The sequence below is a fragment of the Candidatus Moraniibacteriota bacterium genome (assembly GCA_016699875.1).
Classification (GTDB): Bacteria; Patescibacteriota; Minisyncoccia; order Moranbacterales; family UBA1568.
In genome coordinates this window covers 807400-1038085 of the sequence record CP064989.1, presented here as the reverse complement: position 1 = coordinate 1038085, position 230686 = coordinate 807400, and the positions used below count along the sequence as shown (strand labels likewise).

At 49.2% G+C, this 230686-nt stretch carries 226 protein-coding genes, 5 tRNA genes, 2 rRNA genes and 2 pseudogenes (1 of these 235 cut by a window edge); 41 read left to right on the top strand and 194 right to left on the bottom strand.

The window, feature by feature from the left end:
* From IPK84_05045 to IPK84_05010, 8 genes are all read right to left on the bottom strand, one after another.
* Positions 1-685: the 5' portion of a glycosyltransferase family 4 protein gene (locus IPK84_05045; GenBank protein QQS15697.1), read on the bottom strand. 497 nt of this gene lie to the left of the window's left edge; 685 of the gene's 1182 nt are visible here — the first part of the coding sequence; its start codon is at positions 683-685; its stop codon lies beyond the left edge, outside the window.
* 49 nt (positions 686-734) lie between these two features.
* Positions 735-1283 (bottom strand): hypothetical protein, encoded by a 549-nt coding sequence (locus IPK84_05040; protein QQS15696.1) that lies wholly within the window; start codon positions 1281-1283, stop codon positions 735-737.
* Positions 1280-2188, bottom strand: a complete 909-nt coding sequence (mreC, locus tag IPK84_05035) for a rod shape-determining protein MreC (GenBank protein ID QQS15695.1) — start codon at positions 2186-2188, stop codon at positions 1280-1282. The genes IPK84_05040 and mreC overlap by 4 nt, the downstream gene beginning before the upstream one ends.
* Positions 2189-2204: 16 nt before the next feature.
* Positions 2205-3248 (bottom strand): rod shape-determining protein, encoded by a 1044-nt coding sequence (locus tag IPK84_05030; protein ID QQS16267.1) that lies wholly within the window; start codon positions 3246-3248, stop codon positions 2205-2207.
* Between the two features lie 202 nt (positions 3249-3450).
* Positions 3451-3990 carry a hypothetical protein gene (locus tag IPK84_05025; protein QQS15694.1) on the bottom strand — a complete coding sequence of 180 codons (540 nt, stop codon included), beginning with the start codon at positions 3988-3990 and terminating at the stop codon, positions 3451-3453.
* 281 nt (positions 3991-4271) lie between these two features.
* Positions 4272-5603 (bottom strand): aspartate--tRNA(Asn) ligase, encoded by a 1332-nt coding sequence (gene aspS / locus IPK84_05020; protein QQS15693.1) that lies wholly within the window; start codon positions 5601-5603, stop codon positions 4272-4274.
* A 49-nt stretch (positions 5604-5652) separates the two neighbouring features.
* A complete protein-coding gene (locus tag IPK84_05015; protein ID QQS15692.1) occupies positions 5653-6096 on the bottom strand; it encodes a response regulator in 444 nt (147 codons plus the stop codon).
* A gap of 120 nt (positions 6097-6216) precedes the next feature.
* A complete protein-coding gene (locus tag IPK84_05010) occupies positions 6217-7005 on the bottom strand; it encodes a glycosyltransferase family 2 protein (GenBank protein QQS15691.1) in 789 nt (262 codons plus the stop codon).
* Between the two features lie 145 nt (positions 7006-7150).
* Between IPK84_05010 and IPK84_05005 the strand changes: the two genes are divergently transcribed.
* A tRNA-Arg gene (locus IPK84_05005) sits at positions 7151-7223 on the top strand.
* 75 nt (positions 7224-7298) lie between these two features.
* Here the strand turns inward: IPK84_05005 and IPK84_05000 are convergent.
* The 13 genes from IPK84_05000 to IPK84_04940 form a co-directional block, all read right to left on the bottom strand.
* A complete protein-coding gene (locus IPK84_05000) occupies positions 7299-8474 on the bottom strand; it encodes an MFS transporter (protein QQS15690.1) in 1176 nt (391 codons plus the stop codon).
* 104 nt (positions 8475-8578) lie between these two features.
* Entirely contained in the window at positions 8579-8722 is a 144-nt protein-coding gene (locus IPK84_04995) for a hypothetical protein (GenBank protein QQS15689.1), read from the bottom strand.
* A 100-nt stretch (positions 8723-8822) separates the two neighbouring features.
* The gene (locus IPK84_04990) at positions 8823-9935 is read right to left on the bottom strand and encodes a HAMP domain-containing histidine kinase (protein ID QQS15688.1); all 1113 of its coding nucleotides are present in this window, start codon (positions 9933-9935) and stop codon (positions 8823-8825) included.
* A 570-nt stretch (positions 9936-10505) separates the two neighbouring features.
* Entirely contained in the window at positions 10506-11876 is a 1371-nt protein-coding gene (locus IPK84_04985; GenBank protein ID QQS15687.1) for an SET domain-containing protein-lysine N-methyltransferase, read from the bottom strand.
* 2 nt (positions 11877-11878) lie between these two features.
* Positions 11879-12499, bottom strand: a complete 621-nt coding sequence (locus IPK84_04980; protein QQS15686.1) for a hypothetical protein — start codon at positions 12497-12499, stop codon at positions 11879-11881.
* 310 nt (positions 12500-12809) lie between these two features.
* The gene (locus tag IPK84_04975; GenBank protein QQS15685.1) at positions 12810-13373 is read right to left on the bottom strand and encodes a hypothetical protein; all 564 of its coding nucleotides are present in this window, start codon (positions 13371-13373) and stop codon (positions 12810-12812) included.
* 90 nt (positions 13374-13463) lie between these two features.
* Entirely contained in the window at positions 13464-14156 is a 693-nt protein-coding gene (rnc, locus tag IPK84_04970) for a ribonuclease III (GenBank protein QQS15684.1), read from the bottom strand.
* 282 nt (positions 14157-14438) lie between these two features.
* Positions 14439-14972 carry a transcription antitermination factor NusB gene (gene nusB / locus IPK84_04965; GenBank protein QQS15683.1) on the bottom strand — a complete coding sequence of 178 codons (534 nt, stop codon included), beginning with the start codon at positions 14970-14972 and terminating at the stop codon, positions 14439-14441.
* Between the two features lie 49 nt (positions 14973-15021).
* A complete protein-coding gene (gene rpmF / locus IPK84_04960; protein QQS15682.1) occupies positions 15022-15234 on the bottom strand; it encodes a 50S ribosomal protein L32 in 213 nt (70 codons plus the stop codon).
* Between the two features lie 47 nt (positions 15235-15281).
* Positions 15282-15986 carry a ribonuclease HII gene (locus tag IPK84_04955; GenBank protein QQS15681.1) on the bottom strand — a complete coding sequence of 235 codons (705 nt, stop codon included), beginning with the start codon at positions 15984-15986 and terminating at the stop codon, positions 15282-15284.
* Positions 15987-16092: 106 nt separating this feature from the next.
* Positions 16093-16833 (bottom strand): hypothetical protein, encoded by a 741-nt coding sequence (locus IPK84_04950; GenBank protein ID QQS15680.1) that lies wholly within the window; start codon positions 16831-16833, stop codon positions 16093-16095.
* Positions 16830-17237 carry a hypothetical protein gene (locus IPK84_04945; protein QQS15679.1) on the bottom strand — a complete coding sequence of 136 codons (408 nt, stop codon included), beginning with the start codon at positions 17235-17237 and terminating at the stop codon, positions 16830-16832. Before IPK84_04945 ends, IPK84_04950 begins: the two co-directional genes overlap by 4 nt.
* A gap of 653 nt (positions 17238-17890) precedes the next feature.
* Positions 17891-18424 (bottom strand): hypothetical protein, encoded by a 534-nt coding sequence (locus IPK84_04940; GenBank protein QQS15678.1) that lies wholly within the window; start codon positions 18422-18424, stop codon positions 17891-17893.
* 270 nt (positions 18425-18694) lie between these two features.
* On the opposite strand from IPK84_04940, the gene IPK84_04935 reads away from it, so the two are divergent.
* The gene (locus tag IPK84_04935) at positions 18695-21931 is read left to right on the top strand and encodes a DNA polymerase III subunit alpha (protein QQS15677.1); all 3237 of its coding nucleotides are present in this window, start codon (positions 18695-18697) and stop codon (positions 21929-21931) included.
* Positions 21826-22368 (top strand): hypothetical protein, encoded by a 543-nt coding sequence (locus IPK84_04930; protein ID QQS15676.1) that lies wholly within the window; start codon positions 21826-21828, stop codon positions 22366-22368. Before IPK84_04935 ends, IPK84_04930 begins: the two co-directional genes overlap by 106 nt.
* A gap of 102 nt (positions 22369-22470) precedes the next feature.
* Here the strand turns inward: IPK84_04930 and IPK84_04925 are convergent, their stop codons facing one another.
* Positions 22471-22932, bottom strand: a complete 462-nt coding sequence (locus IPK84_04925) for a hypothetical protein (protein ID QQS15675.1) — start codon at positions 22930-22932, stop codon at positions 22471-22473.
* Between the two features lie 91 nt (positions 22933-23023).
* On the opposite strand from IPK84_04925, the gene miaA reads away from it, so the two are divergent.
* A complete protein-coding gene (gene miaA / locus IPK84_04920; GenBank protein QQS15674.1) occupies positions 23024-23986 on the top strand; it encodes a tRNA (adenosine(37)-N6)-dimethylallyltransferase MiaA in 963 nt (320 codons plus the stop codon).
* Positions 23987-24202: 216 nt separating this feature from the next.
* Here the strand turns inward: miaA and IPK84_04915 are convergent, their stop codons facing one another.
* The 9 genes from IPK84_04915 to IPK84_04875 all read right to left on the bottom strand — a co-directional run bounded on the left by IPK84_04915 (position 24203) and on the right by IPK84_04875 (position 31577).
* A complete protein-coding gene (locus IPK84_04915) occupies positions 24203-24406 on the bottom strand; it encodes a hypothetical protein (protein ID QQS15673.1) in 204 nt (67 codons plus the stop codon).
* A gap of 52 nt (positions 24407-24458) precedes the next feature.
* Positions 24459-24935 (bottom strand): hypothetical protein, encoded by a 477-nt coding sequence (locus IPK84_04910; protein ID QQS15672.1) that lies wholly within the window; start codon positions 24933-24935, stop codon positions 24459-24461.
* A 148-nt stretch (positions 24936-25083) separates the two neighbouring features.
* Positions 25084-26565, bottom strand: coding sequence for an Asp-tRNA(Asn)/Glu-tRNA(Gln) amidotransferase subunit GatB (gatB, locus tag IPK84_04905; GenBank protein QQS15671.1), 1482 nt, complete (start codon positions 26563-26565; stop codon positions 25084-25086).
* Positions 26566-26729: 164 nt separating this feature from the next.
* Positions 26730-27689, bottom strand: coding sequence for a hypothetical protein (locus tag IPK84_04900; protein ID QQS15670.1), 960 nt, complete (start codon positions 27687-27689; stop codon positions 26730-26732).
* A 319-nt stretch (positions 27690-28008) separates the two neighbouring features.
* Positions 28009-28563, bottom strand: coding sequence for an AAA family ATPase (locus IPK84_04895; protein ID QQS15669.1), 555 nt, complete (start codon positions 28561-28563; stop codon positions 28009-28011).
* A gap of 109 nt (positions 28564-28672) precedes the next feature.
* Entirely contained in the window at positions 28673-29827 is a 1155-nt protein-coding gene (locus IPK84_04890) for a glycosyltransferase family 4 protein (protein ID QQS15668.1), read from the bottom strand.
* A gap of 12 nt (positions 29828-29839) precedes the next feature.
* Positions 29840-30499 carry a hypothetical protein gene (locus IPK84_04885; GenBank protein ID QQS15667.1) on the bottom strand — a complete coding sequence of 220 codons (660 nt, stop codon included), beginning with the start codon at positions 30497-30499 and terminating at the stop codon, positions 29840-29842.
* Between the two features lie 9 nt (positions 30500-30508).
* Positions 30509-30826 (bottom strand): PDGLE domain-containing protein, encoded by a 318-nt coding sequence (locus IPK84_04880; GenBank protein QQS15666.1) that lies wholly within the window; start codon positions 30824-30826, stop codon positions 30509-30511.
* The gene (locus IPK84_04875; protein ID QQS15665.1) at positions 30810-31577 is read right to left on the bottom strand and encodes an energy-coupling factor ABC transporter permease; all 768 of its coding nucleotides are present in this window, start codon (positions 31575-31577) and stop codon (positions 30810-30812) included. Before IPK84_04875 ends, IPK84_04880 begins: the two co-directional genes overlap by 17 nt.
* 161 nt (positions 31578-31738) lie before the next feature.
* Here IPK84_04875 and IPK84_04870 point away from each other — a divergent pair.
* Positions 31739-31810 (top strand) — tRNA-Arg (locus tag IPK84_04870).
* A 35-nt stretch (positions 31811-31845) separates the two neighbouring features.
* Here IPK84_04870 and IPK84_04865 read toward each other — a convergent pair.
* The 17 genes from IPK84_04865 to IPK84_04785 form a co-directional block, all read right to left on the bottom strand.
* On the bottom strand, positions 31846-32766 hold the full coding sequence (locus IPK84_04865) for an NAD(P)/FAD-dependent oxidoreductase (GenBank protein ID QQS15664.1): 921 nt from the start codon (positions 32764-32766) through the stop codon (positions 31846-31848).
* A gap of 33 nt (positions 32767-32799) precedes the next feature.
* The gene (locus tag IPK84_04860; GenBank protein QQS15663.1) at positions 32800-33963 is read right to left on the bottom strand and encodes an NADP-dependent malic enzyme; all 1164 of its coding nucleotides are present in this window, start codon (positions 33961-33963) and stop codon (positions 32800-32802) included.
* 76 nt (positions 33964-34039) lie between these two features.
* A complete protein-coding gene (murD, locus tag IPK84_04855; protein ID QQS15662.1) occupies positions 34040-36568 on the bottom strand; it encodes a UDP-N-acetylmuramoyl-L-alanine--D-glutamate ligase in 2529 nt (842 codons plus the stop codon).
* A 141-nt stretch (positions 36569-36709) separates the two neighbouring features.
* Positions 36710-38308 (bottom strand): D-aminoacylase, encoded by a 1599-nt coding sequence (locus tag IPK84_04850; GenBank protein QQS15661.1) that lies wholly within the window; start codon positions 38306-38308, stop codon positions 36710-36712.
* A gap of 98 nt (positions 38309-38406) precedes the next feature.
* Positions 38407-39396 (bottom strand): type I glyceraldehyde-3-phosphate dehydrogenase, encoded by a 990-nt coding sequence (gene gap / locus IPK84_04845; GenBank protein ID QQS15660.1) that lies wholly within the window; start codon positions 39394-39396, stop codon positions 38407-38409.
* A 49-nt stretch (positions 39397-39445) separates the two neighbouring features.
* Positions 39446-39781, bottom strand: coding sequence for a hypothetical protein (locus IPK84_04840; GenBank protein QQS15659.1), 336 nt, complete (start codon positions 39779-39781; stop codon positions 39446-39448).
* Positions 39782-39792: 11 nt separating this feature from the next.
* Positions 39793-40722, bottom strand: coding sequence for a class II fructose-bisphosphate aldolase family protein (locus IPK84_04835; protein QQS15658.1), 930 nt, complete (start codon positions 40720-40722; stop codon positions 39793-39795).
* 18 nt (positions 40723-40740) lie between these two features.
* Positions 40741-41493, bottom strand: coding sequence for a triose-phosphate isomerase (gene tpiA, locus IPK84_04830; GenBank protein ID QQS15657.1), 753 nt, complete (start codon positions 41491-41493; stop codon positions 40741-40743).
* A gap of 64 nt (positions 41494-41557) precedes the next feature.
* A complete protein-coding gene (locus tag IPK84_04825; protein ID QQS15656.1) occupies positions 41558-42205 on the bottom strand; it encodes a hypothetical protein in 648 nt (215 codons plus the stop codon).
* Positions 42206-42387: 182 nt separating this feature from the next.
* Complete coding sequence (locus tag IPK84_04820; GenBank protein QQS15655.1) at positions 42388-42822, bottom strand: hypothetical protein; 435 nt, start codon at positions 42820-42822, stop codon at positions 42388-42390.
* Positions 42823-42838: 16 nt separating this feature from the next.
* Positions 42839-43954: a DUF4921 family protein gene (locus tag IPK84_04815; protein ID QQS15654.1), complete on the bottom strand. Its 1116-nt coding sequence runs from the start codon at positions 43952-43954 to the stop codon at positions 42839-42841.
* A 54-nt stretch (positions 43955-44008) separates the two neighbouring features.
* On the bottom strand, positions 44009-44797 hold the full coding sequence (locus tag IPK84_04810; GenBank protein QQS15653.1) for a glycosyltransferase family 2 protein: 789 nt from the start codon (positions 44795-44797) through the stop codon (positions 44009-44011).
* Between the two features lie 47 nt (positions 44798-44844).
* On the bottom strand, positions 44845-45255 hold the full coding sequence (gene ruvX, locus IPK84_04805; GenBank protein QQS15652.1) for a Holliday junction resolvase RuvX: 411 nt from the start codon (positions 45253-45255) through the stop codon (positions 44845-44847).
* Positions 45256-45290: 35 nt separating this feature from the next.
* Positions 45291-45644, bottom strand: a complete 354-nt coding sequence (locus IPK84_04800; GenBank protein ID QQS15651.1) for a GFA family protein — start codon at positions 45642-45644, stop codon at positions 45291-45293.
* Between the two features lie 84 nt (positions 45645-45728).
* Positions 45729-46709: a virulence protein RhuM/Fic/DOC family protein gene (locus IPK84_04795; protein ID QQS15650.1), complete on the bottom strand. Its 981-nt coding sequence runs from the start codon at positions 46707-46709 to the stop codon at positions 45729-45731.
* Between the two features lie 141 nt (positions 46710-46850).
* Positions 46851-47192, bottom strand: a complete 342-nt coding sequence (locus tag IPK84_04790; protein ID QQS15649.1) for a hypothetical protein — start codon at positions 47190-47192, stop codon at positions 46851-46853.
* A complete protein-coding gene (locus IPK84_04785) occupies positions 47189-47902 on the bottom strand; it encodes a hypothetical protein (GenBank protein QQS15648.1) in 714 nt (237 codons plus the stop codon). Before IPK84_04785 ends, IPK84_04790 begins: the two co-directional genes overlap by 4 nt.
* Positions 47903-47981: 79 nt before the next feature.
* Here IPK84_04785 and IPK84_04780 point away from each other — a divergent pair.
* Positions 47982-48765, top strand: a protein-coding gene (locus IPK84_04780) for an IS5 family transposase (protein QQS15647.1) whose coding sequence is annotated in 2 segments (ribosomal slippage) — positions 47982-48245 and positions 48247-48765 — 783 coding nt in all. Because the reading frame shifts where the segments join, the coding sequence is not laid out codon by codon here.
* 232 nt (positions 48766-48997) lie between these two features.
* Complete coding sequence (locus IPK84_04775; protein QQS16268.1) at positions 48998-49318, top strand: hypothetical protein; 321 nt, start codon at positions 48998-49000, stop codon at positions 49316-49318.
* Between the two features lie 793 nt (positions 49319-50111).
* On the opposite strand, the gene IPK84_04770 is transcribed toward IPK84_04775, so the two are convergent.
* From IPK84_04770 to IPK84_04580, 39 genes and pseudogenes are all read right to left on the bottom strand, one after another.
* Positions 50112-50702, bottom strand: a complete 591-nt coding sequence (locus IPK84_04770; protein QQS15646.1) for a hypothetical protein — start codon at positions 50700-50702, stop codon at positions 50112-50114.
* Between the two features lie 260 nt (positions 50703-50962).
* Positions 50963-51625 (bottom strand): hypothetical protein, encoded by a 663-nt coding sequence (locus tag IPK84_04765; GenBank protein ID QQS15645.1) that lies wholly within the window; start codon positions 51623-51625, stop codon positions 50963-50965.
* 90 nt (positions 51626-51715) lie between these two features.
* Positions 51716-52669 carry a hypothetical protein gene (locus tag IPK84_04760; protein ID QQS15644.1) on the bottom strand — a complete coding sequence of 318 codons (954 nt, stop codon included), beginning with the start codon at positions 52667-52669 and terminating at the stop codon, positions 51716-51718.
* A 151-nt stretch (positions 52670-52820) separates the two neighbouring features.
* Positions 52821-53591 carry a type I methionyl aminopeptidase gene (map, locus tag IPK84_04755; protein QQS15643.1) on the bottom strand — a complete coding sequence of 257 codons (771 nt, stop codon included), beginning with the start codon at positions 53589-53591 and terminating at the stop codon, positions 52821-52823.
* A 12-nt stretch (positions 53592-53603) separates the two neighbouring features.
* The gene (locus tag IPK84_04750) at positions 53604-54266 is read right to left on the bottom strand and encodes a nucleoside monophosphate kinase (protein QQS15642.1); all 663 of its coding nucleotides are present in this window, start codon (positions 54264-54266) and stop codon (positions 53604-53606) included.
* A gap of 50 nt (positions 54267-54316) precedes the next feature.
* Entirely contained in the window at positions 54317-55597 is a 1281-nt protein-coding gene (secY, locus tag IPK84_04745) for a preprotein translocase subunit SecY (protein QQS15641.1), read from the bottom strand.
* Between the two features lie 66 nt (positions 55598-55663).
* On the bottom strand, positions 55664-56107 hold the full coding sequence (rplO, locus tag IPK84_04740) for a 50S ribosomal protein L15 (protein QQS15640.1): 444 nt from the start codon (positions 56105-56107) through the stop codon (positions 55664-55666).
* 20 nt (positions 56108-56127) lie between these two features.
* Positions 56128-56679, bottom strand: a complete 552-nt coding sequence (gene rpsE, locus IPK84_04735) for a 30S ribosomal protein S5 (GenBank protein QQS15639.1) — start codon at positions 56677-56679, stop codon at positions 56128-56130.
* 40 nt (positions 56680-56719) lie between these two features.
* Entirely contained in the window at positions 56720-57079 is a 360-nt protein-coding gene (locus tag IPK84_04730; GenBank protein ID QQS15638.1) for a 50S ribosomal protein L18, read from the bottom strand.
* A gap of 12 nt (positions 57080-57091) precedes the next feature.
* A complete protein-coding gene (rplF, locus tag IPK84_04725; protein ID QQS15637.1) occupies positions 57092-57628 on the bottom strand; it encodes a 50S ribosomal protein L6 in 537 nt (178 codons plus the stop codon).
* A 70-nt stretch (positions 57629-57698) separates the two neighbouring features.
* Complete coding sequence (gene rpsH, locus IPK84_04720; GenBank protein QQS15636.1) at positions 57699-58106, bottom strand: 30S ribosomal protein S8; 408 nt, start codon at positions 58104-58106, stop codon at positions 57699-57701.
* Between the two features lie 4 nt (positions 58107-58110).
* Positions 58111-58296, bottom strand: coding sequence for a type Z 30S ribosomal protein S14 (locus IPK84_04715; GenBank protein QQS15635.1), 186 nt, complete (start codon positions 58294-58296; stop codon positions 58111-58113).
* Between the two features lie 14 nt (positions 58297-58310).
* Positions 58311-58874, bottom strand: coding sequence for a 50S ribosomal protein L5 (rplE, locus tag IPK84_04710; GenBank protein ID QQS15634.1), 564 nt, complete (start codon positions 58872-58874; stop codon positions 58311-58313).
* A 38-nt stretch (positions 58875-58912) separates the two neighbouring features.
* Positions 58913-59221, bottom strand: coding sequence for a 50S ribosomal protein L24 (gene rplX, locus IPK84_04705; GenBank protein QQS15633.1), 309 nt, complete (start codon positions 59219-59221; stop codon positions 58913-58915).
* A 21-nt stretch (positions 59222-59242) separates the two neighbouring features.
* Positions 59243-59608, bottom strand: a complete 366-nt coding sequence (rplN, locus tag IPK84_04700; GenBank protein ID QQS15632.1) for a 50S ribosomal protein L14 — start codon at positions 59606-59608, stop codon at positions 59243-59245.
* A gap of 40 nt (positions 59609-59648) precedes the next feature.
* Positions 59649-59930 (bottom strand): 30S ribosomal protein S17, encoded by a 282-nt coding sequence (rpsQ, locus tag IPK84_04695; GenBank protein QQS15631.1) that lies wholly within the window; start codon positions 59928-59930, stop codon positions 59649-59651.
* A gap of 29 nt (positions 59931-59959) precedes the next feature.
* The gene (gene rpmC, locus IPK84_04690) at positions 59960-60145 is read right to left on the bottom strand and encodes a 50S ribosomal protein L29 (protein QQS15630.1); all 186 of its coding nucleotides are present in this window, start codon (positions 60143-60145) and stop codon (positions 59960-59962) included.
* 59 nt (positions 60146-60204) lie between these two features.
* Complete coding sequence (gene rplP, locus IPK84_04685) at positions 60205-60615, bottom strand: 50S ribosomal protein L16 (protein QQS15629.1); 411 nt, start codon at positions 60613-60615, stop codon at positions 60205-60207.
* Between the two features lie 18 nt (positions 60616-60633).
* Positions 60634-61281: a 30S ribosomal protein S3 gene (gene rpsC / locus IPK84_04680; GenBank protein QQS15628.1), complete on the bottom strand. Its 648-nt coding sequence runs from the start codon at positions 61279-61281 to the stop codon at positions 60634-60636.
* Between the two features lie 24 nt (positions 61282-61305).
* Positions 61306-61821 (bottom strand): 50S ribosomal protein L22, encoded by a 516-nt coding sequence (rplV, locus tag IPK84_04675; GenBank protein QQS15627.1) that lies wholly within the window; start codon positions 61819-61821, stop codon positions 61306-61308.
* 4 nt (positions 61822-61825) lie between these two features.
* Complete coding sequence (gene rpsS, locus IPK84_04670) at positions 61826-62158, bottom strand: 30S ribosomal protein S19 (protein ID QQS15626.1); 333 nt, start codon at positions 62156-62158, stop codon at positions 61826-61828.
* Positions 62159-62204: 46 nt separating this feature from the next.
* Entirely contained in the window at positions 62205-63047 is an 843-nt protein-coding gene (gene rplB / locus IPK84_04665) for a 50S ribosomal protein L2 (protein ID QQS15625.1), read from the bottom strand.
* Positions 63048-63074: 27 nt separating this feature from the next.
* Positions 63075-63395 (bottom strand): 50S ribosomal protein L23, encoded by a 321-nt coding sequence (gene rplW / locus IPK84_04660; GenBank protein QQS15624.1) that lies wholly within the window; start codon positions 63393-63395, stop codon positions 63075-63077.
* Between the two features lie 6 nt (positions 63396-63401).
* Entirely contained in the window at positions 63402-64049 is a 648-nt protein-coding gene (gene rplD, locus IPK84_04655) for a 50S ribosomal protein L4 (protein QQS15623.1), read from the bottom strand.
* A gap of 67 nt (positions 64050-64116) precedes the next feature.
* Complete coding sequence (gene rplC / locus IPK84_04650; GenBank protein QQS16266.1) at positions 64117-64713, bottom strand: 50S ribosomal protein L3; 597 nt, start codon at positions 64711-64713, stop codon at positions 64117-64119.
* A 233-nt stretch (positions 64714-64946) separates the two neighbouring features.
* A complete protein-coding gene (rpsJ, locus tag IPK84_04645; GenBank protein QQS15622.1) occupies positions 64947-65276 on the bottom strand; it encodes a 30S ribosomal protein S10 in 330 nt (109 codons plus the stop codon).
* Between the two features lie 160 nt (positions 65277-65436).
* Positions 65437-66627 (bottom strand): elongation factor Tu, encoded by a 1191-nt coding sequence (gene tuf / locus IPK84_04640; protein ID QQS15621.1) that lies wholly within the window; start codon positions 66625-66627, stop codon positions 65437-65439.
* Positions 66628-66900: 273 nt separating this feature from the next.
* Complete coding sequence (gene recA / locus IPK84_04635; GenBank protein ID QQS15620.1) at positions 66901-67944, bottom strand: recombinase RecA; 1044 nt, start codon at positions 67942-67944, stop codon at positions 66901-66903.
* A 112-nt stretch (positions 67945-68056) separates the two neighbouring features.
* A complete protein-coding gene (locus IPK84_04630) occupies positions 68057-69067 on the bottom strand; it encodes a helix-turn-helix domain-containing protein (protein QQS15619.1) in 1011 nt (336 codons plus the stop codon).
* Between the two features lie 145 nt (positions 69068-69212).
* Entirely contained in the window at positions 69213-70775 is a 1563-nt protein-coding gene (amrB, locus tag IPK84_04625) for an AmmeMemoRadiSam system protein B (GenBank protein QQS15618.1), read from the bottom strand.
* A gap of 4 nt (positions 70776-70779) precedes the next feature.
* Entirely contained in the window at positions 70780-72804 is a 2025-nt protein-coding gene (locus tag IPK84_04620; protein QQS15617.1) for a hypothetical protein, read from the bottom strand.
* Positions 72805-72977: 173 nt separating this feature from the next.
* A pseudogene (ddlA, locus tag IPK84_04615) lies at positions 72978-74084 on the bottom strand (D-alanine--D-alanine ligase).
* Between the two features lie 12 nt (positions 74085-74096).
* Positions 74097-74846 (bottom strand): SDR family oxidoreductase, encoded by a 750-nt coding sequence (locus IPK84_04610; protein QQS15616.1) that lies wholly within the window; start codon positions 74844-74846, stop codon positions 74097-74099.
* Positions 74847-74977: 131 nt separating this feature from the next.
* Positions 74978-75619 (bottom strand): hypothetical protein, encoded by a 642-nt coding sequence (locus tag IPK84_04605; protein ID QQS15615.1) that lies wholly within the window; start codon positions 75617-75619, stop codon positions 74978-74980.
* Positions 75620-75686: 67 nt separating this feature from the next.
* Positions 75687-75776, bottom strand: a tRNA-Ser gene (locus IPK84_04600).
* A 71-nt stretch (positions 75777-75847) separates the two neighbouring features.
* Positions 75848-77278, bottom strand: coding sequence for a pyruvate kinase (pyk, locus tag IPK84_04595; protein ID QQS15614.1), 1431 nt, complete (start codon positions 77276-77278; stop codon positions 75848-75850).
* A gap of 171 nt (positions 77279-77449) precedes the next feature.
* Entirely contained in the window at positions 77450-77827 is a 378-nt protein-coding gene (locus IPK84_04590) for a DUF4870 domain-containing protein (protein QQS15613.1), read from the bottom strand.
* Positions 77828-77900: 73 nt separating this feature from the next.
* The gene (locus tag IPK84_04585) at positions 77901-78791 is read right to left on the bottom strand and encodes a M48 family metallopeptidase (protein ID QQS15612.1); all 891 of its coding nucleotides are present in this window, start codon (positions 78789-78791) and stop codon (positions 77901-77903) included.
* Between the two features lie 191 nt (positions 78792-78982).
* Complete coding sequence (locus IPK84_04580; protein QQS16265.1) at positions 78983-79534, bottom strand: LemA family protein; 552 nt, start codon at positions 79532-79534, stop codon at positions 78983-78985.
* Between the two features lie 219 nt (positions 79535-79753).
* Here IPK84_04580 and IPK84_04575 point away from each other — a divergent pair, with 219 nt between their 5' ends.
* Positions 79754-80194, top strand: coding sequence for a divergent PAP2 family protein (locus tag IPK84_04575; protein QQS15611.1), 441 nt, complete (start codon positions 79754-79756; stop codon positions 80192-80194).
* Positions 80195-80231: 37 nt separating this feature from the next.
* Positions 80232-81203 (top strand): alpha/beta hydrolase, encoded by a 972-nt coding sequence (locus IPK84_04570; protein ID QQS15610.1) that lies wholly within the window; start codon positions 80232-80234, stop codon positions 81201-81203.
* Positions 81204-81576: 373 nt separating this feature from the next.
* Here the strand turns inward: IPK84_04570 and uvrB are convergent, their stop codons facing one another.
* Positions 81577-83607 carry an excinuclease ABC subunit UvrB gene (gene uvrB / locus IPK84_04565; protein ID QQS16264.1) on the bottom strand — a complete coding sequence of 677 codons (2031 nt, stop codon included), beginning with the start codon at positions 83605-83607 and terminating at the stop codon, positions 81577-81579.
* 151 nt (positions 83608-83758) lie between these two features.
* Between uvrB and IPK84_04560 the strand changes: the two genes are divergently transcribed.
* The 3 genes from IPK84_04560 (at position 83759) to IPK84_04550 (ending at position 86556) form a co-directional block, all read left to right on the top strand.
* Entirely contained in the window at positions 83759-84541 is a 783-nt protein-coding gene (locus tag IPK84_04560) for an IS5 family transposase (protein ID QQS15609.1), read from the top strand.
* A 225-nt stretch (positions 84542-84766) separates the two neighbouring features.
* Positions 84767-85261, top strand: coding sequence for a hypothetical protein (locus tag IPK84_04555; GenBank protein ID QQS15608.1), 495 nt, complete (start codon positions 84767-84769; stop codon positions 85259-85261).
* 140 nt (positions 85262-85401) lie between these two features.
* The gene (locus IPK84_04550; GenBank protein ID QQS15607.1) at positions 85402-86556 is read left to right on the top strand and encodes a PD-(D/E)XK nuclease family protein; all 1155 of its coding nucleotides are present in this window, start codon (positions 85402-85404) and stop codon (positions 86554-86556) included.
* Positions 86557-86563: 7 nt separating this feature from the next.
* Here the strand turns inward: IPK84_04550 and IPK84_04545 are convergent, their stop codons facing one another.
* The gene (locus IPK84_04545; protein QQS15606.1) at positions 86564-87241 is read right to left on the bottom strand and encodes a DUF1361 domain-containing protein; all 678 of its coding nucleotides are present in this window, start codon (positions 87239-87241) and stop codon (positions 86564-86566) included.
* 214 nt (positions 87242-87455) lie between these two features.
* On the opposite strand from IPK84_04545, the gene IPK84_04540 reads away from it, so the two are divergent.
* Positions 87456-88229, top strand: a complete 774-nt coding sequence (locus tag IPK84_04540) for a peptidylprolyl isomerase (protein QQS16263.1) — start codon at positions 87456-87458, stop codon at positions 88227-88229.
* Between the two features lie 230 nt (positions 88230-88459).
* Here IPK84_04540 and IPK84_04535 read toward each other — a convergent pair whose 3' ends face one another.
* Positions 88460-90589, bottom strand: coding sequence for an acetate--CoA ligase family protein (locus tag IPK84_04535; GenBank protein QQS15605.1), 2130 nt, complete (start codon positions 90587-90589; stop codon positions 88460-88462).
* Positions 90590-90779: 190 nt separating this feature from the next.
* Here IPK84_04535 and IPK84_04530 point away from each other — a divergent pair, with 190 nt between their 5' ends.
* From IPK84_04530 to IPK84_04505, 6 genes are all read left to right on the top strand, one after another.
* Positions 90780-91205, top strand: coding sequence for a transposase (locus IPK84_04530; protein ID QQS15604.1), 426 nt, complete (start codon positions 90780-90782; stop codon positions 91203-91205).
* On the top strand, positions 91154-91645 hold the full coding sequence (locus IPK84_04525) for a transposase (protein QQS16262.1): 492 nt from the start codon (positions 91154-91156) through the stop codon (positions 91643-91645). Before IPK84_04530 ends, IPK84_04525 begins: the two co-directional genes overlap by 52 nt.
* A 191-nt stretch (positions 91646-91836) precedes the next feature.
* Positions 91837-93915 (top strand): ribonucleoside triphosphate reductase, encoded by a 2079-nt coding sequence (locus tag IPK84_04520; GenBank protein ID QQS15603.1) that lies wholly within the window; start codon positions 91837-91839, stop codon positions 93913-93915.
* Complete coding sequence (locus IPK84_04515) at positions 93912-94379, top strand: nucleoside deaminase (GenBank protein ID QQS15602.1); 468 nt, start codon at positions 93912-93914, stop codon at positions 94377-94379. The genes IPK84_04520 and IPK84_04515 overlap by 4 nt, the downstream gene beginning before the upstream one ends.
* 59 nt (positions 94380-94438) lie before the next feature.
* Positions 94439-94690, top strand: a complete 252-nt coding sequence (locus tag IPK84_04510) for a hypothetical protein (protein QQS15601.1) — start codon at positions 94439-94441, stop codon at positions 94688-94690.
* 5 nt (positions 94691-94695) lie between these two features.
* Positions 94696-95403, top strand: a complete 708-nt coding sequence (locus IPK84_04505; GenBank protein QQS15600.1) for an anaerobic ribonucleoside-triphosphate reductase activating protein — start codon at positions 94696-94698, stop codon at positions 95401-95403.
* A gap of 69 nt (positions 95404-95472) precedes the next feature.
* Here IPK84_04505 and IPK84_04500 read toward each other — a convergent pair whose 3' ends face one another.
* The 5 genes from IPK84_04500 to IPK84_04480 form a co-directional block, all read right to left on the bottom strand.
* A complete protein-coding gene (locus IPK84_04500) occupies positions 95473-96273 on the bottom strand; it encodes a metal ABC transporter permease (GenBank protein ID QQS15599.1) in 801 nt (266 codons plus the stop codon).
* 6 nt (positions 96274-96279) lie between these two features.
* Complete coding sequence (locus IPK84_04495; GenBank protein QQS15598.1) at positions 96280-97056, bottom strand: metal ABC transporter ATP-binding protein; 777 nt, start codon at positions 97054-97056, stop codon at positions 96280-96282.
* Positions 97041-97994, bottom strand: a complete 954-nt coding sequence (locus IPK84_04490) for a zinc ABC transporter substrate-binding protein (protein QQS15597.1) — start codon at positions 97992-97994, stop codon at positions 97041-97043. The genes IPK84_04495 and IPK84_04490 overlap by 16 nt, the downstream gene beginning before the upstream one ends.
* Positions 97995-98056: 62 nt before the next feature.
* A complete protein-coding gene (locus IPK84_04485; GenBank protein QQS15596.1) occupies positions 98057-98482 on the bottom strand; it encodes a transcriptional repressor in 426 nt (141 codons plus the stop codon).
* An 82-nt stretch (positions 98483-98564) separates the two neighbouring features.
* Entirely contained in the window at positions 98565-99641 is a 1077-nt protein-coding gene (locus IPK84_04480; protein ID QQS15595.1) for a mannose-1-phosphate guanylyltransferase, read from the bottom strand.
* Between the two features lie 42 nt (positions 99642-99683).
* Here IPK84_04480 and IPK84_04475 point away from each other — a divergent pair, with 42 nt between their 5' ends.
* Complete coding sequence (locus IPK84_04475) at positions 99684-101573, top strand: glycosyltransferase (protein QQS15594.1); 1890 nt, start codon at positions 99684-99686, stop codon at positions 101571-101573.
* Here the strand turns inward: IPK84_04475 and IPK84_04470 are convergent.
* The 15 genes from IPK84_04470 to IPK84_04400 all read right to left on the bottom strand — a co-directional run bounded on the left by IPK84_04470 (position 101555) and on the right by IPK84_04400 (position 116913).
* Complete coding sequence (locus tag IPK84_04470; protein ID QQS15593.1) at positions 101555-101941, bottom strand: response regulator; 387 nt, start codon at positions 101939-101941, stop codon at positions 101555-101557. The genes IPK84_04475 and IPK84_04470 overlap by 19 nt on opposite strands.
* Before the next feature lie 4 nt (positions 101942-101945).
* Positions 101946-105590 (bottom strand): CHASE domain-containing protein, encoded by a 3645-nt coding sequence (locus IPK84_04465; protein ID QQS15592.1) that lies wholly within the window; start codon positions 105588-105590, stop codon positions 101946-101948.
* Positions 105591-105702: 112 nt separating this feature from the next.
* Complete coding sequence (locus IPK84_04460) at positions 105703-106533, bottom strand: TatD family hydrolase (protein QQS15591.1); 831 nt, start codon at positions 106531-106533, stop codon at positions 105703-105705.
* A gap of 10 nt (positions 106534-106543) precedes the next feature.
* On the bottom strand, positions 106544-107959 hold the full coding sequence (locus IPK84_04455) for a methionine--tRNA ligase (GenBank protein QQS15590.1): 1416 nt from the start codon (positions 107957-107959) through the stop codon (positions 106544-106546).
* A 537-nt stretch (positions 107960-108496) separates the two neighbouring features.
* Positions 108497-109198, bottom strand: coding sequence for a 16S rRNA (cytidine(1402)-2'-O)-methyltransferase (gene rsmI, locus IPK84_04450; protein QQS16261.1), 702 nt, complete (start codon positions 109196-109198; stop codon positions 108497-108499).
* A 199-nt stretch (positions 109199-109397) separates the two neighbouring features.
* Positions 109398-110426 (bottom strand): AI-2E family transporter, encoded by a 1029-nt coding sequence (locus IPK84_04445; protein QQS15589.1) that lies wholly within the window; start codon positions 110424-110426, stop codon positions 109398-109400.
* A gap of 103 nt (positions 110427-110529) precedes the next feature.
* Complete coding sequence (locus tag IPK84_04440; protein ID QQS15588.1) at positions 110530-111798, bottom strand: insulinase family protein; 1269 nt, start codon at positions 111796-111798, stop codon at positions 110530-110532.
* A 25-nt stretch (positions 111799-111823) separates the two neighbouring features.
* Positions 111824-112093, bottom strand: coding sequence for a DUF1543 domain-containing protein (locus IPK84_04435; GenBank protein ID QQS15587.1), 270 nt, complete (start codon positions 112091-112093; stop codon positions 111824-111826).
* An 18-nt stretch (positions 112094-112111) separates the two neighbouring features.
* Positions 112112-113596 (bottom strand): glycine--tRNA ligase, encoded by a 1485-nt coding sequence (locus IPK84_04430; protein QQS15586.1) that lies wholly within the window; start codon positions 113594-113596, stop codon positions 112112-112114.
* Positions 113597-114223: 627 nt separating this feature from the next.
* Positions 114224-114529: a hypothetical protein gene (locus IPK84_04425; GenBank protein ID QQS15585.1), complete on the bottom strand. Its 306-nt coding sequence runs from the start codon at positions 114527-114529 to the stop codon at positions 114224-114226.
* Between the two features lie 14 nt (positions 114530-114543).
* Positions 114544-115425, bottom strand: coding sequence for an N-acetylmuramoyl-L-alanine amidase (locus IPK84_04420; protein QQS15584.1), 882 nt, complete (start codon positions 115423-115425; stop codon positions 114544-114546).
* Positions 115426-115524: 99 nt separating this feature from the next.
* Positions 115525-115830: a hypothetical protein gene (locus IPK84_04415; protein ID QQS15583.1), complete on the bottom strand. Its 306-nt coding sequence runs from the start codon at positions 115828-115830 to the stop codon at positions 115525-115527.
* A gap of 96 nt (positions 115831-115926) precedes the next feature.
* Positions 115927-116163, bottom strand: a complete 237-nt coding sequence (locus tag IPK84_04410; protein QQS15582.1) for a hypothetical protein — start codon at positions 116161-116163, stop codon at positions 115927-115929.
* Between the two features lie 123 nt (positions 116164-116286).
* Positions 116287-116544: a DUF883 family protein gene (locus tag IPK84_04405; GenBank protein ID QQS15581.1), complete on the bottom strand. Its 258-nt coding sequence runs from the start codon at positions 116542-116544 to the stop codon at positions 116287-116289.
* Between the two features lie 18 nt (positions 116545-116562).
* Entirely contained in the window at positions 116563-116913 is a 351-nt protein-coding gene (locus tag IPK84_04400; protein ID QQS15580.1) for a hypothetical protein, read from the bottom strand.
* Positions 116914-116990: 77 nt separating this feature from the next.
* On the opposite strand from IPK84_04400, the gene IPK84_04395 reads away from it, so the two are divergent.
* On the top strand, positions 116991-118721 hold the full coding sequence (locus IPK84_04395; GenBank protein QQS15579.1) for a lamin tail domain-containing protein: 1731 nt from the start codon (positions 116991-116993) through the stop codon (positions 118719-118721).
* 872 nt (positions 118722-119593) lie between these two features.
* On the opposite strand, the gene IPK84_04390 is transcribed toward IPK84_04395, so the two are convergent.
* The gene (locus IPK84_04390) at positions 119594-119902 is read right to left on the bottom strand and encodes an RNHCP domain-containing protein (GenBank protein QQS15578.1); all 309 of its coding nucleotides are present in this window, start codon (positions 119900-119902) and stop codon (positions 119594-119596) included.
* A 150-nt stretch (positions 119903-120052) separates the two neighbouring features.
* On the opposite strand from IPK84_04390, the gene IPK84_04385 reads away from it, so the two are divergent.
* Both IPK84_04385 and IPK84_04380 read left to right on the top strand, forming a co-directional pair.
* Positions 120053-121159 (top strand): efflux RND transporter periplasmic adaptor subunit, encoded by a 1107-nt coding sequence (locus tag IPK84_04385; GenBank protein QQS15577.1) that lies wholly within the window; start codon positions 120053-120055, stop codon positions 121157-121159.
* 62 nt (positions 121160-121221) lie between these two features.
* Positions 121222-124638 (top strand): efflux RND transporter permease subunit, encoded by a 3417-nt coding sequence (locus IPK84_04380; protein ID QQS15576.1) that lies wholly within the window; start codon positions 121222-121224, stop codon positions 124636-124638.
* Between the two features lie 107 nt (positions 124639-124745).
* Here IPK84_04380 and IPK84_04375 read toward each other — a convergent pair whose 3' ends face one another.
* From IPK84_04375 to IPK84_04350, 6 genes are all read right to left on the bottom strand, one after another.
* Positions 124746-126050: a trypsin-like peptidase domain-containing protein gene (locus tag IPK84_04375; GenBank protein ID QQS15575.1), complete on the bottom strand. Its 1305-nt coding sequence runs from the start codon at positions 126048-126050 to the stop codon at positions 124746-124748.
* A 44-nt stretch (positions 126051-126094) separates the two neighbouring features.
* Complete coding sequence (locus IPK84_04370; GenBank protein ID QQS15574.1) at positions 126095-127180, bottom strand: peptidylprolyl isomerase; 1086 nt, start codon at positions 127178-127180, stop codon at positions 126095-126097.
* Between the two features lie 35 nt (positions 127181-127215).
* Positions 127216-127623 carry a hypothetical protein gene (locus IPK84_04365; GenBank protein QQS15573.1) on the bottom strand — a complete coding sequence of 136 codons (408 nt, stop codon included), beginning with the start codon at positions 127621-127623 and terminating at the stop codon, positions 127216-127218.
* A gap of 437 nt (positions 127624-128060) precedes the next feature.
* A complete protein-coding gene (locus IPK84_04360; protein QQS15572.1) occupies positions 128061-130145 on the bottom strand; it encodes a type IV secretion system DNA-binding domain-containing protein in 2085 nt (694 codons plus the stop codon).
* 47 nt (positions 130146-130192) lie between these two features.
* Positions 130193-131458 (bottom strand): hypothetical protein, encoded by a 1266-nt coding sequence (locus IPK84_04355; protein ID QQS15571.1) that lies wholly within the window; start codon positions 131456-131458, stop codon positions 130193-130195.
* A 90-nt stretch (positions 131459-131548) separates the two neighbouring features.
* Positions 131549-132919, bottom strand: a complete 1371-nt coding sequence (locus IPK84_04350; GenBank protein ID QQS15570.1) for a hypothetical protein — start codon at positions 132917-132919, stop codon at positions 131549-131551.
* Positions 132920-132927: 8 nt separating this feature from the next.
* On the opposite strand from IPK84_04350, the gene IPK84_04345 reads away from it, so the two are divergent.
* The 7 genes and pseudogenes from IPK84_04345 (at position 132928) to IPK84_04315 (ending at position 140059) form a co-directional block, all read left to right on the top strand.
* Complete coding sequence (locus IPK84_04345; GenBank protein QQS15569.1) at positions 132928-134220, top strand: nucleotide sugar dehydrogenase; 1293 nt, start codon at positions 132928-132930, stop codon at positions 134218-134220.
* Positions 134221-134244: 24 nt separating this feature from the next.
* Entirely contained in the window at positions 134245-134475 is a 231-nt protein-coding gene (locus tag IPK84_04340) for a hypothetical protein (protein ID QQS15568.1), read from the top strand.
* A gap of 61 nt (positions 134476-134536) precedes the next feature.
* Complete coding sequence (locus IPK84_04335) at positions 134537-135505, top strand: glycosyltransferase (protein QQS15567.1); 969 nt, start codon at positions 134537-134539, stop codon at positions 135503-135505.
* A gap of 178 nt (positions 135506-135683) precedes the next feature.
* Positions 135684-136793 carry a glycosyltransferase family 4 protein gene (locus IPK84_04330; GenBank protein ID QQS15566.1) on the top strand — a complete coding sequence of 370 codons (1110 nt, stop codon included), beginning with the start codon at positions 135684-135686 and terminating at the stop codon, positions 136791-136793.
* Complete coding sequence (locus IPK84_04325; GenBank protein ID QQS15565.1) at positions 136790-138790, top strand: hypothetical protein; 2001 nt, start codon at positions 136790-136792, stop codon at positions 138788-138790. Before IPK84_04330 ends, IPK84_04325 begins: the two co-directional genes overlap by 4 nt.
* A gap of 61 nt (positions 138791-138851) precedes the next feature.
* Positions 138852-139295, top strand: coding sequence for a hypothetical protein (locus IPK84_04320; GenBank protein ID QQS15564.1), 444 nt, complete (start codon positions 138852-138854; stop codon positions 139293-139295).
* A pseudogene (locus tag IPK84_04315) lies at positions 139277-140059 on the top strand (IS5 family transposase). The gene IPK84_04320 and the pseudogene IPK84_04315 overlap by 19 nt, the downstream one beginning before the upstream one ends.
* A 104-nt stretch (positions 140060-140163) precedes the next feature.
* On the opposite strand, the gene IPK84_04310 reads toward IPK84_04315, so the two are convergent.
* Complete coding sequence (locus tag IPK84_04310) at positions 140164-140451, bottom strand: hypothetical protein (GenBank protein ID QQS15563.1); 288 nt, start codon at positions 140449-140451, stop codon at positions 140164-140166.
* Between the two features lie 27 nt (positions 140452-140478).
* On the opposite strand from IPK84_04310, the gene IPK84_04305 reads away from it, so the two are divergent.
* From IPK84_04305 to IPK84_04290, 4 genes are all read left to right on the top strand, one after another.
* Entirely contained in the window at positions 140479-141750 is a 1272-nt protein-coding gene (locus tag IPK84_04305; GenBank protein ID QQS15562.1) for a glycosyltransferase family 4 protein, read from the top strand.
* Between the two features lie 572 nt (positions 141751-142322).
* A complete protein-coding gene (locus tag IPK84_04300; GenBank protein ID QQS15561.1) occupies positions 142323-143777 on the top strand; it encodes an RtcB family protein in 1455 nt (484 codons plus the stop codon).
* 39 nt (positions 143778-143816) lie between these two features.
* Positions 143817-144470: a hypothetical protein gene (locus IPK84_04295; GenBank protein QQS15560.1), complete on the top strand. Its 654-nt coding sequence runs from the start codon at positions 143817-143819 to the stop codon at positions 144468-144470.
* 226 nt (positions 144471-144696) lie between these two features.
* Positions 144697-146178 carry a flippase gene (locus IPK84_04290; protein ID QQS15559.1) on the top strand — a complete coding sequence of 494 codons (1482 nt, stop codon included), beginning with the start codon at positions 144697-144699 and terminating at the stop codon, positions 146176-146178.
* Positions 146179-146226: 48 nt separating this feature from the next.
* Here the strand turns inward: IPK84_04290 and IPK84_04285 are convergent, their stop codons facing one another.
* The 6 genes from IPK84_04285 to IPK84_04260 form a co-directional block, all read right to left on the bottom strand.
* A complete protein-coding gene (locus tag IPK84_04285; protein QQS15558.1) occupies positions 146227-146550 on the bottom strand; it encodes a hypothetical protein in 324 nt (107 codons plus the stop codon).
* Positions 146551-146630: 80 nt separating this feature from the next.
* Positions 146631-149132 carry a type IV secretion system DNA-binding domain-containing protein gene (locus IPK84_04280; GenBank protein QQS15557.1) on the bottom strand — a complete coding sequence of 834 codons (2502 nt, stop codon included), beginning with the start codon at positions 149130-149132 and terminating at the stop codon, positions 146631-146633.
* 28 nt (positions 149133-149160) lie between these two features.
* Positions 149161-149622, bottom strand: a complete 462-nt coding sequence (locus IPK84_04275) for a hypothetical protein (GenBank protein ID QQS15556.1) — start codon at positions 149620-149622, stop codon at positions 149161-149163.
* Between the two features lie 23 nt (positions 149623-149645).
* Positions 149646-150149 carry a hypothetical protein gene (locus IPK84_04270; protein QQS15555.1) on the bottom strand — a complete coding sequence of 168 codons (504 nt, stop codon included), beginning with the start codon at positions 150147-150149 and terminating at the stop codon, positions 149646-149648.
* Between the two features lie 66 nt (positions 150150-150215).
* On the bottom strand, positions 150216-150554 hold the full coding sequence (locus tag IPK84_04265; protein QQS15554.1) for a hypothetical protein: 339 nt from the start codon (positions 150552-150554) through the stop codon (positions 150216-150218).
* 32 nt (positions 150555-150586) lie between these two features.
* On the bottom strand, positions 150587-153889 hold the full coding sequence (locus IPK84_04260) for a hypothetical protein (protein QQS15553.1): 3303 nt from the start codon (positions 153887-153889) through the stop codon (positions 150587-150589).
* A 46-nt stretch (positions 153890-153935) separates the two neighbouring features.
* Between IPK84_04260 and IPK84_04255 the strand changes: the two genes are divergently transcribed.
* The gene (locus tag IPK84_04255) at positions 153936-155621 is read left to right on the top strand and encodes a glycosyltransferase family 39 protein (GenBank protein QQS15552.1); all 1686 of its coding nucleotides are present in this window, start codon (positions 153936-153938) and stop codon (positions 155619-155621) included.
* Between the two features lie 61 nt (positions 155622-155682).
* Positions 155683-157650 carry a glycosyltransferase family 39 protein gene (locus IPK84_04250; protein ID QQS15551.1) on the top strand — a complete coding sequence of 656 codons (1968 nt, stop codon included), beginning with the start codon at positions 155683-155685 and terminating at the stop codon, positions 157648-157650.
* A gap of 6 nt (positions 157651-157656) precedes the next feature.
* Here the strand turns inward: IPK84_04250 and IPK84_04245 are convergent, their stop codons facing one another.
* From IPK84_04245 to IPK84_04235, 3 genes are read right to left on the bottom strand one after another with little or no spacing between them, the layout of a single operon-like run.
* On the bottom strand, positions 157657-158643 hold the full coding sequence (locus IPK84_04245; protein ID QQS15550.1) for a hypothetical protein: 987 nt from the start codon (positions 158641-158643) through the stop codon (positions 157657-157659).
* Between the two features lie 43 nt (positions 158644-158686).
* Complete coding sequence (locus IPK84_04240; protein QQS15549.1) at positions 158687-159592, bottom strand: AAA family ATPase; 906 nt, start codon at positions 159590-159592, stop codon at positions 158687-158689.
* 43 nt (positions 159593-159635) lie between these two features.
* Positions 159636-160760 (bottom strand): glycosyltransferase, encoded by a 1125-nt coding sequence (locus IPK84_04235; protein QQS15548.1) that lies wholly within the window; start codon positions 160758-160760, stop codon positions 159636-159638.
* 337 nt (positions 160761-161097) lie between these two features.
* Here IPK84_04235 and IPK84_04230 point away from each other — a divergent pair, with 337 nt between their 5' ends.
* Positions 161098-161346, top strand: coding sequence for a hypothetical protein (locus IPK84_04230; protein QQS15547.1), 249 nt, complete (start codon positions 161098-161100; stop codon positions 161344-161346).
* A gap of 122 nt (positions 161347-161468) precedes the next feature.
* Here IPK84_04230 and IPK84_04225 read toward each other — a convergent pair whose 3' ends face one another.
* The 48 genes from IPK84_04225 to IPK84_03990 all read right to left on the bottom strand — a co-directional run bounded on the left by IPK84_04225 (position 161469) and on the right by IPK84_03990 (position 212210).
* Positions 161469-162635 (bottom strand): glycosyltransferase family 4 protein, encoded by a 1167-nt coding sequence (locus IPK84_04225; GenBank protein QQS15546.1) that lies wholly within the window; start codon positions 162633-162635, stop codon positions 161469-161471.
* 30 nt (positions 162636-162665) lie between these two features.
* Complete coding sequence (locus tag IPK84_04220; GenBank protein QQS15545.1) at positions 162666-163673, bottom strand: rod shape-determining protein; 1008 nt, start codon at positions 163671-163673, stop codon at positions 162666-162668.
* 135 nt (positions 163674-163808) lie between these two features.
* A complete protein-coding gene (murA, locus tag IPK84_04215; protein QQS15544.1) occupies positions 163809-165080 on the bottom strand; it encodes a UDP-N-acetylglucosamine 1-carboxyvinyltransferase in 1272 nt (423 codons plus the stop codon).
* 57 nt (positions 165081-165137) lie between these two features.
* Positions 165138-165518: a response regulator gene (locus IPK84_04210; GenBank protein ID QQS15543.1), complete on the bottom strand. Its 381-nt coding sequence runs from the start codon at positions 165516-165518 to the stop codon at positions 165138-165140.
* Between the two features lie 25 nt (positions 165519-165543).
* Positions 165544-167172 carry a PAS domain-containing sensor histidine kinase gene (locus tag IPK84_04205; protein ID QQS15542.1) on the bottom strand — a complete coding sequence of 543 codons (1629 nt, stop codon included), beginning with the start codon at positions 167170-167172 and terminating at the stop codon, positions 165544-165546.
* Positions 167165-167851: an FAD-dependent oxidoreductase gene (locus IPK84_04200; protein ID QQS15541.1), complete on the bottom strand. Its 687-nt coding sequence runs from the start codon at positions 167849-167851 to the stop codon at positions 167165-167167. The genes IPK84_04205 and IPK84_04200 overlap by 8 nt, the downstream gene beginning before the upstream one ends.
* The gene (locus tag IPK84_04195) at positions 167826-168407 is read right to left on the bottom strand and encodes a HAMP domain-containing protein (protein QQS15540.1); all 582 of its coding nucleotides are present in this window, start codon (positions 168405-168407) and stop codon (positions 167826-167828) included. The genes IPK84_04200 and IPK84_04195 overlap by 26 nt, the downstream gene beginning before the upstream one ends.
* A 17-nt stretch (positions 168408-168424) precedes the next feature.
* Positions 168425-168883, bottom strand: coding sequence for a type II secretion system protein (locus IPK84_04190; protein ID QQS15539.1), 459 nt, complete (start codon positions 168881-168883; stop codon positions 168425-168427).
* A gap of 160 nt (positions 168884-169043) precedes the next feature.
* The gene (locus IPK84_04185; GenBank protein QQS15538.1) at positions 169044-169508 is read right to left on the bottom strand and encodes a type II secretion system protein; all 465 of its coding nucleotides are present in this window, start codon (positions 169506-169508) and stop codon (positions 169044-169046) included.
* 46 nt (positions 169509-169554) lie between these two features.
* The gene (locus tag IPK84_04180) at positions 169555-169956 is read right to left on the bottom strand and encodes a hypothetical protein (protein ID QQS15537.1); all 402 of its coding nucleotides are present in this window, start codon (positions 169954-169956) and stop codon (positions 169555-169557) included.
* 46 nt (positions 169957-170002) lie between these two features.
* On the bottom strand, positions 170003-170518 hold the full coding sequence (locus tag IPK84_04175) for a type II secretion system protein (GenBank protein QQS15536.1): 516 nt from the start codon (positions 170516-170518) through the stop codon (positions 170003-170005).
* A gap of 5 nt (positions 170519-170523) precedes the next feature.
* Positions 170524-171153: a hypothetical protein gene (locus IPK84_04170; protein QQS15535.1), complete on the bottom strand. Its 630-nt coding sequence runs from the start codon at positions 171151-171153 to the stop codon at positions 170524-170526.
* The gene (locus IPK84_04165; GenBank protein QQS15534.1) at positions 171104-171544 is read right to left on the bottom strand and encodes a hypothetical protein; all 441 of its coding nucleotides are present in this window, start codon (positions 171542-171544) and stop codon (positions 171104-171106) included. The genes IPK84_04170 and IPK84_04165 overlap by 50 nt, the downstream gene beginning before the upstream one ends.
* Positions 171541-172995, bottom strand: a complete 1455-nt coding sequence (locus tag IPK84_04160; protein ID QQS15533.1) for a type II secretion system F family protein — start codon at positions 172993-172995, stop codon at positions 171541-171543. The genes IPK84_04165 and IPK84_04160 overlap by 4 nt, the downstream gene beginning before the upstream one ends.
* A complete protein-coding gene (gene tadA, locus IPK84_04155; protein ID QQS15532.1) occupies positions 172992-174650 on the bottom strand; it encodes a Flp pilus assembly complex ATPase component TadA in 1659 nt (552 codons plus the stop codon). The genes IPK84_04160 and tadA (IPK84_04155) overlap by 4 nt, the downstream gene beginning before the upstream one ends.
* A gap of 53 nt (positions 174651-174703) precedes the next feature.
* Positions 174704-175078, bottom strand: a complete 375-nt coding sequence (locus tag IPK84_04150) for a response regulator (GenBank protein QQS15531.1) — start codon at positions 175076-175078, stop codon at positions 174704-174706.
* An 83-nt stretch (positions 175079-175161) separates the two neighbouring features.
* Complete coding sequence (locus IPK84_04145; GenBank protein ID QQS15530.1) at positions 175162-176514, bottom strand: GIY-YIG nuclease family protein; 1353 nt, start codon at positions 176512-176514, stop codon at positions 175162-175164.
* The gene (locus IPK84_04140; protein ID QQS15529.1) at positions 176511-177545 is read right to left on the bottom strand and encodes a YvcK family protein; all 1035 of its coding nucleotides are present in this window, start codon (positions 177543-177545) and stop codon (positions 176511-176513) included. The genes IPK84_04145 and IPK84_04140 overlap by 4 nt, the downstream gene beginning before the upstream one ends.
* A gap of 53 nt (positions 177546-177598) precedes the next feature.
* Positions 177599-180169 carry an excinuclease ABC subunit UvrA gene (gene uvrA, locus IPK84_04135; protein ID QQS15528.1) on the bottom strand — a complete coding sequence of 857 codons (2571 nt, stop codon included), beginning with the start codon at positions 180167-180169 and terminating at the stop codon, positions 177599-177601.
* A gap of 83 nt (positions 180170-180252) precedes the next feature.
* Complete coding sequence (locus tag IPK84_04130; protein QQS15527.1) at positions 180253-180408, bottom strand: hypothetical protein; 156 nt, start codon at positions 180406-180408, stop codon at positions 180253-180255.
* A gap of 370 nt (positions 180409-180778) precedes the next feature.
* A complete protein-coding gene (locus IPK84_04125; GenBank protein QQS15526.1) occupies positions 180779-181057 on the bottom strand; it encodes an MGMT family protein in 279 nt (92 codons plus the stop codon).
* Complete coding sequence (locus tag IPK84_04120) at positions 181054-182025, bottom strand: tRNA-dihydrouridine synthase (GenBank protein ID QQS15525.1); 972 nt, start codon at positions 182023-182025, stop codon at positions 181054-181056. The genes IPK84_04125 and IPK84_04120 overlap by 4 nt, the downstream gene beginning before the upstream one ends.
* A 79-nt stretch (positions 182026-182104) precedes the next feature.
* The gene (locus tag IPK84_04115; protein QQS15524.1) at positions 182105-182362 is read right to left on the bottom strand and encodes a hypothetical protein; all 258 of its coding nucleotides are present in this window, start codon (positions 182360-182362) and stop codon (positions 182105-182107) included.
* Positions 182363-182447: 85 nt separating this feature from the next.
* Positions 182448-184958 carry a magnesium-translocating P-type ATPase gene (gene mgtA, locus IPK84_04110; protein ID QQS15523.1) on the bottom strand — a complete coding sequence of 837 codons (2511 nt, stop codon included), beginning with the start codon at positions 184956-184958 and terminating at the stop codon, positions 182448-182450.
* 256 nt (positions 184959-185214) lie between these two features.
* Complete coding sequence (locus IPK84_04105; protein QQS15522.1) at positions 185215-187239, bottom strand: ribonuclease J; 2025 nt, start codon at positions 187237-187239, stop codon at positions 185215-185217.
* 17 nt (positions 187240-187256) lie between these two features.
* Positions 187257-187397, bottom strand: coding sequence for a hypothetical protein (locus IPK84_04100; GenBank protein ID QQS15521.1), 141 nt, complete (start codon positions 187395-187397; stop codon positions 187257-187259).
* A 259-nt stretch (positions 187398-187656) separates the two neighbouring features.
* A tRNA-Leu gene (locus IPK84_04095) sits at positions 187657-187740 on the bottom strand.
* A 125-nt stretch (positions 187741-187865) separates the two neighbouring features.
* Positions 187866-188900 (bottom strand): bifunctional phosphoglucose/phosphomannose isomerase, encoded by a 1035-nt coding sequence (locus IPK84_04090; protein QQS15520.1) that lies wholly within the window; start codon positions 188898-188900, stop codon positions 187866-187868.
* 39 nt (positions 188901-188939) lie between these two features.
* Complete coding sequence (locus tag IPK84_04085) at positions 188940-190571, bottom strand: hypothetical protein (protein ID QQS15519.1); 1632 nt, start codon at positions 190569-190571, stop codon at positions 188940-188942.
* 157 nt (positions 190572-190728) lie between these two features.
* Positions 190729-190947 carry a preprotein translocase subunit SecG gene (gene secG / locus IPK84_04080; protein ID QQS15518.1) on the bottom strand — a complete coding sequence of 73 codons (219 nt, stop codon included), beginning with the start codon at positions 190945-190947 and terminating at the stop codon, positions 190729-190731.
* A gap of 85 nt (positions 190948-191032) precedes the next feature.
* Complete coding sequence (rodA, locus tag IPK84_04075; GenBank protein ID QQS15517.1) at positions 191033-192139, bottom strand: rod shape-determining protein RodA; 1107 nt, start codon at positions 192137-192139, stop codon at positions 191033-191035.
* Positions 192140-192168: 29 nt separating this feature from the next.
* Positions 192169-192708: a GrpB family protein gene (locus IPK84_04070; GenBank protein QQS15516.1), complete on the bottom strand. Its 540-nt coding sequence runs from the start codon at positions 192706-192708 to the stop codon at positions 192169-192171.
* 59 nt (positions 192709-192767) lie between these two features.
* Positions 192768-193283 (bottom strand): HD domain-containing protein, encoded by a 516-nt coding sequence (locus IPK84_04065; GenBank protein ID QQS15515.1) that lies wholly within the window; start codon positions 193281-193283, stop codon positions 192768-192770.
* A gap of 29 nt (positions 193284-193312) precedes the next feature.
* Positions 193313-194149 (bottom strand): hypothetical protein, encoded by an 837-nt coding sequence (locus IPK84_04060; GenBank protein QQS15514.1) that lies wholly within the window; start codon positions 194147-194149, stop codon positions 193313-193315.
* Between the two features lie 138 nt (positions 194150-194287).
* Positions 194288-194399: ribosomal RNA gene (gene rrf, locus IPK84_04055) — 5S ribosomal RNA — on the bottom strand.
* Positions 194400-194491: 92 nt separating this feature from the next.
* Positions 194492-197770 (bottom strand): 23S ribosomal RNA (locus IPK84_04050).
* A 395-nt stretch (positions 197771-198165) separates the two neighbouring features.
* Positions 198166-200829: a hypothetical protein gene (locus tag IPK84_04045; protein ID QQS15513.1), complete on the bottom strand. Its 2664-nt coding sequence runs from the start codon at positions 200827-200829 to the stop codon at positions 198166-198168.
* 144 nt (positions 200830-200973) lie between these two features.
* Positions 200974-202734: a Flp pilus assembly complex ATPase component TadA gene (gene tadA, locus IPK84_04040; GenBank protein ID QQS15512.1), complete on the bottom strand. Its 1761-nt coding sequence runs from the start codon at positions 202732-202734 to the stop codon at positions 200974-200976.
* A gap of 130 nt (positions 202735-202864) precedes the next feature.
* Positions 202865-204154, bottom strand: coding sequence for a lytic murein transglycosylase (locus IPK84_04035; protein QQS15511.1), 1290 nt, complete (start codon positions 204152-204154; stop codon positions 202865-202867).
* An 87-nt stretch (positions 204155-204241) separates the two neighbouring features.
* A complete protein-coding gene (gene fusA, locus IPK84_04030) occupies positions 204242-206332 on the bottom strand; it encodes an elongation factor G (protein ID QQS15510.1) in 2091 nt (696 codons plus the stop codon).
* A 73-nt stretch (positions 206333-206405) separates the two neighbouring features.
* Complete coding sequence (gene rpsG / locus IPK84_04025) at positions 206406-206873, bottom strand: 30S ribosomal protein S7 (protein QQS15509.1); 468 nt, start codon at positions 206871-206873, stop codon at positions 206406-206408.
* Between the two features lie 76 nt (positions 206874-206949).
* Positions 206950-207366 (bottom strand): 30S ribosomal protein S12, encoded by a 417-nt coding sequence (rpsL, locus tag IPK84_04020; GenBank protein ID QQS15508.1) that lies wholly within the window; start codon positions 207364-207366, stop codon positions 206950-206952.
* 260 nt (positions 207367-207626) lie between these two features.
* Positions 207627-207938 (bottom strand): hypothetical protein, encoded by a 312-nt coding sequence (locus IPK84_04015; protein QQS15507.1) that lies wholly within the window; start codon positions 207936-207938, stop codon positions 207627-207629.
* Between the two features lie 21 nt (positions 207939-207959).
* Positions 207960-209651, bottom strand: a complete 1692-nt coding sequence (locus tag IPK84_04010; protein QQS15506.1) for a peptidoglycan DD-metalloendopeptidase family protein — start codon at positions 209649-209651, stop codon at positions 207960-207962.
* Positions 209652-209782: 131 nt separating this feature from the next.
* On the bottom strand, positions 209783-210439 hold the full coding sequence (locus IPK84_04005; GenBank protein ID QQS15505.1) for a hypothetical protein: 657 nt from the start codon (positions 210437-210439) through the stop codon (positions 209783-209785).
* Between the two features lie 35 nt (positions 210440-210474).
* Positions 210475-210717 carry a hypothetical protein gene (locus tag IPK84_04000; GenBank protein QQS15504.1) on the bottom strand — a complete coding sequence of 81 codons (243 nt, stop codon included), beginning with the start codon at positions 210715-210717 and terminating at the stop codon, positions 210475-210477.
* A gap of 89 nt (positions 210718-210806) precedes the next feature.
* The gene (locus IPK84_03995; GenBank protein ID QQS15503.1) at positions 210807-211430 is read right to left on the bottom strand and encodes a hypothetical protein; all 624 of its coding nucleotides are present in this window, start codon (positions 211428-211430) and stop codon (positions 210807-210809) included.
* Between the two features lie 51 nt (positions 211431-211481).
* Positions 211482-212210, bottom strand: a complete 729-nt coding sequence (locus IPK84_03990) for a site-2 protease family protein (protein QQS15502.1) — start codon at positions 212208-212210, stop codon at positions 211482-211484.
* Positions 212211-212331: 121 nt separating this feature from the next.
* Between IPK84_03990 and rpmB the strand changes: the two genes are divergently transcribed.
* Together rpmB and mscL are read left to right on the top strand one after the other, a co-directional pair.
* Positions 212332-212508 carry a 50S ribosomal protein L28 gene (gene rpmB, locus IPK84_03985; protein ID QQS15501.1) on the top strand — a complete coding sequence of 59 codons (177 nt, stop codon included), beginning with the start codon at positions 212332-212334 and terminating at the stop codon, positions 212506-212508.
* Positions 212509-212536: 28 nt separating this feature from the next.
* Positions 212537-212965 (top strand): large-conductance mechanosensitive channel protein MscL, encoded by a 429-nt coding sequence (mscL, locus tag IPK84_03980; protein QQS15500.1) that lies wholly within the window; start codon positions 212537-212539, stop codon positions 212963-212965.
* 125 nt (positions 212966-213090) lie between these two features.
* Here mscL and IPK84_03975 read toward each other — a convergent pair.
* The 19 genes from IPK84_03975 to lepB (IPK84_03885) form a co-directional block, all read right to left on the bottom strand.
* Positions 213091-213161: transfer RNA gene (locus IPK84_03975), tRNA-Pro, on the bottom strand.
* An 889-nt stretch (positions 213162-214050) separates the two neighbouring features.
* Positions 214051-214242, bottom strand: coding sequence for a hypothetical protein (locus IPK84_03970; GenBank protein ID QQS15499.1), 192 nt, complete (start codon positions 214240-214242; stop codon positions 214051-214053).
* A gap of 189 nt (positions 214243-214431) precedes the next feature.
* A complete protein-coding gene (locus IPK84_03965) occupies positions 214432-215040 on the bottom strand; it encodes a nucleoside-diphosphate kinase (GenBank protein ID QQS15498.1) in 609 nt (202 codons plus the stop codon).
* A gap of 66 nt (positions 215041-215106) precedes the next feature.
* Entirely contained in the window at positions 215107-215814 is a 708-nt protein-coding gene (locus tag IPK84_03960; GenBank protein QQS15497.1) for a ribonuclease H-like domain-containing protein, read from the bottom strand.
* Between the two features lie 37 nt (positions 215815-215851).
* Complete coding sequence (locus IPK84_03955) at positions 215852-216052, bottom strand: DUF1508 domain-containing protein (protein QQS15496.1); 201 nt, start codon at positions 216050-216052, stop codon at positions 215852-215854.
* A 44-nt stretch (positions 216053-216096) separates the two neighbouring features.
* On the bottom strand, positions 216097-216954 hold the full coding sequence (locus IPK84_03950; protein ID QQS15495.1) for an MBL fold metallo-hydrolase: 858 nt from the start codon (positions 216952-216954) through the stop codon (positions 216097-216099).
* Between the two features lie 2 nt (positions 216955-216956).
* Positions 216957-218417 carry a ComEC/Rec2 family competence protein gene (locus IPK84_03945; GenBank protein ID QQS15494.1) on the bottom strand — a complete coding sequence of 487 codons (1461 nt, stop codon included), beginning with the start codon at positions 218415-218417 and terminating at the stop codon, positions 216957-216959.
* Between the two features lie 13 nt (positions 218418-218430).
* The gene (gene ftsZ, locus IPK84_03940) at positions 218431-219774 is read right to left on the bottom strand and encodes a cell division protein FtsZ (protein QQS15493.1); all 1344 of its coding nucleotides are present in this window, start codon (positions 219772-219774) and stop codon (positions 218431-218433) included.
* Positions 219775-220056: 282 nt separating this feature from the next.
* On the bottom strand, positions 220057-220467 hold the full coding sequence (gene lepB / locus IPK84_03935; GenBank protein ID QQS15492.1) for a signal peptidase I: 411 nt from the start codon (positions 220465-220467) through the stop codon (positions 220057-220059).
* Between the two features lie 280 nt (positions 220468-220747).
* On the bottom strand, positions 220748-221602 hold the full coding sequence (locus tag IPK84_03930) for a hypothetical protein (GenBank protein ID QQS15491.1): 855 nt from the start codon (positions 221600-221602) through the stop codon (positions 220748-220750).
* A gap of 42 nt (positions 221603-221644) precedes the next feature.
* Positions 221645-221905 (bottom strand): hypothetical protein, encoded by a 261-nt coding sequence (locus IPK84_03925; GenBank protein ID QQS15490.1) that lies wholly within the window; start codon positions 221903-221905, stop codon positions 221645-221647.
* Between the two features lie 212 nt (positions 221906-222117).
* Complete coding sequence (ftsA, locus tag IPK84_03920; protein QQS15489.1) at positions 222118-223365, bottom strand: cell division protein FtsA; 1248 nt, start codon at positions 223363-223365, stop codon at positions 222118-222120.
* Between the two features lie 185 nt (positions 223366-223550).
* Positions 223551-223910 (bottom strand): diacylglycerol kinase family protein, encoded by a 360-nt coding sequence (locus IPK84_03915; protein ID QQS15488.1) that lies wholly within the window; start codon positions 223908-223910, stop codon positions 223551-223553.
* A gap of 208 nt (positions 223911-224118) precedes the next feature.
* On the bottom strand, positions 224119-224571 hold the full coding sequence (locus IPK84_03910; protein QQS15487.1) for a GatB/YqeY domain-containing protein: 453 nt from the start codon (positions 224569-224571) through the stop codon (positions 224119-224121).
* Between the two features lie 15 nt (positions 224572-224586).
* Entirely contained in the window at positions 224587-224841 is a 255-nt protein-coding gene (locus IPK84_03905) for a hypothetical protein (protein ID QQS15486.1), read from the bottom strand.
* Positions 224842-224990: 149 nt separating this feature from the next.
* On the bottom strand, positions 224991-225338 hold the full coding sequence (locus IPK84_03900; GenBank protein QQS15485.1) for a histidine triad nucleotide-binding protein: 348 nt from the start codon (positions 225336-225338) through the stop codon (positions 224991-224993).
* A gap of 29 nt (positions 225339-225367) precedes the next feature.
* Positions 225368-225904, bottom strand: coding sequence for a hypothetical protein (locus IPK84_03895; GenBank protein ID QQS15484.1), 537 nt, complete (start codon positions 225902-225904; stop codon positions 225368-225370).
* Between the two features lie 39 nt (positions 225905-225943).
* Positions 225944-227344 carry a histidine--tRNA ligase gene (locus IPK84_03890; GenBank protein ID QQS15483.1) on the bottom strand — a complete coding sequence of 467 codons (1401 nt, stop codon included), beginning with the start codon at positions 227342-227344 and terminating at the stop codon, positions 225944-225946.
* Between the two features lie 16 nt (positions 227345-227360).
* Positions 227361-228014 carry a signal peptidase I gene (lepB, locus tag IPK84_03885; GenBank protein QQS15482.1) on the bottom strand — a complete coding sequence of 218 codons (654 nt, stop codon included), beginning with the start codon at positions 228012-228014 and terminating at the stop codon, positions 227361-227363.
* Between the two features lie 298 nt (positions 228015-228312).
* Between lepB (IPK84_03885) and IPK84_03880 the strand changes: the two genes are divergently transcribed.
* Together IPK84_03880 and IPK84_03875 are read left to right on the top strand one after the other, a co-directional pair.
* Positions 228313-229878: an LCP family protein gene (locus IPK84_03880; protein QQS15481.1), complete on the top strand. Its 1566-nt coding sequence runs from the start codon at positions 228313-228315 to the stop codon at positions 229876-229878.
* Between the two features lie 60 nt (positions 229879-229938).
* The gene (locus IPK84_03875; protein ID QQS15480.1) at positions 229939-230502 is read left to right on the top strand and encodes an aminoacyl-tRNA hydrolase; all 564 of its coding nucleotides are present in this window, start codon (positions 229939-229941) and stop codon (positions 230500-230502) included.
* Positions 230503-230686: the final 184 nt, after the last annotated feature.

The following is a 230686-nucleotide window of genomic DNA, read 5'->3' as shown; positions in this document are numbered from 1 at the left end:
CGAACGCTTCCAATAACAGCGGGATATTTTTTCTCGGCTGCAAGGTTCCGACATAGAGAAGGAACTGCTGTGGAAGGCGATATTTGTCCCGCACCGCATCCTCTCGTCCTCTGTCCATCACTTCCATTTCTTCCAAAAAAAATCCCGGTGCGACGGCATTGTGTATCACAACCATCTTCTCTTCCGGCACAGAGTAATATTTTGCAACTTCCCGTTTCGTAAACTCCGAAGGAGTCACAATTATATCAGCACGACGAATGCTTCGAGGAATTAGCAGGCTCAAAAACCAACGATCAAACCAACCGATATACTCCGGGTATGCCCGAAACGACACGTCGTGTATATGTGTTATTACTTTTGTCCGACGCGGAACGAAGAACGGCACAATATACTGCGTGTGGTACACGTCGACCACATGCGCGCGAAGATACCTTGGCAACCACCATGCATTCCAGTCGAACTTATTGCTTGCCGGAAGACTGATGAACCGTACCCCTTTCCGACCGTCAATCGCACTGAGCCGCATCCGAAGCTCGCGAAGCTCTTCGTCTGTTCTATAGTCCAGAAAGAGAAGGTATTCGTTCTTCGTATCCAATTTCAAAAGTTCCCGAACCAAATTTAAAAAAACTACCTCGTCCCCGGTTCTTTGCCTGCCGATATTCCTAATATCTATACCTATCTTCATGATCCTATTTTAGCGCATACGGCACGACACACAAATATCCGTCGACTCTCTATCGCCGGCGACCAATCTTGGCGCGTTCAAAAAGATCCAAATACCGTTCAAAAGAAAAGGTGATCGGTAATGCGAGAGCGCATACGCCAATCGAAATGAGCAGCGATATCGGAATTTCCGTCCAGTGCACACCGGAGAAGAACGCTGAAAGAGAGACACTTTGATCAAAAACGAGAGGGAAAGCGAGAACTTCAATAAGGCGATACGCACCTTCAAAAAGCCACATCAAAGCACCAAGTAACAAAATTCGACCGGCATGGTATTCAAAAAGAATCTCTTTCGACGTGAGACTGAGAATAGCCGCAAACAAAACGAATTCTATCGACGCATGACCGAGTCTCCCGAGAGTAAGCGCGTCGAGAAAGAGCCCGGAGAGAATCGCCCACCTCCACGAATCGGAAAACCCTCGGAAAAGAGTGATCGAGACAACCAGGGCAAGGAGAATGGGGGGCGAGGCAACCGGCGAAAGAAAAATTGTATTCGAAAGAGACACTTGAACCAAAGCGCCAGCAAACAAAAATGCCGCACGAAAAAGAGCCGGTTTCATGACTTCGCATTCACAATGACGGACACAAACCGTATTCGATCGAGACGAATCGGAGATGCAAGCGTTGCGCGCTGAAACAATCGGTCGGCGGACGGCTCGATCGACGTTACTGATCCGATAAGCAATCCGCGCGGCATATCTCCGCCAAGACCCGAGGTGATCACCTCGTCTCCGGAAACAAGCGTATCCGACTGCAAAACCATATCCAATACGAGTCCCAATCCGTACTCACCACGCACTACGCCTCGCGCCTCATGCATCCCTGCCACCGCATTTATGGCGCTTCCGGAATCAGAAACCAGAAGTACGCGAGAAGAAAACGGCGTCATTTCTATCACTCGCCCGATAAACGTCCCCGAGCCCACAATAACCGCCATACCCTTCTCAACTCCGGAAGCTGTTCCCTTATTGATCAGTACAGCTCCACCGGACGACACATCGTCCCGACCGATCACTTCCGCCGAAAGAAGATTGAATGTATTCCGTGGCGCAAGCTGCAGCTCTTGCCGAAGCATTTCATTCTCTCTTGATTGATCGGCAAGCGCGACATTTTCGGCTTTGAGATTCGTATTTTCTTCCGATAGACGTTCATTCTCTTTCTTGAGCGTCCCGATAGATGCAAAGAAAGATGCGAGATGCCCCACATGATATCCGACAAACGCCGTCACGTTCTGTGCCGGGAATGCAATCGCGCCGAATACTGTTCTCGCAGAGAATGCGATAAATGGAGAATTCCAGAGGTACACCATGAGACACCCGACAATAATAATCGCGAGTTTCCCGAACTTGTTTCTCCAGAGAGTGCGGAACATTGCAGGAAGAGAAAAATAGAAGACAAAAAAAGAATGATGGAAAATGAAAATAGAAAAAAGAAGATCGGACCGGACGAAGAGCAATACGCGCATGCAACAGATCCGTTTCTTATCGAAGCGGCGTGCCTCGGTGATCTTCAACCAGCACTTCTTGCAAGCGCTCCATATCCTCAAGCACAACCCCCGTACCACGCACTACTGCCGTCAGCGGATCCTCCATCATGCGCACCGGTATACCGGTCTGATTAGCAAGCAGGCGATCAAGCCCTCGAATCAAACTCCCACCGCCGGCCAGAATGATCCCCCGCTGGAATATATCCGACAATAATTCCGGCGGCGTCTCTTCGATAATCGTTTTGATATTATTTACAATAATCCGAATGGAATGCGAAAGGCCCTCGCGAATCTGTTCGTCGGTTGCGATAATTTCCTTCGGTAAGCCACTCACCAGATCGCGACCGCGAATGGAGTGGGTCATCGTCTCTCGAAGCGGGTAGGCGCTTCCGATAGCGATCTTCGCCTCTTCGGCTGTCTTCTCTCCGATCAGAAGATTGAAGGCGTCGCGCGCATATCGCACAATATCCTCATTCATCTCATCGCCCGCAATACGAAGACTCCGAGACACTACCACACCTCCCAAAGAAATCACCGCGATCTCTGTCGTCCCGCCACCAATATCGACCACCATATTGCCCGAAGCTTCAATAACCGGTAACCGCGCTCCAATCGCCGCCGCCATCGGCTCATCAATCAAAAACGCTTCGCGAGCACCCGCATTCATCGTCGCTTCAATCACCGCGCGCCGTTCCACCTCCGTCACTCCGGATGGCACGCCCACCAATACTCTTGGCCGACGAAGAAATGCGAAGCCGCTATCGTGCACCTTGTTAATGAAAAATCGGAGCATTTGCTGCGTGATTTCGAAATCACTCACCACACCGTCGACCAAGGGGCGCGTTGCTACAATATGCCCGGGTGTCTTTCCTACCATGCGCTTGGCATCGCGCCCGATCGCAAGAATTTGCCCCGTCCGCTGATTCACTGCCACAACCGACGGTTCATTGATCACAATCCCTTTCCCTCGCACGTAAACCAGCGTATTCGCGGTCCCCAAATCAATACCGATATCCTGCGAAAACCGCCCGAATACCATATCGGACACCTGCTTCCGGCGGCGCCGATACCGATTCTTTAAAGAGTTGGCCGCACCCGATTCCATATCATTGCGCAAAAAAATCCCAGACGAATACGTCCTTGATTCACCGTATCAAAAATACCCCAAAGGAACAAGGAGAAGATGATGCGACTACATCTATAAAATCCGGACAACTCGACCACGCGCTTGCAAGCTTCCTCTATATTCCCTTCTTCGTCTGCACGACAATCTCTCGAAAATCACGATGGAGTGAACGTGCAAAGATATCCACTTTCCGATCCATCGCTATTACTTCGTATCGAGAAACCATCAGACCGCAACTCTCAAGCCATGCGATAACCTGAGATTCATCTTTCCAATATATATGATGTTCCGGGATAGGATTTTCAATTTCAATAGGTAAGGAAAAAAGTATATTTGAAGAAGTATTAATTGACGATACGAATCGGCGTAGTGTTGATGTTGGGTCAAAAGCATGTTCAATGGAATCTTGGAGAATATACGTTTCATGCTCATGAGGAAAATCATCATTATTCATATCAAATTGTAAGAAGCTCACCTTCTCTTTCCATAATTCTTCCCAGAAAGAAAGAACCGCTTGTGCAAACTTAATACTGGAAACTTCAAAATCAGCCAGTACAATTCTTTTTGTTTGCTTACCCTGTAGAAGATATCGAACATATCTTTGAGGAACACCGAATCCAATTTCACAAACGGAACTCAAATCAGTGTCTTGCAAATACCTCCAGATAATCTCCTGGCGTTTTTCATGCCAGCTCCCGTGTAGATAGTTATGCAAATGCATTGCAAATCGCAAGGATTCGGAACTATACACTTCATTTGAATACTCTCGGATAGCAGTGTCCCAATACACCCATGCCGATTTTATTTGCTTTTCACTAATACCAAAATAGTTCCGAAGAAACCGGATCTCTTCAGAATGTTCACTGAGAACATCCTGAAAATATCGTTCAACCTCCCTCCTTATTCCGACATCAGACATAAAGAATATATCAATCCCTACGGAGTGAGGCGCTTCACGTCTCTTGGGAAGAGAACCGCTTGTTTGATGGTGGGAAGCCCCAAAAGCTGTTGAATGGTACGCTCCGATCCCCAACCCCAACCGCCATGCGGAGGACACCCGTAACGAAAGGTGTCAAGGTAATTTGAGAAATCATCCGGGTTCATACCGCGCCGTCTGATGGAATCAGCGAGCTTCTGATACTCATGGATGCGCTGTCCCCCTGTCACCAATTCAAGTCCGCGGAAAAGCAGATCGAAACTCTCGGTAAACTGCGGATCCTGACTTGGCATGGTATAGAACGGACGAATCGCCGTCGGATAATGCGTCAGGAAAACAAAATCAGAGCCTGTTTCCTTCTTCACATACTCGCAGATCATTCGCTCGCCCTCGGGATCGATGTCAATTTCTCCATTTTCCATCTTTTTTCCGTATTCCTTCTCAAGAATATGGAGCGCCTCCGTCAGCTTCATGCGCGGAATCGGCACGCGCTCCGGAACAGCCGCACCCCATTGTTCAAGCTCTTCTTTTCCCTTCTCACCTATTTTCTCACAGACTTCAAAAAGAATGCTTTCAAGCTCGCCCATCACGTCACTGACATTCTCGATAAACGCCATCTCAGCATCGAGACTGATATATTCGTTCACATGCCGCGTTGTGAAATGAGGCTCCGCACGAAATACCGGACCGATTTCAAACACTCGCTCGAAGACGCTCGCGCCCGCCTGCTTGTAAAATTGCGGACTCTGTGCCAAGAACGCATCCCGGTCGAAGTATTTTATCTTGAAAAAGTTTGCTCCGCCTTCCGTTGCCGCGTTGACAATCCTTGGCGTCTTCACTTCGAGAAACCCTCTCGATCGCAGCGCTTCGGAATACGATGAGAGAAGCAGACCGTACAGTCGAAAGATCGACTGTGTCTTTCGATTCCGAAGAGAAAAGGTGCGATTATTGAGCAGTGTATCAAGGTGGAGATTCTCAAGACCGCCTTCGGCAACTTCAAACGGCAGCGGACTCTCGGGAACAGAGAGCACTCGCAGCGTCTCAACTTCCACTTCTATGCTCCCTGACGTTGTCGACCGCTCCGCACCGCCCGGTCGGAGCTTCGCCACACCGGTTACTTCGATTACACATTCGTTCCGACACTCTTTTGATGCGGCATACGCCATTTCATGATCCGGAATCACCACCAGCTGCACCGTCCCACTTCTATCGCGCATATCGAAGAAGACGATTTTTCCGTGATCGCGACGCATATTGATCCAGCCTTTGAGTTGGATTTTCTTACCAATATGCTTCGGGGCTTCCGCGATAAGTGTTCGTTCCATATCCATACCGATCATTTATTGATTAAACATTCTCCCCTTCAAACATCGAAGCGCCTCACGCTGATATATTCGGGACGTTTGAGATGGATATCCCTTTCCGATCCGTACTGCTTGCTTGCGCTTCAAACTGATGCAAAAATCGCGTCACCTCAACAATCAGTTCGGAGGGAGAAACTTCCGTTTTCGAGATAAAGCCGCTCGCACCAAGAGCTACGGCCCGATCCCGGTCATCCTTCTCGCTCAAACTACTAAACATCACGATCTTGATATCGGAATTGTAGCCGTTTTTCGGATTGCGAAGCTTTTCCAAAATCTCCATTCCGCTCATCTCCGGTAAGACAATATCGAGTAGCACCAGGTCGAATGATTCTGTCCGCAAAATATCCAAAACAGCCTTCCCTGAAGCGGCAATGCGCACTTCAAACCCGGCAGCGGAGAACTTCCGCTGATAAATCTCCGAGATCATCGGATCATCTTCAACCAATAATACTCGTGCCATAAATATACGGCTACACATCCTATCGCCCCTTTGCCTTATCGCACAGGTACATTCCTTTCACTCTAGGTCCCAATAAGGAAACATGCAAGCTGTCGACCATAAACATAGTGAGCTACATTTTCACTGGAATCGCCATTTAACGGCGTATTTTATCCATGATCGGATATGTTCACGCGCTAAGCGACTCGTAAAAGGTGCGATAAACCACCGAGAACGGGCGCTCCCGCGAGCATGATCGTGCACCACGATAGCATCAGGACAATACACTACGCGCAGACCTTCCCGCCAAGCGCGCCGGCACAGATCAATGTCTTCAAAATACATAAAGAACCGCTCATCAAACCCTCCGATACAATGATAGAGGTCGGCACGAATCAAAAGACACGATCCCATCATCCAATCGACATCTCTCGTCTGCTGGTGATCGAAATCCGTCATGAGATATCTTCCGAGGTGATGCGGCGCAAATCGTCCAAGAATCGTGCGCCGAAGAATCGGCGTCCACACTTTCGGAAAACGCAGACACGAATACTGAAGCGTGCCATCCGGATTGAGAAGCTTCGGCCCGGCAATACCCATATCCTCGTGATTCTTCATCATATCGAAGAGCTGTCGAATCGCATCCGGACGAACGATTGTGTCCGGATTGAGGATAAGAAGGAAACTCCCTCGCGCCTGTCGAGCACCCAGATTGTTTCCGCTCCCCATGCCGCTGTTTGTCTCATTTCGCACAAAGATCACCTCCGGGAATTCCTGGCGAAATTCCTTGCCGAAATCGTCCGCCTCACTATTGTCAACTATGATGATTTCATGAGAAATCCCCGACAGATCAGCTTTTTTCAAAGAAAAAAGACAGTTCCGAGTTTTCTCTCGGCTTCGATAATTCACCAAAATAATACTTACATCCATAGCGTCTCAGTGCCGGAAAAGACCGGGAATCATCTGTTTTCCGTGCCCCTATTGTACAATACCCCCCGGAGAAAGTATACTGTTCGGAGGGTTTCGAACATCGCAACGCAATCCGCTCCACCCCTCATACCAATCATCCATTCCCGTCTCTGTAGCTCAGTGGATAGAGCGTCTGGTTCCGGTCCAGAAGGCCGCAGGTTCGATTCCTGCCAGGGACACACAGAAAGACAAGGAAAAAGCGGCTGGCATTGTTTTGAAATGCCTCGCCGCTTTTTTGAGGTGCCCACCTCTCTTTACAGGATTTTTTTCTTCCACATAGCAAGAAGAATTACTCCGCCAAAGAACAGAAAGATGATTCCGGACAACAGAAGTGCCAATTGGAGCGAATAGGCATCGCTTGCCCATCCGGCAAGAGGACCAACAATGACAAATACGCACCGACCAACCAGGTTTTTCACAGACAGAATGGTGGCTCGAACATCGGAAGAAATCAGGCCATTGATATAGTCCAAAAGCACCGGATTCAGAATGCCGCGCGTGATATAGAAACACACGAGAAATATAGCAGACCAAACATGCCACACTGAAGCTATCAACCCGTAGCCAAATACAGGCAAGGCAACGAGGAGAATCAATGACCGCTTCCGTCCGATAACTCGTTCCACAAAGTGTGCATACCATGAGAAGAATGCTGCCACTCCCATAAGTACGGACCAAACAATGCCAAACCACTCAATTGGAACACCGGTTACTACGAGATATGGCTGAATAAACCACACCATAGTGAGAGTTGACGTGCTCACAATGGATGAATAGAGAATGAGCCACTTAATCTCCGCATGGGCATAGAGTGCGTATCGCACCGTTGCCCACATGATTACAAGACTACTCTTTTGAGATATCTCACGGTGTAGCGGGGGTTCAACGAGTATAAGCGCTACAGGAATAATGCAAATCGAGACAAGCACATCGCAGAGAATCGGCAGCCGAAGACTTGCCACTGCAAGAAATCCGCCGATAATACTTGCTACGCTTTCCAACAAAAGACCAGTACTGCTGTTCGCCCCCTCTCGACGACGATATTCCCCTTCCCGATTCAAAACAAGAAGCGTGTCATAAAGCATTGCTGAATCCGCTCCTGACACAAAACTCATACCAACGCCAAGCATGGTTTCCGCAATAAGAAACTCCCAAAATCCGGAAGATACGAAATAAACCGCGAAACCAAACGCAGAAACGCCTCCCCCAATAACGATCGACACCTTCCTACTAAACATATCCGAAAAGTGTCCTGTCGGTACATCGAGCACGATCGTCACTAGAGAAAAGAGTGCCTGTAAAACAAACACGTCCTGCATCGACAGTCCATTCTCCCGGAAAAAGAGAACGATAATCGGCATCTCAAACATGCAGCTGCGCAAACCTTTTATGGCATAGAGTTTCCAAATATTTGATCGTAAACTCCGCATACTCTCACCTCCTCTTACTGTGAGCTTGATGTTTTAAAGAACTTCTTCTCAACAAAAAACCCGACTCTTCTGTTGAGCCGGGAAACCTTCCAAGAGGATATATTTTATCGAAAGAGTGACGGACAAGAGAAATTTCGATAATCACGGCTTAACAGAATAGAACTGGCGATTGGCGACGCAAAAACGCCGCCGCGTATATCCACGCCGGTATGTCCCCACGTATTCATCTGGCAGTATCTGGAATTCATAGGTCTCACTTCTGCTTATCTATCCCCTGCTTCCTACCTTCGGTAGGGTATCATATAAGAGATTCTCTGTCAATATTACGACTCTTGATATCTGAAAGAATTACCCTTGCTTCACCGGTAATTCCACGAAGAAGGTCGAGCCTTTGCCGGTGCCTTCGGAGGTGACGCCGATGTGGCCGCCTTGCGCCTCGATCATGGACTTCCCGACATAGAGTCCGAGACCGGTGCCGCTCACGTGCATCTTGCCGCTCTCCTTGCCGCGAGAGAACTTCTGAAACAAGGCGGACATCATATCGGAATCAATGCCAACGCCTGTATCCGTCACGGAGATACGGATGAAACCGCTCGCATCCTCCGTGCGAACCCGGACACTCCCGGCAGCCGTATACTTGAGCGCATTGTCGATAAGATTCGAGACTACTTCGAAGGCCTTCTGTCGATCCACCCATGCCGGCTTGATCGAGTCTGTCACCGTCTCAAATGTCAACTCCAAACCCTTCTTCTTGGCAACGATCGCAAACGTATCGCGAAGTTCATCCAAGAATTCCGGAATATTCACCTCTGCATACTCGTACTTGAGCCGCCCCGATTCCATACGGGAAATGTTGAGCAAATCTTCCACCAAGTGCACGATTCGATCATTTGCCGTATAAATCTTATCGAGTACATCCGTGATCGGTGCCGGCACCTTGCCGTACGATCCTTCAAGCAAAAGCGAGACAAATCCCTTGATTGCCGTCAATGGCGTCCGCAACTGATGCGACGCGATCGAAATGAACTCCGGCTTCGACTGATCAAGACGCTTGAGCTCCACATTCGCCGCCGCCAATTTGTCCGTCACAATCTGCAGCTCTTCCTTCCGTCGAATTTCATTCTTCACAGAACGGATGAGGAGAATGCCAAAGAGAACAGACAGGAGAAATGTAATTGATGTAAGTATGAAATTTATCTGCGACCTGATAAAGAAAAGCTGTGAGCCAATCAATATCGCCAGTGTCACCACTAATGCTTGTGTTGCAATAATTTTTACATTGAATGCCTGATATCGAACGATGAGGTACGCAAGGAGGCCAAGAAAAATGGGCATTCCAAACATGCCCATAGACTCAATTCTGTAATCATTTACAACACCAAGTCCATACAGGTAAGGAGCCAAAACCCCTGCCAAAAGAAACAGCATTAAGAAAAAATTCATGCCAAAGGAAAAAAGCATTATTTGTTTCTTAAGCTCTTTTCCCGCTAATCTATACCTCCTAAATGATAGGAAAACAATCCATATAACCACTAAACCATTAATGAAGTACTGGTAGTAATTAAAGTAATCCCCCTCAATTGGAGAGCAATCAATATTACTAAATTCGCCCAGGTTAAAATAGGTAGGTGTAATTACAATAGCTGGAAGCAATAATGCGCCAAAAATCAATTTTAACGAAGATGTTACATCTCTCCTATCGAGAAAGACATACGTGAAATATAGGCTCACGACAAAAAGTAGAACATTTGTAACGCCCAATAACGACCACGCAAACATCGTGTAGACGCTATTGTAGCTATACGTCCACGTAACGAGATCAGCAAATGACCAGAAAAAAAAGGTGAGGGAGAAAAGAAAGAGTAGCTTGTTCAGTAAAAACTTTCTGTTGCTGTAAAAGACAAACAATCCTATAGACAACGCTGCAATTCCTGTTGGAATATGCGAGTAATAGATCAAACCGAAAGGAGCATCTTTTATATATACATAACAAGATTCTATATTTGTCACCAAATTGTATGCCATATAACTTTAATCTTTATATGTTTTCTCTATGAGTTCCTTGAGCTCTGGGGTCATATGCGAATAGTTTTTCTTTCGATATTCAACATTCTTCCAATCATTCCCGGTAATGACTTTCCTGCATTTTTTTGATCTACACTTACAATATAATTTAAAACCAGGATCCGACACAGCTAATCCATAATCGTAGGAGAGCTCGTCATCCTTTTTAATGTTTTTTATGGTAACAAAATTTCCATTTTTATCATACCCAACATTGCCATCACAAGAATGATTGATATACCAAGGGATAGAGAGATAATTAACATCTTTAGGAGCAAAGAAACCGTCAGGAGTTGGGATGCAGAAGTTTTTTATTACACCCCTTGATTCCTGGTCTACCTTTTCATAGTCATTTCGAGTAAGAAAAAAGTCTTCGCTTAAAAACCTTACATCACCAATTATAATTCCCTTGCTTAGGTTTCTAACAGCAAAAACACCCACTCCAGTTGGTACTATCCTTGATGGTTTAAGCTTTATAAGAGCATTCTTAAACTCTCCGTGATGTATCTTCCTGTACTTTGCTCCACCAATTGTTATATGTTCCATAATATCATCTTTAATTAAAGTTGGATAACACCACCAATACAAGTCATCCTGATCCTCTATTGAAGATAAAGGAACAATAAGAGGCTTAATGCCAAAAAGTTTTTCAAGTTTGGCAAATGCGGGGACCACAACTCTATGTGTAAAGTCCTTGATGTTTTTACTTAACAAGAAGTTTTCGAACAACACGCCTCCGAAGATAAAAAGAGCTAGATATTTATCGTAACACTGACTCAACCCCTTGTGATTTAAATCCAGTATTTCCGATATATCGATACTTTTCCTCCAGTGATTAGGAAATAAGTCATGAGAAATTCTATGTTGAAAATCAACAAGATTCTCTCCCCACATTGTATTTATGTTACATATTTTTTCTCCTTGATATTTATTGAAATCAATGGCGTTGATAAAATCAGTGTCAATGTTCCTATCATTCTTCCTTCCGTTCTTATTGTAAAAATACAATTTCGCTAAATAGTACTTATCCGGGTTTTCTGTAACAAACTTATCTTTAACATGTTCTATAACCAGAGGTTCAAGATCTATCTCTTTGGCTAATTCCAAGAAATAGCTAAACTCCATAGTAGGACTCACAATATTCCTCCCCAAACAGGCGACCGGACTTTCTTTAAAAAATCGTTCAGCTTTAATGCCCAAAAACTCACTCACATTCTTTTGCAGCTCTTTATTTCCCCATCTTTTCCAAATTTCTTCCTTTGCAACAGACAACGGAGTATATATTTTCTGGACTTCTTTCCTTAGACTCTCCTTCAAATCAATGTCATTATCAGTCATATTCAATATCTTACCAGTCGAACCATTTTTAGATGCGGTGCGATGTCATTCAAAGGAACCTTGCTTTTCCTTCTTCTCGAAAGAAACAGAACGATCATTCCAACAATCGCAAACTCATAAAACGGAAGAAGAACAACAAGAAAGCTCCACGTCTCTATCGCATAAATATTCATGACTGCCGCAACAAAAGAAAGAAGCCATGTTGTTATATCTTCTTCAAACGGATTTAAGTACGCTTTTTTCAAAATAGGAATCATGGCAACAAACTCAACCGACAAGCTCGATATAAGCGCCACCGAAGGATATTCCTGGAAGAAAAACCACAATCCCAAACTCACAATGGCTCCAAAAAAACAAAGCTTGTCAAAAGTCTGCGTCCCATCCTTTCCATAAAGAAGACTCAGGAGGGCAATCAAGAAACATCCAACCAAATCTCCGATAAGAAAAAAAAGGGTATTGGACGCGCCAGACCCCTTATATGCTAATAATGTAACCAACCCCACGAAGAATAATATCCAAAATGACGTTCGACTTGGGACAGTCTTCCTTCGAATAATCGAGGAAATATAAGGAATATAAGCAAGCAGAGAAATCACTCCCGCTAATGCCCCCATGAAAGCCATGAAATCACGACTACTCACTTCTTTTGTCCAAAGGTTTATCCCCCTTTCTCTTTCTCGTTCGCTTCAAATCATCTCACCTACCACAGAAAAACATCCTGATTTCTTCATGATAATTCCTCGTAAACTTTACTTTTTACAATAAATATTTGTTTATGTCAATAATAAAAGTCAAAAAAAATGGACAAATATGTCCATTTGAAAAGCCTTTATATTCGGGAAAATCCCAACCGTTCCCTTCTGTTTAGCGAATATTTCCACTTCACCATAGAGAAAACATTTCAGAAATTCTGTCAAATCAATCCGAATCCACCTAGTTCATCTGTACAGCTCCACCCTCTTCATCCATTCCCGCTTCCGGAGAAATTTCACTGCCAGTGCCACTGCCTGCGGCACCATCTTCGCTATCTTCACCACCCTCTCCCATCGAATCATTCGGTAGTGTTGCACCTTCGGAGTCTTCCAGGACAAATCCCGGGCCGACACAGGTCTCACCTTCCGGCACTGTTTCATCGGAACAGTAGGTCTCCGTACAATCTATTTCTCCCAGACGACAGGATAAATCAGCACACTCCGGCGAATCAAGGGTTCCGGAGGCGCATGTCTCCGGAAAATTGTAGGCTTTCCTTTCAACGATTTTGTAATATGACGTTTCAATCGGAATATCATCCTCTCCGCACGACTCATCGTCGGTATCGCAGATATCTCGAGCAAAACAAGCCGCCCTCTCCGGAGAACACGACACCTCTATGTCCACCAAATAGTCCTTCGCAATAAACACCCGATAGAAAGTCGCAAAAATCGAAAGAGTTACCAAAAAGAAAAAGACCCCGAAAAACCATCTTGATTGAGTCTTTTCTTTTTTTTCCGTTTCCATGACGATGGTATTGGTATTGCAATCCCTCAAACAAGTTTTCCACCCGTATCTTCAGTATATCAGAAACCGCATCGCGCCGAAAGATCGGTATTACCAACTCTTTTTCTTGAGGGCGTTCTTGGCCGCTTCGCGCTGTGCCTCTTGCTTGGAACTCCCCGTCCCTTCGGCGACCAAATCATCGCCGATATAGGCACCGGCCGTAAAACATTTGTCATGGTCAGGTCCCGATTCCGAAAGCACCCGATAGGACGGCGTCATACTGAGGCGCGTCTGCGCTTGTTCTTGAAACTCGCTCTTCGGATCAGCGTACAGCCTCTGTTCAAAAACTTCCGGCAGGTGACTCACGATAACCCGAAGAATAAAGCTCTTGGCAGCATCGTAGCCCTGATCGAGGTAGAGCGCCCCGATAATAGCCTCCATAGCATTGGCAACCAGATACTGGCGTGACCGTCCCGTATCCTTCGATTCGCCCCGACTCATCATGAGAAACGGTTCAATGCCAAGCTCAGCGCCGACACGGGCAAGCATTTCGCCATTTACCAGGGCGGCGCGCCAACTCGTGAGCTCCCCTTCGGGATTGGGATATTGGTGAAAAAGATATTCGGTCACCACAAGTTCAAGTACCGCATCGCCCAAAAACTCCAATCGTTCATTGTGATCAAGCGGGTAATTCCGATGCTCATTGATATAAGAGCGGTGAGTAAACGCTGTCTGAAAATATTCGGGCTTTCGAATCTCCGCGCCCAGCATACGAGCAATTTCCACCTTGTCGAATTCTTTCATACCGAAGATATCTCCCAGGAAAAGCGCGACACTCTCGAAAAACCCCAGAGAATGCCCAGCTCATGCCGGGAAAATATTACAATTTATCTTTATCTCATGACAACACAACATCCTTTTGTTATCCCTAAGTTCTGCCATCCCTATTTTCTTATCACTCTGATTGATTCTCTATCGTCCCAACTGAAGCACGAAGAGATCTCGACACGCTAACACGCTGATGACTTCTAGAGTCTGTTTACCACCCCTTCCGACTTTCAAGTACTCGCCGCCAAACACGCAACTTCACTCCGCGTCATCCGAATCGATCGGTTCGGTTTTCATGTCTCCCGGATGTTCCTCCAATTCTTTGAGTTTCAGCGCAGCACGACGTTTTTCGCTTGAGTCGTCCTTCATTGGCTCCCCCATCTCACGATAGATAGTGCCTAAAACGCCATTGATAAACCGCGGGGAGCTGTCACTGCCAAATGTCTTGGACAACTCGATAGCTTCGTTAATCGCGACCTTGGGTGGCACTTCGTCGTAATTACCATAGAGCAACTCAAAAATACCGAGTCGAAGCACATTACGGTCGATCACCGTCACCTGGTCAAGGGGCCACTCGGGCGCACACTTCTCAATGAGTTGATCGATAACCTTGCGATGTGCTAACGCCCCTTCAACCAAAACACGCGTAAATGAGGCGTCTTCGAGCCCGGGGGCGAATTCCTCGAGATTCCGGCGCACAATATCGGCCATCTCAGCATCGCTCCGCTTCCGAAAATCCCATTCGAAAAGCGCCTGCATTGCTACCGATCGTTGAAGATGCCGATTCGCCATATTTCAAGAAACCATCAGAAGAGACCCTTGTTTTAAGGCTCGAGAGCAATTACTGCTGCTCTTTTTTTGTCGATGCCGACGCTTTTTTCAGCGTATTTACGTATTCTCGATTCTTGTAAAAGCCGCATTTCGGACACACACGGTGTGACGAAATGCTCGCCCCACATTTCGGGCAAGCCACACTATTCTTTACGGACTTTACATAGCGAACGCGCCCGCGAGCCTGCCGAGCTTTGGAATGCCGCTGTTTCGGTACCGACATAGGATATTCTCAATGGAAAACACTTGACTCAGAGTCTATCAGAATTCTTAATTTCTTGCAAATTCCCGGGAAGCTCGCACAACCGGCGCAAATGACTGCCGATGAATCGGGCACGGCCCAAACCGCTGGAGTGCCGAGAGGTGCGCTGCCGTACCATACCCCTTGTGCTTCGAGAATCCATACTCTGGATAGAGGATGTCGAGATCCCGCATTCTCCGATCACGCGTCACCTTGGCCACAATAGATGCTGCGGCAATAGACACCGATCGAGCGTCTCCGTGCACGATTGCCTCTTGAGAAAACTCGATTTTTGGGATCACTCGATTGCCATCAACCAATATACGAACATTTTGCATCCCGTTTTGTTTTCCCGCGATACGCTTCTCCAAAAGATCCGCCAGAGCCATTCGCATAGCAAGGAATGTTGCCTGAAGGATATTCACCCGATCAATAGTCTCCGCATCAACCACACCAACCCCAACCTCGAAATTCGCAAGAATCCACCGATATGCCTCTTCGCGTTGATGCCCTGAGAGCGTCTTGGAATCTCGAACCAGCCGCCATTCTCTACTCTCTCCACAAGGAAACCCGAGCCGACTCGATCGATACCGCGCTGCCGCAGCAACAACCGGTCCGGCAAGCGGTCCTCGCCCCGCCTCGTCCACCCCGACGGCATCACGGTGAGACGCTGCCGCCAGCTGTTCATATTCGAATGTTGGAAGATGCGTTTTCTCTGCGTAGCTATTTTTCATATTTCACAGCATATCCGAAAACGTCAGAATAAACAAAAGCCGCTCCTCTCAATCACAAGGAGCAGCTCGTTGCTTTCGGAGATGAACCCTCCCCGCGACTGATGACTTACGGCGCCACCTCCTGCCAATGCTCACGACAGTCTTTAGTACCATCGTATGTATTGCCGCAGGAATCAAGACACTGATCATCAGTACACGTATTCGCTCGCACACCTCCGCATGTCGAGTCCGGCGTACAAACGACCTCTACGTGCGTCGTCGCGCTACGGGTATTATACGCCGCCGTTACCGCTACATCGGACGTGACATCAACACCTCTCAGAGATCCCTTACTGACCACCTCGACCATTGAAGGATCAGCGCTCGACCAGCTGGCAGAGCTTGTCACGTTCTGATCCGTACCTGTCTGATTGCTACACGTGATATCCACACCATCCGCCCGATACCACGCTGTAAAATCTGACCTTGTTTGACCCAAAGCAATCGACGCACTCGACGGACAAACAACCAAAGAAGGCGTTGGCACCGATGGCGTAGATACTGCTGTCACTGTCACATTGCTCGTCGCTGAGGATGTTCCGTATATTGCACGAATTGGGACCGTCGATGTGACACTTGGACTCCCGGCCGTTACCAATCCTTTCGAAGTCGAGTTATCCACTGTTGCTATTGAAGTGTCGGATGACGACCACGCAGCACTTGTGGTTACCGTCGAATACCCTGTGGTCGAACATGACGGAGCGTAGGAAAGAGACGACCAGTATTTGGCATTAAGTTGCTGTTGTCCACTGGGCGAAAGCGACACCGATGCAGGGCAAACAATGAAGCGCGACACCGAACAATTCACCGTCCCATTTCCGCAATACGTTCCGCAGTTTGTATCGTAAACGGGAGTAGTCGTGCAGTATCCAGACAGACTTGGACAGTTTGGGGTACAGGAAGACACCGCTTTATCCGCGCGGCACGAAGTCCCGGTACAACTCCAAGTCCACGGACCAGATCCAGAGACACTACTTGGCGATCCAGCTTGGCAAAGTTCTGTTGCTGTTGAAGGAGCAGAAGACCGATTCGTGCCATTTGCGCTTCCACAAACACCCGGCGAGAGATTTGCACTGCACGTATTGCTTCCGCAAGTCCATGACCAACCGGTCCAGTAACTGCCAGTATAGCGAGCAGACACCGTTGGACGACTTCCGTCACTGCAAAGATTAGCTGCTGAAGGACCAGATGTGGAGGAGAATGTGCCCCCATTGGCGGACCCGCAGGTGATAGGAGCTGATGCTCGAGATGCAGAACAATTTACCGATGGAGATGAGCTATTAAAACACGTCCACGTCACTGTTGCACCTGGTGCTGGGAAAGGAACATTATTATTCCCGACAGTAGGCGACGAGCCTGTTCCACAGAGAAGACCCGAGTACGCCGTATCCGTATAGGCATAGCTTTTTGCTGCCGGTCCGCATCGAGCCGAAGTACTACCACCTGAAGTCCCTCCAGAGTCACACGTCACATTCCCTTCCCAAACATATATTGCCGATCCTGAATATTCTGGCGCACACTGACCACAAGGAAAGGGACTGCTCCAAATACTGTCAGTCGGTCTACAAGCGAGCGCAGCGGGACAATTAGTGGCCGGTCCAGAGCCAGGACTACACGACCTTCCGGGACGAGTCACTGAAAGTGTCCCGTTACAAGGAGCGGCGCTACACCAACCAAGACTTCCGTATGGCTGAGCTTGTACACTATTCACAGCAGAAAAAAAACCGAGGGAAAAAATGAAAACAATGCCTCCCCGCTTCAAATAAGAGCACTTCAACCAAACAGAGGTAGCACTTGAACAAAATTTCTTCATAGCAGCTTTGATAGAGTTAAAGACTTCGTGTCAATACTTCACAACCAACTCCCTATTGATAATCCTCCCCCTCCATACCCTCCCTCTTCTCCATCTTTGCCGCAATCACATATGCATCGTCCATAGGAGCTGATTGTGCGGTAATGGAAAGTACGTCATCTCGCTTCATGCCCTCAAAGAACCCTTCTGTGTCCCGTTCGGAGAGAAAGAACCGATAGACTTTGTCCGGAGCGGCATAGATCGCCGGATCAATGGTTGGAGAGACAAGGAGTTCAAGCTCCATACCTTTCACATCTTTCTGCTCAGGAATCGGCTGCACATTTATAACCTTTCCGGTAATAACAATGCGGTTTTTCTCATCTCGCCTCCAATCCATCAACACTTCTTCGGTCATAACCTCGGAAAGAGGTCCTGTTGTCACATCACCCTGAGGGGAATCTGAAATCTTCACAGACATATCCTCTCTCCCCATTTCGCGATTGAACCCTCGGAGAGCAAAGGCGACAGCAAGCACCATTGCAATTGCAAGCACAACAAGAGACCAGAACAACACTTTGTTCGATCTCGAAGGAAGCTGAAGCGACATGACGTTTTTGTTTTACAAATTATATATTCGTTTCCGCAGAGACAAACCTTCGAGAAAGAGTTCCCTCCGGTTGCAAAACGATAATTTCTCAATTACTACAACTACTGGGAGGAGTATACCACAAAACACTCCGATGAAAAAATCTTGTCAAGACTTCCCTCTCGCTGCTCGGTACGGTAAGATTTTATGTGAGGGAAATTCCCTCGCTATCCAATTTTAGTCTATCACGTTGTAAAAATTTCACAGAGTTTTCGTTTACTAACGACCTCCATGCCTTTTGCACATCTCCACGTTCACTCGCACTATAGCCTTCTCACCGCGCCTGCTCGCATTGACGCGCTCCTTGACCGCGCCAAAGAGCTCGGCATGACCGCACTTGCCATCACCGACTACACCGCGCTTTATGGCGCCGTCGAGCTCTCGATCAAAGCAAAAGAACGAGACATGAAGCCGATTATCGGTGCGGAAATCTACGTGACGGCAAATATGAGGAGCCGAGTCTCGATCGAAGACCGCCGCCGCTCCAATCTCGTCCTTCTCGCCGAGACACAAGCTGGCTACCAGAATCTCATGAAGATCATCTCCGAGTCGCATATCGAGGGCTTCTACTACAAAGCGCGCGTCGACAAGGCACTCTTGCGGAAATACCATGAGGGCATCATTGCTCTTTCCGGATCGGTGACCGGCGAAGTGCCGTCGCTCGTCATCGCCGGAAGCGAAGAGCGCGCGCGGGAAGCAGCCCTCGAATACGAAGACATTTTCGGCAAAGGCAACTTCTTCCTCGAACTCCAACCGCACGGCGACTACGAAAATCAAATTGTTGCCAATACCGGACTTGTCCAGATATCGCGAGAAACCGGCATTCCGCTCGTCGCGGCGAACGATGTGCACTATGTCCGCCCCGAAGACAGCGATCTCCAAGATATCCTCCTTTGTATCCGCGACAACAAAAAAGTTTCCGACGAAAACCGACTCTCGCTTCGACACCTCGACCTCTCGCTCCGTTCGCCCGAAGACATGGAGGCATTCTTCAAGGACATTCCGGAGGCCATCGAAAATGCCGGGAAAATCGCGGACCGCTGTGATGTTCACATCAAACTCGGAGAAACCCAGCTCCCGCATTTCGACGTGCCCGACGGCAAGACTCCTGAAGCTTATCTGCGCGAACTCTGCGAAGCGGGGCTTGCCAAGCGCTTCGGTACCGATATCACCGACCAGCACCGCGAGCGCATGGAGTACGAACTCGGTGTGATCGAGAAAACTGGCTTCGCCTCGTACTTCTTGATCGTTCAAGACTTCGTCAACTGGGCAAAGCACGAAGGCATCGTCGTAGGCCCCGGAAGAGGGAGCGCCGCCGGAAGTTTCGTCGCCTATTTGACCGGCATCACCAACATGGATCCGATCAAATACAATCTCCTCTTCGAGCGATTCCTCAATCCGGAGCGCATTTCTATGCCCGATGTCGACATGGACTTCGCCGACAACCGCCGCGACGATGTCTTGAATTATGTCCGTCGACGCTATGGCAACGACCACGTCGCACAGATCATCACCTTCGGAACCATGGCGGCGCGCGCCGCGATTCGCGACGCCGGCCGCGCCCTCGGACTCTCCTACAGCCTCTGCGACACCGTCGCCAAGCTCATCCCACAGTTCCACTCGATGGAAAAGGCACTTCAAGAAGCGCCCGATTTCAAAGCGCTCTACGATCGCGACCCCGACGCCAAACGCCTCATCGACGTCGCCAAGAAGATAGAAGGTCTCTCGCGGCACGCCTCCATGCATGCCTGCGGCGTCGTCATCACCAAAGACCCGGTCACCGAATACACGCCGATTCAAAATATTTCCGGTTCCAAAGAAGGCATCGTGACGCAATACTCTTCTTCAACCAAATCAAGTTACGTCGAAAAAATCGGCCTCTTGAAAATGGACTTCCTCGGTCTCAAAAACCTCACCATCATTCAAGACACCATCCGTATTTTGAAGGCGCTCGGCAAGCTCGAACACCTCGCCGAAAAACTCGGACTCAATCCCGACACCGTTTCGACCGCCGACATTATGGATAAGCTCCCGCTCGACGACGAAGCAACCTTTGCTCTTCTCCAGAAAGCGCACACGACCGGCGTCTTCCAGCTCGAATCAAACGGCATGAAGCGCTACCTCAAACAATTGAAGCCGACCGTCCTCGAAGACATCATCGCCATGGTCGCCCTCTACCGCCCCGGTCCCATGGACTGGATCCCGGACTTCATCGCCGGGAAGCACGGCACCAAGACCGTCGAGTACCTTCACCCAAAGCTCGAGCCCATACTCGGCACGAGCTACGGCGTCGCCGTCTATCAGGAACAAGTCATGCGCATCGCGCAAGATCTTGCCGGATTCACTCTGGGCGAAGCGGATGTACTCCGCAAAGCGATGGGGAAAAAGATTTTGGAGCTCATTAAAGAACAGAAAATCAAATTCATCGACGGTTGCGTCAAGCAAGGCATCTCAAAGACTATCGCTGAAAAAGTCTTCGCCTTCATCGAGCCCTTTGCCGGTTACGGATTCAACCGATCTCACGCCGCCTGCTACGGACTCATCGGCTACCAAACCGCCTATCTCAAAGCGCACTATCCGGCGGAATTTATGGCGGCGCTGCTCACAAGCGATCAGAGCAACTCCGACCGCGTCTCGATCGAAGTCGCCGAGACGCGCGACATGGGTATCGAAGTCTTGCCGCCATCGGTCAATGAGAGTTTCGAGGAATTCGCCGTCATCCGCGGAGACGACGGTGTCGAGCGCGTCCGATTCGGACTCAATGCCGTGAAAAATGTGGGCGCGACCGTCACCGAAGAAATCGTTCGCGAGCGAAAGAAAAACGGAAAATTCAAAGACCTCACCGACTTCATCGAACGTGTCCGCACCAAAGACCTCAACAAAAAATCCATCGAAGCGCTCGCGAAAGTGGGCGGACTCAACGCCTTCGGCGAACGCAAGAGCCTCCTTGAGAGCGTCGACACCATTTTGTTGTACTCAAAGAACAGCGAGAAGACTAAGGCGACGCATTCGATGAGCCTCTTCCGCGACATGCCGATCGAAAAGAGCGCTATCCGCCTCACGCCGGTTGCCCCCGCCACCAAGCACGAAAAACTCCAGTGGGAAAAAGAACTCCTCGGACTCTATGTGAGCGATCATCCGGCAAGCGACTACCAAGAATATCTTGCGGAAATCGCAACGCCCGTGCACGAAGTCGAAAAGCTCTCCGAAGGCGCGATCGCGCAGGTGGGCGGCGTCATCTCCGCGCTCCGAAAAGCCTATACCAAAGACCAGAAGACGATGTACTTCGCCACCGTCGAAGATACGACCGGACGGATCGAAGCCGTCGTCTTCCCGCGCATTGCCGAGCAGACCGAGTACCTTTGGGTCGCCGAACAGATGGTCACTGTCACTGTCAAGATTTCCTCCGAGAAGGCTCACCAACAATCCTGGTCGAGCGCGCCGACCGCATCTCGCCGCAAGAGATAGAGACCTGGCAACGTGCGATCCTCACAAGGAAAAAATACGGACAACCGAGAGAACCGGTAGGAGAATTAGGAATACAAAATAAAGAATCAGACAAAGAGCGAGAGGCAACTCACAACCCGCAACAAACCACTGACAACAAGCAACTGACAACAGACAGCGAGGAAACAAAAACCACTCAACCATCACGCCATTCAGCCATTCAGCCATCCAACAATCAAACCATTCAAAACAAAAACATCATCATAACGCTCGACGACACTGCCACCGAAAAGACTCTCGAACACCTCGCCGACACCCTAAAGCGACTGCCCACAGGAGACACAAAAGTCTGCATCCGCCTCCGCGGAAAAACGATAGAGACCCATTTTTCTATTGATGCAACACCGAAAACAACTGAGACTCTTAAAGAAAATACCCCGAAAGTAGAAACGAGATAGAAAAATCCCAAGCAGCGCACTGCCCGGGATGTGATAGGGTTTTGTTCGTCAGAGTCCCTTTAGAAACTCCGACGAGGAGAGGAGTTCTCAACACGTACTTAATTAACTATGATCAATAGTAATGCAAAGATTCACAACGCGACCAAGCTTCTCATCATCAGGCAAAGGAAGCGGATCATCGATAATCTCCCACCCATGTTCTGCATCGCGCTCGTACTGAATGATCTTGAATGTAAATCTATAAATACCTTCTCTCAAGACCACTTCCGTATTCATTTCACCGGAAACAGAGGATGGTATTGCACACACCATGCGACCAAAGATTCCACTCCAAACTTCATTTGCCAGTCCTTCGCGAAAACATTCTCCAATTTGTGAGGTATCAATGCGAATGTAGCCAGAATAATGAGAAAATTCAACACCAAACTGAGCAAGTCCGCTCTCGTCGTAGAGACTATGAACAACTGCCTGACCGAAATCAGGAAAAGCCGTCGAACAAAGACTCATCGCTACTGCTACATAGTAAAATTCATGATTCTCTCTTGCCACTTGATCTGGGGTCATCTCGAAGTCTCCAAGTAATGTTGCAAATAGCAACAGGGTTAAGGAACAGAAACCTAACTCATCCATTTTCTTCTACACGAATTAAGCTCTTATGTCAACATTAAAATCATCGAAGCTCGTCGTCATCCTCGGGCCGACTTCGTCGGGAAAGTCGGCGCTGGCGATTGATGCGGCAAAGCAATGGAACGGCGAAGTCATCTCCACCGACAGTCGGCAAGTGTATCGCGGTATGGATATCGGAAGTGGCAAGGTTACCAAGAAAGAGCAGCGGATCGTTCCACATCACCTCCTTGACGTTGCCGACCCAAATGACGACTACAATATTTCGCATTTCCTCCGCGATGCGCGCACGGCAATCGGAGACATTGCAAGTCGAGACAAACTCCCCATCGTCTGTGGCGGCACGGGGTTTTGGATTCAGGCGCTCATCGAAAATCAAGCGCTCCCCGATACCCCGCCCAACTCGTCACTGCGCATGGAACTTTCGCGGAAAACTCCCGAGGAACTCTTCGAGATACTTCAAGAACTCGATTCGGCGCGCGCCGAGACAATCGACCGAAAAAACCCCAGACGATTGATCCGCGCCATAGAAATAGCGAAAGACAAAAATCAAGAATCAAGCATTAAGAATCAGAAAGAAGATCCAATTCCAAAAAACGCCCGACCATTCAACCATAAAGCAATTCAACCATATACCATCGCTCTCTGCCCACCGAAAGATATCCTTGATGCGCGAATACGCGCCCGGCTCGAGGCACGATTCAGTCAAGGCATGATTGCAGAAGTCGAATCACTCCACACAAATGGCGTCTCATGGGAACGTCTCGACAGTTTCGGACTCGAATACCGGTGGATATCGCGATTCCTCCGAGGAATGGTCGACGAAGCGGGGATGAAAGAACGCCTCTTCTTCGACAGTGTTCACTATGCCAAACGCCAAATGACATGGATCCGCCGATGGAAAAGACTCGGCGCGCCACTCACAGTTGTCAAGACAGCAACAGAAGCCGCCCAGAAAATCAACACGTACCTCGAGGAGAAGCGCACTGTTTGACAATGTATACGAATAGGCGCCCATCGTTCTCCATACCCATAGGGAAAGGAGCCTCGCTTTCTCTGAAAGCATCGCATTCAAACATTGGAGTGGTCCTCAATATCCCGTTTGAGTGAATTCCACGCAAAGAGAGGGGGTCAAAAGAATTGGCTCGGCAATACCGCGGTATTGCCGAGCCTTTGTTTATTCATAGTTTCCGCATATCCCAATATCCCATCATGGAATAGCGAAACTGCGAATATGCCACCATATACTCGTACCCATGCGCTGAGAGGAAACTCCTTGGCCTCGGTATGAGTATTCCCGAGTCAATTCCTGCCCTTGAACGATATTAATGCCTCCATCTACTTCATCATCCGAACCAAGAACCTTCACCTGTCGAAGCAGGCATTGACCATCGTTAGCACAATGTTCCCGCATACGAGCAGGAAATCTCTCAAGCAGGGTCGGGTAATCACAAACACCCTGAAGATTAGCCCTTTGCAACAGAGGGCATTGTTTTGTAATCATAGCGAACCTCCTGCAGCACTTGAAACGGAATTGTAACAATACCGACGAATTCGCGAATCTTTGGGAGTACAGCGCGAACCCTTCTTTGCGACACTCGAGGAAAGAGGCAGTCTTTGCCGGTTGCGAGTTCGATAAGAGGCCAGAGAGGAAAATCTCTTCCGTCGATACCGATACCCGGATAGGTCTTTCGGATGATATCTACCCACACACTAAAAGGCTCGATAACAACACCGACAAATTTCTGTTTATGCCCTCCTGCCAAAAGTACCGAACAATACCAGCCAAATGACTCTCGAACATATGAGCAATCTCGCGTTTCGTAGGTAAGGAAATCTACCCCTTTGTGCCACCAGATATTCGGTTGAAACTCCGGAAATTCAAGCGGCACATGTTCTTCCCCTCCCAGCAAAGCAGCGAGCACTTCACGAAAATCACTCATACAAACACCTCCGGTTCCCATACAAAAAAGTTGTTAAGATACAAAAAAATCGCCCCAAGGGGCGACTTTCACGCTTTTCTCAAAACTCCTCCGCAAATTTTCCGCTTCGGATTCATTGCCGTCTATTGTACGCTTCGGAATCAATCTGTCAAATTTTCTCCTTCAGTTTCTTGAGGAGCACTTCGCGAGCCATTTCCGGGTTGGCTTTTCCTTTGGAGAGCTTCATCACTTGGCCAACAAGAAACTGGAGCGCGTTTTCCTTGCCACTCCGGTAGTCATCAACCGACTTCTGATTGGCAGCAAGAGCCTCCTCCGCAAAGGCAACGATGGATTCTTCGTCATTGGTCTGTGTCAACCCGAGTCGTTCGACGATATGCGACGGATCGCTATCGCCACCCTTCATCATCTCGGCAAGCACCGTCTGCGCGCCGCTCGAATTGACCGCGCCATCCGCTACCAACCCAATAAATTCCGCATAGTTTTCCGGCGTCACAAGAACGCTTCGCATATCATTTCCATTTTCGGAGAGGAACTTCCGCGTCTCGGTAAGAAAATAGTTTGCTGCCAATTTCAAGAGCTTTTTTGCATCGCTCTTTGCCTCTCCCGAAGCTTTCTTTTCAAGAAGTTCGCTCGTCACTTGTTCGAAATAATCGGCGATATCTCGTTCGGAAACCAATGCCACCGCATCCGCTTTCGGCAGTCCGAATTCCTCGACAAATCGAGTCTCTTTTGCCTCCGGAAGCTCGGGGAGACTCCGGCGGAGCATTTCAACATGTTCTTCCGAAAATACCAGCGCGGGAATATCCGGCTCCGGGAAATATCGGTAATCATGCGCCGATTCCTTCGCTCGCTGAGACACGGTTGCGCCGCGTGACTCGTCCCATCCGCGCGTCTCTTGCGTCACCTTTTTTCCCTCCTGCAAGACTTCTGTTTGACGCACAATTTCATAGTCAGCCGCGCGTTCAACCGAACGGAAGGAGTTGAGGTTTTTTATCTCGACTTTCGTTCCGCTCAAGCGATCCTCACCTTCTTTGTAGAGAGAAATATTCACCTCGCACCGCATCTGTCCCTTCTCCATGTCCGCATCGGAAATACCGATATAGCGGAGAATCTGCCGGAGCCGCTGACAAAACGCGCGCGCTTCCTTGCCGCTCTCGAAGTCCGGCTCCGTCACCAGCTCCATAAGCGGCACCCCGGCACGATTGAAATCAACCAATGTCGCCTTGCTGCCGCCCGTTGCATGAGAGAGCTTTCCCGTATCTTCTTCGAGATGAATGCGCGTCACGCGAAACGTTTTGCCATCAATCACGAGTGCGCCAGCCTCGCAAAGCGGCTTGTCATACTGCGATATCTGGTACCCCTTTGGGAGATCGGGGTAGAAATAGTTCTTGCGATCGAATTTCGATTCCAATCGAAGCGAACAGCCGAGTGCGAGTCCCGCCCGTTGCACCGATTCAATCGCAGCGCGATTCGGTACCGGGAGCGTCCCCGGCTGCCCCGTGCACACAGGGCAAATATGTGTATTCGGTTCCTTCTCCAGCCCCTGCCCGTTCGGACACGAACAGAACATCTTTGATTTCGTTTTCAGCTCGACATGCACTTCCATGCCGATAACCGGAATGTATTTCATAGCAACAAAACAAACGGGTATGTCACTTGCAGCAAAACAGCAACGACTTGTACTTCCACTTCGTATATAAACAAAATTCCTCAAAAAAGTAAACTCTTCAATAAAAAACGGGTGAAGAAAGCATTGCGCCATCCTCACCCAACTATACAAAAAAGCTTCGAGCATCAGCTGGATCCATCGCTCCCCGAAGAGAAAACGGGACTCAGCACGTTGTATAGACCACCGTTACATGATACCGGTTTAGCTCGATCCCTTATGTTAACTTTCTTTCCTTGCAGGAGATCTCTCAGCAGCGTGGAAACGTATGCATCTCCTGTTTCCCCGGGGAAATAACCCTCTCGATTCAGTGGAATCATCAATGAAACCTTCTTTCCTTGCAGGAGATCTTTGAGCGAAGTGGAAACGTATGCATCTCCTGTTTTCTCGGGGGAATAGCTCGCTTGATTCAAGAGAGCTATCAATGACAATGAAACCTTTGCTCCCGCCTGACATGGCAGATCTTCCGTTGACAATCCCGTCAGCTCAAAGAGCTTTTGAGGAGTCATCGTAACGAACGCTTCCGCCCCATTATGCGTGAGTTGAATCCCATCGTCTATATTTGTCGCCACCACATAGGCCGCGCTGAGTACGGTTCCTCCGTACCCGTAGCTATTCCGAAGCGGCCAGCTCGAGAGAGTAACTGAGAATACCTTCCCATCCCTCTCGACCGTTGACTCATCCGGAGCAGCATATTCCTGGAGGAGTTCTTGGTATGGACCTTTCTCGACGCGGACAATGATGTCTTCGTCCGGACAATGGATCAGCGCCAATGGTCCATCTTCGGTCAGAAGCGGAGCCGACGGATCTTTCAAAAGAACCGTTAACTCATCTACTGTTGGATACCCACCATAGGTACACTGCTCACTGGGCAACATATACCAGTAGGCCTGTCCATTGAGCTGGTACGTGGAAATTGGCGGGAAGTCTTCCGCCGCTAATGCGCGCTTGCTCTTCTCTACTTGCTGAACGACGCCAGACAAAAATTCGCTCGCACTCACGATTGGCGGACTGAGTTCATAAGCACCAGCCAATCCCGAAGCCAGCAAAGCTGAAGCGGCAATCACCGCCAAGATAAACTTTCTCATAGCAGACCTCCTTAGGTCCAGATTGTGAACGCCCCAATGACGTTCTGCGTTATTTACCAAGGAAACGTTTCAAAAAAACAAAACCTTCCCACGCAGAACGCCACCGTCGGCGCACACACGAATTGGGAAGGTGCAAATGCATTCCACCTTTTTGTTTTTGTATTTGGAGGCTACCTCATATCAAGAAATTTGTCAATACAAAATGTCAATATAAACAGACAAATAAAGAAATTTCCAAGTATTTCTCCTCCCACCTCACATGCTCCGCATTCTATAAGCAACAGCAAAAAACACCGTTTTCAACTTCTCAACGAAGCATTCAGAGCATGTATCTCATCACGGCATCAATACGCTCATGCAGTATGTCCACCGTGCTATCGTTCTCGATCACTCTGTCTGAAAGAGCGATGGGCATACCCTGATCAAGCCGTTTCAGTTGGGCGATATCACGGGATTCGGCTTCTTCTTGACCGAGCGGACGCTCCTTTCTCTGTGCAAGCCGAGCATACCGGACAGCGGGCGCCGCATGAATAGTAACTGTACAAAATTGATCCCCGAATCTCTTTTTCAACACTTCATACTCCGTCCAGCTATACAGGCTCTCAATAAGTACCAAGGGAACATCTCCCAGTCCTTCGATTCGTCTGACAATCTCTTGCGCATAGTAATCTTCGCCGAATGTGTCGCGCAGCTCCTCGCGAACCAGACGTTCATTCGCCTGCGTCGGTTCAAGCTTCCGTTTCCTCATTTCGTCGAATGTTATTTGACCGAAATATACCTTCGGACAAGAATATTTCTCCTGCGCATAGGAAATAGCCTCTGTCTTGCCACTTCCGGGCATGCCAAGGAATGCAATGCATTTTTTCCGTACCATAGAACCAGTTTGACAACAAGAAACCAAGAGGGTCCGATAACAGCACTTCTTACTATAAACCGATCTCCCCAGAAGAAGCAACTCCACCCCGGAGAAGCAGACTCATGAGCTAATAACGAGCAGCATCTCGAAACACGCCGAGTGTTTTCCGGGCAGCATCTGCCCATCTGAATTTCAGCGCACATTCCTCTCCTCGCCTTGCCACCTCATCTCGAAGTGATTTGTCCCGGAGCAATTCCCGCAGAGCGCGCTCGAGATCATCCGGGCGCAAGGGATCGACTAAAATGGCGCCGGCGCCGATCGTCTCAGGAAAAGACGACGTATTCGAGGCAATAACCGGAACGCCACACGCCGCCGCTTCGAGCGCGGGGAATCCAAACCCTTCATAAAGTGACGGAAAAACGAAAATACTTGAGAGAGTATAGAGTGCCGGTTTGTCATCATCACGCACAAATCCCGTAAGATGAATGCGCGAACGCGATGGAAGCGTGTCTATCGTCTCCAATATATTGCGACATTTCCAACCATTGGTCCCGGCGATAACCAGATCGTAGTCCAGTGCTTCACCATTCGCAACCAGAGAATCGAAAGCGCTGGCAAGCGACACGATATTCTTCCGGGGTTCGATCGTTCCGACAAAAAGAACGAAGCGGTATGGCAGACCGTATCGCCGCTTCACCTCAAGCAGCGCGGAATCATTCCGATCCATCCGGCGGAATCGTTCCGATATGCCGCTTCGTATAACATTCACCGACTTCGGAGATACGCCAATTGCTTCAATGACATCATCACCAGTCGATTGCGACACGGCGATTATTCTGTCTGCTCGAAGCGCCAGCCGGCGAAAATTCACAAACGAATGCCACAGTCGTCGTTTCCATGAGAATGTCTCGGAACAACGTTCGAAAGACACATCGTGTGCCGTGAGCACCACTCGCACTTTTCGAGAAAACGCCGCGAAATTCAAATTTGGCATGAAGAAGACATCGACATTGCCAATAAGCCGGTCAAGATGCGGAAAGCGGAAATACCAGAGACAGAAGTTCAATAGCTTGTTCGGAATTTTAAATGAAACGAGCCGGACATTCGGGAAGCGCCGATCCCAGTCAAGAGGACAATCCGGCAAGTTCCACGCACTCCAAAAAAGAACATACTCGTTCTCGCGATCCGTCGCAAAGAGATGTTCCAGCAATTCCAACGTATATTCTTCAACGCCTGTCCGTTTCCCTCCGATAAGGCAGCGGATATCAATCCCGATTTTCATGGAAACATTCGTTCAACCTTTCTTCGACTTGGCTGGCACAGCGCCATCCCAATACCACCGAAACAGCACCGAGAAGAATCCGAAAAAGACGCCCAGAGCGCCCGCTATCGCAAGCGCTCGACCCATATTCACCCGAGCATCATATATCGCCGGCGTCTCGCCGACCAGCGTAAACCATCCGTCTTCCGAACGATTCTGATTGAGCGATTCCGTCTCCCGATTAAGGACCTTAAATATCGCTGTTGCCACGCGCTTCGACGTTGCCTCATCACGCAGCGTATACCGAATACGAATTACTTGTGATGAAAGTCTCCCCGCATCAAACGAAACGCCTTCCGACACCTGCGCTTCGCTGAGGACATCACCAACAATTCTTGGAGACTCAAGCCATCGAACAACCGTATCCGCAAACCGCTCATCCGCCTGCAAACGATAGAAGTCATCATATGAGTATTCACTCGTCGCACGAATACCCGACCGCGCAACATTCATTGTAATTTCCGCTCCGTATCGAACTGGCTGCAACGCACATGCAACGAATCCAATGGCGATGAAGAGTGCGACCGTTCCAAGAAAAACCATCCGATATCGATGAAACAAAAGGATGAACTCACGCAGATCCATAACCGTAGTTGTTGTCAAATGAATTGAACGCTCTGCAAGACTCCACATTCCTCTTCTTCATTTTTGCCGTCTTCGCAGGATAAACGCGGGGAAGAAAAGTACTCTCCCAAGAAACAAGAGTCCAAGAAAAACAATCCCGGTGCCGAGAATCCTTGCCAACGATATTAACAATACGCCATTTCGCATTCCGACGAACGAAAAAGAATAGTCGGTAAGTGGCGCCGAAAATAGCACAATTCCCCGATCGAGAAACCCGTGGACCTCAGCGACTTTTTCCAATCCGTCCGGAGAAGAGGAAGCGATGAGAGACAACATGCCCCCGACGCCCAGAGCAACACCGAAGAGTAATGCCCATGTATTATTCTTTGGCAACATAGTCGTCCATCTCATCAGAAGCCGGTCTCTCAAGAGCAGAAAGCGAAAATCCGCGATTTAAAAGGAACGCCAGAATAAATACAGTTATCACTCCCTCCGCGAATCCGATCACGATATGCGCGAGTGTCATAGCAGGGAGCACGACCGAGAGCGGCCCGGTCCCGGAGATGGCGATTTCAAGAGAAACGGCGACAGCCGCCGCAATAACCGACATCCATGCCGCCACAAATGCGTTGCGCAGAAACTGCCGTTTCACATCTTTACCCTGTGACAAAAAGCGAAAGAACGCATACCCGCCAAGCCCGCCGACAATACCCATATTGAAAATATTCGCTCCGAGCGCAAGTATTCCGCCATCACCGAATACCATTGCCTGCACAATCAACACTACCGTGAGGACCAGGAGCCCCTCAAGCGGCCCCGCAACCAGCGCGGCAATCACTCCGCCAATCACATGACCGGATGTCCCACCGCCTATGGGAAAGTTCACCATCTGCGCCGAGAAGATAAGCGCGCCAATCGATGCCATACGCCACATTTTCTCTCGCCCTCTTTCTGAGAATTGCCGTCGGATACTAAAAGCAGATGAACTTCCAAAATCCGGAAATGTAGCGAGCTTCGCACGCAAAACCGGCACCTTCTCCAAGAAAGTTGACCGCACCTTGCTTGCCGCAAAGACAACAGCGGCGGCAGCCGCACCCAAAAGACTCCCCGCTGTCCCATTATTCAAAAACCCATCAGGAAGATGCATAGATTTTCAACACTACAAACTACAACTAAAAAACTCCCCATCACTACTCCAGTATACCCAGGAAGACTCCGAGCCACAATCCCGCGCAGCTGTTTGACTCTCCGGCAAATATGCCCTACAACAAGAGAGGGCGGAGCTTCGTTCGCCGTTTGAAATTTTTTGTCTCGATAGCTCAACGGATAGAGCACTGGTCTTCGGAACCAGGGATGGGGGTTCGATTCCCTCTCGGGACACATCTCAAAAATCCCGCATTCAGCGGGATTTTTAGTTACTTCGCTCCCTGGCGCTGGAGGTAGTCGAGAATGCTCTTTGCGGCGATGGCTCCTTCGGAAGCGGCGGTTACAATTTGGCAGAATCGATTGGAATTGGTTGTAATGTCGCCCGCTGCCCAAACGCCCGGTACACCAACACTTTGATCCGGCATCGTCTCAGCATATCCTCGCTCATCGAGCTTTGCGCCGATATTGGCGAGAAGTTTCGTATTCGGCGCAAGCCCGATCTCGACAAACAAGCCGTCTGCCGAAAGCGTTTCACTTCCTTCGAACGGCGTATCCAGGAGCAATGATTCCATTTTTCCGCTCCCGCGAATTTCTTTTACATTCGTTCCGAAAATAACCTTCACATTCTTTTTGGAGAGAAGAAGATTCTGCCAAAATTTTTCCGCGATCATTGCCTTCTCTCGGACAATCACAAAGACTTCGGAGCAGAGATCGGCAAGGTAGACCCCCGCTTCGGTCGCACTGTCTCCGCCGCCCACAACTGCCACGCGCTTTCCTTTGAAAAAGAACCCGTCACATGTCGGACAGAACGACACGCCTTTTCCGGCAAACTCTTGTTCTCCGGGGACGCCAAGGTGTCGATGCTTTGTTCCCGTTGCCACAAGCACGGTCTTTGCCCGGAACAGCTTCCCGGAAGCGGAAACTTCGAAAGCATCCCCTTGCCTTTCAATGTGTTCCACGGTAAGCGGCAAAATCTCGACGCCATAGCTCTTCGCATGTTTCTCAGCACTGTCCGCAAATGCCTGTCCGCCAATCGCTTCCGTTCCGAGCCAATTCCCCACATCAAACGTTTGCGTGAGAAGTCCTCCGGCCACTTCGCCAAGAATCACGTGTTTTATACCATAGCGGGATGCATAGACGGATGCGGAGAGTCCCGCCGGACCCGCCCCGATAATAATGAGATCGTACATAGAGGTAGAGAAAATAATAAAGAATGAAGAGGGTTAGGAATGAAGCGGCTTTTTCTCCCGGATAGCACTCGCAACCGCCGGAACGACACGCTTGTCAAAAGGCGATGGAATAATCATGTTCGGTTTTGGCGACACAACCAACTTTGCCAACTTCTTCGCCGCAACCACCAACATCTCATTCGTAATATCCCGGACACGATGGTCGAGCGCGCCGCGGAATATCCCCGGGAAACCCAATACGTTATTAAGCTGATTGGGGAAATCCGATCGGCCGGTCGCCACGACCAATGCCCCGGCTTTCTTTGCTTCATCCGGCATGATTTCCGGCACAGGATTTGCGAGTGCGAACACAATGCTCCGCTCCGCCATAGAAGCGACCTGCGCACATGTCACCGTCCCCCCTTTCGATACACCTATAAAAACATCCGCGTCGAGCAATGCCTCGTCAAGACCGCCTGCGATATTTCGGGGATTTGTTTTCGCCAAAAGAACCTGTTTGGGAACATTCAAATCATCGCGATTCTTTGAAAGAATCCCTTTGCTATCAAGGAGGATGATATCCTGCGCACCGCCCAAAAGGAGAAGCTCAGCAATAGCGTTCCCCGCAGCGCCCGCACCTGCGATAACAATACGCACAGACTCAAGATTCTTCTTCGCTACGCGAAGCGCATTGAGAAGCCCCGCCAAAACTACCATTGCCGTCCCGTGCTGATCATCGTGAAAAACAGGGATATCAAGCAATTGCTTGAGTCTGGACTCAACTTCAAAACAACGCGGCGCAGCAATATCCTCAAGATTGATTCCGCCAAATGTGTGAGCTATACGGGCAACCGTCTCAACGATTTCATCTACGTCTTGCGTCGAGAGCACGATCGGAAATGCATCGACATTTGCAAACGATTTGAAAAGCATCGCCTTGCCCTCCATCACCGGAAGCGCGCCAACAGGTCCCAAGTTCCCCAGTCCCAAAACCGCCGAGCCATCCGACACCACTGCAACCGTATTGCGCCGAATCGTATACTCCCGTGCCTTTTCCGGAAACTTCGCCACATAAGACGATACCGCGCCAACGCCGGGAGAATAGTACACGCTGAGGTCGGCCGGCTTTTTGACTCTTGCTTTCGAAACCACTTCTATCTTCCCCCGCAACTTCTTGTGCGCAAGCAGAGCGCGCTGTTTTATATCATCTCTTTCCATACGATTTTCTTCAGAGGATTTTCTTTATGTCCGTACAGTGTACCACTGGAAATATTCGAGATCAATTCGCGCCGCTTCAAGAAATATCCTCGCCAAATTTCTTCACCAATCGTTGGAACTCATCGCCTTTTTGTTCAAAGTTTTTCCAGAGAGAATAGCTCGGCGAGGCCGTTGAGAGAAGACAAATCGAACCGGGCGGTGTTTGCTTATAGGCAAAACGGATTGCCGCTTCCATATTGTCTGTTTCGAGCACAGTGAGACCTTCGAACGAAGAAAGTATCCGCTTCCCGCTCTCCGGAAACAAGACGATATTTCTTACGCCGCACGCGCGAATAGTTTGCTCCAGTTGGCGAAAATCATACCCACGATCTTCGCCGCCCAATAGAATTGTCGAGACGTTCGGAATCGCTTCGAGTGCCGCTTCGGTCGACTCCGGCGTCGTTGAGATCGCATCGTCATAGAATGTGATGCCGCGAAATTCTCCCACGCGCTCCAAGCGATGCGGAAGCGGATTAAATATCCGTATCCCCTCTCGAATAGCTTCCTCAGAAATACCAAGAAGGCGAGCCACTGAAACCGCCGCGCGGATATTTTCCGCATTGTGCGCCCCCAAAAGTTTGGTTTCGTATGTTTCACATCCTCTTCCACTCTTATGAATCGGGATTGGTCTCCCTTTTCCTTCACGTACCCACTCGGAGAGCTTCGGATTCGTTTCATTGTATACCGCGAAGTCCCGATCATTTTGAAATCGCACGACGTTACGCTTCGCCTCATGATACGCATCAACGCTTCCGTGATAATTCATGTGGTCGGAAAAGAGATTGAGCAGAACGGCGATATGAGGAGAGTACTCGACATCGTCCAGCTGATAGCTGGAGAGTTCCGCAACAATAATTGTGGCCGGATCAAGCGGGGTGTCGAATGCCGAAAGAAGCGGTTGTCCGATATTTCCAAGAAGCAGCGATTTCCGTCCCGCAGTGCGCAGGATGGCATTGATGAGAGAGGCGGTCGTACTCTTCCCTTTTGTTCCTGTCACGCCAATCGTGAGATTTTTTGTCTGAGAGAAAAATATATTCGTCGCCGTCGTATAAGGGATCGTCACGAGCCGCTTCGGCATGCCGGGCGTTTTTATCGCCACATCATATTCCTTCTGACGGTCGAGATAGGAGTCATCCGCACTCTTGTCCGCGATGCCGATCGGGAGATGCGGCAGATGCTGCTTCAAATACCGCTCGGTTGATTTTCCCTCGTTACCATATCCGAGAATGAGCGCATTCTTCGCGCCCGCAAAGAGAAACCGTGCCGGAACCGTCTCCGCTCGAAAGAACCGCATACTCTCTCGAACCAACTGCTCCGGATGGTCGACACTCGAAAGAAATGTTTCCGAAACGCGACTCGTTCCGAATCGCTCCCGTGAAAGAAAGAGCGCCGCCCGAGCTTCTTCGAACGTACCCACGCAGTCAAACGGCTTCATCGAGCCGAAGCCAAGCACATCGCCAAAGAGAGAAAGAAGAGCCTCATCATCAAGCATATTCTTCCCGAAGATGCCCACGAGCGCTTCCTTTTTAACAAACGCCGAAAGCAAGAGAAAAACAAATGCGCATTTTGCACACTCGCCACACCAGAGTGTCTCCGGACGATGCTTTCGCACTCTGAAGCTCCGATTACAGCTTGAGAACAGCGAGAAATATCGATCATATTGAGAAAACATTTCAGCAACCCGAATTTCATAGAACGGACGAAGCAACGAGAAGTACACGATATCCGGCGATAGAAATTCTCGCGCGTATTCCTGAAACATTGTCTCGAATTCAACCGACTTGCTCCACTGGTGATTCACCGTCTCTCCGAAATAGTCAACATTGCCGACATTGCTGCTTCGCTCATTTCCCACAACAACATACCGGTAGCCACAGAGGGCCGCCGCTAAATACCCCGTCCATGCAACCATCGCCGAAAATGGCACATGTCCGTTGTATGACCCCTCATATCCGTCAAAGACTTTCCGGTCGAGCACGTGCCGCACCTTCACTGTTGGCAGTGCCATTTCTTCAACAACTCTCTCCACCAGCGGAACCGGCTCACCGGTCTCAAATATAAACGCGCTCGTCGAAACATTCATCTTTTTGAGAAGCTCTCCGGCAACGATAGAGTCTTTTCCGCCGCCGATACCAAGAAGCGCCCGATCTTCCACATCGACCGCAAAACTCCCCGGCGAAAGACTTCTATCAAATGGGAAATTTATTCTCCCGCGCGGATCAATGTTGTTTCGAAAGAAGAACTCGCCCAGTCCTTTGCGGTAAACAGTATTCCAAAACACCGCCTGCTTCTCCGAAAGCGCATGGGACACTTCAATATCAACGGGACACGAGAGCTTGTAATAGCTCACGCCAAGTGCGATATGCACCCCGCGCAACACCGCATCGATCAATGACTCCGAAGCGCGCATTGTTTCGGGAAGCTCAGGGAAAAAAAGTTCATCGATAAAGATCATCGGCTCCCGATTCTCAAATTCCATCCGATACGTAAAAGACGCTCTCTTTTCTTCGAGAGAAAACGCGTACGAATCAAACACAAATTTCGTCGCCCTCGTCCGATCCGCCATAGTGCTAAGGAATATGTCAATATCCCAACCATACCTCCAAAACCCCCTTCAAATCAAGCTGGGATCCGGCCAGAAAATGAAACAAAAAAAAGCGTTATGAACACGCTCCCATTCTTGTTCGCTCTGTTAAGAGGACGTTCCCTACCAAAACCGTTCCAGAAGCCCTCCGGTGCGGCGCAGCACGGTTCCGTATCGATTCCCTGTGTATTCTCCGCTGTCAACAGCGATCTTACCATTGACAAGAACGAATGGGATGCCGGACGGATACTGATAGGGATTCTCCGAGGTTGCATGATCCTCGACTTCGTTCGGATTGATCACGACGATATCGGCGTGATTTCCAACCGCGATCGTGCCGCGTTTCTCGATGCCTGCTTTCGCTGCCGGCTTGCCGGTCATTTTATGAATCGCTTCTTCCCAACCGAGAAGCTTTCGCTCACGGACATAGCGGAAGAGCACCCGCGGGAATGTCCCGAAACATCGCGGGTGAATAGACTCGCCTGTTCCTGAATAATTCGCCGGGTACCCGGTTCCATTTGTACTGACAATGGAAAACGGGTGACGAAGCCCCTTCTCAATATTCTCTTCGGAAAGCGCGTCGAGCGATACGATAGCTCGATCATCCGAAGCAAGGAGCACGTCGAAAATAACATCTTCCGGCGACTTCCCTTGAGCGTGCGCCATTTCCAGCACGTTAGTACGCGTAATCATTTTGTTCAGCGAGGAGAGCGAGAGCACTGCCGAGGAGTAGTCGATGTGTTCCTCTCGGAGGTCATGAATCGCCTCGGTCCGGATGGCGGGATTTCGCAGTCGCTCGAACATCATCTTTTTTCCGCCATCGGTTATCCAAGTGGGAAGAATCGTGTAGAGCACGGTTGCGGTGGACCGATAGGGATAGATATCAAATGATACGTCGACTCCCTCGGAATCGGACGCGTCGAGAAGATAGAGTGCGCGCTCCATATGATCCCAGTATCGCTTCCCGACTGCCTTGAGATGCGAGATATGGAGGCGGACACCCGAGCTTCGTGCCATAGTAATCGCTTCTGCAATCGCTTCCGGAAGTTCCTTTCCTTCGCTCCGCAGGTGCGCCGTACAGAATCCGCCGTATTTCCCGACTACTTTCGCAAGTGTCGACAACTCATGCTCTGTTGCATGGCGCCCGTGCACATATGCCAGCCCAAGAGACATACCGAGCGACCCTTCACGCATCGATTGCTTCAGCATTCTCTCCATACCGGCAAGTTCGGCCGCTCGGAGCGGGCGCGACTCATCATGCACGAAACCGCGCCGCAATGTCCCGTGACCCAAGAGTGTCGCGAAATTAACCGAGAGATCCCTGCGTTCGACTTCCTCCAAGAATTCTTTTGTCGACAGCCAATTCAGGTTGAGGTTCCGAATATCGGTCCATTTCTGAATGGACTGCAGCATGGATTGATCCGTCAAAGGCGAAAGAGAAGACCCACAATTCCCGCCGACAATCGTCGTGATTCCCTGCCTCACAAGACTCTCAAGGTCGGGATTCAAAAATATCTGCCAATACGTATCCGAGTGATTGTTAATATCCACAAATCCGGGCGCGACATACATGCCCTTGGCATCAATAATTCTCTCGGCTTGTTCGCCATTCAGATTACCGATCGTCGCAATCAATCCTTCCTTGATCCCGATATCGCCCGCAAACTCGCGCGCACCCGTCCCGTCAAGCACCGCTCCGTTTTTTATGATGATATCGTACATACGACTTTCTTTTGTTTGATTGTCTGCTTTCTAAATATCTACCCAAAAGCCGGCACAAGAAATGGAAATTCAGGAATTCTCTACAGCGAACGACAACACTACACCATCATCGTCATATCGGCGAGTCGTTCGGAATAACCCCACTCATTGTCATACCAGGCAACCACCTTGACGAGATTGCCGCCAACCACCTTGGTAAGCGAGAGATCCACCGTCGACGATGCCGGATTTCCGATAAAGTCCGAAGAGACCAGAGGCTCGCTCGTTACCTCAAGAATGCCCTTGAAGCGATCCGTTTTGGACGCCACTTCCAGTGCCGCATTCACCTCTTCCTCTGTCACGTCGCGACTGAGCACAAAGGTAAAGTCCGTCAAGGATACCACCGAGGTTGGCACACGTATTGCCAGACCATCGAATTTTCCGCGTATTTCAGGCACGACTTCCCCAATGGCAATCGCCGCGCCCGTCGTCGTCGGCACGATATTCTGCGCCGCAGCTCGCGCCCGGCGCAAGTCTTTGTGCGGTCCATCCTGCAGGTTTTGATCAGCCGTATACGAGTGCACGGTCGTCATCATCGCCTTCTCGATGCCGAATGCTTGTTGCATCACCTGCGCGACCGGCGCAAGACAGTTGGTGGTACACGAAGCATTTGAAATAACCTTCTCGCCCTGATACGCATCGTCGTTCACTCCCATGAGGTACATCGGGATATCACTGCCTTTCCCCGGTGCCGAGAGTATGACTTTCTTCGCGCCTGCCGTAATATGTTTCTCGGCCGCCTCCCCTTTTACAAATCGCCCCGTGCACTCCAGGACCACATCCACCCGCATATCACCCCAGGGCAGCTTCTCCGGATCCGGCTCGGACAATACCGGAATATCTTGGCCATCCACCACTAGCATACCCTCTTTCGAAGAAACCGAATGAGAAAACGTGCGAAATGCTGTATCGTGTTTCAAAAGATGCGCGAGTGTCGCCGCATCCGAGAGGTCATTCACAGCCACAATCTCCGCATCAGCCCGTTCCGACAGAATCCGAAATACCGTCCGCCCGATCCGCCCAAACCCGTTAATTGCAATTCGTTTCATAAAAAGAAATTTAATTCTCGTGAAAACCCGCATGGAACAGAAAATCCGCTTACATTTTTCGATACCTGTACTTCAACCAGAGTCCGGCAATCGTGGACGAAAGAAGGTAGTACGCCACAAAGGTAGCCAACGAACTAATTAGAGCCAAAAACCAACCTAATACATTTGGAGATGGAATAACTTCACTAGGACCCAGCACATCAAAGCCACTATAAAACGCTATAATGGTAAGCCAAAAGATCTGGAACAGCGCTGGAGAGAAAAGACCTATCTTACCTGATGCGTCAGAATCATGAAAAATAAGCGATACCGCAATAATTGATACTATGTTCACAACAATAATCGTTGGAAAAATAAGCAATAATGCAAGCTTTCTTTTTGTCATAACGCGTTTATTTATTCCCCCTGGATATTCTCTGCGATCGGATCAAGTTGGACGTCGTCACTGTGTGACTTTCTCGCATTGCCCTTCGCCTTTCCTGCCGATCCGAAAGATTCGATTTTTTTCCATACCGCCGCTTCGGCACTTCGCCGAGCCGCGCCGAGCGCCTTTCGGATATCCGTCTCATCGCCACCTGCGAGGGTCTGCGACAACTGACTCAAAAAACTCAGCCGGATCGCCGTATCGACATTGAAACACGACACGCCGAGCCCGATCACTTTGGATACGCGATCTTCTTCCCAGTCCGATGCCCCATGAAGCACGATCGGCACACGGACACATCTGCGAAGTTTTTCGAGACGCGCATAGTCCGGCTCGGGACGCTCCGGGAAAAATCCATGGGCATTTCCGATAGCGATAGCCAGCGTATCGATACCCGTTTCCTCGACAAACCGGCACGCCTCTTCCGGATCCGTCATGTATTCTTCCCAGACAATCGTCTGCGTTGATGCCTCTCCGATATAAGGAACACTGCCGAGCTCGCCCTGTACGCACACATCTCGGCCATGACACAAATCGACGACTCGCTTCGTCATCGCGGCATTGTCGATATATTTCTTGCGAGAGCCGTCGTACATGACCGATGTGAAGCCGATATCAACCGCCCGCTCAACCAGCTCATAGCTCTTACCATGATCAAGATGAATGCCAACGGGAATATTCGAGTAGTAACACTCCGCGAGGTCGCGCACCAAATGATAAATCGCTCGCCCCCCGGCATAGTCCAGCGTCTTCTCCGTCATCTGCACAATGACCGGAGACTGGAGTTCGGACGCCGCGTGGAGAATCGCGTGCGTTGTTTCAAGATTCACCGTATTAAAAGCGCCCACGGCATATCCGCCTTCCTGAGCCTGCATCAGAATGTCCTTTACGTTTGCTATCATATGCATTCCCTTACCGAATTATTCAGACTTTTTTCCTTCCTTCAAAAGAAGGCTCGCAATCTTCACTATCTCTCTCGGCACAAGACCTTCCCGACCAATCAGCACGCCGGAGAGCCCGGAGGTATGGAAAATATCCTCCGCCCGCCCCGCCGATACCGATCCTCCGTAGAGAATCGGGAGCGCATCCGCGCTTTCTCGGTCAAACAGTTCTACAACAGTGCGACGAATCGCAATCAGTACTTCCAAAATTTCATTCGAGGAAGGAGTGTGGTCGGCGCCGATCGCCCAGCGCGGTTCATACGCTATGATAACACGCCTGAATGCTTCCGGAGAAAGACCGGCACACACCGATTCGATCTGCCGGCGTATCACAGCAAACGTCTTTCCGGTCGCCCGCTCCGCCGCCGTCTCACCGACACAGAGTATCGGTTGCAGAGTATTTCGCAAACAAGCAGTCAGTTTCTTCGCTATAATATCATCCGTTTCACCGAAGAATTCCCGCCGTTCACTGTGCCCCACGATCGCATATGAAATTCCAAAATCAGAAAGCGAAGCCGGCGACACTTCACCCGTATACGCTCCCCGGTCTTCCCAGTGCACATCCTGCACACCAAGTGCCACGCTTTTTGGTAATTTTTTCTTGAAATCCCCAAGAAACGGAAACGACGGACACAGTATCATGCGCACATCCTTCTTGCTCTTCAAACCCTTTAGCTCCTCCGCAAGCGCCGCACAATACTCGGTATTTTCCTTTTCCGAGACCAGTTTCATTTTCAGATTAGCAACAAGATAATGATAAGTCACAAGAAATGTTCTTATTCATTTTATTAAGCCCCTATTTCCTTCTCAAAAGAACATAGAAAACAGCCATCACGAAAGCCACTATCAAAGACGAAATTATGGGCACAGAAATATCTTCAAAATTTCCTCGAACAATAAAAAGGAAGGAAAATCCCAATAAGAAAGGTATCCCCGATACAAGAACAAGCATCATTCGATCGTTCCTTCTCTCTACTGTACCAAGAATGAATTTTTTCTCAAGAGGAGCTTCCAGCCAAACCTGGAAGTCTTGTAAGACTTGCTTTACATCATATCCGTAAACGTCAAGATCATTAAGAGTGTCCGATATACGCTCTTTTCCTTCAACTTTAAACATAGCAGATAGCGGCGGAATAGCTAACGACTCCAACAAACTAAATTTCTTCGAGTGAAAATCCTTTTGATCGGGATGTATATAATTTAGTGATCGAGGTATATATACTGTTCTATTAGAAAATTCGAAAAGATAAAAGAACGATAGAACTATTCTCCCAAAGAAACTGACTGTATATTTTTCCGGAAGAATCATCAGTTGAATAGGTATGCCTACTGTCTTACTGAGATCTTGAACATGATAAAAGATAACGTTATCCCGTTTCGGAATAATGACCTTAAAAAAGCGAAACTGAAGCACTATTGAGTCTCTGGAAACAAGTACTTTCATAAAAACCCTCTTAAAGATACCTATCTCTAACCGTCCCACATCAAAAACCGAAAAAAACAGTACATCCTTTCAATGCTTCCGCAAGTGCGCCGAGATACTCCAGGTTTTCAGCCTTCGATACCAGCTTCATTTTCAGATTGGCAACCACATACCACATAGATGTAGAAATGAAACATAGAAAACTAACAAGATACACTCCGAAAGGTAGAGAGGTAAATGATGACCATAAGCACACACGCCGAAGATATTGATATCCATGCCGCTTCATCTCTTTTACTCACACGACGAAGCATACTATACACAAATCCGGCAGATGCATAGCTCAAAACAAGATATGCTACGCTTGTTGAGAGAAAAAATATCCAACTCTGAATACTTTCACCCTCAACCTCGGAAATACTCTCAAGAATATTCTCTCCAATGGGAAGAAATCCTCCACACAAAAAGTTGTACACGGGAAACGGCAGAAATATGATAATAAAAAACCACAAAATCCATTTCTTTGCATTTAGCAAGAGAAATTCTCGAGGAGATTCTCGAGTAATAAAAAACAATGCCCATGAAAGAATCCCTGCAATAAAAAGATAGAGCCCACTAAGAAGAAACAGGAGATCCATACATTTCTCCGAGAACTTAAGAAAGCATACCACGTAAATACTCCGCTGCTTTTTCGGGTTCAATGGAAGAGACTTCAATGCCGGTCGAGAGTTCGAATCCCGCCCAGATGGATGTCTTCGGCAGGATCTCGATGTGCCAGCCGTAGTGTGGATAATCCCGTCCATCACATGGCGCTGTATGAAGATAGAAGTTGTATGACGGGTCATCAAGTCCGCGATATATCGAGAAGAGCGCCGCGCGAAGTGCTTCACCTAACAGAAGTTTCTCCTCATCGGTTATCCGCTCGAAGTACGGCGATGATTTCTTCGGCATCACCCACACCTCAAATGCTGCACGGGACGCATAGGGACAGAACGCTACAAATCGGTCATTCTCATACACTATCCGAGTTTTCGCATCGCACTCATACTCCGCCATTACGGAATACACTTTTTTCTTCGTGCTGCGAAAATACGCCTCCGCGCCTTTGAGTTCCAACTGAATATAGGGCGACACGACCGGTATCGCCATGAGCTGCGAATGCGGATGCGGGAGCGACGCGCCAGAAGCCTTGCCGTGATTGTGAAATATCTGAATATAGTTCACACTCTTTTTCTTCATGAGCGAGAGATATCGGTCCTGGTAAGCATCGAGCACCTCAGCCACCTGCCACGATTCCATGGTCGCCAGTTGATTGTAGTGATCGCGCGTCACGAAGAGTTCATGATATCCGGAACCCGTCATCGAAAAATACGGGCCTTCGCCCATCTGTCGCGGCACTTTTCCGCGCGAAAACGCCGGATACTTGTTCGGGAAAACCCGAAGCGTCCAATGGTCATCTCCCGACGCATAGATCAAGACGTCCTTCTCCTGCCCGGTCGCTTCCGGATTCTCAAAGGGACAGTGCTCGATACCGACATCGCTCGCCTCGTGATCATGATGCGCAAACTCATCCGGACGTTTGGCTCGCCCCGTCGCAATAACCACCCAGTCCCCCGTCACAATATCCTGCCGCAATTCGGACACGGGACGCGCCGAGTTCAGCGCACTTTGTTCTGATTCGTTGTAAATATCCTTGTCCACGGTTTTTGTTTTATACTTCAAAATTCTCCGCTCGAAATTCCGTCCGCAATCTATCACTTCTTGCGACAAACGCTCATTCTCCTGCTGCTGTTCTCGGAAAAATAAGCAGTGATTGTCTTCACTTTAGTTCCCGGCTTCTGCCTTCTTATCTTCAGGCACATACGCACCAAGCCGATAGGCACCGGTCATAAGCCGCCACTTTGTCTTAAAGAGGTCGATCAACACTTGTATAAAACCATTCGGCCCGAAGAGACCGCCCACAGTCGAACCCTCTTCATTGAGCCAGCGCACCGGGAGTTGTTTCACTTTGAATCCGAGTTTGTGCGCCAAGATAATGAGTTCGTAGTCGAAGCCGAACCGATCTACCACCATGCGACTTGCGATCGCGTCTGCAGCGCGCGCCGAAAGCATCTTGAACCCGCACTGCGTATCCGGATATGACCAAAGTCCCAAGACGATACGAATCGCCCAGTTACCCATGTCGCCCATGATCTCGCGATACCGCGGCTGATGCACCTGCACGAAAGCTCCCTCGATATCTCTCGATCCGATCACGACATCATTTCCCTCTTCGATGGCTGGCAAGAAAGTTTCCAAATGCGTAATTGCCGTCGATCCATCCGCATCCATAAAAAGACGATATTCACCCTTCGCTTCGAGGAGTCCCTGCCGTACCACATACCCCTTGCCATGATTCTCCGGGTTATCAATCACGCGAATGTGGTCGACATGGAGCGCATAGTTCCGCGCGATCTCCGCCGTATTATCCGGCGATCCGTCCACCACGACGAGGATTTCATATGTGAGATCTTTCTGTTTAAAGTACTTGCCGATTTCCAAGAGTGTCGTTCCAATGCGGTCACCCTCTTTGTATGCCGGAATAATGACCGAAACGAAAGGCTGTGATTCCATAAAAAATAAAGGGAAGAGAAATTATACCCCTGAACACTCTCAGTGTATCACAATTCCCCCTTCCCCGCGAGAAAGCTCTCAAGAATAATCCGCGCCGCTTCACGATCGTCTTGAGCATCGAGATGCCCGCGGACACCGCGCTCAATCAGCTCGGCACGAGCCATTTTGGTTGTGAACATTTCATTCTCGTAGCGGATCGATACGCCAAACCGCTCGGCAAGCTGCTTCCCCAGCTTCTCCCCGCCGTACTCCACTCGCTCGCGATTCACATGCGACGGAATGCCGATTACGACTTCCCGCACCGAACGCTCCTCGAGAATACTCCCGAGCGCATCAATCAATCGATCGTCATTTGGCAGCGTCACGAGAGAAAAAGCCATTTTCGTCTCCGAGTCGGCGATTGCCACCCCCACCTTCTTCTCCCCCCAATCGATACCAAGATATGAGAATATTTCCATAGAATTCACGCTCTTTGTTTCTTGACAGAAAATGTTTACAATGACTTTCCGTCGAACTCCTTGATGCGAAGCGGCTTCAAGTCAAAGTCATCAAGACACCGAACATTGACTGCTGCCATCTCCGCGCCGTCATGCCCCTTGCCGAAGCCAAATGCCTGAATGCCGCACGTCTTGCAAAAGAGATGTGCAATACTCTTGTCGCCAAATCGGTAATCCGACAAATTATCCTCGCCAGAGAGCACTGTAAACTGAGCCTTCGGAAGGAATACCAGCAAAAGCCCCGCGCGCTCACAGCGCGAACAGTTGCACGAGAGCGCCTCTTCTATCTTATCCATCTTCATCTCAAACTTTACCGCCCCGCACTGACACCCGCCCGTATACGTTTTCATAGAGTTGCCATTAAAGATCAAAAACTACCGATTTTCTATCAGAAGAATACCACGCCGAAACACAAAGCTTATTGAGAGACACTTTCATGACGGCTTTCTTAAAAGTAAGAGCACGAGACCAATCATGCGATCCTTGTCGCTCGGCTTCGACTCGGCAATGAGAAGTGCGAGCGTCGTGAGCGTTTCGGGCGTAATCGCGCGAGTGAAATCAATTCCCGATTTTCGCAAAAACCACACGAACGAAAAAGCTCCCGCACGTTTATTGCCGTCGGTAAAAGGATGATTCTTGATCACAAAATACAAAAGATGCGCAGCTTTTTCCTCTACCGTTTCGTAGGCGTCTTTGCCAAAGACAGCTTGCATGACATTCCCCAGAATTCCCTCCAAAGATTTGGAATATTTTTCCTGCGCAAAGAGCTCCGTCGCCTCGCCCTTCCCCGCAAGATCTTTCTTCAAAAGCTCGACATCCCCATACAATTCATCCGCCGTGAGTGTCACGTTTTTCTTGGTAGAGCCGGTCCGTGGCAATCCCGCCTCGTCATATGACCGCAAAGAAAACCATGTCCCCGAAAAGGCTTTCACGAGTTCCAAGATATCCTCCGTGCCAACTTTCGTACTGCCGGAAGAAAGCGCCTTTATATCTTCGATAGCCCGCAAGAACTCCGCCTTGTTTCTTGCCAAGACATTCTTATTCAAAGTATAGCCCTGAGTAATATGCCGTTTGAGTGTTCTGGTCGCCCATTTCCGGAACTGTGTCGCTATTTTCGAATTCACTCGATAGCCAACAGAGAGAATCATGTCGAGATTGAAGTGTTCTACTCGATATGTTTTCTTGTCTCTGGCAGTTGTTGCAAAAAATGCAACAACTGAATCGCGCATCAGCTCTTCTTCCTTGAAAACATTGCGTATGTGCCGCGATATCACGGATTTATCGCGACCAAAAAGGAGCGCGATCTGATCCAGACTCGCCCATACAGTCTCTCTCGCAACATCCTCGCGAAGTTCGATACCACCATCCTTCGCCTGGTAAATCGCTAATTTTTGTTCTTTTAACGGTGTTTTCATAGCGAACTTCTCAACATCTTTATGTCTGGATTATTGTTTACTTTCTATTCATACTACACCATTCTTCCCATTCCTCCAAGCCAAAAAGAAAACCCCGCCACCTTTCGGAAACGGGGTTGTTGAGATCAGAAATCGAAATCCTTATTCAGAGAGCGACCACAGTGTGTGAACCGTATTGCCTTCGCCATCATCCTGGCTGGCGGAGTCATAGTACAGTTTCACGCAAGTGCCATTCTCCCTTGCCGACAGGAGAGCGTCTCGCCACGAAATAATGGCGGATTCCGTCGGCCAGTCATAGTCGGGATTGGCGATCAGAGCATGATTCGCAAGTCCCGAAACACCCCAAACGCGCATGATCGTATGTCCATCCATATTGATCTTACAATTAGCATCCGGACAATATACCATATCGGCAGACCATGCCGGTTTGGAGAGGATCCCTACAAAAAGCAGGGCTGTTTGAATCGCCTTCTTCACTTTCATTTCACATGCCTCCTGTGCCTGTCATGCCTATGTCTGTTAATCATCATGATGAGCGCCGGGTCCATATGTTTATTTACCGGGTGACTACTCTCAACGATCACGACGTTGCCCGAGGCGCATATCGCATTCCCTTCGAGACACGCCGTCAACATCCACGGACCCAGCCTGATAAACGAAACACCCGGGAGCGTTCCGATAGCGCTTCCCCCTTCGGGTATCGCGCCGACTTGGAATGTTCCCAGCGAGACTTTCCCTATCCCGAAAGGAACTTCCGAAATGAATACCTCGCCGGATACCGGGGATGAAACTCCTCCGGCATTCCCGATGCTAATGGAGATATCCGGACGGTCATCGGTAAAGACATGTCGAGCACCGCCTGCAAGAGCAAGACCGGTTATCGACAGATTTGGCGGAACAGGCGCCTTCACATTCACCAATAGCGTCATGCAGTCATCCGTCTCGTCCGTCTCGGCAATATCGCCCGTGAAATCGGCGCATGCCTTGATCTCGTGGACACCGGCAGTCGCAATACCTCCGGGGACCAAGAGAGATTCCGTCTTGCTCATGCCTCCTCGCATATTTTCCCGACGAATCTGATTCTGTCCAACAAGTCTTCCATCGATGAAATAGCCGATGTAGACATAGTCGGGTCCGAAGTTCTCGCCGAGATTTGCCGTCGTGGAAGAAATGCTGAAAGATTCGTTTGTCAAAGGGTTTCCGACGATGCCCTCAGAACCTGTTTACAATCTTCTGGTACACTGAGGACATAATCCTCAAACCAAAAGAACCATGTATCCAAGCGACATAACCCGAGAACAATTCGAACACATCAGACCATTTCTCGAATCAACCAGGAAGAGAACCAAACCAAAGACACTTGATTCCTATGACGTATTCAACGCTCTGCTCTACATTCTGGTCACGGGTTGCCAATGGAGGGCACTTCCCAAGGATTATCCAAAATGGCAGAGTGTCTATCGACACTTCCTTGTCTGGAAGGAACGAAAAAACAAACAGACAGAGAGTATGCTTGAGCAAGTCTTAAAAAAAATTGGTCGAACAAGAACGTATGAAAAATGGCAAACAATGCAAAACCAGTTTCTGCATCGTTGATGCTCAAAGTGTCAAGAATACAGATACGGCTCGAGAAAAAGGTTATGATGCAGGAAAAAAAGTTTCCGGTATCAAGCGACATATTCTCGTTGACACCAACGGATTGCCGCATGCGTTCACGGTAACCACTGCTAACGTCACTGATCGAAATGGAGCTATCCAAGCCGTCAAGGCAAACAAAAAACACCTTTCACGGGTGGAGAAACTCTTGACTGATGGTAGTTATACCGGAGAAAACTTCGCCAAAGCGATCAAAGCATGTATCGGTGCGGAAGTGGGAGTAGCTAAACGAAACGAATTGCATACGTTTGCCGTTCTTCCTCAGCGCTGGGTGGTCGAGAGAAGCTTCTCCTGGCTGGAGAAATGCCGAAGGCTCTGGAAGAATTGCGAACGGACACTGGATTCGAGCTTACAGATGATGGTTTTAAGTTTTGCTCGATTGTTGTTGAAAAGATTGTAAACAGGTTCTCAAGACTGATCACTGTCGTCGCAAGATTCGGATTGCTCACCACCGTGAACCGAACCTCGTCATGACAGTTGTCACCTTCGTCGGATTCGGTAATTGCTTTGTCTTCGCCGCTCCCGTCCGTATCCGCGCACGCGGTAATATTGAAGGTTCCCGGATACTCGAAAGCGGGGATGATTTGGTAGACTCTTCGGGATTGCCCGGTCGCTAAATCTTCCATGCTCTCATGTCCGAGGTTATCGGGATCGTGATCGCGGTAGTTTCCCTTGGAAAGATAGCACCGATTCGCCCAAGTGCCCCACGCTCCGGCTTCTCCGATGTTTTTCACCTGGATATTGCAATAGCTTCGTTCTCCGATATGGATTTGGGAGAGTTGGGGACTGTCACGGTTGTCTTCTCTCACGAGGGAGAGTTCGTGGACGATGAGGTTGGGAAGGTCGCCGGAGTGTTTGCCGCCAGTGATGGGAGGGGGAGCGGGAGATTCAGATCCGCCAGCACCATCAGCATTAACTGGACAATAATGGTTATCTGGCAATCGAACAGTTGACATCGTATCAAAGTCATACAGTGACCAACCTTCTCCTCCTTGGCACGAACTATCAACCCCAAACTTCCAACAGAGCAAAAACCTCGAGTTAAGACGGGAGCACATAGGATCGGAACTTGAATAAAGACTCCGAATAAAAGTGCTCGGATCATACCATTCGTCCTTTATAAAACCACAGGACGTATAGCCCGCATATATCCAGTCAGAGCCACATTTCTTACCATTTCCATAGGATCCCTTATGGATTCCTGTGTGCACATGCTCTGACCATCCACCATTTTGAGACGACGTCCCAACCTCTCCCAAGACATCCCCCTTGCTAACCTCGTCACCAACCTTCTTCGTAAAGGAGTCGATGTTTAGGTGTCCGATTATCGATACAACTTTTTCACCACTAGCCAAAGTATGTTCAATAATATAAACACCGCCGTAACCATCTGCCTTTCTCGCTTCCTTTACAATTCCATTGGCAATTGCTTTCACCTTTGTCTTTGCCGATGCTCCGGCATCTTCTCCCAAATGCCACGCTTTTACGCATGTTCCCCAATATGGGTTGCAACCTACGGCATAATCATCCAGCGGAAAGCGGAAGCTATCAGCAACATTGTAAGCATAGGTAGCGCTGGAAAATATAACTCCAGCAACAAACATCAACCAAGCAAGCACATTCACAGTTTTCGTTCCCTATTTCAGTTTTGAAAGAACACTCTCCGAGAGCCTCCTCACAGAAAGCCATGGACCCAAACAATGTCTTTTCCAAGACACGATTTGGGAGATGGCTTCATGCTGCACTTCAGGGGTTTAGCCGGAACGTCTGAATAACTGTTTCATAGTACGATGAGATGTTATTCTCGCTTGGAAACGAAAAGACTGCCAGACTCCCATTACCAATTCGAACCAAAACCGCCTCTTCGTTAAGACCAATGTCAGTGCTGTAAATGATCTTTACACCATCATTTCCTCCTACATTATGATCTTCTTGAGAAATTATATTCTTGTAGGGAGAAGAAGGTTTATCATTTCTAAGATCACGAACCCATTCTTTAATATCCTTATTCTTCTCAACTGTTAGTCTCAATAGCGGGACAACTCTTTCCGAGTCATTAGGGCCGAGAAAAATATCGTTGTCCTCTCGCCTTACTGCCCACTCCATCGGATATTGTATCTCAAACCCATATTCCTCATTCCGGTATATTTTCCAATTTGAAGAGCCCGGAACACCAGAAACCCAGGCATTCTCTGGCTGCGCTGACTGATCTGATACTACAGGTGATGATTGTCTCAATACTCTCTGATCATCCTGATCACGAAGCACAAACCATCCGCTGAAAACAGCGAAAGACAAAGAAAGAAGAATCGAAATGCCAATCATCTTTCTAGACATAAAGAGAATCTAGTAGAGAAAAAGAATGTTGTCAAGCACCAAACAAACTCGTCGATGAAAAGACTCATGAGCTCGGTATACCCCCTCTCTCCTGTTTCGCCGGAGATAGTCCGCAGCAAGCCACAGAGAATATGACCCGAAGAGAGATTCAAGAAGATGAATTATTCGAAGGATATCACAAATTCTCACTAATATTGAGTATACTCACCAGCAATAGCAAATAGAGAAGTAGGACACCCACTTCCTACAGAATATCCTTTTTATCTTCCCTGTCCCAAGGAAAATTTAAAGCGATTGCTTTCTACGAAATCAATCAATCCTTTGTAAGACTCACAGAAACTCTTTTGAACATCACTATAATCTAGACATAATCTCCCTGCACCTTCGACACTCCTAAATCCGGATTCAAAAACATATGAGTCATCTCTCGCAATGACCCTCCCTTGCCGACAAAGAGGTTTTCCATCACAAATGCCTTCTCTCCAATCACTCACCGGAATCACGTCAATATACCATACCTCCATCCTATCAATTTTTCCCAAACTTAAATCACGATCAGATCTTGGAATAGCCCTATCCAAAGGGTAGGAAAACCAAAGAATGCTTTCTGTGGCACTTCCATAAAAACTATGTTCCTCCTTTACTTTCTCTTCGAAAATCATCAAATTATCACTTATTCCAGAGGGAATATTCATCTGAAACTTAAAGTCTCCTACTGTATACGTTTTCCAAGTGGATCCTTCTACACCACCATCAGAAGCTTGAGCTTCTTGTAACTTTTCTACCACCTGCATTGACCGTCTTGAATTTGCAATCGATTCTTCCGGCGTATTCTGAGCGTTCTTCTGAACATGGAGCAGAAGCCACCATCCAAGAATGGCAAAAAGAAGAAGGACTACAAGAAAAAGTGTCTTTTTCGACATAAAATAAAGGAAATTTAACGAAGGAAGGGAAAATTGTCAAGCACCACGCAACCTTTTCTACAAACTCAAGAATTCTTATAGAAAAACAACTTATTCGAACGTAAGCGTATCTATGAGATGTTTCGTTCCCTCTTCAAATTCACCAGGCACATACGCTTCTTTCCAAATACGGAGAACTTTGTTATCGGCAAGATTCATCATTTGCGAAAACCCATACATATGCCCCTTGTCTACGATAACGTCTCCATGTTCATCTCTCTCGGCTTTCTTCTCAACATCCAGAGTATATTTAAGGTATCTTTCCTTGAGACAATCCGTGTTATCACAGAAAGAAGTAACACTTTTTATGTATTGAGAATCAGACACTTTATCAAGAATATAGAAGTTCACTTGGTCCCAGCCGATATCCGTGTACCAAATCTTATTGTCAGATGTTACTGTTGCATTTGGAAATCCGGAAGAGAGTTCGTCACGCATCTTGGCGTAGTAACTCTTCATTTCGCTATACGACATATCCTTCAACATACCCCATGTGAAATCCCAGTAATCCCCAACCGGATATGAACAGGATTCTTTCGTAACAAAATCACCAATCTCCCTGTCAAATACCTTCGTGTCTCCGCACACTTTTCCGGATCGAATATCCCCATCCCATTTCGTTCCCAGAAACTCCCTCAACTCCTCTTCATTCATCTGAACCTCTCCGGAATTGCGAAGTTCGGTCAACCAATGATCCGGGACTTCGAAAGAAAACGTGACTTCTCCATTACTCACAGTGACCTTTTTGTATGGTCCTTCAATATCTTGTACGCCGGTTATTTTTTGTTCAGGAAGTATTTTGTTGTAGGAGTTAAAATCAGCACCATTCGTGCTCCCCGCAGTAGTAACAGATTCAGAAGGTTGTTCAGCCGGAATAGGGGAAACTCGATAATTTCCCAGTCCATCATCCTGCCCAAACTTTTTTCCATTTATCAATACGAATGAGACTCCAGCAACAAGCGTGCCAAATACTATGCTAAGAATAATCAGTAATCTTTTCAACATGGAATTATCGTATTCGAAGTATTATATTCTGTCAAGTCACGGTACAGTAGCAGCAAAGAAATATAAAGGTAGGATGCAATGAAACAGAAAACCGCCTTAAGCTTAAGGCAGTTTTTGTTGGAAGCAGAGACTCTGGACAAAAAAGAGAGACTCACTTCCCGCTGCGAGTGACGATTTCGATGCCATGGTCGGTAATGATCACCGTGTCTTCGAAGTGGGCACTCAAACTCCCGTCCTCAGTCGTGAAGACCCAGCCGTCTTTGCCGAGACGCACTTCGTATCCGCCAACATTTACCATCGGCTCGAAGGCGACCGCCATGCCGACACGAAAGATCGCATCTTTCATACCGGAGAAAAAATAGTTGGGAATCCGCGGCAGTTCGTGAAGTTCGAAGCCGACGCCATGCCCCACCAGATCGCGCACCACCGAGAAGCCGTTTTCCTCGACATGATGTTGCACGGCTTTCGCATAGTCAGAGAGCCGTCCGCCAACCTTCACCGCACTCACGCCTCGCAGGAGACTCTCCTCGGTCACACGCACCAAGCGCGCCGCTTCGTCGGACACATCTCCGAGAGCGAATGTCCGCGCCATATCCGTCACCATACCCTGAAAGCGAAGCCCCATATCTATCTTCACCAGGTCGCCCTCTCGGACGACTCGTTCTTTCCGCGGAATACCATGCACCACCTCATCGTTGATCGAGGTACAAATCGAAGCCGGAAAAGGCTTGCCATATTCCTCACCATAGCCTTTAAATACCGGCTCGCTCTCGAGTTTCCGGATGGTTTGCTCGGCAAGCGCATCGAGTTCCGCCGTAGAAACTCCCGGACGAATCGCTTCCGCCACTTTTCGCATCACCATTTCAAGACGCTTCCCACTCTCTCGGAGCGAGTCCATCTGAGCTTTGTTTTTGAGTTGCATAACACTCGTGCGTTAATGAAAAACGACCTGTTCTCGTATATCCCCAAAGAGTGCGATCGGGTCCTTGGTGCCATCGACTTCAAGAAGCGCGCCGGTCCGACGGTAGTGTTCCACAACCGGAAGCGTATTTAAAGCGAATACCTGAAACCGCTTACGGACTCCCTCTTCCGTGTCATCCTTCCGGCGCGACAGAGGGATATGACACGACGGACAGAGAGCATTTCCCTCTCGAAAGTCCACCCCCGACACAAACGGTCGGTTGCATTGCGGACACATCCATCGACGCGAAATACGACGCACCGACTCTTCTTCCGAAAGCGCGACATAGACAGCAAGATTGACTTTTCGTTCAAATGTCTGCAATATGCCATCGATAATCCCAATTTGTGTCGAGCAACGCGGCGCACCGTCAACCACGACCAGTTTTTCCGAAGGAACCGATGCCAGCGCACCGGAGAGCACTTCTTCGACGATGTCATCGGGAACCAACTCGTTCCGACGATTCATAATGTCGGCAACCCGTTCGCCGAGAGGCGTATGCATCTCCGCTGTTTTCCGAAGCGCAAGACCAATATCAACATGAACCGCATTCAATTCCCGAACCAAGAAATCCGCCTGCGTGCTCTTTCCGCTTCCCGGCGGCCCCAACAAAATGATAGTGAATGGCTTATTCATGAAGAATAGACAAGGGGATAAAGATACGGCAACACCAATCGAGCGGATTCTCAGAACCCCTCGTAGCTTCGCATGGCGAGCTGGCTCTGCACATGCTTGACCATCTCAAGTACCACAGATACAACAATCAAGATGCTGATACCTCCGATAGTAAGAGACTGCACACCGGTAAGTCCGCGCACAGCGACCGGCAACGCAGCGACCGTTCCCAAGAATACCGCGCCTACCAGCGTCACATGTCCCAGCACTTTTGAGAGATACTCCACAGTCGGCGTTCCCGGTCGTATGCCAGGCACATAGCCACCCTGCTTCTGCAAGTTCTCAGAAATTTTTGTCGGATCAAAGATCACTGCGGTATAGAAGTAGGTGAAAATGACCACCAATGAGAAGTAGAATATCCCGTAAAACCACTGGTTCTGGAAAAGGTAGTAAGCGCTCGATGCAACATGGGCAACAGTCGGATTGGTCGCTGTCTTCATGAGATATCCAGCAATCACATTCGGCAAAATAATGAGAGACACGGCAAAGATAATCGGGATGACCCCTGCTTGATTGACGCGAAGCGGCAGATGCGTCGACGTACCGGCGGAAGCGATGCCGCCACGGATACGCTTGGCATAGGAAATCGGAATCGTGCGTTGCGCCTCATTGACAAATACGATGCCCGCCACCATGAGAAGCGCCACGACGGCAAAAACGATATTGTTGAAAAAATCATCGGGATTCTGCCCAAACGTATCCAGGAAGCGCGCAAGCACCCCCGGAATACCTGCCATAATGCCGGCAAATATCATGATCGAAACACCATTCCCCAAACCTTTCTCCGTAATCAACTCACCGAGCCACATGAGAAGCACTGTGCCGGCCGTCGCTATGATTACCATTGCCGCCGTATCGAAAGCGGTGATACTACCCAGCACGCCTTGCGACCGAAGAAGAGAAATCATGCTGAATGTTTGAATAACCGCAAGCGGAATGGTGAGCCATCGTGTCACCATATTGAATTTCTGCCGTCCAGCTTCACCTTCTTCCTTGTAAATTCGCTCAAGGCGAGGCACTACCGTCGTCAGAAGTTGCATAATAATAGACGCCGTAATATACGGCGCCACTCCGAGAAGTACGATAGAGACACTGGAAATTCCCCCGCCGGCAAATACATTGAGGAGACCAAGAAACTGATTCTCATCGAAGAATCGCTGGAGTTGCAGCACATCAACGCCGGGCAAGGGCACCACCGCCGCAATCCGGTAGACAACAAGCACGCCGAGAATGAAGAGGATTTTACTTCGTATTTCCTTTTCGGAAAGAATACGAGTCAGTGCCGCATACATAGATTTTTTGTGTTCCGATTGTTATCACCCTCGCAACATGCAAGTAAGACTTCTCGGATCTTGCAACTATTTCAACGGGACTATTTTCCCGCCGGATTTCTCGATAAGCTCGCGAACATTCTCGGAGAAAGAAAGATTCGCATCAAAAGAGAGACCCTTCGACGCCGCTCCCGAACCAATGATTTTAACACCTTTTTTTACGATATCGCTCGGAGCCAACTTCTTCGCTATAAGCGTTTCCACTGAGACTGTCTCTCCAGATACAAACACACGAGCGATGTCCGAGAACTTTACAAACGGCTTCTTGGCATGCGGAGATTTGAACCCTCGAACTTTCTTGAGACGATCAACCAGAGATGCGCGTCCACCCTCGAAAAGCGGGTTCACATGTGCTCCTGATCGAGCTTTTTGTCCTTTGTTTCCGCGCCCGGAATAGGTGCCGCGTTTTCCGCCGCGCCCCACACGTTTCCGCCGTAACCGGTCCCCCGAAGAAATTTCATGAATCTGCATAGGTAATCGTTCGTCGTAGTTTATGCTGGTGTCGAAGCTTCCTGAGGAGATGCGTCGGGAGACACAACTGCCGGTTCCGAGACAGTATCATCATGTCGCATATTTGGCTTTGCGCGAAATTGAGAGAGCGCGCGAACAGTCGTTCGAGCCACATTGAGCGGATTCGACGCGCCAAGCGATTTGGAGACAATATCTTTAATGCCCGCCAAATCCATCACTGCGCGAACCGCCCCGCCCGCAATAATGCCCTGCCCGGGAATACCCGGCTTCAGAAGTACCACGGAGCTTCCCAACTTCTCGCGAACATCATGAGGAATAGTCGATCCATCCAGCATCACTGACACCATGTTTCGTTTCGCATCATTAAACGCCTTCTGTATGGAATCTGAGACGTCCGACCCCTTAGCGACACCGACACCGACCTTACCCTTTCGATTTCCAATAACCAATGTCGCACGAAAACGAAACCGCCGCCCACCTTTGACCACGCGGGTCACACGAGCAAGGTTCAAGAGTTTCTGATCATACTCCGGCTTCTCTCGACGTTTCGGTTTTCTGTTCTGCTTGGACATAGATTCGTTCACCCAAAGTAAAGTTACGATGATTATTCAGCTATATCGTCAATCCAGCCTCTCGAGCTCCCTCCGCTACCGCCCGTACACGACCATGATATCGATAGCTGCTCCGATCAAAAAGTGCGGCATGAATATTTTCCGCAAGACACTTCTCAGCAATAAGCTTCCCCACTTCGTGTGCGCCGGCGACAGTATTTTCCATCTTCCCACCTTTAATCTCACGGAGATAAGCAGAGCAAAGCGTTTTTCCACTCGCATCATCAATAGCCTGCACGGAAATTCCCCGAAGACTTCGGAAAACTGAAAGGCGAGGACGTGCCGCACTTCCGGATATGCGCGCACGAACCCGGTTCTTCCGAAGTGTTCGCCCGCTCTTCTTTGTCAGTGATCCCTTCATACCCGTTCGTGATTAAGCGGCTGATTTCTTTCCTTCCTTCTTCAAAACCGTCTCGCCGACATATCGGAATCCCTTGCCCTTATACGGCTCAACCGGTTTCAACTTCTTTATCTCTGCTGCAAACTGCCCAACAGCCTGCTTGTCCATACCAGAGATCTCCAACACATTATTCTCTATCTTTGCCGATATTCCACCGGGGAGAGTTGCCTCAACCGGATGCGAGAATCCGAGGGCGAATACCAATTTCTGACCCTGAAGCGCCATACGATAGCCCACGCCATTCAGTTCCAAGCGCTTCGAAAATCCTTCAGTCACCCCGACAACCATATTGTGAATCAGTCGAGTGGTTGTCCCCCAAAGCGCCGGAGCAGCTTTCGAGTTGATACGCTTCTCGACCAAGACTTCCGTCCCCTCTATCTTCACCTTTACATCATGGTGATGTGTCAAAGAAAGCACTCCCTTGGAACTCTTGATTGTCACAACATTCCCGGAAAGCGTCGCTTCAACGCCGGAAGGGATCGTAACGGGTTGTTTTCCAATTCTACTCATAGACTTCATTGCTAGATAAGATCCTACAGGACTTCTCTCTTCTCGTACAGTCCCAAGGAAGACCGATCACCTACCACACCTGGCAGAGATATTCCCCACCCAATCCGGAGTGATATGCCTCCGTTCCCGTCATCACCCCCTTAGAGGTGGAGACGATGGCAAGACCGAAGCCATTTTTCACCTTCCGAATATCCCCGTGCTTCACATACATTCTCTGTCCCCCACGACTCACACGGCGAATTTCGCGAATAGCCGGGTCAAGCTCTGTCGGAGAGACTCGATGATATCGGAGCACAATGTGAAGATTTTTGGACATTCCCTTGCCGGTCTCCTCCTCGGACACCTTCTCCACAAACCCTTTCCGTTCGAGTATGGAAGCGATCGCCAATTTCACTTTGGACGAAGGGATAGTAACGGAAGCGTGTCCCGCCCGCTGAGCATTCCGAATTCTTGTGAGCATGTTTGCAATAGTATCCATAGATTTACCATGAAGATTTTCGAACGCCCGGAATCTCTCCCTTACTCGCCAATTCACGAAAACAGATCCGACACAAATCAAACTTTCGGAGGTAGCCGTGTTTGCGACCGCAACGCCAGCACCGGCGAACAGTTCTCGTAGAAAATTTCGGTTGTTTCCGAGCTCTTGCTTCGGTCGATGTCTTCGCCATACGAATATATTCTTTTAATTGGTGTCGCGAAGCGGAAATCCGAGAGATTTCGCCAGCGTCAAACCCTCTTCTCGCGTTTTTGCCGTTGTAACCACTGTCACCTGAAGCCCAAACGACGTCTGCACCTTCTCAGGGACAATTTCGGGAAATACAGCATGCTCGCGAATACCGACATTGAGGTGACCTTTACCATCTACGACAGACAGCGAAATACCCTGAAAGTCGCGAACACGCGGGAATGCCGTCTTCACCAAACGATCCAAGAAATCCCACATGCGATCTCCTCGAAGCGTTACTTTGACCCCGACGGCAAGCCCTTCACGAATCTTGAATCCGGCAATTGCTTTCTTTGCCTGCGTGAGCACCGGCTTTTGTCCGGTAATCTCCGTCATTGATCTCACAATCTCTTCCACTCGTTGCTCTTCCTTGAGAAATTTCCCGATACCGGCATTGACCACTACTTTCCGCACGCGTGCCACTGCCATCGGATTGGATTCTCCACACGCAGCAAGCAATGCCGGAACCGCACGGGTCCGATACACTTCTTTGAGCGGAATAGTAACATCAACATGTTCCATAGAGGTAGAGGCAACGATTCAATATTTCTCTGTCATAACTAAGCAATCGGTTTATTGGCTCGCTTACTGATACGGATTTTTTCACCACCTTCCATCCGGTATCCGATTCTTGTAAGCTTCCCCGTATGAGGACATACCAACATCGCTTTGGAAATCGAGAAGGGCGCTGACACTTCAATGCGCTCACCTTTTTGACCATCCCTCCTCGACTTGACATGTTTCTTCCGGACATTGATTCCTTCAACCACAATTTTATCGAGAGTCGGAACAGTGCGGGACACGGAGCCACGCTTCCCTTTGTCCTTTCCGGCAATCATCTCGATTTCGTCTCCTTTCTTGAATTTCATAGAGGTTGAGGACTATATGCCTTACAAAACTTCCGGCGCAAGAGAAACAATCTTGGAAAAACCACGATCGCGTACTTCCCGAGCAATCGGACCAAACACACGCGAACCTTTCGGCTCTGTTCCTTCGAGGATAACCGCCGCATTCTCATCAAATCGGATACAAGAATTGTCAGGACGGCGATAGGCATCCTTTTGACGGACAATAACCGCTTTTACTTTATCACCCTTCTTTACCATCCCTCTCGGCTGAGATGATTTTACGGAAGCGACAATAATATCGCCAAGCGCCGCATACCGGCGCTTGCTTCCTCCGAGCACCTTGAAGCACTCGATTACGATCGCCCCGCTATTGTCCGCCACTCTCAATTGTGTTTCCGCTTGGATCATAGGTCTGATTCTTCTGATTCGCCAATCACTCTCTCAAGATTTAATATTCCTTGTCGGAAGCAACCACTTCATGCCGTTTATGCCGACTCACTGGCGGACACTCACGAAACTCAACCACATCTCCGACCGCATGCTTCTTTTCAGGATCATGCACCTGATATCGTCGCGTTGATCGATACTTCTTACGATATTTCGAATGCGTCTTCAATGTTTCCACAGAAACGACAATGGTTTTCTCCATCCGGTCGCTTACAACCGTACCACGAAATATGGGAGCCTTCGCTGACTGCAGTGTTCCGGATTGTTGCAATTCTTTCGTCATACCTCGTTCAAACACAAGAAAATTGAAAATTATTTCTGCTCGCCAAGTACCGTGAGCATACGTGCGATTTCCCGCCGAAGCCGCCGATGTTCCTGATGGTTTTTCACATCATGCTCTGCTATTCCAAACCGAACCGTCCGAAGTGCTTCCCGGCTCTCCAGCAGCGCCGTTTCAATATCCTCTCGACTTTTCTCTCGTATTTCAGCGATATTCATAATGGTTCGTAGGAAGTTTTGAGTATACCTTTGTTTTACAAAAAAATCAACCCCACCCACTATTCAGATACAACAAATTTCGTTTTTACTGAAAGCTTGTAGGCAGCAAGCTTCATTGCTTTCTCAGCGACCTCACGGCTCACACCATCAATCTCAAAAAGAACCCGACCGGCGAGCACCTTGGCTACAAAGTGATCGACAGCACCTTTTCCCTTTCCCATAGGTGTTTCATCACCCTTCTTTGTCATCGGTTTGTCAGGAAAAATTCGAATCCACACTTTGCCACCGCGCTGAATATACCGGGTCATCGCACGGCGTGCCGCCTCAATCTGACGAGCCGATATCAGTCCCGCTTCCATTGCTTTCAGTCCGTAGGTTCCGAAACTCACCTGATTGCCGACATACGAAATACCTTCGACTTTGCCGCCGCGATGAATTTTCCGGTGCTTGACTTTCTTTGGCATCAACATACAATTCTCGTTTCAATACTAATCACCCTTGAACTTTTCCCCTCGATACAACCACACCTTTACACCGATAGCTCCGTACGTCGTCCGAGCGGTCGACGAAGCAAAATCAATGTCAGCCCGAAGTGTATGAAGCGGGAGCGTTCCTCGAGAAAGCCATTCTTTCCGAGACATCTCCGCACCACCCAGTCGTCCCGATACTTCAATCTTAACACCGCGAATAGCCGGGCTTTTCTCCACTTGGTCAAGCGTTCCCTTGAGAACGCGCCGAAATGGCAAACGTCGTTCAAGTTGCTCCGCCACCTGCCCCGCTACAAGCACCGCGCTTTCCTCAAAATGCTTCACCTCTTGCACATCCAATTTCAAATCGATACGACGACCGGGGAAGAACCGATGCTTTAACGTTCTCGTAACATCTTCAATGCCAGTCCCGCCACGACCGATCAAGACTCCGGGACGCGCCGTGAAAATAATGAGACGGACTGTTCCGGATGATCGCTCGATTTCGACACTGGAAATCCCCGCCGGTTTCCATTTCTCCATGATGAATTCTCGGATGAGAACGTCCTCGCGAAGGTGCTTTTGATACAACTTGCCACCAAACCACCGCGACTTCCACGAAGTCGTAATGCCGATTCTCATGCCGATTGGATTTGCTTTATGTCCCATAAGATAAGAGGCTTCAAAACGGAGCTAGACCGATTTTCTGTGAAAAATAGAATTTGACGAACGAGCACCTGACGACTTCTTAATACCTCCGGATCGCCGCTTGTCCGAGAATGACACTGTTTTTGACACCTTCTCTTGTGATTTTCCAGCATCATCCTTCTTCGCATGGACCAACTTTTTTGTCGGAGCAGACGCTCGAAGTTTCGGGTCCTTCTCCGTAAGCACGATGTGCACTTGGGACATCCGCTTCCAAATCGGCGTCGCTCGCCCCTGGGCACGAGGCATCCATCGCTTGAGTTTTCGACCTTCTCCAACCGTTATCTTTGAAACCACGAGATTCTCCGGAACCGCCTGAAAATTATGTTCCGCATTCGCCACGGCGCTCGACAGTAATTTTCCAAGCGGAAGCGCTGCGCGACGAAGCTCCCGGTCAAGCTGAATACCCGCCTCGCGCACCGAAAGACCCTTAAGCATTTTTGCTACCACAAGCACCTTTCGAGGAGAAATGCGCAAATTGTTGAGATGTGCTTCTATGTTCATACGATTATTTCTTCTTTCCACCTGATGGAGCGCCAGCAGCAGAGTCTTTTTGCTTCGAAGCAGTCTCGATTTCCTTCTGCATCTTCCCACCGTGACGTGTAAACTTTCGCGTCAGTGAAAATTCTCCCAAACGATGACCGACCATGTCTTCCGTCACATACACCTGAGGAAATTCTTTCCCATTGTGAACGCCAAACGTCACCCCGATCATCTCCGGCGTAATCACACACGCCCGTGACCACGTCTTTATAGGGGTAGAATCGCCAGATTTCCGATTTCTCACTTTCTGGAGAACCCGTTCATCAACGTAGGGACCTTTTTTGAGACTTCGAGACATAGAAACAGTCTAAATTATCAGCTTCGAGACACTACCAAAGACATAATTATCGCTTTTTTGTCCGGCGCTTCACGATATATCCATCACTCAATCGACGCTTTCGACGGGTCTTTTTCCCAAGTGCTGGCTTACCCCATGGTGTTTTCGGATGTTTGAGACCAATACCCTGACGACCCTCGCCTCCGCCATGCGGATGGTCAACCGGATTCATCGCCGAACCCCGAACTGCCGGACGCTTTCCTTTCCAACGATTCCTTCCCGCCTTTCCAATCTTCTCCGCACTATGTTCAAAATTACTCACTCCGCCCACGGTAGCATAACATTCAACATTTACCAAGCGAATTTCCCCGGAAGAGAGCCTTATCCGCGCCATCCCGCCATCTATCGACATAAGAGACGCACTTGATCCGGCACTCCGGACCATCTGCCCGCCTTTTCCGGGAAAGAGCTCGATATTCGAAATAGTTGTGCTCGCAGGAATATGCTTTAGCGGCAGGCTATTGCCTGGTGCAACCGGCGCATCTGGTCCAGCAAGCAATTTCTGTCCGGTAACAACGCCGGCAGCCGCTAGAATATATGCCTTTGCACCATTCTCATAGTGAAGCAACGCGATCAGAGCAGAACGATTGGGATCTTTTTCTATGGAGACAACGGTCGCGGGTATGCCTCGCTGTGCTGTCTGCGAAAAATCAACCAATCTATAGCGACGCTTATGTCCGCCTCCTTTATGGCGAACCGATATCTTTCCATGTGATCGTCCGGATTTCTTAGAGAGCGACGTCGTCAATGACTTCTCGGGGCGCGCCGTCCCCCGAGTCATATGTTCGGGCTTCACCAGAGACATATTTCGCCGTCCCGCCGTATTTTTTCTATAAACATGAATGGCCATACGAATAGTTTCAGTAGTCCGATACCATTAAACTCCCTTGAAAAGCTCGATACTTTCTCCCCTCTTGAGAGTTACTATCGCTTTCTTCATTGCGGATTTCCAGCCAATTGATCGTCCAAATGCGCGACGTTTTCTCGGGATATTCACCATATTCACCGCCGTTACCGAAACACCATACACGCTCTCAACCGATTGCTTCACGGATTGCTTGGTGGCTGATGGCGCTACCTGAAAAACATACTTCCCGAGCGATATCGCAAAGTGCGACTTCTCAGTCATACGAGGACGAAGGAGCGTTTTTGAGGCAACAGCATTCGGAACAGTTTTTTTGTTCTTCTCTGAGGTCATAAGTCGTTATGAAACAGTTTCGGTTTCGATGCAACGCTTCTCGAGATCAGCAACAGCGCCTGAGCTCAAAAGAAGAATCTGATGATCAAGCAGATCTTTGGCATTCATCGTATGAATCGGCAATGGCAAAACTTTTGGAATGTTGCGCGACGCTCGATCAATCCCTGACTCCCCCTGTGAAAAGGCGAGAATTGCACTCTTTCCTGATACTGAAAGTGCCGATAATGCTGTCGCCACTGCCTTTGTCTTCCACTCAGACAGCGAGAATGAATCAACAATACGAAGCGCGTCACTACGAACTTTTTCGCTCAGAGCAATCTTTATCGCTTTCTGACGCACCTTCCGGTTTATCTTTTTAGAAAAGTTCCGATCCTTCTTTGGTCCGAAGATAATGCCTCCCTTTCTCCAGAGCGGACTCCGTACGCTTCCTGCCCGCGCACGTCCGGTATGCTTCTGCTTCCATGGCTTTTTCCCGGAACCACTTCGTTCGCCACGTCCCTTCGTATGTGCAAAGACACCTCGTTCATTGGCTGACAAGGAGACATAAACCTCGTGAAGCAACGCATCATTCTTCGGAAGAGCAAAGATGCTCTCATTAAGCTCAATTGAGCTCACTTTTTTTCCTTCAAGATTGTAGACTGGGAGTGTTATCATAGGATTCTCATGCTGCATCAGTTCATTTCTTGTTCTGACACTTACTTCTACTTCGTACTTCTTACGCCTATTTTGCCGATCGTATCTCAACAATGCTACCAACGCTGCCAGGCACTGCACCACGAAGCCCAATTAATCGTCTCTCCGGATCCACATAAGAAACCGAGAGATTCTTTGTCGTTGCCCGAGTACCGCCCATACGTCCCGCCATACGCATTCCCTTAATAACATGTTGCGGGAATGTTGCCCCGATAGATCCGGGCGCACGAAGATCATGCTTGTGCCCATGTGTCTTCGGAGCTCCTTTGAATCCGTGGCGCTTCACAACACCCTGAAAACCCTTTGCCTTGGTAACACCGGAAACTGAAACACGCTCACCAATTACAAAAGTATCCAGAGAAAGTGATGTACCAACCGAAAGCGACTCTACAAGAGCTGAGGATTCTGATTCAGCCAACTTTTTATCGAGACGAAACTCTCGTCTGACATTCTTTCGCTTGGTTTTCGGTGTTTCCACTTGAATCGCCACATAACCATCACGATTCAAATCGCGAGCCAATGTTACCGTATTCTCTCTGCATTCAATAAGCGTAACGTTTCGCGCCCCCTTTTCAGGGTCGTGAATCGTCGTCATACCCAATTTTTTCCCCAAAAGAAATTTCATAAACCACAGAAAGACAGTGAATTTTCGAAGTGTCGTCGCTAAGCAACAAAAAAACCGGTCAAAAGCCAGTCCCATACCACAGACATTGGTCTGTTTTGGTCCCGCTGAGTATCCATCCTCTCCATCCGTTTCTTCCCCGAGAGTCGGACTTGAACGAGTTTTCTATTTTTCAAACACCCGGGAGAGCGCTTGAAATTTCAGTATACACGGCTATGCTGAAATTTCAAACGCCCTTACATTTTTATCTCAATATCAACCCCCGCCGGAAGATCAAGATTGGTCAAATGATCGATAGTCTTCGCTGTCGGCTCCAGAATATCTACGACGCGCTTATGAATACGCATCTCGTACTGATCCCGCGAATCCTTGTGCTTAAAAGATGAGCGATTCACCGTCACTCGATGCATCTCTGTCGGCAAGGGCACCGGACCGGCAACACGAGCTCCTGTTCGCTCCGCTGTCTCGACGATCTTTCGGGCAGTCTGATCAATCACTTTATGATCATATGCCTTAATTTTGATTCTCACTCGATTGAGCGATCCGACCGGTTCCGACTTCTTCATGTGAGATGAGTACCGAAATTAAATCCATTCTACAAAAATCCCAGACACGAACACATTCGGATTCGCTCTTGTGTGCATAACCCAAATGACGCAGTCCGTCTGCATTTTTCGGAGAACAGTGGCGAGCCGAATATATTCGGCTCGCTCTTTTCCTCGAAACCTACTTGATAATGGAAGTGGCCACACCGGCACCCACCGTTCGTCCACCTTCTCGAATAGCAAAGCGCATCCCTTCCTCCATAGCGACCGGAGCCAAAAGTTTCACTTTAAGCTTGACCGTATCGCCAGGCATCACCATTTCGGATCCTTCCGGAAGAGTCACATCGCCTGTCACATCAGTGGTACGAATATAAAACTGCGGCTTGTATCCTTTGAAGAAAGGGGTGTGTCGCCCGCCTTCCTCTTTGGTCAAGACATACACCTCGCTCTCAAATTCCGTATGCGGTGTAATGGAGCCCGGTTTTGCCAAAACTTGACCGCGCTCAACATCCTCTTTCTTAATACCGCGCAAAAGAATTCCCGCGTTATCTCCAGCGTTTCCGCTTTCGAGTGACTTATTGAACATTTCGATACCGGTCACAACCGTCTTCGCTGTCGGGCGAATTCCGACAATTTCAACTTCTTCATTTATCTTGACGGATCCCCGCTCAATGCGACCGGTTACCACCGTACCACGACCTTCGATAGAGAAAATATCCTCGATCGGCATAAGGAGCGGCTTGTCCGTCTCACGAGCCGGCTCGGGAATCTTGGTGTCAAGCGCTTCAACAAGGTCAAGAATCGGCTTCGCATCAGCATCATCAGCAGACTTAGTATCGAGCGCTTTGAGCGCGCTTCCACGAACCACTATGGCATTATCACCGTCAAATTCATACTTCGAAAGCAACTCTCGGACTTCCGCTTCGACGAGATCGACAAGCTCCGGATCGTCCACCATGTCCACCTTATTCAAGAAGACCACAATAGCTGGAACGTTCACATATCGTGCAAGGAGGATATGCTCGCGAGTCTGAGGCATCGGACCATCGGTCGCAGATACCACCAAAATCGCGCCATCCATCTGAGCAGCACCGGTAATCATGTTCTTGATATAGTCGGCGTGTCCCGGACAGTCGACGTGCGCGTAGTGACGAGCCTCGGACTCATATTCACAGTGTGACGTAGCGATCGTGATGCCACGAGCTTTCTCTTCAGGGGCATTGTCAATCTCATTCACCCCTCGCTCCTTTGCGAAACCCTTCAAACTCAGAACATGCAAAAGCGCCGCGGTAAGAGTGGTCTTTCCGTGGTCAACATGACCGATAGTCCCGACATTCACGTGCGGCTTGTCCCGCTTGAATTGCTCCGCCATACGATTTGCCCCGGAAAGCTTTGCGTTATGCCATCTCCTCTTGAAATCTTCGAAACAAAGAAGAATCAATCGGGAGTGACAGACGCGGAAACTTTCTCTACAGGAGAATTAACAGTTTACGCAAACATTACTTTTTGAGTGTACCATATCCCCTTCAAAAAGAAAGAGAAATACTCGGAACTCCGAGCGCTTTCAAGAGTCTAGCAACTGCATTTTCTTTTGTCAAGCACCGCAAGAAGTCCCGCTTGGGCACTCCCGTGCATATCAGAAATCTTATGCCGATTCGCTATTCTCCTTGGCTTTCTCAGTGATAGCAAGCTCTATTTTCTCTGCAATCTCGCAGTGTTCCTTCAAGAAAACCCGAGCGGACTCCCGTCCGACACCGAGCTTTTCCTCGCCAAATACAAAGGAATTCCCGCTCTTTTTGATTACTTCATAAAGCACGCCCGTATCAAGGAGATCGCCTTCTCGAGAGATGCCCTCATTGTACATGATGTCAAACTCCGCCTTACGAAAAGGCGGCGCTACCTTATTCTTTACTATCTTCACATTCACGCGATTACCCACGACACTATCGCCTTTTTTGATCTGCGCGGCACGACGAACCTCGATGCGCACGGACGAATAGAACTTAAGCGCCTGTCCACCAGTGGTCGTCTCAGGATTCCCGAACATGACGCCGATTTTCATGCGAATCTGATTGATAAACACAACAATAGTGTTCGATCGAGAGACAATAGCGGTGAGCTTCCGGAGCGCTTGCGACATAAGACGCGCTTGCCGTCCCACATGCTGATCACCCATCTCGCCTTCGATTTCCGCCTTAGGAACCAGCGCCGCCACCGAATCGACCACGATGATATCGACCGCGTTCGACCGCACCAAAGTTTCGACAATATCAAGGGCTTGTTCGCCGGTATCCGGTTGAGAAATAAGAAGCTCGTCCACATTGACGCCGATCCTCTTGGCATATTCCGGATCAAGCGCATGCTCGGCATCCACAAATGCCGCTGACCCGCCCGCTTTCTGCGCATTGGCAACGATATGCAGTGTAAGTGTCGTCTTGCCAGACGATTCCGGTCCGTAGATCTCTACGATGCGCCCCCGCGGCACGCCGCCGATGCCAAGGGCAAGATCAAGCGATACTGAACCCGTCGGGATTGCTTGAACATCAACCTTTCTCACGTCGCCCAACTTCATGATCATCCCGTCGCCAAACTTCTCGCGGATTTCATCCATAACCGCGCTCAGATTCTTCTTGCTGGATTTCTCGGTAGACTTTGCCGTTTTCTCAACCTTTTCTTTTCCCTTTATCATAACGTACCAATTAAATAAATGATGAATCTTCAAACCTGCAGTCCACCAAAACCACTCGGAATTCGACACAACAAGAGGACACGGGCAGCTCCCTGCGAAGTCTTCAACAGTATCATTCTTGATTTTCCGGTGCAAGTGAGAATTCAACCCCGATAACTGTCCCCGGTTTCCCCGCTATCGGCTTTGCCTCACTCCCATCCCAACTCGCCAGCGTCCCCGATCCGGACGTGGAGTCAACTGTGCACCCTTCATTACACTCAAACTCTTTCGTTTCGCCTGCCGAGAGGTCTCCTTGATACAGCTCGCGCCCTTCGGAACGCACAAGAATCGAGACTGGCTTCTTCTGTGTCGTTGAAAGAATCAGCTTCGGAGCCTGGGAAGATTCGGCACTTTCTCCCGGTGAATCAGGTGTCGTAGCCTCAGGAACTGTGTAATCGGCAAGTACTGAAACCGTTTCCACTCGCTCCTTCTCAAAGCGATTCACCACTTTCACTGTTACCATATTCACCCCCGGCTGAAGTCGCACCCGCTCGCGAAATTCCCCCGATTCATTCACAAAGACCGGCTGATCATTCAGAAACAGCTTTGCATCTTTATCCGTCTTCCCGACTACCATGCTCTCATCATTTGAAACCGTCTGCCCATCCGACGGCTCCAAAAGCGCCAAATAAGGTTCTGAAACAAATGTCCGATACTCTCCATAGAGATAGAGCGCAATCCCCAGCACGCACGCTGCGACCGCCCCTCCAATCATCACTCTCGGCGTCACCACAAAGAATGAAAACTTCCGTGACGGCCTCGCCGTGGCAGCAAGCGCCTTCTCAGGCTCCTTACCAAGATTCTTTGCGATACTGCGTTCCCGCTCATACAGACGGACAAGCGCCTTGGGGTCAACGCCGAGAAATCTCGCATAACTCCGCAAGAATCCTCGAATATACACGTCAGCCGGCAATTTCGCGTACTCGCCATGCTCGAGATATCCGAGATATTCCAGACGGACTCCTGTCTCGCGAGCTACCTCCGAAAGCTCTACTCGATACTCCGCACGTATTTTTTGAAGTTTCTCGCCAAGCGTGAGCGACCCGACCTTTTTTCGAGTAAATCCGTTTCCCAACATACCCATACAACACGATCCTCGCTCGAAAGCGAGTCTCTAAAAACAAAAAGAAACGCACAATCATTCTCGACGCTCCACAACGAATTGTCAAATTCCTCTCTGCATTTCACCGGGGCGGAGTTAGCCATTCTCAAACATAAACCATCCTGCATTATCTCTCCGCCGACATACTCAAGACACCTTCGAGAATCTCCTTTCGGAGGGATGGGTCCGACACGTGTTCTGACAGCTTCTCCAGGCTCTCCTTTCTCTTGTCACCAGTCGCCAGTGCCACTTGCCCATCGCTATTCACGCGTACCGGCATAAAGACATATTTCATATTCTTACGAGAAAAATCGACGCCAAGAATTATTTCCAGACATGTTTCGCTCGACGATTGGCAATTTGGCGACACACTACCCAATGAAGGAAAGATGAACTTTCCGCGATAAACCTCTGTCGATTCAATCGATGCCTGATCTTTCCCGATTACCAGGTCGGCTCCTGCGACAATATACATCCGTGCAATGTCGAGAGAGAAGAATGAATTTCCCCACAGAACAATGACTCTGCCACCCTCTTCTTTTGCGACACCTATATCCTGTACACGATTTTCCGGACTTCGACTTTCGATACCCGCATCAATGAAAGTTACTCGATTCCCATCTATTGTACGCGTAGAGAACGGTTTTCCCGGCTCCACGACTTGTTCAACATCAGACATCATCTCTTCCGAATCCGGACGAAACACGCCAACATTTGTTTTTCCATTCTCTTCGAAAATATCTCCGTCTTGCGCCATAAATATTCGCCGCGACGCCTCTGTCATCCGCCACGGAAGGATATCTCCCGAGAAGAGCAGCTTCGCAGAATCGCCGTCATTCTCCGGAAGCGACTCTTCTGAAGAAAAATACCCTGTTATATGACTCGTCTCACTACCGACAATGTTTGATCCGAGCATCGACAAAGAGCTTGATCGCGAAAGCAGTTGGAAATTTGAGGCGTTCCGCAGGGAGGCATACTCCATAGCAACGCGAAGACACACCGAACAATCCACATCCAATGTATCGACACGAGACAGCTCATTATGAGAAAGAACCTCTATCGCTTCATCATCGTGAAACCGCGAAAAATTCCAATCCAGATAATGCGAAAAATCAGCCGACACAACGAGAAGCGTATGCGTATCGGAAAGCATACTCAGACGCTCTGCCAAATCATCCGATTCTTCATGCGGAAGACCGTCGTGCAACACAAGAGGTACCACAGTAGCGCGAGGGAAGTATTTCTTTATGAACGGAAAAATATTACGAACGCCGTGTTCGCGATCGAGAATGGTATCGCCGATAAAAACACTGTCCCGAAGTTCCCATAAAGCACCCGTGTCAGCCTTCAATGTTCCTGACGGAGTCTCCCAGTCTTGGTTGGCGCCGACAATCCAATCCCTTCCCACTCCAAAGTGATTCGGACTCAACAGTATGACTCGGTTGACAGCATTGCCATCGATTTTCTTACTTACTCTCTGAAAAGCGGCATCTATAAAAGAATCCGCCACCAAATGATGCGGCACAATCAAAACGGATACTCGCGAAAAATTAAAGCACGTCGTCGCTTCTTTCGAAGGGCGTTTTGATAACTCGTTTGTCTGAAAGACCACAAAGATCAAAACAAGAAGAATGCCTATCAACAGAAAAAACCCGATGACCCATATAGTAGGGTGCCGCCATCCGCCCATAGCGTTATTTCTTTCCCAACCTTCCTCCCCATTCAACCGCAGTAAATCCTTTTCGCTCCGGCGCGTGAAGCAAAAGTCCCGGAACATTCTCCCAGCGATCCATCCCCCGGAAATCCATCATGACCCGAATTATCGTATCCGGAGTCGGAGCTACCACAAGCGGAGCGATTCGATCAATCTCTTCCTGCGCAAGAAATGTCACGAAATAATACGGGTTCTCAAGCGCTTCCATGCGAGGGATCCAAAACTCCTTGAAGTCAGCTGCTTCTTTTGCGGAGAGGCCGGCCTGCGACAACTTCTCATCGAAAAACGCCGAGAGATTCTCGCGAGATGTCACAAATCCCTTTTCCGGAGCCTGATAGAGAACATTGCTCCCTCCTTCCCAAAAAAGATACGGGTATGTTTTTCCATCCACATAATTGAGAAGTGTTCCATCCGGTCGAGCCTGCACATTCCAGCCGTCTTCGTACGGTGGCTTCGAAACGGAGACTCCCTCATTTGGAAAGACACGAACCGATACATCCAATGTGTTCTTCGGATACAGGTATACGACCGGTTTCCCGCATTCCGCAAGTTCCATAGTCTCTGTGTTGTAGAAAGCCAACAATCGACCAACAGGATCAACCCAAAATACTATCGGGCGCTTCGACAAAAATGTTCCCCACTCCGACACAGTATCAGTGTCCGCAGTTGTTGTCGCCGCGCCGGAAGAAGCGCCCTGCCATTTCCTACGCATCTCCAATGAAGGAAGATATGTGTCGTTGAAATATTTTTTCAAGTACGGATGAGAGTCTCGATATCCGTAGAGAATATCTCCCTTGTCCGTTTTCCCGACGACCGTCAAATCGTTTTTAATACTTACAGATCCCGTTTCATCATAGGCATAGGATCCCGTACCGCATCCGCTCGGATACTCTTCATAGCTCGTCTCATTTCGGGATCCGTCGCTCCATGTCGCTTCAAGCACTCCGTCACGATCGAACTTATCGAAGATATCAAACTTCAGCCGATACGTCTCCATAATGCCATCCGGTCTCTTGACATAAAAACCTCCGACAACCACAGGGCTATAGTATTTCTTTTTCTCTACACGGATGTATTTGCCATGAGCATCCTGTTTATACGTATTCGTCTCGCTATCATATATGGTACTACGCTCTATATAACTGTTCAGCTCCGTACGATCATCATTTTTTACGGGAGCAACTGTCATCCACACTTTCCCAAGATCGGAATGTGTAAAAACCGACTTCAGATTATGTTCCGAGAAAAACGCTTTGGGAGAATACGTGTCCCGTACGAATACTTCCCGATCGTTTTCTCCTTGAAATTCCAAGCCATACCCGGCAAGATCCTCAATCCTCGTCTCAAAGTCAACCTGTTCGTTGGGAGCCTTAATATCCATTATAGTCTTCCCCGACTCATCCTCAGCCTTCGTCGCTGCGGGACTTGTCGGAGGATTTTTTCCGATCTCGCCATTAGCAACATCAGCATTGGGAAGTCGAATAACGCCGTTTGCGCCACGCAGGTAATGCGCAATCTCCGGCGCGTTATTTCGGGGATAGTCGCTTGAGAATATCCACGAGGCAACCACGATTATATCCGATCCCGAGTATTTTCCCTTTATTATCGTTCCCACTTTGACATACCGCACGCCGCCGGAATATCCATCATCGCCCTCATACGTTCCCGAGTACACCTCATGGTTGGTCCATCCCAAATCGCCCATATCCACAGGATCCTGCCATCGAACATACCCTTTACGTATATCGTTCTCGGTAAATTCCGAAAATATTTTCGGCTCCGGAGTTGTTGACTTGACAGGCACATCATCCGGCGCCGCAACATTTTGTTTCTCAGTTTCCGTATGAGAAACCGCTGCCGGTGAAGGCGAAGCTGACAATGATCCTGGCGGTATCGAATCAAATGGACGGAAGAGTATCGAATGCGCCGCAAGCATCCACGCCACAACAAATATCCCGACCGGCAATGTCACAAGCAACACCGGAGCCATTTTTTTGATAGACATACATTCTCCTTAATCTTTCGAACATTTTCTGCTTCCATTGTATATCCAAACGCACTGTCTTCACAGCCACCACACAACAGCATCCAAAAACCGCTGCTGCAAGAGCAATGCTCCCTGCACACAGGGAGCATTGGCAAATCAAAGACATCCTACTATCTTTCAAGATTGTACGTCTATCCCACTTGCAAACTGCGTGATGTTTTCAGGTTTCGTTCCCGTTCGAACCGTTCGATAGCAAGCTGAATCAACCGGTCAATCAAATCACCGTACGAGATACCACTTGCTTCCCAAAGGGGTGGATACATACTCGCATTTGTAAATCCCGGCATCGTATTTATCTCATTTACGAAGATTTCCCCGTTTTCCTTCAAGAAGAAATCTATGCGACCCAGCCCTTCACATTCAAACGATTGAAATACCTTCACGGAGAGTTCCTGAACATTCTTTCGCGTCTTCTCAGAAATATCCGCCGGTATCTTGAGCATCGCTCCATTTTCATCGGTATATTTCGCCTCATACGAATAGAATTCGTGATTTGAAAGTACCTCCCCAACAACAGAAGCGACAGGATTTTGATTGCCGAGCACCCCACACTCTATCTCGCGCCCAGCAATCATTTCTTCAATAAGAATCTTCGTATCATATCGAAAAGCATACGCTACTGCCGTTTCAAATTCTTCTTGATCCCTCACTTTGCTCACGCCGACTGAGGAACCAAGATTGGCAGGCTTTACAAATACCGGCATCCCAAGCGTTTCCTTCACATTCTCGAATTCCGGAGCATCACCATTTCTGAATGTAAGGAATTTTGCGACGGGAACACCCTCGCCTTGCAAGAGCCGCTTCATTACGTCCTTATCCATACCAAGAGCCGAACCAAGCACACTTGAGCCCACAAAAGGAACATTTGCTAATTTCAAGAGTCCCTGCACCGTGCCATCCTCTCCAAATGGTCAGTGCAAAAGTGGGAACACCACATCAACCGAAGCATGTGGCTGGCTATCGGAAAGATTCGTGAGTTCGCCACCACCCTCTAGAGCCAACGCAACCTTCTGCGCATTTTCTTCGTTGAGTTTGACAAGCTTCGGATTGTTTTCATCGAGAAGAAATCGGGATTGATTCGGCAGCAGCCACCGACCACTCCTATCAATACCAATCAAGGTCACTTCGTATTTCTCCGTATCAAGAGCATCCACAACATTCTTCGCCGATTGGAGCGATACTTCATGTTCCGCTGATTTTCCGCCAAAAATTATTCCGACTCGAAGTTTCCTATTCATACTCTCGAAAAATTAATTCAGTTTCGCCGGCATGTTTTTCAGAATGATGTCGAATTTCGAATCTCGCTCGGCGAAGCGGAGAGGTTTCACTTTTTCGACGAGTATTTCCGACGGTGTCGGTTCTTGTTGCAGGAGCGTCATAACTTCATCGGCAAATGCATCAAGCGGCATGTACTCCTCATTCTCACTCTGCCCGGGATTGAGCTCGGTTCTCACGCCGGGCGGAGCGATTTCGATCACCTCGATCTCTCCATCAAGCTGACGGCGAAGCGACTGTGTATATGAATGCATCGCCGCCTTGCTCGCAGAATACGTCGGCGAAATCGGCAGTGGCACAAAGGCCAGTCCGGAAGTAACATTCACTATCGCCGCGTCTTTCACTGCGCACAAGTGATCAATAAACGCATTAATAAGACGGATTGGTCCCAGCAAATTCGTGTTAACAACATTTTCCGCGTGATCTATCTCGCGCCTAGCGGTGATATTCTCAAATCCCATAATGCCCGCATTGTTCACAAGCACATTCACATCGGGATGCTCCACGATCACCGCCTTTGCAAATGACTCAATGCTCTCCTCGTTCGCCACATCAAGCTCGTATGCATACATGTTTTCCAAATCTCCAATCGTTTCGCGTAAGTTATTCATATTCCGACCAGCAACGATCACGGTATTGCCAGCTGCCTGCCACCGCCTTGCAAGCTCGCGCCCAATCCCCGATCCCCCGCCCGTAACTATAATTGTATTGTGAGAGAGTTTCATAAAATATGGTTCTTATTTTTGTAACAAAAGCCTAGGTAATAAGTTTTCTGGCTATTTTAACACAAGAACATATCCTTGAAAAAGAACAGCCCGTCTTCTTCTTGCAAAGAGAGACGGGCTTATTTTAGAAGTTACGAACGAAATCGTTTCGCGCCAGTCCACGGATCATCACTCGCAAGCGGATAACCATAGAAGAGTCGCGCACTTAGAACATCGCATGCATGAACAAGCGCCCCAAGCTCACCCATACACCGATAAGATGCTGAGTGATCTTCGATTTCCCCTTCTGCAAAATCCAGTCCGTTTTGCTGTGCAGGAGTAAGGACGATTCCAGCCGCATGAATCTTATCCGCCCGAAATCTCTTCTGTTCAGCCTTTGTCTTTACACCGCTCCTGTACCGCAAACTTCCGTCTTCATCCATCTCATATTTCCACGGCTTTTCGAGATCGTGCAGAAAGAGCACCAGGAGAAGATCAGAAAGAGAAAATGGCAAAGGTCGACTCGTCTTTTTCTTCAGTGTCGTATAGAGCCATACTCCCAAATTCATTATCTCTGTCAGATGATCTATATATCCACCGCGCCAACACTGGTGATTCGCACTTGACCCAGGAGCAGATTCGAACAATTCTCGGTTTTCCCGAAGAAATATCCGGCACGGAAGCCGATGATCTTCATCAAGCAAGTCGAGCAATTCATCAATTGAACGATATGTCCAAAAGAAGTAGCTCGTGATTCCAAGAAATTCCAACACGCCCAACACAAACTTTCTCATTGCAAGAAACCTCTCTCGTATGTGACAATTACCATGCAAACTTCCTAGTAAAGAACTCTATCCTCCTTGGCGGAAGGGGTGGGATTCGAACCCACGGTACCGTTGCCGGTACAACAGTTTTCGAGACTGTCCTATTCGACCACTCTAGCACCCTTCCAAAATACGGTTCCCAGCCTGGTTTTCACAATGGGAACCGCCTGAAATTTTGATTGCAACCCTAGAAAACACCTATCCAATCTCTCGCACGCCGACCAATTGGAGCTGGTCGTTCTTTCGGTGGCGTCCGAGGCAGAGGACGGCGCGCTCGCCCTTCTTGACCTTGCCTTCGGCGAGGAGTTTCTCGATGAGGCGGTCGATAATGCCGTCGAGTTGAGTATTATCCGCAAAAAGCGTCGCGTCAACTCCCCAGAAAAGCGCCATGCGGTTCCATGCCTTCTGATTGTTCGTCGCCACGAAGAGTCGCGAGTCTGGACGAAAATGCGACATGAGCCGCGCCGTGAAGCCGCTCTCACTCATGAGGAGGATAATTTCGGCATCATAGCTCTTGGCAAGCTCGTAGACGCTCCGCACCATGGTTGCGTATTCGGAGCGGAGATTCATGCCGATTGTCTGATAAACATTGTCAAAGGGCGACTCCTCGGTATTCGCAATAATTTCACTCATTGTGCGAATCGTCTCGACCGGATACTTCCCCATCGCCGACTCTTCCGATAGCATCACGGCATCCGCATGATCAATCACCGCATTCGTCACATCGCTCACCTCGGCTCTGGTCGGGCGAGGATTCTCCGTCATGGACTTCATCATCTGCGTCGCCACGATAACCGGACGCACCGCCGAGAGGCTCGCCGCGATGATTTCTTTTTGCAGAATCGCGACGCGCGTTTCCGGCATTTCAATGCCCAAATCGCCACGCGCCACCATAACCGCATCCGCCTCGCGAATAATCTCGTGGAGATTCTTGATAGCTTCTTTTCGCTCTATCTTTACCACGATTTTCGGAAATTCCGACTCCGGCATGCCGGTTTCCGCAAGAAGTGCACGGAACGACTTCACATTTTCCGCGTTTCCCACAAACGACATCCCTACATAGTCAACACTCTGCCCGGCGACAAATTGAATATCTTTCTTATCTTTCTCGGTAAAGACCGGCAGCGAAAGCAAGGAGTCCGGCAAGTTTACACCCTTTCGATTCTTCACTTCGCCATCATTGATCGCCTCGAGTTCGAGAACATTCCCCTCCTTCTTCATCACACGAAACTGCAAGAGTCCGTCTTCCAAGAGAATCAGATCATCGACACTGATATCATGTACAATATTCGGCTGATCCAAGAAAAACCAATGCCCGCGCGTCTTGGGAAATTCCGCTTCATTGGAAATATCACCCACGAATACCGCGTCACCCTTCGCCACGCGAAACGGTTCATCCACCTTTGTCCGAATTCGCGGACCCTGGATATCGGCCAAGATCGCGATCGGTCGCTTCAATTCTTCCGACACTTCGCGCACGCGATTGATCACCATTTCGTGCCACTCGTGCTCGCCATGGGAAAAGTTGAGCCGCACCACGTTCATCCCCGCTTCCACCATCTCTCGCAGTTTCTCTTTCGACTCCGACGCCGGTCCGATCGTCGCCACAATTTTCGTATTCTTTTTCATACTGTTTTTGTTGAAAATAGAGAACGCCCAAAAAGTTTATTCAAATCACCCGAAACATCCTATCAGGAAAGCCCTCGAAAGGCAAAAGAAAAAAGGTTCGCACCTTTTTCCCCTTCGCCCCTTCGACGATATCAGCCAAAAAGCACACACTACCGAGTCGTGTCAGGGAACCTAGATATTGATCTTTCTCGCCAGATCACCGATTATCGGCACTTCCCACTTCTCACCCTGAAGCGCTTTTACGATCGCGTAGATATCAAACAGCGCGACCGCCACCCAGAGAAGCCAGCCGAAAACCGGCACCCAGAAAATCGCCCACCCGATCATCCACACGATAAAGAACGCAAGCCCTTGCTTGGCATGAAACTGACAAAACGGGCTTTCACGCTTGAGGAAGAGCGGGATAAAGAAGAGCGGTCCCAAGTAGCTGATTGCCGCCACCACTTTATTCTCCTCGATATCTTTGTCTACTTTCGGTGCTTCTGCTCCCTCATGCACCGCCTCCCACGCCTTTGCATTCTCTTCTTGTTGTGTCGTTTCTTCTGACATAGTGTTGGTTGATTCTTATAAATAATTTCCTCCACTCCATACTACAAAGAGTATACACCCTCCCCGCCCAAGTCTACACCTTCATCCCACGAAGCGCTGCGATGCGCTCTTCCATTGGCGGATGAGTCATAAAAAGCTTCGCAACATTCTTCCCCTTAAAGGGATTGGCGATATAGAGATGCGCTGTTGCGCGGTTCGCCGCTTCCAATGGTTCCGTATCACCGGAGATTTTCTCGAGTGCCCGAGCAAGTCCCTCCGGATAGCGCGTGAGAAGCGCGCCCGACGCATCCGCCAAAAACTCTCGCTTCCGCGAGAGAGCGAGCTGCATCAGCATCGCCGCAATCGGCGCAAGAATAGAGAGTAGCACCGCGAGGATCATAAAGATAAACTGCAATTGCCCGCTCTCGCGATCGTCGCTCCGACGTCCGAAGAACGCCCAATGCCGAAACCAGTCAGCCAGAAGCGTCACGAATCCCACCATCACCACGATCACTGTCGAAAGCAAAATATCGCGATTCCCAATATGCGAAAGCTCATGCGCAATAACCCCTTCGAGTTCTATCTTTTCGAGCCGATTAATGATACCCGTCGTGAGACACACCACGCCATGCTTCGCATCGCGCCCGGTCGCGAACGCATTCATTGCCGTGTCTTCGATGATATAGATCCGGGGCGTCGGAAGCCCCGCCGTAATACAAAGATTCTCCACCAATCGATAGATTTCGCGCCCGTTCTCGCGAGTCACTTCTTTGGCGCCGCTCATCGCGAGCACGATCTTGTCGCTCCACCAATACGATCCGAAGCTCATGAGAATCGAGAAGATCACAGCCCCATAGAGGATCCCGCTCGACTGCATCGCTCCCGCAAACACATACCCCACTCCGATCACAAATGCCAAGAACCCGGTCATATACACCCAGGTCAATCGCGTGTTCTTGTCATAACTGGTATAGAGAGTTGCCATACGTTCTGATTGTTCAGTGTATCAGCCTTCAGCCTCTTGTCATTTCGACCGAAGCAGAGAAATCCCAATGCTCGTCAAAGAGACCAGTCAACCTATAAAATAAGAAACGAACTCGAATCACTGTGACATCCCGAGATCCCTCGACTTCGCTCGGGATGGCAGAAAATACAACACGTAAAAAGGGTGGAAAACTAAAATTCCACCTTCACCGGTTGCTTCGCCGCTTCTTCATCGAGCTCGAAGAATTCTCGCTTGGCGAACGTAAACATGTTCGCAATGATATTGGTCGGGACGGTTTCGATCTTGGTGTTGTATTCCATTACGACGCCGTTGTAGAAACGGCGCGATGCTTGGATCTTGTTCTCCGTGTCGGAGAGCTCGCGCTGAAGCTCGAGAAAGTTCTGATTCGCCTTGAGATCCGGATATGCTTCCGCGACCGCAAAGAGACTCTTCAAAGCGCCCGAGAGCATATTTTCCGCTTGCGCCTTCTCCGCTGTGCCGCCCGCTTGCATCGCCTGGCTCCGTGCCTCGGTCACCTTCTCAAAAACACCCGACTCATGCGCGGCATAGCCCTTCACCGTGTTCACGAGATTTGGGATAAGGTCATATCGACGCTTCAACTGCACGTCGATATCGCTCCACGCCTCCCCGGCGCGATTCTTGAACGTCACCAAACTATTGTATGCCGCAATCCCCCACACCACGAGAACCAACCCAACCCCCAAGAGAATATAGAGCGCCATAATAATACGAGTCAACACTTTCCGATGCATCCCGAAAAGCCCGCCTCAGTTAAAGAAAAATCTTACTCCAACACCCTCACAGTAGCACAAAATCCCCCTCTTGAGAAGCTCCTGCCACAAACAGGCAATGCGATGTATAATAGAAGAAAGCTATCGTTCTTTATTCTTAATTCCTCATTCTCTCTTCCCCATTCTTAATCCCTTATTATCTTCACCCCTATGATTCGCAATGAAATTATGTTGTTTCTCATTCCGATACTCGTCGTCATCATCGCCGAAGGGATTAAGTTTGCCAACTACTGTCGCAAGCACGGCTGGGATCTGCGCTACTCGATCGCCTATGGTCACATGCCAAGCGCGCATACCGCATTCGTCGCTTCACTCGTCACCACGGTCGCGCTCGTCGACGGCTTCACGCACGTATCTTTTGCCATAGCACTCACACTTGCCATCATTGTCATCTTTGACGCGCTTCGGCTCCGTGTCTACATGGGCGAGCACGCTCGCTACCTCAACAATCTCACCAAGGAACTCAAGCTCGATGAATCGCAATTTCCCCGCCTCAAAGAGCGCGTCGGTCACAAACCCGAAGAAGTCGCCGTGGGCGGCCTGGTCGGCATCCTCCTCACGCTTCTCTTCTTCGCCATCTGGGGGATATAGTCCAGACACTTCTCCACCTGTCTACCTGCACACTTCTATGTTTCTCAGAAATTTCTTTGAAAATCCCTCCGCAGGAGAGAAGAAAGCGATTGCTAAGAGTTCTGAAGACCCAACAAAACCAGAGTTGCAAGATTCACGAAAGGAAGAATGGGCAATAGAAACAGCAGGAGGAAAAACAAAGGTCTATGAATTCATTCCCAAGGACCCTATTTCCGAGGTTCCTGTTTTTCTTGCTCCCGGATTCGGAGGCACCGAAGCTATCTATGAGAAGAGCATCCTTGAATTTGTTCAAGAAAACAGAAGACGAGTTCTTACAGTTGACCATCCTCGATTTGGAGGGAGGCGGATTGAAAACGACAAAAATAGATTTGCCTCAACAGAACTTTCCAGAAGATCTCTCAATATTTCCGAGGTACTTGAGGAACTTGAACGAAGAGGTACACCAAGAGTCGATGCTATCACACATTCCGAAGGAACAATAAATCTTATCGAGGCTGCCGCAGAAAATCCCGAGCGATTCCGAAACATCATACTTTTTGCCCCAGCGGGATTTATCAATAAGACTGACCGAGAAAATTTTATAAGATCCATCACCAGTCTCGCCCGAAATTTTGTCAGCGATCTTTTCAAAAGTCATGGTTCAGAATCGGAAGAGGAGAGGCAAAGAAGAAAAACAGCACTTCAAAAAGGGGTGGTCTACGTACTGCAAAATATCTTTCGATCCATGGAAGAAATCGTGGGAATCGCTACAACTGATCTCTGTGAAAACCTCGAAAAGATTCGCAATACCTCAAATCTGAAAAATCTGAACACAAAAATCCTCGTCGCCGCTCCCATAAATGATGCCGTATTTCCTTTTGAGGATATGAAGGAGATATTGCAAACTCTTTATGAAACAAAAAAGATAGATGGAATTGTTACCGTAACCAAGGGTCATTCCGCACTTTATCAAAATGGGCATTTTTCATGTATCGGAAAGCTCTTTGACACACTCGAAGGACGGAATTGAGCAATGATAATAACAACGACGAAAGAAAGAAAACCACGCCTTAAAACCCAGCGCGGTTTTTTCTCGAACTCTCCATGTTCATCCTTCCTCTTTTCTAAGGGTCTTCTGATACGCCCTTAGCTCAACATATTTTCTCCTCATATCCGACTTCTCGCTTTCTTGCGAGAATAGAATCAAAACTTTTAGGAGAAGGAGCGTGCAGCGAGCTTCTTGAAGCAATACCCAGAAGCGCATACGACTTTTCATCCGCCGACAAAAGGCTACGGGGGAAACCCAAAGAAAAGCCAGCAAAGGAATATTTATCCTACCCATCGCGATACCCTCCACAGGGTTGAAAGAAGAATTCCAAAGAACTCATTTCTGCTATAGAGAATCAAACATTTCTCTTTCTGTCAACATTCTCCAACTCCCGAATCTCATCTCGAAGAATAGCGGCAGTCTCGAAGTCGAGCATTTTCACAGCCTCGTTCATCTCGGCTTTTTTTCGGCGGATGAGTTTCTTTTTGTCTGTTCCGAAGACTCTCTCATCAAGCGCAAGATCGGCGCGAACGGCGCGATCGTGATCACTCTCGATTTTGTCCGTGATATCGTGAATCTCTTTACGCACCGTTTCCGGTGTAATGCCGTGCTCCACATTGTAGGCAAGCTGGATATCGCGGCGGCGATTCGTCTCATCGATCGCGCGCTTGAGCGACCCGGTCACCGTATCGGCATAGAGCGTCACGCGCCCCGAGACGTTTCGTGCGGCGCGACCAATCGTCTGGATGAGCGAGGTTTCGGATCGCAAGAAGCCTTCTTTGTCCGCGTCGAGAATACCAATGAATGTCACCTCGGGCAGGTCGAGCCCCTCGCGCAAGAGGTTTACTCCGACAAGACAGTCGAATTCGCCACGGCGGAATTTCGTGAGGATTCGAATACGATCGATTGTCTTCACATCGCTGTGAAGATATTCCGCTTTGATATTTTTCTCTTTCAGAAATGTGGAGAGATCTTCCGCCATTTTCTTCGTCAGGGTCGTCGCAATGACTCGGCCGCCGCTTGAAATTTCCTTCTCCGCTTCAGCGATAAAATCAACGATTTGTCCCGCATACTCTTCGCCGGCGCGCACCGGTTTCATCGTCAGTAACGGGTCAACGAGTCCCGTCGGACGGATCACTTGCTCCACAATATTTCGGCTCGTTCGCCGTTCTTCCGTGCCAGGTGTCGCCGATGTAAAAATCATCTGCCCGATACGCGCTTCGAACTCCTCGCCGCGAAGCGGGCGATTATCGAGTGCGGACGGCAGTCGAAAGCCGTGTTCGACAAGCGTTTTCTTGCGCGATTGGTCGCCCGCATACATGCCGCGAATCTGCGGAAGTGTCACATGCGACTCGTCGAGAATCGTGAGAAAGTCCGGCGCGCCATCGGGCGTCTTCGGGAAATATGAAAGAAGCGTCTCCGGAGGTTCTCCGGCAGTCTTCCCCGAGAGATGCCGCGAGTAGTTCTCGATACCGTTCGTATAGCCGATTTCTTCGATCATTGAGAGATCGTAGTTGGTCCGGCGCTTCAGCCGATCCGCTTCAAGAAGCTTCCCGGCATCGGTCAGTTTCTTGAGTTGCTCCTCAAGCTCGGCACGAATGGACACCAGCGCGCGCCGTTGCTCTTCCTCCGTCGTCACAAAATGCTTCGCCGGGAAGAGAAAGAACGCGTCCGGCTCCTCGAGGATCGCCTGCGACACCGGATCTATCTTGCGAATGCGTCCGATCGATTCGCCCGAGAGCTCGATTTCAAAGACAATCTTCTCCTGAACCGGCATCACCTCGATCCGATTTCCCATTGCGCGAAATGTCCCAGGCGAAAGATCGGCCGTCGTCCGTTCGAAGTGCCGATCAATCAGTGCCCGCAAGAATTCCGCGCGTGGACATCGCATGTCCCGCTCGACACGGAGGTTCTCCCGCTCGTATTCCTCGGGCGATCCCAAGCCATAGATGCACGATACCGATGCCACAATAATCGTATCGCGCCGCGTGAGAAGCGCCTGCGTCGAGGCGTGCCGCAACCGCTCGATCTCCACATTGATCGCCGCATCCTTTTCAATATAGGTGTCGCTCGCCGGGATATAGGCCTCGGGCTGATAGAAGTCGTAGTACGAGACGAAGTAGTGCACCGCCGCATCCGGAAAGAAACTTTGATACTCCTGCGCGAGCTGTGCCGCAAGCGTCTTATTGTGCGCAATGACCAAGGTCGGCTTCCCAAACGCTGCAATGATATTTGCTACGGTAAAGGTTTTCCCTGAACCCGTCACCCCGAGAAGCGTCTGCCGCCCCATCCCCGCCCGCAATCCCTCCGAAAGCGCTTTGATCGCCTTCGGCTGATCCCCTGCCGGCTGGTAGGGTGCTTTGAGTTTGAATGTATCAGATTTCATTGACATTTACCCATATCTGTGCTATTTTTGCATGAAAGCAGTTTTTTGACAACCCACATAGCAAAGAAGGAGAATCCAATGCCTATACCTCTTAGAACCTGTTTACAATCTTCTGGTACACTGAGGACATAATCCTCAAACCAAAAGAACCATGTATCCAAGCGACATAACCCGAGAACAATTCGAACACATCAGACCATTTCTCGAATCAACCAGGAAGAGAACCAAACCAAAGACACTTGATTCCTATGACGTATTCAACGCTCTGCTCTACATTCTGGTCACGGGTTGCCAATGGAGGGCACTTCCCAAGGATTATCCAAAATGGCAGAGTGTCTATCGACACTTCCTTGTCTGGAAGGAACGAAAAAACAAACAGACAGAGAGTATGCTTGAGCAAGTCTTAAAAAAATTGGTCGAACAAGAACGTATGAAAAATGGCAAACAATGCAAAACCAGTTTCTGCATCGTTGATGCTCAAAGTGTCAAGAATACAGATACGGCTCGAGAAAAAGGTTATGATGCAGGAAAAAAAGTTTCCGGTATCAAGCGACATATTCTCGTTGACACCAACGGATTGCCGCATGCGTTCACGGTAACCACTGCTAACGTCACTGATCGAAATGGAGCTATCCAAGCCGTCAAGGCAAACAAAAAACACCTTTCACGGGTGGAGAAACTCTTGACTGATGGTAGTTATACCGGAGAAAACTTCGCCAAAGCGATCAAAGCATGTATCGGTGCGGAAGTGGGAGTAGCTAAACGAAACGAATTGCATACGTTTGCCGTTCTTCCTCAGCGCTGGGTGGTCGAGAGAAGCTTCTCCTGGCTGGAGAAATGCCGAAGGCTCTGGAAGAATTGCGAACGGACACTGGATTCGAGCTTACAGATGATGGTTTTAAGTTTTGCTCGATTGTTGTTGAAAAGATTGTAAACAGGTTCTTATACCTACGGATGAGCAGGAAAGAACCGCAGCATCGGCAGCTGATTTTGCAGCAGCGCTTGCTTGGGAAAAAACAGGTAGCTTTCTTTACTGGCTCTATACCTGGAGAGAAGCCTATCGAAAAGCCCTGAAAGAGCTCAACTCCCGATAAGACTATCGCCATTTTCTTTCAACAATACAGTCCGCCTGAAAACTGAAGGAGAATACACCATGCCTATGGGTAGCCTTGGAAGTAAGTCACTTCCGATTCATCATCAAGATTTTTCGAGAGAGGAGATACAAAGAATAACCAAATTCAGCAGTGACTGCTTTACAGGGAAAGAAGCTTGCGCGTATTTCAAGGAAGCAGCCGTGGCACTCCTGGAACACACCATCATTGAGGCACAGCCACACTATGGTCCATGCATATGGCTTCCCATAAAGGATTTCATTGATGGAAACTACACGGAATTTCATGAATTCTTAGTGCCAAACCTCTTCGATTTACTTTCTGTCAAGGGACTCTCCTGGACATACCTCGTAAATTGGCATCTCAAACAACTAGTGCTATTTCTCAAACAAAAATCACTCAGTTCGCCGGCGCATCACAGCCAGAGCTCCCATGATCCCGAAAAAGTTACAAAGCAGATCAACGAAGCTAATGCGGGGCTTGCAGCTGTTCAACAGGACATTGCAGCTATTCGGCAGGAGATCGAAAAGATGAGTAAATAAGTCGTCCAACCCGGCACGCCCGCAAAGCGCGCCGGTTTTTCTTTTCTTCACTTCCTGCTACAGTAGCCTTGGATTTGATACTTGTAATGTATGCTTTCTTTGGAACTTGGAATTTTGAATTTGAAATTTTCATCCTCCCTATGCGTCTCTCCTATTCCTCCCTTGGCACGTATCAAACCTGCCCTCTGAAGTACAAGTTCAAAGAAATCGATCGGCTCAAAGAACCGAAATCGAAAGAAGCCATCTTTGGGACGCTCATTCACTCAACATTGAAGTTCTTCCACGAGCCGGCGCTTCTCCCACCCTCTTTGGAAGATGCGCTCAACCATTTCTCGAAGAACTGGAACGATGCGGTCTATGATAATCCGGACGAAGAGCGCGCCGCCTTTTCCGCCGGTGTCGATATGATCCGCCGATATGTCGAGCACAATGACCCGACGCAATTTACGATCGTCGCACTCGAGAGTCCGTTTCAAATAGAGATCGCCGACGCACACGGCACGACACATACCGTGAAAGGTATCATCGACCGTATCGACAAGACTGCGGACGGCTATGAAATCATCGACTACAAAACCGGGCGCAAACTCCCTTCGCAGGCAGATGTCAACACCAATCTCCAGCTCTCTGTGTATGCCAAAGCATTCCTCGCTCGCTATCCGCAAGAGGCTAACAACCTCGATCATCTCACAGTAAGCCTTTACTTCTTGAAGCACGGCGTGAAACTCTCTTCGCGGCGGACGATTGAAGATTTGAAAGACGTCGACGACATTTTCCTCGAGACAATCGGGGAAATCGAAGCCAAGCATTTCGAACCGCGAATCAATCCTCTCTGCGACTGGTGCGGCTTCCAAAAAGTTTGCCCCATGTGGAAACACAAATTCCGCGAACTCCGCACAGCAACCACCGAGGAGAAAGAGCAGGCGGTAAACGACTACCTCGCCACCAAGCGCGCGATCGAGCTCGACAAACAGAAACTCATGAAACTCCAAGCGACAATACTCGAATACATGGACGCCGAGGATGTCGAGCGACTCTTCGGCGATGTCGGCATTATCGAACGCGCGCGAACACAGAAGTACGAATACGACGCCGGAAAGCTCCGCGACCGCCTCGAACCTCTCGGCAAATGGGAGAGTGTCCTCGCCGTAAACCAAACGCTCGTCAAAAAAGCGCTCGCCTCACTCCCCCTGGAAACCAGAAAACAAATAGAAGCCGAGACCAAAACACCTGGCAAGGAAACCGTTACCCTCCGCGTAAAGAAAACGCTTGCCGAAGATTCGGATGACGAATAGCTTTCTTTCAATTACTCCTATTCCTCCGCCATCCAAGCGCCCAATATGCGGCAACAAAGAAAAGATATGACGCGCCGATACCAATCGAAAAAAGAAACGAGAGCGCTACGGCGCGGGCAAACCACACCGGATCGCCATAGTGCGATAGCGTGTCGCGAAATACGAGGAGCGGATTAAGAAACGCATCCCAGCTGTTCCACCGAAGAAATCGCCCGAGATAAATTCCGATACCCGACAGGAAAATAACCGCGACCATTGCCGCGTCTCCCCACCAGCGGCCAATCGCCTTCCGAAGCGCCCGGTGCACTCGAAAGAGCGCGCCCATCCCGAAGAGCATCCCTGAAAAAGCAAAAGTTGCGACCAGTACAAAATCATAAGCAAAGCTCTGTGAATATTCGTATTCCCACGGGAGGTGCACGAAATCCGTCACGATATACGGCGCATTCGGAAAAAAGAACAGCCACACCAGAAACACAATCCACAAGCCGTTCGTCATGTGGGTATTTTTCCCGAGGGATCGCTCGAAGAATGCCGCTATCCAATAGGGTATCGCCGCCAGGAATAGGTTCCACAAGAGAAAGAAATATCCGTCTGTTCTCGCCACGAACATTCGCACAGCCAACAACGAAAACGCTCCCATGAGCGAGATATTGAGCGCTATCAAAAAAACATTCCGTCGGGACATGTCGGTTTCTCCCAAGTAAAGTACCGAAAAATATACCACAAAAATACCCTTCTGTCGATCGTCCGGACAAACTTGCTCTGTTGAGAGGAAAACTCTTTTCTATTACAATAAAAGTGAATCTGAAAACCGTATGAAAAGATTTTTTCTCTCAACACTCATTCTGACCGCCACTCTCACCCTCTCCGGATGTTCGCAGGAGCCAGCAGCGGAAACCATGCAGAGCAAAAAGGCAGGAGACTACAGCTATCTCGCGCGGGCATTTGGCGACACGTCATCAGACAGCGCATCCTCCACCGCAACATCGGCATCGCCCGCACCGCAAACATCAACACCAAGAACTCCCGCATCACCGACTCCGCAGGTTGCCGGCGATCAAACATCAGCGGAGTCTGCTGCGCCCGACGCAAACGATCCGGCGTCTGCCGACACGAAATCACCAGCCGAAAAACCCGCCATCGAGGAAGACACCTACCAAAAAGAAGACCTCTCTTTTATCAAGAAGTATGACGGAGCCATACTCAAAACGAGCGAAGGCAACATCACTATACATTTTTACAATGATGACGCACCAAAGACCGTAAACAATTTCTTCAAACTCGCCGCCGACAATTTCTATGACGGCATTCGGTTTCATCGGGTCATAAAAGGATTCGTCATTCAAGCAGGCGATCCGAATTCCAAGGATAATAACTGGGCGGACGACGGACAAGGTGGACCCGGTTACGCCTTCGACGACGAGATCAATTCGCATAAACTCATTGAAGGATCCGTTGCCATGGCAAACTCGGGACCAAATACCAATGGCTCGCAATTCTTCATCGTGACTGCCAAATCAACACCACTCCTCGACGGGAAATATACCAACTTCGGCGAAGTGACGGACGGCATGGATGTCGTCCGAAAAATCGAGAAAGTCGACACCAATACCAACGATCACCCGAAAGAAAACATTGAAATCAAACACATCGACTTCGTAAAGAAGAAGTAGAGCTGCTCACTCTGACAATTGTACGAAAAATGGGGGATTTTCCCTTCCGTCATTCCCGCGAAGGCGGAAGTCCGGTTGTCACGTACTCAATACAAAGTCTTTACGAGCAAAATTTGTAGCGTGCTTTCTCCAAAAACCAGTGGAGCCTGGATTCCCGCCTTCGCGGGAATGACAAGTGACAGCAACTACACATGAAGAGAGTCGCATCGCATAAGACACATCATTCACCCCTACAAAGAAATTCTTCCGTCGACAACCATCAGCCGATGACCCGATGACACAGGATAGATAAGAATCGGGTTGATATCGAGTTCGCGAATAGCTGGGAAATCAATGAGAAGCTGGGAAAGGCGACTGATACATTCGACACCTGCCGAAACATCATATTTCGCACCACCCCGCGCGCCATCGAGGAGCGGAAAGATTCGAAGCTTCTCAAGCATGCGCCTGGCACGGCTCTGCGAAACCGGGACAAGACCGAATGCCGCATCTTTTAAGATCTCGACATAAATACCGCCACTTCCCACCATAAGCGTTTGCCCGAGATTGGGATCACGAAGACTCCCAGCAATAAGCTCCACGCCGCCCCTTGCCGCCATTTCCATGAGCAGAATGCCGTCGAGTTTTGCTTTGGGGACAGCTGACCGCACGCGATCCATGACTGTCTGAAATGAGGAGGATACGTCGTCCGGCTGAACATTAAGAAGGATACCTCCCGCATCGCTTTTGTGCGTGATATCTTCGGAGAGAATCTTCAGGACGCACGGCGCGTTGATAGTACGCGCTATCCTTTCAGCCTCCTCCGGCGTTGACGCCGCTCCGTATCGAGGCAGAGGAAATCCGTATGCCGAAAACACCTCGAGCGTCTCCGTCACCGAGAGCGATTTCCGCCCGGAAGTTTCTACGGCGTGAAATATCAATTCGGCTCGAGCACGATCGATCGCTCCCAGCAGCTCTGCAGATACTTCTTTCTTTTTCTTGCGATCGCCAGAAAGCAGCGCTTCCCTCGAGTCACAAAACGCCGAAAGCGCCGAAAGCATCCGTATGCCATCTTCCGGAAAATTCACTACCGACACTTTCTTTCGCGAAAGCGTTTTTATACCACGCGCTACAAGCGCCCCTCCCATAAACGCAGCGACTATCGGGATTGCTGACGCTTTTGCACGCTCAGCTATCACCTCCGCAACCGCTTCGACATCGGTCATAGACTGCGGCGTCAGCACGGTGAGCACCATATGGACAGAAGGGTCCGCAAGAACCGCGTCGATAGCGCGAGCATAGCGGTCGCTTTTGGCATCGCCCAAAATGTCGACCGGATTCTTCACGCCAGCCGCACCGGGCAAGAACGAACGAAGACTTGTCTGAGTCGAGTCGGAAAGCAGCGCGAGTTCGATTCCCGACTGAAGCGCCGCATCGGCAGATAGCACGCCGGGACCGCCGGCATTGGTCACGATGGCAATGTTTTTTCCCCGAGGAAGCGGCAAACGAGAGAAACCCCGAGCGAGCATAAAGAGCTCTTCCGCTGTCTCAGCACGAAGAATTCCCGCCTCTTCAAAGAGCGCTTCGTAACTCGCATCATTCCCCGCGAGAGATCCCGTATGCGACGAGAGCGCCGAGGCTCCCGCCGATGTCTTCCCGGATTTCAGCACGATGATCGGTTTCGGGCGTTTCGCTTTTGCCATTGTGTGCGCTACCTGCCGTATCGCTTCGGGATTCCGCAGGTCTTCCGCATATATCGCGATAACCGAGGTCTTCCTATCGGCGGCAAGATATGCGAGCAATGCCGATTCGTCGAGCACAGCTTTGTTCCCCAAACTCACAAATTTTGAAAATCCAGCGCCGAGCGTCGCTGCCATATCGAGCACTGCCGTCCCAAGCGCGCCGCTCTGCGACAGAAATGCGATATTCCCCTTCTTCGGAAGCGTCCGTGCAAACGAGGCATTCATTGAAAGGTGCGGGTTGACGACGCCAAGACAATTCGGTCCAAGCAGAGCGATATCTCCGGCGCGGGCGATTTCAGCAATCTCCGCCTCAAGCTCGGCATTGCCCGCCTCATGAAATCCGGCCGAAATCACTATGACTCCCTTCACCCTCTTTGCGACCGCCTCGCGCAACACCGTAGGCACGATCGGCGCCGGCACCGCGATAACAGCGCAATCAACCAACCCTTCGATTGCCGAAAGATCCGGGTAGCACCGCCGCTCATAGAGCACGTCTGTTTTCGGATTGACCGGATAAATTTCGCCCCGGTATTTCTGTTCGACCAAATTCTTCACAATGTCATTTCCAACACTCCCAATCTTGGTCGACGCTCCCACAACTGCAATCGATTTCGGCTCAAACAAAGATTGAATATCCATAGGATAGAAAATTGACGGATTATACATGCCACACCCACACAATACGGAGCGCCTGAAAACGAAGCCGGAACAACCCATTCAAAGAATGGAAACAGTCATTATTGAACTGGTATTTAATACACCAGGGATCAGCGTTACAATGAAGGGAATATCTCCACGATATTAGCCGCTTAATTGGTAACGCTCATCTATGGCTACTAAAACAAAAGGTGATCACCAAAAGAAATTACCGGTGAAAGTTTCAGAGAGAAACTTTAATCGATATATCAAACGGTATCTCCGTACCCCAGTGAAAGGAAGGCTTCAGAAGATTTCAAACTACAAGATATTCAATTACATCCTCTATGTCCTTCACGCCGGTATCCAATGGAAACAATTGAAACCATACAAGCGTGAAATCCATTGGTCTAATGTCTACAAACGACACAATCGTTGGAGTAAAGACGGAAGCTATCGGAAACTGTTTGAATCTTCCGTTCTGGTTCTTGACCGAAAAGGAATGCTCGATCTCTCGATACTCCATGGCGACGGCACAAACATTGTCGCTAAAAAGGGGGCGAGAAAATCGGATACTCAGGACACAAACACCAGAAGGGAGAGAAAACACTTGCGATAACGGAGAACCATGGATATATTCTGGCTCCGTACGTAGTGCGTCCCGTGAATGTTCACGACAATCTTTTGTTCGATACTTCCTTTACGGAACTCTTGGAGAGCATGAACCGGCTCGGTATTTCTCTCGTGGATTCATACCTTACTTTGGACTCGGGGTTTGATGATGGAAAGAACAGGAATCAGATCGAGTATGCCAATCTCATTCCGGTCATTAAGTCCAACATTCGGGGACTCAAGGATCGGGAGAAGATCAATGCGAAACTGGATGCGTTTGAGGAGGTGCGAGATGTTTACCAGGAACGATACAAAGTTGAGCGATGTTTTGCATGGGAGGACAGTTATCGGAAGCTGGTTATTCGGTATGAGACGCTGCAGTGTACCTTTATGGGTTTCAGGTATCTGGCGTATTCGATGGTGAATCTTCGTAAATTGTTCGGATAATTGTGTGGGTATTCGATATGGGTTCTTTCTCTCCGAAGTATACCATTCTTCCCTCCACCAAAGGAAACTTTACGAGCTTGTTTATGTGCGCGATAATGGGAAGGCGCGAAATGAAATAGCGCACTCCGTGGGGGAGGTCGAATATCCACGGTTTTTCTTTTCTCTCAACCAGAAAATCCCCTAAAAAGCATATGAAACACCGAAAGAAAACTGAGAAAATATCCATCGAATCGGTACGGAGACGAAGCGGACGAACCACCTCATTCAATCCGTACAAGATCATCAATGCCATCGAAAAAGCGCTCTTCGCCACCGCGGAAGGAAACGAGAAAGACGCCGCTCGCATCGGGAAAAAAGTAGTCTCGCTTCTCGAGAAGAAAGCTCGGCACTACGCCAAACAAAACCTTGGAACCTTCATTCCGAAAATCGAGGAGATCCAAGACCTGGTCGAGACCGTTCTCATGTCAGAGGGGTTCCATGAAACCGCCAAGGCCTATATCCTCTATCGCGAACAACACCGCGAAGTTCGTGAAACCGAAGAATCCCTCGTCAAGGCTGTGCATTTGGTCGACAAATACATCGGCAATCTCGACTGGCTCGTCAAGGAAAATGCCAATATGGCGTATTCCCTTCAGGGACTCAACAATTACGTCTCGAGCGCCATCAGCACCAAGTACTGGATGAACACGATTTATTCCAAAGAAGTTCGCGATGCCCATGAGTCCGGCGATCTCCACATTCACGATCTCCAACTTATCTCCGCTTACTGCTGCGGCTGGGATCTCGAGGATCTCTTGCGACAGGGATTCACCGGAGTCCCCGGAAAAGTCTCCTGCAAGCCCGCCAAACACTTGGGATCGATTTTGGGGCAGATGGTCAATTTCATCTATACGCTTCAGGGCGAAGTCGCCGGCGCGCAAGCCTTCTCCAACTTTGATACGCTTCTCGCGCCATTCGTCCGAAAAGACAAACTCTCCTACGAACAAGTAAAGCAGGAAATCCAGTCATTCGTGTTCAACATGAATGTCTCGACGCGTGTCGGATTCCAAACGCCTTTTTCGAATATCACGATGGATATTATTCCACCGAAGATTCTTGCGAAGAATCACGTCGTGATCGGAGGCGAACCGCAGAAAGAAACCTACGGCGACTTCGCACCCGAAATGGCAATGATCAATCGCGCCTTTGCCGAAGTGATGTGCGAAGGCGACGCCTCGGGACGCATCTTCACCTTCCCTATTCCGACCTATAACATCACCAAGAACTTCGACTGGGAAAATCCCGCCTATGCCCCGCTCTGGGAAATGACCGCCAAATACGGCATCCCCTATTTCGCTAACTTCGTGAATTCCGACATGAGCCCCGACGATGCACGCAGTATGTGCTGTCGACTTCGTCTCGACAACCGCGAACTCCGAAAGCGCGGCGGCGGACTCTTTGGCGCGAATCCTCTGACCGGATCGGTCGGCGTCGTCACGATCAATCTCCCTCGTATCGGCTATCTTGCCAAGAACGAAAAAGACTTCTTCAAACGACTCGACCGCCTCATGGATATTGCCAAAGAAAGTCTCGAAGTGAAACGGAAAATCGTCGAGCAGCTCACCGAGAAAGGACTCTACCCCTACACCAAGTTCTACCTCGGCAATATCAAAAAACGCTTCCACCAGTACTGGAAAAATCATTTCTCCACGATCGGCCTCGTCGGTACCAATGAAGCGATCGGCAATCTCATAAAGACCGATATCACGACCGATAAGGGTCAGGCATTCGCCAAGAGAATTCTCACCCACATGCGTGAGCGCATCGGAACCTACCAGGAAAAGACGAATAATCTCTACAATCTGGAAGCGACTCCCGCCGAAGGCACCGCCTATCGCCTCGCTCTTCTCGACAAGAAGCACTACCCCGATATCGTCGTCGCCAATGAGCAAGACGTAAAAGCTCGCCGTGCCGAACCCTACTACACCAATTCCTCCCACATCCCCGTCGGTTTTACCGATGACATATTCGAAGCGCTCGACCTCCAAGACGGACTCCAGACACAGTATACCGGCGGCACCGTCCTTCACGGCTTCTTGGGCGAACGCATCAACGACCCCATGATGGCTCGGACCCTCGTCCGCCGCATCGCCGAGAAATATCACCTCCCCTATTTCACGCTCTCACCCACCTTCAGCATCTGCCCCACTCACGGCTACCTCCCTGGCGAACACAAAACCTGCCCGAAATGCGTGGTTGCGCCTGCCAAGAAAGAATATCAAAGAGTATGAATGACGAATATTTCATGGAGAAGGCAATCGAAGAAGCCAACACTTCACTCAAAAATGGGGACTGGCCGATAGGATGCGTTATCGAAATGAACGGAAAGATTCTCACGCAAGCTCACAATCAGGTATACTCAACGGAAAACAAAATGGCTCATGCTGAAATGCTTGCCATGAGAAATACCCAGGATGTTCTTATACAAAACAAAGGCAAAGCGACCCTCTACACAACCTATGAACCCTGCCCCATGTGTTTTGGTGCTGCTATTCTCAATCGAATCAAGCGAGTAGTATGCGGTATAGATCTCGATCAAAGCGGCGCAATGCTCTTCAGAGAAAACCTTCCCATCCTCTTCAAACAAGAAAAGTTCCATGTTGATTTCACCCGAGGCGTCCTTGCCGAAAAATGCCACGAGGTATTCATCAGGGGAGAGCCCACAAAGAAACTCATTGAAGACGGGTTGATCTGAAAGAGCTCCAACGATATTGAACAATTAAGTCTATAAAAATAAATCGTAAGGAAAAATGTATGCAAGCGATAACCTGTCATGATTGCGGAAGAACTCTCAAGAAGGGTGAGGAGTATATGCCCTACGAGGCAAATGGCATTACGCTCGCGAAGTGCCGGACCTGTCACGAGACAAAACCGGAACTGACCGATTTCCAGAAAGCCGAAACATACACCCGCGTCGTTGGTTATATCCGCCCCGTCGAGCAATGGAACAAGGGCAAGCAGCAAGAATACACCGATCGCTTGGAGTACGCGCCAAGCGCCGTCTAGAGAGTATGTACCTCGCCGGATATCAGCCGCTCACACTCCTCGACTATCCCGGGAAACTCGCCGCGACGGCGTTTACACTCGGGTGTGTGTTGCGGTGTCCGTTTTGCCACAATCCGGAACTTATCGAGCCAAGCAAGGAATACCTTGCACAAGCAGGCGGCAACAAAACCGAGGAGTTTCTCGAATTTCTCAAGACGCGACAAGGAAAACTCGACGGCGTTTGTATCACGGGCGGCGAACCGACACTCCACAGTGATCTCCTCGACTTCATCCACACAATAAAAACTCTTGGATTCCTCGTAAAGCTCGACACCAACGGCGCCTTCCCCGACATTGTGCGAAAAATCGCCGAAACCAAGCTTGTAGATTTCTGGGCGATGGACATCAAACATACGCCGGAAAAATATCCACTCGCTTCCGGCAACGCCGATATCGATATCCGCCGATTCCAAGAAAGCGTAACACTCATTATGGAGAGCGGCGCGGATTATGAGTTTCGTACCACAGTTGTCCCGGGCATTCATACCGAAGATGACTTTCAAATAATCGGCGAATGGATACGAGGCGCGCGACGGTTTGCCCTGCAGGAGTTTCGAGATATAAAGATCTACGACCCGTCACTCGTGTTGCGATCAAATGAACGATCGATCAACCTTGATGTTGTCCGCACGAAAGTACTCCCCTTCGTTGAACATGTCGAGATCCGCCGATAAAAACAAAGAAAAAGAAAAACACCCGCATTCATTCTGCTGGTGTTTTTTATCATCAACATATCCGATGCCTTATCGCCTATTGATCAATAAGGAAGCGGCAAATGCTACCAGCATGATAAGCACGATTGTCCCGCCAGTCGCCAGATTGAGATAAAATGACGCCACAATACCGGAAAGCACCGAGATCATAGAGATCCCCTCTGCTATCAGCATAGTCCGCATAAATCCGCATCTCCACTGAAGCCCCGCCACGACAGGAATCACCATAAGCGCCGCGATAAGGAGTATCCCGACAATAGGAATCGCCACAGAAACCGTCAAAGCCGTAAGGAGTATCAATGCAAGATTGAGGAATCTCGTCGGCATGCCGCTCACACGAGCCGCTTCCTCGTCAAATGTCACAAAAAGAATCGGCTTAAAAAGAGCCAGAAGTGAAAACATAACGAATGCCGACACGCTGCCGATAACGGCAATGTCGGTTGTCGTCACGGTCACAATGCTCCCAAAGAGGTAATTGAAAAGACTCGCATTGAACCCATTGGCAAGACTGAGTAGCACCACAGCGAGCGCAAGACTCCCCGAAAGAAAAAGTGCGAGTGCCGACTCGCCGGAAATCCGTTTTGAACCTCGGAGACGCTCAATCCCAAGCGAAGCGACTGTGGTCGCTCCGAGTGCGGCAAGAAGCGGGTTAATCTTCAAGAGCAACCCAAGCGCAATACCGGCAAGCGACACATGAGACAAGGTATCAGCAATGAGAGAGTACCGACGCAATACCAGAAACGTCCCAATAAGCGGCGCGACACATGCAACAATAATGCCCGCCTCGAGTCCGCGAACGATAAATCCGTATTGAAAGATATTCTCTCCCATAAGGTCTTAAGCGTAGTGATGGCGATGCGGCTCCACTTTGATATCGCGTTCAAAGATCGCCGTCGAAGCGCTTTCCGCTTGATAGGCTTCGGGAGAAAGATATCGAATAAGCGACCGATCGACACAGGCGATATGTGTTACCTCCCGAACAATACGGTCAATATCATGGGAAACAAGCACCAGCGTGATGCCGGATTCAGTGTTGAGCTTCTTCAAAAGCGCATAGAATCCATCCTGTGTCTTCTTGTCGACACCGGTTGTCGGCTCATCAAGAAAGAGTATTTCCGGACGATTTACCAGTGCCCGAGCGATAAAGACGCGCTGCTGTTGTCCGCCAGACAAGTCGCCAATAAGACGATCCCGAAAATCCCACATATCGACACTCACGAGAGCGTCTTTCACCGCGTCACGGTCAGCGTCTCTCATACGTTGAAAAATTCGTCCACTTTTGTAGCGACCCATGAGAGCGACTTCGTACACACTCACCGGAAAATTTACATCGAAATGCACCGCTGTTTGCGGAACATACCCAATTCGATCCCACGCGGAGAATTCACGAATATCAACACCAAAAAGACGAATCGACCCAACTGATAGCGGCAAGAGTTGCAGCATCAGCTTGAGGAGTGTTGTTTTCCCGGCACCATTCGGGCCCACGAGTCCAACATAGTCTCCGCGACGAACCGCAAGCGTGACCCCTCGAAGCGCCTCCTCTTTCCCGTCATAGGAGAAAGAAAGATTTTCAACTTCAAGAATATTGTCATTGCTTACTTCTGATTGCATTGCAGTGCTGTTTGCAAATTTACAAGATTTTCTCGCATCACCGAAAAATAATCCTCGCCTTGGGAAATCTCCTCGCCACTCAAACCTTCGATCGGATTGAGTACGAGTGTCTTTGCGCCGACTTCCGTAGCAATTGTCTGTGACAGTTTCGGACTTGCGAGACTCTCAAAGAAAATATACTGCACATTGTTCGTTTTGGCGAATTGGGCAATCTGAGCAAGCTGTGCAGGAGACGGCTCAGCATCGGGAGAAAGTCCCGCTATCGACACCTGATTCAATCCGTATTCCGCTGCCAAGTACCCGAATGCGGAATGGGAGGTAATAATATTCCTAGTTGCACACACTTGGAGCCCTCCGCGATAGGCAGCATCCAGATCGGCAAGTCCAGCAAGAAGAACGCTCGTGTTCTCACGGTAATATTTGGCGTTCTCCGGATCGACTTGTTCGAACCCGCGAGCAATATTCTGCGCCATCGTCCTTGCCAGCACCGGATCGATCCATATGTGCGGATCCGTAGTAAGCGAATCATCCCCTGATGTCTCTCTCGTCATAAGGCTATCCCCCGCCATAACTATGACCGTATCTTCCGTGCGAATATTCCGCTCAATGCGATCACCCCACGCTTCGAATCCCCCGCCATTCAAAATGATAAGGTCAGATTTTTCCATTCGTGCCATATCCTGTGCCGTCGGTTCATAGTCATGCGGCTCCGCTCCTGAGGGAACGATATTCGCCACTTCCGCCTTGTCTCCGCCAATCCGCTCCGCAAAGAAATAGAGCGGATAAAAGCTTGCCGTCACGTGCAATTTCCCGGGATTCCCCGACTGGACATCTGAATGGATTGAGTTGATCGAATCTTTTCTGATACTCCAGACGAAACCATATATTCCCACAAGAGCAATCATCAAGAACACGGCGATAAAAAAGAATCTCTTCATAGATCTTGGTATGCATTAATTATACTTCTTTGCAAAGCATCAGAGATCGCAACAAAAAAGTACTACCGACATCGCTCGCACATTCCGAAAAATTCCAGGGAGTGATCAAGAATCGTAAATCGCTCGCGACGTGCCAAACGATTCTCTTCCTGTTCAAGCGATTCATTCAAACGAACTTCGCGGACATCGCCACAGGACACGCACACCAAATGATGGTGATGGTCGCCGGCGAATTCGTACAGCGCCGTGTCATTTCGAAAGAACACCTCTCTCACTCGTCCTATTTTCTTCAATGTCTCGATTTCCCGATACACAGTAGTTTTATTGACGCTCGTTCCCTTGGCGCTAAGCGACGTTATTATACCCGGAACCGAGAGGGGCTTTCCGGCATTCATAAAAGTATCGAGTATCGCGTCACGCGCTACGGATTTCCGCAGACCTTTTCCTTGGCGGGAAAGTGTCGAAGCTTCTCCGGTATTTTTCTTCATACATCCACTATAATGCAACTGAGTTGCACCTGTCAAGGTGTTGGGGAAAGATGCCGGAAAGGCAAATACCGGACACGCACCACTACGTCAGATCGGTGATGACTTTCTTGATATCATCAATATTTTTTCTGTTGCAAATAAGGAGATTGTCGTCCGTTTGAATAACTATCGTATCTTCCATGCCCAATAAGACAGTGTTCTTACTTTGGGATAGCACCATACTCCCCGATGTATGAGAGAATCGGACTGATCCATGTTCATAGGCATCAAGCAATACATTCCCATTCGCATCCTTTTTGGCGAGATCATACACCGACTTCCAACTTCCCACGTCAGCCCAAGAATAACGGGCAACATACACCAACATATCGGAAATTTTTTCACTGACAACTTTCTCAAAGGGTTTCGGCTCTACTCGTTCAAACCAATCCGACACTTCTTGTGCATAGTTCTCTCCGCCAATGAAAACTCTGAGATGCACCAAGCGCTCGTAATGCTCCGGAGCCACCTCTTTTAACATATTGAGAAGAACCGACGTCTTCCAGATGTATACCCCCGTATTCCAAACATATCGTCCGCTTGTCACATAGCGTTTTGCCAATGTCAGTTCCGGCTTTTCCTTAAAGATCCCGGCTCGGTACACATTTCGTTCTGCCTGAGGGTCTGCTAATTCTATATAGCCAAACTGAGTACTTGCTGTCGTCGGCACAGTGCCAATCGTCACCAGCGTATTATACCTATCAGCGATCTGAATAGCTTGCTTTACCGCTTCTTTAAAATCCTGAAGTTTTGCTATCTTATGATCCGAATATAGAAGTACAGCTATACTTTCCGGAAACAGCGTTTCCAAATGCAATGCCGTCAAACACATAGCTGTTGCCGTATCAGCATTCTTGGGTTGCACGATAAAGTTCTTCGCAGGAAGCGGTATAATTTTCTTAATTTTCTCTTCCAAGTCTTTAGTAGTAACAATGACAATTCTATCTTGTGGGAATATTGTCAAAGCTCTTTCAAACGCCTCTCGAACCAGCGTCTTCTTGGAAAAGATAGGACTTACTTGTTTCGGAAGACTTCGAGTGGAAGCTGGCCATAAGCGCATACCCTGACCTCCTGCAAATATCACTGCTACCGGTCGAGTTTCCAGGGAAACATTGAGCATAAACCTTATTTAATGCTAAACTAGCAGCATCTATCATGCGTATTGTACATCATAAATACCAAACTTGTGACGTCGGAAGATGAAAATTTTCCTACTGTTGACAGAATTCGGTTGCTCGATGACTCGCAGGAACATCTCAGAAAAGATCCTGCATTCTTGCATGCCTTTCAGCCTATTCTACTTCTCATTGCAAACGGATACGCCAAAAAAGGCTTCTACCAGACTATTGCAAAGAAGCTTGAACTTGAATATACGGATTCTTTGCCCGTGAAAATAAACGACTCCAAGTCTCTCTCCAACAGAGTAGGAACAAAGATTCAGAGTCAGTATCTTTTCTTTGCTTATCAGGAAGAAGACTCGCTGATTATAGCGACTCCCGATCCGACACCTCTCAGGAAGATGGTCGAGAACACACTGCCTTTTATGGCAGAAAAACCACGGTCGATCATTGTTAAAATATGTCCGATTTCTACTGTCAGAGAGGCCCTTTCTCAGAGCGCTTATATTCTCTCCAATCAACTCGCGGAGAGTCGCCTCAAGAACAGCAACCCTCTCTTGTCCAGCTACCATATACTCACCAAGAGGAATTCTCGAATCGCACTATTAACATTTCTCGGCTTTCTTGTTCTCCTCTTTTTCTATCCTCAGCCAGTATTCCTCGGAATATATGTCTTTATAAACGTCTTCTATTTTCTTCTCAACCCGTTTAAAGGCATTGTCACTATCACTGGAATTTTTGCTCCTCCATCAGATACTCTCCATACGGATCGACTCTATTTGCCAGAGGAGAATCTTCCTATCTACACCATCCTCATCCCACTTAAAAATGAAGAGGCTGTTGTTCCAAAGCTTATTCGACACCTTCGACTGCTCGATTATCCGGCAGAAAAACTCGACATCAAAATTATCCTGGAAGTGAATGATTCGAAGACTCTTGCTGCCGTAGAAAAAGAGCTTCGCCTGATTTCCGAGTACGATCCTGATAACCTCGTCTTCCATATAGTAAAAGTCCCGCTGGGAGAGATATCCACCAAACCCCGATCGCTCAATTTCGCACTGCAATTTTCTCGCGGAAGCGTCAGTGTCATATATGATGCCGAAGACAGACCCGATCCGCTCCAACTCAAGAAGGCATTCTCCGCTTTTCTCGCGAACAAACTGGACACTCTCTGCATTCAAGCAAAACTCAACTATTACAATCCAACACAAAATTTCCTTACCATGTTTTTCACCATGGAGTATAGTTTCTGGTTCGACGCTCTTCTCCCAGGCCTGCAATACTGGCGCATTCCCATCCCACTTGGAGGAACCAGCAATCATTTCCTCACAGATACACTCGAGAAGATCGGAATGTGGGATCCGTACAATGTAACCGAAGACGCTGACCTCGGATGGAGGCTGGCGAGACTCGGATACACAACCTCCATGGTGGATTCCTACACATTCGAAGAGGCAAACAGCAAATTATGGAATTGGATCAAGCAGCGTACTCGATGGCAAAAAGGATTTCTCATGACACTCCTTGTTCATATGCGTACACCAAAGAACATGTGGCAAGAGTTGGGAGCTTGGGGCTGTGTTACTTCCATACTGCTCTTTACCACTAACTTTTTTCTTCCCGTTATCAATCCTCTTCTTTGGATCGTATTCCTTCTCTGGTATATTCCAGAAATGCTCGGCCTTCACGCGACCATACCTATTCCTCACTGGCTCGAGGTCATCGGATTCATCAATCTTGTACTTGGCAATGGAATCTACATGCTTATACATGCTCTTGGAGCCATAAAGACAAAACGATACCACTTGCTCTTTATGACACCTTTCATCCCCTTGTACTGGTTTCTTATTAGTTTCGCGAGCTACCGAGCTATCTGGCAGATATTCTCAGCTCCCTATGCTTGGGAGAAAACAGCTCACGGTTTGGACAAATAGCTATCCAACTTTTCAATAAGTTCGTTAATTGAAATATTGCTTTTTATAAAGTAATCGGCGGCTCCCAGCGCCTTTGTCTCCTCTATCATTTTCTTTTGATCCAGATTGGAGGCAACAATGACGGGGATATCTTTAGTGTCATCACCATCTTTCAAAGCTTTCAGAACATCAACACCGCTCATTTTCGGCAAAACAAGATCGAGAATAATGACATCCGGACGTTCTCTCCGAGCGATATCCAGCCCAGCCTCTCCATCTTGAGCAAACAAGATGCCGTATTTGGATTGCTGGAGCTTGACTTTATATGCATCCATCAGAAATGCATCATCTTCGATTACTAGAATTCTCTTTGCGCCATTATCTTTCATATCGCTATGTTAATGTTTTAACACCTTCTCGCTTCTTGCTTCCGGAAAGCGGTAAAGAAAAACTAAATGTTGTCCCTTTGTTCTCTTCACTTTCGAACCAGATTCTTCCTCCCGACACTTCGACTATTTTTTTAACCAAATAAAGCCCCAATCCGTTTCCATCTGTTTCTTTCGTGGCAATATTCGACGCTCGATAGAACTTAGTAAATATTCGATCATGTTCATCTTTAGGGATTCCATACCCACTGTCTTTTACAGAAAATACAACATCTCCCGACATTTTCGTTAGAGAAATCTCAATCTTTGATCCCAATGGTGAGTACTTTACAGCATTACTCACAAGATTCAGATAGATCTGGCGAATAAGCTTAGCATCAACATTGATTACCAGGGTAGTGGCATCGAAATGGTTCACGATTTCCTGCTTCTTTGACTGAAAGCTAACCGTCAGCTCTCCCAGAACCTCCTGCAAAAGTTGCTTTAAATCCGTTGGGCTCGGATCCACCATAATCCGCCCCTGCTCAAGTCGTGAAACATTCAATAAAGAGTTTACCAATTCAATCATATTATTATTTGATCGATTCACTCTCTCCACTATATCCCTTTGATTGTCTTTCAACTTTCCGGAAGTGCCATCCATGAGAATTTCCAAAAACCACTTCATAGCGGCAAGCGGCGTACGCAACTGATGACTTGCCAACGAAAGAAATTCTGTTTTCATGCGATCAACCTCTTTCTCCTTGCTTATGTCGCGAAAGATCTCGATAACGCCTATGGATCGCCCCTCAGATTCAACCGGTGCGACATTTAGCTCAACCGAGACTCTGCTTCCATCCTTGCGAACATAGTATTTATCCGGATCAATAACGACTTTCCCAGCATTCAACACCTTCGAAAGCGGGCGATCCTGAGGAAGAACTCTCTCGCCGGACTCGGTTTCCATGGGCACAAAATCCACCATATGCTTCCCTGCCGCTTCAACACCACTCCAACCCAGAATGTCCGAAAACGCGCGATTTGTCATGATAATCCGCCCCCGCTCATCAGTCGCAGCCAAACCCTCACCAATACCAGCCAAGATAGCCTCGTCTCTTTTCTTTACTTCTTCCAATGCCCTCGTCCGATCTCGCAGATCCTCCGTGATCTCCTCGGCCAAGTTGACAGCCCGAGCACGAGAAGAAGATAGCGAATATGTGATACCTGCCAGTAAAATACTGAGGATAATTCCCAACCGGAGCACGAGCGATGGATACGCCTCTTGGAAATCTCCTAACCCATATCCTGGCAATGAGACAAATTGAAAAGTCCATAGATGCCCGTACAATTCTACGGTTTGAGTGCTCACAAAACGATTTTCCCGATCCAAGTCAGAAGACTGGTCCACGGCAGGACTATCACCATACATCTTGTTATCTTCTTCTGCGCTCTGTCCATCAAAAATATCAATCGCTATCCCGTATGACTGACGAGATACTGCCGAGTTTACAAAATCCCCCATCCGGAAAGGGCTATATACATAGCCGGAAATAGCTTCTCTTCTCTTTTCAACCGTATCGATTGCAGACCCTTTGGCATACAGAGGGACATACATCAAGAAACCCGCCTGAACATCATCATCGGTTTCTTGCAACAAAAGAACTTTTCCGGAAATAGCTGTCTCATCATTATCTCGAGCATATTCCATTGCCATTCTCCTCACTTCTTGAGAGAACATGTCGTATCCAAATGCCCTTTGATTTCTGAAGTCAAAAGGCTCCAAATATTTTATAGAAGTATATATGCTGCGCGGAGTATCGGGAAACACTTTGAATTCAGGAAATCCTTCCGCCCGAACAGACTCTTCAAATGAACTCACCTCGTCCGGATTCAAAACCTGCGCGAAACCTATACCTTGCACGCCAGGGTAGTTTCTCTGTATATCAATCCCCTCTACGAATGTTTTCCACTCATCACGCTTCACCGCGTCAGAAGAGAGAAGCAACCCTCGTCCACTCTTTAGAGCATTCGCATAGATTTCCAACCTTTCCAGGATAAGATTTCTCAGGGAATCAGATTCCCTGGCAAACTCAGTGGATATTTGCCAATAAACGTTTGATTTTGCATATTCCCACATGAAAAACGTTCCTCCGAAACCCGATAAGAGAACAAATGCTGGCAAGATATACACAAAAATTCTCTTCTGATATCGAAATGCGATACCGACAAAGATAATCACGACAGCGATAGCAAAAAAAATAAACGGGATAATGCGTTCGACAACGAGTTGCTGCTGCGCGTATCGACGAGCAAGAGTCGTTTGTTCGCTGATAGATATCGGGGTAAATTCACGATTCCACTTAGACCAAGGGTGCATCCGCTCACCCGTCTCTTGATTATAGACATAGGAAACAGCAGTATCTTCATACTTTACCAGCCACCCCGTTTCCGGCTCTACCCAAACCTGCAAATAGGCATCCGACTCAATGCCACTCCCAGGGTATTCTTCGGAAACTACGGGAAAATTGGCGGTCTCATCTGAAATATAATGGCTGGAATAACGATAAACGATCAGTCCGGATACATCTTCCTCACCTTCGAACTTCATAGAAACCGGCGCGTCAGAACCAATCGGCCAGTAGGTAAACTCCTCTTTATTGAGATATTTTGGCGCAAAGAGAAAACCATCCCGATCGCGATCCCCATACCCAACAACATGCTGCAGAGTATACGCATTGACCCCATACCGCCTCTCCGTAGTCTCGCCTGACTCGGAGAACACCAATGTGCCCACTATCTGACGAAGCTTCCTCGTCGAATTTACCGTCCGATAAGACAGGTTCCCATGAAACACTTGTTCGGGGGCATACGTATCAGCTTTCGAATCATACAGATTTTCCGAAGACGTTATTCCGGCAAGATAAGAAAAATTTTTCGGCAATTTGGTAATTTCGGGAGCAATCAAGAAATACCATGTGAAAGCAAACAGAAGAAAAATTCCGCTCAGGAATTTGAAATTGAACAGATGAAGTCGTGTAGAACATCGCTCCCGCAAACACAGAGTAACCGCAATCGCTAAGAGGAAGAAGGCAGCAGCCGTATGCAAAGCCATGCTGAAGTAGAAAGGATTTTCCAGAAAAATCACACTCTTCCAAGAGTACAGGAAAAGCGCTAGTCCGGAGATAGAGAGGGTCGCAATAGCCCCCAACTGTCCAAAAAATGCAAGCAAGCGATTTCCTGACAATGCCAAAAAGATCGATACGCCCAAGAGAAAGAAGTTTGTTGCGGTAGACAAAGACATCCTCGCCGGAGCTGTTGCTTGCGCGATTTCATTTGAAAATAACAAAGAATCAATCCGCATGATATCTCCAAGAGCAATATCTACCACTCGCAATGTTGCAAATAACACCACGGCAGCCAAGAGTGTCCGAGCGATTCCAAGAAATATACCGGACTTTTGGTGATTCTCCCATCCGACCAACAAAAACGACAATGCCAGAGCAACAAACAAGACCGCCGTAGAAGGATTCATGGCAGATAACTGAGGTAACACCCGGATAAGCAGCTCAATATCAAGTAGCCATCCCACCAGGACAGACACACCCAAAACAAGCACCGAAATGCCAATCCAATTCGCGACGCTCATGCGTGATAGTTGTTTTTTTGTTTTCATTCGGAATAGATCACTACCCCAAAAAAACTGACATTACATATACAGTGTACTCATTTTCCCTCCGATTAGCAAAACAGATTTGTAAATCACGGACTCCTCCTATGTCAAGATGTCAAGATAACTGAAAGAAACTCCGATGTGCATTTTTTTCCGTCAAGAGCCCAACCCCCTCAACAGGCATTCCTTTTATCTCAGCAATCTTCTTGGCAACTTCCGTCACATACGCCGGCTCATTCCGAGCGCCACGATACTTCTGCGGCGCCAGATAGGGACAATCCGTCTCGGTAAGTATCCGCTCAAGCGGGATCACCTTGATACTCTCACGAACATCGTCCTTGGTTCCCGCTATCGACTTCTTCACCGGATAAGTGATATTTCCCGCAAAAGAAAAGAGGATATTATCGCTCAAATCAAGAAACTTCTGCGTCACTCCCTTGTCGCCCTGATAACAATGCAAGACAATAGACGGAATATCCTCGGCATATCTGCGCACGATATCAAGGACATCTTCATACGATTCGCGCGCATGGATAACGACTGGCTTCCCAATACGCCTGGCAAGCTCCAAATGATCTCGAAATCCTTCCTGTTGGATATTCCGCTGTTCTTCCGACACTGAAACCCCGTTGAAGGCATGGTAGTCCAGTCCGCACTCACCGATCGCCACCACCTTCGGGCGTACCGCTATTTCCTCCAGCCTCTTTATCCATTCCAACCGCACGTCACGCTCGGGCATCTTGGAATACTCATGCGGATGCACGGCAACAGCCGCAAAGAGTACTTCTTCGTACCGCTCGGCTGCCGCAACAGCATCAACGCTCTCTGCCACGCTGGTACCAACCGTTATGATTTTCCCCACTCCCGCAGCATTCGCTCGACGAATCGCCTCGTCCCGATCATCGTCAAATACCACTTCGTGAATATGCGCATGCGTATCAATCATATCTCATCCATCAAATCCGCTGAAAAAGAATCTCGCTTTTCCGATTGGAAAGCATTGCCTGAATTTTTTCAGATGTTTCCGGAAGAAATGGCGCGAGGAGAGAGGCGATGTGTGCCAAATCGTCCAGAAGTTTTCGCATGACCGTCTCAAACTTCTCCGGATTTGTCTTTGCCAGCTCCCATGGTTTATTTTCCTCGATGTACTTGTTGCTTGCCCGCACGATATTCCAAATGTACTCAAGCCCCTCGCTCAAACGATACTGCTCCAACAATGTTGAAAACTCTTCCGGAAACCCTGCAAACTCTTTCATCTTCCATTTTCCATCTTCCATTCTTTCCCCAAGTTTCAACACTCTCGATACCAAATTCCCAAGTCCGTTTGCTAAGTCGGCATTGTATTTCTCCGTCATCCGCTCCCACGAGAGATCAATATCCTCCCCAAACGCCGCCGCCGAAAGCAGGAGATACCGCGTCCCATCCTTTCCAAATTTCCCAATCATCTCTTCGGGAGAGACAACATTTCCGAGACTCTTCGACATCTTTTGCCCATCACAGGTGATATGCCCATGAATGAGTATCTGCCTCGAAGGAGCAAGACCCGCGGAGAGGAGCATCGCCTGCCACATGGCCGATTGCTGCCGGAGATTGTCCTTCCCGGCAATCTGCACGCCCGGCCAAAAATTCTCAAATTGTTCTTTGTCAATATTCCAACCGATTGTCGAGATATAGTTGACGAGCGCATCAAACCACACGTACATCACATGTGACTCATCACCCGGAACGGGGATACCCCATGGCATCTTCGATGCAAGCCGGGATATGCTGAAGTCTTGCAGTCCGCGCTCGACAAACGCCGCAATCTCATTGAGCCGCTTTTCCGGTATGACAAACTTCGATTGTTCCCGGTACAGCTTTAGCAACTCCGTCTGATAGTTCGAAAATCGAAAGAAATAATTCTCTTCCTCTACGATTTCTACCTCGCGATTCGGATGCTCGGGACACTTCCCATTCACCAAATCCGAATCCGTTTTCTCCAGCTCGCACCCCACGCAGTACTTCGCCCGATAATTCTTTTTGTAGATATCTCCCCGCTCTTCGCAGAGCTTCCAAAATTCCTGCGCCGCTTTTACATGATAGTCGTCCGTCGTCCGGATAAAATTCGTATAGCTAATATCAAGAAGTGACTTCAAATTTCTGAAGTGCTCCGACATCCGATCGCAGAATTCCTGCGGCGTCACCCCTTCTTCTTTTGCCTTTTCCCAAATCTTCGTCCCGTGCTCGTCCGTCCCAACGTTGAAAACTACGTCCTCGCCAAGCGCCGCATGAAACCGCGCCACCACATCCGCCTGCACCGCCTCGAGCGCAAACCCGATATGCGGCTTCCCATTTACATAGGGAAGCGTTGTTGTAATGTAGAATCTTGACATAGATCAAAGTTCAGATTATATTGGTCAGTCTGGAGAAGCCGGGCTGCTACCTTTCCTAACTGAGGAATAAGGAGGAAAAAATGAGTTCTTTGTCCGTTATACCCGATCTAGAAATAGACTTGCAAGTCATCCGAGAGAAGAATGGGAGGCTAAAGGGGTACAGGTGTGTAACTAAAGACCTAAAGTGGACTAAGTTTTTCGAAGACTTCCCACTGAAACTGTGCGTAGGATCAATAGGTATTTATTTATCCCGAGGATATTTCATCCTAGAGGAGGATCGAGATTCATTTCCACAAAGGAAAATTCGCATTCCCTTCAAGAATCAGGAGACCCGTCGGGGAATTTATAGATTTTACGAGAGTGATCGGAGCTTCAAGGTGCAATCCATAAAAGACGATCAGCTGGTTGGGTTTGAGGTTTTGAGACAATGTGCCACTAACAAAACCTCGGTTTCGAGAGACAGCTCTTCTCAGCGAAGATAAAGAGGTGCGTCAGAACCAGAACAGGGATGGATCCCTGTTTTTTCTTTTCCTTCTGTCACTTCAAGGCTTCCTCAACCATCACCACAAACTCTCCCTTCACTTTTCCTGGATTCTCTCGGTAATACTCCAATACTTCCGCAATGCTCCCGCGCACGATCTCTTCGAACATCTTGGTAAGCTCGCGTCCGACAATTATTTGCTTCTCAGGCGCAAGCGAGGCAAGAAGTTCCAAATTCTTTACCACGCGATAAGGCGATTCATAGTAGATAACCGGCGCGACTGATTCCGCAAGAGCACGAAAAAATGTTTCTCTCCCCTTCTTGTGCGGCGGGAATCCCTTGAAGCAGAATTCCTGCGTATTCACCCCGGCAACCGAGAGAAGAGCCGAGAGCGCCGATGGCCCCGGAACAGGCGAGACTCGGAAACCAGCAGCAATCACCTTCTCTACCAGTTCATTCCCCGGATCAGATACGCCCGGCGTCCCGGCGTCGGTCGTAAGCGCGACGGACTTTCCTTCGCCGAGTATATCGAGCACGCGGCGGTGTTTTTCTTCCGCCGCCCGCTGTGGAATAGCAAGAAGCGGCTTCGAAATATTGTGACGGAAGAGAAGCTTCTTGGCAACACGAGTGTCCTCACACACGACTAAATCGCACTCGCCGAGAATACGAAGCGCGCGAAGCGTAATATCCTCCATATTCCCAATAGGAGTCGCCACTACAAAGAGCGTCCCCGATTCGGAATCTTGCTCATCCTCCATTTGAATTTCTTCTTCGCAATCATTCATATTCTATTGTTATTCCCGCGAAGGCGGGAATCTAGGCTTCACCGGTTTCCAGAAAGCACATTACAAATTTTGCTCGTAAAGACCCCGTATTCAGTATGTGATAACTGGATTCCCACCTTCGCGGGAATGACGGAACGCAAGGCGATATCGACACCGACAGCTTGCCTTCCCATCATTTATTTTGTTTCTTATTCCCCAAGAACTCATCCGTGAAAACAGTAAATGCCGCCGCCGAAGGGACAGCAAGCAATATACCGGCAACACCGGCAACTTTCGCTCCTATGAGGAGCGCCAAAATAACGGCGACCGGATTCAAACCCACTGTCCGCCGCATTACCTGCGGCACCACGATATGATTCTGTACTTGCTGAATAACCACATAAAGGATAATGACCGCCGTCCCCAACCACGGCGAAACAAGAAACCCGAGAATAGCTGACGGAATAGCCGCCATCGTCGGCCCGGCATAGGGCACCATCTCAAGGAGCGCCCCAAAGAGCGATAGAACCAACGCATACGGTATGTCAAGCATCGAAAGCCCGATGAAATAGAACAGAAAGACGATCGCCATGAGAAGCAATTGTCCGAACATCCACTGGCTGATCTTGTCCTGAATTTTCCGAGAGAAGTACAATACCCGCTCTTCATATTCGGCTGGCGTCAAAGTCTGAAGCACTTTGTCGATACCGCGCCGCTCAAACGACATATAGAGCGAGAGGAAAAATATTACTACAATCGAGAAAATTGCATGGAAAACGCTCACGGTTGTCGAGAAAATTCCTGACACCGCGCCAGATGGCTCACCTCCACCCGAGAACGAATCCGAACTCAGCGGAACATCATGAACGCGAAAGAACGAATCGATACCATTGGCAAAAAGAGAAATCCGATCGAGGTACTGCGGCACATTCGACGAAAGCTCCACCACCTGACTCGAGAATATCGGAACAACCAATGAAACAGCCGTCACCAAAAGCCCCACAATGACCGCATACACACCAAGCACGCCGAGCGTGCGCGGAATGCGAATCGATTCCAACCGCTCAATCGCCGGCGCCACCGATGCAGTGATAATAATCGCGACAAAAAACACGACAACGATATCTCGGATCAGATACAGAAAGAAAAGCATGATCAATGCTACGACACCGTGCAACAAAATCTTCGTCCACGCCTCAATATATTGCTCTTTTGTCATCATACTTCTTGAGTTGAGATTTTTGCATTCGGCTAAGAGAAAGAAATCAACTACCAAGCCCCGGAGCATTTCTTGAGCGTAACGAATACAAAAATCATGCAAACGCCTACAACGTCAAAATTTTCTCCAATTTCTTCGCCGATTTTTGCGGACCGATCACCGCCAAATTGAGCCGATCGGGACGGAAAATCATACCAGCCACCCGGCGAACATCCTCGCCGGTCACGGAATCGATCTTCGCATAGCGATCTTCCGGCAAAACAATCTCGCCCTTCAACACCTCTTGATCAACCAAGTACCCCACAATATCATCTGACGACTCCAGATGCATCGCCATACTTCCTTTGATATGCTCCTTTGCTTTCATAAGTTCCTTCTCCGGCACCAGCTCCGTAGCGATTCGCTTGTACTCCTCAAGGATCACTGCGATTGTTTTTTCGAGGTTCTCATGTTCTACGCCGCATTGCGTCGAAAGATACCCGGCATCGTGATACGCGTCCGTCCCGGTGCGCACACTGTAGGCAAGTCCGCGCCGCTCACGCACCGCCACAAAAAGCCGGCTCGACATGCCGCCGCCGAGAAGAGTCGAGAGCACCGCAAGCGCATGACGATCCTCATGAAAGAAATCGAATGATCGAACCCCGAGAATGAAATGCGTCTGATCTGTCTTCTTTGTCTGGAGAAGTACGGCGGGAGATTTCTGCTTTTCAACCATTCCCTTCCGATCGGGGTTTTTCCCCGTTCGCATACCGGAAAAATCGCGCTCAATCACTTCCTTTGCCCACGCCGCATCGAAGTTGCCCGCGACACCGACCACGACATTCGACGCGACATAGGCGCGATTGAGATAGCGGAGAAATTCCGCTCGCTTGAAGCCTTTGATATTCTCTCGCGTACCGATGATATCCCGCCCGAGCGGATGATCTCCATAGAGCAATATTTCGAATATGTCGCCTACATGCCGCATTGGCGTGTCTTCGTACATATTGAGCTCCTGCAAAATAGGTCCGCGTTCACGATCAATCTCTTCCGCTGGCAATGTCGAGTTCAAGAAAATATCACTCACGATATCGAGCGCCATCTCGGCGTGTTTCTTATCCACCTTCGCATAGTATGCCGTGCGATCCTTCGATGTGAACGCGTTGTATTCTCCACCCACCGCATCAAGCTCTTCGCTGATTGAAATTGCTGTCGGGCGACGCTTCGTCCCCTTGAAGAACATGTGCTCCAAAAAGTGCGAAAGCCCACCTTCCTTCTTTGTCTCATACCGCGACCCCGTCGCCGTCGTAATGAGCACTGTCACCGTCTCCGCTTCCTTCATCGGCGCCAAAATCACCCGCAACCCATTCGGCAAAACATGTTTCTCGTATTGCATAGCAGCACAGAGTCAAGAAATAAGATCAAGACAAGGGAACGTACGAATTGTCTCTCTGAACATCATCCTCTCCTCCTTCGATTCGACTCAAAGATACCGCGTATCCGCCAACCCTCGAAAGCTCCATCATCGAATCAATATGCACCGATTTTCGATCCAAACCCTTCCATTGTTCACGCGCCTTTAATTTGGCTTCGCTATCATCCTCAGCAACAACGGCAACAACCTCATGGTCTTCGCCCATCCTATTATCACTCAATCGTCCACCCAAAAATACTATAAAAAGTTTTGGCATAGTTTCTCGGAAGTATCCCTACCGCAAGTGCTCCCAGAGGTAGTTGCCGAGGTCGGCGAGCGACAGACGGTCTTGCTTCATCGTGTCGCGGTCGCGCACGGTCACCGTGCCGTCGTCGAGTGTTTGGAAGTCGATAGTCACGCAGTATGGCGTCCCGATTTCATCCTGTCGGCGATAGCGCTTCCCGACATTGCCATTATCATCAAACTCGCATACGATATCTTTCCGCAATACCTCGAACACCTTGCGCGCTTTGTCGACCAGCTCGGGCTTGTTTTTCATAAGCGGAAAGACCGCCACTTTGACCGGCGCGATAGACTTTGCCAAGCGAAGCACCGTTCGAGTCTCCCCTTCGCCGACTGGTTCTTCGTCATAGGCGGAGAGCAGAATCGCGAGGAGTCCGCGATCGAGTCCGAATGTCGGCTCGACAACAAACGGCGTGATCTTCTCTTTTGTCTCAGGGTCCTGCCAGGTCATATCCTGCCCCGAGAACTTCGCGTGGCGCGACAAGTCATAGTCTGTCCGACAGGCAAGCCCGAAGAGCTCCTTGCGCCCGAAGGGATAGTCGAATTCGAAGTCCACCGTCCGAGCCGAATAATGCGCCCGCTCATTTTCCGCTATCTCTGTCGGATGAATTCGAGCCATATCCATGCCAACCGACTTCATCCATGATTCCATCTCACTCTGCCAATAGGTAAACACTTCATTCCACTCCCGTTTCTTCGAGTCAAAGAAGTATTCAATCTCCATCTGTTCAAATTCGCGCGTACGAAAAATAAAATTGCCCGGCGTGATTTCATTGCGGAATGCTTTCCCGATTTGTGCGATACCGAATGGCAACCGCTTTCGCGACACGCCGGCGACCAGCGGAAAGTCCACAAACATCGCCTGCGCCGTCTCCGGTCGAAGGTACGCAATATTCGCGCTTTCCTCAGCGGGGCCGATGAATGTCTTAAACATGAGATTAAAGAGTGTCGGGTGCGACCAGTCGCGTTTCCCACAGTGCGGACACTCGATCGTCCGGAGCGCACCGAATATTTTCTCAGCAAGCGTCTCAACATCATGCTCATATTTTTCAATCATCGCCTGATCCGGAGACGCCTCCTTCTTGAGTTTCTCAATCTCCATCTTCTTGAACGTCATCTCCGAGAACGCCAGCATGAATGCGTTTTGATTCGCCGCATCGAGATGCTGATCCGGCCGGAGCCGCTCATGACATTCCTTGCACTCGACCAGGAAGTCGTTGAAACCGGAAATATGTCCGCTCGCCTCCCACACCTTTGGATTCATGATAATCGCCGCATCGAGCCCCACCATATCATTGCGACTCTCGACAAATGTCCTCCACCAGTGATCTTTTATGTTTTTCTTGAGCTGAGCACCGTATGGACCGTAGTCCCATGAGTTTGCAAGTCCTCCATAGATATCGCTTCCCGGAAACACAAACCCGCGGCGCTTCGCAAGCGAGACAATTTTGTCCATGGTAATTTCCGCCGTATTCATAGGGTTTTCCAAGAGTTTATCTGCTTCCATCCTATCGTCTCGACTCCAAAGTGTCAAAAAAAGAAAACGCCCGGAATCAACTCCTGATTCCGGGTATCCAAATACTTGCACACGTTAATGAAGATGCACCTCATTTGCTATTTGTCATTCCGACGCTGCCACTCATCCTGAGCGGCGCCAGAAGAAAGAGGTCTTCGGCACACATTTATACCAGAAGCATACCGTCTTGCAAAATATCCTCTCTTATCCTGTTTTCCAGAACATTTATCCTGCGATGTTCCATCTCGACGCTTACTCCCTCTTGGTTTACGCTGCATCGCCATCTTGAGTGTCTCCTCTGCCAATTTGAAATGGAATCTCTTCGCCTCGCTCCGTCGCTAACCGAAAAGTTCCTGAGCCTCTCCGTCCAGCAAAGCACCTTCCGAGCAACTCCCTTGCATCATTCTCATCGTGCGCATATACGGAGATATTACTTACTCCTTTATGATCATCCTGAAAACACACATAAAATTCTCTGTAGCTCATGATATATCCTCCACTTGTTGGCCTGCGAATTGTTAAAGAGAGACACTTCAATATACTGAATAACTCGTGAAATGTCAATACTCCTCGAGAAATTCCGTTGCATCACCGAGAAAACCGATTCCACACTCCCGCAACGGTTTCTGCGATACGCCGAGAGGAATATCCGTCGGGAAGATCTGACTCAACGCGAATATCAGCGATATCGCGCGGGGCGATTTCCTGCGCCGCAAGAAGCGCATCAACCGCGGGAAGCAACTTTTCCAGAAGCTCCCGATTCGGCTCGATCCGCACACGACTCACTTCTTCCGAGCCACGAAACAAGACAACATCTGTCACCACCTCTTCGACATGAAGATCCAATCTCCACACATTCTCTTTCTGACTCTTTATTCCTGATTCTGGATTCATAATTCATCTTTCCATCAGAGTTCCTTGCCACCGATCTTCTTCCAGCTAAATCCCCATGGGTCGCTTTTGCGCCCCGGCGCGATATCGCTGTGCCCGAGGATATGTTTGATGTCATGCCGCGTCTCGATATCGGCGATGAGTTTCTTGAGCGCATCATACTGCGCATCGCTCGGACTGCCGTCATCTTTCCCGATCACCTCGATACCGATCGAGAATGCATTCACATTTGTCCGTCCATCCGGCATTTCCGAATCGCCGGCATGATAGGCGATATTCTTCTCCTCGACCATTCGGTATACCGTCCCGTCCCGCGCCACAAGATAGTGCGGCGATACACCGTAGCTTTTGTAGATATCTATAATTTTTGAAACCGAAAACGGATCGCCACTCAGCGCATTGTACGTCGAGTGAATCACCACGGTGTCGATCTTCCGTCCGCTCGATGCGGTAAATCCCCACGACACCAGCTTCTTCTCTATCGAAAATTTCCCGCTCGACTTTGACGGCGACGTTTCTGATGTCGCTGTCGAATCATCCGCCTCTTTCACAGGCTCAACTGCTTTCGCCGGTGTCGCAAGAGAGGATTCGGTTGAAGCCGACGGCGAGACAGCTGCCGGCTCGCCCAATACCTCTTGGCCCGTTGTATCGCCGACATCATCGCCGCTTTCCGATTCCCCGGGAGTAGCGTCTCCCGTTTCAAGCGCTTTGACAATTCCTTCCGAATCCTCCGCCGAAAGCTTTCCATCTGTCATCTCCGACTCCGATGATATTGCCGACGCCTCATTCTCCAACACCCGCGCCGACCCTCCGCGGAACAGAAACATTCCGACACCGCCGGAAACCAGGATGAATGACACGAGAAGCCACACCCACGGATTTTTGATAGACCCGTTCATACTTCCATGGTAGCAAAAACCCTCTCCGAAGAGAAGGCTCGAAAACGAAAGCAGCAAGGCGCGTTTCAGAAAAATACCCGAGAAAAATCCCGAACGGTATTATTTTCTGAAAACACCGGCAAGGACCTGGGTGCCTCCCATATATATGAAAGCCGCTATCGAAAGAACGCCGGCTAACAGCAGGAGATACTTTGGCGGAAGAAAAAAGAGACGCCAATCGAGAAAGTACGCTATTAATCCAATGGCGACCGGATAAAAAAATATGAGCAACATGAAAAGAACATTCCCAATACTCGCCTTTGACCCGGGAGCGTCAAATATCATAGCAGACATAAGAACCAGCATCGGCCACGCCAAAAGAGCAAGATGCAAAAACCCCTGAAACAAGAACGAGATAATCTTCATAGGATCATACCAAAAAAATTCACCTACACCCCCATAATAGCAAAAACCTTCTCCAAAGAGAAGGTTTTAGTAAGTGCCTGACAAGCCGGATGAAAACTATGAAATTATCCCGCGCGCCCACTTGACATATAGCCCGTCAAGTTCCAATTTCATGGATACTATCCTTTGGATACGTTCATGATCAATAACTCCTGTCACCGAATAATTAAGTTCGGCAGCATGGATCTCACCTTCGATTTGATTCTTTAAACCAACAATTTCCTTTGGTCGATAGGAGCTTTGTGCTAATTCACAAACCTTTTGCACTTCCTCTGGACTCAAAAATTTTTCCATGACACACCTGCCAATTCAGTTGGAGATTGAAAGAGCAAACGAAAAGAAAAGGATTTCATCGGAACAACAAAGAAATCAGTGATAATGTATAATGATCTATGTAAGTTGTCAATAAATGGTCTCCTATTTCTTCTTCCTTCCTGTGAAGAAGCCGACGATAGAACCGATAATGGCGCCGACACCGAGCGCAATGCCTGCGGACTTGACAGGATTCTCCTTGACGTATTTGTGCGCGTCGTTCGCCGCCTCGGCAATTTTCTCCCGGGCTTGTTCCGCTTTTTCGACAACCGCATCTCTTGCCTCGCCCGCCCGCTCCGAGACCTTCTCCGCCTCTTTCTTCGCCCGATCCATGAAGTCATTCATAAGAAATAATTTACCCATTAAAAATCGATTCGTATTTTAACGACGAGAAAATACCAAGAGAAGGGCGCCTGTCGCCACAAAAAGCGTCCCGACAACCAATGACCCGGCCGCAGGTCCCAGGCGGAACACTTCCACCAATGTCATTCCGATGCCGAATACCACAAATCCGAATCCGATAAAGAGCAGTACCATGCCCAAGACCAGCTCTCGAATAAACCGCATGATGAACGCGCGAATATCGCTCTCAACCGTCCCGGCAATAGCAAGTGCTCCGCCCACCACATCCTTGGCGTGCCGCGATGCGATATCAAGTAGCAGCGAAACCCACGACGGCTTTGCATCTTTCGGGTTTTCTTTTCCCGGCTCCCCTTGCGTGTCATCAGTCATAAGTGCACATATTTGAGATAAGCGTCTCTCACCTACGAGTATACCAGAATATTGACAAAACAAGAACGAGTGCTACCATGTCCGAAAATTTGGAACGCCGAAAAATACTCCCGCTCTTTTTCCGAAGTGACCGAACTGACTCTATGACCGTCCGCTCCGCACTTGTCGCATTCATATCTTTTGGCGCCACACTCGCACTGTCGACCGGAGGCGTCTTTTTTCTTTCTCCGAAAAGCGCCGAGGCAAAGACATTCCGCAATGTCTTCATACACGCCGTGCAAACCGCAGGGACCACCACTTCCGAAGACTTCATCGAAATACAAAATGACGAAGAATGTGCGCTCGACCTGTCCGATTGGAAACTCCGAAAGCGCACCGCAAGCGGCAGCGAGTCATCCATCAAAGCGTTTGGTGATACAAGCATACTGCCGCCAGGTGAAACGCTCCTCTGGGCAAATTCCACAAACGGCTTTGCCGATGCGCTCCGCGCAACCGAAAAAAGCACTGCGACACTTACCGACAACAATTCTCTTGCCCTTATTGATGTAGACGACACCATTGTCGATTCGATCTCTTGGGGCACAGTCAACAAACCGTTTCGAAGCGATGAACCAAATGTTCGAAACCCCAAAGCAAACGAGATGATTATCCGCTCATCCAAGTCGGACATGCCAACTATCGAGACAACAATCTTGCCGACCGGGCACACTTTCGACCGCGCGTCGCTCGATTTCTGCGGCGTCTCCAAAGATCGCGCGGGCAGCGCAATCGTCGTGCTCTCCGAAATACTCGCCAATCCGACAGGAGACGAATCGACACGAGAGTTTATCGAGATAGAAAACAGAAGCAAAAACCAATTCGATCTCTCTGGTTGGAAACTCCGCGACGCCTCGAAAACCGGCAAGTATATATTCCCTTCCGAAAGCTCGATTGCGCCGAACACATTCCTCACAATCTTCCGTTCCGACTTCATCTTCGCGCTCAACAATAGTGCCGAAACCGTCTCACTTGAAGACTCGACCGGAGCCACAGCCGACAGCGTGTCCTGGGAAAAAACCCGAGAAAACGTTTCCCTTGCCCGAGACGAGAGTCGTTGGCGAAATACCAAGTTCCTCACGCCAGGCGAAGCGAATCGCTTTGGAAACGACCCCTCGGCGAAGACTTCCGTCCCGAAAACCGGCTTCGCCAAGATTTCGATACCCTTTAGCGCGAGCATAAAGGACAAAGACCGAGACAAAACCAAAGTCGTTTGGGATTTCGGCGACGGACACAAGAGCTACAAGAAAGACACCGCACACACCTTTGCCAAAACCGGACGGTACACTGTGAAGCTCACCTACACCGACGGCATCTCGGACAAAACCAAGACATTCCGCATCAAAATAGAAAAGTACGTCGCTCCGAAAGTCCGCATCGTTTCCCTCGTGCCAAATCCCCAAGGCGCCGATACCGGTCGCGAGTACCTTCTCATTCAGAACAAGTCAAAAAAGGAGGTCGATCTCAAGGGCTGGAGCATCGCCACCAAGTCGAAGTTCACCACCAAAAACTTCGTCAATCACAAGATTACTGAGAGTGTCACCATAAAGCCCGGCACCTCCGTCCGGATCACGCGAGAGCACGCCGCCTTCACTCTCGGCAATACGCGGCAGTATCTGGAACTCCGCGACCCGCAAGGCAAAGCCGTACAGCGTATTCACTACAAACTCGACAAGAGCGCCCCCGACGATGCCGAATTCTTCAAAATCCCCGATCACTCCTGGGAATGGCGACTCCCCGCACCACTTGACGCCGCCACAAGCGTACAGTAGAAAGAAAGTAACGGATCCTTAACAAATTCATTTTTCGGGTACGCGCTTGTCCATGAACTCGCATTGGTACAACCGTGCGGGAAAGTTCGTCCGATACCGTCGGCAGACATTCGAAGCAAGGCAAAAACCGAAATAATGGCTCCGGAAACGTCCTTCACGCTTGGAGCTCTGAGTTTTGGTTCCAGTGGGGGATACTATTCATTGAGGACGGCTGGATCTTTCCGACAAAGGAATCCCCATGAAGAAGCAATTTCGTACTGACCCAACATGGCGCAACTACCGCGCCACAAACGCACCGTAAGGGGAACTGCCGATGACCGATAGCAGGCGGTCCCCCGATGTCCTGCGCAACTGCAACCATGAGGAGACTCCTTCCTATGAAGGTCGTAAATCTGAACCCTGACTGAGTTACCACGGCTGAAGTACCCTGGGATGCAAACGAGAAAGCAACACCTGCATCCCGGCGCGCAGTAAGTAAATGGGGATTGGAGCTTCCCAAGCTTCTCCCCGCGCAGTATCCGGGCGGCGCAGAATACGGGCAAAGTAGCGACAAGCGAAATGCTCCTGTGTCCGCCCGACCAATCCAGGGATTTCCGACAATGTTCGGAGATTCCAAACCAAACAGCGCAACGCGCTGAGCGGGAACAACACACTCCCTGCTATGGATTCCAGCTCCGGACACACAGGCTGATCATCTACCGCAAGGCAACAATTCGATCAGTTTCCAAGTTGGAATCCTACCTCTCAAACTCCTTCACGTCTCAGCACTCAGGCGGCTTCTCCCGGACGTGAAGATCTTCTCCCAAAGCATTCATCCCTTGTCGCGGGTTGTTCAATAGGGTTGCTTTGGGAGCTTTTTATTTCTCTTATTCTTATTTTTTCCCTCCGCGAACAATATCCGCCAACACACTCATATCATCATCCGCCGAGAGGCGGTTCTTTTTTTCGTATCCGCAGGCAAGACAACGATGTCGCAATTGCCATTCGCCATGCTCAAGCCACGCTGAAACAGGCGCCATCAACTCACCACACGCCGCCGCCCGATCGCCGGGGAAAATATCAACATGCCGACTCCAAAGACACCTCGGGCAGTGATTGGTATAGCCATTCCCTTCCACAAAAGCGCCACAATGACCGCATGCGAAACTCTCGATATGTTTTTGAAATCGCGATGAAGACATACACATCGCTATACCAAAAATGTGAAGTTTCGTCAAATAGAACCATTCCATCGGCTGAGAAACCGAAACTTGACAAAGTGGCTTATTTAGAGGATAATTTGCAGATTGCTCGTTTGATTGTTTTTTATTCACCTTCTAAGGACAGCCTCTATGGTCATCTCGTCTATATTCTCAAAACGCCCTATCTTCTGGGCGATTATCTTCTGCCTCGCGCTTATTGGCGGAGGATCCCTCTTTTTACATAACAGCGCGTCCGAAACCAAAGAATCGTCACCGGAAAGCTCCGAAACCGATCACATTCAGGTTATTACAAAAAAAGCGAGCGAGCTCAAGACTGTTTCCAGCGAAGAACATCTCCCCGGCATTATCGCTCCGGAACACGAGACTATCTTTCTTGCCACCGCTTCCGGAACTATTGCCGCCGCCCCATTCGAAGTTGGGGATACCGTTTCACTGGGATCAGTTCTCTTTCGCATCGACACACCATTCGGATCAGCGATAACGAAAGACGGGCTCTCCTCGGAAACCATCAGACAAGCAGAGATAGCTGTTTCCCTTGCGAAAAAATCATACAAGGATGCCAATCGACTCGCGGAGAAAAAAAGCACCAAGAGCGTTGCCAATACGCTTGCGCGAGATCTCGCCAAGCTCCGCCTTGAAAGCGCCGAAATCGCGCTCGACAATGCCCGAAACAATTCCATAATTCGATCGACATTCTCCGGCGTTATCTCCAAGAAAAATGCCAGCGTCGGAAGCGCTGTTTCGCCCGGAACAGAGCTTGCTTCTATCGCCTCAACCACAACGCCTACGGTTCGATTCTCTGTTTCCGGCAACCTGCGAGAAAGGCTCGCTCTCGGCGATGTGGTTTCCGTACAATCCGGAGAGATGTCATCTGAAGCGCATATCACCTCAATCGGCGCCCTTGCCGATTCCAGCACAGGAAAATTCCCCGTTGAAGCAAAGCTCTCGGACGACATGCTCCGCGCAGGAACCGTCGCCACCGTCAGCCTCACGTCAGAACACTCGCTCACCGAAAGCGATCGCCTTTCTCTTCCACTCTCCGCTACCACCACCGGACAAGATGGGTCATTCTTCTTTATTGAGGACTCCGGCATTGCAAAGAAAGTATCCGTCGATTCCATTACTGTCTCCGGAGAGACCGGTATCGTATCGGCCAATGTTCCAAACGACGCCAATATTATAGTCGAAAGCGGAAAGGCGCTCGAAGAAGGTGCGTCTGTTGACATCAAGTCATAAAAACACAACAAACCGCCACTAAAATTCACTTGCAACAATTCATCTCCATGACAGACAGAGATATGCCAACTTCTCCACACAACAACTCCGGAAACACCTCGTCCGACTCAGAGTATTTAAAACAACTCGAATTCGATCCGGCACTCAGAAAGAGTCCATTTAATTTCTTTGTCACGCGCCCGCGAGTCATCCTTCTCCTCATTACGGCTATCTCCATCTGGGGACTCTGGTCATTCTTCCAACTCCCCCGCGAATCCAACCCGGAAATAAAAATCCCCATTGGCATTGTCATAACACCTTTCCCGGGAGCATCTCCGTCGGATGTCGAGGAACTCGTCACCAAAAAGATAGAGACGAAAATAAGCGGTCTCTCGGGCATCAAGAAGATAACATCGAATTCCGCGAATTCCCTCTCATCTGTCACGGTCGAATATGAGGCAAACGAACCAATCGACGATGCTATCCGCAACCTTCGCGATGCCATTTCAGAAGTTAAAAGCGATCTCCCGGACGATGCCGAAGACCCTTCTGTTAAAGAGATTTCATTTGATGACCAACCAATACTCACCATAGCCCTCTCCGGTCCCATCGATGGACTTGCCCTGCGATCAATCGCTGACACGGCAAGCGACGAACTCAAAAAAATTCCCGGTGTCCGGGAAGTCAACATCTCTGGCGGAGATGAGAGAGAATTCTCCGTTGCTTACGATCCGGCAAAACTCTCCGCGCTCGGCATCTCGCCCGATGAAGCAAACCGATCTATTGCCCTTACCAATCGAGCTGTTCCCGCCGGAAGTTTTGACGGCACACGGTTCTCCTACCCAGTTCGAACTGACGCTCGATTTTTCACAGCAGAAACACTGGGAGATATCCCCATCCGCTTCTCTTCCAATGGCAATGTTGTCCTCCTCAAGGATATCGCGACCGTCGAGGAGCGCGCCGTAAAACGCACCGTCCTCTCGCGACTGTCCATCAACGGATCAGAACCCGCAAATGCTGTCACGCTGAATATCGTCAAACGGACCGGCGGATCCATCATCGAAACCGTCGACAACGCGGAACTCACCATGAACCGCCTATCAGAGAGTTTCCCTGGTGGCGTCGAATGGACCACGACCGTCGACCTTGCCAAAGAAATTCGAAAAAACTTCAACGAACTCACACGCGACTTTTTCCTGACCGTCGGACTCGTTGTCGGCACGCTCGTACTCATTGTCGGATTGAAAGAAGCGCTCATAGCCGGACTCACTATTCCGCTTGTCTTCTTTATCACGTTCGGCACCATGCTCTTTTCGGGGATATCACTCAATTTTCTCTCATTGTTTTCACTCCTCCTGTCCATGGGACTTTTGGTTGATGACGCTATTGTCGTCGTATCAGCCACCAAACAGTACCTCCGTACCGGAAAATTCACACCTGAAGAAGCGGTCCTCTTGGTATTGCGCGATTTCAAAGTCGTCCTCACGACAACGACGCTCACAACCATGTGGGCATTTCTTCCACTTCTCCTTGCGACCGGCATGATCGGACAATTCATCAAGTCTATCCCCATTACCGTATCCGTCACACTCACAGCTTCTCTTGGGATAGCACTCATGATCAATCATCCGCTCGCAGCCGCACTTGAGCGCATTCGCTTTACCAAGAGTTGGTTCGTCATTGCCGTTTCATTCCTTGTCGGACTCGGCACATACGGCGTACTCCTCGGAAGCCTGTGGGGATTTGCTCTTGCCGGCACAGCACTCGTCATCATCATACGGCTCACGCTCTGGTACTTTCTTCGCAGTGGGAATAAAATTCTCAATCAAAATGCCGCGCTCGTCGACGCGGAGTGGCATGATGAAAACCTCATCAAGACCAGACTCAAAGAAGCGGGAAATCGCGAAAACGGGAACTTCAAAGATCGGCTCATTCACGGAATTATCCACTTCGACCGCATTATTCCGCCCTATGAAAAGCTACTAAGAAGTATCTTATCGAGTGCGCGACGCAAATGGATCGTCCTTCTTGGAACTGGCGCGATATTCATCGGCTCGGTTCTGTTGCCGATTCTCGGCATTGTGCCCATTGAATTCTTCCCAACTTCCGATGAAGAACTTATCTTCATCAATATCGAAGCGCCGATAGGACTCAGACTCAATGAGACGAATACTATTGTGCAGCGTATCGAACATAAACTTCTCACCTACCCAGAAATTGTAAACTTCTCTACGGTTGTCGGAAATGCCGGCATTTCCCAAGACGGCACCGGCACAGCAACTGGCAATGCCTCACACCTTGCCGGCATCGTCGTCAAGCTCTCGGATAAACATGATCGCCACCGCACTTCTTCGGAGATTGCCGATGCATTGCACAACGATTTCTCCGATGTTCGAGATGCCGATATCCGCGTTGCCAGCCAGCAAGGAGGTCCGCCTTCCGGATCCGCCTTCGAGGCTCGCGTCACAGGCGATGATCTCAAGACTATCGACGGAATCGTGCATGACCTCAGAGGAGTCCTCGCAACCATCCCCGGTACAACCAACATAAACAGCTCGCTTAAAAACGCTCCGGCGGATTACACCTTTGCTCTCGATCATGATCGACTCGCCTTTTACGGACTCGATGCGACCAGCGTCGGAAGCGCACTTCGCACGGCTATTTCCGGCGTCGAAGTAACTACCGTTCTTCGCGATAACAAAGAAATAAGTGTCAATGCCCGATTCTCAGAGCAATCAATTCCTTCGCTCGACGATCTTCGATCTATCGAATTCCGAAACGCATCCGGAAATACGATTCGCCTCGGAGACATCTCCGCAATCGAGCTCAAACCGTCAGTCGATTCTATCACCCGAATCGATCAAAAACGAACCGCGCTTCTTTCTGCCGGTGTGAGCGCCAATGTTCGACCCGCAGAAGTCCTTGCCACCTTCCAGGAAAAAGTGAAAAACAGCTATCATCTCCCCGACGGCTACTCCATTACTTATGGCGGCGAGAACGAACAGAATCAAGAGTCGGTCGCTTCAATTCTCCGCGCGCTCGTTATCGCGATCGCCCTTATCGTTGCGACGCTCATTATCCAGTTCAATTCCGTAAAGCAAGCGGCGATTGTTCTTACGACACTCCCGCTCGCCATGATCGGCGTATTCATCGGCATGGCAATATTCCGCATCTCACTCTCCTTCCCGGGACTCATCGGGATTCTCGCGCTTTTCGGTATTGTCGTGAAAAATGCCATTATTTTAATCGATAAGATGAATCTGAATTGGGCACACGGACTCGAACATACCGAAGCGATCATCGATGCCGGAAAATCTCGAATCGAAGCGATATTCATCACTTCGTTCGCCACCATACTCGGACTCATTCCAATTACCCTCTCCGATGCTCTGTGGCGAGCATTGGGAACCGCCATCATCTTCGGTCTTGCCGTCTCATCCTTCTTTACACTCCTCATCATTCCGGTTCTTTCCTCAATGCTGATCAAAAAGCATCGGTAGACTTCTGCATGAAATGAAGCTTGAATCTCTCTACAATAATCGCGGAAATAATAAAAAAGAAGTCTTTTGAGACTTCTTTTTTATTTCCTTGGCAGCGCCTCGGACACTTATTTCCGTTCTTCGAGCGTCACTTTCACGTCGCGCGTATCGCCCTTATGCCATACCTTGAGCGTCACCGTATCGCCCGCATGTTTTGAAGCAATCACGTCGGAGAGTTGATTCTCATCGTCGATCTTAACTCCGTCGATTTCCAGAATGATGTCATTCTCGACAATATCCGCTTTGTCCGCCGGAGAACCCGGGACAACCGCCAAATCAGTAATGTTTTGTCCGCGAACGATGAGCGCTCCATATTCAAAAGGCAGATTGTTCGCCTTTTGAATCTCCGATGTAATCGCAACCGATCGTACACCGAGAAACGGTGCCGATATCTTCCCGGTATTCTTCACTTCATCAAGCGCGCGTTTAATGCTGTTGACCGGTATCGCAAATCCGATATTTTGTGCGCCTTGTGCCATGGCAACATTAATGCCGATAACATCTCCTGAAAGACTAAGAAGTGGTCCGCCAGAGTTCCCCGGGTTAATAGCCGCGTCGGTCTGTATAATGCCTGAGAGGCGCTCGGAAGCACCCATGCCTGATCCCGCCACAAGACTTCGCTGCAATCCGGAGATAATTCCCCGACTTACCGTATTGGAGAATTCCCCAAGCGAATTCCCGATGGCAACTGCCGTCTGCCCCACACGCAAACTCTCCGAATCGCCGAGCTCGAGCGCCGGAAAATTATCTCCGTCGATTTTCAATACGGCAATATCCTGCACCGGATCACGCGCCAAAACACGCGCCACATGCTCCTTTTTGTCGCTCGTTATAACGGTGTAGTCCGCCTGTAAATCCTCGACAACATGCTTATTGGTCACAATAGTTCCATCCGAAGATACGAAGAAACCCGATCCTTCGCCAACCGTCTGTTTTTCAGTCTCCCCTGAATCGGAATTTGAATTATTCCCAAACGGACGACCAAAGAAAAACGAGGGAAAATTCGGGTCATCAAAAAAGCTCCTGTATTTGGGAACATCTTTTGAAATAACAACGCTTACAACACCCGGAGTGCTTTTCTCTACCAGAGAGACCAGAAGCGACTCTTCCGACGACACTGACGCCGGCAATGAAGACGATGCCCCTTGTCCGCCTGAATCTTTTGCGTTTTTTGTCATCTCCAATAAGGCAGGAGAAATGGGAAGTTTCAAGTCACTCGCGAGGCGTGGTCCGACCCACCAGCCGAGAATACCGCCAAAAACACCGAAGAGAAAACTTGCCAGAAGAAACGATGCGCCCCCATGATGACATGTCTTCCGGGGAGACACATCCGATCGTTCCGTCACCGGAACAGTTGTATCCGTTGTTTCCATACGAAGGATATACGAAATTACACCTGAGAAAAATCGATTCAGCCTTAAAAGACAAGTGACGGGTCGCCTTCGGATTGTTGAAGCGCATTCTTTTCAAAAGTACGCATTGACTCGTCCCGAAAAGCGACACTGCCACTTTTCGAATCCCAGAGATATCGACGAGGAAGAACAAAGACAACCGCTTCGCGCTTTTTGTCAGCAAGCCACTCCGGAAACGAGGGCTTTCGAGTAAATATCTGCCGCATCCGAACCATCTCTTTTCCGGATTCCGTCTTCCTGTCCGCAACAGTTACGATATGAAATCCAAGCGTACTTTCAAGTATCGAGCTTACCGCGCCGATCTCTTGAGTTCGCGCCACCTCCTGAAGTTCCGGAACTAACGAATCGATATCTACCCAACCAAGATCACCGCCGTTCTTCTTGGAATCACCTTCTGACAATTCTTCCGCCACCCTGTCAAACTGCACCCCATTCTTCAGTTCCGAATCAGCTTTTTCAATATTCGATTTCGCTGCCGAAACATCGCGTTCTTTCAAGAATGACGCCTCGAGCGCATCTCGGTAAAGCGACGGCACAACAATTTTCTCTTTAAATTCTTCGAGATTCCATCCGTAAAAATGCAAGAGTCGACTCTCGAGGTTCTCCCGACTTCCGCCCTGTTCACGAATCGCATCCTCAACCCTTGCTGTCACATCGTCATTAGAAAAACGAATACCTTTGCTCTGCGCCAAGAAAAGAATGATCCGATCCTCGACAAGTTTATTCAAAATATCTTTCTCCCGAAGCAGCAAACGACTCTTTCCATCCGGAGTACTAAAGTCCACACGAAGCCCTTTCTCTGCCAAGTCATCCGACTGAGATTCATAGAAGCGACGAACCGACTCTCGATCTTTATCAAGTTCTCCGTAAGAGATAAAAGCGCCGTCAGCAATCGCGACTGGAAACGGAAATATGCGGCGCAAAGCAATGCCGACCGACGCATCCGGAGCAAAGGCTACCAGAAGAGACACTATGAGCAACGTAAGAATACCTCCTATCAGAAACCCAAAAATCGCCGTTCGCACGCGAATTACCCCTCGCTTCTTCTTTGATTCCGGCTGATCTCCGGATAGCGCTACTGGTTGAGACATACCCAATTTGATAAGCGGCAATATATTCCAAACGGTTAACTTTTCCCGAAAAACTCTCGCCACCACTTGAGAGGATTCGGTTCAGCGTCTTTTGATGCGCCAAGCACGAATGATTCGCTCTGTGATGATGTGTCCGGTATGCTCCCTGATGCACTGACCCGGTCTCGTATAAAGACAACCTTCTCCCCCGCCTTCTGATATTCAAGAACACGCTTTGCCTCTCGTTCGCGGAATGTGTCCGACTGAAGATACTCGATTCGATCATTCAGTTTTCGATTTTCCTGATCAATGCGACGCGCTTCATCTTGCAAATCACGGATCTCCTCGGCGATTCCCCGATTTCGTTCAGATTCTTTATAGGCCCGATATCCCATCACACAACTCCCACCGATACCAATCAGTACGGCCAAAGCAGACAGAAGAGTAAACACCAGTCCTTTCATATCGCACCGGCTCAAGGCAAACGACTTATCGATACGTAAAGATAGGGGCAATAAGGAAGAATATCATCGATATAACCGCAAGAATCGAGATCACCACCCATGCAGCGTAGATACGTCGATAGCGTTTTTTGAACGGCGTCATAAAAGTCCTGCTAAAACTTGAGAGACAAAAGAAACCCGAAAGCGCACTTTAGTATAGCAAAAGAATTCGAGAGCGAAAATACCTGAAAAATTTCATTAGAGAGCTCTCTTCTCAAAAATCCTTCATGACTCGAGTCTTGGTCTTTTTCGGCTCCAAAATTTACTCTTGAGATAAACTCAACCCTGCGACATTCCCATTACTCCAGCCGGAATAACAAAACAACGAAAAACCATACTCGCGAATCACCACCTGAAGACTTGCCAATAGAAGAGGGGCTCTCTCTAGAGAGTTCTTACTAAGAATCTGAATGGCCATCAGCGGTTCGTTCGGACGAAAGAATCCTGCGAACTTCTCCCAAATCGATTTTCTCCTTGCTACGCTTAAAAGGTTTTGGAGCGATATATTGCATCTGCCCCAAAGAAAGCGGCGTCTCCATCGAGACATACGCCTTTGGAGCAAACGAATGGCGTTCGCGCGACACTTCCGATGGCGCATCTTCTCTGCGGGAGTACGCTGGATTTTCCTCGGAATGATCGTCCCGCACATGCTCCGAACGTTTCTCGGGCGATGCTTGGGAGGACTGCATGTCCACGCCTGTTCTCGTACGAGCAATCGTCTTCTGAAAACTTTTGAAGTGCTCTCGACAAAATGTCGGACGCTTCCCATCGGGCTTGAACGGAACGTCAATCTCGACACCACATACTGCACATACGGATTTGTACAGAGGTCGAGAACTGGGAGATGATATCTCATTTCCCGAATGCTCAGATGGGTCTCGTCGCAATCGATCAGCTGATTGCATGGAAGCGCTCGTCGTTCCCGTTAGAGACGGCGAATCCGAGGAAATCGTCAGTTCATTTGGAAGAGCGGAATTCCGATAAGGATGACCGGTTGGTATGCGCGAGGGGGATTCATGACGAGATATTCGATCAGGAGTAGATCGGTTGTCATGAGAAGAGCTCCTGAAGAATTCCTGCTGGCGCACCGATGAGGAAGGCGGCGTCGACAGAGAGCCATCGATTTCAACGGGAGCCTTTTTAGCAAGAGTCGTTTCGGCGCGCATTCGCATTCGCTCTTCAAAATTCTGCCGCTCCTCTTCAGTCAAGATACCAGTCCACCGGCGAATTTTATCTTCGACATCTTGCTTCTTGGCCGCGTACCGCTCCCGAGAAATACGAACCACCTTCTCAGCATTTTCATCACTCTCCGGCAGATCGATCGGAGGAAGCGTCGTCGCACTGAAAGCATCCCCGGAGATGCCGTCAATCATGAGCTTGAGATAGATATGGTACTTTTCCAAGTTTACAATATCCGTTGCCAAGAAAATCGGGGAGAACTCTTTTTCAAGGAATTCCGCATCAGTCGCTCCAACACGAAAACTGATAATCGTTCCCGTATTGCCAAAGATCGCATCTCGAACCGATTCTTCGATTTGCAAAATATACTGGTTTGCAAGAATCAAATTCAGCCGATATTTCCGCGCCTCGGAAAGAATATTACCAAATGACTCCGTTGCGAAATTCTGAAACTCATCAACATAAAGATAGAAGTCCTGGCGATCATCTTCCGGAATGTCCACACGCCCCATCGCCGCAAGCTGTATCTTGGTAATCATCATTGCGCCGATAAGAGCACTATTGTCTTCCCCGATACGCCCCTTCGAAAGATTCATGATAAGAATCTTCCGACGGTCCATGATATCGCGAACATCGAATGACGAGACGGTCTGCCCGACAATATTTCGGATGAGCGAACTCGAGAGGAATTGCCCGACTTTGTTTTGGATCGGTGCAATCACTTCCTGCAACACGCGGTCATTCCACTTGGTATATTCATCAACCCAAAATGACTTCACGACCGGATCCGTCACCTTGTCGACGACACGTTTGCGATACTCCTTGTCAACCAGGATGCGCATCACACCCAAAAGCGTGCTCCCCGGATATTCCAGAAGCGCCAAAATCGCATTGCGCAAGATATACTCGAGGCGCGGTCCCCAAGAGTCCGCCCAAATCTTCTTGAAAACGCCGACCAAGCCGGAAGCAACCAGGTGCCGGTACTCCGCCGACACATGTTCCATCACATTGAATGCTACCGGGAAATCCTGATCTGACGGATTGAAGTAAATGACGTCATTGACGCGCGACGGCGGAATAGCGCGAATCAGCTTCTCCGCCGTATCGCCATGCGGATCAATGAAAGCGACGCCGTGTCCGTGTTGAATATCTTGAATAACCAGATTCTCGAGCATATTAGTCTTCCCCATGCCCGTTTTCCCAATGACATACATATGCCGACGACGATCATCGGCTTTGATACCGAAAACCCGATCTTCGTTCCGGAAGTTCGTCTTGGCGAAATAGGTAATATTGTCAGACATAGGAGAACATCAAAAAGTCGAGGGACACCCGAGAAAAACCGACATTATCACAATTGTATCGGCAAATTCTGCGGAGCAGAACCCCGCTTCGCCGAAATACGAGGCAAAGACGGCGCCACAACGTTCATGTCAGGAATATGAAAAATCGTCGCCAGTTCCGCCGTACTCAGCGCCAGCATCGGAACCGGGGAATCCGGATCGCGGAATTTATACCGACGGAGGAGCTTGCGCTGCCGATAACGCATACGAATATCGGTCATCAAATAGTTCGCGTAAGTCTTCGACGCGTCGTTCGGTTTGAATCCGTTTAAGTTGAAGTCATTGAATTGCTTAAGCCCGCCAAAAAATGCCGAGACAAAAGATTTGTCAAATCCCTTCTTTTTGCCGATATAAATCATGCGAAGGCGGGATCCGAACACATTGCGCCCGATATTCGCTTCAAGTGCCTTTACTACCTCCTTCTCAACCGGTGTCAACTGGTATTCGAGAAAATCTTTTTTCTCCGGTTTGTCACTCGAAGATGCAAATTCCACCGGACCAAAGAATGCCTTCGGCACCGCCGTCGCGATTTCTCCGATGCCGGATGTGAGATCGCCCAGCACAGATGTCGGTTTCACCTTGGTAGCGCGTCCGATAATTTCATCAAGAAGCGCCTTTCCGGTATTGTAGTAGTCTGGTTTGAGCGGTGTGATAATCATCTGAAACCAGAGCTTCTGCCCCGGCGGCAACTTACCAAAACTTTCAAACAGCCCCGCGAGCGGATCGATCATTTTCCCCGAAACATCCTCCTCGTAGTAGTGGTAAGTTTTGATTGGATAGGGATCCGGCTTAGTGAATTCGATATCAGCTCCAAAGAGATCCCAATCGCGATTCGGCGCGCCTTTCGGAATCCGATCAACATAATCAGACACCTCCATTATTTCAACATTCGGATACTGAGCGTAGAAATACGCTTCAATGAGATTGCGAAATACGACCGGTGTCCGCACGTAGAGATGCGTACCATCGACGCCGTCACCCACTATCTCCAGACTGATAAGCGGCGGGAGATACCCTTGCACATACGTCTCAACGACCGTCGGACCCTTATCAACGCCCGCGATACCATCGAATATCGTCTCCATCACCTTGGGACTCTTTTCGATATCGCGAGGCGGAATAATCTCGAGAAGCACTGTCTTTGTACTCTCTATGTATTGATTCTGGATGTGGTCCATCCAGAGAAACTTGAAGATAAAATAGAGAGATGGCGGAAGCACCAGAAACCATACCTCTCCCATGACGTTCCAAATAGACAGGAACGCCTCCGACATATCCGAAAAACTCTGCAGTATAATAGTGCCCATGGGATAGTTCGTTGAAAATCCCTAACGACATTCCGCAATCGAATCAATAGATCCCTCTTATTTAGCTCTCCTCTTCGATTCCTTGAGACAATATGCGCCTTCCGGCGTACGAACGAAAAATGCATTCAAGTTGATTACCACCGTCGACGCCTTCACATCGCGAACTTTGAGCACTTCAGCTACCAATTCTTCACGTTTCATCGGTACGCCTCGCTCCCGAAGAATCTCCTCCGCCACTTCGCGAACGGTTCCGCGACGAAACCCCCACTCGACGAGTGCGTATGTGCCTCGACCCACCAAGACAAATCGCTTATCTTTGATCAGTTCATTGTGCACCGTTTGCGGATGCGTCACCTTTCCCGGTTTCTGCAGTCCGGACAGGTCAATCTTTGCCGCTATCTCGCGGAAGTGAAGTGGTTTTCCTTCAGCATGTACCACCAAGTACGCGCGCTCGCGAGTTCCTCGCGGGCAGATATCGCTCCATTCGGGAAGTCCCCACTGACCAAATGGGTTCTTGCGACAGCCTTCCGATACAGCAAGAAAATCCAATATTGTTTTCTGAGAAATTCCCTTTAGTGAAGAATCCTTACTGACTCGCTTCAGAAACTCCGCTTCGGGAAGCGATGCACCGTTCTCCACCAGCACCGATTTCGCCGCCGTGTTTACTGCAATCCACAATTCCAATTCAAAAGAAACAAGCGCCAGAGCGGGAACCATAGACGCGCTCTCAAGCGATCGGAAGCGCTCTGATAGCACCGCAAGAAAAAACCGCACTGCTCCACGCTCCCTCGCATCCGTTCCGGCTATCGTGTCGAAGAACTCTTCCCTCTCCATAATACCACTTTTGCCACTGAGCGTCGATTCCATGCGCTTTGACACCTCCTCGAGCGATGCCGGGTACCGACGCGCGCGAACATTTCCAAGAAGCACCGAAATAATTTGACGAATCCGCTCGCGCGTAATGCCATAGGTTTTCCCGATCTCTTCGAGCGTCATCGGTTCTTTTCCGCCAGCTCCATAGCGAGCCGAAACAATCGCAACCGCCCGCGGCGATATGGAATGAAGGAAACGGTGAAATGCCGTTCCATAGAACCCTCGGGAAATCACCTCTTTGCGAGAGGATTTCTCTGTTTTCTTAGCAAACACCTGCTTTCGGCTCTGGAGCGATTTTTGAGCAATTTTCCCCTCCGCTCTCGTGTCTCGGGCTGTCATAATGATGCATTCTTCGGATAAAATTGAGTGAAATAATATTAGCGCACAATACAATGTTTTGTCAAGACCGATAACCGCTCTCTCTTCCCGAAGAGAGAATGCCACTAAGAAGCACCGGAAAACACCTCCCCCGCAAGTTCCCCGGCATTCATCTCGACGTCTCCGCTCTTTTTTCGTACAATGAGTGGTGAGGGACAGGAAGAATAATCTGCTCATGCGCCATTATGAAAGAAGTCGAGAAAAAAAATATCGCCGTTGGCATTGTCGGATTGGGATATGTCGGATTGCCGCTTGCCGTTCGAGCCAAAGAACGAGGATACGAAGTCATCGGATTTGATCTCGATGAAAAAAAGAATTCTCTCATCAGCCAAGGGAAAAGTCCGATCGAAGACCAATATCTCGAAGAGCATCTCCCGCAATATCCGTTCCCGGCTTCTTCCGATCCGCATACACTCGAACAGGCAGACATCATTCTTGTGTGCGTCCCGACACCGGTAGACGAACTCTACACTCCGGATCTCACTCCGGTTATCGGCGCCATGAAAACCATCGCCGATCATCTCAAAAAAGGCGCGCTCGTCGTCCTTGAATCAACCGTCAATCCGGGTGTTTCCGAAGAAATAGTTGTCCCCATCTTCAAGCAAGCCGGACACGCTATCGGAAAAGACGTGTTTCTCGCTCACTGCCCCGAGCGCATCAATCCGGGAGATGCCGTGTGGAATGTCACCAACATCCCCCGCGTCGTCGGTTCACTCGATGCAACCGGATTGAAGCGTGCACTCGAGTTCTATCGATCCATCGTCGATGGCGAGATCCGCCCGATGAAATCCATCCGCGAAGCGGAAGCGGTCAAAGTCGTCGAGAATTCTTTTCGCGATATCAATATCGCCTTCGTAAATGAACTCGCCCGATCTTTTGACCGACTCGGTATTGATGTCGCCGACGTCATCCGCGGCGCCGCCACCAAGCCTTTCTCGTTCCTTGCGCATTTCCCTTCCTGCGGCGTGGGCGGACACTGTATCCCCGTCGATCCATATTATTTGATCGAGCGCGCCAAGAAAGCCGGGTTCGATCACAAGTTTCTGCGACTTGCACGGGAAATCAACAACGACATGCCGGGCTATACCGTCGAACTCTTACAGGATGCCTTGAATGCCGTAAAGCTCCCTCTCAACGGAACAACCGTCGGCGTGCTTGGCATCGCCTACAAGGCAAATATCGACGACGTACGCGAATCGCCGTCCGTCCGTATCATCGAGCATCTCAAGAAGCACTCCGCAGAAGTCGAGACCTTCGACCCGCACATTCTTGATCGATCAAGCCTGAAATCCCTCGATGCCATCCTCAAAAAATCCACCGCGCTCATCCTGGCGACCGACCACACCGAATTCAAAGAGGCTATCACGCCGGCACTTCTCAAGAAGCACGGAATCAAAGTCTTTATCGACGGCAAGAATGCCTTTGACAAGAATCTCTTCCGAACATCGGGCATCATTTACAAAGGCATCGGGCGATAACAATCAGCACAGAGTATTACGCATATGTTCCACCTCCTTCGACTCGCCATTTGGGTTGTCGGCGCCGCAGTCGTCGGAAGTTTTCTGTTGAATTTTTTCCACTATCAAATAGACTGGTCATATGTCCGAGAGAGCCGCAATCGCTGTTTTGGTGCAGCGCTCGAGTGCCAGCAGGATATCGCAAAGAACGGATCCGGGAATGCCCGTTGCAAAGTTGCCTGCTTCGAGTTCAGCAAACTCGTAGAAAAGCAGTGATGATATCTCCCTTTCTCCCCTCTTTGATCTTCTCGATTCTAAGTCCTCTCAATCTCTCTTTATGAAACTTATCGTAAACATTCCCGCGTACAATGAGGCGGAGAAAATCGGGGAAACCATACGGAGAATACCTCGAACACTCAAAGGTATCGACGAAATCGTCGTGCACGTGGTGGATGACGGATCAACCGATCACACCAGCGAAATCGCTCAAGAGGCTGGCGCCAATCGCGTCATCGTGCATCAGCGGAATCGCGGACTCGGGAAAGCCTTCCGCACCTCGGTTGAAGCCGCACTTGAAGCCAATGCCGACGTTATGGTGAATATCGATGCCGACGGGCAGTTTGATCCGAACGACATCGGCACGATTCTTGCACCCGTACTTGCCGGAACAGCCGACATCGTAAGCGCCGATCGATTCGGAGAGCATGCCGCAAAAAACATTCCCCTCATCAAAGACCGCCTCAACCGACTTGCCGCACGCCTCATTTCCGGCTTCCTCAAAACACCCATACAGGATCTCACATGCGGCTTCCGGACCTACAGCCGCGAGTCACTACTCCGTCTCAACCTCCTCGAAAATTTCACCTACACACAGGAGGTTATCATTGATGCCATTGGCAAGGGACTCAAGATCGTCTGGATTCCCGTTTCCGTCACCTATTTTGCCGAGCGGAAATCCAAAATGACGAAGAGTATCGTGAATTATATCCGGCAAAGCTCGCGCATCATCGTCAAAGCCGTTCGCGATGTCCGCCCGATGAAGTTCTTTGGCATTCCCGGATTCATTCTAATCGGCATCGCCGTTCTCCTCTTCTTCATATTTTTCGGTTTCTACGTACAAGATTTTAAGATCTCTCCGTATCGGAACTATCTCTTTTTCTCCGCGCTCTTTTTCATCATCGGTCTCCAATTTGTTGTCTTCGCTCTCCTTGCCGATATGGTCAAGTCCAATCGAAGACTCATCGAAGAACAGCTCTACCTGACAAAGAAAAACCTCTCTGCAAAAAGAGAAGAAACTGAAAAATAACAAAAAGATTCAGATCCAAACCCATAAGCCCCGCAGAAGCAACGCGGAGCAAAACAAACAGAGAGACCTCATATTGTGTCGAAAAATGGAGTTTATTTTGAACCTGTAATTTCGAACTTGACACTCCTCGCAAAGACAAATCCTAACCCTTCATTGGCTTGCTCGCTACCGATTTCTTATGCCGTTTCGCATTCTCTTTATCTCTCGTGCCTACCCGCCGATCGTCGGCGGCATCGAGAACCAAAACGCCGCCCTGGCACTTTGGCTTCAGAAACACGCCGAAGTCACCACGATAGCAAACCGATTCGGCAAAAAATTCCTGCCGATTTTCTTGCCATACGCACTCTGTCGAGCAATTCTCTCCGCACGAAATTATGACGCCATTCTCCTCGGTGACGGCGTACTCTCTATTGTCGGTTGGGCGGTCAAGATCCTCTTTCCAAAGAAAGCGGTCATTTCCGTCATTCACGGACTGGACATTACCTATCCGCTTTTTATTTATCAGGCGCTTTGGGTCCGCATCTTCATTCCCAAGCTCGACAAACTCATCGCCGTTGGCAATGAAACTATTGCTCTCGGAATACGCCACGGCATCGCGGATGGCAAATTTGAATTCGTACCGAACGGCATTGATCCGGAAGCACACTATCACCCCGAGTTCACGCGCAGAGATCTCGAAGGAGTTATCGGCGATATACACAAAAATCAAACAGTACTCCTGACTGCCGGACGTCTCGCCCGTCGCAAAGGCGTTACCTGGTTTATTCGCAATGTCCTCCCCCTACTCCCCCGAGAAACCATCTACGTGGTCGCCGGAGACGGACCGGATCGAGACAATATCCGTCGCGCTATCGAAGAAACCAAAACCTTCGAGCGCGTGAAGCTGCTGGGCTATGTGAGTGATCGCGCGCGAGATATCCTTATGAATACTTGCGATATTTTTGTTCAGCCGAACATCCGCATCCCCGGCGATGTGGAGGGGTTTGGCATCACGCCGATCGAAGCAGCATCATGCGGCATTCCCGTCATCGTTTCTCGTCTCGAAGGACTCAAAGACGCCTTCACCGATGATAAGAATGGGGTACTCGCCGAATCGGAAGATATCGAAGATTGGAAGAAGAAAGCAGAACGATTCCTCTCTGACAAAGAATTACGAAAAACTTTCGGCGAACGAGCCCGAAGATACACAGCCGAGCATTTCAACTGGAAAACTATCTCAGCCTGCTACGCCGGCATCATCAAAGCAGTGGTCGCGCAGACGACCGGCGAACGCGAACTGCATCTATGAACACACTTCTTGATCAATGCGGATTTCTCCTCGCTCTTCTCGGTCTCTTTTTTGTGCCCGGCGCATTCCTTTTGTCTGCTTTCTTCCGAAAGCATTTGCCTCCAACCTCTCTTTTCGAATACATCCTGTTCTCGTTCGCGCTCAGCCTCTCGGTGCTCGACTTTTGCATGCTCATCCTGTCTCGTCTCCATGTCCCTCTCACTGCCCTCTCAATCATTGGCGTCGAAAGTATTTTTGCACTCATTCCACTCATCGTTCTTGTACAAAGGAGGCATAAGAAACTTGCCGCGCAGCATCCCGATCCCACCGCATCGGAGATACGATTTCCAAAGAAGGAAGGGTGGCTCTTCCTTGGATTGGTTATCCTCACCATACTCATAAAATCCATCTATCTCTGGGGCACCATCCTCCCCACATCGACCGATCTCGGACACCATATGTTCTGGGCGAAGAAGATGGCCGAAACCGGCAGTATTCCCACCTATGAAAAAATCGACATCGCCTTCGAAGGAACCGAAAGTGCTGGAGACACGCTGACTGATCCGGAACCAATCGATGACTTCATCATCGGCGAGCATTTGCCCTTCGCAGCGACCGCTCTCGTCGCTCGCCTCGATTTTATCTCTGCCTTCCCGTCACTGCTCCTCTTGCTCGTCAATATCCTCACAGTTCTCGCAGTCGTCATGCTGAGCTATCGCCTTTTCGAAGACGTATTTCCATCAAAACACCTCGCTCGCTGGGGCATGATCACTGTCCTCTTGTGCATAGGCCCTCTCTGGGCACTCTCCTCGCCGGAGGCAAAGTATGTAAGCGGCGGCGTCGTCGGGAACATGTTTGGCAACTTCCTCATCCCGATAGCGATACTTTGTTTCTTCCGAGCCTTTCAAGAAAAGAATTCGTCCCTCCTCGGTCTGGCTGCTCTCTTTTCCGGCACACTCGCTTTTACACATCACCTTTCCACCTTCATCTTCCTCTTTGTAGTCCTCTTTATTTCCATATTTCTCCTTCTGTCTCTGTTTCTTTCGGAAAAATCCAAGCAGAGACGATTCTCCGAACTTCGAGAGTGGATACTGCTTTTTCGCGCGCCATTCCCCGCAGTCGTCATTGCTTCGCTCGTTGTTATCACCGCTTTTGTGTATACGCCGACATATCTGCACGTGAGCGCGATTGACACCGCCGTCGGCACACCGTCAAAAGCAACTCGCGAAGGACTCACCTTCGACCAGCTCACCCAAAGTATCGGCGGATCCCGCTTCGGACTCGAAATGATCGGCATCATCCTTCTTCTCTTTTCATCGAGACGAAAACGCCTCGGAGGACTGGTCATGCTCGCATGGAGTGCCGGTCTCATCGTAATGACACTTTTCCCAAACATTCTGTTCATCGATATCCCGTCGAACCGCATCGGCACCTACAACACGTTTCCAGCCGCTCTCCTTGCCGGATTCGCTTTTGTTTCGCTCTTTATGCAAGGAAAAAGCGAAAAAAAGACCGTCGAGCATCATCCATCTGGCGAACATCGCTTGCTTCGATGGACATTCGCCATTTTCCTCGTCGCCGTCTTCGTCGGTGGATTCTTCGACAATGCCGGCACCATATCCGCAAAAAGCAACGTGAGCGAAGCGGTTCAAACCTTTGCTGCTTCCTCCTGGCTCGCCAAAAACACCAGTGCGGACGAATGGGTACTCAAGGATCACAACTACATTGTCGCTGATTCGTGGATGAAACTCTTCTTCATGAGAGACTATTCATATCCGCTCTCGCGCGGACTCTTCCGCCGCTATACCGATGAAACCAAAGCGCGAGAGCAGTGCACCCTCCTCATGATCTCCGCCCCCAACACGCCCAAGGGACAAGATTGCTTCGCAGGAACCGGCGTCGATACCGTTGTCGTCAACCCGCACATGGACAGCATTCAGTTCACCAAAGCCAAAGATATGTCTCTCCTCTATCTCTCCAACGACATCGCCGTATACAAGAGATCGAATCTCAACTAACGCATATTTTCGTCATTTCCCTTTTTGCCCAATCCAGTACACATACGACCAGGAAATTCCTATGAAAGAAAAGACGCTTATTCTCTCTATCGCCATCTCCATTGCCCTCGCCTTTTCCGTGCTCGCCTTTCGCGAGAGCTTCCTTGCCGACCCATCGCATTCCGATTGGTGGTCACTCTCATTTGCTTCGCAGCAAGAAACCGATGCGAGTTTCACTGTTTCAAATTTCGGTCCCACACGAACATTCTTCTACGAAGTACAGGAAGGCGACACTATCACCGAATCCGCCTCATTCACCCTGAGCGGCACCGGCGGACAAACCATCCTCGCCAAGAACCCAAACAAGCAGCCCATTACCATACGCGTCTGGACGGAAAACGAGTCAAACAGAGAAAGTAAAGAATTGAGTAAGAAGAAAGAGATTTATAAGAACCTGTTTACAATCTTCTGGTACACTGAGGACATAATCCTCAAACCAAAAGAACCATGTATCCAAGCGACATAACCCGAGAACAATTCGAACACATCAGACCATTTCTCGAATCAACCAGGAAGAGAACCAAACCAAAGACACTTGATTCCTATGACGTATTCAACGCTCTGCTCTACATTCTGGTCACGGGTTGCCAATGGAGGGCACTTCCCAAGGATTATCCAAAATGGCAGAGTGTCTATCGACACTTCCTTGTCTGGAAGGAACGAAAAAACAAACAGACAGAGAGTATGCTTGAGCAAGTCTTAAAAAAAATTGGTCGAACAAGAACGTATGAAAAATGGCAAACAATGCAAAACCAGTTTCTGCATCGTTGATGCTCAAAGTGTCAAGAATACAGATACGGCTCGAGAAAAAGGTTATGATGCAGGAAAAAAGTTTCCGGTATCAAGCGACATATTCTCGTTGACACCAACGGATTGCCGCATGCGTTCACGGTAACCACTGCTAACGTCACTGATCGAAATGGAGCTATCCAAGCCGTCAAGGCAAACAAAAAACACCTTTCACGGGTGGAGAAACTCTTGACTGATGGTAGTTATACCGGAGAAAACTTCGCCAAAGCGATCAAAGCATGTATCGGTGCGGAAGTGGGAGTAGCTAAACGAAACGAATTGCATACGTTTGCCGTTCTTCCTCAGCGCTGGGTGGTCGAGAGAAGCTTCTCCTGGCTGGAGAAATGCCGAAGGCTCTGGAAGAATTGCGAACGGACACTGGATTCGAGCTTACAGATGATGGTTTTAAGTTTTGCTCGATTGTTGTTGAAAAGATTGTAAACAGGTTCTAAGAGAGGAAATGAAGAATAAGGAACAATAAAGGCGGATCCACATTTGCTTCACCGCCCAGTAGACAAACATGTTTTTTCGAGTTGATCTCGAAGTTAAGGGATATACGAAACGAGAGTTATTTCCACGTCCCGCATATTCTTAATAAGGGCATTGTTCTCTCTTGCTTCGATAGAGTCATCAAGAACCCATTTGACCCGTATCACCAAATATTCATTCCTACTTCCTAGCGGGAAATTTCCAACAATGTCCCCAACCCTGGGAACAGCCGCGCTGGCAGAGAAATGTTGAACAAAAAGTGCTTCATGACTACTATTCAGGACGAATTTCATTAACATTGAAAATTCCTCTCTTTTTGAATTAAATCGTGAATTGTCAAGCATAGAACATCTTATCCAAACAAACGAATTATGTCAACTCCCATCAAAATCCTCCTTGCTACTCGGCCGCTCGTGCCGCCATGGGATGAAGCGTCGAAAAACTTCGCGTATTTCTTGGCAAAGAGCATCCGGGATCCACAGCTCGAATTTCACCTGCTCACCGCCAACGAAACACTCGAGGAATTGGGCACAAACTGCGTCCAACACCCGATATTCCGAAGCGGTCGATTCAACTTCGAAGCCAAGGCGCGCCTCGCTGCGTTTCTTGGAACCAAAGGGCGAACGTTTGATATGGTACATTTCCTCTTCACGCCGACACCTTTCAACTCTTTCCTGTCAAAACACCTCATCGGCACGCATCCCAAGACGATTCAGACTATCGCAACACTCCGTGAAGAGCGATGGAATGAGTCAGATTGGAAGCGTATGTTTTTTGCTGACCGCCTCATCACCTATACCGAGTACTCGAAGCAGAAACTGCAATCAGTTGGCCTTGAGAATGTTGAGCGCATATACCCGGGAATCGACCTCGAACGATTCTCTCCGCGACCAAAAGATCCCGAAACCCTCAAAAAACTCAACATCTCTCCGGCTGACTTTGTCATTTCCTATGCCGGCGAATATGCTCGCCTCGGTGCGACTGATATGATCGCCGACATGCTCGTCAAACACGTATCACGTAGTCCAAGTCGTCATTCCCGCGAAGGCGGGAATCCAGACACCACCAGCCAACGGGAGGCTCTAGCAAGTAGAGTTTGCGAAGACATTCCCTTGAGTCAGCAAAATCTGGACCCCATCCGTCAGCTGGCGGATCGCATGGGTGGCGAAGACATGAAATTCCTCTTCGCGCTCCGTATCAAAAACGATGCCGACCAAAAGAAGAAAGAGGAAATCACAGAGAAATTCCGGAAAGCGGGAATACTTGACCAGGTGCGCTTCAGCGATACGGTCTCCGATGTCGCCGCACTCTACAATATTGCCGACATTGTTACCTTTCCGGTCAGCAATATGCACGGAAAGTTCGATGTGCCACTCGTTATCCTCGAAGCCTATGCCTGCGGAAGACCGGTGATTCTCTCCGACCTTCCGATATTCGAAGAGTTCTCAAACCCGCAAATTTCTGCTACCATTCCCCGTGACAATGGCGACGCTCTCTGGAGCGCCATCGAGTCGCTTCGCGCCAATGAGGCAAAAAGAAACGCCCTTGGCACGAATGCGAGGGCGTTTGTGGAGAGATCATTTGATCTCAAAGAGACGGCGAAGGAGTATGAAAAGTTGTACTGTGAGCTTAGTAGTGACTAAGAGGCTAAAAGCTTTCTTATTTCTTTCTGACAGTCCATCTTCCCCTTCCTCCGCCTTAGGACTATCCGCCCACATTTTGTAAGGCGAAACTTGAAACGATATCCGGGAACAAAACCTCTCCCCAAACTCCTTTGAAAACTGATTAAAAGAAAATAGTTCTCTCGGGAAAGCCAAAACAGTGCCCACGCTTGAGAAACTCCTTCTTCAGAAAAATTATGTTTGAATCTAAATAATCTGAATGGACTATCGTCGTCAGGGTTGTCCCAAAGTGAATTTTCCCAAGTAGTCTTAAGACGCTTGTCACGCGTAGGATAAAGTCGGCAAAATACCTCTTGCGCACCTTCTCTGACAAGCATAACAGCCTTTTTACAAGCATCCTCCTCTCTGAAACCCATAATAAATATTTCCTTGTTGCTATCAAAACAGAAGAAAGGTCTCATGGCTGTTTCTCCAGAACTTGTTTGTGAAATTAACAGAAAAACCGATCGTTGTCGGCGACGAAAGCATCATTGCATAAATTAGAGTATATGTCAAGTGAATCAACCAAAGAAATTTCCCCCCACAAACGTAAAATGAAGACGGACAAGATGAACGTGCCGGTCGTGTTTCATGTATCCGAAAAGCTCATGCCGAATGAGGAGACGATGCATCAGCTCGAAAGCGTCGCCTCAAATGACGGGCTGTTTCATCACATTGCGGCGATGGCGGATGTACATTCGAAGCCGGGGCGGAAGAATGCGACCGGTACGACTGTTGCCTCGGAGAATGCAATTCTCCCGCAGCTCAATGATTCTGATCCCGCCTGTGGTATGCGACTCGTCCGTACCAACCTCAATGAATCAAATTTCTCGCCGGAGGACATTCGCCGCGTCTTCGAGGCGCTTGTGCCGCGCATCCCGACTAAAGCATATCTTGGCACCTATCTTCCCTTCCCACTCATTGCGGACATTTGCCGCGCCGGCATTCAGCCGCTCATTGATCACTTCGGCATTGAAACAGAAAATGAAGCGCTGAATTCTCTCGATCGGGGGAATTTCTTCTCAAAGGAGCTGTCGCGAAAGGATATCTACGATATTATCCCGCCGTTCTTTCTCTTCTTAGCGCAATTCCGCTCCGGTATTTTGGGCGCTGCCGGCAACCATTTCCTCGACCTTATGAAAGTGACCGGCATCGAGGATGAAGCGCTCGCGAAAAAATTCAATATCAAAAACGGTGACTATCTCTTCATGGTGCACTGCGGCTCCGGAATCCTCGGACAATACACCATGTACATGTACACAGCAAAGAAACGCGAGCACAAGTCAACAGCTGTCATGATGAATATTGGTCGCTCTCTCTGGAAGACGCCGCATCGAAACACGATAAACTCAATCGCTCGAAAAATCCGCGAATCGGACTTCGGCAAGAAGGAGCCGCTTATAGAATTTACCGGGGATGAGGCGGATCTCTACATGGCAGCGCGAAATGCTTGCTCCAACTTTGCTCATGCGAATCGCGCCGTTATCGCGCACACAATATCAAAGACCATCAAGGAAAAAACCGGTCGCGATCCGGAGTTCGATCTTCTCTACGATATGCCGCATATTCTCGTTTCCCGAGAGGAGCACTTTGGCAAAGATGTGTGGGTGCACCGAAATGGCACGAGCCGTGCGTATGGTCCCGCGCGCATGGCGGACCATCCGACATTTCACGAGACGGGCGAACCGGCTTTCATCCCCTCTTCTATGTCGACGGAGGCCTATTTGGTTGTCGGCACGGACGCGAATGAGTCCAGCTTTTTCTCCTGCAATCACGGTGCCGGGAAGGTTGCCAAAAAAACGGAAACAATTATTCCCGATGACCGATCCGCACTCGATACTAAACTGGCAAGCCGCGGCGTGACGCTCTACAATGGTCGGTCAAAGAAAGTAATCGAACAGGATTCATCGCACTACAAAAACATCGACGAAATTATGGCGGGTGTTCGCGAAAATGGCGTCGGAAAACCGGTTGCCCGCATGATGCCCGTTTCGATTATTATGTATTAAATTCATCAAGAGAAATTCCTGTAGCATTTGATCGCGACCATGAAACTCATTACTTTTACCGGCATAGACGGCTCCGGAAAATCAACGCAACTCGTTCTTCTCAAAGAGCGCCTCGAAGCTGACGGGCGGCGAGTTGCCACGTTTCATGCGATTGAGTTTTCTCTGGCAAACAAGATCAGCAGACTCCTCAAAGGCGAAAAATCTTTCGTGCCAGGAAAAGAATCCGCCGTCACGCAAGTCTCGTTTTTTTCTCTCTTGCTCCGGAAAATATTCCTCCTCATCGATATCGTCCGCTTCCGATTCTTTCTGAAAAAACTCGAACAAAGTGGCATCGAGTTTATTCTCTCGGACCGATACTTCTATGACTCCATTATAAACCTCGAATACCTCGGCCTCGACAAAATGCCGTCGCCGCAGAAATATTTCTCATCGCTTGCCACACTCGTTCCTCACCCCGATATCGCTTTCTATCTCCGCATCACCCCCGAAGAAGTTCTCCGTCGCAGCCGCGTCCCCGAACAAGGCTTGGAATACCTCCACAAAAAATTCACTCTCATCGAACAAAAAAAATCGGACTGGCATCTTATGGAAATTGATGCCAGTCGCGAAAAAAGTTCAGTCTTCTCAGATATTTCTCTCGCTATTCTCCAATCTCCTCGATATCTAAGCTGTCAACCATCTGAGAGACCATAAAGACGGCAAGAGCTACATAGAAACAAGAGCCGACCAAAATAATCCCCACGACAATAGAAATCACATCAAGGAACACGCTTAGAAAAACGAGGGTTTCTGCCGGCAAGACAATCAGGGCAATAACCAAGAGGAGCAGAAAAACAGGTAGCGATTTCACTTCCGTATCTCCCATTGAAGATTAGGGACCTCAAAAAAACTGCTCCCAGACTACAACAACGCCTCTATTATGTCAATATCCCTTTCACGATCACTCATCTGGCTCACGCTTGCCGAAGTGCTCTTCAATATTTCCGGCTATGTGATTCACGCGGTCGCTGGGCGCGTCTTGGGACCCGCCGACTACGGACGCTACGCACTCGTCGTCACCCTCACCACCACCGTCATCATCCTCATCGGAAATGGCGTCCCAACGGCCATGTCGCGATACCTCAGCGAATACTTCGAGAAGTCGCCTCGCATGGTTGGCACCATAAAGCATGCCGGCGCGCGCCTCCAATTTTTCCTCATCGGAGGTGTCACTATCACATTCTTCTTCGCCTCACCATTCATCGCATACCTCTTGGGAGATCCGTCACTCACACCGCTCTTCGCCCTCTCGTCTCTCATTATTCCCACTTTCGCCGCTTCGTCCTTCTACTTTTACTACTTCACTGGCATTCACCGTTTCCGAACCCAAGCCGCCCTCAAAATGACGAGGGCTGTCTTGCGCATCACACTCATCGCCTCCATGGTATTCGCCTTCGGCATCTATGGCGCTATTGCCGGATATATACTCGTTCCCCTTTGTACATTTCTCCTCGGACTCTTTCTCGATCGGCGATCTTCCGCCCCATTCAGAGGATCAGCAGATGCCACAACTGAGTCGTCGTTTTCCTGGAAGCTCCTTCTGTCATCCGCCTGGCCTATCACGCTCTTCCTGCTTTTCTATGAAATATTCATTTCCATCGATCTCTACCTCGTCAAAGCAATTCTTCATGACGATGTACAAACCGGTTTCTACAATGCCGCTCTCACCGTAGGACGTCTCCCGTACTATCTCTTCTACGCGCTCTCCATCGTGCTTCTGCCAGCACTCGCCAAACTCAAGAGCGACGGCGATCCGGAGAAAGTTTCTCGCCTCATGTCACAGTCGCTCCGCTATGCCGGCATCATACTCCTCCCGCTCTTCATCCTGCTCTTTGCCTATGCCAAGCCGACACTCACACTCTTCTTCGGAACGCAGTACACCGGAGCCGTAGACGCTTTCCGTATCTTGATTGGCGGGCTTTCATTTCTCACGGTTTTTTATGTAGTTTCTTCCGGACTTATGGGACTCGGACATGCCCGCCTCGCTATGTGGATGGCTATTTCCGGCACCATATTGAACGCAACACTCAACCTATTCCTTGTTCCGCACTTCGGCATCGTCGGATCCGCCTGGTCAACCACTCTCAGCTCCATACTTGTCACCCTGATAACACTCGCTCTCATGCAAAGATACATCCGAACACCTTTCCGCATTTCACACGGTGCGCGCATTCTCCTGGCAGGAGCACTCCTCTTATTTGCTGTTCAACTCTTTCCCGCTCATTCCATCGCATTTCTCATTCCCGCCACTTTCCTCGGCATCGGCTATCTTGCCACACTCTTCTTTCTTGGTGTCCTCACCCGAGAAGATCTCGCTGGTTTCACCTCATTTCTCCCAAAGAAAAAAGGCTCGTCAAAATGACCAGCCTGAGAGCAACAAAAGTCATGCTCTGTTTCCAAAATGCGATATTCACATCCGTCCAAGTTGGATCATGTATATTTTCTCTTGAATTCTCCTCTCAGCGCGTATCTTACCAAGAAGATCTTCGTGTTCCTCATGCCCGACAAACATGAGGGCAACTGAAAGGAACAGAGGGATGGCCGCCGCAATAAAGAACGGGTATCTCCTTCCTCGGCGAGCGAAGAATCCCAGAAAGACAAAGCCGAGGGAAGTCATCGCAAAAATAGCAGACGCAATGATCATCCATGACCACACTTGCATCGCTTCTTGCTCTGCAAAGAAAAGAACCGCCCATGACACTGCAACCACCAACACTACCAATGCATTGTTCATGATGCATTATCCTCTCTAAATTCTTGGTTCAAAAAGTGCTACTGATATGTATACCATGAAGTCGTATAATGTGTCAATGGCTACGCAGCTGCCAGCTTCGTCCGCTCCATTATCTCGTGATTGACGATATCGGCGTCGCGGCCAAAGCGAAGACGCGAGAGTTCCTTGAGATGCCCGGCAAGCTCCTCATCGCCGGATGTTGGCGGATAGACTGAGAGATTGAACGGTTTCGTAGACTGATTATTGATGAGAAGACGGACGAAAGCACGGTAATTGTCAACATTCACCAGATCGCGAGCTGAGAAGATCGGTGCGAATTGCTTCTCAAGAAATTCCGCATCTTCGGGACCAACTCGAAATGAAACCATTGAGCCCACGTTACCAAAGACCGCTTTCGAGATATCCTCCGAGAGCTGTCCGATAAATTGGTGCGCAATAATGAGATTGAGCCCGTATTTTCGCGCCTCGGAGAGGATTTGCGCGATAGAGTCCGTAGTTACATTCTGAAACTCATCGATGTAGAGCGAGAAATCTTTTCGGTCCGCTTCGGGGATATCCGCCCGCGAGAGCGCTGCCATTAAGATCTTCCCCACCACGACCATGCCGAGCAAGTGACTGTTAATTTCCCCGAGTTTTCCCTTTGAGAGATTGAGTAAGATGATCTTCTTCTCATCCATGAGCGTGCGGAAATCAAGAGTACTCTTCTGTTGCGCGATAATCGGGCGCATCATGTCATTTGCCACGAAAGGCGTGAGCTTCGACGTGATGTAGGGCACCATATTCGCAAGCGACGCTTCACCGCCTGCTTTTTCTGCCTCCTTCACCCAGAAGTCATACACTACCGGATTCTTGCATCGGTCGAGCTTCATCCGACGGAAATCCGGGTCAGCAAGCACCTTCGATATCTCCATGAGCGTCGAACCTGTCGTCGGGTCTTCCATGATGAGAAGCATGGCATTTCGCATATACTGCTCAAACATCGGTCCGCCCGTCTGTTTCAAGTCGTAAAGTTTCCCGAAAATATTGATCATCTCGTTTACGACGAAAGTCTTTTCTTCCGGCCGAGAGAACTCAAGCATATTAAGTCCGAACGGGCGCTCCGTATCAGCAGGATCGAAATAGACGACATCTTCGGCGCGTTCCCGAGGCACTGCCGCTAAGATATCTTGCACTGCGTCGCCATGCGGATCAATAAAGCACAGTCCCCGTCCCTCACGCACGTCTTGCTTCGCCATCTCCTGCAAGAATACCGACTTTCCAACACCGGTTTGTCCGATACAGTAGAGATGTCGCCGACGATCGGCAACAGCTAAACGGATATCCGTCTTCACGCCGCGATAATCATTGTGTCCCAAGAGGATGCCGTCTTTCGGAATATTCGGCGGCGGCGGCGCGGAACCGGCTTTCTGCCATTTTATATTCGGCGTCTCAGTTGTCGATATGGGAAAATGAAAAAGACTCGCCACCTCTTCAACGCCCAAGAGAAACGATGTTTCCGGGCGAAATGCTCGGAAAATGTAGTCGAAAATCACCGGCTTCGCCGACCGATCCCGCAAACGGCGCGTCCGGAAAAGATTTGCGTCCGGATATTCAAACTGCGCAAACGCATTCTCCATCGTTGCGAGAATCTGATCTGCCCGCTCCTGAGAAGCAGCTGAGGCAAGCAATCGGACATTGGCATGAAACGCCGCCTTCGATACCTTGCGCTCGATTGACTTCACCAGCTCCTGCTCTTCCGGAGTCAACTGGACAAGCGACTTGTCATTCAACGGTTCAGCAGGCTTGTTCGCATGAACCGCCGCATGAAAAAGAGAGGCGAATGCCGATCCGAGAAAGTGCAAAAACGGCGATTCGTGATACACATCCGCCAAACGCTTCCCCTGCTGCATTTCATGTGCGATACGCCGCCCCTCCGAACGCCATGAGGTGCCCGCCGGCGAGAGAATGATTTGCATCGCTGCGCCTTCACCCTCTTTGGAGAGCTTACTCAAAGAGTTTGAAATCTCATTGAGCGGATCCACATCGAGTGACTCATACGTCCGTATGGGAAGTGCCGGACTTTTCGAAAGCGAAAGTATTGAAACGGACGAGAATCCTTTCGGCGAGAAAATAGTGTAGTCCTTCACCTTTTCAACGAATGCGTTTGGGAAAAAGCTGTGTACCTGTTTCTCGATACTCTCACGAAACTTTCTCGGCATGGAAAGAAAAAAAGTCATCTCCTCATCTCTCTCCGGATTCGCCACCTCAAACACAATGGCTGGCGGACCATAGAAAAACCGCTTCATACCGGAGAACACATCAAAACCGTGTTTCATCCCGCGGAAGGATTGGAGCGACACCAAAAGCTGTTCCATTGCACCAATTTCCTCCTTCCATTCATCCGGGCGCGACGATTCCCCTTTTCGCTCAGCCGGCTTCGACACCTGAATCGTTTCCAGGTCCATATTAAGCGATCGATTGATCCGTGATCTGAAAAACAGAATCATCCGAATCAACAGCAAGATTCCCGAAAGCGCAGCAAGCGCTCCGACCACAAAAAGAAGTGGGATAAGAATCAGATTGAAATCAAAAGTCGTCTCCATAGTGAAATGACATGCCGCTCATCATCAACTACTCTGTTGCATCATCAAGCATCCCCTGCTTGCGAAGTTCATCCGCAAGTTCATCTGCCATACGATCATGTGTAAGATCCAAGGTATACGCATCGATATGCTCCGCTACCGACACCGCATGTGCCACTCCTTTGATACGGGCCAGCTCAAGAAGCTTCTGCACTCGCGCTACCGCATCCTCCATATGACGAATTGCATCGGCATCGAATTTTACCGCATCATCCTTCAACATTGAGGCCGATGTCGATGTGGATGGTGCCGCCTGTACTTCGCCCAATTTCTTCTCATACTGCGAGGCGCTTTCGTGAGCGTCGGCATGCTTTTCCATCTTCCCGTCCACCCACAACTCCGATCGTCTCCCCGGAACATCCAATATATCTCGAACACTCTCCGAATCATCCGATTTCAACTTCTCCGCCACATCTTCCGGCACGCCGATGATACTCTTTTCTTCAGGCATAAATATATCGTCAATCTAAAAAATTAGCTCCCTTTCATTTGTGGCTCTGGTTTCTCCGCTGAGATCAACCGTTCAACATCTTCAAGTTCTTTCTTGGCAGCTCGATACATAGCAAGACTCTGTCGAACACGTGTATCAAGCGCAATAACATTCAAACGATCCGGAGATGAGGCATTTCGAGGCACAAAAAGTTTCTCCCACATTCTTTTCATAAACCCGCGATTTCTCTCCGCCTCGGCATACTCATTCCGCCGCTTCATACTCTCATGATATTCCATTTTCAACCTCTCAACTTTCTCTTGGAGAACCTTTCTCTCTGAAGTTCTCCGCACGAGAGCACGCTCCCGTTGTATCTTTTCGGAATCTCGATCGAAATCTTCTTGAAGAGTTTTCATTTCCGAATTCCTTTTCATTTGCAATTTCTCACCGCGCTCAGCCTCATTTTCCCTCTTCAAAGCTTCAAAGTCACTCTCGTCATCCAGAGACCCGGCATAATCAAAAACATTCCCTGCTTTCGGCTGTCCCATATGTTCCATTCTATCTTCCCGTAGCATAAAATTTCTCTCTAAAGAAAAACTACTACACAAACACATCTACTCACCGGACTTCTCCATATTCTCAGGACCGGCCGGGATTCCTCCGTTCTTCATCGCATCACGAAACTCCGCAACAATTCCCTTCACAAAGGCATCCGGATCCGGCACAAAGCGCTTGATAAATGCCTCTACCTTCTCCTGATCACCCGCTTTCATCAGCGCCTCGAATTCGTCCGCGCCGTCATCCCCCATCTTTTCCCCAAGCGCGAGAAATATTTGCTTCATGACCGTTTCCGTCATCATATCCAAAAGCTCCTGCTGTTTTGCATCCGGCAGCGTTTCCAATCCGAATTCTTTTATGAGATCGGCCTTGACCTGTTCGATAGAGAGCGACATAGAAGAAGGTTTTAAGAATGAGAAAAATCGGATTATTTCGCAGGTTCAATCGGATGTGTAAGGATATGTCGCGCCATTTTTGTCAGCCAACCCTCTACCGTCTCACCCTCCGCGACCATTTTTCCAATGCGTAGCGACTCGCCACCAATACGAACAATGCCGGCATAGATTGCCTTATTCACCCTCTCTCGCACTTGTTCGATATCAGCTTGCATCCAGCGTTCCACATCACCCGACGAGAAAAGAGCTTTTCCAAGAGCATCTCTTACAAACAACACGGAACTCGTTGTCGGCTCAGTGCCCGCCGTCGGAATTCTCGCACTAAAGATGTTCTCTATAAGATCTTTCTGTGTTTCGGAAAGCGGAAGGAATGTCAGCCTTTCCTTTACTACCGAACCGATATTCTTCAGATATTCCCCGCCGGGAACAGAAAGGTCAAGCGACTCGAAATCATGCGCCGGGGCAGGGATGTTTGTCGAAATAGATTCAAGAGGATGTGCAGATACTGAAGTATCAAGAGGAACATTCCCGCTCAGTGTGTCTTCAAGAGGAGGAATTTGTGGCACTTCCGGAAGCACGCGATCAAAAATATCCGGTGGAGACTCCAGGTTTACTTCGGGCATCTTTGGAAACGAGCTCAAAGGAGGCGTCTGAACAGAGGGAACAGAGACCGCATCAGTCGGCTGCAAAGGCGGAGACAGAACCTCTTCGAGGACTTGCACATCCGGCGAAGCATGGCTTCCCTCCAGGGCAGAACCCGCCATCCGCTGAATCACCCGACCGCCAGCTTCCCTGGTCACACCAAACACAGAGAGGGATTTGTCCGGACCTATCTCATACTGAATCTCCGCACCTGGTTGGATATGATTAAATATCTCAAACGACTTTCCTGATTTCTCCGCCAAGTCAAGCATCGCCCGATGCGCCAGCTTCCCTGCTTCTTCTTTAGGAATCCCGACTCCCGTAAGCTTCTCAATGAGAACCTTCTCGAAACTCCCGCCCTTTGGAACGGCAGCTATTTCCATATTCTCAAAACTTTTCCCAATGTCCCCGGCAGCCTCAACCGATATCCCATGGTCAACCACCCCCGATCCAACCGAATCCGGCATAAGCCCACTCGTATCCGATGCAGGTACGCTCGCTTCGACAACACTCGGAACAACAGGAACATTTTTTGATATCTCCGGAATCTCAGCACCTCTCGCTGTAAGAGCATCTTGTACAACTTGTTTGCCACTTCCACCGTCCACTACCCGCTCCGCCGCACTTGCCGCATGCGCGAGCGAGAGCGCCGTCCCGCCCGCAAAAAGTAATGCTCCGGCAGCTACGCCCGCCCACACCCGTTTCCGATTCTTCCTCGTCATCTGTTCGAAATCCTTCCGTATTCGATCGGCATAATCCCGCGTACGATGATCGAGGAAACCAATATCGCCGGATTGCTCGACATGAGAAAGTGCTGCCTCCTGAAACTTCACCGTATCTTTGTTGGCACGACCCTCCAGGTATTCATAAAGTCCGCGCCCGGCGGCGTATGACCCCAGCAATCGGACCGCCACGCCACTTGCCGCACCCAATCCAATCAATCCGACTGATCCTACGGCAACGCCGGTCGCGCCCGCGCCTATCACCAGCGCGGAAATCGCCGCGCGCTTCTTCCAGTCAAGCTTTCGATACGATTCGCCCCAATCTTTCGCCCGACCGACTGCCCGAAGAAGCCATGAATCCTTCTTGCCACTCCACGCCGCATCTTTCCACGCATTGTAGTTTTCCACTCTTCCGCGAAAATCCAACTCCCGAATCGTCTCCGCCATAACAGCACCGACATCCCTCCCTTGCAAACCACCTTCTGCAACCTGGCGCTTTGCCAACTCCACCCGAGCATCCTTGTAGAGGGTAAGTCTATATTTCCAAGCCACCTCCAACATTTCCCATTCTTCAATCACTGGTTTTGGAGCTTCCTTTTCCTTTGGAAAAGCAAAAAACTTTTTCACCTCCTTCCATCGATCACCATTCTTCCGTCGACAAGAGAACAAGAGATTTCTTGCAGCATCTGCATCATTTTTCAATCGATCCACCCTCTCCTGAAGCTCTTCCAAAGATTCGACTGCGCGAGAAAGATCATTCTCTTTCTCAATATGCAATTCATTCAGCGCATCCGGAACTCTTTCAAAAACACCGGGAGCTGTACGGTTCACAACACCAAAACCTTCCACAATATTATCCTCTTTCAATGCGCCAATCTTTCCTTCTTTCTCCTCGCGCAAGAGCCGCTCCGCCATATCAAGAAATCCATGAGAGCGTGTGACAAATTTCGTCGCTCCAGTTTCTCGAGCTATGGCAATTATTCTTTTCAAGTCATCACCGGAGTAGAACTGCTTCGAGCCCTGAATTCCGGGAAACTCCGGATCATTGAGAAGCACTAAGAGCTCATCGAAGCTTTTAACATCACGAAAACGTTCAGCAAGTTTGTCACGATTTTTCAATTGCTCCATTCCTTGGTCGAACGTTTCCTGTACATCCAATCGATTGAACTTCACTGAACGCGCACGTTCCTCCTGTATCCTTTTCCCTTCTTCATCAAAATCCTTCTTGACACCCTCCCAATCAATTCCCTCTTGCTGCGCGACTGAAGCATCCAGACTTTGATCATCTATTGCTTCTATGTAATCAAGCGAGCCGAAATACCCCTCGTTTGGCGGACTTACTTTTTGGTCATCAGGAAGATCTTCGGATACAGATGCGTCACCCTGAACATTCCCTTCGAGGTTTGAAGGTTTTCTGCTGTCATGGGATTCCCCTGGAACACTTGCCACTTTTGCTTGCTTTGACTTTTTGGAAGCTCTTTCTCTTGCAATATACTTTTTTTGTTCAAGTTTTTCACTATGATCGGGGTGCATATCCGCGCCAACCGCTCGAACCTCCCGATCAATAGCGTCATCGTCATGCCTGTGCGTATCCGCTGAAGTTGAATTCTGCTGCCGCACGTCTCCTTTACGCACTTGTTGGTTTTCCAAGTTTTTATTCACCTTTTTAAAGAATTTCAAAGTCTCATTTTCCTGCGCTGGAACGATACTGCCCAGATGTCTCAAAAGACCCTTCTTGATTGAAGATGGAATATCTTTGTCAAGGTAAATAGCTGACACAACTCCATTATGTAGAGATCTGTCATCTCGTTTTCCTTCTCCAAGCTCCCGAAGTACTCGCCTCGCTATTTCTTCCCTATTATAGCGACCGGAAAGTTTACCCTGAACAGTTTCCGGCAGAAGATTAAACACTCTCTCTCCGGGAGAGAGAGTTGCCTCAGAAGAATCCAAAGAAACAACTTCGGCTTTCATATCGAACGCAAAGAAAAAATAATTCGTGGTATAATTATACCATCATTTGAACGTATCGACGACGCTTCTCCAATTGAATCGTCAAGACGAAAACAAAACACTTCCATTTATTATGCGACGGCATTTCTTCGGGCATTTTTTTACGGCGGAAAAACTGATAACCATTTCCGTTCTTGTCGTGCTTTTGGCAGCCGCGTTCTTTTTGCGATTCTGGAATATCGAGCATCTCCCCGCCGGACTCTATCCCGACGAAGCGATGAATGGCGTCGATGCCATTCATGCCAATGAAACCGGTGATTATCAGCTTTTCTACCCCAACAACAGCGGGCGAGAAGGACTCTTCATTAATCTCCAAGCACTCGCACTCCTCCTCTTTGGCGCCACTATCCCAGCGCTCAAACTCTGGTCGGCGATATTCGGCACGGCAACCGTGCTCGGTATCTATTTGCTCGCCAAAGAACTCTGGCACAAACGTAGCGTCGCGCTCTTTTCCGCTTTTCTTCTCACTTTTTCCTATTGGGCGATTAACTTTTCAAGGATCGGCTTCCGCGCCATCATGGTGCCGTTCATTCTCTCGTTTTCGTTCTTTTTCTTCTTCCGCGGTCTTCGCACCAAGAGTCTCCTCTCATTTCTCATCTCTGGCATCATCTTTGGACTCGGATTCCATACGTATATTGCCTTCCGCGTCGCACCGCTCATTCTCCTCATCGTGACGATCGGATGCATGGCTTCCTATCGAGAGTTTTTAAAACACTACTGGAGACAGGCGCTCATCTTCACTGGCGGCATGCTCATTACTGCCCTGCCGCTCGTCTATGAATTCGTCAAGCATCCGGAATATGTTTCATCGCGATCGGCATCGATTTCCATTTTCTCGCCCGCGGTCAATCACGGACACTTCGCTCTCACGCTCGCCAAAACGCTCAGCCTTTCTCTGATCAAGTATACCTTTGTAGGCGATATGAATTGGCGACACAACTATCCGCCTTATCCGCTTCTTGACCTCGTGAGCGGCATATTGTTTCTTGCCGGGTTTGTTTTCCTTCTCATGCGTATCACGCTTCTCATTCGGAAACGATGGAAGTATACCGAACGAAATCGAGAGCTCATGATTTCCCTCTTTCTTCTCGGATGGTTTTTCACCATGCTCATTCCGGAATTCTTGACCGCAGAAGGGCTCCCCCACGCCCTTCGTGCTATCGGCACTCAGCCGGTCGTCTTTCTCATCGCGAGCATTCCATTGTTGTGGTTTGGCGAGTGGCTCAGAAAACGGAAGTTGGGCGCACAAATCGGCATGATACTCTTTGTCGGAACCGTCCTCGCCTGCATTCCCCTCTGGAATGTCAGCAAATACTTTCTCTTTTTCGCCAACAACCAAAATGCCCGAAGTGCCTTTAACGAAGATTTCACCTCCATGGCATACTTCATAAACACCCTGCCGACCGATACACATGCGTATATCCTCGCCAATGCGGGCGGCACCATGATTGATAACGGTCTCCCGATTACCGCCCAGCCATTTCTCTTTCTCACTCACGATGCCAAGAGGGCTCCGGTCGAATTTCTGAAGCCGGACACGATCATTCAAACGCCTGCCGTTATCATTCCGCAAAAATGGGATGATGCTATCGCCGAAAAGGTTCGCCTCACTCTTCCGAAGAAATCCACCGTTACCACTATTCCCTTCCAATATACCTCGCAAAAAAATTTCCAAGTGATCATGATACAATAGGACGAATGCCACACCTCAGTGTAGTGTTTGGGTTTTTAATACATCTTTACCCGTTACTCATATGGAATTCTTGAAAAAATACGCCGCATGGTTTGTTGCTGGGATACTGGTCACGCTTGCAGCTGTATCACTCCGTCTCGCCTGGGATGACTCCACCACAATGGATGAGAAGGCGCATATCCCCGCTTCCTACAGCTACGTGCGCTATCTTGATATGCGCATCAACCCCGAGCATCCTCCTCTCATCAAAGACCTCTCCGGACTCGCCATGCTTCTCATCTCTCCATTGCCGGCATTTCCCGTCCCAAGCACACTCTGGACGCGAGGCGATGAGAGTGTAGACCCAAGCAATCATCCGGAAGGACCGGCGCAATCATGGGGATTCGCACAGTGGACATTTGGCGACCAATTCCTTTTCAGCATGGGCAATGATCCAAACCGGGTGACATTCTTTGCAAGACTTCCTATTATTCTCATCGCACTCTTCCTTGGATTCGCTATCTTTCGATGGACACGCGAACTTGCCGGCACCGTCGCCGGACTCTTCGCGCTCTTGCTCTACGCCGCCGATCCCAATGTCCTCGGACACGATCATCTCGTCACAACCGATATCGGCATCGCGGCATTCGTTTTCTTTTCCGTTTATTTTTTCGTTAGATTCCTTAAAGACCCATCTGCGAAAAACACAATTCTCTCGGGAGTTTTCCTCGGACTCGCCAACCTTGCCAAGTTCTCAGCCGTCACGCTGTTCCCGCTCTTCGGACTCATTGTTCTTCTTTATGCGCTCTCAAAACCCGCTCCGGACACTCTTGAAGGAGCAGATCGTCGCATGTGGAAGTGGAAATTCTTTTTCTCTCTCATCTTCAAATTCGCAGGATCAGTCGCAATATGCTTCATCGCCATCTGGGCACTCTATGTGCCAAATACCTGGAATATGTCTGCAGAAACCGTACAGGAAATTGCACGGGCGCAATTCCCCAATGACCGCGCTATTGGACGATTCGCCGAATCCACTATCGTTGGAATGAGCGAAATCCCCCTTATGAAGCCGCTCGCGCAGTATTTCCTCGGCGTCTTCATGGTGTTTGCGCGCGTCTCCGGTGGCAATACCTATTACTTTCTTGGCACGGTTTCCAATCAAGCGACTTCGCTCTATTTTCCCATTGTCTTTCTCATGAAATCTACGTTGCCATTCCTTGCCATACTCGGTTTCGGACTCCTCTACGGACTCCGACGCATCACAAAGGTTGCGCATGCGAACAGAAAAGACGGGCGAACATGGAGCGGCATATTCGCACACTCATTCCAATCGCATATTGCGCAGTACACCATGCTCGGATTTGTTGCGCTCTACAGTTATCTCAGTATTACCGGAAATCTCAATATCGGCTTCAGACATCTCTTCCCAATCCTTCCTTTCCTCTACGTCCTCGGAACCAAAGCCGTGTTCGACTATTGGAAGCGCCACCACGGCAATCACACTACCTGGAGCATCATGCGAGGATTCATCTTTCTCTTCACTTGCTGGATACTCCTCATACCGGTATTCTCCTATCCGGGCTATCTGTCCTATTTCAATACGGCCATGGGCGGACACACCGAGGGGTATAAGTATGTCACCGACTCCAACTACGATTGGGGGCAGGATGCGAAGCGGTTGCAAACCTGGGTCGACACCTACAATCTTTGCGTCAACAACAGCCAAACCGACTCAGCCCAATGCCGCGCTCTCACCGATGGGAAGAGCTTTCCAACGTCGTTGCCGATACAGACAATCCGCGTCGACTACTTCGGCGGATCAAGTCCGGAATATTTCCTCGGCAATAAATACAAATCCTGGCACAGCGACAGCGTACCGGAACCCGGCTGGTATGCCGTTTCCGCAGGATTCTACCAAGAGAGCATTTACAAACCGCAACCAGCAGGATCCATAAACTACTTGTGGATTCCACAGCACTCGCTGGTCGGCCGTGCTGGCGACTCCATATTCATCTTCTACGTGGACCGCGTTCCCGGGCAAGAGCGATAGAAATCATTACTTTCCCTTCTCTTGTGAAGCATCGCTTGATTCATTCTCTGACTCATCATCTGAAGTCGTTTCGTGTTCTTTTTGTTCATCGCCCTTCATAGCATAGAAAATCCGGTTCTCCGTTCGAAGATCGATGTAATCGAGATTTTTTAGATCGCCTTCGGAGAGCGTTTTTGCAAAAAGAAGCCGGAGCGCGAGCATTGACTTTTCCACCGGCACAGTCGCACTCATACGCAATTTCCATCCGTCTACGCTCCGAAACCACAACTCGTCCGAGAGACGAGACGGTGTTTCGGCAATATTCGATACCTCCACGCCAAGCTCGTCAAGAAGTCGCTGTCGTATAACAGGAAACACTTTCAGGAAATCTTCTGAAAACAACGGGTCTTGCTGCGAAACCGGTTTGGCAGACATGTCTATAACAGAGAGCACTTTCGGCTCGCTCGCAGCACTCGGATTCGGCACTCCTTCAAAGGCGACACCTCGTTCATCAACCAAGAAGCACGGACCGCCCGAACAAAACATCAGCGTGGGAACTCGCTCCTCGCTTTTTAAGATAATCATTTCTGGAAAAGCAAAAGAAACCGTTACACTTCGAAGCACCGGAAAGACTTCAAGAATCTTTCGTTCCAATATATGCCGTCGCAGAAAAGCAACCGGTATCGTATCTTTCGGAAATATGCCGAATACTTTCCCGGAGAGTTCGTCGCGGATTACCGCATTCACTTCATCCATCGAGACATATTTCAGCGGATCGATATCTTCCTGGTCGATCCGGAGCAATGAAGAGAAAAACAACGCGAAAATAACAAGTCCAAAAAATGCTCCCCAGAGAAGCACGTATCCCACCGCCCACAACGACCACCGTCGCACATTCTCTTGAGAGATAGTTCTCTGCTGCTTCCGAAGAGCGGCGCGAAATAATCGGCTTCGCTTCGGACGCAAAAGCGTTGATGAGTCTCCTCGCGATTTCTTTGTTCGGAAAAACTTCATACGAAAATTCGCCGTACGTATGGAAAGAATAAAACAACTTTGGTCACTTTGCGAGTCCGCTCTTTGTCATATTCCTCGAGAAGAGCGTCGAGGAACTTTCCCGAAAGAAAAAGAGCTGCTCCACGGTCAGTCGCACACTTCCGGGAAATCGTCTCACATCACGAAGCGTTGCCGCGATAGCATGGAGGAGTTTGAGTATCTCTCGCCGACGACTTGCCGTGGAAACATCGGCCGACAACTCTTGAGTCAAGAAGCTCATCCACCAGGAGAACAATCGCTCCGCCGCTGAGATATCATTCACGCACGCATCCGCAAGCATGGCGCGATCGCTGATTGAAAGCAGATGAAACGACTGAAGCCTATCCAATCTACGAAAAGACTCCGCAAATTCATCGGGATGCTCCCTCACAGAAATACAGAGTCCCGGACGACCGAGTCGACGAATCGCTTCGGGAACATCCGGAAACCCCGTGTCGATCACATCCCTCGAAACCAAAGAAAACGATACCCGCTCGCACCTGGAGAGAATCGTCGAGAGAACGCCCCCTTCATTATGCGTCACCAGAATAATCGTCACTCCGGGAAGCGGCTCTTCGAGCGTCTTAAGAAATGCATTCTGCGCCCCCTCAGACATTTTGTGCGCATCATCCACGATAAGTATCGTTCTTGTTCCGTTGCGTCCGGAGAGTCCAAGCGCGCGCGTCGCCTCACGGATCATCTTAACGCTTATGGGCATTTCTTTTACTTTTCCTTTTTCTTCAACCCGCTCCGACCGGATAACCGAACAATCGGACAGCGAATCGTCCCCCGAAAGCCGCCTTGCAAAATCAAGAGCAACCGACAGCTTCCCGACACTCTCCGGCCCGACAAAAAGATATGTCTGCGCGGCACATCGTTTTTCGACCGCTCGTCGGAGTCGATCCCGAATTGCTTCATGCCCGAGAATCATAGGTGAATGGAATCACATGAAGGATACGGCAAGCATTTTCGAATCAGCCCTGTTTCTTTTCGTGTACGCATTTCAGGATACTCCTCTTCATTGCCTCTCGAAACAGCTCCTCTGAAAACCTCTCGGTGTCATTCCGTATTTTTTCCCGATCGAAAGAATCTTCCTGCTCAATATAGCGCTGCACCGCCGCAACGATACTCTCCGCATTGGGCACTGAGAAGAACACTCCGGAAATATCTTCTCTCACAATTTCCCCGGCACCACCGGAAGCAAGCGTGATGGCCGGAAGCCCCGCCATCTGCGCCTCGGCAAGCGCCAATCCAAAGTCTTCCTCCCCCGCAAATACAAATGCCCGCGCCTTCCCAAGCACCGTACCCAATTCACCATCCGATATATCGCCAAGAAAATACACATTCGGAGGAGCTATACGCTGCAAGCATTCCAACTCCCTTCCTGTTCCAACTACCGTAAGCGGAAGCTTGAGCTGTATAAATGCCTTCACAATAGCCTCAGTATGCTTGTATTTTGAAAGTCGCGAAACCGTCACAAATGGTCTGTCTCTGATATCGCGTGCGCCCTGCTCTGTTGCTGGCAATCGGCGGACCGACGGATAGATCACTTCCGACGGACGGCGATAGTATTTCTCGATGCGAGCCTGCGTATAGCTGGAATTGGCGACGAGCACATCCGGCCGCGCCGCCGCTTCGAAATCCCAGAGCCGCAAATATGAGAGCAACGCGCGTTTGCAAAAATGAAACCCGCCGCTCTCGCGAAGGTACCGCTCATTCTCATCCCATACAAAGCGCATCGGCGAGTGAAGATACGCCACATGTTTCGTGCGAAGCCGCGTCACAATCCCCTTACTCCACGCACCCGATGACGAAATGACCAGATCGAAATCCCGAAGGTCGATCGCCTCCGTCGCCGCTCCATAAAACGGCAAGAGCCACCGATGCCGACGCTGTAAAAACTTCGGCCACTTCCCCAGAAACGATGTGCGCACCTCCCGATCCGCAAACATTCCTCGCATCCCTTCCGGGTCATAGAGGAGCGTATAAATCGGCGCCTCCGGAAACATATTCGAAAGCACCCGAAGTACCCGCTCCGCCCCACCGCGATACAAGAGAAAATCGTGCACCAAAGCCACCTTCCCAAGTTCTTCCGTCATATTCTGTGGTACTTGACTTTTTTCCATATACATGCTAGAATTTTGTGTCTGGAATCACAGACGATACCTTACCAATTAGGAGAGACCCCATGAAAAAACGATGGACGCTACGTTACATTTGTCACACATTAGTGGTAGTTGTCTTGATAGTGGTGCTTATTGCAGTGGCATCCAAAGAAATACTCGCTGTCCGAATAACAATTAAAGAGGTTATCCTTGGCATCATATTTACCATAGGCATAGGAGGAGCAGTCACAGTTCTTTTACTGGGTATCGTGCAGGACATCAAGTTCTGGAAAATGATAGACCACAATCAAGAAAAACTAGGAGAGTTCCCGTGGAAAAAAAATTGAATGACCTTGAAGATCGAAAGTACCCTGTTTACGTAACACAGGGCGGTGGCTACGCCAGGGAAGTCAATGGGAAATTTATTTTCATCACAGATCCAAACTGCCCAGGTATAGCTGTTGGCGATGAAGTTCCAGAGGAATGGGATATTCAACCCGTTAACCAACTTGCTCGAGATCAATTTGCTTCAGAGGAATACACGGACGATGAACTCTGGGCGATGCGAGTGATTGATTAATCCCACGAAACCAGTCACTAACCAAAAACCCCGAGATCACATCAACGGGTTTTTCATTTCCCTTTTTTACCCTTGAGTCCCCAAAAAGCTATGAAACCCTCCAACAGTTCAGTTATAGAGCCTCATAGTTTCAACAGCTCCGCAATCTCTCTTGCGCACGCTTCCCAGCTGAACCGAGCGGCATTTTGAAAGCCTCGTTCGATTATACCACTGCGAAAGCCTTGATCCAAGGCGATTTTTTCTATTCCCTGAGCAATCTCCTCGACATTCAGAGGATCAACGAGAATAGCTGAATCCGAACCGGACACTTCCGGCAGCGACGAGACATTCGATGTTACGACCGGCACACCGGCCGATTGCGCTTCAAGAACCGGGAGACCGAACCCTTCATACAATGTCGGAAAGAGAAACCCATTCGCATTCCGCAAAAGCCGCCATTTCTCCTCTTCGCTGACATAACCAGCCTCAACCACGTCCTCCCGACAAGGTAGCGTCTTCAACTGATCGCTGATAACCTCATATCCAAATCCCGGCTTTCCCGCCAAAACAAGCTGGTGATTTGTCCCGTGCTTTTTCTTGAAGCGATCAAATGCCGCGATGATTCTCCTCACGTTTTTCCTTGCCTCAATCCGTCCAATGAAGAGAAAGTACGGATTGGAAATCGGAAACCTTGAAACAGAGGGTCTTGAATCCGATTGCTCGTTGTCAGTTGGAAATTGTAGGTAAGACACTCCCTCATACACCACTCGCATCTTCTCCTCCGGCATGCTATACCGACTCATCAAATCTCGCTTCGTATTTTCAGAAACGGCAATAATCGAGGATGCCCACCGGCAAGAATTTCTGATCGACCACCGCATATAGATCCGCTCCCACAGCGAGTAGGTCTCGGGACAGAATTCGTACTCGAGTCCGTGAACCACGACGACTGTTCGTTTCGGATGTATCCATGGCACCGTATGCGCCGGTACGAAAAGCACATCCACCGAATGAAACAGCATCTCGATCGCCAATCTCCCTTGCGTCCAGAACCTTGGCGCCCACAGTTCTCGCACCGCCCATTTTTCTGGCAATTCAAAATCAATCCCATCTGTTATTGATTGTTTACTGCTTGTCGTTTGTTGCCTGTTGTTGGTTGCCCTCACATACAAAACAACCCGCTCTCCTGCAAGTTCATGGCGCAAATGTTTGATCAGTTGGTATGAATACTCTTCTATCCCTGTTCGCTTCGCAAGAAACGCCCGCGACGCATCAATGCCGATAATCATAAAAACGGAAGATAAAAACATTCAGTACTTCGATATTTGAATGTTCTCAATCTACTTACCAATCATGATGCTTCGCTTGTAGATGTCGAGATTTTCAAGCACGATGCCGGTTCCCTTGGCAACACAAAACGCCGCATCATCAGCAACGAAACAGGGCACGCCGATCGTGCGCGCTATCAGCTGATCCAGATTTTTGAGTTGGGCCGTGCCGCCCGAGAGTATCATGCCCTTGTCCATGATATCCGCGGCGAGTTCGGGTGGCGTTTCCTGGAGCACATGTTTGATGACGTTTATAATTTCACGAAGCTCGTCCTGTATCGCCTCGGTGATTTCATTCGATGACACCGTGAGCGTCTTCGGGAGTCCACCCATGAGATCGCGCCCGCGCAGATCAAAGTATTCTTCTTTGACTAAGGCAATCGCCGATCCGATCGTCTTCTTTACCTCCTCCGCAGTGCGCTCGCCGATCGCCATACTGTACTTGCGCTTGATATAGTCCGATATCGCCTGATCAATACGATTTCCGCCGACGCGCGCCGAGTGCGCCGCAACAATTCCTCCAAGCGAGATAATCGCGATTTCAGACGTGCCGCCGCCGATATTGATAATCATATTCCCCTGCGCCGTGTGAATCGGGATGCCCGCTCCGATCGCCGCGAGTATCGGTTCCTTGACGACATAGGCGGACTTAGCGCCCGCTTTGATCGCCGCATCCACTACGGCACGGCGCTCTGTCGAGGTCACGCCCGCCGGAATAGAGAGCACGACTTCCGGACGGAAAAAGCGCAGTCGCCCGGACACAAGCCCGATAAAATATCGAAGCATCGCCTCGGTGATACGATAGTCGGCAATGGCGCCATCCCGAAGCGGTTGCGACGCAACGATAGTGTCAGGTGTCCGACCAAGCATCTCCTTGGCTTCATTGCCGACGGCAAGCACCTTGTTCTCACCGATAGATACGGCAACTACCGAGGGCTCGTTCACTACGATCCCCCGCCCGGGAACAAAGACCAGCGTATTCGCCGTCCCCAAATCAATACCGATCTTTTTGACAAACATGTGTAAAAATTCCAAAAATCAAATTCCAAGTTCCAAATAAACACCAAAACATCGAAGAGAGAACCAGGAACTCCTGTTTGGAATTTGAAATTTATTTGGAACTTGAAATTTTGAATTCGGTGCTCTTCCCGCCCATCATTCCTTATTCACCCGTTCTATCTTCGCTCCGATTTTCTGCAACCGCTCTTCAATTCGCTCGTAGCCGCGATCGACCTGGTAAATATCTTCGATTGTCGTCGTGCCTTCGGCAGCAAGCGCCGCAATAATAAGCGCCGCTCCGGCTCGAAGATCGAAACTCTTGATTGTCGTACCGCGCAAATGAGCCGGACCATGAATCACCGCCTGATGCGGATTCAAAATGACGGACATTACCCGCATCTTCTCAAGCTCCGCAAGATAGTTAAATCGACTTTCATAAATATGATCATGAATCAGCGTCTCGCCATCGGCAAGCGACGAAAGAACACCGAAAAGTGACTGCGTATCCGTTGGAATACCGGGATATATTTCCGTCTTTACTTTGCCCGGACTCCGAAGAGCATTCGTTGGAATAATGCGGACAGTATCGTCGGAATACTCGAATCCCACACCGAATTCCCGCAACTTCTCAAGTACAATATCGAGATGGTCTCGTCGCGCGTGACAAACAGTAATATCGCTTTTCGTTGCCGCACCCAGCACCAGAAATGTCGCCGCTTCAATCGGATCGGGAATAATCGTATGTTCCGTTCCACAAAGTGCGCCACCCTCAACAGAAATAGTGTGCGTCCCCAATCCCTCAATATTCGCCCCCATGGAGATAAGAAAACGTCCGAGATCTTCAACGTGGGGCTCTGCGGCGGAAATTTTAAGCGTCGTCGTTCCAGGAAGCGATGCCGCAAGCATAAGCGCGATTTCGGTTGCTGTCACCGAGAAGAATTCTTTCATGACAACACTCGCAGGATGACGATCGGCAGCGGAAACAACATAAAACTTCTCTTTGGAATGAGATTCAACGCCAAGTTTCCGCAGCGCATCAAAGTGCGCATCAACCGGCCTTGAACCTATCGCGCACCCGCCCGGATGTGCCAGTGAAAACGAATCAAAACGCGCTGAAAGCGAACCTAAGAGAAGAATCGAAAACCGAATCTTCTTTACCAGCTCGACATTCATTCGATCTGGATGGATATCGGCGTTTTCGATACGCACCGTTCGATCGCCGATCCAATCAATCTTCGATCCCATACTTTCGAGTATCTCAAGTAACCGAAACACATCCTCGATGCGAGGGACATTACGGATAATGCATGGTTCTTTTGTGAGAAGCGTCGCAGCAATGATAGGCGCTGCGGCGTTTTTTGATCCGCGCACCTCGATTTCGCCCGAGAGCTTCGTCCCTCCTTCAATACGGAAGATTTCAGTATCCATGCGCGCAGTATAGCCGAAAAGTTGGCATCCTTCAAGCCGACACACAGGTTGCCCTCCCTATTTCTCAAGTCGGTCACGGATCTTTCGCACAATGTCTTCCAGCTTCCAGTCCGATTTTATGAGATAGTCAAATGCCGCCTGATTCAAGGACTTCAATACGCTTTCACCGTCGCTCACATTGGTCAGCATGATAACTTGCGCATTCTTTCCCCACGAGTCTTCTCTCAACTTTGAGAGCATCGTAAGACCGTCCATTTTCGGCATAATCACATCGAGCAAGATAAGATCCGGACGTTCTCGAAGCGCAACTTCAAAACCGACAATGCCATTCTCCGCTTCAAACGCGGAGAATCCCTCATAAGAAAGTTTCTCCGAAAGCGCATTCCGCAGCGAGGTGTCATCCTCAACAATCAAAATTTTTTTCTTCATCGAATCCATAACCGTATTATCTAAATATTATCCCTCAAAGCTCTTCTTTCCATTCGATTTGCTTACTTCCCTCCTGCGAACGCATACCTGAAACGGGAAGTTCGATCGTAAACGTCGTTCCCTTTTCCTCTTCCGACTCAAATGTCACCGTTCCGCCAGAATGTTCAATGATGGACTTGACGATATAAAGACCCAATCCCGTTCCATCCGTTTCCTTCTCTCGGATATTCGACGCCCGGAACAACTTGGTAAATATGCGAGACTGATCTTCTTTGGGAATTCCATATCCCGTGTCTGAAACAGAAATACTGAATTTTGTCTTTTCTTGACTCATAGCAATCGACATCGAGACATTCCCCTGTTCCGGCGTGTATTTCACCGCATTTGTCAGAAGATTCTGAAAGACAATTCTAGTGAGTTTCGGATCGATCAGCATTTTTGGAAGATCTTCTGCAAATTGTTCCTTTATATGCAGCTGTTTCTCCGAGATCTTCGGTTTGAGCTCATTGAGCACATCACGCGCCAGCTCTACAACATCCGTCGGCTCCGGCTGAATGGCAAATGTGCCCAACTCTATCCTCGAGACATTGAGCAGAGCATTCACCAATTCCACCATACGCCGACTTCCGTGACTTACCTCCTCAAGGTACTCTCGCTGTATATCCGATATCGATCCCGCATCCTCCGACAAGAGCATTTCCGTATACCAGTTGATAGCGGAAAGCGGCGTTCGAAGTTGGTGCGACGCCAGCGACACAAATTCCGTCTTTGCATTATCGATTTCTTTCTCCTTGGTGATATCGCGCTCTATACCGACAAAAAATTCCAAAGTGCCATGCTTGTTCACAATAGGTGAAATGCTTGAAAGTGCCTGGTATGGCGTCCCATCTTTTCGCGTGTTAGTAATTTCTCCGACAAAAGGTTTTTTTTCAATCTTGATAACACGCCAAAGATTCTCATAAAATTCCTGATTCATATTCCCGCCCCACAACTCTTTCGTCCCTACCTTTTTCCCGAGAACTTCCTTCGGACTAAACCCCGTGATCCGTTTCAATCCGGCATTTGCATATAAGGCAACACCATTCGGATCGGTGATAACAACATGATCGGATGTCCCGTCGAGTGCGACCTTGAATTTCTCCAAATCGGAAGCAAGCGATTCCGCACGACTTCGTTCCTCCTGCACGTCTTCGAGCACGTTGAGCATGATGCGCTTAGTCTTTTCCAGTTCCTCGTTCTGTTGCATGATTCCCTCCTCAGAATTCTTCTTCTCCGTAATGAGAAAACGAACGGCAATATACCGCTCCGGAACCCCGGAAGCATCGAGTATCGGAGCGATTGAAGTATCAACCCAATAGTATGATCCGTCCTTCGCCCTGTTCTTAATCTCTCCTCGCCATACTTTTCCGGAAGAAATCGTTCTCCACAGTTCTTCAAACATCACATCCGGTTGATCGCCTGATTTCAAGATCCGGTGATTCTGTCCGATAAGCTCTTCGTAGGAATACTTCGAGACTTTTACAAAAGTGTCGTTTGCATAAATTATAGAGCCGCGAGAATCCGTCACGGAAACAAGCGCTGCCTGACTCACCGCCGTCAGTAACGCTCTGCAATCTTCAATTGGAAGCTTGTTTTCTTGCGCCAGTTGGAAATCATCACTCATACCCGGAAAATTCTTCTGATCTTATATATCTGTCTTCAACGGAAAGCGCCGTGAGAATCTCACGAGCTGTCCTCACCATCCCCCGAGGACCCGATACATACCATAATCCGTCCTTCGAATACTCTTTCGCATGAGACTCAATCAATGTGAGAGACAAGTCGCCGAACACAGGGATGCAACGAACAAATTCATAGCTCATAATTTCATCCAGATACGTGGCACTTTCGCGATTGCGATTACAGTAAAAAAGTGTGATGTCAGCCGAAATTTTCAAGTTTGAGAGATGCCGCATCATGCTAAGAAAGGGCGCGATGCCGATGCCTCCGGCAAGAAAAACGATTGGCATACTCAGATCCTGAGACAACGTAAACACCCCCTTTGGCCCTTCAAGAGAGACTTTTATATTCCGACCAATATCTCTTCCTCGTAAAATTTCCTGCTTAAAATGACTTCCGGAGTTTCGAAACACGATGGAAAGCCGAGATGCGTCTTCTGGCGGAGAAATAAGAGAGAATTCTCGATACTGTTCCCGTTCTGCGAGATGATAGAGTGTTGGCAACGTCACAGTAACATACTGCCCGGCCGTAAATTTGAACGGTTCCGATATGCCAAATGTCACTTCCGTCGTATTCAACGCTCTTGTCGCAATGCCCTCAATCGTTGCCGCGTATATTCCCATAGTGTTGCTCAAGTTCCCGTATCTTCTCTTTCAATTCGATCATCTTAGACTCGCGATCCATCATGATCCGGTTCATCCGTTCAAGTTCCGCTGTCCGACTTGCCACTTTCTTCTCTATGTTTTCCCTATCTCCCTCGAGTTCCTCCGCCATGCGATTAAATGCTTCCGAAAGTTCTCCGAATTCATCACGTGACGATATGGTGGTACGCACTGAAGATTCTCCCTGGGAAACCCTTTGCATTCCCAGTTTCAACTCAAGAATCGGCTTCGTAAACCGAGACGACACTCTCCAGATGACGACGACTGACAGTATCGACCATGTCACAACGCTTACCGCAACGATATCAAGCACTCGTTTCAGCGATTCGTCAAATATCTGTGACTCGCCGACATGCTTGGAGAGCGTCGTATCCGAAAACGAGTTCAATTCCATCCTCTCATATTCCTCGTGCGTACGAGCGAGAGTCTTCACTTCTACAATAAGAAAGAGCCACGTCCCGGCACCCAAGAGAACGAGCGCAAGATAACTTGCGAACAGCTGGCTTCGTATATTCATACGATTTCTCTGAAATTCTACCGAGTCACACTAATCGCAACCCCCTGTTCGGCATTCGGCGCACAGACCGTCACCCGATTGTTCGAACTTCGAACAATATAGTATCCTGTTCCGTCCGCCGAAGAAACCGACGGATCAATCGGTATGCTCGTCACATATTTCTGGTTGTCCGTAATGACAGAAATATCAACGCCGGTCGAACATGTCCCTGTAGAACCTGCTTTGCAAATCTGGTGGGAAGCGGTGTTGTCACAGGTCGAACTCGAAGGAATCGTCGGCAAAGTACCATTATTATCAAGCGCATACTGATAGACAGCATTGAGAATCGTCGTCACATCAGCATGACGCTGGGCATTCCGAGTATCGCCGAGCTGCTTGGTCGGATTTATTGCGAGAATAACAATGCCAGCAAGAATAGCAATCGCCGCAACAACCAGCAAGATCTCTATAAGCGTAAACGCCTTTGTGTTTTTCATAATGTATCATGTATGCGACGTATTTCTTTTCTTGTCATTTCTGCCTTCTCAGAAATCCAGCCGTCACCAGATAAATATTCGCCATCCTCAATGAAACTCTTCACGCACTTCTCTTAGGGAAAGGAAACCCAAACACCCACTTTCGCTGCCATGACATACGTCATCTCGTGACACTGATCGTCACGCTCTGTTCGGCACTTGGAGCTGAAACTGTCACTCGCCCATTCGCAGACTTGCTAATATTGTACCCGGTGCTATTCGTCGTCGAACCGATCGGATCGTATGGCAGAGAAACGAGGTATTTCTCATTCGTCGTAAGCGCGCTCAAATCGATAAGACTTGTACAGGTTCCGCCCGTCTTGCAAACAGGCGTTGCGGTGGTAGTGATAGATGCTGGCAGAGTGCCATTGTTGTCGATGGCATATTGATAAACCGCATTCAGAATCGTATTCACATCGGAACGGCGCTGGGCATTCCGAGTGTCCCCGAGCTGCTTGGTCGGATTTATTGCGAGAATAACGATGCCGGCAAGAATGCCGATTGCCGCTACAACCAAAAGTATTTCAAGCAAGGTAAATCCTCGCTGCCTCTCATTTTGAATACACCCTCTTCGAATGTCACGCATAGCGGCAGAAAAATAACACTTGATGTTGCGAGTATACCATACTTTGTTACAAATCCCTTACCTCTTGCCAAGATATCACAGCGATATTTGGAGTAATCTTACTCAAAATAACTTCTGTTTTCCGAACAATTGTGCCGATTGTGCCCACAGCTGTCACCGTCCTATTTTGCCCGCCCTGATTCGTTACCGAGTACGAACAGGTTCCCCGTCCGATTGCCAAAGAGCCGCTCCCGGCAAACGAAACAGAGCTCTGCACCTCAATAAGAGCCTCTTCCGCACAAGCATCCGCGAGCGCTTTCGCTTGGTACATTTGCTGCAGAGAGAGTCCGGTCCGTGAATTCCCCAGCCCAAGCAAGAGGAGCGATACGGATATCGAGACCCCGACCGCTCCGACAACCAAGATACTGAGAAGCGTGATATACCCGGATTGTTTCTTGCGATTCAACATAGCATCAACGAAAATACTGTTTGAGTCCCAAACCGACCAGCGTTGACTATTGTCGCAGCGTAGCCGAAGTTGCAAATGTTTTCGAAAAAGAATAGGCATTGCGTCCGGAAGTGTTTTTTGCCGCCACAGTAAACTCAATCCGAACCGTTCCCAGCGTACCCGAACGAGAAAGATTAGCTACCGATAAGTTTGACACGACAACGCGACTATTTGTGAGATTGATCGCTCCGGATGAACCCTCTTTCACACGAAGCGCGCCTAACTCAATATTAAACACCGTCGGATTATTTCCCGAATTATCAACAGCAAGCGAGAGCATTGAAGCACTTGAACCGGGAGATGGCGAATTTATGCCACTCGCATTTCGGACCGATTGCCCAAGAATGTGTAACACTGCCGCGCCCTGCCCCTCAACTTCAGCTATTGTCTGATTCTTGATGCGCGATTCGAGCAATATTGACAAGATGATCGATGCAGCAAAAAGCAATAACGAAGCGATCCCAACATAGAGAAGCAGCTCGATCAGTGTAAACCCGGATTGTCTATATTCATTTTGTTTCATAGGATTCACGGAAGCGCGCAGCAGGTATCCGCCGACGGTCCTCCTATGCAAAGAACATCTCCGCCTGCCTCATGTGTCTCGCCATTGTGACCGCACTGAACCGTATTCTGCCGACACGTTCCCTGGCTATAGCCAAGCGGAATAACAAATTCCGTACACGAAGACGAGGCAGCAGAACCCTCCTGCCAATGGGTAAAACGCGAGGTAAGAGATACCTGACCGATCCGACTGGCATTTTGCTGCCAAGAAACCGTTACTTCGACATCCTTCCGGTTCATACCCGCCGAACTAATGACAACTTCTCGCGTGAAAATACCGTTTGTATCGGAAGAGCCAGAGAAATTCCATTGTCCTCCGGATACTGCAAGTCCGTATGTGCCATTAGAAAGATTAGTAAAGTTCGCATCACGAATATTCCGCACCGCTTCAAGCCCTTCTTCCGCAAAAAAGACTGCTCGCGCTCGATTCCCCGCGAGAGCGGTCGACTCTTCGCCATAGAGATACACCCCCACCAAGGCTGTCACCAGGAGCGAGAAAACTGCGCCCGAAAGAAGCACTTCCACAAGCGAAAATCCGCGGAATTTCTCAGTAATCAACCATGCCCTTGGTATTGATTGTGATGGTTCGTGTTTCATTGGCGGAAGAGGTGAGTGTTACGGTGCCGGTCGCCATTGGCATGCCGGTAAACTTCGCGAAAATTGCCTCGGACATCCCTGACGGAACAATGCCTGTCGGAACGGGAAAAAACTCATCGAACGAAGCGTCCCGAGCCGCATAGCTCGCCCCCTTAAAAAGGGTGACGCCTCCCGATTGAATGCGCACTCCCCAACTAGCATCGCCGTCCGATGCCTGCGCGAGCACCGTAGCACGACGATAACTCTCCGCTATAGTCGTTGCCGCAATATCCAAATCATTTCTTACTTGAAACGATTGATAGATCGGCACGGAAATACCCGCAATCGCCGCCATAGCCGCAAGTGAGAGCATGACTTCAAGCAGAGTGAAAGCATGGGCCGACGATCTCATGGCGATTGTTCAGTTACTCTTTCCACATAATCTCCGGACACCCAGCCGGACTCTCCATTCGGCAAGACAACCGAGAACCAGCCATCCCGTTCTTCCGTATACGAGAGCGTATCGCCCGGAACCACCTTCCCCACCAGCGCACCCGACGCCGCAGGGATATCGCGAACATTCAAGTATCCAACATTCGTTTCTTGCACGCGAATCACTGGCAGAACATTGGGCGTTTCTCCCGACAATGCAGCACCGGTCTCTGGAATTGCTTGCGGTTCGGCCAACGATCCGCTTTCCGGGGATTCGGGAGAAGAATTGACCGAGAGAGGCTGTTCGGTAGTTGACTGCATAGACGCTGTCGAATCTTCATTCTGGTTGAGTCCGCCTACCAGACTGTAGATCGGAAGAATAACCGCAAGCGCCACTCCGACCACTCCGAGCCATACGAGAACCAATAGGATCGGCTCCAAAATAACCGTGAGATTTTTCGTCGTCGCATCCGCTTTGCCTTCGTACGTCGATCCTATCTTCAAGAATGTTTCCGGAAGATTTCCGGATCGTTCAGCCGCAACGATGAGTTGTTGAATAGGCCGAGATATTCGACGGTCTCCGCGACGCAACAAAGCAAAGCTTTTTTGAAAAGAGTTTCCCGCTTCAATAGAATTACGCAGATACAGAAAAAGTTTTCTGTACGGGACAGAATCAGTCGCTCTCACTAAAGAGTCAAGAGACTTTACCACCGGTATTCCCGCGGAAAGAAGCGTCCCCAAAAGAAATCCGAACCGCGCCATTTCAACCTCCGATATCAACTGCTTTACTCCGGGAATGAAGAGCAGAAAGTACTGTCCGATAACCTTGGTCTTCGGGAAGAAGAATGCGAAATAAAAAAGTACCGCAATCACGATCGACCCCGCTGGAAGCACCTTCCAGCCGGACGCATTCAGAAACACGCCCACACTAATCAGTGCTTTGGTGATCCACGGAAGAGCAATCTTTAACTGTGAGAATACCAACGCGAGTTTCGGCAAGATAAACCATGCAATACCGATACCGACAACCGCTGTCACTAGGAGCACAAAGATCGGATACGTCATTGCCGATCGAAGTTTGGAACGGAAAAGCCGATCTTTTTCTTCTTCAACCGATACTACTTTCAGATTCTCAACCAGCCTTCCGGATTCTTCGCCGATGCGGACAAGCGATACTACATGTTCTCGGAACAATCCGCTTCTTTCCAAAGCTGCCCAGAGCGTCAATCCGCTCTCGATATCAGTGCGCATCGAGAGAATAGCGCGTTTCATTCGATGAGACTGCGTTTCTTCGGCGATCGCATCAAGCGCGCTCGAAACAGGCATACCCGCCGACACAAGCATGCTCAAATTCTCAACCAAATAATCCAACTCCTTCCCCAATCCAACCGTGGCGAATAGGCGATGAGATGCCGATGTTGCATTACTCATACATTTGGCGGCTCAGCGACACGGAACAACTCCTCTGCAGTAGTAATGCCATTCTTCACCTTAAGGACGCCGTCTTCAAACAAGGAAAGTGAACCTTCCTCTCTTGCCAACTTCCATATTTCTTGCGTCGACGGTTTTTTCACAATAAGATCCTGCATGGCAGGCGTGATACGTATGCATTCAAAAAGCGCCGTTCGCCCTTTATATCCCGTGCCGCTACACAGAGCGCATCCCTTTCCTTCATAAAATGTGGCCGACTCCTCAGGGAAATATGTCGTCAAAACAGACCGAGATACCGCGCCGAGCTTTCCACTGAGAACAGACGCCGAAACTCCCGATCGGCATGCCGCACATATCTTTCGTACCAAACGTTGCGCTACGATGATATCAAGCGTCGAGGCTAAGAGAAACGATTCAATGCCCATATCAACCAGCCGAGGGAGTGCTGTCGCTGCATCATTCGCGTGAAAGGTTGAGAGAAGCAAATGTCCGGTGAGTGCCGCATTCACTGCGATTTCCGCTGTTTCCCGATCACGTATCTCCCCCACAAGAATCGTATCGGGATCTTGACGGACAATCGAACGCAAGCCCTGAGCAAATGTCAAGTTCGTTCGCGCATTCACTTGAATCTGATTTATTCCTCTCACTTTGTATTCGACCGGATCTTCGATAGTGGTAATGTTCGCATCGGGGCTATTCAGAAGTTTCAGCAATGAATACAGCGTCGTTGTCTTCCCGCTTCCCGTCGGTCCCACGACCAAGATCATGCCGAACGGCTTCTTGGCAGACGTTTGCAACACTTCCTGATTCTCGGAAGAAAGACCGATATCTGCCAACGAGAGCCCCTCAATATAGGAAGAGAGCACTCTCAACACTGCTTTTTCTCCCTCGACAGTCGGGACAATCGAGACCCGCATATCAACCGCTCCATCGCCTTTTCCATACCGTAGCGATCCGTCCTGTGCCGAGAAGTGCTCGTCGATACGCAAACCGCTCTTCACCTTGATTCGATTCAATAGCGTATCGTAGTATTCTTTCGGAAGCGTTCCGGCATTTTGCAAGACGCCATCGATACGAAACCGAATAACCACACTACTCTCATTCGGCTCAAAATGAATATCCGATGCCCGAAACTCAACCGCATCTTCGAATATCTCCTCCAGAAATCCCGAAGCAACCTGGCTATTATCTTCAAGAATCTTTGAGAAGCGCGTCTCGAGCGATTTCTTGTAATGAATAAAAAGTGACTCGATGTCCTCCGGAAGTGAATAAGTTGTAACAATTTTCTTGCCAGTAAAAATCGGGGCAATCTCTGAAATCATCACCTCTTCTCGAGGAGAATCTGTTGCAATGGTAACAGTGTCTTGTTTTTCGGAAAAAACAACCGCGCGATATTTCTTTGCAATCTCTTCGGGAATTCGCCTCACCTGCTCCGGTGAGACAGATGCGGAATTCAAATCGGAATACGACACACCGAGCGATTCGGCAATCGCCTGTCCCAAAAGATCCTTGCTCATCAATCCCTCCTCTAAGAGAAGCTTCGTCAGAGAAATTCCCCGAGCCTCCGCTTTTATTTCTGTCTTCCGAATATCGTCCTGCGCCACATAACTCCCCTCGAGAAGAATCCTCTTGATGTCCTCCGCACTGATATCCATAAAATCCCTCTTTTTATTTTTGCTCCCTCAAGAAAACCGATCCGGAGAAAAACTCATGCCTCTTCGAACACGTACTTTATACGTTCGACAATTTCAGCGACAGAGATATCCGATTTTACCAAAAAGCCCGATGCGCCAAGAGTTCTCGCTCGTGACTCATCTTCCGCTTGGCTTAAATTGGTCAATACAATCACCGGCGTCGTATTGCCTCGCTCCTTCAGTGCCGAAAGCACGGCAAACCCATCCACCTTCGGCATAACCAAATCCGTCAGAACAAGATCGAACGATTCCTTCTGCAAGAGAGACAGCCCTTCTTCGCCGTTCACGGCGGTTTTCGTCTCAAATCCGACATGCGTCAGTTTTAATTCCAACGCCCGAGACAACGGTTTCTCATCCTCTATAATAAGAATTTTTTTCGTTGCACCCATAATAGGAATCTGTAAGAAAATACAAAGAAATTCTCTGTTACCGTCAGTGTAGCAGGTGAGCTGGAAACAGACAAAAAATCAGATCACTGTCTTAAGAAAGCCCGTCCTCTGCGCTTCCGATGAAAAGAAATTGCAAATCGGTGCGCCTCGCTATTGGCAAGGAGTATGGATTCTTGATGAGCCATTCGCTCCTTTCTTGGTCCGAGCACCCCCTTTGGCCGATGATGCTCGTCTTTCAGAACAGAAACAATCGGGATATCAATCGAAAAATCACGCAATACCGCTTCGGCTACATGTCTCTGAAGGTTTGACCCATCAACGACAATGAGTGTCGGCAATCCCCACTCGCTGTGTTTGAAGCGGCGCCTCAATACTTCTTCAAGTGCCGCCAAATCATTTCCGCGCGCCTCACCTCGAAGAATAAATTTCCGATATGCTTGATTGTTGGACTTTCCATTCTCCACCACTGTCATCACGCCAACCGTATCCGTTCCGCCCAAGTGTGCCACATCGTACGATTCTATTCTCTGTTTTCCTTCCGATTCGCCGGAACGCTCAGACGAAGAAATATCGAATATGCTTTTCTTCAAAAGCGCCACATCTTGAATATGCGAAAGTGCAAAGAGCGTTTTCTTAATTTCGCTTGCACGCTCAAATCGAAGCGCTCTCGCCTCGGATTTCATTTCGCGTTCCAGCATACGCACGAGAGTCGATTTCTTCCCCTCGAAGAACAAAATTATATTTCGTATCGTCTTGCCATATTCCCGCGCCGATATATCACCCGTGCAGACGCCGGGGCACAATCCTATTTGCGAGTTAAAACACCCCCTCACATCTCTCCTTCGTCGAGAAGCATGACGAGCAGATTTGATTGCATCTTCTTTGCTTGCAGCATTATCAAACGGCGTGCAAGTATCCCGAAACGGAAAAATTTTCCGCACAATTTTCACCGCCTCCTTGAGCGACCCGCCGCTCGGGAACGGTCCGAACATCGCCCGAATCTTCATTCCAAATTCTTTATTCTTACTTCCCTCTTCCGCATTCGATATTCGATCTTCCAATCTTCTACCGCGTTCAATAAGCACTCGCGGAAATTTCTCCTTCGTGATCACAACATGATTCCAGCTCTTGTCATCTTTCGCGTCTGTATTGTACGGCGGCCGATGCTTGTGAATAAGATTTGCTTCAAGAAGCAGTGCTTCGAGCGCCGAGTCGGCTTCTTGCCATTTGATATCCGTCGCAAGTTCAAGCATCCGCACAATTTTCGGTCCGCGTGTCAGGAGCATGTCTTGCATGAAATAACTTTTCACCCGATCCCGAAGCGACGTCGCCTTGCCGATATACAGTATCCGCCCCTGTTCGTCCACGAAAAAATACACCCCCGGAGAGTCGGGCAACTGTTTTCGATATTGATTTTCAAACATTTCAATATTCATACGATATCGTGAATAACGCGCTTCTTTGAATCAAAATGGACCAAGAAAGCAATTGCCTGCGCCAGACGATCCGGATCGTGGCGAATAAACGAGCGTGTCGTCGCGATTGCGTCGCTTCCCTGCGCAACCGGCGCGCGATCCGACACGATATCGGCGCGGAGCACGCGGTACGTGCGAGAATCATCTCCTTCCCGATCAAAGTCAACCAGCATGCCTTCTCCTTCCTGCTCTTCATATTTCCGAATGAGTTCTCCGCTGGGCTTCCGCGCATTCCAGACAACGAAATCCACACGGCCATGCCCGATATACTTCTCCAGTTCCCGCACAAAGTCCCCGATATTCCAGCCGCTCGTATGCCCGCGCTTATTCGTCAGGTTGGCGACAAATATCACCCGCGCCGACGCATCGCGTATCGCTCTTGCGCAGCTCTTGATGAGCATATTGGGCAAGAGGCTGCAGTAAAAATTCCCCGGTCCGATCACAATCGCATCCGCCTCGCCAATTCGTTTCAAAGCAAGAGTGCTCGCCCGAACCGGCTTTGCAAAAGAGAACTTTTCAATGCCGGACTCCTGCAATGTCTCCGCATGATTAATCTCATTTTCTCCTCGCAATATCGTTCCATCGGAAAGTTTCATCTCGAGATGTGCATCGTCATCGGTGACGGGAATCACTTCACCGCACACATTCAGTATTTCCATTGCCCGCTGGACGCCTTCTGAAAAATTCCCCTCCATCTTCTCGAGTGCCGACAAGAACAAGTTGCCGAAACTATGCCCCTTGAGTCCCCCGTCTTCGAAACGATAGTTCATGAGTTCGCGCATCTTGTCCGACGACTGCGAAAGCGCCACGAGACACTGCCGCACATCGCCCGGCGGCAATACCCCAAGCTCATCACGAAGCACCCCGGTCGATCCGCCGTCGTCCGCCATGGAAACAATTGCCGAAAGCCGAAACGGGTGCCGCTTCAATCCCTGCAGCAACGTAAAACTCCCCGTCCCCCCGCCAATTGTCACAATCCGTTTGGTCTGCATAGCACCAAGAAATCTACGAGAAATCACAGAATAAACAAAGGTCTATGGGTATATTACCGCGCGTGTTTCAACACCCGTTTCAAATATATGCCCGTGTGTGACTTCGGATTGTTGGCGACTTGTTCGGGAGTGCCTTTCCCAACGAGGCAGCCACCGCCTGCGCCACCTTCGGGGCCGATATCGAGGATATAATCGGCGCTCTTCAAGATATCCATATTGTGTTCAATGGTTACGACCGTGTTTCCCTTTTCGACGAGCCGGTCGAGAATTTCGATAAGCTTTCGCACATCCTCATAATGGAGCCCGACGGTCGGCTCATCGAGAAGATACATCGTTCGTTGAAGATTGGGGCGATAGAGTTCGCTCGCAATTTTTATGCGTTGCGCCTCTCCGCCCGAGAGCGTCGTCGCTGACTGTCCAAGTTCGAGATAGCCAAGCCCCACGTCAAGGAGCGTCTGTAAGCGATCCGCAATCGCGGGAATGTCCTTGAAAAATTCTCGCGCTTCTTCGACGGTCATCCGAAGAACATCATAGATACTTTTGTGCTTGTAGGTCACTTCGAGCGTTTCCTTGGTAAAGCGTTTCCCGCCACAGACATCGCACGGCACGTACACGGTCGGCAAGAAGTGCATCTCGACCGCAATCTGTCCGTTTCCTTCACACGTCTCACATCGCCCGCCCTTCACATTGAATGAGAACCGCCCCGATCGCCACCCGCGCAAGCGCGCTTCCGGAGTCAACGCAAACATATCGCGAATATGCGTCCACATGCCGGTATAGGTCGCCGGGTTGGAGCGCGGTGTCCGCCCGATTGGCGACTGGTCAATCAGCACGGCGCGAGAGAGATATTCCGTCCCCGTGAATGAAGCGCAATTTACCGTCTTCGGACTCCGATATCGCCGATCAAGTCGCGCACGAAGATTTTGATAGAGAATCTCATAGAGAAATGATGACTTGCCAGATCCGGACACGCCAGTAATCGCCACGATGCGCCCGAGCGGAATATCCGCATCCATATTCTTGATATTGAATGCCCTGCCACCACGAATCTTTACCGCACCCTTCTCTTTCGTACGCCGCCGCTCCGGCACCGGAATAATCGACTCGCCACGGAGATACGAAAGCGTGAGCGACTTCGATTCGTTTTTCTTCGCCGTCAGCAATTCTTCGAGAAATCCGGATACCACCACTTCGCCGCCATGCACGCCGGCTTTGGGTCCGATATCGACAATATAGTCGGAAGCGAAAATCGTATCTTCATCATGCTCAACGACGATAATCGTATTGCCGAGATTGCGCAACTCAACGAGTGTCTTGATGAGACGATCATTGTCGCGCGGGTGCAGACCGATCGTCGGCTCATCCAATACATAAAGCGCGCCCACCAACCGACTTCCCAGCTGCGACGCCAGACGAATGCGCTGCGACTCGCCGCCCGAGAGCGTATTGGCGCGGCGATCAAGCGAGAGATACTCAAGTCCGACATCGAGAAGAAACTTCAAGCGGCTGCCGATTTCCCGGAGAACCACCGCCGCAATAGCTCGTTCGCGATCATCAAGCGCCGCCGTATCGAGAAACGCCTTCGCTTCGCCGATCACCATGCCGGAGAATTCCACGATGTTCTTGCCGCATACCTTTACCTGAAGCGCCTCTTCGCGCAAGCGGCTCCCATGACACACCGGGCACGGATCGCTTCCGAAGAAATGCTTCGTACCCAGTCCGTTGCATTCCGGACACGCGCCATAGGGAGAATTGAACGAAAACAATCGCGGCTCAACCTCCGGATATGAAAACCCGTCGTAGGGGCAGGAGTATTTCGACGACAGAAGTTTCTCATCTTCGCCGATCACGACTTTGACGAGTCCTTCCGATTCCTCAAGCGATCGTTCCACCGCCTCACGGAGACGCATCGCCGCATCCTCGCTCCACATCGTACTCGAGAGTTCCGACACAGGTATTGTATCGACCAAGAGGTCAATAGTATGCGCCTTGTGTTTTGAGAGCACGACGCGCTCGCGCAGACTCTTCATCTCGCCATCAATTCGAGCTTCTGAAAACCCTTTGCCAAGCGCATCATAGAGAAGCTGATAGTATTCACCCTTCCGCCCGCGCACCACCGGCGCCAGAATACGAAGCGATTCCTTCGTACTCGATGCCGCCGCTCGCTCCGAAATGAATCCGATCATTTCGTCCGTCGAAAGTTTGGAGATTTCCCGCCCGCAGAGAAGACAATGCGGCCGCCCGATGCGCGCGTAGAGCACGCGCAAGTAGTCATAGATTTCGGTAATCGTCGCCACAGTCGATCTCGGATTGGATGAGCGCGATTTCTGATCGATCGAAATCGCCGGCGAGAGCCCTTCGATTTCGTCGACATCCGGCTTCTGCATTTGGTTCAAGAACTGCCGCGCATATGCCGAGAGCGACTCGACATACCGCCGCTGCCCCTCGGCGAATATCGTATCGAAGGCGAGCGAAGACTTCCCCGACCCCGAGAGTCCGGTAAATGCCGTCATCTTTCCTCGCGGAATCGACACGGTGATATTTTTCAAATTGTGCGTCCGCGCCCCCTTCACCGTAATCCACTCCTGCGGCAAATGCGCCTCGACTTTCGCCTTTTTCGGCATAAAAAACACGCTACAACTGATTGAACAGTGTAGCGCAATTATACTCCCAAGACAACACTCTTATTGGATTTCCACCTTAGTTTTCATTCTTTCGACAGCCGACCATTTCTTAGGATTCTCCTTTCTTTTTCCGTCACGCGCGGTGTATTCGGATCAAACGGCTTACCCGCCTGCTCCTTCGCATATCTGTACAGGCTGTCACTTACATCAATTACGACATTATGAGACGATATCGGCACTGGCAACCTTTCAGATGAACGCTTTCAAGGAATTATTTGAAACCGAAGCCTCCCAGAACCTGAGAGGGTGTTCGACTTCACAAACGGGATAGAAGGAGCAACATCTTGATTAATAGAGCAAGAAGACCGATAATGCCGCTCCAGTGCTTCTAGTAGTTCACCAAACCCATACCCAGAAAAGGACTTGGCATCTACCATCCCATCTCGAATACCAACAAGTATTCGGTGGGTAATATCAGGTCTTTTTTCTGATATTTCGCCTATCACTCTTCCAAGATCATACAAAGAATTTTCATCCAACCCAAGCAAGCCACCATAAAAGGTACTCATGAAACACTCCTTTCAGTTGGTTAAGAACAGTAGTCGCACATTAACATTCTCGCACTGTCTTGTCGAGATCGAAACGTTCCTCCTGCAATATCTCCCGCTTCTTCTCCGCACCACGATTGTATCCGCCAGTGCTTCCATCGCTTCGGACGACGCGGTGGCATGGAATACTCGGATCATAATTCTTGTTGAGAATATTTCCGACCGCACGAAAAGCACGTGGACTCCCCGCACATTCCGCTACCTGTTTGTAGGTCATCGTCTCGCCTCTGGGAATCCGCGCCACCACAGCGCGCACCCGATCAGAAAAGGTTGCTTTCATATGGTTGTTGCGTGTAGAAAACTTTCAACAACACTCGCCACTTCATCAGCGTCTCGACAGAGCATCAGTTGCACACGAAGATCCGACGCATTCGAAAAGCCGTTCGCATACGCTTTGTAGTGTTTCTTCATAAGATCGAAACTCTTGGTACTCCCCCAGGTTTCCTCATAGAGGCGCGTATGCTCGACAAGCGCCCGGATTTTTTCTTGAACGGTTGGAATTTTTCCGTTTTTTTCAAATGCCCACGGATTTCCAAATATTGCGCGACCCATCATCACGCCATCGGCGCCCGTTTCATTCGCCTTTTGCTTTGCATCGGCGAGATCGCGCACATCACCATTACCGATGACAAGCGTGTCCGTACCTCGCGCGAGCGAAACCACTCGCGCGACATCGTCCCAACGGGCTGGCACATCCGACAGCTCTTTCTTGGTCCGCGCGTGAATCGTGAGCGCGTCAAGCTGCATATCGAGCAGTGTTGGAATCCAGGTGTCCACTTCATCGCGATCGAATCCGGTTCGCGTCTTCACCGAAAGAGACATCGAGGAACCGGCAGACATGATACCTTCTCTCGTAGCGCTGATAATATCGCGCGCAAGTTCCGGCGTTCGGATGAGTGCGGCGCCCGCGCCCTGCGCCACCACCGCTTTGTCCGGGCACCCCATATTGATATCGATGCCATCAAATCCAAGCGAAACAACGAGCCGCGCTGTCTCGTAGAAATGTTTCGGCGTCGCTCCAAATACTTGCGCTACGATCGGCCGCTCGATTTCTGTAAAGATAAAATCCCGCAGGAGAGCTTCGCGCCCGCGTGAACATATTCCGTCACACGACACAAACTCTGTCCAGAACACATCCGGTTTCGCACGTCGCGCAATAATTTGCCGAAACACCGTATCCGTCACTCCCGCCATCGGCGCAAGTGCAAAGAACGGCTTCGGCAACTCCTGCCAAAAATTCTTCCTCATAGTCAAGACAGTGTACGCAATTCCTCAGTAAAACGCAAAATCAAGACCCTACAAGATTCATCCTGCAGGGTCCGAACATTCATTCACCAATAGACATCAATTCATCAAACATGCCGTTACTTTTTGCCCATTCCTCTAGAGTGACTTGAGATTTGTCTGAATTAAGCGTGAAACTCGGAACGTCCTCTCCAATATCATCCGATCTGACTGCGCTCATGAAGCTGCCAGGCGTTGCGCTGTGGTATACCGCCAGCAATTCCCTCCAACGATCCAAGTGCCAAATCCTTCCAAAAAACAGGTCTCCAAAAAAATCAAAAGGAACAAATTGTGCTTGCATATCACACCTCCTCGAAAGTGATTGGGATTCCCCATGCAACACTGTAACATAGTCATCATCCACCGTCAATGGTTGGATAGCAAATTCAACCTTCCAGACGAACGGTCTTTTCGAAGATGCGCTTGGCAATTTCAACCGAGAGGAGATAAGCGATCGTGATGCCAACCACTGAGAGAAAAACCGGTATCGGCAGAAGCTCGAAACCGAATATGCGCCCAAACGGCGAAAGCGCGATGAGCCAGCCGGTTGCAACGACAAGAAGCGCATTGGCAATGAGAAATCCTCCCGGCACGCTTCGGAAAAACGGGATGTGCCTCGTGCGAACAATGAATATGACAAGCACCTGTGTCGCAAGCGATTCCAAAAACCATCCCGTTTGAAAGACACCCTCATTGAGTCCAAAGAAAAGAAAGAGCACACCAAATGTCAGGAAATCGAACACTGAACTGATCGTGCCAAAGATAATCATGAATCGGCGTATGCCACTGAAGTCCCACCGCGCAGGACGCGTGATAGATTCTCGATCCACGCGATCCATCGGCAGTCCCACCTGAGAGGAATCGTAGAGAAAGTTATTGAGAAGAATCTGCTGCGGACTCATCGGAAGAAACGGCAAGATAGCCGAGGCGCCCATCATCGAAAACATATTGCCAAAGTTCGATGAGATCCACATGCGAATATATTTGAGTGTGTTTTGAAAGGTCTTCCTTCCCTCCTCAATACCGTCTTTGAGCACCGAGAAGCTCTTCTCGAGGAGAATAATATTCGCCGCATCCTTGGCAACCGGGACCGCATTCTCAACCGATATACCGATGTCAGCGGCATGCAGCGCCGTTACATCATTGATGCCATCGCCCATATAGCCGACCACCGTGTCAGGGAGCGTGCGAAGCGCTTGAATAATACGCTCTTTCTCTGCCGGCGTCACACGGGCAAATATCGTGGTCTTAAGCGCGAGTTTTGCCACTTCTGACTCAGACAGCCGATCGATATCTTTCCCGAGTACGGTTCCCAGAACCGGTATACCGATATCCGCGCAGATTTTCCGTGTCAGCGTATCGCTGTCTCCCGTAAGAATCTTTACCGCGACACCAACATCGGATAGCTCGCGAATGGTTTGCATCGCATCTTTCTTTGGCGGGTCGAGAAATGCGGCAAACCCGACAAATGTCATGTCCGACTCATCAGCAGCATCGTAAGTGTAATCATCAGCATCGAGTGTCTTCGTGGCAATCGCCAAAACGCGAAACCCTTCTCCGAAGAGAGTCTCCGCCGATTCCCGAAGAGCTCTCTGTCGATCTTCATCTATCGCCACGTCTTTCCCGGCAATACGGATAGACGACACGATGGGAAGCACGTGCTCTGGAGCGCCCTTGGTAGTCAATATCTTCTTGCCGCGATTCGCCACCACCAGAGACTCACGACGCCGCACAAAGTCAAACGGCACTTCATCCACTTTTTCATAGGAGGATATATCCGGCTTTCCGTGTTCCACAATCGCCCGATCAAGCGGATTCTTAACTCCTGTTTGATAAGCACTGTTGAGATACGAATAAAAGAATACCTCTTCAGAGTCATGTCCATCTCCGTCGATGTGCTTGATGAGCGTGATCTTGTCTTGCGTAAGCGTTCCTGTTTTGTCGGTACAAAGCACCGTCATGCTGCCAAAATTTTGTATGGACGAAAGATTCTTAACGATAGCATGCTTCTTTGCCATGCGTACCGATCCGCGCGCGAGTGAAACCGAGAGCATGACCGGTAGAAGCTCAGGCGTCAGTCCGATAGCGATTGCAATTGAGAATGTCAATGACTCGATAAAGTCTCGTCCCAGAAGCGTATTCACCAAAAGCACCAGCCCGACCAGTACAAAGTTGAGGCGCATCACGAAGAGACTGAATCCGCGAATATTCCGTTCAAAATCAGTCTCGCTTTTCTCCCGGGAAACACCCGAGGCAATTTTCCCATATTCCGTCTGTGCTCCCGTCAAAGCGACACGAACGGTTGCAAATCCGGACACGACACTTGTGCCCATAAATACTCGGTCGTCCCGTTCAGTCAGGCGTTCCGCCTGCGTTCGATTGCCCAGCGGACGCTTTTCCGCCGGAAATGATTCGCCGGTAAACGCCGACTGATTAACGAAAAAGTCTCGAGCTTCAAGTACGTCCGCATCCGCCGGAATGAGACTCCCCGCAGAGAGGAGTACGATATCGTCCGGAACAAGACTTCTGGCATCAACTTCTCTTTCTTTGCCGTCGCGACGCACGCGAGAGAGTGTTCGCACGCGCTCCGCAAGTCGCTCCACGGCACGCTCCGACCGGAACGTATTGGCAAAGTCGACAACCGCCGAGATTAATACCATAGCAAAGATAATCGTCGCATTGGTTCGCTGCCCGAGAAAGAAGAAGGAAACGAAAGAAACCGCCAGGAGAATAATGAGAAGTGGACTCGAAAACTCCCTGAAAAATGCAAGAACCGGGTTTATACGCCGGCGAGGTGAAAGAACATTCTCGCCAAATCGCTCCAAGCGATCATGCGCCTCATGGGATGACAGTCCGAGAAGCAGCTCCTCAGGCGAAGAGGGTTCTGATTGTTTCATAGAAAATTGCAAAGAGATGCCTCCAGTATATCATTTCAGAAAATTCGTACGTAAGCCTCCGTAGTTGCCTAACGTATCCCTTGTTTCTGTCATCCCGATCGTAACCGAGAAATCTCATAGCTACTACTGAAGCATAAAGACCGCCATTCCATATGGACAGACATCACCGCCCATTCGGAACATTGCTTGAGACAACAAAAGGGGTTCGACAGATACATCGAAACCCCCTCTATTTGCATACGCTGTCGTTCAATGCTTATGCCTCGACAATAACCGGTAAGACCATCGGTCGGCGCTCGGTCTTTATGAAGAGAAACTGTCCAACGGTATCACGAATATTGTTCTTCACAAGATTCCAATCAAGTGACGTGTCTTTCGACGTAGAATCTTTCACAATTTTTGTCACCTTTCGTTTTGTCTCATTCACCAAATCAAAATTTTCTTTTACATGAATAAATCCGCGCGACGTAATCTGTATCGAACCTATTATTTTCTTTGTCTTCGAATCGATGACCACTGTGATAACGATCATGCCGTCCTGAGCGAGCATCTGCCGATCCCGCAACACCACATGTCCGATATCGCCGACGCCGAGCCCATCAATGAATACATAGCTTGAATCCGCCTTCTTTGGAAACACTTTTGCTTCGCCTTTCGCCACTTCGAGAATGCCTCCGTTGTCAAGTACGAAGACCCGATTCTCCGGAAATCCGATTCGACTCGCAATCTTTGCCGCCTCCTTGAGGAAGTAGTGATTGGCATAGACCGGCAAGAAAAATGTCGGGCGCACCTGCCGGAGCATCTCTTCGATACCTTTTGCCGTCGAATGCCCGCCAATATGAATATCAAGATGAATACCCTGCGCATCGAGCGTCTCGCTATGAAGCACGTTGTCGCACTTTCGGTAGAGATTGTCCTTGAGCCGCTGTATACTCCGCTCATTTCCCGGAATCACCGATGACGAAAATACAATCGTGTCCTTCTTCTGCAGCTTGATAAATCGGTGGTTGTCCGTGACAATTTTCGAAAGTGCTGCATTAAGTTCGCCCTGTGCTCCGGTGCAAATCACCAACACCTGATTGTCCGGATACTTATGAATATCATTCACGGTAATGATAGTCTCCTTCTTCGCCTTGAGATACCCGAGCTCCTTGGCGATTTCCATGTTCATCTTCATGCTGTAACCCTCGAGCGCCACTTTCTTCCCGATGCGCTCGGCATATTCGATGATATACGCGATACGCTGCACTTGTGAAGCAAACGTCGCGAGAATAATGCGTCCCGGCGCACTCTCCAAAAGATGCTGCAAATTCCGGTGCACTTCCCGCTCCGACGGCGAATCTCCGGACTTGAGCGCGCCCAGACTTTCAAGCATCAGTATTGTAGGCTTGGGGAGATCGGCAAGATGCGTATACGTAATCGGCTTGGGATTGATCGGGTCCCGACCAATAGTCCAGTCACCCATGTGAATGATCGATCCCTCCGGCGTCTCGAGAACAACGCCCACCGCATCCATGATAGAATGTTCTACCTCGAAGAACTTCGCCCGAAAGACGCCCAGCTGTATCACATCGGCCAGCGAGCGAACTGGCACGATCTTGAGACGAGAAGTGGAACCCTGTTCATGATCCTCCACTTTTCGTTTGACAAGAGCAATGGTCAAATCGCGACCGATAATCGGCGGGTAGTTCAATTCTTTGAGAAGAATAGGCGCCGCGCCGATATGATCGAGGTGCCCGTGCGTAAAAATTACGCCGCGGATATTTTTTTCCTTCCCCCTGAGATAACTGATATTCGGCACGATGTAGTCGATGCCGGGCATGTCCGCCTCCGGCCACTGCACACCCATGTCGATAATCACGATATCGTTTTCATATTCGAATATCGTCATGTTTCGACCGACTTCCTCCTGACCGCCAACAGGAATAACACGAAGCAGTCCCTTACCGATAGGAGGCACTGTCCCGCCCTCGTTCCGATCAAAGAGAAACGGCTTTGGCTCCCGTCGCGACGCCGCAAACTTACGTGCGGTTTGTTTCGACATTGATACGGTATCATCCGACGCTTCCGCCGAGCGGTTGACCGATCTCGATCTATTGGCATGCATTGATTTTCTCGGGCGATCCGTGCGACGATTCCCTGAATGAGGCATCGGCTGGCTCTCTCGGGATCTCTCCGGTCTTTGCAAGCGCGCTCCCAGCTGGTTCGATGTTGCCATATCCGATGCGGCAACAAATTTCCGATCCCGCTCGAAAGAGATATTGCGAAGTGGCTCTGCCAAAAATGATGAGATAGATCCTAAGTCAAGTGGTTTCCTTCCGGACTCACTTGTTCGACCTCCGCTGACATTGTGGCGGGAAAAACTTCCCCGATGATGATTTCGAGAGCCTGACGCTTCGCCGGATCGATCCGAACGAATCCCCTGTTTATTTTGATCATTTGCGCCAAACGATCTCCTTCGCGGAAAATTCCGCGGACGCCTCGAGCTCCCGGGAGTAAAATCGCTCGAAGCGGGAGATAAAGATGATGATTCTGTCATATGCAAAAAATAAAAACTGCAATTACCAAATGAAAAAGCAAAAACACTGTGAGAGCCGCACAAGCATGCGACAAAGAAGGAAGAAGAGTATCTGCCATCGACCAGGCATACACTCGCAATTCCAAACATTTTAGCACAACAAAGTCATTGCTATCGGTGTGGGGATAGAGAGACTCGAACTCTCACTCTCTTGCGAGAACTGGCTCCTGAAGCCAGCGCGTCTACCAATTCCGCCATATCCCCTTACTACCTTTCTTTATCCAAAGAACCGACCCGGATCAGGGGCGCACTCATCTACACCATCAATGCACAATAACCTAACCTGCCACACACAAAATATCCCGGATACACGAAGCTCTCTCCAAAAACTATGCCAACGATTTCTTGAGCTCCTCCACCATATCGACCGGCGTCGGATCAACACCGTAACGCAGTGCCAAATAGTACGACGCCCAATCACCAAGAAAGATCATGCGAAACATTTTCGTAAAAACGCTTCCCTCGCCCATATCTATTGTTTCCGACGATACGCCGCGACTCTCAAGAATTTTCGCTGTAACTTCAAATCGCTTCCGCATCTGCGCGTTTCCCTCACTGTCGAGCAGCAAGATGAGAAAAAACTTCCCCTGAGGATTCGTAAATCCCACCATCTCGTTGTGATTGAGCTCGGGAAAGAAATTCCAAAACGCAGGAGTTTTGGCATTTTCGTTCATTTTTATTTTCCAAATCATGGCAACGGATTTGTATCGCGTATCCGCATAGATAACCGGTGTCTTCCCGACAATCTTCTCAGCAAGAAGTTCTCCTTGTTCCTCGAGATGAGCCATTTCCCGGGAAACCGCCTCAGCTTCGCCAACAAGCTCATCACAGGTATCCGTCACCATTCCAAGCTGTGCCAACACTCCAAATATCGCCCCAAAGAAGTACCCTGTGCCGACGCGCGGCTGGAAATTCTCAAACGGAATCGGGAGTTTGATGTGCGGAATATGGTGTTCGCGACAGAGTGCTTCTATTCGACCTCCAGCCGATATGCCCACCGACGGCAGATTTCGCTTCAGCGCCTCCTCGAACGCGGCGACGGTTTCTTCGGTGTTGCCGGAATATGAACAAATAAAATTCAGACACCCTTCTTGATATGCCTCGTGAGGAAGACCGTAGAAGCGATTCTGATAAATAGCAATTGGATGCTTCCCATCAAAGCGACGGAAAAGATCCGCCAAATAAACACGCAGAAGATTCCCCGGTAACGCCGACCCACCCATACCGGAAATCTCTATCGAGGAATACGTCCCCGATACGAAAACCGCCTTCCCCAACTCAAATCCTACACGAAACTGTCCCGGCGATTCAATCAACATTCTCCGAAAATCCGACGGATCGGCATTCTGCATTCTGTCTGTCATATTCTTGTATCTTTTGAAGGCGTAGAACCACACTCTTATTTATTTCTTCACCCGTTTTGTGCTCATGTACCAGTGTGCTACATCCTGAAACCGGGATGCCGGAGTATTAATTGCCTGAGCGGAAAACCCTTGCACACTCTTGCGTTGTATATACACGTACCGCGGTGAATAAAGAAACACCGCCGGCATTCTCGCGGCAAGAATCTCCTGAAACTCGCGGTACATTCCGGAACGGGCATCCGCATCAAGCTCTTCACGGGCATTCGAAAGCAACTCATCCGCTCGCTTATCAGAAAACAACGCGAAGTTATGCTCAAGCTCGCCCGTTTGACTCGAATGCCAGAATGAATACGGATCCGGCTCAAACGTTGTAGCAAGCCCGTAAAGCAATGCGGAGTAGTCTCGCGATCGAATCGTGCGCTGAGCATCGGAGACATTCTCCAGCACCGTCACCGTTATGTGAGCGCCAATAGCATTCCATTCATTCTCTATCATATGTGCCGTTTTGACAAGCTCATCCCAATTGGGCGTCGCAATATCAAACTCCAGATGCACACCATCCTTCTCCCGCACACCATCATCACCAAGCGTCCAGCCAGCATCTTCAAGTACTCTCACCGCTTCATCGGGATTAAATGACGATGCCTCGCCGGCAGCGGAATATGCTCCGGCAGCTGGGGAGAAAAGCGAATACGCCACTTCCCCATGTCCGCCAAGCACATCTCGAACCAGCGCCTCCCGATCCGTTGCGAGCGCGAACGCTCGTCGAATCGGCTCCTCAGCAAGCGCCGCATTCTTCTTCTCATTGAGAAAGACAGCGAATACACGCGGCTGAGCAATATCATGCACCACGGTGTCCTTTTGCTCTCGTATATCGCTCGGGAACGACTCGGGAGTCACATTGCTCACCGCAAGTATCTCTCGGCGACGATACGCCGAAAGAGCATCCTCTTCGCTCCCATAAAAATAGAGCACTACCTTCTGAAGAAATGGGACACCCTCAAAATACTGCGGAAATGCTCGGAGCTCATAGGAGAGAATCGTACCATTTGAATCCTTCTTGAAACCTTCGACACGGAACGGTCCCGACCCGACGGGATTCAGGTTCGCATCAGCCAGAGAAAATTTCTCCGGAGAAATACCGTCCCATATATGCTTCGGAACAATGCCAACGGTAAGGTTTTCAAGAAAATCAAAATATGCCTTTTTGAGGGTGAAGACAACCGTCAGATCATCATCGCCTTTCGAAACCTCGACGCCTTGCCAATTAGCTCGGAGCGGGCTTCGATAAGAAGCATCTTGTATCGTCCGAAAAGTAAACAGCACATCGTCTGCCGTCACGTCTTGCCCATCGTGCCATTTCACCCCTGAATGAAGTTTCACGACATACTTCTTCCCATCCTCCAAAAGCTCGTATCCTTCCGCAAGGCTCGGGCGAATCTTCCCGGCATCGTCATAGGAAAAAAGACTACTGTATACGAGCTGCACCATATCCGCATCCACATCCGTTGCCTGCACAAGTATGGGATTAATGCGCATCGGTTCACCGACAATTCCCTCGGTGTACACACCGCCCTCGGTCGGCACCGGCTTTGTCAGCGACAGAAAAAGCATTGCCAACCAAGTAAAAAGTCCGGCAAAAACAACAAAAAGAAGCGCGAATACCGTCATCTTCTCCCAGAAACCGATCGTTTCAAGAAATATTCCCCACTTCTTTAGAGAAAAGAATTGAAGAGTTGGAACACGAATACGCTCGAATTACGGATTACACCGCCCATCCTCCACTAGAGAGGGTAGCGACCCCGAAGTCAAAAGTCAACCGAAAGGCCTACAGCCTCTGCGTCAGATAGGCATTAAGTCCGGCAAGAAAAACAAACAAAAAGGCAAGACCCGCTGACGCAAAAAGCAAAAATTTCTCAAAGCCCCGCTTGGCATAGTAATTCCCTCCTCCGGAAGAAACGCTCATCCCGGAACCTCGACTCTGCAAAAGTATCGAAACAATGAGAAGCAGAGCGACGATAACCTGGACAATAACAAGAACTCGCATAGAAATATCGAAAAAAGGGATACCGAGCAAGTATACTCAAAAATGACAATGATGTCAAGGATTCGAAACAAAACTGCTTATCGCATTATACTCCGGACCATTCATGCGATTCATGCTCTCGCCTGCGCGAGACGATATTTTGGACAATAGCCATACCAATGAAAATCGAGAGAAGCGAACTTCCGCCATAACTCAAAAGAGGAAGCGGGATGCCCGTTACAGGAAGAACACCGATATTCATACCGATATTTACCGCGGTTTGTATAAATATCATGGAGGCAATCCCCATGCCGAGCAAAAATCCGAAATTATCCCGAGCAAGAAGCGCCGCCCTTACAACACGAAATAACAGCACTCCAAACAGGAAAAGCACCAACGCCGCCCCGATAAATCCAAGCTCTTCCGACACAACCGCATAGATAAAATCCGTGTGTCGTTCCGGCAGAAACTGAAACTGCGATTGCGATCCATGTCCCAGCCCTTTGCCGCCGATACCGCCAGATCCAACCGCGACCAATGCCTGGAAAACATTGTATCCGCTCCCCTGCCGGTCCTGGTCCGGATGCAGAAAGGTCGAGATCCGATCCTTTTGATATGGTGCCAAGAAAAACCAACTGACCGATATGACAATTGCAAAGAATGTCCCCAGCAAAAGAAGGTGTTGACGCCGTATCCCAGAAACAACCACCATAAAAAACCAAATGCCCGCTAGAACCAAAGCACTTCCGAGATCAGGTTGTCGCAATACCAAAAACACAAGAATTGATGTCAGCACGAAAGATGCAAAGAGCCGGACAAAATCTCCCAGTTCGCTGCGTTTCTGCGAGATAAAGCTCGCCAAGAATATAATAAGCACGATTTTGGAAAACTCAACCGGTTGAAATTGAAACCCGAAAAACTGCAACCATCCGGACGTTCCGCGAATCGTACTCCCGAAAATCAGCACGAGAGCGAGAATTCCTATGGCAAGAAAATAGAGCGGCGTGCTCAATTTCGAAAGATGCCGATAATCAAAAAGCGGAAACGACACAAGAATGACAGTGCCAATCGCTGCAAATACCGCCTGCCGCACGAAGATATGCTGCTGCGGAAACCCGCCAGACAGACTATATATCGTCAAGAGCCCCACCCCCAGCAACAAATACGTCGCCGAAAGCAGCACCCAATCCCCTTGGAAAAACCGTCGAAACATATGGGGTTAACAAATGAAAGCCAACCCTTTCACTTGGATAAAAACTCTGCATTTATTTTGTCTTGTAGCACTTTCATCCACACATCTTTGTATTTTCTATATGATCCATAATCATCCGGATATTTGTTTGCCAGTTCAAACTTTAGAGCGCTGTACTCACTCACTATATCTTGATGCGTCCGAAGATAGTCTCGTAGCTGCAACATTTCTCTCACATGGGGATGATCTTTTTGAAAAATATGGACATTGCAGATACGAACACCGTCTGATTCTTTTGCAAAAAGTCGCGCTCCCTTGGTCACATACTCGCCAAGCGCGTTATAACCGGAACTCTCCATATTCTCCTTCAACCTATCCGCAACTGAAACATTTTCCACAAGAATCAAAACATCTACAGTCCGCTTTCCGGCAAGGCCTGGAACAGAAGTACTCCCGATATGTTCGATAGAAATCGCGTCATCAGTAAAAATCGAGCGGAGTATATTCTTCTCCTCACCAAATACATCAGCCCAAGCTGGATTATACGGAATAATTTCGTATTTTCTGTTTTTATGATTTGAAATCGACATATTGGAAAATATCATGTAATCTTTCCAAATTCCCCTATATCACTCCTCGTCTCACCATATTATCTCTCTCGCCAACTCTTAAGTTCCAGAAAAATATCATCGGAGAACTCCTGAGGCTTGTATTCGAATATTGCGTCCGCATTCCTCCTGCAATAGTCAATCTGATTGTGATTGCCGAGCCGAGAGTACCATCTGAAGCTGTCGAGAATATCTGCCGTCTTTACAATAAGGGCATCCTCTCCATTCTGAACACATCGACGTATAAGCTCTCGGGTCTTTTCAGCCTTATCTTCAATCGAATCATCTTTCGTACTTGCAAGTACGAGCTGTGTTATCGCCTCGCCAAATTTATTCACCAGCTCTTCCTTCGTAACGCCAGCAAACTCAATCGCATCATGAAGAACACCTGCAATAACGGTATCGCGAGGATACCCCTTCTCATAAAGATATGTCCCGACTCGAATATTATGGAACAGTACAGGCTTCCTCGATGACTCATCAGCAACCGATATACGATCCGCCAGAAAACGTACCGCTCGTTCAAATTCCACGGCAAGTTCTATTTCATCTCTCATAAAAATAGTCAGCTATATTATATCCCCTTCTACCGGTTTAAATTCTGGAATGACTGACTCATGGTTGGGAGATAGGTGCGAATGAAAGTGTCGGTCCGATAGACATTGGCATCAGCTTGCACTTCAACTTTCTCAACGTCACCCTGGAATGGATCCGGCCACACTAGCGTAAAATCACGCTGCTCGCCGGAGCGAAGCGTCTGCATGTCTGTCTTCTGGAGCGCAACCACTTTCCCACCTCCATCGCGCAGCACAACGGCAATCCCAATATTCGTGAAATCAAACGGGCTGTTATTCACAACCAATCCTTTCGCCACACCGAAATTGACTCCGGATGCGCGCTCAAAGCTCCTATTATAGATATCGAGAGCCGGACGCTCCTTGTATCCGGCGAATTTTTCCCATGCTACATTTTCCAAAACAACCTCGACCTGAGATGGTTTCTCAGACAAGCTCAGACTGGTTTCGACAATATATTTTGTTTCTTTTGGAAGAATAAAGCTCACGCCAGACTGCTCCGCCAAGATTCTTCCGGACGCGTCGAGCACGCGAAACGTATACGGAACACTCGAAGCGCCATAATCATTGTTCGGATTGGATATCTTCCCGACGATATCATACTCACTGCCCTTCCCCGCAAACACCCACGCAGTTTCAACAACCCGGATATCCTCCAACACTGGCGCAACCGCGCACGCACCGCACACGCCACCGCAATCGATGCCGGTTTCATTTTGATTCTTCTTGCCATCAGTGCATGTCTCCGGAGGTTTGAATGGAAGATAGACAAGATAAGCAAAACACAGAAACAAAACGCCGTATATAGCACCAAATACCAATTTTTTCTGACTTCGATGATCCATCATACATGAAAGAGAATAATTTCTTCCAGTATAGGAAAAATAAGAAATACTGTCTAAAAGCCCGTGAAACATCCAGTGGAGTTTTTTTGACAGAAAAGTAAAAAGCCCTCGCAAGAGAGCTTTTCTGATTGAACGCACAGTACCTGGCATCGACCTACTCTCCCCCGCAAAGCGGGGTACCATCGGCGTGCGCGAGCTTAACGGCTCTGTTCGAAATGGGAAGAGGTGTATCCTCGCGGCAAGAGACACCAGATACGCTGAGCTCAATCAAAACATCAGCAAGAGAGCATGGAAACAATTGTGTCAGCCGTTTCGAAAAACGGTCTGATCGGCAACCGGAACATGAAGAGCGATTCGTAAATATATTAGTACTTCTCGGCTCCACCCTTCACAGGGCTTCCACCTGAAGCCTATCAACCTCGTAGTCTTCGAGGATATTTTGTTTCGATAAATCGAAACGATTACCTTATCTTGAGGTCGGCTTCCCGCTTAGATGCTTTCAGCAGTTATCCGGTCCGAACATAGCTACTCGGCAGTGCCCTTGGCAGAACAGCCGATACACCAGAGGTTCGTTCTTTCCGGTCCTCTCGTACTAGGAAAGACTCCTCTCAAGTAATGACGCCTACAGTAGATAGAGACCAACCTGTCTCACGACGGTTTGAACCCAGCTCGCGTACCGCTTTCATTGGCGAACAGCCAAACCCTTGGGACCTTCTCCAGCCCCAGGATGCGATGAGCCGACATCGAGGTGCCAAACCACGCCGTCGCTGTGGACGCTTGGGCGTGATTAGCCTGTTATCCCCGGGGTAACTTTTATCTGTTGATCTTCCACCCTCCTACGAGGGATGGTCGGTTCACTAAATTCCACTTTCGTGACTGATCGACGTATGGGTCTTTCAGTAAAGCAGGCTTGTGCTTTTGCGCTATCGGCCCGATTTCCATCCGGACCTAGCCTACCTTTGTAAACGCCTCCGTTGCCTTTTAGGAGGCGACCGCCCCAGTCAAACTACCCACCAGGCACTGTCCCCGGACCGGTAGCTGATTTCTAGAACGATATTGAACATTCGAACACGATAAATCCAACTGAAGCGTACTCAAAAAAAGAATACACTCAGTTATCGTAGAAACCAACTAACGGCCCAGGGTTAGAATAAAAATCGAAGCAGGGTGGTATTCCACTTGTTGGCTCCATCCCAACCGGAATCGGGACTTCATAGCCTCCCACCTAATCTCGGCAACCACAACTTCTATTCAATACCAAGTTATAGTAAAGCTCCACGGGGTCTTTTCGTCTAACTGTAGGTTGACGGCATCTTTACCGTCATTGCGATTTCACCGGGTCCTTCGTTGAGACAGTTCCCAAATCGTTACGCCTTTGATGCGGGTCAGAATTTACCTGACAAGGAATTTCGCTACCTTAGGACGATTATAGTTATCGCCGACGTTCACTGGCGCTTCGGGGATTGGCGTAAACCGCTCCCGTTAACGTTCCAGCACTGGTCAGGCGTCAGCCCCTATACTTCCCCTTGCGGGTTTGCAGAGACCTGTGTTTTTGGTAAACAGTCGCTTGGGAAACTTTCGCTGCGGCCCGTCTTGCGACGGGCAAGGCATATTGCAAACGTACGCCTAGCTTTTTTGCCGAGTTCCTTAACGAAGGTTCTCCCGTTCACCTTGGGCTACTCGCCCAGTCCACCTGTGTCGGTTTTAGTACGGTTATGAACACACGAACCTAAGAAGTTTTTCCTGGCACCCTGCTCCTCTTCGTTCATCCGAATAAATTCGGACGTCCAGAAATACCTTGGGAGAATGCCGGGCGGATTTGCCTGCCCGACGCCCTCAGTATCTCTACACAAATCCAATAATGCGCGAAGAATACTAGAATGCGTCACTCCATCGAATGTGTTCTATAGTATCGGAATATTAACCGATTTGCCATCGACTACGCCTTTCGGCCTCGCCTTAGGACCGACTAACCCCGGGACGATCGCCGTTGCCCGGGAAACCTTGGACTTTCGGTGTGCATGGATTTCACATGCATTGCGGTTACTCATGCCAACATTCTCACTTCCCTGCGCTCCACGCCATCTCACGATGCACGCTTCGGCGCACAAGGAACGCTCTCCTACCGCTTACGAACTTCATTGAGAGGCCGAGAAGAGAAAATCTCCTCAGCCACAAACGCAAAACGCTAACCTATTTCTTCTTGATTGGATAAACTGGACAACATTTCCAAAGTATCCAAAGGAACCAGAGTGAGACCACTCCATAGAAGCATTGCAGCCACCATGGAGCAGTCGCGTACATATTCAAAACTAAGCAACCAATTACTGCGCCACTCATGATTAGAACACTCCTCTCATGTCCAAGAAAAAACAATATCTCAATGAAGCTCGTAAGCCCGTATCTTCGGTACTCTGTTTAGCCCCGTTACATTTTCGGCGCGAAGTCTCTAGACTAGTGAGCTATTACGCACTCTTTAAAGGATGGCTGCTTCTAAGCCAACCTCCTAGGTGTCCAAGAAACTTCACTTCCTTTTCCACTGAACAGAGATTTAGGGACCTTAGATGACGATCTGGGCTGTTTCCCTTTTGAGATCCGAGCTTAGCCCCGGATTTCTGACTGCCGCGGTACGGGTATCGGGCATTCGGAGTTTGGTTGAAAACCCTACGGTTGCCCGCGAATTCTCATCCAGTAGCTCTACCTCCCGACCCTACTTCCGCGACGCTAGCCCTCAAGCTATTTCGGAGAGAACCAGCTATCGCCGAACTCGATTGGAATTTCTCCTCTACACACAAGTCATCCCCGAGTGTTGCACGGCTCGTGGGTTCGGGCCTCCACGAAGTTTTACCTTCGCTTCACCCTGCTCATATGTAGCTCGTCCGGCTTCGGGTCTTGTCCACGCGATCATAAACGCCCTTATCAGGCTCGCTTTCACTACGCCTCCGGAAGTTCACTTCCTTAGGCGACCACGTAGAGCAAACTCGTTGGCTCGTTCTGCAAAAAGCACGCCGTCATCCGCCAGCTGGCGGACTCCGACTCTTCGTTAGCGACATGGTTTCAGAAACTCTTTCATCTCCCTCACCGGGATGCTTTTCACCTTTCCCTCACGGTACTCGTTCACTATCGATCTTGAACAATATTTAGCCTTGGAAGTTAGTGCTCCCAGATTCAGACAGGGTTTCTCCGGCCCCGCCCTACTTGAGGATATATGCATCGCCCGTTTGTTTCTTTCGCGTACGAGACTTTCACTCTCTATGATTGGTCTTTCCAGTACCATTCCGCTAGAAAAAACGTGTGCGACCCCGTTCAACCGAGTCCATATACCTCGCAACCCCCCGACCGAAGTCGAGGTTTAGGCTGTTCCGCGTTCGCTCGCCACTACTGACGGAATCTCTATTGATGTCTCTTCCTCCGGGTACTAAGATGTTTCAGTTCCCCGGGTGCGCTCCACCATCCTATGTATTCGGATGCGTGATAACTCCGCTTATGCGGAGTTGGGTTGTCCCATTCGGAAATCCCCGGATCAAAGTCTGCTTGGCGACTCCCCGAGGCTTATCGCAGCCTGCTACGTCCTTCATCGCTTGTTCAAGTCTAGGCATCCACCATGCGCATGTGTAACCGCTTTTCATTGTTGTCCGAGAAACTTCCGTCCCTTGCGGGACGAGAGCCTTTCGGACCTTCGGTTGCCGGTCAGGCAGCTTTTACCCGACCGGCACATCGCTTCACCTACTCTCTTGTGCCTGCCACCCTTCCCCGCATTCCGCATCGTCGAGAAAAGAAGGCAAGTCCTGATTGTCAAGGTGAATTTCTGCGGAAATGAAAGTCTTTCCAATACAACCGAAAAAACTCAGCATTTCAGCACAAGGAATACAGTGAGAAAAAACGCTGGAGAAAGCTGTTTCTCCGTACGTAGTGCTCATCATAGCAAATGAAAACAGATTGTCAAGCTCGGCATCCCACGCAAAGAAAAAGTCCTCGTTTCCGAGGATCATTTTCTTTGGAAGAGAGGTTAGCTCCCTCTAAGGAGCTGGTGTTTCCGGCGTCTCGGCAGGAGCTGGCACAGTCGCTCCAGGCGCTGGAATCACCGCCGGAGCATTCGTCACATCTTCAGCGGCCGGCGGAATCTCTGTCGGAGCTTTTGATGCCGGTTCCGTTGATATATCCGATGCCGATTTGGCAAGATTTCCCTTTCCACTCTTTACATTATCAATAAGCACATTGATTTGCGTCCGGGTTTCCGCGTACGTATCATCCCTGAAAATATCAAGGAGCTTCTCGTAGGTTTCTATCGCCTTATCCGATTTCTTTTCCTTCTCGTAGATAAATCCGAGATTAATGAGAATATTCACATTGGATTCATCACGCTTCATGGCATCGAGGGAAACTTTTTCTGCCTGATTGAGATCATCCTCCGTGCCCCGAACCTGAAGAATTCTTGCGAGATGAAAAGATGCATCGGAACTCGGACCGATTGAGAGTGCTGTCTTGAGGTCTTTTACTGCGCCGTCAATATCTCCAAGCGCTTCTTCAGTGAGCCCTCGGTTCAAGTATCCCGCAATGAAATCAGACTTTTTGTCTAGCGCCGTATCAAAATAACTTTTTGCTTCATTCAAGAGGTCGGCCCGAACTGATTTTTTATCATCGCGATTAGCAAGAACACGATCAATCAGTCCGAGTTTTACATAAAAGTTTGGATTCTTCGGTTCAAGATCGAGTGCGCGATGATATACCTCGCTTGTCCGTGCCAGAACATCCGGATCCGACCCTGCAAGAAGACTCACGTTTTCATAAACCTGCCCGGACACTTCATAGACCAAGACATCATTTGGCATGCGCTTTGTTGCCTCGTCGACCAGAGGAATAACACTTCGCTCAACTGTCGACTTTATCATATCAAGATTCCGTTCATCCTCAGGTTTCGCCGCTTCCTTATTTACAAGCGACATATACATCTGTCCGAGTACTGCGTAATATCGCCCTTCATACGGTAAAAGAGAGAGTGATCGAGCCATGGAAGACAGCGCGTCAGAAGTCACTTCGGCTGATGCCAAGCGGCTTGCTTGCCCGGCGCGCACATCTGCCAAAAATGCCTTCCCAACAAACGCAAAGAGAAATGCTACACCAGCGGAAACCACCATAAAGATAAAAGCAAGCGCAAGCGCGAACTTTGGAGACGCTTTCAATGAAAGACGAATAGATTCATCTCCTTGCCCGCTTTCTTCCAAGAGAACCGGAATTGCCAAGAAAAGAATCAACATGCCATATATAAATACCGGTCCCTCGATTGGCATCTGAAATATAGCCACAACGAAGACCAACGCTGACGCCCAGATACCCAGCGAAAACATCTTGTTGCGCTCCTTTTCCCTCGAAAGCCCTACAAATCCAACCCCAAGAAAAACGAGGAAGAAAATAAGGAAGAAAAACCCTCCCACTACACCAACCGTTGTCAGCATCTCCAGGAAAAGATTCCCACTCTGGTAGAAACGGAAACTGCTTTGGAGACCCTGATTCAAACTATCCGGCTTATAGAGAGAGAAATCATAGCCATATGTCGCCGGACCGGAACCCACGATCAACCGCTCCTTCAAGGCATCTTTGGCAATTATCCAAGACGAGGCCTGATCAAGCGCCACCTCAGGAAGAATCGTAGTTTTCTTCGAGATAAACGCATTTCCCTGGTTGCCAATCATCAGAAAGATGAGCACCAGTACAAAGAGTGCCATCGGCATCCAGTTGAACTTATCTCCCAAACGAACAACCTGCGCCAACACGTAGATAAGAAAGAAACTCACTCCAACCAAGACAGAAAACCACGGACTAAACGCATAAACCGCCATGAGAATATAGAGATCCAGGAGGAGACCAATCGACAGTGTCACGATACTAACCCAAAAAAACCAGTTTTTTTCTTTGAACCATTGAAAAAGCGAGATAATGCCAATGAGGAAAACCGGCAAAATCATTCCAAAGAAAAGCGTGAGTGACCGCAAAGTGCCAAAAAGACTGAGTGGAGCATACTTCAACAACGCTTCCGGCAAAAATCGAACACCAAAGAACGCGAGTGTTGTCCACAACGCCACCAAAACCCCAGACAAGAGAATGGCGCCCAGCATAATCTGGAAACGCCGCATATTGATATGGCTCACTATAAAGAAATACGCCAGAACCAATGCGGTAATACTGAGAAACCCGCGTGACGGATCACCAAAAAATCCCCAGAGACTGTGCCATTTGTCGACCGAAAAGAAACAGGAGATTCCCACTATCACCCAGAACAAAAGGAGCGGGATATCCAGAGGCGTATGTCGAATGCGAAGCTCGCCTGTCACAATTGCTTTCGAAACCCAACCAACCAAGCCTAAGAGCAACCAAAAATAAAAATATATCTGCTTTTCAAAAACAATTCCCTGAAGCGTAAGGGAAAGGAAAAAGAGCGGAAATCCAAAAAAGATCATGAAAAGACTTGTTGTCGCAAGCCCATCCAGAAACTTCGCTATCCATGAAGCGCGATCTGATGACACTCGAACACTCTCGCTTCCTGATGATGGAGATGTAGTCATCCCTTGCCCCATAAAACTATGCATTCCCGTCCGCACAGGAGTCGCGGGTCGACTGGGAAATTCCGAACGGATAGTTTCGCCATTCCGAGCGCCAAACCGGATAGATGTATCTTCGCTCATAGGATCATCACGATAACATTTAGATTTGAATACGAACCACTCTCTCCACTTTTTTCAAAGAATCGCGATTCTGTAAAGAGAAATGGCCTGTTTGCACGGGTACGCCCAATTTTACCACACCAAAACAAAAATAAAAAAAACAGCTTATTCTTTGGTCACACGAAGAATTTCTTCTACTGAGGTAGCTCCAAGTATGGCTTTGAGGAAGCCGTCTTCCACCATAGTAAGCATACCAGCATCACACGCTGCTTTCTCGAGGACTTCGGAGGTTGACGATTCCATAACGAGGCGGCGAATATTGCTCGTCATTTCGAAGACCTCATAGATGCCAATTCGACCGTGATAGCCCTCCCCGCCACATTGATCGCATCCTTTGGCGCGGAAAAACAGGATATCTTCCCAGTTGGAGATATTTGCAATCTTTTCCTTCATTTGAGGTTCTCTCTTGAGAGATACCATAATCTCATCCAGATTGAATGTTTTTCCAAGCGTTGTCACTTCGGCCTTCTTCATATGATACTCTTCTCGACATTCGACGCAGAGCCGACGCACCAAGCGCTGCGCAATGACAACATTGGTCGTCGAAGCAATCAGGAAGGGCTCCGCGCCCATGTCGATCATGCGGGGAATTGCCGCAGCAGCACTATTGGTATGGAGCGTCGAGAGAACCAGATGTCCTGTCATAGCGGCATGGAGGGCGATTTCAAGCGTTTCTTCATCGCGAATTTCCCCAACCATGATAATATCCGGATCTTGACGCAAGAGTGCCCGCAGCGCCGCCGCAAACGTCATGCCAATCTTCGCATTTACTTGCGTCTGATTCACCCGTGGCATGCGATATTCTACCGGATCTTCTACAGTGCTGATGTTCACCTCATTTGTATTCAGAATATCCATCACCGTATACAGCGTCGTTGTCTTCCCGCTTCCGGTTGGTCCCGTCACCAACACCATCCCGTTCGGCTTCTTGATTTCGCGGTGAACAATCTCCAATGGAACTCCAGCAAACCCCATCTTTTCCAGAGTAAGTCCCTTCGAGGATTCATCGAGAAGACGCATCACGATCTTTTCACCATCGAAAACCGGGAGAATGCTCACACGAAACGAGATGCGCCGCTCCTCGCTCTCCAATTTGAATCGACCGTCTTGCGGTAATCGGTGTTCATCCAACTTCAAATTGGAGAGCACCTTGATACGCGCAACAATACCGGCGGCAATATCTCGCGGCAAAGTCATAGCATCATGCAAAATACCGTCTATGCGATAACGGACATGCACTTCTTTTTCCTCGGGCTCAATGTGAATATCACTCGCCGACTGCAATATCGCATGCTTAATGAGTGTATCCACAACACGAATTACCGGTATACCTTGCGCCACTTTCTCAAGGTTCTGTTCAGGATCGGCTTCAGCGCTGTACTCTCCATCTACCGCATTGTCGGTACTCAAAATATCGCCAAATTCCGCCTTGAGACTCTTTTCATATTGGCGAAGCGCTTGATTGATACTCTCATCCGTCGTAAGACACGGAACGATTTTCAGACCCGTCTTCTTCTTAATGAAGTCTATGGTCTGAAGATCGTCCGGATTGAGCATTGCTACTTTCAAATTCGTCCCCGCTTTTTCAAAAGCGACCACATGTGATTTCTTGGCAATTGGCTCCGGGATAATATGGAGAATATCCGTCGGAATCGCCTCCTTTGCAAGATCAACGAAAGGGATGCCTAAAATATACGCGTACAGTTTCTGCAAATCGGTCTCGGAAAGCAGTTTCTTTGCCAAAAGCACTGTGCCCAGTGGCACCTTCGATTGCTCTGCCTCCTGAAATGCAACTTCGAGCGGCTCCACCGTCACCAAATCAGAGTCGAGAATAAATTCCTTAAGTTGTTGATTTTTTATTTTCATGTGTGCAAACCGCAGGAAATATCCGCACTAACTCCTCCCAAAAAATTTCCACCGTATCTTTGCAAATCCTCTTTCGCTACAAAATCTTCAAACCCTCGACAAAACACATTTTGCTTTCGCCGAACAGATATCAATCAAAGAGCTTCTTATAATTCTTCGACCAGTAGACAATACCATTGTAGTAATTACTGTAGAAGGTACCGAGGTAATTTATCGACGCTTTTTTGATAACCGATTCCTTATCGGAAGTTGCCCCTGCTTTGCGAAGCTTGAGAGCCATTGCCATCACGCCATCGGTCAAATTCCACGGATCCGGAATCTTGTGTCCCGTCTTCGATGCCACCGAAGAAGAATACCCCTGCCACACATCCGACATAAACTGAGATACGCCCATTGCCCCACCCTGCCCGATATATCCGCTCGGCGAGCAGGATACTTTCTTATTCTTACTGTATCCCAGATCATCAACAAGATCATAAAAAATCTCCTGCCGCTCGTAAAGAAGCGCAATAGATGATTTGTATTTCGAACCGTATTTTTTATATCGCGCCACAGCAACCTTCTCCACCTCTTTGTATGTACACTGCCCGGTATTCGCACCGAGATTCGTCTCCATCTTGAGGAATCCGTAAAGCACGCCTTTGGGCACGTCGGTCTTATCACTCGCAAATTCCACCGCCTCCTTGATATCTTTCGCATTGTAAGATTTGCCTGTCAGCGTATTCAAATCACTTTCCAATTCAGCAAGCTTCTTCTGCAACTCCTCTATGGTTGCCGTCTGTTCAGCTACATCTTGAGCAATCTCCGATTGATTTTGCGCAAGCACCGCTTTCTCAGCATTTTTCTGGGCGAGCGCTTCTTCGGATTCTTTCTTCTTTGCTTCAAGCGCTGTCTTCTCTGTTTCCCGATCCTCTTTGAGGCGCTCCATATCGTCCAAGATACTCCCGATCCGCGACCCTATCGTCGCAAATTGCGTCGACGTATCGAGCATTTCCGACAACGTCGCATCACCCAGAGCAATGTCTGCCGGCGAATCCGATCCGCGCAAATACGCCTCGCGCACCAAATCCGCAAGCACTGCCTGTTTGAGTGCGATCTGTTGATCCGTCAATTCGATTTCCAGGGCTGCTCGCGTAATAGAGTCTTTCGTATCAAGGATAGCCGCCTGCGTCTTCCGCACCGCCGCTATGGCGACACCAAGCGAGGCATTTACCTGATTGAGATTCTGCTCCAAAGTCGCCTTCTTCTTTGTTGCCGCTTCGATTTTTTTCTCAACTCGACGTATGTCATCCTGCGTATCTTCAACATCATCCTGCGCCACCGCCACAAACGGCAACGCCGCATTCGAGAGAAGCGACACTAAAGAAACCACTGAGAAAATTGTCCTCCGCAAACGACCGCGGAACAAAATTTGATTCATCAACTTGAAGTATACCATGCCTTAAAGAAGAAAAAAACAAAAAACCCCCGTTTAGATACGGGGGTTTGATTTCGAAAACAATGCCGGTTATTTCTTTTTCTCGCCGCCCATTATTTCTTGGGAAACATTGGAAGGCACTTCGGCGTAGTGACTGAATTCCATCGAGGAACTCGCTCGTCCCTGCGACATGGAGCGCAACGATGTCGCATAGCCAAACATCGACGCAAGCGGCACTTCGGCAACAATTTCTTTCACGCGAGCATTCCCCTCGCCTCGATCGTTCATCTCTTTTATAATGCCGCGCTTCGCGTTGATATCGCCAACTGCGTCGCCCATGAAGGCTTCCGGCGTGATAACCACCACCTTCATAATCGGCTCGAGAATAATCGGCTTCGCCCGACGCATTGCCTCTTTGAAAGCAAGTGACCCAGCGATTTTGAATGCCGCTTCCGACGAGTCAACATCGTGTGAGGAACCGTCATACACCACCGCCTTCACATCAACAACCGGATACCCGGCAAGCACGCCATTCAACATTGCCTCCTGCACGCCCTTATCGATCGGTTTAATATACTCCTGAGGCACGACACCGCCCTTTACCTCACTGGCAAACTCATAGCCCTTCCCCGCCTCCTGCGGCTCGAGGCGAATCCAACAGTGTCCGTACTGTCCGCGACCGCCAGACTGCTTGATATATTTTCCCTCAGCTTCCGCCGTCACCTTAATCGTCTCGCGATAGGCCACCTGCGGACGACCGACATTCACATCAACTTTGAACTCGCGGCGCATACGATCCACGATGATATCGAGATGCAATTCGCCCATACCCGAAAGAATTGTCTGACCGCTCTCCTCATCCGTATGCACACGAAAGGTCGGGTCCTCTTCGGCAAGCTTTTTGAGTGCCAATGCCATTTTTTCTTGATCAGCTTTTGTTTTCGGTTCGACTGCAATATCAATCACCGGCTCCGGGAAAGTAATCGATTCAAGAATCACCGGGCGGTCAGGATCACACAGCGTATCGCCGGTCGTCGTCGCTTTCATGCCGACAAGCGCGCCGATACCACCGGCGGATATTTCTTCGATTTCTTCGCGATGATTCGCGTGAATCTGCAAGATACGGCCGATACGCTCCTTCTCACCCTTGGTAGAGTTCAGCACGTACGATCCCGCCTTCACCACGCCGGAATACACCCGGAAAAAAGTAAGCTGTCCCACAAAAGGGTCTGTCGCTACCTTGAAAGCAAGCGCCGAAAAAGGAGCGGCATCGTCAACCTTCACCGTCATCTCCGCACCGGACTTCGGATCTGTTCCCTGTGCCGGAGGAATATCAAGCGGCGACGGCAAATAATCCACCACTGCATCCAGCACCAATTGAACGCCTTTGTTTCGGAGTGCCGTACCCACAAGCACCGGGATAAGTTTGGTGGAAATCACCGCCTTACGAAGTGCCACCTTAAGCTCGTCGACAGAAATCTCTTCGCCTCCCAAGAACTTCTCAATAAGCACGTCGTCCGTTTCGGATATTTTCTCCACCATGGTTTCGCGCCACTTCTTGACCGTTTCCATCAAATCACTCGGAATGTCGATCGACACCACTTTCTCCCCCATAGACCCTTCAAAGGTGTATGCCTTCATCTCCATCAAATCTACAATGCCGGAAAAGTCCGATCGAACGCCGATCGGATATTGGACTGCAACCGCATTCGGCGTCAGTCGATTCCAGATGGAAGAGAGCGCTGCCTCAAAATCAGCACCTTCTTTGTCTATCTTATTAATGAAACAAATTCGAGGCACGCTGTATTTGTCCGCCTGCCGCCACACCGTCTCCGACTGCGGCTCAACCCCTTCCTTACCGTCGAATACGACGACACCGCCATCGAGCACGCGAAGCGATCGCTCCACTTCCACTGTAAAATCAACGTGCCCCGGCGTGTCGATAATATTGATTTGGTGATTCTTCCAATAGCACGTCGTCGCGGCACTCGTAATTGTGATGCCGCGCTCGCGCTCCTGTTCCATCCAATCCATCGTCGCCTCGCCCTCATGCACTTCGCCAATCTTGTGCGTAATACCCGTATAGAAAAGCACGCGCTCAGTCGTGGTCGTCTTCCCGGCATCGATATGCGCGATAATTCCGATATTGCGATAGTCTTTGAGCGGTGTCGTGCGAGGCATACAATGAAGATGTTAAAGATTCGTTAGAGCGCGTCAGAACAAAAGATAGGTAAAAACAATAAGGTGGTAAAAACTAGGCAAAGTGTGCAAAGGCCTTGTTGGCTTCCGCCATGCGGTGGACATCCTCGCGCTTCTTCATAGCAAGACCGGTCTTATTGGCAGCATCGAGAAATTCATCAGCAAAACGTTCCGCCATCGGTTTCCCCTTCTTCTTGCGGCACACATCGCGAAGCCAGCGCATCGCGAGCATTTGCCGGCGATCGCCGGACACCGGGATCGGCACCTGATAATTAGCGCCTCCCACGCGGCGACTCTTAAGTTCGAGAAGCGGGGAAACATTCTTGACCGCCTGTTCAAACACATTAAGCCCGCCTTTCTTGGTCCGTTCACGGATAATCTCAAATGAATCGTAGATAATCTTTTCCGCCACAGTTTTCTTGCCATCCCACATGATCATGCCGATAAAATGCCCAACCAATGGATTTCCATAGCGAGCATCAATTTTCCAGGTCTTATCAAATTGTCGTTTCCGTCGTGGCATAAAAAAGAGACACAGTTCAAGTTATATAAATCGCGAATTTCCAAAAAATTCCACGCTTTGCATTGCAAGTAAAAAACTAGGCTTCCTTCGGACGCTTTGCACCGTACTTCGAGCGGCTGCGCTTGCGATCGGCAACACCTGAGGCATCAAGCACGCCCCGTACGATATGGTAGCGCACCCCCGGAAGATCTTTCACGCGACCGCCGCGAATCATCACAATGGAGTGCTCTTGCAAATTGTGTCCGATACCAGGGATATATGCCGTCACTTCCATACCGTTGGTCAGGCGGACGCGCGCGATCTTGCGGAGAGCGGAGTTCGGCTTCTTCGGCGTTGTCGTCGAAACTTTGAGACACACCCCGCGCTTGTAGGGACCCGTTGAATTGGTCGGATGATTCTTAAGCGTATTCATCACAAACCCAAACGCGGGCGACTTCGACTTCTTGGTGGATGAGACCCGCGGACGGCGGACCAGCTGATTCAGTGTCGGCACAGGAGTAAAACTTAAAGACAAATAAGATATTCCGGAGCAATACGAACAAAAAAGCGACAACTCGCTTGCTTCCCGATACTACGGGAAGTTCTTGCTCTTGTCAAGCAACCGCACGACAGCTCCCGACAGCCTGCTGCACAAATTCTCCCACATGTAGCAATAGCTCCCCAATCTCCAAAAATAAAAGACCCCGCCATACCGACAGGGTCAAAGACCACAAAAACATTCCATTGATTCTTTTCTTTCATTTCAAGCCATTACTACCTCGGCTTTCCGATATACCAGATATCCAGATTTCCCGGATCATACCCGACTGGCACACTCAGCCCCATTTCTTGCGCTTTGAGAAGCATGCCTGTCCAGAGGGAAACGGTATTGACCGACGGCCAGTCATAGTCCGGGTTCGCCTGCAGAGCTTGCCCGTTCGCTTCCGGAACGCCCCAGAGTTCCAAGACGCCTTCGCTCGTCACATCGTACCAGAGGGCGCTCGGGTTGAACATAATCTCCGCCGACTGAGCCGCATTGGCAACGGTTAAAAACGTTGCCAGAAAGGCAACGATGTATTTCTTCATCTCTTCTTACTCCTCTTCTCGTCAATCGAATAGCAGTTGCAAAGCCGCCGGACTCGCCTGCTTGGTCGAAGGCGTCTTTGTTGGTACCGCATCGGGATCCGGACCGGTTGCAGGAACGGACGCGCCTTGAACGACAAATGTCAGATCTTTGCAGTTATTCACCTCATTCACCTCTACAATCTGACTGTCATAGTCGATACACGCCCGAGCCGTATGTGTGCCGGTTTCGGCAACGACTTGGGATATATCGACGCTTTCAACTTTGGACATGCCTCCTTTGAGGTTTTCCCTCTTCACTTGATCAAATCCAACAAAAGCACCATCAACAGCGTAGGAAATACGGACAACATCCGGACCGAAATTCTCCCCGATATTGGCGACAGTCGCTTCCAATACGGTCGTATTCAGACTCAAGCCCGTCACCGCCACATCGGGATCGCTCACCACCGTGAACCGAACCTCGTCATAGCAATTGTCGCCTTCGTCGGATTCCGTAACCGCCTTGTCCCCACTGCTTCCATCCGTATCCGCGCACGCGGTGATGTTGAAGGTTCCCGGATATTCGAAAGGAGGGATGATTTGATAAACCCGGCGGGATTGTCCCGCCGCCAAGTCGTCCATACTCTCGTGTCCAAGATTGTCGGGATCGTGGTCGCGATAGTTTCCCTTGGACAGATAGCACCGATTCGCCCACTCGTCCCAAGCTCCGGCCTCTCCGGTGTTTTTCACCTGGATATTGCAGTAGCTTCGCTCTCCGATATGGATTTGGGAGAGATGTGGACTGTTGCTGTCAGCATCTTTCACGAGATACAATTCGTGAACGATGAGGTTGGGAAGGTCGCCGGAATGTTTGCCGCCGGTGATAGGGGGAGATGCGGACTGATCCTCAAACGATCCCCCAAACACATCGTCTACGGTCACAAAGAATGCAGACTCCGGGCAACTTTCGCTCGACACTTGAATGCAGATACCCCTATCCATATCATCGATAACATGATTTGAACCAGCGGTACATGTAGGGTCACTCGCATTCATTTTCCAGTATATCCAGCGGTTCTCATCAACCAATGTTGATGTCTTCGCTTTCGCCCAAGCACTCTGACCATTGTCAGACGTATACGAGTTCCCGCTCAGGAAGCCAACATATCCACTCATTGGTTCTGGACTTTTACCATTCCCATCCTTATATAAAGCAAAGTGGAGATGGACACCTGCATGACTATTTGAGCAGACAGATCCAACTGCATATCCAGTGTCACCAACTTTTCCAATAGAATACCCCTGAATTACAGGGGCGCCAACTTGGACCCTATCATCTACTTCGCTCAAATGAGCATAGCGAGTAAAGTAGCCGTCTCCGTGATCGAGGATAATATAGTTTCCATAGCCATCTGCAATCCCCCTCCTCGAAACCGGAAATACGGCGGACTTACCCCGAACAACCTTTGAAACTACGCCTGTCTGAGCTGCTACAACAGATGTTCCAAATATCTCGCAACCGCTACCGCCAGAGCCAACAAAGTCAAGTGCAAAACGATCCGAAGGCGCTGCATGACTATCAGATGGATCATTCCCTGACAACGACCAGTACCCGTGAGACACACGAATAGTCACTCCAGCTTCAAATGGGAGTTTAAGACTCGGTTGTCCCGCTAGCGCTTCCAGCGAGAAAAGTCCTATCAACAAAGAAAGGGCACTTCTACGCAAAGACATAAAGGAACCTCCTCTAGGTTTTTAAACAACACTCTCAGTACACCAAGAAATACTTCTTGCCAATACCAGTCAGACACCACAAGAAACTGATTCTCATGTCTCTTGCAATGCCACTCCTGCTTAGCACTTTTCTACAGAACCTCAACAGAGTCCAACATCTTAATAAACGCTCGATCCAATTCTTCCATCTGAGTAGTTCTGATACTACTATTATACTGGAGAGAAAATCGATATATCGAATATTCACCCTTACCTACGTCAGCTTTTGTCTTCACAAGAATATATGCCGGAATATACATATCCCTAGAAACATCTGACACACCATCTATAGCAATTGGGTCAAATTGGATACCTCGTACATGAGCAAACGCTTTATATTCATGTGTGTAAGTAAATTCTTTTGAGAACCCCCCAAGTTCAACATCTCGCAAAGTTTCCTCAATAATAGAAACTCTCCCGCTATCCGAAAAAACATGAGCAATAGGAGAAACACTCACGAGAGAGAAGGGGGAAATATGCGAAAGATCAACACTGAGACTGTGGACATTGTCACTATCAGCCATGAACACCTCGTCAACTTGCGCTAACTCCGGGATTAGAAAAGAAATGTTCATCCAGCCCTTCTGATTCTTTTGCCACTGAAGATCATCACCGCGGACCGTCTTCCATTCGTCATCCAAAACGCTTTGCTTGCCAATATTACTCAGCCCACACCAAAACACCCCAGCTCCGACAAGAAGCAATGTGAGAATTGAGATGATAATGATCGGGGTTCGTTGAAGTTTCATATGTTTTCAGATACTACCGAAGGGATTCGAATGTGTCAAGAACCAAAGCGAGCCAGCCCATTGAGATTGAGTCGATAGGCAACGTATGAGGTACAGTTGCAAGCGGCAAATCCCCATGAGCCATCCATCTTTCTTTCCACTGTCCATACGCTCGGACATAAACCACCGACTTTCTTGGAATTTTCATATCCTAAGTCCAACCCAGCCGAGACGACTATCGGACACATAACTCCAAACATTCCCAGAACAACCGGGAGAATTGTTAACGAACGATTCATGACCTTCTCCTGTTTCGTTTTGACGAGGCATTCTCTGGAGACTTCCAATGTTTTAGAAATCTCTTTGAAAATACATTTTTCCGCCCCTTCTACCGTATCTCTCGAATTCTCCCTAGTTCTTCTCGGAACGGAGTACCTAGGGAAACCATCACCCTACTATTGTAATCCAGCATCTCCTGGTCATTCGTGCAGGCCGCTTGAGAACCCTCATAATACACGTAAAACGAATCGAATGCCAATGCCGGACCTACCCAAGAATTCACCTGTGGATTCTCCTTAATCTGCTCTCCTTCTTCTCGACTTATAATACCAGCCGGAGCAATTTCCAAAGAACAATTCCTGCTATCGAATTTGACGAGTGTTCTCGTTGAAAACAAAGCAAGTTTTTTTGTAACTCCCTTCACTGGAACATGCCTCTCACCATTATACTTCGTAATAGGCCGTTCTTCATACATATACACCAAATCATCGGCAATATCTTTCGGCAATTGAATCTCGATTCCCAACTCGGGAATTTGATACCAAGCTTGTTCTTGTTCAGCTTGGGGGTCGCTGGCAGATGGCTGGTTTGCAGGAATTGTCACATCAGCAGATTTATTCTGAGTTTCTTGCGACTTTGTCCATTGAGCCTTCCCATACCAAAACACCCCCGCTCCGACAAGAAGCAAGGTGAGAATTGAGATGATAATGATTGGGGTTCGTTGAAGTTTCATACACTGGAGGGCTCTACCGGTGAAAATAAGACCTGTCAGGCGCGCACGCGATTAGGCTGCAATGCGCAGGAAGAAATCAAGGAAAATGCCGAGGGGCCATTGGATAAGGATGCCAAGGGGCGAGAAGATGACAAGCAAGAGAAAGATGAATCCGTATTGTTCGAGAAATATCACCGTTTCCGGGCGAAGCGAGAGCAGCGGATACAAGAGCTTCGAGCCGTCAAGTGGCGGGATCGGCACCATGTTAAACACGCCAAGAAGCACATTCCAGAAGATGATCATGAGAAGAAATCCGAGGAAAATTCCCGGCAGTGACCCGGCAACCGCATCAGCAAATCCGCCCCATCGATCCGACCATTCTCCGACGCGCCCGATAATACCAAAGAATCGAGCGAAAATATCCTGACGCTCCGCAAGGCTCACCGGAAGAATATGCGCGATGATCGCGGCAATGAATGCCAAGAGAAAGTTCGACCCCGGCCCGGCAAAAGCAACCACCACCGGCCCCCACTTCTGATTCTTGAGATTGTATGGATTGTATGGCACCGGCTTCGCCCACCCGAATGCAAGACCTGTCGTAAAAAACATCATGAGCGGCACCACGACCGACCCCATAAAGTCGACATGCGATACCGGATTGAGCGTGAGCCGACCCGAATACTGCGCTGTCTTATCGCCAAGCCAGAGCGCAATAACGCCATGCGCCACCTCATGCATGATGACGGTATAGAGCAAAATGACAAGGTAGAATCCAACGAGAACAAATTCCTGTGGCGACATAGGTAACCCTTAGAGCAAAAATGGGAGCGAAAATGAAACGCCAGAACGCAACACAACTCCAGTTGACGGAATGCCAACGCTATGATACCTTTTCTATCATACTTTTCCTAACGAATCAATTATGAGCAGAGTATGTGACCTCTCCGGCCGCGGCACCACTTCCGGAAACTCCCGAAGCCACTCGAATATCGCTACGCGACGCACCTTCAAGATCAACCTCCAGTCCAAAAAGATCGGGGGCGTCCGTATGAAGCTGAGCACTCGCGCGCTCCGAACGCTGACCAAAGTCAAGAAATAACCGCTTTGCTGCGGCATACTGTGTCACTATGACATCGTTCATTTCGGAATTCAAATCATTTGCCATCAGAGGAAACGTTATCGACCTCGCCGTCGGCGTTATTATCGGAACCGCTTTTGGTAAAATCGTCAGCTCCCTTGTGTCGGATATCCTCATGCCGCCCTTGGGACTCATCTTGAACAAGGTCAATTTCTCCGAACTCTACTGGAACCTCTCGAGCACACACTACTCCACGCTCGAAGCCGCCCAGAAAGCCGGTGCCCCGACGCTCAACTACGGACTCTTCCTGACGAATATCATCGGATTCGTCCTCACTGCGTTCGCCGTCTTCGTGTTCATCAAACAAATCAACCGCCTCCGCCCGGCAGAAAAGAAGGCAGATTCATCACCGAAGTCTTCGAAAGAGGAACTGCTCCTCACGGAAATACGAGACCTTCTGGCAAAACAGAAGAAATAACGCTTTCTATACCATAAAAGCTTTCATCCAAAAATCCCCCTTGCGGGGGATTTTTCTGTTAAGTCAGCAAGTATATTTTATACAGAGCGATCCACAGACCAAACCAAAGCTCTCACTCTCTCTTGTCGGGCTGCCGGGAATTGAACCCGGTCTACATCCACCCCATGGACGCGTACTACCGGTATACTACAGCCCGAATGACATATTCTTCTTACCTCCCACATAACCTATCACGCCCCCCAAGAAAAATCAAAAAGGCGATGATGTTTGCACCGCCTTTTTTAAGTTACATCCCCATTATTTTAGAGGGGGTTACTGTCCGTGAAATCCCTACATTATGTATAGATTTCCTGCTCTTGCAGCTGAGCTATCTTGAGTTGAAGAGCTTGTTTCCTCCGACGAAGCCCACCCCTCTCTTCTTCGGGGGTATTTGGGTCACTCAATCGAGCATCAACGTCAATAAGGTCGCTGGAAACTGACAAAGCCCTTAGCTCAAACCGAAGCAGGCTGTCGGCACCTGGAATACCTTCGTCAGATAGTGATAGCATTTTATTGCCTCTTACGGTTTCAATGGAGAGGTAGATGGACTGCCGGAAGACTCATTTCCCAGGACATCCTGTTTCACTGGGAAATCGAATGATGCAGGTGGCCTCACGAAACTGTGGCAGCATTTCCACCCTTCTCCTACTGTACGGCGCGACACTGCTGTCCCTTTACATGTTCCTTGATCTGTAGAGACATCGGTTGTCATAGAGAACGTCCTCCAAACTTTTTGTATTGTTAAGTCAACAAAAATCCCAACGTTTTCGTCGGGTGCCTTTTCTTTCTTCCTTTCCTTTTTCCTCCTTTAGGACAACCCCGACGAATATGTATGCCGCTTGCGCGCAATGACGCCCGCAAAGAGGACGAGATCACGAAGACCCCACCCTGTCGCACGCATAATATTGTTCGTCGACGTTGCCATGCCAACAGTATGCCACACGAAGAATTCCTGTCAAGAAGAAAGGCGAATCCCTATTGTAAATGAGACTCGCCTTTGTGAAATTGTAATTCCCGATGTCGGGATGAATCAGACCTCATCAGACTCAGACTCTTGATTGTCCGATGCGGTTCAACCCATTGGCACGAGCCCACCGGCATGTTTTCACACCTGTGCACGACGCAAGTACATCGAGATGCTTTATCCACTCCCGCCACGCAGCTGCAGCCAATGCAGTCGAAGCCTGCGCACTAAACACAATAAAATCCGAAAAAGCCACATCTGGTCTTTGTGCCATGATTTTCCCCTCGAGAAAAAAATTGGACCGGAAACTCACTCCAATTCCCTATGAAAAAGAACTACTCCATCTACCGGCACTTTGCGCCCTTTCTGTGATTCTGTCAATACCGGATGAAAAACCGACCTCTTGCAAAAAAGAGGTCGGTCTGAAAGCAAACGTCAAATCGGTAAAACACCGGAATATTCCCTACTCCAAAATTCCGTCCAGATTCACGTCATAGAGAATCGCTTCCTGTACGTGCCTATAGGAGAGAATTTCTTTCTCGGAAAACCAGATGGGAATTTCCTTCTCAGCCTCCGACGGATCGCCAGACGCATGGATAAGATTGCGAATAGAACGATTGCCTGTATCAGCCAATTGGTATGAATCTACCGTAAAGTCTCCGCGAATCGTCCCGACATCACTCCCCAAGGGCTCAGTCGCTCCCGTAAGTTTCCGGACGATGCCAACCGCGCTGTTTCCCTCCCACACCATCGCGACAACCGGTCCAGCAGAAAGATAGGTAGCATTCGAATTGAGAATCGCCATGCCATTCTCGCGGAACGTCTTGAATGGAGACTTCTCGCCTTTTTTCTCATAGGCAGCCGCCGCCTTCTTCCCGACATTTTCAAGCCATTCTTCGCCGCCCACCATGTAGTGTTCCGTCGCCATCTCGGGCGTCGGGATAAGCATTTTCATAGCAACCAACTTGAGACCGCTCCGCTCATATCGTCCAAGGATTTCTCCCATGAGCGATCGCTGCACCGCATCCGGTTTCATAATCACCAGTGTCCGCTCTCTCTGTACGTTTTCCATACACAATACAACAATGACTTATTGAGGAAGAATACCCGAAAAATTGAGGGAAATCAAGCAGGCGGATCAAAATCGCAAGTATTGGTCCCAATAACCATAGAGCGCTCCGGTCGCTTCAATGTCACGCACATTGTATCGGGCAATATCTTTGAATCGTCTCTCGCGGAAAAAGCGTGTAACACTGTCGCCGTCAATCCCATCACCCTTCGGCGTCGGGATACCGAATGCGCGACAGGCAAGATGCAGACTCGGGCGCCGGCGCGTCGCGCCGTAAAAAGTCATCTGATCCATAAGGTCGATATGCTTTACACCGCGCTGAAGCGGGAGATAGCGATTCGAGAGCAGATCGCGCGTCGGACGGATCTGATGCACCGCCGAACGCATCATAAGAAACGGGACATCGAAACCTCTCCCGTTAAAGGTGACAAACGCATCGTATTTCTCGGCAACACGCCAGAATTCTCCGATCATCTCCCCCTCTTCCATCGGCTTATACAAGACGCCATTCTCCTCAAACGACTCCGTCGATTCACCGGGCGCCTGAAAATAGACCGCCGACTTCGCCCGCTCGACATCAAGCATACCGATCGCGACAATCTCGCCCGTAAGCGGCGAGAACCCGAGACTATTCTTCACATCTTCAAGCGCCGCTTGATATTCCTGATCACTGAACGAATCTTCGCGAATCCATCGAGTGAGAACCTTTTGCGTTGTCTCGTCGAGCGCATCGAAATCTTCTCCAATTGTCTCTATATCAAAAACCAGCGTCGGCATACGAAATTTGTAAAACTGTTTCAGAAAAATTCCCCGCTCAGTTTCCTGAAGCTCGACGGAAGATGACGGTCGTATCGACGATTCCCGATCGACCGGACTCCAGCTTCACAAGGTTGATGGATTTTATGGCGGACTCTTTGGCTTGATACGTCTCGCTTGCACAAACCAACTCCCCGTTCCCTGCGACCAGTTCCCAAAAGAACTCGCCGTGAGGATTTTGTTTTATTTTGAATTTCATAGCATTTGTCTTTTTCTCCAGCATAACGAGCGACTGGCATTTCGTCAAAATGATGGCTCAGGAGCACTGCAAGACGTGTCCGGCAAGACAGAACATTCATAGATGATCGTTCCGGAAGTATCAGTTCGCCATACATGTACACCGCGACTGGCAAGACGTGCGAGCACCTCTTCGGACGGATGTCCATAGGAATTTTTCCCAACGGAAATAATCGCCTCTTCCGGCGTCATCCGATCGAGAAACTCGTCGCTCGTCGAATATTTCGAACCGTGATGCGCCACTTTGAGCACGCGGATATCGCGTGCCGGAAGCACACTTTCCTCTTTCGGCAAATCGCCCGTAAAAAGAAAGGTGTCGCGACCGATATACAGCAATTCGACGATGCTCGATGCGTTCGTGTTCTTCGGATTCGGCACGAAGTTCACTCCCGGAAAAAGCGTCTCGAGATGCATATCCGGGGCAAAATCAATGGAGAGTCCCGCACGCGGTTCGATACGTTGAATGCTATGGGAATCAATGGTCTGCCGAATCGCCCGCCCGATGGCCGATGTTTCCGGGAGCTCTGCAGAGAGAAGCATGTCCACCCTATATCGCGAAACGAGATCAGGAAAAGCACCTACATGATCCTGGTCGGGATGTGTAAGTAGGACTACTTCAATCGTTCGATCCCATGGCGGCAATTGGCGACCCAGCTCCGAGAGAAGTGCGCGTCCATTCTTTCCCGTATCAATAAGGAGCTGATTCGATCCAAATGAGATCAAGATTGCATCTCCTTGCCCTACATTGAGGAAAGCAACGTGCGCCCGAAATTCACTCTTCCCAACTATCAACATGCCCAGGTATGCCACTACAAAGCAGAGGAGCAAAACAACAAAAGTCCATATTTTCAGAGATGCTTTCATATCTATTTTTGAAAAGACATCACTTGCGGAAATCTCCTTCGGAGAAACATGAGCAACAGAACGACAACACCATACCACAACAACATAGCCCCTATACCGAAGCTTGACACCGAAACCAAAGCGAATCGCTGTACCGAAAAGAAGTGAACGATTTCAAGAATCGTCCGCGAAACAAGGAAAGCGGGTATTCCAAATATTTCTCCAAACCAAGGAAATATCACGCTACAGCAAAGCGCTATCGCACCAAGCATCATAGCAAGTGGCACGAGCGGCAAGACACACAGATTCACGAGAAGCGAAAGTATCGGAAACGAATGAAAGTGAAACAAAATGATCGGGAGCACAAAGAGTTCGGCTGCGAGAGTTGTCGCAAGAATATCACCCACATGAAGCGAAAGAAGCGCAAAAGGCGCGAGCAAAAAAATACCGATTGTCGCCGCAAATGAGAGTTGGAAACCAATGTCGTATCGAAGAAGAAGCGGGTTTATGAGCACCATGACAGCAGCCGCACACAAAATGCCATTTATCGGGCTTCCAACTCTTCCAATATGTGTTGCAAAGAGTGCAACCGAAACCATGATTGCCGCTCGAACCGCCGATGCCGGCGCTCCGACAATCGACACAAAGAAAATTATACCCAAAAGCACGCCCCACAGTGCCTGCTGTCGGTACAGCCCAAGAAATATAAGCGCACTCATGACGATGACGGCAATAATTGAGACATTGTATCCGGAGACAGCCACGATGTGCGAAAGTCCCGTGCGAGAAAATTCATTCTGAACAGCCTCCGGCAGTCGCCCGTCCCCGCCAACAAGCAAACCGAGAACAAGTCCGGATTCCGGCTCCGGTATTTCGTTCCGCAACACTCTCTCCACAACCTCACGAGTCCTGCGAACCCCGGAAGCAAACAGACTCTCGGATTTACCTTCCTTTGCCCATTTCTTTGGAAATCGGCATACATACCCAATACCATCCTTTGCCAGCACCTTCGGATAATCGAAACCCTCTGAGAATGTTGCCGGTCTCTCTAAAACGCATGAAAGAGCCAGCACGTCGCCTTCAGTAATATCCGCAAAGGATGGAAAGAATCCCAGAACCAAAACAGATGGGCAAGCGTTATTTTCACACGAGAGCGGCCGTAAAACCACCTGCTTGGCATTCTCCGTCTGTTTCACACGATCCACAACAATCGCTTGATCAAGGCGCACCAAGATATCAGGAAGCAACTCCCATTGCAGCAGACTCTGACTTGCGCGAAGCCATGACCCAAGGAAAATCAAAAGAAACAGCATCCCGTACACTCCTACCAGAGAGCGATATTGAAACTGCCAAACAAAAGCACATGCCAATGCAATCGAACTAGCCAGCAGAGCCGTTCCAAGAGACCATGAAAAAAAGAGGCCGTTTCCGACCCCTCCAATAATGCAGAGCATCCCGATTCGAAACACTTGCGAAACAGCCATACCGGAAAGGAGCTCAGTTTTTCTTCATCTTTCTTCGAATAAAGGCTGGCACCTCCAAGTCATCCTCTTCGGAGAAGTCATCCTTTGCATCGCTGCGAATCGGCGTCACTTGAGGTGCTATCTTCTCCTCAATAATCATTTTCGGCTCCAATTTCCGCGTAGGAAACATTCTTTCATGGACATCCTCATCCGTTGTCGGCCTTGTTACATCATCAGGCAACTCTTCCTGTCGAGAGGTACTCTCCACTGACTCAAACGATGTCGATGAAGCTGGCGCTTCACGAAGAGGAACCACTGCCTCGTGGACTACTCGGCGCTCTTGCAAATCCCGTTCATTGGCATGACTATCTTTCATCGCTGAAATACGAGAGAGTTTTCGGAATGGTTCCTCTGCCACACGCCCGGTATCAAACCCGGTCGCCACCACCGTAATCTGCACTTCACCCTTCCGCACCTGATCATCGGACACAGCGCCGAAAATCACTTTGGCATTCGGATCGATATTCTCGGTTATAATATTTGCCGCCTCGTTTATTTCGAGCATGGTGACATCGCTCGATCCGGAAATATTAAAGAGCACACCCTTGGCACCATCAATCGAGAGATCAAGTAGTGGACTGTTAATTGCGGCCTTCGCCGCTTCCAAGGCACGATTGTCGCCCGATGCAATGCCGATGCCCATCAATGCGCTGCCGCTATCCTCCATAATAGCGCGGACATCAGCAAAGTCGACATTCACAATCCCCGGCTTTGTTATCAAATCAGAAATTCCCTGGACACCCTGACGGAGTACGTCATCCACAATACGGAACGCGTTTATCAGCGTTGTTTTTCTATCGATAATGGAAAGCAATTTGTCATTCGGAATCGTGATGAGAGCATCCACTCGCTCCTGCATATTACGAAGCGCCTCCTCGGCAATCGCGCGACGCTGCGCTCCCTCGAAAGCAAAGGGTTTTGTCACCACGCCAACCGTCAACGCGCCAATCTCCTTGGCTGTCTCGGCGACAATAGGCGCAGCACCAGATCCGGTTCCGCCGCCCAGTCCACAGGTGACAAACACCATGTCCGCGCCTTTCAAGACTTCCTGAATCTCATCGCGATTCTCCTCAGAGGCCTGACGACCGATTTCCGGATTCATACCCGCACCAAGACCTTTAGTCAGGTTTTTGCCGATATGGATTTTCTCACTTGCTCGAGAATGATGGAGTGCCTGCGCATCGGTATTCACCACGACAAACTCAACTCCTTTTATCTTCGCCTCGATCATACGCGAAACCGCATTGCATCCGGATCCGCCAACACCAACGACTTTTATCTTTGCAAATGTTTCTATTGCCGGTTTGATTTCAGCCATATGCACGGAAGAGGTTTAGGCAAGAAGAAAAACAGGAATTTCAAACGCGACACTCGAACACAAAAAAGCGGGCTTCACGAGAATGCCCCACTTTATCACGAGGCAAAAAACAGTGTCAAGAAAAGCCGGATCGGATTCACCCCCGAATACGAAGAAGACTCCTCGAGGGACAGAACCAGAAGCCGGCTTGTGTGTCTTTATTTGAAAACTTCAGCAAAGGACACCCCCGAAAAATCCCTTACTACTGTCCAGTGTACCAGAGAATCAGAAAAACCTCAAATATTACTTCACATGTACTTTTCCTAAAAAATCTGACTGCCTTACGAAGCCGAATCTTGACGAATCCAGCGACCCGGCAGACACCTCTCCAAGCACGAAAAAGAGCCCCTGGGGAATCATGCCGCGAAACTGCTCCTTATAGGATGTCCAAATTTTCGCCCGCGCTGAAGAGATATGATACGCTTCTCCCTGTGAATTCTTCAATACGGCGTGATTTATCAGAAACTCACCCTCCCCATTCGAAAGAATGTCTACACCGAAACTGTCACCGGGAATTCCGCGAACCCGCTTTAGAATAGGCGCGTCATTCCCGCTAAAATGCAGCATTACAAAGTCATCTCGCTCCGGAAGATGACAAACGTACCACCCCAGTGAGATATCGATAGTATCCCCCGGAGAAAACAGTGGTTCCATGGAGGTTCCTCGAACTTCTCTCTTTTCGGAACGGGTTACACACTGCGCATCTTCTCTCAGTTCAACATGGGAAGGTTCATTCAGCAAAGAATACGTGCGCGCCTCCCTGAATATGCATATATACAAACCAAAAAACACAAAGGCGCTCGCTACACCACACGAGAGGAAAACAGGGATGACCCTCCTTCCACAGGAAGAGACCATATCATATCATCGCTTATCACATTGGGAATCAAAGGATTGCCATGCAAAAAACACTGTCCTCTTTCATACCTGGACACTACAAAGAAGCACACAGACAGTAAGACCGTGTATAGACAGCAGATCCTTGAGACTCAGTCACGGAGTATGTTTCACCACATGAATGAGAGGCATCCGCCGCACCCGCGCAATCCCCAGCTGAAGAATAGGCAGCTTTACATCCTCGTCCCCATGTCGACTGAATAGACCCGCCAGTGATTGAGTTTCGCTTTACATAACAACCTCCTGACACTACACCCGTACAGGAGCTACCTCCGCCAGAAGTAGTATTGGCAGCATCAACATATGCTTTTGTGGCAACATCGCTCGCGCTAATTGGCGAAGCAACGTCAGTAATACGGGCACCACTCGCGCTTATTCCAGCATACGCTTTTAATAAGCCTCCGATACCAAGCGCACCTGACTTATACTGAGACTCAGATCCGGTAGTCACATATGAGTTGGAGCCATCAGCAGGACCAGCAGAGGCGGACTGAACAACACGACGCACAATACGTTTCTCCGAACCAAATATTCCGGCTGTCTCTATAGAAGCGACATCGCCCAACTTATCCGAACATCCCATCTGCTGACCGGAGGTACTCTGAAATGATACTTGATATTCTCCCGACGAATTTTCCCCAGAAAGAATACCGTTGTGACAATTCCCATCAAGATGAGAAATAGCATCACTCGAACCTAGCTGATTCATACCTTTGATAACCGCCCTCGACCCCATATCAGCCGCCTGGAATGCGGTGATACTTGGAATTGAATCGGCATTGCCACTCCGCACCAAGAATACAACGAAACCGGTAACGCCTACCACTGCGAGAATTGACATTGATCTTCGAAAAAACGTTGCGGTTGCCGATGGAAGCCTCGTATGTTTCATATTTCTTACCTTAAAAATACTTTGAAAATCTCCTGCGCATCCCTATTTATTTGTATTTGCCTGCTCGTCCAAATCCATAAGCTGCTTCTGAATCGGCGCTTCATCGCCCTCATTTGTCTTCGTGCGAAGCAAGTCGAGTTCAAAAGATTGATGCACTGCGTCCACCTCAGCAGTCGAATCCGCACGCAACGAATCAAGCTCAGCAGAATCAGCCATGAGATCCGCGCTGTAAGCATCAGCGGAAGCATCTCCTGCCAAATCTTCAGAAACAGGATATACCTCTGCATCCTGATTCAAACTCATTGGCGATCTCTTCAAAATCAAGAGGAGCACGAAAACAATGAGAGGAACACTTATAATAAGAACAATCAGCCAATTCCTTCTCGAAGACGGAAGAAATCGCAAAGATTGAAAAGAAAACATAAAATACTATTAGGTGGTACGGATAGTATACAACAAAAACCCCGCCCAAAAAATTTCTTGCCCTCGTATTCCCACATTAACTACTTGGATTACTATGGCAGAAACTTCCCAAGGAATTTTTTTGTCCGATTCATAACATCACGGACACCTCCAGAAACCATCCAGGAAGAATGGCTCGAAATATGGTCGGCATTTGCTTCTGCCCACAGCACCAAGCCAACCGCTGTTGCAAATTCCGGATCATCTACGCGATCAAGCACCCCTCCCAAAGGTTTTGGATATCCGATTTGCACCGGTAGTCGAAGCGTCTCTTTGGCAAGATCAACGAGCCCGGGAAGCTTTGCGCCTCCACCGGTAAGCACGATACCTGCTGGCAAAAGTCCGGATCGACCAATCGCTTTCAACTCCTCGTCAACGTAGCGCAGAAGTTCCTCAACACGCGCCTCGATAATCTCAGCAACATGTCGGCGAGATACCCCTCCATCTTCCGAACTGTCCATTTCTGAAAGATCAACATCTTCCTGGGGATTAATGTCGTCAGGGAGAGCGCTTCCATAACGCAATTTTACCTCTTCAGCAACATCGATGGAAGTACGCAAACCAATGGCAATATCATTGGTGATATGTCCCGAACCTATGGGAAGTATTTTTACATGCAAAAGATCGCTCTCTTCAAAGACAGCAAGCGAAGTGGTATTCGCACCAATATCAACAAGAGCAACTCCAAGTTCTCGTTCACGCGTTCCCAAAACAGCCTCCGATGCCGCAAGGGGCGCCACTACAAATTGCTCAAGAGCTACACTGGTTTGTTCTAGCACTCGCGAGATATTTTTCGTATGTTGCGCAGCATCTCCGATCACCAATGCGGAAACCTCGAGCCGGACACCGCTCATGCCAAGCGGGTCTTTTATATTCTTTTCGTCATCGAGACGGTACTGTTTGGGAATAATATGAAGAATTTCTTGATTGGGCGATAATGCCGCGGAATTTCTCGCCTGCTCCAGCACTCGATTGATATCATCATCCAGAACTTCCCCATCGGCCTTCCCTACCGCAACCACTCCGCTCGCCTCACGGAAAAACACCTCATGTCCGCCAAGCGCAACAATCGCTTGGCCGACGGAGAACCCCGCCATTCCCTCGGCACGCGAAAGAGACTCAAGGAGAGCCCGGGCAGCTCCTTCCATGTCAACAACTGACCCGCGACGAATACCGGAGGATGCCACTGATCCAACGCCAACCACACGCAAAGCATCGTGGTCTTTCCCAGGAACAGCAATGACTGTCCGAATGGTCCCGGATCCGATATCAAGACCAACAACACAATTATTCTTTCCCATACAAAAATCGAGAGAGAAGCATTTTCAAAAAGGTACCAGAGAGACAGCTCATTGATTCAAGAAAGGAAGAATTTTAGAAACAACGGGTCAATACTCTCAAAAGCGAAACAGGAATGTCCAAGTATACTGGTACAGTATATCACAATATCATCCGATGCTTGAGCAATGTATCAGAGAAACCCAGCCTACGAAAAAAGTTCTGCCATTCGCGGAAAAAAAATAGCGAGACCTACTAAAAGCGCACCCGTAGCAGAAACAAGCACTGCAGCTGCCATCACATCCTTAATAATACGAGCATAGGGGTGGATGCGTGGCTGCAACACATCCATAATCCGTTCAACGGCAGTATTCACCAATTCAAGTGTGAGCACCCAGACAATACAGAGAATCAGCGCAACCCTTTCCAACACGGAAAGCTCAAATGCCAACATGCCAAATATTACAACACCGGCCACGAAAAGCTCTATCTGAAAATTCCGCTCGCCGCGAAGCACATAGCGAAAACCTCTTGCAGCAAATGAGAAGCTCCGCACTGTTCGATTCATAGAAATCGTTCCATCAGAATATATTCTCCCCTTACAATACTACCACGACTTTATCAGTCCAAGAAGCTACAGAGCATCCTTTAAAACACATGCCTGATCCATGGGGAGTAGCACTTCCTAAAAAAACATCCAGCCAAAAGAAAGAGCGCCGACACAATTGTGCCGACACTCTTCACTGCATTCATATCATTTACCGCTCAAGATCTTCCTAAACCAACAGCTCTTCGACGATGCGGCGAACATCATTGCCCGAAGCATTCGTAAGTGTTTTCACTGCCTGCCCCATAACCTTTCCCATATCTTTCCTTGAAGTCGCCCCGGTCTCTGCAATCGTCTGTTGAATAACTGAGCGCATCGTCTGCTCGTCCGGAGCTGCCGGAAGATACAAGGCAAGGATCGACTTTTCTTTATCTTCTTTCCCAGCAAGTTCACTTCGTCCGCCGGCATGATATTGAGCCGCACTATCCTCACGTTGCTTCACGCTTCGTCGCAAAACGGCGAATACATCCTCGTCAGATAACTCCTGGAGAGACACGCGCTTCTCGAGTGCCGTATTTTTGAGAGCACTTTCAAGAAAGCGGAGCGTATCGCGACGAAACGAATCCCCGGAACGCATCGATTCCTTCATGTCTTCGTGAATTCTCGAGGTTAGCATTGTCATATAAAGAAAGACACATTATCGATTGAGGCGCTTCCGCACTTCGCGGAGCGATTCGTCATCAAATTTACCGAGCTTCTTAAGGCGATCGATTTCTTTGCGAATCTTCACTTTATACAAAGCTTCCTCTCGCCGCTTCACGCGACTTTTCTCTTCAAGTCGAAAACGGTTCTTCCGAACACGCTGAAGCACGCCGCTCTGCTGCACGCGACGAGAAAACCTCCGGATCATACTTTCCGGCGTCTCACGATCTTTCTTGCGAATATGAATCATATCAAAAACCTCCTTCCGTGAAGCCTTCACTCCTGAAGACTCTCGCTACCGACACCCTGATAACAATTGCCACTCAAATCCACAGAGCGCCACGAGCGAAAGTCCAGAGCCAGGATAATCTAAAGAAAACCGTCTCATCACCTCAATCATCAAGCTGGACGAATATCCTCATGGAGACGAGCGCCTCCGATAAGATGCAGATGGATATGCGGTATTTCCTGTCCACCATCCCTCCCCACTCGAAAGAGTAGTTTATACCCTTTTCCGGAAATATTCAAGTCCCTCGCCACATCACGAGCAACCAACACCATCCTGCCGATAAGTAGAGCATCATCCACGAGAACATCATTAATGGATGAGATTTCTCGTTTTGGAATAATCAGAACATGCACTGGCGCAAGCGGATGGATGTCTCGAAACGCCAGAATATCGTCATCTTCGTACAAGATGTCCGACGGAATCTCTTTGTTGATGATTTTCGTAAAAACCGTTGGCATATATCTACATTGAACTCAGAAACAAACACTCAAAATGCAGGCCGGGATGGGAATCGCCGCACAGCAGAGATTGGACGAGATATCGGCGGCGGCGCAGATCGAAACATACCAGACATTGGTTTTACGGAAGATGCGAAAGGTTTTGCTTTCGTATCCGGTACTGCCGACCCCGGCGAGAATCTTTCCGTAAACCTCCGCCCATGCATCGGGCTGTCGATATCATTCTCCTTTCGGTACACATATCGACGAGTTCCTGCGGGAAGAAATTTCTTCGCAATTTTCTGTGCAAGAGGTATCGCTTCCTTGGTCGGATGAATATTTGCCGCTCTGCCGCTCCTGAAGTAACCAAGCACTTCGCGAAGTCCATTACGAGTAAGCCGCCCTCCGGGTGTTCGACTTGCCACTTCCTTCATCTTGTCATAGAAGACCTTCTTCTCATCTCCCTTGTCCAAAATATCAGCAACATCCTTGTCTGCCAGGAGATCTTTCATCACCTTGCTATATTTGAAGTTCCCATACTTCAGCTCCCTCGCGGTAAAGATAGTGTCACTCGAGAAAAACCCCATAGGTAAGTTTGCGCAAATAAATGAAAAACCGTTGGGATATCACTTCCCATTTCCATTATGACTCGTCTGCACATTACTCTTGAGAATCTTCTTGATAGTGCCCACCAACCTGTCCTGCCGAACCATCTCCTGCGTTCCACTTACCATGTCTTTCACGATAGCCGTACCGTCAAGAGCTTCCTTCTGTCCGATAATTACAGTAACTTCAGCGGCAACTCGATTGGCAGCACGAAGTTGCGCTTTGAGATTTCCCCGACCAAAGCTCTCCGCAACTAGAATGTCGTTTTTCTGCAAATCGGAAAAGACGCGGAGACTCTTTTTCTTTGCACAATCACCGAGCTGCGCCAAGAACACCTTGGGTCGCAACTCGCGATAGGGTTTTCCGCCCAAACGAACCATCTCGAGAACGAGTCGATCCATACCAAGTGCAAAACCGATAGCTGGCGTTTGTTCGCCACCAAGCGACTTAATCAATCCGTCATATCGACCGCCACCACCCAAAGACGCTTTCTTGCCGCTTCGATCCGTACTCGTGGAATAAATTTCAAACACCGTCTTCGTGTAATAGTCGAGTCCGCGCACCAATCTCGGATTCACAACATACGGAAGCGCAAGCTCATCCAGGTACTCCAAGAGGAGCTTGAAATGTTCTCGGGAGTCAGTGTCGAGATAGTCCGCTGACTGCGGAGCATTTGCCGTTACTTGCACACACTTATCCTCCTTGCAATCGAGGACCCGAAGCGGATTCGTAAGAAGGCGATCTTTACAGTTCTGACACAGTTTGTGCCGTTGAGATTCAAGGTATCGCACAAGAATCTTGCGATACTCTTTTCGTCCCTCAGGAGTCCCAATGCTATTCACCTGAAACTCAATATTTTTGAGCCCGAGCTGAGTCAGGATTCGAGAGGCAATCTGGAACACCTGAGCATCGAGGATCGGATCAGCTTCACCGAAAATATCAAAATTTGCCTGCCAGTGTTCACGATAGCGTCCCTCTTGCGGTCGATCATAGCGGAAAAGCGGTCCGGTTGAAAAGAGTTTTACCGGCTTTGGCAATGACTGCATGCCGTGTTCAATATAAGCACGAGCGATACTTGCCGTGAATTCAGGACGGAGCGCTGCCTTATCACCACCCCGCGTCTCAAAAAGATAGATTTCTTTGTCAACGATATCCGTGCCAGTGCCCACTGAACGGATAAACAGGTTGGCATATTCCGCAACCGGCGTATCAATCCGATGAAAGCCAAATTCTTGACAGGCGCTTGATAGGAGTCTGCGAATTCGCTCCCAGTATGGCTGCTCATCCGGAAGAATATCCCGCATACCACGAAGCGTCTGCAGAAGCAACGGTTCTTTCTGATCTTTCATTGTTCCCGACTTCTTTTCCGTAGACAACTTTTTCTTTGAAGACTCTTTCGAGAGAGATCCGGCAGATGACATAGGAGAGAGAAATTGTTTAGAAGAGTGTAAAACGATCAAATGGCCAAGCCCGTAGCATCACCTTGCCAGTAATACGATCTTTCGAGACAGGTCCAAATGCGCGAGAGTCTTTGCTTGCCGTCCGGTTGTCTCCCAGAAGAAAATACTCGTCATTCTTCAGTGTTACCACTCGATCCCCGGTTGTTTCCACTGTTGGAGAAAGATACATCTGTTCATTGAGCACAAATCCTCCCGGAGTCTGAGCATTCTTCACTATGATATGGGAATTATTTATCTCAATTGTCTCGCCCGGAAGACCAACAACACGCTTGATAAAAAACTGTCCAGCAATGCCTGGCGGACGAAACACAACAGGATCGCCACGATGCAATTCCTTGAAGGGCGTGACATCAAATAGAGCGATACCGCCAAATCCGACAACTGTCTCCTTATAGCCGAATTCCCCGACAACCAAATACTCCCCATCATGGAAATTCGGTTCCATGCTTGCTCCCTGCACAAAGAACGGCTGGAAGAAGAACACTCGGACAGGTATAATAATGACCAGTGCGAGAATGACAATTTTTGCAATCTCCAACAAGAAGCGACCGACACCATATACCTCCTCCTCATCAAATGTTTCTTGATGCATATCGGGATTCTGTGGCTGACCTCCTTCAATATAATTCATACACACCCTCTCGATAACTTAAGAGAAATACACACCTTGGACCCCCTCAAGCATGCACTTGTACTCGCGTTAGGAAACCGAGAATTCAAGCATTGTTTGTTTCAAAATACCACTGCGATCCTCAAGCGCATAGACCAACTTTCACAGAATATCATGCGCATTCGACGCTTGGCAAGACAACCTTAATATTGAAACATCCATGGACAGTCTTCGAAGAAAACCATTCCGAATAAAGACGGGTGCGCCAACCACACCCTTTGCGCAGGCATCCCCTTTGAGCCGTCCCCATACGACATCCATGCCTATCTTCGGTCAGCAGCAAGACACTTTTGAACGATTACAACAACATCCTCAGCACCACCGGAAGTTTCTGCGGATCTTCCTCTGGACACTCCCATTGCTTTTACTGGTTACGCTCTCGCTTTTGACATACTTTTCTTGGAAGATCGGCAGCGCAACAAGAGCTATGAGTATCGACCCTCAAGAAGATACCGCCCTCTCCGATACGTTACATGGCGCAACATCGCTCCTTACGCCAATCCTTCATCGCGAAAGAAGCCTTCTTCCCGGAGAGTCAGAAGGACGCACGAATATTCTCCTTCTTGGAAAAGCGAATGAAAAAACCGCCGGACAAAATCTTACCGACACGATCATGGTTGCGAGTTTCGATTTTTCGCGCAAGAAAATCGCACTCCTCTCCCTTCCGCGCGATCTTTACGTGGAAATACCCGACACGAAAACATTTACCAAACTAAATGCGCTCTACCAAATCGATCGAGCGAACAATGAAAGCGCAGATACTATCAAGCAAGCTGTTTCAACAATAACCGGACTTCCCATACACGCATTTGCCACACTCGACTATGACGGATTTATCAATATTATCGATCGCGTTGGCGGCATCAGCATCTATGTCGAACGTGATCTCTTCGACTCGCGCTTTCCCGGACCAAATTACAGTTATGAAACATTCTCCGTCAAGAAAGGGTGGCAGGACCTCGACGGCGCAACTACACTCAAATATGTCCGCGAACGACACGGCGATCCGGAAGGAGACTTCGGACGCGCCAAACGCCAGCAAGCTGTTCTTGCGGCTCTCAAGAAAAAGGCGTTCTCTCTCCAAATATTCCTCAATCCACTCGCAATCTCCGGCGTTATCGATACACTTGGAAATCACATCAAAACCGACCTTTCTCTCGCTAACATAGAGAGTCTCATCGGGCTCGCCGACGAGTTCGACACTACCAATATCTCCACCGCCGTCATTGACGCATGGAAAAAAGATAGCCTCCTGCGTGTTTCGCATGTTCCCGTTGGCTCGGTTTCTATGTTTATCCTCGTGCCTCGAACTGGCGATTGGGTTGAAACACGCGAGCTCGCACAGAATATCTTCGATCTCGACCAATTAAGATCTCGCCAAGAATCGATCGACACGGAAAATGCTCGCATCACCCTCGTTAACAATTCGGACAATCCTTCGCTCGGAGCAAGAGTCATGCAATTTCTTACCGAGAATCTCCACATGAAACAAGTTCGCATCGCTCCGAAAGTTCAATCAACCGAATATTCGATGTCCGAAAACAATACGCTTGATACAAGCCGCATCTTCCGCCGGGCAAGCACCGAAGCCGTCTATACCACCAATGAAATAGCCATGAAACTCTCGCTCCAAACCGGGAGCCAAGACGATACTATTCATGACATATTCAAAGAATACGATCAGAGTGATATCGTTGTTTTCCTTGGAAACGATCTTGCCAAACGACTCTCATTCAAAGAAGATACTATTGATGATCTGCAGAGTTCCGAGAAAGATCTTGAATATCAGAAACAACTTGATGCCGCCCTTGCATCGGAGAGATAGCACAGTCAATCATGCATTCTTTTCCCAAGCAACACCTTTGACCGTTCACATACCAACCATATGTACCTCATTATCGGACTCGGAAACCCTGGAGAAAAATACCAAGACACACGGCACAATGTCGGATTCTCCTGTATCGAATACATTCGCAAACATTGGGATTTCCCCGCCTTCCGCAACAGCTCGTCATTTCGAGCGGAATATGCCGAAGGTCGACTTGGAACCGAAAAGGTGGCACTTGCCCGCCCAAAGACGTTTATGAATCGATCCGGCGATGCGGTACGAAATATTTCCCAATTCTATAAAATCGATCCGAGCGACATTGCCGTCATTCACGATGACTTGGATATCCTCTTAGGAGAGGTTCGTGAATCATTCAGTTCCCGGTCTGCCGGACACAACGGCGTTGAAGATATCATCGAGGTACTTCGTACCAAAGACTTCCTCCGCTTCCGCATCGGCATCAAGCAGCCATTATCAAATAATACGGCGCATCCCTACAAAAATACGGCAACATTTGTCCTCGAGCCGTTCTCTGCCGACGAGCTCGCGAAAATAGAACAAACTTTCCCCATTGTCACAGAAAGGCTCCGCACCCTCATAGAGAACAAGCACTCGGAATGATATATACACCCGCCGTAAAACAAAACAGCCCCGCATCCTCTCTAAATGAGAAGCGGGGCTGTTTCGTATTGGCGCACAGGGTTCCGTCCGCAGCCGCTCCATGTATCCGAAGACACGGGAGACGTAACCTCCGAGGACCTAAGGAGGGATAGTCCTCGAATGGTACTGCGGGCGGAGCCTCGTA

Bases quoted from the DNA above. Each gene is read 5' to 3' on its own strand.
- IPK84_05040 (QQS15696.1), bottom strand. From the start codon at position 1,283: ATGAAACCGGCTCTTTTTCGTGCGGCATTTTTGTTTGCTGGCGCTTTG.
- mreC (QQS15695.1), bottom strand. From the start codon at position 2,188: ATGCGCGTATTGCTCTTCGTCCGGTCCGATCTTCTTTTTTCTATTTTC.
- IPK84_05030 (QQS16267.1), bottom strand. From the start codon at position 3,248: ATGGTATTCGGGCGGTTTTCGCAGGATATCGGTATTGATTTGGGGACC.
- aspS (QQS15693.1), bottom strand. From the start codon at position 5,603: ATGGATATGGAACGAACACTTATCGCGGAAGCCCCGAAGCATATTGGT.
- IPK84_05015 (QQS15692.1), bottom strand. From the start codon at position 6,096: ATGGCACGAGTATTATTGGTTGAAGATGATCCGATGATCTCGGAGATT.
- IPK84_05010 (QQS15691.1), bottom strand. From the start codon at position 7,005: ATGGATGTAAGTATTATTTTGGTGAATTATCGAAGCCGAGAGAAAACT.
- IPK84_05000 (QQS15690.1), bottom strand. From the start codon at position 8,474: ATGCGGAGTTTACGATCAAATATTTGGAAACTCTATGCCATAAAAGGT.
- IPK84_04995 (QQS15689.1), bottom strand. From the start codon at position 8,722: ATGAATTCCAGATACTGCCAGATGAATACGTGGGGACATACCGGCGTG.
- IPK84_04990 (QQS15688.1), bottom strand. From the start codon at position 9,935: ATGCTTTTTTCCTTTGGCATGAATTTTTTCTTAATGCTGTTTCTTTTG.
- IPK84_04985 (QQS15687.1), bottom strand. From the start codon at position 11,876: ATGACTGATAATGACATTGATTTGAAGGAGAGTCTAAGGAAAGAAGTC.
- IPK84_04980 (QQS15686.1), bottom strand. From the start codon at position 12,499: ATGGCTTTCATGGGGGCATTAGCGGGAGTGATTTCTCTGCTTGCTTAT.
- IPK84_04975 (QQS15685.1), bottom strand. From the start codon at position 13,373: ATGGAAACGGAAAAAAAAGAAAAGACTCAATCAAGATGGTTTTTCGGG.
- rnc (QQS15684.1), bottom strand. From the start codon at position 14,156: ATGAAAGAATTCGACAAGGTGGAAATTGCTCGTATGCTGGGCGCGGAG.
- nusB (QQS15683.1), bottom strand. From the start codon at position 14,972: ATGGCGAATCGGCATCTTCAACGATCGGTAGCAATGCAGGCGCTTTTC.
- rpmF (QQS15682.1), bottom strand. From the start codon at position 15,234: ATGTCGGTACCGAAACAGCGGCATTCCAAAGCTCGGCAGGCTCGCGGG.
- IPK84_04955 (QQS15681.1), bottom strand. From the start codon at position 15,986: ATGAAAAATAGCTACGCAGAGAAAACGCATCTTCCAACATTCGAATAT.
- IPK84_04945 (QQS15679.1), bottom strand. From the start codon at position 17,237: ATGGGGGCACATTCTCCTCCACATCTGGTCCTTCAGCAGCTAATCTTT.
- IPK84_04940 (QQS15678.1), bottom strand. From the start codon at position 18,424: ATGTCGCTTCAGCTTCCTTCGAGATCGAACAAAGTGTTGTTCTGGTCT.
- IPK84_04935 (QQS15677.1), top strand. From the start codon at position 18,695: ATGCCTTTTGCACATCTCCACGTTCACTCGCACTATAGCCTTCTCACC.
- IPK84_04925 (QQS15675.1), bottom strand. From the start codon at position 22,932: ATGACCCCAGATCAAGTGGCAAGAGAGAATCATGAATTTTACTATGTA.
- miaA (QQS15674.1), top strand. From the start codon at position 23,024: ATGTCAACATTAAAATCATCGAAGCTCGTCGTCATCCTCGGGCCGACT.
- IPK84_04915 (QQS15673.1), bottom strand. From the start codon at position 24,406: ATGCGGGAACATTGTGCTAACGATGGTCAATGCCTGCTTCGACAGGTG.
- IPK84_04910 (QQS15672.1), bottom strand. From the start codon at position 24,935: ATGAGTGATTTTCGTGAAGTGCTCGCTGCTTTGCTGGGAGGGGAAGAA.
- gatB (QQS15671.1), bottom strand. From the start codon at position 26,565: ATGAAATACATTCCGGTTATCGGCATGGAAGTGCATGTCGAGCTGAAA.
- IPK84_04900 (QQS15670.1), bottom strand. From the start codon at position 27,689: ATGAGAAAGTTTATCTTGGCGGTGATTGCCGCTTCAGCTTTGCTGGCT.
- IPK84_04895 (QQS15669.1), bottom strand. From the start codon at position 28,563: ATGGTACGGAAAAAATGCATTGCATTCCTTGGCATGCCCGGAAGTGGC.
- IPK84_04890 (QQS15668.1), bottom strand. From the start codon at position 29,827: ATGAAAATCGGGATTGATATCCGCTGCCTTATCGGAGGGAAACGGACA.
- IPK84_04885 (QQS15667.1), bottom strand. From the start codon at position 30,499: ATGTGGAGTCTTGCAGAGCGTTCAATTCATTTGACAACAACTACGGTT.
- IPK84_04880 (QQS15666.1), bottom strand. From the start codon at position 30,826: ATGTTGCCAAAGAATAATACATGGGCATTACTCTTCGGTGTTGCTCTG.
- IPK84_04875 (QQS15665.1), bottom strand. From the start codon at position 31,577: ATGCATCTTCCTGATGGGTTTTTGAATAATGGGACAGCGGGGAGTCTT.
- IPK84_04865 (QQS15664.1), bottom strand. From the start codon at position 32,766: ATGTACGATCTCATTATTATCGGGGCGGGTCCGGCGGGACTCTCCGCA.
- IPK84_04860 (QQS15663.1), bottom strand. From the start codon at position 33,963: ATGGAAAGAGATGATATAAAACAGCGCGCTCTGCTTGCGCACAAGAAG.
- murD (QQS15662.1), bottom strand. From the start codon at position 36,568: ATGGCGGATCGGACGAGGGCGACGAAATTTGTGTTTGATTCGTACGCG.
- IPK84_04850 (QQS15661.1), bottom strand. From the start codon at position 38,308: ATGTACGATATCATCATAAAAAACGGAGCGGTGCTTGACGGGACGGGT.
- gap (QQS15660.1), bottom strand. From the start codon at position 39,396: ATGAAACGAATTGCAATTAACGGGTTTGGGCGGATCGGGCGGACGGTA.
- IPK84_04840 (QQS15659.1), bottom strand. From the start codon at position 39,781: ATGACAAAAAGAAAGCTTGCATTATTGCTTATTTTTCCAACGATTATT.
- IPK84_04835 (QQS15658.1), bottom strand. From the start codon at position 40,722: ATGATAGCAAACGTAAAGGACATTCTGATGCAGGCTCAGGAAGGCGGA.
- tpiA (QQS15657.1), bottom strand. From the start codon at position 41,493: ATGAAACTGGTCTCGGAAAAGGAAAATACCGAGTATTGTGCGGCGCTT.
- IPK84_04825 (QQS15656.1), bottom strand. From the start codon at position 42,205: ATGAAAGTACTTGTTTCCAGAGACTCAATAGTGCTTCAGTTTCGCTTT.
- IPK84_04820 (QQS15655.1), bottom strand. From the start codon at position 42,822: ATGGATCTCCTGTTTCTTCTTAGTGGGCTCTATCTTTTTATTGCAGGG.
- IPK84_04810 (QQS15653.1), bottom strand. From the start codon at position 44,797: ATGGAATCACAGCCTTTCGTTTCGGTCATTATTCCGGCATACAAAGAG.
- ruvX (QQS15652.1), bottom strand. From the start codon at position 45,255: ATGGAAATATTCTCATATCTTGGTATCGATTGGGGGGAGAAGAAGGTG.
- IPK84_04800 (QQS15651.1), bottom strand. From the start codon at position 45,644: ATGAAAACGTATACGGGCGGGTGTCAGTGCGGGGCGGTAAAGTTTGAG.
- IPK84_04795 (QQS15650.1), bottom strand. From the start codon at position 46,709: ATGAAAACACCGTTAAAAGAACAAAAATTAGCGATTTACCAGGCGAAG.
- IPK84_04790 (QQS15649.1), bottom strand. From the start codon at position 47,192: ATGAAAGTGAAGAAGGCGATTCAAACAGCCCTGCTTTTTGTAGGGATC.
- IPK84_04775 (QQS16268.1), top strand. From the start codon at position 48,998: ATGTCCGAGGTTATCGGGATCGTGATCGCGGTAGTTTCCCTTGGAAAG.
- IPK84_04770 (QQS15646.1), bottom strand. From the start codon at position 50,702: ATGTCTAGAAAGATGATTGGCATTTCGATTCTTCTTTCTTTGTCTTTC.
- IPK84_04765 (QQS15645.1), bottom strand. From the start codon at position 51,625: ATGTCGAAAAAGACACTTTTTCTTGTAGTCCTTCTTCTTTTTGCCATT.
- IPK84_04760 (QQS15644.1), bottom strand. From the start codon at position 52,669: ATGTTGAAAAGATTACTGATTATTCTTAGCATAGTATTTGGCACGCTT.
- map (QQS15643.1), bottom strand. From the start codon at position 53,591: ATGCAACTCAAAAACAAAGCTCAGATGGACTCGCTCCGAGAGAGTGGG.
- IPK84_04750 (QQS15642.1), bottom strand. From the start codon at position 54,266: ATGAATAAGCCATTCACTATCATTTTGTTGGGGCCGCCGGGAAGCGGA.
- secY (QQS15641.1), bottom strand. From the start codon at position 55,597: ATGTATGCGGCACTGACTCGTATTCTTTCCGAAAAGGAAATACGAAGT.
- rplO (QQS15640.1), bottom strand. From the start codon at position 56,107: ATGCAGATTCATGAAATTTCTTCGGGGGACCGGTTACGGCGGAAACGT.
- rpsE (QQS15639.1), bottom strand. From the start codon at position 56,679: ATGTCCAAGCAGAACAGAAAACCGAAACGTCGAGAGAAGCCGGAGTAT.
- IPK84_04730 (QQS15638.1), bottom strand. From the start codon at position 57,079: ATGAAGGGATCACTGACAAAGAAGAGCGGGCGAACACTTCGGAAGAAC.
- rplF (QQS15637.1), bottom strand. From the start codon at position 57,628: ATGAGTAGAATTGGAAAACAACCCGTTACGATCCCTTCCGGCGTTGAA.
- rpsH (QQS15636.1), bottom strand. From the start codon at position 58,106: ATGGATACTATTGCAAACATGCTCACAAGAATTCGGAATGCTCAGCGG.
- IPK84_04715 (QQS15635.1), bottom strand. From the start codon at position 58,296: ATGGCGAAGACATCGACCGAAGCAAGAGCTCGGAAACAACCGAAATTT.
- rplE (QQS15634.1), bottom strand. From the start codon at position 58,874: ATGGAACATGTTGATGTTACTATTCCGCTCAAAGAAGTGTATCGGACC.
- rplX (QQS15633.1), bottom strand. From the start codon at position 59,221: ATGAAATTCAAGAAAGGAGACGAAATCGAGATGATTGCCGGAAAGGAC.
- rplN (QQS15632.1), bottom strand. From the start codon at position 59,608: ATGATCCAAGCGGAAACACAATTGAGAGTGGCGGACAATAGCGGGGCG.
- rpsQ (QQS15631.1), bottom strand. From the start codon at position 59,930: ATGACGAAAGAATTGCAACAATCCGGAACACTGCAGTCAGCGAAGGCT.
- rpmC (QQS15630.1), bottom strand. From the start codon at position 60,145: ATGAATATCGCTGAAATACGAGAGAAAAGTCGAGAGGATATTGAAACG.
- rplP (QQS15629.1), bottom strand. From the start codon at position 60,615: ATGTTGATGCCAAAGAAAGTCAAGCACCGGAAAATTCATCGCGGCGGC.
- rpsC (QQS15628.1), bottom strand. From the start codon at position 61,281: ATGGGACATAAAGCAAATCCAATCGGCATGAGAATCGGCATTACGACT.
- rplV (QQS15627.1), bottom strand. From the start codon at position 61,821: ATGAACATAGAAGCACATCTCAACAATTTGCGCATTTCTCCTCGAAAG.
- rpsS (QQS15626.1), bottom strand. From the start codon at position 62,158: ATGTCTCGAAGTCTCAAAAAAGGTCCCTACGTTGATGAACGGGTTCTC.
- rplB (QQS15625.1), bottom strand. From the start codon at position 63,047: ATGGCCATTCATGTTTATAGAAAAAATACGGCGGGACGGCGAAATATG.
- rplW (QQS15624.1), bottom strand. From the start codon at position 63,395: ATGACCTCAGAGAAGAACAAAAAAACTGTTCCGAATGCTGTTGCCTCA.
- rplD (QQS15623.1), bottom strand. From the start codon at position 64,049: ATGATAACACTCCCAGTCTACAATCTTGAAGGAAAAAAAGTGAGCTCA.
- rplC (QQS16266.1), bottom strand. From the start codon at position 64,713: ATGAAATTTCTTTTGGGGAAAAAATTGGGTATGACGACGATTCACGAC.
- rpsJ (QQS15622.1), bottom strand. From the start codon at position 65,276: ATGAAGAAGTCGGAACCGGTCGGATCGCTCAATCGAGTGAGAATCAAA.
- tuf (QQS15621.1), bottom strand. From the start codon at position 66,627: ATGGCGGAGCAATTCAAGCGGGACAAGCCGCACGTGAATGTCGGGACT.
- recA (QQS15620.1), bottom strand. From the start codon at position 67,944: ATGATAAAGGGAAAAGAAAAGGTTGAGAAAACGGCAAAGTCTACCGAG.
- IPK84_04630 (QQS15619.1), bottom strand. From the start codon at position 69,067: ATGGGTATGTTGGGAAACGGATTTACTCGAAAAAAGGTCGGGTCGCTC.
- amrB (QQS15618.1), bottom strand. From the start codon at position 70,775: ATGGGCGGATGGCGGCACCCTACTATATGGGTCATCGGGTTTTTTCTG.
- IPK84_04620 (QQS15617.1), bottom strand. From the start codon at position 72,804: ATGTCTATCAAAAAAATGGCTCCGGTGTTGCTTGTGACATTGCCGGTC.
- IPK84_04610 (QQS15616.1), bottom strand. From the start codon at position 74,846: ATGAAACTCTCTCACAATACAATTATAGTTACGGGCGGGGGATCGGGG.
- IPK84_04605 (QQS15615.1), bottom strand. From the start codon at position 75,619: ATGAGAAAGTTTGTGTTGGGCGTGTTGGAATTTCTTGGAATCACGAGC.
- pyk (QQS15614.1), bottom strand. From the start codon at position 77,278: ATGAAAAAGAATACGAAAATTGTGGCGACGATCGGACCGGCGTCGGAG.
- IPK84_04590 (QQS15613.1), bottom strand. From the start codon at position 77,827: ATGTCAGAAGAAACGACACAACAAGAAGAGAATGCAAAGGCGTGGGAG.
- IPK84_04585 (QQS15612.1), bottom strand. From the start codon at position 78,791: ATGGCAACTCTCTATACCAGTTATGACAAGAACACGCGATTGACCTGG.
- IPK84_04580 (QQS16265.1), bottom strand. From the start codon at position 79,534: ATGGCGCTCTATATTCTCTTGGGGGTTGGGTTGGTTCTCGTGGTGTGG.
- IPK84_04575 (QQS15611.1), top strand. From the start codon at position 79,754: ATGATTCGCAATGAAATTATGTTGTTTCTCATTCCGATACTCGTCGTC.
- IPK84_04570 (QQS15610.1), top strand. From the start codon at position 80,232: ATGTTTCTCAGAAATTTCTTTGAAAATCCCTCCGCAGGAGAGAAGAAA.
- uvrB (QQS16264.1), bottom strand. From the start codon at position 83,607: ATGAAATCTGATACATTCAAACTCAAAGCACCCTACCAGCCGGCAGGG.
- IPK84_04560 (QQS15609.1), top strand. From the start codon at position 83,759: ATGTATCCAAGCGACATAACCCGAGAACAATTCGAACACATCAGACCA.
- IPK84_04555 (QQS15608.1), top strand. From the start codon at position 84,767: ATGGGTAGCCTTGGAAGTAAGTCACTTCCGATTCATCATCAAGATTTT.
- IPK84_04550 (QQS15607.1), top strand. From the start codon at position 85,402: ATGCGTCTCTCCTATTCCTCCCTTGGCACGTATCAAACCTGCCCTCTG.
- IPK84_04545 (QQS15606.1), bottom strand. From the start codon at position 87,241: ATGTCCCGACGGAATGTTTTTTTGATAGCGCTCAATATCTCGCTCATG.
- IPK84_04540 (QQS16263.1), top strand. From the start codon at position 87,456: ATGCAGAGCAAAAAGGCAGGAGACTACAGCTATCTCGCGCGGGCATTT.
- IPK84_04535 (QQS15605.1), bottom strand. From the start codon at position 90,589: ATGGATATTCAATCTTTGTTTGAGCCGAAATCGATTGCAGTTGTGGGA.
- IPK84_04530 (QQS15604.1), top strand. From the start codon at position 90,780: ATGGCTACTAAAACAAAAGGTGATCACCAAAAGAAATTACCGGTGAAA.
- IPK84_04520 (QQS15603.1), top strand. From the start codon at position 91,837: ATGAAACACCGAAAGAAAACTGAGAAAATATCCATCGAATCGGTACGG.
- IPK84_04515 (QQS15602.1), top strand. From the start codon at position 93,912: ATGAATGACGAATATTTCATGGAGAAGGCAATCGAAGAAGCCAACACT.
- IPK84_04510 (QQS15601.1), top strand. From the start codon at position 94,439: ATGCAAGCGATAACCTGTCATGATTGCGGAAGAACTCTCAAGAAGGGT.
- IPK84_04505 (QQS15600.1), top strand. From the start codon at position 94,696: ATGTACCTCGCCGGATATCAGCCGCTCACACTCCTCGACTATCCCGGG.
- IPK84_04500 (QQS15599.1), bottom strand. From the start codon at position 96,273: ATGGGAGAGAATATCTTTCAATACGGATTTATCGTTCGCGGACTCGAG.
- IPK84_04495 (QQS15598.1), bottom strand. From the start codon at position 97,056: ATGCAATCAGAAGTAAGCAATGACAATATTCTTGAAGTTGAAAATCTT.
- IPK84_04490 (QQS15597.1), bottom strand. From the start codon at position 97,994: ATGAAGAGATTCTTTTTTATCGCCGTGTTCTTGATGATTGCTCTTGTG.
- IPK84_04485 (QQS15596.1), bottom strand. From the start codon at position 98,482: ATGAAGAAAAATACCGGAGAAGCTTCGACACTTTCCCGCCAAGGAAAA.
- IPK84_04480 (QQS15595.1), bottom strand. From the start codon at position 99,641: ATGCTCAATGTTTCCCTGGAAACTCGACCGGTAGCAGTGATATTTGCA.
- IPK84_04470 (QQS15593.1), bottom strand. From the start codon at position 101,941: ATGAAAGATAATGGCGCAAAGAGAATTCTAGTAATCGAAGATGATGCA.
- IPK84_04465 (QQS15592.1), bottom strand. From the start codon at position 105,590: ATGAAAACAAAAAAACAACTATCACGCATGAGCGTCGCGAATTGGATT.
- IPK84_04460 (QQS15591.1), bottom strand. From the start codon at position 106,533: ATGATTGATACGCATGCGCATATTCACGAAGTGGTATTTGACGATGAT.
- IPK84_04455 (QQS15590.1), bottom strand. From the start codon at position 107,959: ATGTCAAGATTCTACATTACAACAACGCTTCCCTATGTAAATGGGAAG.
- rsmI (QQS16261.1), bottom strand. From the start codon at position 109,198: ATGGAGGATGAGCAAGATTCCGAATCGGGGACGCTCTTTGTAGTGGCG.
- IPK84_04445 (QQS15589.1), bottom strand. From the start codon at position 110,426: ATGATGACAAAAGAGCAATATATTGAGGCGTGGACGAAGATTTTGTTG.
- IPK84_04440 (QQS15588.1), bottom strand. From the start codon at position 111,798: ATGCAATACGAGAAACATGTTTTGCCGAATGGGTTGCGGGTGATTTTG.
- IPK84_04435 (QQS15587.1), bottom strand. From the start codon at position 112,093: ATGCCAAAACTTTTTATAGTATTTTTGGGTGGACGATTGAGTGATAAT.
- IPK84_04430 (QQS15586.1), bottom strand. From the start codon at position 113,596: ATGAATACGGCGGAAATTACCATGGACAAAATTGTCTCGCTTGCGAAG.
- IPK84_04425 (QQS15585.1), bottom strand. From the start codon at position 114,529: ATGAATCCAGAATCAGGAATAAAGAGTCAGAAAGAGAATGTGTGGAGA.
- IPK84_04420 (QQS15584.1), bottom strand. From the start codon at position 115,425: ATGAACGGGTCTATCAAAAATCCGTGGGTGTGGCTTCTCGTGTCATTC.
- IPK84_04415 (QQS15583.1), bottom strand. From the start codon at position 115,830: ATGAAGATTATCTCGTTCTTGTTTCAGGGGTTTTTGCATCTTGCTCTT.
- IPK84_04410 (QQS15582.1), bottom strand. From the start codon at position 116,163: ATGGAAAAATTTTTGAGTCCAGAGGAAGTGCAAAAGGTTTGTGAATTA.
- IPK84_04405 (QQS15581.1), bottom strand. From the start codon at position 116,544: ATGGGTAAATTATTTCTTATGAATGACTTCATGGATCGGGCGAAGAAA.
- IPK84_04400 (QQS15580.1), bottom strand. From the start codon at position 116,913: ATGACTGATGACACGCAAGGGGAGCCGGGAAAAGAAAACCCGAAAGAT.
- IPK84_04395 (QQS15579.1), top strand. From the start codon at position 116,991: ATGTCCGAAAATTTGGAACGCCGAAAAATACTCCCGCTCTTTTTCCGA.
- IPK84_04390 (QQS15578.1), bottom strand. From the start codon at position 119,902: ATGTCTTCATCGCGATTTCAAAAACATATCGAGAGTTTCGCATGCGGT.
- IPK84_04385 (QQS15577.1), top strand. From the start codon at position 120,053: ATGGTCATCTCGTCTATATTCTCAAAACGCCCTATCTTCTGGGCGATT.
- IPK84_04380 (QQS15576.1), top strand. From the start codon at position 121,222: ATGCCAACTTCTCCACACAACAACTCCGGAAACACCTCGTCCGACTCA.
- IPK84_04375 (QQS15575.1), bottom strand. From the start codon at position 126,050: ATGGAAACAACGGATACAACTGTTCCGGTGACGGAACGATCGGATGTG.
- IPK84_04370 (QQS15574.1), bottom strand. From the start codon at position 127,180: ATGTCTCAACCAGTAGCGCTATCCGGAGATCAGCCGGAATCAAAGAAG.
- IPK84_04365 (QQS15573.1), bottom strand. From the start codon at position 127,623: ATGAAAGGACTGGTGTTTACTCTTCTGTCTGCTTTGGCCGTACTGATT.
- IPK84_04360 (QQS15572.1), bottom strand. From the start codon at position 130,145: ATGTCTGACAATATTACCTATTTCGCCAAGACGAACTTCCGGAACGAA.
- IPK84_04355 (QQS15571.1), bottom strand. From the start codon at position 131,458: ATGTCGGAGGCGTTCCTGTCTATTTGGAACGTCATGGGAGAGGTATGG.
- IPK84_04350 (QQS15570.1), bottom strand. From the start codon at position 132,919: ATGAGCAGATTATTCTTCCTGTCCCTCACCACTCATTGTACGAAAAAA.
- IPK84_04345 (QQS15569.1), top strand. From the start codon at position 132,928: ATGAAAGAAGTCGAGAAAAAAAATATCGCCGTTGGCATTGTCGGATTG.
- IPK84_04340 (QQS15568.1), top strand. From the start codon at position 134,245: ATGTTCCACCTCCTTCGACTCGCCATTTGGGTTGTCGGCGCCGCAGTC.
- IPK84_04335 (QQS15567.1), top strand. From the start codon at position 134,537: ATGAAACTTATCGTAAACATTCCCGCGTACAATGAGGCGGAGAAAATC.
- IPK84_04330 (QQS15566.1), top strand. From the start codon at position 135,684: ATGCCGTTTCGCATTCTCTTTATCTCTCGTGCCTACCCGCCGATCGTC.
- IPK84_04325 (QQS15565.1), top strand. From the start codon at position 136,790: ATGAACACACTTCTTGATCAATGCGGATTTCTCCTCGCTCTTCTCGGT.
- IPK84_04320 (QQS15564.1), top strand. From the start codon at position 138,852: ATGAAAGAAAAGACGCTTATTCTCTCTATCGCCATCTCCATTGCCCTC.
- IPK84_04310 (QQS15563.1), bottom strand. From the start codon at position 140,451: ATGCTTGACAATTCACGATTTAATTCAAAAAGAGAGGAATTTTCAATG.
- IPK84_04305 (QQS15562.1), top strand. From the start codon at position 140,479: ATGTCAACTCCCATCAAAATCCTCCTTGCTACTCGGCCGCTCGTGCCG.
- IPK84_04300 (QQS15561.1), top strand. From the start codon at position 142,323: ATGAAGACGGACAAGATGAACGTGCCGGTCGTGTTTCATGTATCCGAA.
- IPK84_04295 (QQS15560.1), top strand. From the start codon at position 143,817: ATGAAACTCATTACTTTTACCGGCATAGACGGCTCCGGAAAATCAACG.
- IPK84_04290 (QQS15559.1), top strand. From the start codon at position 144,697: ATGTCAATATCCCTTTCACGATCACTCATCTGGCTCACGCTTGCCGAA.
- IPK84_04285 (QQS15558.1), bottom strand. From the start codon at position 146,550: ATGAACAATGCATTGGTAGTGTTGGTGGTTGCAGTGTCATGGGCGGTT.
- IPK84_04280 (QQS15557.1), bottom strand. From the start codon at position 149,132: ATGGAGACGACTTTTGATTTCAATCTGATTCTTATCCCACTTCTTTTT.
- IPK84_04275 (QQS15556.1), bottom strand. From the start codon at position 149,622: ATGCCTGAAGAAAAGAGTATCATCGGCGTGCCGGAAGATGTGGCGGAG.
- IPK84_04270 (QQS15555.1), bottom strand. From the start codon at position 150,149: ATGGGACAGCCGAAAGCAGGGAATGTTTTTGATTATGCCGGGTCTCTG.
- IPK84_04265 (QQS15554.1), bottom strand. From the start codon at position 150,554: ATGTCGCTCTCTATCGAACAGGTCAAGGCCGATCTCATAAAAGAATTC.
- IPK84_04260 (QQS15553.1), bottom strand. From the start codon at position 153,889: ATGAAAGCCGAAGTTGTTTCTTTGGATTCTTCTGAGGCAACTCTCTCT.
- IPK84_04250 (QQS15551.1), top strand. From the start codon at position 155,683: ATGGAATTCTTGAAAAAATACGCCGCATGGTTTGTTGCTGGGATACTG.
- IPK84_04245 (QQS15550.1), bottom strand. From the start codon at position 158,643: ATGAAGTTTTTCCGAACAAAGAAATCGCGAGGAGACTCATCAACGCTT.
- IPK84_04240 (QQS15549.1), bottom strand. From the start codon at position 159,592: ATGATTCTCGGGCATGAAGCAATTCGGGATCGACTCCGACGAGCGGTC.
- IPK84_04235 (QQS15548.1), bottom strand. From the start codon at position 160,760: ATGACGGAAGAACTTGGGAAGGTGGCTTTGGTGCACGATTTTCTCTTG.
- IPK84_04225 (QQS15546.1), bottom strand. From the start codon at position 162,635: ATGTTTTTATCTTCCGTTTTTATGATTATCGGCATTGATGCGTCGCGG.
- IPK84_04220 (QQS15545.1), bottom strand. From the start codon at position 163,673: ATGTTTGTCAAAAAGATCGGTATTGATTTGGGGACGGCGAATACGCTG.
- murA (QQS15544.1), bottom strand. From the start codon at position 165,080: ATGGATACTGAAATCTTCCGTATTGAAGGAGGGACGAAGCTCTCGGGC.
- IPK84_04210 (QQS15543.1), bottom strand. From the start codon at position 165,518: ATGGATTCGATGAAGAAAAAAATTTTGATTGTTGAGGATGACACCTCG.
- IPK84_04205 (QQS15542.1), bottom strand. From the start codon at position 167,172: ATGAGTGATGATTTCCAACTGGCGCAAGAAAACAAGCTTCCAATTGAA.
- IPK84_04200 (QQS15541.1), bottom strand. From the start codon at position 167,851: ATGGGAATATACGCGGCAACGATTGAGGGCATTGCGACAAGAGCGTTG.
- IPK84_04195 (QQS15540.1), bottom strand. From the start codon at position 168,407: ATGAATATACGAAGCCAGCTGTTCGCAAGTTATCTTGCGCTCGTTCTC.
- IPK84_04190 (QQS15539.1), bottom strand. From the start codon at position 168,883: ATGAAAAACACAAAGGCGTTTACGCTTATAGAGATCTTGCTGGTTGTT.
- IPK84_04185 (QQS15538.1), bottom strand. From the start codon at position 169,508: ATGCGTGACATTCGAAGAGGGTGTATTCAAAATGAGAGGCAGCGAGGA.
- IPK84_04180 (QQS15537.1), bottom strand. From the start codon at position 169,956: ATGTTGAATCGCAAGAAACAATCCGGGTATATCACGCTTCTCAGTATC.
- IPK84_04175 (QQS15536.1), bottom strand. From the start codon at position 170,518: ATGAAACAAAATGAATATAGACAATCCGGGTTTACACTGATCGAGCTG.
- IPK84_04170 (QQS15535.1), bottom strand. From the start codon at position 171,153: ATGAAACACGAACCATCACAATCAATACCAAGGGCATGGTTGATTACT.
- IPK84_04165 (QQS15534.1), bottom strand. From the start codon at position 171,544: ATGAGATCGTCGGCCCATGCTTTCACTCTGCTTGAAGTCATGCTCTCA.
- IPK84_04160 (QQS15533.1), bottom strand. From the start codon at position 172,995: ATGAGTAATGCAACATCGGCATCTCATCGCCTATTCGCCACGGTTGGA.
- tadA (QQS15532.1), bottom strand. From the start codon at position 174,650: ATGGATATCAGTGCGGAGGACATCAAGAGGATTCTTCTCGAGGGGAGT.
- IPK84_04150 (QQS15531.1), bottom strand. From the start codon at position 175,078: ATGGGTGCAACGAAAAAAATTCTTATTATAGAGGATGAGAAACCGTTG.
- IPK84_04145 (QQS15530.1), bottom strand. From the start codon at position 176,514: ATGAATATTGAAATGTTTGAAAATCAATATCGAAAACAGTTGCCCGAC.
- IPK84_04140 (QQS15529.1), bottom strand. From the start codon at position 177,545: ATGCAGACCAAACGGATTGTGACAATTGGCGGGGGGACGGGGAGTTTT.
- uvrA (QQS15528.1), bottom strand. From the start codon at position 180,169: ATGCCGAAAAAGGCGAAAGTCGAGGCGCATTTGCCGCAGGAGTGGATT.
- IPK84_04125 (QQS15526.1), bottom strand. From the start codon at position 181,057: ATGAAAGCAACCTTTTCTGATCGGGTGCGCGCTGTGGTGGCGCGGATT.
- IPK84_04120 (QQS15525.1), bottom strand. From the start codon at position 182,025: ATGAGGAAGAATTTTTGGCAGGAGTTGCCGAAGCCGTTCTTTGCACTT.
- IPK84_04115 (QQS15524.1), bottom strand. From the start codon at position 182,362: ATGCAAGCACAATTTGTTCCTTTTGATTTTTTTGGAGACCTGTTTTTT.
- mgtA (QQS15523.1), bottom strand. From the start codon at position 184,958: ATGAAACAATCAGAACCCTCTTCGCCTGAGGAGCTGCTTCTCGGACTG.
- IPK84_04100 (QQS15521.1), bottom strand. From the start codon at position 187,397: ATGATCAAAATAAACAGGGGATTCGTTCGGATCGATCCGGCGAAGCGT.
- IPK84_04090 (QQS15520.1), bottom strand. From the start codon at position 188,900: ATGACAGACAGAATGCAGAATGCCGATCCGTCGGATTTTCGGAGAATG.
- IPK84_04085 (QQS15519.1), bottom strand. From the start codon at position 190,571: ATGACGGTATTCGCGCTTCTTTTTGTTGTTTTTGCCGGACTTTTTACT.
- secG (QQS15518.1), bottom strand. From the start codon at position 190,947: ATGCGAGTTCTTGTTATTGTCCAGGTTATCGTCGCTCTGCTTCTCATT.
- rodA (QQS15517.1), bottom strand. From the start codon at position 192,139: ATGTTTCGACGGTTTTTCCAAGGGGATTGGGTGCTGCTTTCGGCGACG.
- IPK84_04070 (QQS15516.1), bottom strand. From the start codon at position 192,708: ATGTCGATTTCAAATCATAAAAACAGAAAATACGAAATTATTCCGTAT.
- IPK84_04065 (QQS15515.1), bottom strand. From the start codon at position 193,283: ATGAGAGATGAAATAGAACTTGCCGTGGAATTTGAACGAGCGGTACGT.
- IPK84_04060 (QQS15514.1), bottom strand. From the start codon at position 194,149: ATGATGGATCATCGAAGTCAGAAAAAATTGGTATTTGGTGCTATATAC.
- IPK84_04045 (QQS15513.1), bottom strand. From the start codon at position 200,829: ATGAGCGAAGATACATCTATCCGGTTTGGCGCTCGGAATGGCGAAACT.
- tadA (QQS15512.1), bottom strand. From the start codon at position 202,734: ATGAAAATAAAAAATCAACAACTTAAGGAATTTATTCTCGACTCTGAT.
- IPK84_04035 (QQS15511.1), bottom strand. From the start codon at position 204,154: ATGAATCAAATTTTGTTCCGCGGTCGTTTGCGGAGGACAATTTTCTCA.
- fusA (QQS15510.1), bottom strand. From the start codon at position 206,332: ATGCCTCGCACGACACCGCTCAAAGACTATCGCAATATCGGAATTATC.
- rpsG (QQS15509.1), bottom strand. From the start codon at position 206,873: ATGCCACGACGGAAACGACAATTTGATAAGACCTGGAAAATTGATGCT.
- IPK84_04015 (QQS15507.1), bottom strand. From the start codon at position 207,938: ATGAAGAAATACATCGTTGCCTTTCTGGCAACGTTTTTAACCGTTGCC.
- IPK84_04010 (QQS15506.1), bottom strand. From the start codon at position 209,651: ATGTCTTTGCGTAGAAGTGCCCTTTCTTTGTTGATAGGACTTTTCTCG.
- IPK84_04005 (QQS15505.1), bottom strand. From the start codon at position 210,439: ATGAAACTTCAACGAACCCCGATCATTATCATCTCAATTCTCACATTG.
- IPK84_04000 (QQS15504.1), bottom strand. From the start codon at position 210,717: ATGAATCGTTCGTTAACAATTCTCCCGGTTGTTCTGGGAATGTTTGGA.
- IPK84_03995 (QQS15503.1), bottom strand. From the start codon at position 211,430: ATGAAACTTCAACGAACCCCAATCATTATCATCTCAATTCTCACCTTG.
- IPK84_03990 (QQS15502.1), bottom strand. From the start codon at position 212,210: ATGTCGCCACAGGAATTTGTTCTCGTTGGATTCTACCTTGTCATTTTG.
- rpmB (QQS15501.1), top strand. From the start codon at position 212,332: ATGAGCAGAGTATGTGACCTCTCCGGCCGCGGCACCACTTCCGGAAAC.
- mscL (QQS15500.1), top strand. From the start codon at position 212,537: ATGACATCGTTCATTTCGGAATTCAAATCATTTGCCATCAGAGGAAAC.
- IPK84_03970 (QQS15499.1), bottom strand. From the start codon at position 214,242: ATGGCACAAAGACCAGATGTGGCTTTTTCGGATTTTATTGTGTTTAGT.
- IPK84_03965 (QQS15498.1), bottom strand. From the start codon at position 215,040: ATGGAAAACGTACAGAGAGAGCGGACACTGGTGATTATGAAACCGGAT.
- IPK84_03960 (QQS15497.1), bottom strand. From the start codon at position 215,814: ATGCCGACGCTGGTTTTTGATATAGAGACAATTGGAGAAGATTTCGAT.
- IPK84_03955 (QQS15496.1), bottom strand. From the start codon at position 216,052: ATGAAATTCAAAATAAAACAAAATCCTCACGGCGAGTTCTTTTGGGAA.
- IPK84_03950 (QQS15495.1), bottom strand. From the start codon at position 216,954: ATGAAAGCATCTCTGAAAATATGGACTTTTGTTGTTTTGCTCCTCTGC.
- IPK84_03945 (QQS15494.1), bottom strand. From the start codon at position 218,417: ATGGCTGTTTCGCAAGTGTTTCGAATCGGGATGCTCTGCATTATTGGA.
- ftsZ (QQS15493.1), bottom strand. From the start codon at position 219,774: ATGGCTGAAATCAAACCGGCAATAGAAACATTTGCAAAGATAAAAGTC.
- lepB (QQS15492.1), bottom strand. From the start codon at position 220,467: ATGGAACCACTGTTTTCTCCGGGGGATACTATCGATATCTCACTGGGG.
- IPK84_03930 (QQS15491.1), bottom strand. From the start codon at position 221,602: ATGAAACATACGAGGCTTCCATCGGCAACCGCAACGTTTTTTCGAAGA.
- IPK84_03925 (QQS15490.1), bottom strand. From the start codon at position 221,905: ATGAGTTTGAATCAGGATGCAGAGGTATATCCTGTTTCTGAAGATTTG.
- ftsA (QQS15489.1), bottom strand. From the start codon at position 223,365: ATGGGAAAGAATAATTGTGTTGTTGGTCTTGATATCGGATCCGGGACC.
- IPK84_03915 (QQS15488.1), bottom strand. From the start codon at position 223,910: ATGAATCGAACAGTGCGGAGCTTCTCATTTGCTGCAAGAGGTTTTCGC.
- IPK84_03910 (QQS15487.1), bottom strand. From the start codon at position 224,571: ATGACAATGCTAACCTCGAGAATTCACGAAGACATGAAGGAATCGATG.
- IPK84_03905 (QQS15486.1), bottom strand. From the start codon at position 224,841: ATGATTCATATTCGCAAGAAAGATCGTGAGACGCCGGAAAGTATGATC.
- IPK84_03900 (QQS15485.1), bottom strand. From the start codon at position 225,338: ATGCCAACGGTTTTTACGAAAATCATCAACAAAGAGATTCCGTCGGAC.
- IPK84_03895 (QQS15484.1), bottom strand. From the start codon at position 225,904: ATGGGGTTTTTCTCGAGTGACACTATCTTTACCGCGAGGGAGCTGAAG.
- IPK84_03890 (QQS15483.1), bottom strand. From the start codon at position 227,344: ATGTCATCTGCCGGATCTCTCTCGAAAGAGTCTTCAAAGAAAAAGTTG.
- lepB (QQS15482.1), bottom strand. From the start codon at position 228,014: ATGAATTATATTGAAGGAGGTCAGCCACAGAATCCCGATATGCATCAA.
- IPK84_03880 (QQS15481.1), top strand. From the start codon at position 228,313: ATGCCTATCTTCGGTCAGCAGCAAGACACTTTTGAACGATTACAACAA.
- IPK84_03875 (QQS15480.1), top strand. From the start codon at position 229,939: ATGTACCTCATTATCGGACTCGGAAACCCTGGAGAAAAATACCAAGAC.